General features: G+C 40.8%; 230 protein-coding genes, 2 tRNA genes, 9 pseudogenes and 1 riboswitch (1 of these 242 cut by a window edge). Of the genes and pseudogenes, 207 read left to right on the top strand and 34 right to left on the bottom strand.

Going from position 1 to position 230686, the window contains the following annotated elements; all coding sequences use genetic code 11:
• The first annotated feature begins 624 nt into the window (after positions 1 to 624).
• Positions 625 to 1386 carry a M23 family metallopeptidase gene (locus tag CLOSA_RS14495; protein WP_013273513.1) on the top strand — a complete coding sequence of 254 codons (762 nt, stop codon included), beginning with the start codon at positions 625 to 627 and terminating at the stop codon, positions 1384 to 1386.
• Positions 1387 to 1588: 202 nt separating this feature from the next.
• Positions 1589 to 2035: a CBS domain-containing protein gene (locus tag CLOSA_RS14490; protein WP_013273512.1), complete on the top strand. Its 447-nt coding sequence runs from the start codon at positions 1589 to 1591 to the stop codon at positions 2033 to 2035.
• An 86-nt stretch (positions 2036 to 2121) separates the two neighbouring features.
• On the opposite strand, the gene CLOSA_RS14485 is transcribed toward CLOSA_RS14490, so the two are convergent.
• Entirely contained in the window at positions 2122 to 3495 is a 1374-nt protein-coding gene (locus CLOSA_RS14485) for a GGDEF domain-containing phosphodiesterase (protein WP_013273511.1), read from the bottom strand.
• A gap of 219 nt (positions 3496 to 3714) precedes the next feature.
• On the opposite strand from CLOSA_RS14485, the gene CLOSA_RS14480 reads away from it, so the two are divergent.
• From CLOSA_RS14480 to CLOSA_RS22215, 4 genes and pseudogenes are all read left to right on the top strand, one after another.
• The gene (locus tag CLOSA_RS14480; RefSeq protein ID WP_330362152.1) at positions 3715 to 5001 is read left to right on the top strand and encodes an FAD-dependent oxidoreductase; all 1287 of its coding nucleotides are present in this window, start codon (positions 3715 to 3717) and stop codon (positions 4999 to 5001) included.
• 39 nt (positions 5002 to 5040) lie between these two features.
• The gene (locus tag CLOSA_RS23240) at positions 5041 to 5961 is read left to right on the top strand and encodes a spore coat associated protein CotJA (protein WP_013273509.1); all 921 of its coding nucleotides are present in this window, start codon (positions 5041 to 5043) and stop codon (positions 5959 to 5961) included.
• Positions 5961 to 6227: a spore coat protein CotJB gene (locus CLOSA_RS14470; RefSeq protein ID WP_013273508.1), complete on the top strand. Its 267-nt coding sequence runs from the start codon at positions 5961 to 5963 to the stop codon at positions 6225 to 6227. The genes CLOSA_RS23240 and CLOSA_RS14470 overlap by 1 nt, the downstream gene beginning before the upstream one ends.
• A pseudogene (locus tag CLOSA_RS22215) lies at positions 6227 to 6322 on the top strand (manganese catalase family protein); the annotation flags it as partial. The gene CLOSA_RS14470 and the pseudogene CLOSA_RS22215, both read left to right, overlap by 1 nt.
• A 51-nt stretch (positions 6323 to 6373) precedes the next feature.
• Here CLOSA_RS22215 and CLOSA_RS14465 read toward each other — a convergent pair.
• Complete coding sequence (locus CLOSA_RS14465) at positions 6374 to 7831, bottom strand: recombinase family protein (protein WP_013273507.1); 1458 nt, start codon at positions 7829 to 7831, stop codon at positions 6374 to 6376.
• 90 nt (positions 7832 to 7921) lie between these two features.
• Between CLOSA_RS14465 and CLOSA_RS22985 the strand changes: the two genes are divergently transcribed.
• A complete protein-coding gene (locus tag CLOSA_RS22985) occupies positions 7922 to 8080 on the top strand; it encodes a hypothetical protein (RefSeq protein WP_013273506.1) in 159 nt (52 codons plus the stop codon).
• Positions 8081 to 8182: 102 nt separating this feature from the next.
• Here the strand turns inward: CLOSA_RS22985 and CLOSA_RS14460 are convergent, their stop codons facing one another.
• The gene (locus CLOSA_RS14460) at positions 8183 to 8842 is read right to left on the bottom strand and encodes a DUF3298 and DUF4163 domain-containing protein (RefSeq protein WP_013273505.1); all 660 of its coding nucleotides are present in this window, start codon (positions 8840 to 8842) and stop codon (positions 8183 to 8185) included.
• Between the two features lie 100 nt (positions 8843 to 8942).
• On the opposite strand from CLOSA_RS14460, the pseudogene CLOSA_RS14455 reads away from it, so the two are divergent.
• The 10 genes and pseudogenes from CLOSA_RS14455 to CLOSA_RS21835 form a co-directional block, all read left to right on the top strand.
• Positions 8943 to 9464 (top strand): annotated as a pseudogene (locus CLOSA_RS14455) (manganese catalase family protein); the annotation flags it as partial.
• Positions 9465 to 9617: 153 nt separating this feature from the next.
• A complete protein-coding gene (locus CLOSA_RS14450; RefSeq protein WP_013273504.1) occupies positions 9618 to 11582 on the top strand; it encodes a cell division protein FtsA in 1965 nt (654 codons plus the stop codon).
• A 22-nt stretch (positions 11583 to 11604) separates the two neighbouring features.
• Positions 11605 to 13677 carry a ribonucleoside triphosphate reductase gene (locus CLOSA_RS14445; RefSeq protein ID WP_013273503.1) on the top strand — a complete coding sequence of 691 codons (2073 nt, stop codon included), beginning with the start codon at positions 11605 to 11607 and terminating at the stop codon, positions 13675 to 13677.
• Between the two features lie 255 nt (positions 13678 to 13932).
• A pseudogene (gene tnpA / locus CLOSA_RS14440) lies at positions 13933 to 14384 on the top strand (IS200/IS605 family transposase).
• A 432-nt stretch (positions 14385 to 14816) separates the two neighbouring features.
• A complete protein-coding gene (locus CLOSA_RS14435; RefSeq protein ID WP_013273502.1) occupies positions 14817 to 15629 on the top strand; it encodes a gluconate 5-dehydrogenase in 813 nt (270 codons plus the stop codon).
• A gap of 132 nt (positions 15630 to 15761) precedes the next feature.
• Positions 15762 to 16463: a GntR family transcriptional regulator gene (locus tag CLOSA_RS14430; protein ID WP_013273501.1), complete on the top strand. Its 702-nt coding sequence runs from the start codon at positions 15762 to 15764 to the stop codon at positions 16461 to 16463.
• 2 nt (positions 16464 to 16465) lie between these two features.
• The gene (locus CLOSA_RS14425) at positions 16466 to 17260 is read left to right on the top strand and encodes a carbohydrate-binding protein (protein ID WP_013273500.1); all 795 of its coding nucleotides are present in this window, start codon (positions 16466 to 16468) and stop codon (positions 17258 to 17260) included.
• 148 nt (positions 17261 to 17408) lie between these two features.
• Positions 17409 to 18341 (top strand): type I phosphomannose isomerase catalytic subunit, encoded by a 933-nt coding sequence (locus CLOSA_RS14420; RefSeq protein ID WP_013273499.1) that lies wholly within the window; start codon positions 17409 to 17411, stop codon positions 18339 to 18341.
• A gap of 17 nt (positions 18342 to 18358) precedes the next feature.
• Entirely contained in the window at positions 18359 to 19237 is an 879-nt protein-coding gene (locus CLOSA_RS14415; RefSeq protein ID WP_013273498.1) for an ROK family protein, read from the top strand.
• 106 nt (positions 19238 to 19343) lie between these two features.
• Positions 19344 to 19739 carry a hypothetical protein gene (locus CLOSA_RS21835; protein ID WP_013273497.1) on the top strand — a complete coding sequence of 132 codons (396 nt, stop codon included), beginning with the start codon at positions 19344 to 19346 and terminating at the stop codon, positions 19737 to 19739.
• A gap of 151 nt (positions 19740 to 19890) precedes the next feature.
• Here the strand turns inward: CLOSA_RS21835 and CLOSA_RS22980 are convergent, their stop codons facing one another.
• Complete coding sequence (locus CLOSA_RS22980) at positions 19891 to 20040, bottom strand: hypothetical protein (protein WP_013273496.1); 150 nt, start codon at positions 20038 to 20040, stop codon at positions 19891 to 19893.
• Between the two features lie 111 nt (positions 20041 to 20151).
• On the opposite strand from CLOSA_RS22980, the gene CLOSA_RS22975 reads away from it, so the two are divergent.
• Positions 20152 to 20304 (top strand): hypothetical protein, encoded by a 153-nt coding sequence (locus CLOSA_RS22975; RefSeq protein WP_166431301.1) that lies wholly within the window; start codon positions 20152 to 20154, stop codon positions 20302 to 20304.
• Between the two features lie 395 nt (positions 20305 to 20699).
• On the opposite strand, the gene CLOSA_RS21830 is transcribed toward CLOSA_RS22975, so the two are convergent.
• The gene (locus tag CLOSA_RS21830; protein WP_013273494.1) at positions 20700 to 21503 is read right to left on the bottom strand and encodes a helix-turn-helix domain-containing protein; all 804 of its coding nucleotides are present in this window, start codon (positions 21501 to 21503) and stop codon (positions 20700 to 20702) included.
• 160 nt (positions 21504 to 21663) lie between these two features.
• Here CLOSA_RS21830 and CLOSA_RS14395 point away from each other — a divergent pair, with 160 nt between their 5' ends.
• The 5 genes from CLOSA_RS14395 (at position 21664) to CLOSA_RS14375 (ending at position 25933) form a co-directional block, all read left to right on the top strand.
• Positions 21664 to 22617 carry an ABC transporter permease gene (locus CLOSA_RS14395; RefSeq protein ID WP_013273493.1) on the top strand — a complete coding sequence of 318 codons (954 nt, stop codon included), beginning with the start codon at positions 21664 to 21666 and terminating at the stop codon, positions 22615 to 22617.
• The gene (locus CLOSA_RS14390) at positions 22604 to 23554 is read left to right on the top strand and encodes an iron chelate uptake ABC transporter family permease subunit (RefSeq protein ID WP_013273492.1); all 951 of its coding nucleotides are present in this window, start codon (positions 22604 to 22606) and stop codon (positions 23552 to 23554) included. The genes CLOSA_RS14395 and CLOSA_RS14390 overlap by 14 nt, the downstream gene beginning before the upstream one ends.
• A complete protein-coding gene (locus CLOSA_RS14385) occupies positions 23551 to 24306 on the top strand; it encodes an iron ABC transporter ATP-binding protein (RefSeq protein WP_013273491.1) in 756 nt (251 codons plus the stop codon). Before CLOSA_RS14390 ends, CLOSA_RS14385 begins: the two co-directional genes overlap by 4 nt.
• 64 nt (positions 24307 to 24370) lie before the next feature.
• The gene (locus tag CLOSA_RS14380) at positions 24371 to 25375 is read left to right on the top strand and encodes a siderophore ABC transporter substrate-binding protein (protein WP_013273490.1); all 1005 of its coding nucleotides are present in this window, start codon (positions 24371 to 24373) and stop codon (positions 25373 to 25375) included.
• Positions 25376 to 25669: 294 nt separating this feature from the next.
• Positions 25670 to 25933, top strand: a complete 264-nt coding sequence (locus tag CLOSA_RS14375; RefSeq protein WP_157669025.1) for a hypothetical protein — start codon at positions 25670 to 25672, stop codon at positions 25931 to 25933.
• Between the two features lie 1096 nt (positions 25934 to 27029).
• Here CLOSA_RS14375 and CLOSA_RS14365 read toward each other — a convergent pair.
• The 3 genes from CLOSA_RS14365 to CLOSA_RS14355 all read right to left on the bottom strand — a co-directional run bounded on the left by CLOSA_RS14365 (position 27030) and on the right by CLOSA_RS14355 (position 28049).
• Positions 27030 to 27102: transfer RNA gene (locus tag CLOSA_RS14365), tRNA-Val, on the bottom strand.
• A gap of 65 nt (positions 27103 to 27167) precedes the next feature.
• A complete protein-coding gene (locus tag CLOSA_RS14360) occupies positions 27168 to 27806 on the bottom strand; it encodes a CatA-like O-acetyltransferase (RefSeq protein WP_013273487.1) in 639 nt (212 codons plus the stop codon).
• A 169-nt stretch (positions 27807 to 27975) separates the two neighbouring features.
• Positions 27976 to 28049, bottom strand: a tRNA-Pro gene (locus CLOSA_RS14355).
• Between the two features lie 129 nt (positions 28050 to 28178).
• On the opposite strand from CLOSA_RS14355, the gene CLOSA_RS14350 reads away from it, so the two are divergent.
• The 3 genes from CLOSA_RS14350 to CLOSA_RS14340 are packed head-to-tail and all read left to right on the top strand — an operon-like array spanning position 28179 to position 32188.
• Entirely contained in the window at positions 28179 to 28970 is a 792-nt protein-coding gene (locus tag CLOSA_RS14350) for an HAD-IIB family hydrolase (protein ID WP_013273486.1), read from the top strand.
• Positions 28971 to 30404: a dihydrolipoyl dehydrogenase gene (gene lpdA / locus CLOSA_RS14345; RefSeq protein ID WP_013273485.1), complete on the top strand. Its 1434-nt coding sequence runs from the start codon at positions 28971 to 28973 to the stop codon at positions 30402 to 30404. It abuts the gene before it with no gap.
• The gene (locus tag CLOSA_RS14340; protein WP_013273484.1) at positions 30401 to 32188 is read left to right on the top strand and encodes an aminopeptidase P family protein; all 1788 of its coding nucleotides are present in this window, start codon (positions 30401 to 30403) and stop codon (positions 32186 to 32188) included. The genes lpdA and CLOSA_RS14340 overlap by 4 nt, the downstream gene beginning before the upstream one ends.
• A 24-nt stretch (positions 32189 to 32212) precedes the next feature.
• Here the strand turns inward: CLOSA_RS14340 and CLOSA_RS14335 are convergent, their stop codons facing one another.
• Positions 32213 to 32554 carry a helix-turn-helix transcriptional regulator gene (locus tag CLOSA_RS14335; RefSeq protein WP_013273483.1) on the bottom strand — a complete coding sequence of 114 codons (342 nt, stop codon included), beginning with the start codon at positions 32552 to 32554 and terminating at the stop codon, positions 32213 to 32215.
• Between the two features lie 171 nt (positions 32555 to 32725).
• Here CLOSA_RS14335 and CLOSA_RS14330 point away from each other — a divergent pair, with 171 nt between their 5' ends.
• Complete coding sequence (locus CLOSA_RS14330; protein ID WP_049791673.1) at positions 32726 to 33610, top strand: GGDEF domain-containing protein; 885 nt, start codon at positions 32726 to 32728, stop codon at positions 33608 to 33610.
• Positions 33611 to 33725: 115 nt separating this feature from the next.
• On the opposite strand, the gene CLOSA_RS14325 is transcribed toward CLOSA_RS14330, so the two are convergent.
• A complete protein-coding gene (locus CLOSA_RS14325; protein ID WP_013273481.1) occupies positions 33726 to 34307 on the bottom strand; it encodes a prolyl-tRNA synthetase associated domain-containing protein in 582 nt (193 codons plus the stop codon).
• Between the two features lie 84 nt (positions 34308 to 34391).
• Here CLOSA_RS14325 and CLOSA_RS14320 point away from each other — a divergent pair, with 84 nt between their 5' ends.
• From CLOSA_RS14320 to CLOSA_RS14200, 26 genes are all read left to right on the top strand, one after another.
• The gene (locus CLOSA_RS14320) at positions 34392 to 34610 is read left to right on the top strand and encodes a hypothetical protein (protein WP_157669024.1); all 219 of its coding nucleotides are present in this window, start codon (positions 34392 to 34394) and stop codon (positions 34608 to 34610) included.
• 518 nt (positions 34611 to 35128) lie between these two features.
• A complete protein-coding gene (locus CLOSA_RS23700) occupies positions 35129 to 35257 on the top strand; it encodes a hypothetical protein (RefSeq protein ID WP_278146470.1) in 129 nt (42 codons plus the stop codon).
• Positions 35254 to 36717, top strand: coding sequence for a 23S rRNA (uracil(1939)-C(5))-methyltransferase RlmD (rlmD, locus tag CLOSA_RS14315; protein ID WP_242647815.1), 1464 nt, complete (start codon positions 35254 to 35256; stop codon positions 36715 to 36717). Before CLOSA_RS23700 ends, rlmD begins: the two co-directional genes overlap by 4 nt.
• 160 nt (positions 36718 to 36877) lie before the next feature.
• The gene (locus CLOSA_RS14310; RefSeq protein ID WP_157669023.1) at positions 36878 to 37738 is read left to right on the top strand and encodes a hypothetical protein; all 861 of its coding nucleotides are present in this window, start codon (positions 36878 to 36880) and stop codon (positions 37736 to 37738) included.
• A 359-nt stretch (positions 37739 to 38097) separates the two neighbouring features.
• Positions 38098 to 39297 carry an IS110 family RNA-guided transposase gene (locus tag CLOSA_RS14305; RefSeq protein WP_013273478.1) on the top strand — a complete coding sequence of 400 codons (1200 nt, stop codon included), beginning with the start codon at positions 38098 to 38100 and terminating at the stop codon, positions 39295 to 39297.
• Positions 39298 to 39461: 164 nt separating this feature from the next.
• A complete protein-coding gene (locus CLOSA_RS14300; RefSeq protein WP_013273477.1) occupies positions 39462 to 40151 on the top strand; it encodes a hypothetical protein in 690 nt (229 codons plus the stop codon).
• A 75-nt stretch (positions 40152 to 40226) separates the two neighbouring features.
• Entirely contained in the window at positions 40227 to 40514 is a 288-nt protein-coding gene (locus tag CLOSA_RS14295) for a DUF4314 domain-containing protein (RefSeq protein WP_013273476.1), read from the top strand.
• A 187-nt stretch (positions 40515 to 40701) separates the two neighbouring features.
• Complete coding sequence (locus CLOSA_RS14290) at positions 40702 to 41058, top strand: hypothetical protein (RefSeq protein WP_013273475.1); 357 nt, start codon at positions 40702 to 40704, stop codon at positions 41056 to 41058.
• A gap of 3 nt (positions 41059 to 41061) precedes the next feature.
• Positions 41062 to 41922 (top strand): DNA adenine methylase, encoded by an 861-nt coding sequence (locus tag CLOSA_RS14285; protein WP_456300575.1) that lies wholly within the window; start codon positions 41062 to 41064, stop codon positions 41920 to 41922.
• Entirely contained in the window at positions 41919 to 42422 is a 504-nt protein-coding gene (locus CLOSA_RS14280) for a hypothetical protein (RefSeq protein WP_013273473.1), read from the top strand. The genes CLOSA_RS14285 and CLOSA_RS14280 overlap by 4 nt, the downstream gene beginning before the upstream one ends.
• A 53-nt stretch (positions 42423 to 42475) precedes the next feature.
• Positions 42476 to 43033 carry a YodL domain-containing protein gene (locus CLOSA_RS14275; protein ID WP_013273472.1) on the top strand — a complete coding sequence of 186 codons (558 nt, stop codon included), beginning with the start codon at positions 42476 to 42478 and terminating at the stop codon, positions 43031 to 43033.
• Positions 43034 to 43057: 24 nt separating this feature from the next.
• Positions 43058 to 43294 carry a DUF6133 family protein gene (locus tag CLOSA_RS14270; RefSeq protein WP_013273471.1) on the top strand — a complete coding sequence of 79 codons (237 nt, stop codon included), beginning with the start codon at positions 43058 to 43060 and terminating at the stop codon, positions 43292 to 43294.
• A gap of 17 nt (positions 43295 to 43311) precedes the next feature.
• Positions 43312 to 43671, top strand: a complete 360-nt coding sequence (locus tag CLOSA_RS14265) for a SpoVG family protein (protein WP_013273470.1) — start codon at positions 43312 to 43314, stop codon at positions 43669 to 43671.
• 34 nt (positions 43672 to 43705) lie between these two features.
• Positions 43706 to 43936 (top strand): DUF6133 family protein, encoded by a 231-nt coding sequence (locus CLOSA_RS14260; protein WP_013273469.1) that lies wholly within the window; start codon positions 43706 to 43708, stop codon positions 43934 to 43936.
• On the top strand, positions 43926 to 44348 hold the full coding sequence (locus CLOSA_RS14255) for a prepilin peptidase (protein ID WP_013273468.1): 423 nt from the start codon (positions 43926 to 43928) through the stop codon (positions 44346 to 44348). Before CLOSA_RS14260 ends, CLOSA_RS14255 begins: the two co-directional genes overlap by 11 nt.
• Before the next feature lie 14 nt (positions 44349 to 44362).
• The gene (locus CLOSA_RS14250; RefSeq protein WP_041708648.1) at positions 44363 to 44566 is read left to right on the top strand and encodes a hypothetical protein; all 204 of its coding nucleotides are present in this window, start codon (positions 44363 to 44365) and stop codon (positions 44564 to 44566) included.
• Positions 44567 to 44599: 33 nt separating this feature from the next.
• On the top strand, positions 44600 to 45451 hold the full coding sequence (cpaB, locus tag CLOSA_RS14245; protein WP_013273466.1) for a Flp pilus assembly protein CpaB: 852 nt from the start codon (positions 44600 to 44602) through the stop codon (positions 45449 to 45451).
• Positions 45438 to 46247 (top strand): AAA family ATPase, encoded by an 810-nt coding sequence (locus CLOSA_RS14240; protein ID WP_013273465.1) that lies wholly within the window; start codon positions 45438 to 45440, stop codon positions 46245 to 46247. Before cpaB ends, CLOSA_RS14240 begins: the two co-directional genes overlap by 14 nt.
• Positions 46241 to 47797: a CpaF/VirB11 family protein gene (locus CLOSA_RS14235; RefSeq protein ID WP_013273464.1), complete on the top strand. Its 1557-nt coding sequence runs from the start codon at positions 46241 to 46243 to the stop codon at positions 47795 to 47797. Before CLOSA_RS14240 ends, CLOSA_RS14235 begins: the two co-directional genes overlap by 7 nt.
• Entirely contained in the window at positions 47794 to 48723 is a 930-nt protein-coding gene (locus CLOSA_RS14230; protein ID WP_013273463.1) for a type II secretion system F family protein, read from the top strand. The genes CLOSA_RS14235 and CLOSA_RS14230 overlap by 4 nt, the downstream gene beginning before the upstream one ends.
• Before the next feature lie 5 nt (positions 48724 to 48728).
• Positions 48729 to 49601: a hypothetical protein gene (locus CLOSA_RS14225; RefSeq protein WP_013273462.1), complete on the top strand. Its 873-nt coding sequence runs from the start codon at positions 48729 to 48731 to the stop codon at positions 49599 to 49601.
• 52 nt (positions 49602 to 49653) lie between these two features.
• The gene (locus CLOSA_RS14220; RefSeq protein WP_049791714.1) at positions 49654 to 50010 is read left to right on the top strand and encodes a DUF4320 family protein; all 357 of its coding nucleotides are present in this window, start codon (positions 49654 to 49656) and stop codon (positions 50008 to 50010) included.
• Positions 50007 to 50552 carry a hypothetical protein gene (locus CLOSA_RS14215; protein WP_041709277.1) on the top strand — a complete coding sequence of 182 codons (546 nt, stop codon included), beginning with the start codon at positions 50007 to 50009 and terminating at the stop codon, positions 50550 to 50552. Before CLOSA_RS14220 ends, CLOSA_RS14215 begins: the two co-directional genes overlap by 4 nt.
• A gap of 101 nt (positions 50553 to 50653) precedes the next feature.
• Complete coding sequence (locus CLOSA_RS14210; protein WP_013273459.1) at positions 50654 to 51193, top strand: DUF6550 family protein; 540 nt, start codon at positions 50654 to 50656, stop codon at positions 51191 to 51193.
• A 70-nt stretch (positions 51194 to 51263) separates the two neighbouring features.
• Positions 51264 to 53003 (top strand): hypothetical protein, encoded by a 1740-nt coding sequence (locus tag CLOSA_RS14205; RefSeq protein ID WP_013273458.1) that lies wholly within the window; start codon positions 51264 to 51266, stop codon positions 53001 to 53003.
• Between the two features lie 26 nt (positions 53004 to 53029).
• Positions 53030 to 53371 (top strand): DUF3852 domain-containing protein, encoded by a 342-nt coding sequence (locus CLOSA_RS14200; RefSeq protein WP_013273457.1) that lies wholly within the window; start codon positions 53030 to 53032, stop codon positions 53369 to 53371.
• 68 nt (positions 53372 to 53439) lie between these two features.
• On the opposite strand, the gene CLOSA_RS14195 is transcribed toward CLOSA_RS14200, so the two are convergent.
• Positions 53440 to 53793, bottom strand: coding sequence for an EamA family transporter (locus tag CLOSA_RS14195; RefSeq protein WP_013273456.1), 354 nt, complete (start codon positions 53791 to 53793; stop codon positions 53440 to 53442).
• Here CLOSA_RS14195 and CLOSA_RS14190 point away from each other — a divergent pair.
• The 10 genes from CLOSA_RS14190 to ytvI all read left to right on the top strand — a co-directional run bounded on the left by CLOSA_RS14190 (position 53756) and on the right by ytvI (position 62905).
• Positions 53756 to 54085: a DUF1259 domain-containing protein gene (locus CLOSA_RS14190; RefSeq protein WP_330362149.1), complete on the top strand. Its 330-nt coding sequence runs from the start codon at positions 53756 to 53758 to the stop codon at positions 54083 to 54085. The genes CLOSA_RS14195 and CLOSA_RS14190 overlap by 38 nt on opposite strands.
• Positions 54086 to 54353: 268 nt before the next feature.
• On the top strand, positions 54354 to 54785 hold the full coding sequence (locus CLOSA_RS21825; protein ID WP_330362225.1) for a Chromate resistance protein ChrB: 432 nt from the start codon (positions 54354 to 54356) through the stop codon (positions 54783 to 54785).
• Entirely contained in the window at positions 54786 to 55196 is a 411-nt protein-coding gene (locus CLOSA_RS14180) for a chromate resistance protein ChrB domain-containing protein (protein WP_013273454.1), read from the top strand. It abuts the gene before it with no gap.
• Between the two features lie 6 nt (positions 55197 to 55202).
• A complete protein-coding gene (locus CLOSA_RS14175) occupies positions 55203 to 56240 on the top strand; it encodes an ABC transporter ATP-binding protein (protein WP_013273453.1) in 1038 nt (345 codons plus the stop codon).
• On the top strand, positions 56227 to 57102 hold the full coding sequence (locus tag CLOSA_RS14170) for an ABC transporter permease (protein WP_013273452.1): 876 nt from the start codon (positions 56227 to 56229) through the stop codon (positions 57100 to 57102). The genes CLOSA_RS14175 and CLOSA_RS14170 overlap by 14 nt, the downstream gene beginning before the upstream one ends.
• Complete coding sequence (locus CLOSA_RS14165) at positions 57093 to 58064, top strand: ABC transporter ATP-binding protein (RefSeq protein WP_013273451.1); 972 nt, start codon at positions 57093 to 57095, stop codon at positions 58062 to 58064. Before CLOSA_RS14170 ends, CLOSA_RS14165 begins: the two co-directional genes overlap by 10 nt.
• The gene (locus CLOSA_RS14160; protein ID WP_013273450.1) at positions 58064 to 58894 is read left to right on the top strand and encodes an ABC transporter permease; all 831 of its coding nucleotides are present in this window, start codon (positions 58064 to 58066) and stop codon (positions 58892 to 58894) included. The genes CLOSA_RS14165 and CLOSA_RS14160 overlap by 1 nt, the downstream gene beginning before the upstream one ends.
• A 54-nt stretch (positions 58895 to 58948) precedes the next feature.
• A complete protein-coding gene (locus CLOSA_RS14155) occupies positions 58949 to 59803 on the top strand; it encodes a phosphotransferase family protein (protein ID WP_013273449.1) in 855 nt (284 codons plus the stop codon).
• Positions 59804 to 60386: 583 nt separating this feature from the next.
• Complete coding sequence (locus tag CLOSA_RS14150) at positions 60387 to 61721, top strand: hemolysin family protein (protein ID WP_013273448.1); 1335 nt, start codon at positions 60387 to 60389, stop codon at positions 61719 to 61721.
• A gap of 110 nt (positions 61722 to 61831) precedes the next feature.
• A complete protein-coding gene (gene ytvI, locus CLOSA_RS14145; protein WP_013273447.1) occupies positions 61832 to 62905 on the top strand; it encodes a sporulation integral membrane protein YtvI in 1074 nt (357 codons plus the stop codon).
• Between the two features lie 49 nt (positions 62906 to 62954).
• On the opposite strand, the gene CLOSA_RS14140 is transcribed toward ytvI, so the two are convergent.
• A complete protein-coding gene (locus tag CLOSA_RS14140; RefSeq protein WP_013273446.1) occupies positions 62955 to 63368 on the bottom strand; it encodes a DMT family transporter in 414 nt (137 codons plus the stop codon).
• Positions 63369 to 63512: 144 nt separating this feature from the next.
• Between CLOSA_RS14140 and CLOSA_RS14135 the strand changes: the two genes are divergently transcribed.
• The 47 genes from CLOSA_RS14135 (at position 63513) to CLOSA_RS13910 (ending at position 122346) form a co-directional block, all read left to right on the top strand.
• A complete protein-coding gene (locus CLOSA_RS14135; RefSeq protein WP_013273445.1) occupies positions 63513 to 63950 on the top strand; it encodes a hypothetical protein in 438 nt (145 codons plus the stop codon).
• A gap of 61 nt (positions 63951 to 64011) precedes the next feature.
• Positions 64012 to 64914 carry a conjugal transfer protein TrbL family protein gene (locus CLOSA_RS14130; protein ID WP_013273444.1) on the top strand — a complete coding sequence of 301 codons (903 nt, stop codon included), beginning with the start codon at positions 64012 to 64014 and terminating at the stop codon, positions 64912 to 64914.
• A gap of 16 nt (positions 64915 to 64930) precedes the next feature.
• Complete coding sequence (locus CLOSA_RS14125) at positions 64931 to 65188, top strand: hypothetical protein (protein WP_013273443.1); 258 nt, start codon at positions 64931 to 64933, stop codon at positions 65186 to 65188.
• Positions 65176 to 65796 carry a hypothetical protein gene (locus tag CLOSA_RS14120; protein WP_041708645.1) on the top strand — a complete coding sequence of 207 codons (621 nt, stop codon included), beginning with the start codon at positions 65176 to 65178 and terminating at the stop codon, positions 65794 to 65796. Before CLOSA_RS14125 ends, CLOSA_RS14120 begins: the two co-directional genes overlap by 13 nt.
• Before the next feature lie 19 nt (positions 65797 to 65815).
• The gene (locus CLOSA_RS14115) at positions 65816 to 67618 is read left to right on the top strand and encodes a VirB4 family type IV secretion system protein (RefSeq protein WP_041709273.1); all 1803 of its coding nucleotides are present in this window, start codon (positions 65816 to 65818) and stop codon (positions 67616 to 67618) included.
• Complete coding sequence (locus CLOSA_RS14110; RefSeq protein WP_013273440.1) at positions 67618 to 68106, top strand: hypothetical protein; 489 nt, start codon at positions 67618 to 67620, stop codon at positions 68104 to 68106. The genes CLOSA_RS14115 and CLOSA_RS14110 overlap by 1 nt, the downstream gene beginning before the upstream one ends.
• A gap of 12 nt (positions 68107 to 68118) precedes the next feature.
• A complete protein-coding gene (locus CLOSA_RS14105; RefSeq protein WP_013273439.1) occupies positions 68119 to 69168 on the top strand; it encodes an amidoligase family protein in 1050 nt (349 codons plus the stop codon).
• A gap of 16 nt (positions 69169 to 69184) precedes the next feature.
• A complete protein-coding gene (locus CLOSA_RS14100; protein ID WP_013273438.1) occupies positions 69185 to 69688 on the top strand; it encodes a gamma-glutamylcyclotransferase family protein in 504 nt (167 codons plus the stop codon).
• A gap of 6 nt (positions 69689 to 69694) precedes the next feature.
• Entirely contained in the window at positions 69695 to 70795 is a 1101-nt protein-coding gene (locus CLOSA_RS14095) for a C40 family peptidase (protein WP_013273437.1), read from the top strand.
• A 15-nt stretch (positions 70796 to 70810) separates the two neighbouring features.
• Positions 70811 to 71386: a DUF6329 domain-containing protein gene (locus CLOSA_RS14090; RefSeq protein WP_013273436.1), complete on the top strand. Its 576-nt coding sequence runs from the start codon at positions 70811 to 70813 to the stop codon at positions 71384 to 71386.
• Between the two features lie 14 nt (positions 71387 to 71400).
• Positions 71401 to 71778 carry a DUF3846 domain-containing protein gene (locus CLOSA_RS14085; protein WP_013273435.1) on the top strand — a complete coding sequence of 126 codons (378 nt, stop codon included), beginning with the start codon at positions 71401 to 71403 and terminating at the stop codon, positions 71776 to 71778.
• A 12-nt stretch (positions 71779 to 71790) separates the two neighbouring features.
• Positions 71791 to 72192 carry a DUF6103 family protein gene (locus tag CLOSA_RS22420; RefSeq protein WP_013273434.1) on the top strand — a complete coding sequence of 134 codons (402 nt, stop codon included), beginning with the start codon at positions 71791 to 71793 and terminating at the stop codon, positions 72190 to 72192.
• A gap of 64 nt (positions 72193 to 72256) precedes the next feature.
• Complete coding sequence (locus CLOSA_RS14075; protein WP_013273433.1) at positions 72257 to 72520, top strand: DUF6103 family protein; 264 nt, start codon at positions 72257 to 72259, stop codon at positions 72518 to 72520.
• Between the two features lie 385 nt (positions 72521 to 72905).
• Entirely contained in the window at positions 72906 to 73328 is a 423-nt protein-coding gene (locus CLOSA_RS14070) for a hypothetical protein (protein WP_013273432.1), read from the top strand.
• Positions 73329 to 73349: 21 nt separating this feature from the next.
• Positions 73350 to 76028 (top strand): MobP3 family relaxase, encoded by a 2679-nt coding sequence (gene mobP3 / locus CLOSA_RS14065; protein WP_013273431.1) that lies wholly within the window; start codon positions 73350 to 73352, stop codon positions 76026 to 76028.
• Between the two features lie 201 nt (positions 76029 to 76229).
• Complete coding sequence (locus CLOSA_RS23695) at positions 76230 to 77633, top strand: DUF3991 domain-containing protein (RefSeq protein ID WP_013273429.1); 1404 nt, start codon at positions 76230 to 76232, stop codon at positions 77631 to 77633.
• Between the two features lie 53 nt (positions 77634 to 77686).
• Positions 77687 to 79534 (top strand): VirD4-like conjugal transfer protein, CD1115 family, encoded by a 1848-nt coding sequence (locus CLOSA_RS14055; RefSeq protein ID WP_013273428.1) that lies wholly within the window; start codon positions 77687 to 77689, stop codon positions 79532 to 79534.
• A 3-nt stretch (positions 79535 to 79537) separates the two neighbouring features.
• Positions 79538 to 79801, top strand: a complete 264-nt coding sequence (locus CLOSA_RS22205; protein WP_330362148.1) for a helix-turn-helix domain-containing protein — start codon at positions 79538 to 79540, stop codon at positions 79799 to 79801.
• Positions 79802 to 79935: 134 nt separating this feature from the next.
• Positions 79936 to 81159, top strand: coding sequence for a site-specific integrase (locus CLOSA_RS14050; protein WP_013273426.1), 1224 nt, complete (start codon positions 79936 to 79938; stop codon positions 81157 to 81159).
• Positions 81152 to 82135: a tyrosine-type recombinase/integrase gene (locus tag CLOSA_RS14045; RefSeq protein WP_013273425.1), complete on the top strand. Its 984-nt coding sequence runs from the start codon at positions 81152 to 81154 to the stop codon at positions 82133 to 82135. The genes CLOSA_RS14050 and CLOSA_RS14045 overlap by 8 nt, the downstream gene beginning before the upstream one ends.
• Entirely contained in the window at positions 82135 to 83154 is a 1020-nt protein-coding gene (locus tag CLOSA_RS14040; RefSeq protein ID WP_013273424.1) for a site-specific integrase, read from the top strand. Before CLOSA_RS14045 ends, CLOSA_RS14040 begins: the two co-directional genes overlap by 1 nt.
• A gap of 502 nt (positions 83155 to 83656) precedes the next feature.
• Positions 83657 to 83866, top strand: a complete 210-nt coding sequence (locus CLOSA_RS14035; protein ID WP_013273423.1) for a helix-turn-helix domain-containing protein — start codon at positions 83657 to 83659, stop codon at positions 83864 to 83866.
• 62 nt (positions 83867 to 83928) lie between these two features.
• On the top strand, positions 83929 to 84525 hold the full coding sequence (locus CLOSA_RS14030; protein ID WP_013273422.1) for a DUF1819 family protein: 597 nt from the start codon (positions 83929 to 83931) through the stop codon (positions 84523 to 84525).
• Positions 84525 to 85109 (top strand): DUF1788 domain-containing protein, encoded by a 585-nt coding sequence (locus tag CLOSA_RS14025; RefSeq protein WP_013273421.1) that lies wholly within the window; start codon positions 84525 to 84527, stop codon positions 85107 to 85109. Before CLOSA_RS14030 ends, CLOSA_RS14025 begins: the two co-directional genes overlap by 1 nt.
• Before the next feature lie 13 nt (positions 85110 to 85122).
• Entirely contained in the window at positions 85123 to 88746 is a 3624-nt protein-coding gene (gene brxC, locus CLOSA_RS14020) for a BREX system P-loop protein BrxC (protein ID WP_013273420.1), read from the top strand.
• 8 nt (positions 88747 to 88754) lie between these two features.
• The gene (locus tag CLOSA_RS14015) at positions 88755 to 89609 is read left to right on the top strand and encodes a hypothetical protein (protein ID WP_013273419.1); all 855 of its coding nucleotides are present in this window, start codon (positions 88755 to 88757) and stop codon (positions 89607 to 89609) included.
• Positions 89610 to 89619: 10 nt separating this feature from the next.
• Positions 89620 to 93132, top strand: coding sequence for a BREX-1 system adenine-specific DNA-methyltransferase PglX (pglX, locus tag CLOSA_RS14010; RefSeq protein ID WP_013273418.1), 3513 nt, complete (start codon positions 89620 to 89622; stop codon positions 93130 to 93132).
• 13 nt (positions 93133 to 93145) lie between these two features.
• Positions 93146 to 94111, top strand: coding sequence for a toll/interleukin-1 receptor domain-containing protein (locus tag CLOSA_RS21820; protein ID WP_013273417.1), 966 nt, complete (start codon positions 93146 to 93148; stop codon positions 94109 to 94111).
• Between the two features lie 3 nt (positions 94112 to 94114).
• A complete protein-coding gene (locus CLOSA_RS14000; RefSeq protein WP_013273416.1) occupies positions 94115 to 94366 on the top strand; it encodes a hypothetical protein in 252 nt (83 codons plus the stop codon).
• A 30-nt stretch (positions 94367 to 94396) separates the two neighbouring features.
• Complete coding sequence (gene pglZ, locus CLOSA_RS13995) at positions 94397 to 96916, top strand: BREX-1 system phosphatase PglZ type A (protein WP_013273415.1); 2520 nt, start codon at positions 94397 to 94399, stop codon at positions 96914 to 96916.
• Between the two features lie 20 nt (positions 96917 to 96936).
• A complete protein-coding gene (gene brxL / locus CLOSA_RS13990) occupies positions 96937 to 99003 on the top strand; it encodes a protease Lon-related BREX system protein BrxL (protein ID WP_013273414.1) in 2067 nt (688 codons plus the stop codon).
• Positions 99004 to 99055: 52 nt separating this feature from the next.
• Positions 99056 to 104107: a DUF3320 domain-containing protein gene (locus CLOSA_RS13985; RefSeq protein WP_013273413.1), complete on the top strand. Its 5052-nt coding sequence runs from the start codon at positions 99056 to 99058 to the stop codon at positions 104105 to 104107.
• Positions 104108 to 104146: 39 nt separating this feature from the next.
• Positions 104147 to 105271 carry a DUF4268 domain-containing protein gene (locus CLOSA_RS13980; protein ID WP_013273412.1) on the top strand — a complete coding sequence of 375 codons (1125 nt, stop codon included), beginning with the start codon at positions 104147 to 104149 and terminating at the stop codon, positions 105269 to 105271.
• A gap of 16 nt (positions 105272 to 105287) precedes the next feature.
• Positions 105288 to 106307, top strand: coding sequence for a hypothetical protein (locus CLOSA_RS22200; RefSeq protein WP_013273411.1), 1020 nt, complete (start codon positions 105288 to 105290; stop codon positions 106305 to 106307).
• Between the two features lie 129 nt (positions 106308 to 106436).
• Positions 106437 to 107432 (top strand): helix-turn-helix transcriptional regulator, encoded by a 996-nt coding sequence (locus tag CLOSA_RS13970; RefSeq protein WP_013273410.1) that lies wholly within the window; start codon positions 106437 to 106439, stop codon positions 107430 to 107432.
• A gap of 35 nt (positions 107433 to 107467) precedes the next feature.
• Positions 107468 to 108496 carry a Wadjet anti-phage system protein JetD domain-containing protein gene (locus tag CLOSA_RS13965; RefSeq protein ID WP_013273409.1) on the top strand — a complete coding sequence of 343 codons (1029 nt, stop codon included), beginning with the start codon at positions 107468 to 107470 and terminating at the stop codon, positions 108494 to 108496.
• Positions 108471 to 110057 carry a hypothetical protein gene (locus CLOSA_RS13960; protein ID WP_013273408.1) on the top strand — a complete coding sequence of 529 codons (1587 nt, stop codon included), beginning with the start codon at positions 108471 to 108473 and terminating at the stop codon, positions 110055 to 110057. Before CLOSA_RS13965 ends, CLOSA_RS13960 begins: the two co-directional genes overlap by 26 nt.
• On the top strand, positions 110041 to 110775 hold the full coding sequence (locus CLOSA_RS13955; protein WP_013273407.1) for a DUF6063 family protein: 735 nt from the start codon (positions 110041 to 110043) through the stop codon (positions 110773 to 110775). The genes CLOSA_RS13960 and CLOSA_RS13955 overlap by 17 nt, the downstream gene beginning before the upstream one ends.
• Positions 110776 to 110814: 39 nt before the next feature.
• Positions 110815 to 115227: a coiled-coil domain-containing protein gene (locus CLOSA_RS13950; RefSeq protein WP_013273406.1), complete on the top strand. Its 4413-nt coding sequence runs from the start codon at positions 110815 to 110817 to the stop codon at positions 115225 to 115227.
• Positions 115228 to 115315: 88 nt separating this feature from the next.
• Positions 115316 to 116401: an LEM-3-like GIY-YIG domain-containing protein gene (locus tag CLOSA_RS21815; protein ID WP_013273405.1), complete on the top strand. Its 1086-nt coding sequence runs from the start codon at positions 115316 to 115318 to the stop codon at positions 116399 to 116401.
• Positions 116402 to 116434: 33 nt separating this feature from the next.
• A complete protein-coding gene (locus CLOSA_RS13940; protein WP_013273404.1) occupies positions 116435 to 117784 on the top strand; it encodes an ADP-ribosylglycohydrolase family protein in 1350 nt (449 codons plus the stop codon).
• Between the two features lie 27 nt (positions 117785 to 117811).
• Positions 117812 to 118417, top strand: a complete 606-nt coding sequence (locus CLOSA_RS13935) for a hypothetical protein (protein WP_013273403.1) — start codon at positions 117812 to 117814, stop codon at positions 118415 to 118417.
• 118 nt (positions 118418 to 118535) lie between these two features.
• Complete coding sequence (locus CLOSA_RS13930; RefSeq protein WP_041708644.1) at positions 118536 to 119840, top strand: DUF4139 domain-containing protein; 1305 nt, start codon at positions 118536 to 118538, stop codon at positions 119838 to 119840.
• 9 nt (positions 119841 to 119849) lie between these two features.
• The gene (locus CLOSA_RS13925) at positions 119850 to 120425 is read left to right on the top strand and encodes a phosphohydrolase (protein WP_013273401.1); all 576 of its coding nucleotides are present in this window, start codon (positions 119850 to 119852) and stop codon (positions 120423 to 120425) included.
• Positions 120415 to 120933, top strand: coding sequence for a toll/interleukin-1 receptor domain-containing protein (locus tag CLOSA_RS13920; RefSeq protein WP_242647742.1), 519 nt, complete (start codon positions 120415 to 120417; stop codon positions 120931 to 120933). The genes CLOSA_RS13925 and CLOSA_RS13920 overlap by 11 nt, the downstream gene beginning before the upstream one ends.
• A 21-nt stretch (positions 120934 to 120954) precedes the next feature.
• Positions 120955 to 121362, top strand: a complete 408-nt coding sequence (locus CLOSA_RS13915; protein WP_013273399.1) for a TIR domain-containing protein — start codon at positions 120955 to 120957, stop codon at positions 121360 to 121362.
• Between the two features lie 15 nt (positions 121363 to 121377).
• Positions 121378 to 122346 (top strand): caspase family protein, encoded by a 969-nt coding sequence (locus CLOSA_RS13910; RefSeq protein WP_013273398.1) that lies wholly within the window; start codon positions 121378 to 121380, stop codon positions 122344 to 122346.
• A 36-nt stretch (positions 122347 to 122382) separates the two neighbouring features.
• On the opposite strand, the gene CLOSA_RS13905 is transcribed toward CLOSA_RS13910, so the two are convergent.
• The 3 genes from CLOSA_RS13905 to CLOSA_RS13895 form a co-directional block, all read right to left on the bottom strand.
• The gene (locus CLOSA_RS13905) at positions 122383 to 122892 is read right to left on the bottom strand and encodes an ImmA/IrrE family metallo-endopeptidase (RefSeq protein ID WP_013273397.1); all 510 of its coding nucleotides are present in this window, start codon (positions 122890 to 122892) and stop codon (positions 122383 to 122385) included.
• 65 nt (positions 122893 to 122957) lie between these two features.
• Complete coding sequence (locus CLOSA_RS13900) at positions 122958 to 123380, bottom strand: helix-turn-helix domain-containing protein (protein WP_013273396.1); 423 nt, start codon at positions 123378 to 123380, stop codon at positions 122958 to 122960.
• Between the two features lie 256 nt (positions 123381 to 123636).
• Entirely contained in the window at positions 123637 to 124128 is a 492-nt protein-coding gene (locus CLOSA_RS13895) for a hypothetical protein (protein WP_013273395.1), read from the bottom strand.
• A gap of 220 nt (positions 124129 to 124348) precedes the next feature.
• Between CLOSA_RS13895 and CLOSA_RS13890 the strand changes: the two genes are divergently transcribed.
• The 19 genes and pseudogenes from CLOSA_RS13890 to CLOSA_RS13800 form a co-directional block, all read left to right on the top strand.
• Complete coding sequence (locus CLOSA_RS13890) at positions 124349 to 124912, top strand: hypothetical protein (RefSeq protein ID WP_013273394.1); 564 nt, start codon at positions 124349 to 124351, stop codon at positions 124910 to 124912.
• Between the two features lie 26 nt (positions 124913 to 124938).
• Entirely contained in the window at positions 124939 to 125529 is a 591-nt protein-coding gene (locus CLOSA_RS13885; RefSeq protein WP_049791672.1) for a hypothetical protein, read from the top strand.
• Positions 125530 to 125863: 334 nt separating this feature from the next.
• A complete protein-coding gene (locus CLOSA_RS13880) occupies positions 125864 to 126319 on the top strand; it encodes a sigma factor-like helix-turn-helix DNA-binding protein (protein WP_013273392.1) in 456 nt (151 codons plus the stop codon).
• Between the two features lie 644 nt (positions 126320 to 126963).
• On the top strand, positions 126964 to 127176 hold the full coding sequence (locus CLOSA_RS13875) for an SHOCT domain-containing protein (protein WP_013273391.1): 213 nt from the start codon (positions 126964 to 126966) through the stop codon (positions 127174 to 127176).
• Between the two features lie 80 nt (positions 127177 to 127256).
• Positions 127257 to 128861, top strand: coding sequence for a recombinase family protein (locus CLOSA_RS13870; RefSeq protein ID WP_013273390.1), 1605 nt, complete (start codon positions 127257 to 127259; stop codon positions 128859 to 128861).
• Entirely contained in the window at positions 128858 to 129832 is a 975-nt protein-coding gene (locus CLOSA_RS13865; RefSeq protein WP_013273389.1) for a recombinase family protein, read from the top strand. Before CLOSA_RS13870 ends, CLOSA_RS13865 begins: the two co-directional genes overlap by 4 nt.
• Positions 129780 to 131435 carry a recombinase family protein gene (locus tag CLOSA_RS13860; protein WP_013273388.1) on the top strand — a complete coding sequence of 552 codons (1656 nt, stop codon included), beginning with the start codon at positions 129780 to 129782 and terminating at the stop codon, positions 131433 to 131435. The genes CLOSA_RS13865 and CLOSA_RS13860 overlap by 53 nt, the downstream gene beginning before the upstream one ends.
• A 127-nt stretch (positions 131436 to 131562) precedes the next feature.
• Positions 131563 to 131955 (top strand): hypothetical protein, encoded by a 393-nt coding sequence (locus CLOSA_RS13855; RefSeq protein ID WP_013273387.1) that lies wholly within the window; start codon positions 131563 to 131565, stop codon positions 131953 to 131955.
• A 371-nt stretch (positions 131956 to 132326) separates the two neighbouring features.
• Positions 132327 to 135083, top strand: coding sequence for a PAS domain S-box protein (locus CLOSA_RS21810; RefSeq protein ID WP_013273386.1), 2757 nt, complete (start codon positions 132327 to 132329; stop codon positions 135081 to 135083).
• A gap of 1 nt (position 135084) precedes the next feature.
• On the top strand, positions 135085 to 135501 hold the full coding sequence (locus CLOSA_RS13840; protein WP_013273385.1) for a bacteriohemerythrin: 417 nt from the start codon (positions 135085 to 135087) through the stop codon (positions 135499 to 135501).
• A gap of 41 nt (positions 135502 to 135542) precedes the next feature.
• Positions 135543 to 137153 (top strand): diguanylate cyclase domain-containing protein, encoded by a 1611-nt coding sequence (locus tag CLOSA_RS13835; protein ID WP_013273384.1) that lies wholly within the window; start codon positions 135543 to 135545, stop codon positions 137151 to 137153.
• A 126-nt stretch (positions 137154 to 137279) separates the two neighbouring features.
• Positions 137280 to 138659: a recombinase family protein gene (locus CLOSA_RS13830; RefSeq protein ID WP_041708642.1), complete on the top strand. Its 1380-nt coding sequence runs from the start codon at positions 137280 to 137282 to the stop codon at positions 138657 to 138659.
• 792 nt (positions 138660 to 139451) lie between these two features.
• On the top strand, positions 139452 to 139622 hold the full coding sequence (locus CLOSA_RS22705; RefSeq protein ID WP_013273382.1) for a hypothetical protein: 171 nt from the start codon (positions 139452 to 139454) through the stop codon (positions 139620 to 139622).
• Between the two features lie 173 nt (positions 139623 to 139795).
• The gene (locus CLOSA_RS13825) at positions 139796 to 140101 is read left to right on the top strand and encodes an ArsR/SmtB family transcription factor (protein WP_334290399.1); all 306 of its coding nucleotides are present in this window, start codon (positions 139796 to 139798) and stop codon (positions 140099 to 140101) included.
• A gap of 74 nt (positions 140102 to 140175) precedes the next feature.
• Positions 140176 to 141189 carry a permease gene (locus tag CLOSA_RS13820; protein ID WP_013273380.1) on the top strand — a complete coding sequence of 338 codons (1014 nt, stop codon included), beginning with the start codon at positions 140176 to 140178 and terminating at the stop codon, positions 141187 to 141189.
• A 17-nt stretch (positions 141190 to 141206) separates the two neighbouring features.
• Complete coding sequence (locus CLOSA_RS13815; RefSeq protein WP_013273379.1) at positions 141207 to 141965, top strand: DUF2703 domain-containing protein; 759 nt, start codon at positions 141207 to 141209, stop codon at positions 141963 to 141965.
• A gap of 45 nt (positions 141966 to 142010) precedes the next feature.
• On the top strand, positions 142011 to 142421 hold the full coding sequence (locus CLOSA_RS13810; RefSeq protein WP_013273378.1) for a thioredoxin family protein: 411 nt from the start codon (positions 142011 to 142013) through the stop codon (positions 142419 to 142421).
• 59 nt (positions 142422 to 142480) lie between these two features.
• A pseudogene (locus CLOSA_RS13805) lies at positions 142481 to 142878 on the top strand (arsenate reductase ArsC).
• Positions 142879 to 142963: 85 nt separating this feature from the next.
• A pseudogene (locus tag CLOSA_RS13800) lies at positions 142964 to 143581 on the top strand (type VI secretion protein); the annotation flags it as partial.
• A 411-nt stretch (positions 143582 to 143992) separates the two neighbouring features.
• A riboswitch (cyclic di-GMP riboswitch) is annotated at positions 143993 to 144079 on the bottom strand.
• A 23-nt stretch (positions 144080 to 144102) separates the two neighbouring features.
• Here the strand turns inward: CLOSA_RS13800 and CLOSA_RS13795 are convergent.
• From CLOSA_RS13795 to CLOSA_RS23780, 6 genes are all read right to left on the bottom strand, one after another.
• Complete coding sequence (locus tag CLOSA_RS13795; protein WP_013273376.1) at positions 144103 to 146430, bottom strand: ABC transporter permease; 2328 nt, start codon at positions 146428 to 146430, stop codon at positions 144103 to 144105.
• Positions 146427 to 147110: an ABC transporter ATP-binding protein gene (locus CLOSA_RS13790; RefSeq protein ID WP_013273375.1), complete on the bottom strand. Its 684-nt coding sequence runs from the start codon at positions 147108 to 147110 to the stop codon at positions 146427 to 146429. The genes CLOSA_RS13795 and CLOSA_RS13790 overlap by 4 nt, the downstream gene beginning before the upstream one ends.
• Positions 147107 to 147676 carry a DUF308 domain-containing protein gene (locus CLOSA_RS13785; RefSeq protein ID WP_157669021.1) on the bottom strand — a complete coding sequence of 190 codons (570 nt, stop codon included), beginning with the start codon at positions 147674 to 147676 and terminating at the stop codon, positions 147107 to 147109. Before CLOSA_RS13785 ends, CLOSA_RS13790 begins: the two co-directional genes overlap by 4 nt.
• A gap of 65 nt (positions 147677 to 147741) precedes the next feature.
• Complete coding sequence (locus tag CLOSA_RS13780; RefSeq protein ID WP_013273373.1) at positions 147742 to 148779, bottom strand: sensor histidine kinase; 1038 nt, start codon at positions 148777 to 148779, stop codon at positions 147742 to 147744.
• 9 nt (positions 148780 to 148788) lie between these two features.
• On the bottom strand, positions 148789 to 149475 hold the full coding sequence (locus CLOSA_RS13775; protein WP_013273372.1) for a response regulator transcription factor: 687 nt from the start codon (positions 149473 to 149475) through the stop codon (positions 148789 to 148791).
• Between the two features lie 51 nt (positions 149476 to 149526).
• Positions 149527 to 149637, bottom strand: a complete 111-nt coding sequence (locus tag CLOSA_RS23780; protein ID WP_456300574.1) for a hypothetical protein — start codon at positions 149635 to 149637, stop codon at positions 149527 to 149529.
• A gap of 183 nt (positions 149638 to 149820) precedes the next feature.
• Between CLOSA_RS23780 and CLOSA_RS13765 the strand changes: the two genes are divergently transcribed.
• The 31 genes and pseudogenes from CLOSA_RS13765 (at position 149821) to thrS (ending at position 171169) form a co-directional block, all read left to right on the top strand.
• A complete protein-coding gene (locus tag CLOSA_RS13765; RefSeq protein WP_013273371.1) occupies positions 149821 to 150066 on the top strand; it encodes a helix-turn-helix domain-containing protein in 246 nt (81 codons plus the stop codon).
• A gap of 437 nt (positions 150067 to 150503) precedes the next feature.
• Positions 150504 to 150764, top strand: a complete 261-nt coding sequence (locus tag CLOSA_RS13760) for a hypothetical protein (RefSeq protein WP_013273370.1) — start codon at positions 150504 to 150506, stop codon at positions 150762 to 150764.
• A gap of 117 nt (positions 150765 to 150881) precedes the next feature.
• A complete protein-coding gene (locus CLOSA_RS23080) occupies positions 150882 to 152279 on the top strand; it encodes a recombinase family protein (RefSeq protein WP_049791670.1) in 1398 nt (465 codons plus the stop codon).
• A gap of 15 nt (positions 152280 to 152294) precedes the next feature.
• Positions 152295 to 152507, top strand: coding sequence for a C40 family peptidase (locus tag CLOSA_RS23075; RefSeq protein WP_204593039.1), 213 nt, complete (start codon positions 152295 to 152297; stop codon positions 152505 to 152507).
• A 52-nt stretch (positions 152508 to 152559) separates the two neighbouring features.
• On the top strand, positions 152560 to 152937 hold the full coding sequence (locus tag CLOSA_RS13745) for a DUF3846 domain-containing protein (RefSeq protein ID WP_013273369.1): 378 nt from the start codon (positions 152560 to 152562) through the stop codon (positions 152935 to 152937).
• A 24-nt stretch (positions 152938 to 152961) separates the two neighbouring features.
• Positions 152962 to 153780: a DUF5688 family protein gene (locus tag CLOSA_RS13740; RefSeq protein ID WP_013273368.1), complete on the top strand. Its 819-nt coding sequence runs from the start codon at positions 152962 to 152964 to the stop codon at positions 153778 to 153780.
• A gap of 69 nt (positions 153781 to 153849) precedes the next feature.
• Positions 153850 to 154308: pseudogene (locus CLOSA_RS22480) on the top strand (type IV secretory system conjugative DNA transfer family protein); the annotation flags it as partial.
• A 282-nt stretch (positions 154309 to 154590) separates the two neighbouring features.
• Positions 154591 to 154947: a hypothetical protein gene (locus CLOSA_RS23225; RefSeq protein ID WP_242647741.1), complete on the top strand. Its 357-nt coding sequence runs from the start codon at positions 154591 to 154593 to the stop codon at positions 154945 to 154947.
• Positions 154910 to 155395: an SPASM domain-containing protein gene (locus CLOSA_RS13725; protein WP_041708639.1), complete on the top strand. Its 486-nt coding sequence runs from the start codon at positions 154910 to 154912 to the stop codon at positions 155393 to 155395. Before CLOSA_RS23225 ends, CLOSA_RS13725 begins: the two co-directional genes overlap by 38 nt.
• 25 nt (positions 155396 to 155420) lie before the next feature.
• Positions 155421 to 155543 (top strand): hypothetical protein, encoded by a 123-nt coding sequence (locus CLOSA_RS23420; RefSeq protein ID WP_013273367.1) that lies wholly within the window; start codon positions 155421 to 155423, stop codon positions 155541 to 155543.
• Entirely contained in the window at positions 155530 to 155844 is a 315-nt protein-coding gene (locus CLOSA_RS13720; protein WP_242647740.1) for an acyl-CoA thioesterase, read from the top strand. The genes CLOSA_RS23420 and CLOSA_RS13720 overlap by 14 nt, the downstream gene beginning before the upstream one ends.
• Positions 155845 to 156059: 215 nt before the next feature.
• Complete coding sequence (gene metK / locus CLOSA_RS13715) at positions 156060 to 157256, top strand: methionine adenosyltransferase (RefSeq protein WP_013273366.1); 1197 nt, start codon at positions 156060 to 156062, stop codon at positions 157254 to 157256.
• Between the two features lie 123 nt (positions 157257 to 157379).
• Positions 157380 to 157742 carry a NifB/NifX family molybdenum-iron cluster-binding protein gene (locus tag CLOSA_RS13710; protein ID WP_013273365.1) on the top strand — a complete coding sequence of 121 codons (363 nt, stop codon included), beginning with the start codon at positions 157380 to 157382 and terminating at the stop codon, positions 157740 to 157742.
• A 19-nt stretch (positions 157743 to 157761) separates the two neighbouring features.
• Entirely contained in the window at positions 157762 to 158589 is an 828-nt protein-coding gene (locus tag CLOSA_RS13705; RefSeq protein WP_013273364.1) for a nucleotide-binding protein, read from the top strand.
• On the top strand, positions 158583 to 159833 hold the full coding sequence (locus CLOSA_RS13700; RefSeq protein ID WP_013273363.1) for a NifB/NifX family molybdenum-iron cluster-binding protein: 1251 nt from the start codon (positions 158583 to 158585) through the stop codon (positions 159831 to 159833). Before CLOSA_RS13705 ends, CLOSA_RS13700 begins: the two co-directional genes overlap by 7 nt.
• Positions 159834 to 159847: 14 nt before the next feature.
• The gene (locus tag CLOSA_RS13695; protein ID WP_013273362.1) at positions 159848 to 160306 is read left to right on the top strand and encodes a Fur family transcriptional regulator; all 459 of its coding nucleotides are present in this window, start codon (positions 159848 to 159850) and stop codon (positions 160304 to 160306) included.
• A 602-nt stretch (positions 160307 to 160908) separates the two neighbouring features.
• Positions 160909 to 161373, top strand: a complete 465-nt coding sequence (locus CLOSA_RS13690; RefSeq protein ID WP_081443031.1) for a metal ABC transporter solute-binding protein, Zn/Mn family — start codon at positions 160909 to 160911, stop codon at positions 161371 to 161373.
• The gene (locus tag CLOSA_RS13685) at positions 161288 to 161938 is read left to right on the top strand and encodes a metal ABC transporter ATP-binding protein (protein WP_242647739.1); all 651 of its coding nucleotides are present in this window, start codon (positions 161288 to 161290) and stop codon (positions 161936 to 161938) included. The genes CLOSA_RS13690 and CLOSA_RS13685 overlap by 86 nt, the downstream gene beginning before the upstream one ends.
• Positions 161939 to 162132: 194 nt before the next feature.
• On the top strand, positions 162133 to 162462 hold the full coding sequence (locus CLOSA_RS23220) for a transcriptional repressor (RefSeq protein WP_081443029.1): 330 nt from the start codon (positions 162133 to 162135) through the stop codon (positions 162460 to 162462).
• A gap of 255 nt (positions 162463 to 162717) precedes the next feature.
• Positions 162718 to 162867: a 4Fe-4S binding protein gene (locus tag CLOSA_RS23585; RefSeq protein ID WP_081443028.1), complete on the top strand. Its 150-nt coding sequence runs from the start codon at positions 162718 to 162720 to the stop codon at positions 162865 to 162867.
• Positions 162868 to 162950: 83 nt separating this feature from the next.
• Positions 162951 to 163136, top strand: a complete 186-nt coding sequence (locus CLOSA_RS13675) for a DUF5320 domain-containing protein (RefSeq protein WP_041708638.1) — start codon at positions 162951 to 162953, stop codon at positions 163134 to 163136.
• A 4-nt stretch (positions 163137 to 163140) separates the two neighbouring features.
• A complete protein-coding gene (locus CLOSA_RS13670) occupies positions 163141 to 163449 on the top strand; it encodes a DUF5320 domain-containing protein (RefSeq protein WP_013273361.1) in 309 nt (102 codons plus the stop codon).
• A 119-nt stretch (positions 163450 to 163568) separates the two neighbouring features.
• Positions 163569 to 164060 carry a peptide deformylase gene (gene def / locus CLOSA_RS13665; RefSeq protein ID WP_013273360.1) on the top strand — a complete coding sequence of 164 codons (492 nt, stop codon included), beginning with the start codon at positions 163569 to 163571 and terminating at the stop codon, positions 164058 to 164060.
• Positions 164057 to 164908: a damage-control phosphatase ARMT1 family protein gene (locus CLOSA_RS13660; protein WP_013273359.1), complete on the top strand. Its 852-nt coding sequence runs from the start codon at positions 164057 to 164059 to the stop codon at positions 164906 to 164908. Before def ends, CLOSA_RS13660 begins: the two co-directional genes overlap by 4 nt.
• Before the next feature lie 22 nt (positions 164909 to 164930).
• On the top strand, positions 164931 to 165407 hold the full coding sequence (locus CLOSA_RS13655) for a DUF134 domain-containing protein (RefSeq protein ID WP_013273358.1): 477 nt from the start codon (positions 164931 to 164933) through the stop codon (positions 165405 to 165407).
• A 264-nt stretch (positions 165408 to 165671) separates the two neighbouring features.
• Positions 165672 to 166055 (top strand): iron-sulfur cluster scaffold-like protein, encoded by a 384-nt coding sequence (locus CLOSA_RS13650; RefSeq protein ID WP_013273357.1) that lies wholly within the window; start codon positions 165672 to 165674, stop codon positions 166053 to 166055.
• A gap of 51 nt (positions 166056 to 166106) precedes the next feature.
• Positions 166107 to 166352, top strand: a complete 246-nt coding sequence (locus tag CLOSA_RS13645; protein WP_013273356.1) for a flavin reductase family protein — start codon at positions 166107 to 166109, stop codon at positions 166350 to 166352.
• Positions 166353 to 166419: 67 nt separating this feature from the next.
• Complete coding sequence (locus tag CLOSA_RS13640; RefSeq protein WP_013273355.1) at positions 166420 to 167274, top strand: Mrp/NBP35 family ATP-binding protein; 855 nt, start codon at positions 166420 to 166422, stop codon at positions 167272 to 167274.
• 93 nt (positions 167275 to 167367) lie between these two features.
• Positions 167368 to 167769: an iron-sulfur cluster assembly scaffold protein gene (locus CLOSA_RS13635; RefSeq protein WP_013273354.1), complete on the top strand. Its 402-nt coding sequence runs from the start codon at positions 167368 to 167370 to the stop codon at positions 167767 to 167769.
• Between the two features lie 68 nt (positions 167770 to 167837).
• Positions 167838 to 169187 carry an FAD-dependent oxidoreductase gene (locus tag CLOSA_RS13630; RefSeq protein ID WP_013273353.1) on the top strand — a complete coding sequence of 450 codons (1350 nt, stop codon included), beginning with the start codon at positions 167838 to 167840 and terminating at the stop codon, positions 169185 to 169187.
• A 92-nt stretch (positions 169188 to 169279) separates the two neighbouring features.
• Complete coding sequence (gene thrS / locus CLOSA_RS13625) at positions 169280 to 171169, top strand: threonine--tRNA ligase (RefSeq protein WP_013273352.1); 1890 nt, start codon at positions 169280 to 169282, stop codon at positions 171167 to 171169.
• Positions 171170 to 171230: 61 nt separating this feature from the next.
• On the opposite strand, the gene rbr is transcribed toward thrS, so the two are convergent.
• From rbr to CLOSA_RS13615, 4 genes and pseudogenes are all read right to left on the bottom strand, one after another.
• A complete protein-coding gene (rbr, locus tag CLOSA_RS23775; RefSeq protein WP_456300573.1) occupies positions 171231 to 171788 on the bottom strand; it encodes a rubrerythrin in 558 nt (185 codons plus the stop codon).
• A 15-nt stretch (positions 171789 to 171803) separates the two neighbouring features.
• A pseudogene (locus tag CLOSA_RS23770) lies at positions 171804 to 171893 on the bottom strand (rubredoxin-like domain-containing protein); the annotation flags it as partial.
• A gap of 528 nt (positions 171894 to 172421) precedes the next feature.
• Positions 172422 to 172523, bottom strand: coding sequence for a rubredoxin-like domain-containing protein (locus tag CLOSA_RS23580; protein ID WP_334290398.1), 102 nt, complete (start codon positions 172521 to 172523; stop codon positions 172422 to 172424).
• Positions 172524 to 172594: 71 nt separating this feature from the next.
• Positions 172595 to 172987 (bottom strand): nuclear transport factor 2 family protein, encoded by a 393-nt coding sequence (locus CLOSA_RS13615; protein ID WP_013273349.1) that lies wholly within the window; start codon positions 172985 to 172987, stop codon positions 172595 to 172597.
• Positions 172988 to 173132: 145 nt separating this feature from the next.
• Between CLOSA_RS13615 and CLOSA_RS13610 the strand changes: the two genes are divergently transcribed.
• The 7 genes and pseudogenes from CLOSA_RS13610 to CLOSA_RS22175 all read left to right on the top strand — a co-directional run.
• On the top strand, positions 173133 to 173462 hold the full coding sequence (locus CLOSA_RS13610; RefSeq protein WP_013273348.1) for a winged helix-turn-helix transcriptional regulator: 330 nt from the start codon (positions 173133 to 173135) through the stop codon (positions 173460 to 173462).
• 994 nt (positions 173463 to 174456) lie between these two features.
• Positions 174457 to 175197, top strand: coding sequence for a LytR/AlgR family response regulator transcription factor (locus CLOSA_RS13605; protein WP_013273346.1), 741 nt, complete (start codon positions 174457 to 174459; stop codon positions 175195 to 175197).
• Positions 175190 to 176476 carry an ATP-binding protein gene (locus CLOSA_RS13600; protein ID WP_013273345.1) on the top strand — a complete coding sequence of 429 codons (1287 nt, stop codon included), beginning with the start codon at positions 175190 to 175192 and terminating at the stop codon, positions 176474 to 176476. The genes CLOSA_RS13605 and CLOSA_RS13600 overlap by 8 nt, the downstream gene beginning before the upstream one ends.
• Before the next feature lie 537 nt (positions 176477 to 177013).
• On the top strand, positions 177014 to 178312 hold the full coding sequence (locus CLOSA_RS13595) for a metallophosphoesterase (RefSeq protein WP_013273344.1): 1299 nt from the start codon (positions 177014 to 177016) through the stop codon (positions 178310 to 178312).
• Between the two features lie 687 nt (positions 178313 to 178999).
• Complete coding sequence (gene abc-f / locus CLOSA_RS13585; RefSeq protein ID WP_049791668.1) at positions 179000 to 180586, top strand: ribosomal protection-like ABC-F family protein; 1587 nt, start codon at positions 179000 to 179002, stop codon at positions 180584 to 180586.
• 48 nt (positions 180587 to 180634) lie between these two features.
• Positions 180635 to 181072 carry an ABC transporter C-terminal domain-containing protein gene (locus CLOSA_RS21800; RefSeq protein WP_049791667.1) on the top strand — a complete coding sequence of 146 codons (438 nt, stop codon included), beginning with the start codon at positions 180635 to 180637 and terminating at the stop codon, positions 181070 to 181072.
• 73 nt (positions 181073 to 181145) lie between these two features.
• A pseudogene (locus CLOSA_RS22175) lies at positions 181146 to 181265 on the top strand (DUF3852 family protein); the annotation flags it as partial.
• Between the two features lie 49 nt (positions 181266 to 181314).
• Here the strand turns inward: CLOSA_RS22175 and catA are convergent.
• A complete protein-coding gene (gene catA / locus CLOSA_RS13580) occupies positions 181315 to 181947 on the bottom strand; it encodes a type A chloramphenicol O-acetyltransferase (protein WP_013273343.1) in 633 nt (210 codons plus the stop codon).
• A gap of 198 nt (positions 181948 to 182145) precedes the next feature.
• Here catA and CLOSA_RS13575 point away from each other — a divergent pair, with 198 nt between their 5' ends.
• The 20 genes from CLOSA_RS13575 to CLOSA_RS13480 all read left to right on the top strand — a co-directional run bounded on the left by CLOSA_RS13575 (position 182146) and on the right by CLOSA_RS13480 (position 198260).
• Positions 182146 to 183153 (top strand): C45 family autoproteolytic acyltransferase/hydolase, encoded by a 1008-nt coding sequence (locus CLOSA_RS13575; RefSeq protein WP_013273342.1) that lies wholly within the window; start codon positions 182146 to 182148, stop codon positions 183151 to 183153.
• 460 nt (positions 183154 to 183613) lie between these two features.
• On the top strand, positions 183614 to 184189 hold the full coding sequence (locus CLOSA_RS13570; RefSeq protein WP_013273341.1) for a uracil-DNA glycosylase family protein: 576 nt from the start codon (positions 183614 to 183616) through the stop codon (positions 184187 to 184189).
• A gap of 206 nt (positions 184190 to 184395) precedes the next feature.
• Positions 184396 to 184812: an NAD(+)--rifampin ADP-ribosyltransferase gene (gene arr, locus CLOSA_RS13565; protein WP_013273340.1), complete on the top strand. Its 417-nt coding sequence runs from the start codon at positions 184396 to 184398 to the stop codon at positions 184810 to 184812.
• 214 nt (positions 184813 to 185026) lie between these two features.
• Positions 185027 to 185272, top strand: coding sequence for a YwbE family protein (locus CLOSA_RS13560; protein WP_330362146.1), 246 nt, complete (start codon positions 185027 to 185029; stop codon positions 185270 to 185272).
• A 161-nt stretch (positions 185273 to 185433) separates the two neighbouring features.
• Positions 185434 to 186768 carry an alkaline phosphatase family protein gene (locus CLOSA_RS13555; RefSeq protein WP_013273338.1) on the top strand — a complete coding sequence of 445 codons (1335 nt, stop codon included), beginning with the start codon at positions 185434 to 185436 and terminating at the stop codon, positions 186766 to 186768.
• 108 nt (positions 186769 to 186876) lie between these two features.
• Positions 186877 to 187527: a GNAT family N-acetyltransferase gene (locus CLOSA_RS13550; RefSeq protein WP_013273337.1), complete on the top strand. Its 651-nt coding sequence runs from the start codon at positions 186877 to 186879 to the stop codon at positions 187525 to 187527.
• Between the two features lie 217 nt (positions 187528 to 187744).
• Complete coding sequence (locus tag CLOSA_RS13545) at positions 187745 to 188092, top strand: cupin domain-containing protein (protein ID WP_013273335.1); 348 nt, start codon at positions 187745 to 187747, stop codon at positions 188090 to 188092.
• Positions 188093 to 188218: 126 nt separating this feature from the next.
• Entirely contained in the window at positions 188219 to 189139 is a 921-nt protein-coding gene (locus tag CLOSA_RS13540; protein WP_013273334.1) for an alpha/beta fold hydrolase, read from the top strand.
• A 46-nt stretch (positions 189140 to 189185) separates the two neighbouring features.
• The gene (locus CLOSA_RS13535) at positions 189186 to 189935 is read left to right on the top strand and encodes an N-acetyltransferase (RefSeq protein ID WP_013273333.1); all 750 of its coding nucleotides are present in this window, start codon (positions 189186 to 189188) and stop codon (positions 189933 to 189935) included.
• A gap of 43 nt (positions 189936 to 189978) precedes the next feature.
• A complete protein-coding gene (locus tag CLOSA_RS13530; protein ID WP_013273332.1) occupies positions 189979 to 190329 on the top strand; it encodes a DUF2200 domain-containing protein in 351 nt (116 codons plus the stop codon).
• 151 nt (positions 190330 to 190480) lie between these two features.
• Complete coding sequence (locus tag CLOSA_RS13525) at positions 190481 to 190780, top strand: MGMT family protein (protein WP_013273331.1); 300 nt, start codon at positions 190481 to 190483, stop codon at positions 190778 to 190780.
• A 139-nt stretch (positions 190781 to 190919) separates the two neighbouring features.
• On the top strand, positions 190920 to 191741 hold the full coding sequence (locus tag CLOSA_RS13520; protein ID WP_013273330.1) for an amidohydrolase family protein: 822 nt from the start codon (positions 190920 to 190922) through the stop codon (positions 191739 to 191741).
• A 294-nt stretch (positions 191742 to 192035) separates the two neighbouring features.
• Entirely contained in the window at positions 192036 to 192416 is a 381-nt protein-coding gene (locus CLOSA_RS13515; RefSeq protein WP_013273329.1) for a hypothetical protein, read from the top strand.
• A 258-nt stretch (positions 192417 to 192674) separates the two neighbouring features.
• The gene (locus CLOSA_RS13510) at positions 192675 to 192998 is read left to right on the top strand and encodes an ArsR/SmtB family transcription factor (RefSeq protein ID WP_013273328.1); all 324 of its coding nucleotides are present in this window, start codon (positions 192675 to 192677) and stop codon (positions 192996 to 192998) included.
• Positions 192985 to 194031: an ACR3 family arsenite efflux transporter gene (gene arsB, locus CLOSA_RS13505; RefSeq protein WP_013273327.1), complete on the top strand. Its 1047-nt coding sequence runs from the start codon at positions 192985 to 192987 to the stop codon at positions 194029 to 194031. Before CLOSA_RS13510 ends, arsB begins: the two co-directional genes overlap by 14 nt.
• 117 nt (positions 194032 to 194148) lie before the next feature.
• Complete coding sequence (gene arsD, locus CLOSA_RS13500; protein WP_013273326.1) at positions 194149 to 194517, top strand: arsenite efflux transporter metallochaperone ArsD; 369 nt, start codon at positions 194149 to 194151, stop codon at positions 194515 to 194517.
• Positions 194517 to 196253 (top strand): arsenical pump-driving ATPase, encoded by a 1737-nt coding sequence (gene arsA / locus CLOSA_RS13495; RefSeq protein WP_013273325.1) that lies wholly within the window; start codon positions 194517 to 194519, stop codon positions 196251 to 196253. Before arsD ends, arsA begins: the two co-directional genes overlap by 1 nt.
• Before the next feature lie 17 nt (positions 196254 to 196270).
• Positions 196271 to 196675: an arsenate reductase ArsC gene (locus CLOSA_RS13490; RefSeq protein ID WP_013273324.1), complete on the top strand. Its 405-nt coding sequence runs from the start codon at positions 196271 to 196273 to the stop codon at positions 196673 to 196675.
• Positions 196676 to 196919: 244 nt separating this feature from the next.
• The gene (locus tag CLOSA_RS13485) at positions 196920 to 197774 is read left to right on the top strand and encodes a DUF6544 family protein (RefSeq protein WP_013273323.1); all 855 of its coding nucleotides are present in this window, start codon (positions 196920 to 196922) and stop codon (positions 197772 to 197774) included.
• A gap of 36 nt (positions 197775 to 197810) precedes the next feature.
• Positions 197811 to 198260, top strand: a complete 450-nt coding sequence (locus tag CLOSA_RS13480; protein WP_013273322.1) for a YaiI/YqxD family protein — start codon at positions 197811 to 197813, stop codon at positions 198258 to 198260.
• A 342-nt stretch (positions 198261 to 198602) separates the two neighbouring features.
• Here CLOSA_RS13480 and CLOSA_RS13475 read toward each other — a convergent pair whose 3' ends face one another.
• Complete coding sequence (locus CLOSA_RS13475) at positions 198603 to 200126, bottom strand: PucR family transcriptional regulator (RefSeq protein WP_013273321.1); 1524 nt, start codon at positions 200124 to 200126, stop codon at positions 198603 to 198605.
• Positions 200127 to 200316: 190 nt separating this feature from the next.
• On the opposite strand from CLOSA_RS13475, the gene CLOSA_RS13470 reads away from it, so the two are divergent.
• Together CLOSA_RS13470 and CLOSA_RS13465 are read left to right on the top strand one after the other, a co-directional pair.
• A complete protein-coding gene (locus CLOSA_RS13470; RefSeq protein WP_013273320.1) occupies positions 200317 to 203130 on the top strand; it encodes an oxidoreductase in 2814 nt (937 codons plus the stop codon).
• Positions 203131 to 203205: 75 nt separating this feature from the next.
• Positions 203206 to 203982 (top strand): SDR family NAD(P)-dependent oxidoreductase, encoded by a 777-nt coding sequence (locus CLOSA_RS13465; protein ID WP_013273319.1) that lies wholly within the window; start codon positions 203206 to 203208, stop codon positions 203980 to 203982.
• Between the two features lie 70 nt (positions 203983 to 204052).
• Here CLOSA_RS13465 and CLOSA_RS13460 read toward each other — a convergent pair whose 3' ends face one another.
• The gene (locus tag CLOSA_RS13460; protein WP_013273318.1) at positions 204053 to 205828 is read right to left on the bottom strand and encodes an oleate hydratase; all 1776 of its coding nucleotides are present in this window, start codon (positions 205826 to 205828) and stop codon (positions 204053 to 204055) included.
• 127 nt (positions 205829 to 205955) lie between these two features.
• Positions 205956 to 206540, bottom strand: a complete 585-nt coding sequence (locus CLOSA_RS13455; RefSeq protein WP_013273317.1) for a TetR/AcrR family transcriptional regulator — start codon at positions 206538 to 206540, stop codon at positions 205956 to 205958.
• Between the two features lie 250 nt (positions 206541 to 206790).
• Between CLOSA_RS13455 and CLOSA_RS13450 the strand changes: the two genes are divergently transcribed.
• On the top strand, positions 206791 to 207222 hold the full coding sequence (locus CLOSA_RS13450) for an RrF2 family transcriptional regulator (RefSeq protein ID WP_013273316.1): 432 nt from the start codon (positions 206791 to 206793) through the stop codon (positions 207220 to 207222).
• A gap of 79 nt (positions 207223 to 207301) precedes the next feature.
• Here CLOSA_RS13450 and rsmH read toward each other — a convergent pair whose 3' ends face one another.
• The gene (gene rsmH, locus CLOSA_RS13445; RefSeq protein WP_013273315.1) at positions 207302 to 208351 is read right to left on the bottom strand and encodes a 16S rRNA (cytosine(1402)-N(4))-methyltransferase RsmH; all 1050 of its coding nucleotides are present in this window, start codon (positions 208349 to 208351) and stop codon (positions 207302 to 207304) included.
• Between the two features lie 222 nt (positions 208352 to 208573).
• Here rsmH and CLOSA_RS13440 point away from each other — a divergent pair, with 222 nt between their 5' ends.
• The 11 genes from CLOSA_RS13440 (at position 208574) to CLOSA_RS13390 (ending at position 220482) form a co-directional block, all read left to right on the top strand.
• Entirely contained in the window at positions 208574 to 210031 is a 1458-nt protein-coding gene (locus tag CLOSA_RS13440; protein WP_013273314.1) for a DEAD/DEAH box helicase, read from the top strand.
• A 154-nt stretch (positions 210032 to 210185) separates the two neighbouring features.
• Positions 210186 to 212096 carry a collagen-binding domain-containing protein gene (locus tag CLOSA_RS13435; RefSeq protein ID WP_013273313.1) on the top strand — a complete coding sequence of 637 codons (1911 nt, stop codon included), beginning with the start codon at positions 210186 to 210188 and terminating at the stop codon, positions 212094 to 212096.
• A 387-nt stretch (positions 212097 to 212483) separates the two neighbouring features.
• Positions 212484 to 212852 (top strand): hypothetical protein, encoded by a 369-nt coding sequence (locus tag CLOSA_RS13430; RefSeq protein ID WP_041709226.1) that lies wholly within the window; start codon positions 212484 to 212486, stop codon positions 212850 to 212852.
• A gap of 450 nt (positions 212853 to 213302) precedes the next feature.
• Positions 213303 to 214781, top strand: a complete 1479-nt coding sequence (locus CLOSA_RS13425; RefSeq protein WP_013273311.1) for an Lsa family ABC-F type ribosomal protection protein — start codon at positions 213303 to 213305, stop codon at positions 214779 to 214781.
• A 175-nt stretch (positions 214782 to 214956) separates the two neighbouring features.
• Positions 214957 to 215484, top strand: a complete 528-nt coding sequence (locus CLOSA_RS13420; protein WP_013273310.1) for a nitroreductase family protein — start codon at positions 214957 to 214959, stop codon at positions 215482 to 215484.
• Between the two features lie 283 nt (positions 215485 to 215767).
• The gene (locus tag CLOSA_RS13415) at positions 215768 to 216157 is read left to right on the top strand and encodes a DUF2089 domain-containing protein (protein WP_013273309.1); all 390 of its coding nucleotides are present in this window, start codon (positions 215768 to 215770) and stop codon (positions 216155 to 216157) included.
• A 19-nt stretch (positions 216158 to 216176) separates the two neighbouring features.
• Positions 216177 to 216620: an SHOCT-like domain-containing protein gene (locus CLOSA_RS13410; RefSeq protein ID WP_013273308.1), complete on the top strand. Its 444-nt coding sequence runs from the start codon at positions 216177 to 216179 to the stop codon at positions 216618 to 216620.
• Positions 216610 to 216924, top strand: coding sequence for a hypothetical protein (locus tag CLOSA_RS13405; protein ID WP_013273307.1), 315 nt, complete (start codon positions 216610 to 216612; stop codon positions 216922 to 216924). The genes CLOSA_RS13410 and CLOSA_RS13405 overlap by 11 nt, the downstream gene beginning before the upstream one ends.
• A gap of 22 nt (positions 216925 to 216946) precedes the next feature.
• Positions 216947 to 217294, top strand: a complete 348-nt coding sequence (locus CLOSA_RS13400) for a phage holin family protein (RefSeq protein WP_013273306.1) — start codon at positions 216947 to 216949, stop codon at positions 217292 to 217294.
• A 392-nt stretch (positions 217295 to 217686) separates the two neighbouring features.
• Positions 217687 to 219045, top strand: a complete 1359-nt coding sequence (locus CLOSA_RS13395; protein WP_013273305.1) for an 8-oxoguanine deaminase — start codon at positions 217687 to 217689, stop codon at positions 219043 to 219045.
• 78 nt (positions 219046 to 219123) lie between these two features.
• Positions 219124 to 220482: a uracil-xanthine permease family protein gene (locus CLOSA_RS13390; protein WP_013273304.1), complete on the top strand. Its 1359-nt coding sequence runs from the start codon at positions 219124 to 219126 to the stop codon at positions 220480 to 220482.
• Between the two features lie 119 nt (positions 220483 to 220601).
• Here CLOSA_RS13390 and CLOSA_RS13385 read toward each other — a convergent pair whose 3' ends face one another.
• Positions 220602 to 221114 (bottom strand): cupin domain-containing protein, encoded by a 513-nt coding sequence (locus CLOSA_RS13385; protein WP_013273303.1) that lies wholly within the window; start codon positions 221112 to 221114, stop codon positions 220602 to 220604.
• A gap of 55 nt (positions 221115 to 221169) precedes the next feature.
• Positions 221170 to 221508: a pyridoxamine 5'-phosphate oxidase family protein gene (locus CLOSA_RS13380; RefSeq protein WP_278146410.1), complete on the bottom strand. Its 339-nt coding sequence runs from the start codon at positions 221506 to 221508 to the stop codon at positions 221170 to 221172.
• Between CLOSA_RS13380 and CLOSA_RS13375 the strand changes: the two genes are divergently transcribed.
• The 5 genes and pseudogenes from CLOSA_RS13375 (at position 221507) to CLOSA_RS13355 (ending at position 225141) form a co-directional block, all read left to right on the top strand.
• Entirely contained in the window at positions 221507 to 222046 is a 540-nt protein-coding gene (locus CLOSA_RS13375) for an aminotransferase-like domain-containing protein (RefSeq protein ID WP_204593041.1), read from the top strand. The two genes, CLOSA_RS13380 and CLOSA_RS13375, sit on opposite strands and share 2 nt — an antisense overlap.
• 160 nt (positions 222047 to 222206) lie before the next feature.
• Positions 222207 to 222476, top strand: a pseudogene (locus CLOSA_RS13370) (ester cyclase); the annotation flags it as partial.
• Positions 222477 to 222578: 102 nt separating this feature from the next.
• A complete protein-coding gene (locus tag CLOSA_RS13365) occupies positions 222579 to 223949 on the top strand; it encodes a PQQ-dependent sugar dehydrogenase (protein WP_013273302.1) in 1371 nt (456 codons plus the stop codon).
• A 430-nt stretch (positions 223950 to 224379) separates the two neighbouring features.
• Positions 224380 to 224727 (top strand): DUF134 domain-containing protein, encoded by a 348-nt coding sequence (locus tag CLOSA_RS13360; RefSeq protein WP_013273301.1) that lies wholly within the window; start codon positions 224380 to 224382, stop codon positions 224725 to 224727.
• A gap of 27 nt (positions 224728 to 224754) precedes the next feature.
• On the top strand, positions 224755 to 225141 hold the full coding sequence (locus tag CLOSA_RS13355) for a NifB/NifX family molybdenum-iron cluster-binding protein (protein ID WP_013273300.1): 387 nt from the start codon (positions 224755 to 224757) through the stop codon (positions 225139 to 225141).
• A 197-nt stretch (positions 225142 to 225338) separates the two neighbouring features.
• Here the strand turns inward: CLOSA_RS13355 and CLOSA_RS22690 are convergent, their stop codons facing one another.
• Positions 225339 to 225980 carry a response regulator transcription factor gene (locus CLOSA_RS22690; protein WP_013273299.1) on the bottom strand — a complete coding sequence of 214 codons (642 nt, stop codon included), beginning with the start codon at positions 225978 to 225980 and terminating at the stop codon, positions 225339 to 225341.
• On the bottom strand, positions 225977 to 227677 hold the full coding sequence (locus tag CLOSA_RS13345; protein WP_013273298.1) for a histidine kinase N-terminal 7TM domain-containing protein: 1701 nt from the start codon (positions 227675 to 227677) through the stop codon (positions 225977 to 225979). Before CLOSA_RS13345 ends, CLOSA_RS22690 begins: the two co-directional genes overlap by 4 nt.
• Positions 227678 to 228321: 644 nt before the next feature.
• Here CLOSA_RS13345 and CLOSA_RS13340 point away from each other — a divergent pair.
• Positions 228322 to 230686, top strand: the 5' portion of a protein-coding gene (locus CLOSA_RS13340) for a GLUG motif-containing protein (RefSeq protein WP_013273297.1). Its footprint extends 5579 nt past the window's final position; only the first 2365 of its 7944 coding nucleotides appear in the window; it begins with the start codon at positions 228322 to 228324; its stop codon lies off the right edge, out of view.

Below are 230686 nucleotides of genomic sequence, written 5' to 3'. Positions count from 1 at the left end.
GGAATTATTTATATACCTCGTAATAAGATGAAAGAAGTCGCTATGCGGCTAAAGGCGATTCATGCTCAAGAGTGCAATACATTAGCAAAGGAAAAGGAGCTGATAAACTTCGCAAGATGAAATTAGCTTCGGCAGGTAAAAAGGTCGAAGAAGGAATCGAGGAAAGCCTTACATAGTGAATTTTCCTAGCAAGCACTGGATTAAAATTCGCTTGCGGAAGAGGACCGCTTGCAGCTTACGGAAGCAAGCGAAATCGCACACCGCATAAATTAAGAAGACAATCGTTACAAAGTTACTTAACAGTGGTATGCCATTACCAGATGTGGCGGCGTTGGCAGGACACAAAAATAATTCTTCAGTTACACTGGACACATATTATGTCAGTATAAGAAGCGAAAAAACAGTGGACAATTTAGTTGACAATAGTAGAAACAAATTTCAGGCACATGAAATCAATGACTACACTGTGACATCAGGTGGAATATTGAAATTTATTGGATAAAAACAGAACGAAATGCCGTAGTTACAGGGTGTACAGTATTAGGCCAATATATTTGAAAATTTTTCTTTTAATTTCTGAATAACTCTTTCACTCTTGGTAAGAATATTATCGAGGTGATAAACGTGAAGGAGAAAATAAGTCAATTGTTCAAGGATAAAGTATTCCTTGTCCTGTTGGTTCTAGGCCTGCTGACTATAGTAGCTGCAGCAGGAGTCATTACCGTTCAAAGAGGAAATGGTGGAGGAGAAAGCCCTTATCTGCAAGTACCGGATCAGAGCAATATGATTGTAGAAGAATCTATCCCCCAGGAAACACAAGTGGCAGTTGCTGGAGATTCCAATGCAACGCAGAATATGGAAGAGGAAATGCAGGCGGCTGATTCCAACAAAGCGACTGCAGAGCAGGAAACAAAAGAGCCTGCAGTAAAGGCCGGAACAGATAAAAATGCGGCAAAGTCTCTGGTGCTTGATTTTAATGACGCCAGCAGAATGACATGGCCCATACGCGGAAATGTCATCTTGGACTACAGCATGGAGTCCACCATCTACTTCCCAACTCTGGATCAATACAAATGCAATCCAGGGCTTGTGATCCAGGGTGATGTAAGCACTCCGGTTGTGGCACCCGCCAATGCAAAGGTGCAGGAAATCGGCTCCAATGAAGAAATTGGAAGCTACGTTGTCTTAAATATGGGCAACAATTATACGGCAATCTGCGGCCAGTTAAAGGAAGTGCAGGTTGTGGAAAATGAATATGTGAAGGAAGGTCAGGTCTTAGGCTATGTGGCCGAGCCTACCAAGTATTATTCCGTGGAAGGCTCCAACGTATTCTTTGAATTAACTTATAATGATAAGGCCATTGATCCCCTGGATCATATGCAGTAAGCCCTAAAGGAATTCTCAGGAAAAAGTTATAAAAAAATAATAAAATGTTCATATGTGATTAAGAGTCATCTGCTATACTATAACCGATCAGTCAAATACCCCACAGTAAACGGTGGAGTATTTGATGCCGTGAGCAGTCGCTTAAATCAGGGAACCTGATTTTAGTTGATTGTCTTTGCGAGAATCAACGGGGAGTGTGGCTATGAACATACTGTTTTTTTTAACGCCTAAAAATGAAGTGGCTTATATTTTTGAAGATGAATCTCTGCGCCAGGCGCTTGAGAAGATGGAGTATCACAAATACTCAGCCGTACCTGTTATCAACAGGAGGGGCAAATATGTAGGGACTATCACCGAAGGAGACATGCTTTGGGGGATTAAGAACAAATTCAATCTCAGCTTAAAGGAAGCGGAGCAGGTAACGGTTGCTGCTATTGACAGAAGATCTGACAACCGTCCGGTGTATGCGGATTCCAATATGGAAGACCTGATTGATAAGGCATTGAACCAGAATTTTGTGCCGGTGGTTGATGATCAGAAGAATTTTATCGGGATCATCACCCGCAAGGATGTCATCCGTTATTTCTATAATAAGTCCCTGGAGGTACTGAAGCCGGCAGCAGACTGCCAGGCTTCGGCTATGAACTAAAAAAATAAAAAAAAGCATTTTCGCCCGTGATGGCAGAAGATGCTTTTTTTGATTATAGAAATTTATAATCTGTTTTGCTTTTTGTTTTAGAAACGGCTCATTTTTTCCTTTTCTTCTGTTAAGAGTTGACTGGATTCTGATAAGGACGTACCGAGAATCTTTAACAGGATATCTTTTTCCAAAGTAGGTGAATAATAAAATCCCTGCTGATAATTACAGCCGGCTTCTGTCAGAATTTTCACCTGATTCTCTGTTTCCACTCCTTCGGCAATGATGGTTATGTTAAGATCTCTTGCCATCCGGACCAGTCCTTCAATCACATACCGGGATCTTGGATTTGTTTCAAGCTGCCACACAAACAGGCGTTCAAGCTTTAAGGTATCCATTGGCAGCTCCAGGATTGAGGAGATGCCGGAATGACCGGAACCGAATTCATTGAGAATGATCTCCACGCCCATTTCCTGAAGCTGCTGAAGGGTTACATTGATGTTTAAATAAGCCATGGTAAGGGCACTTTCCTGGATTTCCAGAGCAAGCTTCCCTTTTGGAATGTGGTATGCATGTATGATACGGCCCACTTCGTCGAGGAAATCTTCCTGCAAAAAAAGGATGGGAGATATAGGAAGGGCAATGGATTCAAAGGTATTTCCTGCTTCTGTCAATCCTGCAATGCACTGTGCCGTTTTTTCCAGGGCATAGTATTCAATCGCCCGGATCTGTCCCGAATCTTCTGCTACAGGTAAGAATTCGCTGGCTCCCACCAGCCCAAGCCCTTTTATAAAGATGCGCATATAAAGCTCGGCACGGGTAAAAATTCCTGTATCAGTAGAAAGAGTAGGGCGGTAACGGACTTCCACCTCTTCTTTTTCCAGGGCTGTCCTCAGATAAAGGGCAATGGTCTGCCGCCGCTGCAGCTGCTTTTGCAGGGCGCTGTCAAAGACCACCGCCTGATTGGGGCCGCCTTCTTCCGCTTTTATAACTGCCAGGTCCAGGCACTTTAACATCTGGTCCGGAGAGCCGGCATGTCCTGGGTAGGAGCAAATGCCCATTTGTGCGGAGCATAAACAGTCTGTGCCGCTGACTTTCCAGACGCGGTCAAATCTTCCTGCGATTTCTTCAGCTAGTTCCAACGTCTGTCCCTGGGAATATTTGTCCAGTATGAGGATATATTCCACACCGATATAATGATAGACATTTTTTCCAGTCATCTCTTTTAAATATGTAAGGATCTGTTCCAGAAGGTTTTCACAATACTCATAACCAAATACCTGGTTCAGACGTTTAAAGTTCTCAATATGAAGCTTTAATACAGCGCCCCGCTCGCCGGAATCCAATGCCCGGCTTAAATGTTTTAAACAGGCATCCCGATCCGGAATGCTTTCTGTAGCTGTTTTTTCCACAGCCTGCACGTTTCGTTCAGTTTGCAGGGCCGGAGCTGTTTTTTTTTGAAACCAACTCATATGGATTACCTCCTGTTCATCGGCTGTTTGATTTTATTGTAGTATAAAAGCAGGGGGAAATCAAGAAATAATTGGAAGAGAGATAACAGGCATTAATCTGAAAATTGGGAGAATAATAAGGACATGGTAAGAATTTTTTGGTATTTTAACATAAAGAATGAGGTGAAGAAAATGAAATCAGTCTGGACTGAATCATCCGTAATACCAGGAAGGAATCCTTTGCCGGGAAACAAACGGACAGAGGTTGTAGTAATTGGAGCAGGATTGGCAGGAATTCTCACGGCTTTTTATCTGCAAAGGCACGGGCTGCATGTGGTGGTGGTGGAGGCTAACCGTATCGGAAGCGGACAGACGGGATATACAACGGCAAAAATTACGTCCCAGCACAACCTGATCTACGACAAGCTGGTGCGAACAGTCGGGGAGGAAACGGCAAGGCTGTATGGAAAGGCAAACCAGATGGCAGTAGAAGAGTATGGAAAGCTGATTAAACGTTATTCCATACACTGCCATTACGAACCAATGGACGCCTATTTGTATTCTGTGCAGGAGTCGGAGGTGCTTTTAAGAGAAGCAGAGTGTGCAGCCAGGCTTGGACTGCCTGCTTCCTTCGTCAGGCAGACCGGACTTCCCTTTCCGGTACATGGTGCGGTCCGTTTTACCGGACAGGCCCAGTTTCATCCTCTGGAATTTTTAAGAGATATTTCTGCAGAGCTTACGATTTTTGAGCGGACAAAGGTCATTAAGGTTCAGGGGCATGACGTTGTAACGGACAAAGGCGTGATAAAGGCTGAAAAAGTAGTGTTTGCCTCACATTATCCCTTTGTTAATATGCCTGGATTTTATTTTGCGAAAATGTATCAGGAAAAAAGCTATGTTATGGAGTTTGAGCCGGTGGAGTCTTTGCATGGCATGTATCTTGGAATTGATGAAAGAGCATACTCCTTCCGGAATGTGGGCGATAAACTTCTTTTAGGATATGGGAGCCACAGGACAGGGAAAGCCCCCAAGGATAGTCCCTTTTCCACTATAAAACGTGCGGGTGGTCATCTGTTTCCAGAGGCAAGGGAAATCAGAAGGTGGACGGCTCAGGACTGTATGACACTGGATAGTATCCCCTATATCGGACCGTTTTCGTCCTTAAGACCGGACTGGTATGTTGCCACAGGCTTTGGGAAATGGGGGATGAGCTCCTCCATGGCGGCGGCTAAAATATTGAGTGCTCAGATAACAGGAAGAAAGACGCCCTATGACGGAGTTTTTTCTCCTCAAAGGCATCATCTGAAGGCAGCTGCCGGCACTCTGGCTTCCCACGGTCTGGAATCAGTGAAAGGACTTTCAGCCGGAACCATACCCGGAGCCGTAAATTGTCCCCATATGGGCTGCCGTCTGGTATGGAACCGTTACGATAAGCGCTGGGAGTGCCCCTGCCACGGATCTTCTTTCGAAATTAATGGAAAAATATCAGCAGGCCCTGCACAACAGAGTATTCCTTTCATAGATTGATATTAGAAACTTTCAATAGCGAAAGGAGTCACACATCCTATGGATTGTTATACGAAGCAATGGTGTCCCGGATATAAGACCGGCACCGGCTCAACCGGATGGGAAACGGCTATGGGGCTTGATATGTCTGCCAGCCCTGGTACGGTGATCCGTCCCGACATGCCCCTTGGCTCAGGTCCGGCAAAATCCGCAGACACTGCGGCATCCCCCATACTTATGCGACAGCAGGGAATGTCCGCAGGTCCTTGTCCGTGGATGCCACCTAAAAAAACCAAGTGTTCAGACACAAAGGGGGAATCGGAAACCGCGCCCGTTTGCATGATTTGCCCGGAAATGCCGGTATGCCCAATGCCCCCGAAGTGCCCGGAAAAGGTTAAGGAAGCCGTGACAATGAAATGTCCGGAAATGCCCATGTGCCCAATGCCCCCGAAGTGCCCGGAAAAGGTTAAGGAAGCCGTGACAATGAAGTGTCCGGAAATGCCCATGTGCCCAATGCCCCCGAAATGCCCGGAAAAGATTAGGGAATCCATGACAATGAAGTGTCCGGAAATGCCCATGTGCCCAATGCCCCCGAAGTGCCCGGAAAAGGTTAGGGAATCCATGACAATGAAGTGTCCGGAAATGCCCATGTGCCCAATGCCCCCGAAGTGCCCGGAAAAAGTTAGGGAATCCATGACAATGAAGTGTCCCGAAATGCCCGTTTGTCCAATGCCGGTGAAATGTCCGGAAAAAGTAAAAGAAGCGATGCCTGTGAAATGTCCGGAAATGCCCGCATACAAAGCCCCGGTCAGATGTCCGGGCCGGCCTTCTCCTGCTGAAAATATCGATCTGTTCCCGGTGGGGATGACTTATGTGCCATGGCAAAGGTGGCAGCAGGTATACTCGGTAGAGGTGGCCATAGACGTTGGTACAATCTTCCCGGATTTGAATAAACCATTTATTATGGGGGGGTGCCGGTGATGATGAGTTCTAATGCTAATTGCGATATGCTGTTAAGGCAGGTGTATGAAGCCAGCTTTGCAATGGATGATGTGGTTTTGTATCTTGACACCCATCCAGATGATCAGGAAGCTTTGAACTATTACTTTTATGTAGTGAACATGCGTTTACAGGCAATGCAGGCCTATGAAGAGCAGTGCGGTCCTCTTATGGCTGATGGAGTAATGGATGAAAATTACTGGACCTGGATAGAAGATCCATGGCCCTGGGAAGGAGTGTGCGGTTAATGTGGAGGTATGAAAAGAGATTACAGTATCCGGTCAATATTACCACTCCTAATCCCAAGGCTGCTATGTTCATTATGAGCCAGTATGGCGGACCATATGACAATCACCTATGATCAGTCCATAAGGCAGACATTATTTCATGCCGGTCACCGGGAGATGTAATAGAAAAATTTCATCGTTCCTTCCTGTTTATCATAAACAATTTTCTTTACCACACTTCTTAAAGCATTTCCTTTCATCTCATAACTCACCTCAGGATCGGAAAGAATGTCACAGACATTCCGGATCCTGTCTGCCAGCAGCAGCTTATCAGCCGTCTTATCCCGGGCGGGGCAGCGATTCAAATCCATCAAGCGGTTCCTAAGCTCTTCCTGCTCCTTTTCCAGCCGTGTTTTACCTGCGTGATACTCTTCCAGTGTATCAATTCCATTTTCATAAGCTTCCTTTATCCGCTGTTTTTTGCGGCTGATCCTTGACAGGGCCGCCTGTATGTGTTCTTCTTCCCCCATCGTTAGGATAACAGGCTTTGGTACATAGCCGTACGTTATCTCTTCCATGGAAAGAGCATTGCGAAGAGATTCCATAATAAGATCTTCTGTTTTTCTGGCAGTTATGCTGCAGGATTCCTCATGAAGTCCTTTGGCGTAACGCCAGCACTGGAAACAGCTGGGATGACGGCCTGTATCCGGGGCTTTATTAAATACCAGACTTGCTCCGCAGTATCCGCATTTCAAGAGACCGGACGCCCAATGCCTGCAGTTGGACACTTCCCGGCGGTTCCTGGGCCTGTATTCCCTTTGCAGGCGGTTCTGATTGTCTTTAAACACTGATGTTACAGTCTGCCTGGTTTCATGCTGTCCGTGAAAGGAGATGTCTTTCCAGATGACCATCCCGTCATAAAACCTGTTTTTTAATATGCGTTCAACGGCCCTGCGGTCAAACCGGTTTCCTCTTTTTGTGAGAAATCCCTGTAAATTTGCATTTCTTGCAATAGCCGATAAATCCATTCCGTTATGGTAGGACTGGTGGATGTATTCCACGATCTTATATTCATTCTCGTCTATTAGAAAGGGCTTTCCCTCACCAACCGCCCGGTATCCCAGGCAGGGAGAAGCCTGGTATCCTTCTTTTAAGGCTTTTTCTGTCATGCCTCTGGTAACCTCACCGGATAAATTGATGGAATAGTATTCATCAAACCATTCGATGATGCTTTCTATCAGACGGCCGAACATGCCTTCCATAATGGGTTCGGATACGCTTTTGATGGTCACCCCGCATTTTTTTCTGAGAACGCCTTTATAAAACATGCTCTCTTCCTGGTTTCTCGCAAACCGGGAAAACTTCCAGAGGTAGAGATACTGAAAGGGAGAAGGCTGGGACTTGGCAATGGAGATCATTTTCTGAAACTGCTTCCGGTTGTCCGCCCTGCGTCCGCTGACTCCTTTTTCTTCTATAAATATAAATTCTTCCGGGATCAGGATCCCGTCTGCTTTTGCTGCTTTTTTAATTTCTCTTAACTGGGCATCAGGAGAAAGCTCTGTCTGGTCATTTGTGCTTACGCGAACGTAAGCTGCTCCAATTTCCATTGTTTTATTTCTGTTCAATACCAACCCCTCTTTCCTGTACTCCTGGGAAATATCAGGAAACAAGTACAATCCGTGTCACATACATTTTACAAGGAAGGGGGCGAAAATATGAACAAAAAACCAATTATAAAAAATTACATAGAAATGAAAGGGAAAGATGTTCTTATGGATACTTTGCCAGAGGAAAAGCGTAAAGAAATTGCTTTGATGCTTCAGGATAACATGATGGAATCTATGGGATTTCGAAGATTGACGGCTTCTGGCTGATACTTGAGGGCGGATGGCCGGACATTCTACCATAGAATAAGTATGAACTTATGCCCGGCCGGAACCAAAGAACCAGGGAACCGGCCAGGAGACAGATCAAGGTCAGGTATTGAAAGAACAGTCTTGAAAAGGAAAGAAGAATTCCGGAATTCCCCTTACATAGGGAGCAATATCATACTGCTGATAATAGATGACAATCCCATTGGGATGGACATAAAATCCATTCAAATTAAAATTACCACGAATAAGTGATGGAAAATCATCAAAATATTCGGCTGAGTCTGTTTTTATCTGTTCTTCTATCTGCTGCTGGATTCCTGTAAAAATAAAGTCTGTAAATTTCGGATTGTTTGGGAAAAAATCAGGGAGTCTTATCTGTTTGCCGGTACTGAAGTCCCAGGTCTGGGAATCCCGGATTGTATTTCCATGGGCGCCACCCAGGTAGGAGTATTGATCGGTGTAGAGGCTGGTGACGCAATCCTCATTGTATGTAACTTTATAAACCGATATGAATTCATAGTTATGAAAGGGGAACTGGTTTTTCCGTGCGTATTTTACCTGATCTACGGCCTGGGCATACAGCTCATTGCGGCAGTAAGCCTCTGTCTGCCTGGCTTGCAGTTCATAGAACATATTAATGCTCTGGGCGGCTGCAGGATCACATGCGGTGGCAAAAAAAGGATAATGGATTGTATAGATGAAAACAGTGATCCCATGATAGCGCATAATATCGGTCAGCGTTCTTTGAGAGATTGTCTGCATAAGGGCCTCTGAAAAGAAATGTTTTTATAATATATGGGGAAAAGGAATGAATTATGAGCGCAGGGGAGCCGCAAGCTCTGTTTATCTGTTTTTGGCATAAGGGGGACCAGACGGAGAAATGGCAGCTTCCATGCGCTATCTCTCTCAGCGTTATGCCATGCCCTATAAGGAATGTAAAGGACTTTTGACGGATATCGGGACAGAAGAACTTGCCCACTTAGAAATAGTAGCAACCATCGTTCACCAGCTGACCAGAAACTTAACTCCGGATCAGGTCGTGGATTCCGGCTTTGGTCCCTACTACATTGACCATACCACAGGCATCTGGCCTCAGGCAGCAGGAGGAATCCCGTTTAATGCCTGTGAATTTCAGTCAAAGGGAGATCCCATCACTGATCTGGTAGAGGATATGGCAGCAGAGCAAAAGGCCAGGAGTACTTACGATAACATTCTTCGTGTAATAACCGATCCTGAAATCTGTGATCCAATCCGCTTTTTGAGAGAGAGGGAAGTAGTTCATTTCCAGAGATTCGGGGAAGCCTTAAGAGTTGTTCAGGATAATCTGGACAGCAGGAATTTCTACGCATTCAATCCAAGCTTTGATATTAGAAATCAATGCTGATAAAAACAGGCTGCAGCATATTCTTAAGCTGCAGTCTGTTTTTCTTTGACAATTTACGAGCTTTTTCCGCAAAAGTTTCTTTTATTCGATTGACGGAGGCTTCTTATACTAGTAGAATAATAAACAAATATACAAGGGAATGGGGCATTATTTATGGATAACAGACATAGTATTTTGACGGACACGCTTCCGGATCAGGCTGTTTTTGCTTTGGATATTGGTACCCGGAGCATCATCGGCATGGTGGGAATGCCTGATGGGGAAAGAATTCATATCGTTGCCATAGAGAGAGCCGAGCACACGAAACGGGCGATGATTGACGGCCAGATCGAGGATATTGACCAGGTTGCAAAAATCGCAGGCCAGGTCAAGGACAGGCTGGAGAAAAAGCTGGGATGCAGGCTTAATAAAGTCTGTGTAGCGGCTGCAGGAAGAGCGCTGCGGACGGAGAGCGTTACGTATGAAATGGAGCTTTCCAGGCCGCAGAAAATCGATGCAGAATCAGTCAGCCGTCTGGAAGCAGGTGCGATCAGCGAAGCAGAAAAATTATTCATGAACAGAGAGGGCAGGGAATCAGACCGGCAGTTCTACCTGGTAGGCTATACAGTAAGCCGATACTATCTGGATAACTATATGATCTCCAATCTGATTGACCATCACGGAAGGGTCTTAAAGGCCGATATCATTGCCACCTTCCTTCCAACAGAGGTGGTGGAAAGTCTTTATGCAGCCATGCACAAAATCGGTCTGGAGGTGGCGAGCCTGACCCTGGAGCCGATTGCAGCCATCAATGCGGCAATTCCCCAGAATATCCGCCTGTTAAACCTGGCTATGGTTGATATTGGCGCAGGAACCTCAGATATTGCGGTATGCCGGGATGGGTCTGTTACCGGCTATACTATGGCGATTCTCGCGGGAGATGAGATTACAGAATCTATTATGAAGGAATACTTGGTGGATTTTGATACTGCAGAGAAAATCAAATCAGAGATTGATGAAGCAGAAGAGCTTCATTTTTCTGATATTCTGGGATTTGAACAAACCATCACCAGGGATTCCATCTTTCAGTGCATTAAGGAGGCATCCTCCAGGCTTTGCGAGGAGATATCCGCAAAGATCCTGGAGGTAAACGGAGGTATGCCGTCAGCGGTATTCCTGGCTGGGGGAGGAAGCCGGCTCTCCGGCTTGAAGGAGGGAATCGTAGAGCATTTGAAAATTGATCCCAAGCGGGTAGCCATTGCGGGCAATAATTTTAAAATAAACGCATTTTCCGATGAATATGACCTTGAAAATCCGGAATATGCTACCCCTCTTGGAATTGTCATATCCGCAGGCTTTAACATTGTCAATGACAGTTTCCGTGTCATTTTAAATGACAAGCCGGCAAAACTGTTCCGAAGCGGCAGCTTTACGGTAATGGATGTTCTTATGATGAATGGCTACAATTACCAGGATATGATCGGACGTTCCGGCCAGAACCTGGTGGTGAGTGTCAATGGGAAGAGGACAGTCTTTTATGGAGAAAAGGCGGAGCCGTCTGTCTTAAAGCTTAATGGAGAAGAAGCCCAGCTTTCTGATCCGGTAAATACAGAAGACTGGATCGTGTTCATACCTGCCAGCCATGGAAAGAGTGCATCAGCCATGCTTTCTCAAGTAACGGAGATAGGCAAGGGGAGAAAAGTCCTGGTAAACGGCGAGGCGGTTAGGGAGGATATACCGTTAAAATCCGGTGATGCTATTGAAATTGAAGATCCAGCGGATGAATCAGAGGAAGAGCCGGTACAAAAGGATGGTGAAAAGGAACCAAAGGAAACAGTTCCGGATCCTGTTAATCCGGTATTATCAGGCACTGGTCCAATACCCCAGGCCGGCAATGGCAAGGGTGCTGACAGCCGCATAAGCAAAGGGAAAATTACATTTTTTTTAAATAACAATCCTCTGACGCTGCCTTTAAAACCGGATCACCAGCCTTATTATCTTATGGACATGCTGGAATATTCCGGACTGGATTTTAAAAACGTAACCGGACAGGTGATATTGGAAGTCAATGGGGAAAGCGGATATTTCCAGCAGGAATTACATAGCAGGGACAGCATCATGATCTACCAGGTCAAATAGGTTTTAAAGGAGAAGGACGGACATGTTGAAGGTAATAAAAAGGGATGGAGCGGAAGCCGGCTTTGATTTGTCTAAGGTGAAAGAAGCCATGAAAAAAGCATTTACTGCAACCGGAAAATATTATACGGACAGCATTGTGGAACTGCTGGCCTTGAGAGTGGCTTCTGATTTTAAGGATAAGGTAAAGGAAGACCGGGTGGCAGTAGAGGAGATCCAGGACAGTGTAGAAAAGGTTCTGGAGGAGACGGGATATACGGATGTGGCAAAGGCATACATCCTTTACCGGAAGCAGAGGGCGAAGATCAGGAGCCTGGGAGGCACCACTTTGGATTATAAGGATGTGGTGGATAATTACGTAAAAGTAGAGGATTGGCATGTAAAGGAGAATTCTACGGTGACCTATTCCGTTGGAGGACTGATCCTTAACAATTCCGGGGCTGTGACGGCAAATTACTGGCTTTCTGAAATATACGACAAAGAGATCGCAGATGCTTATAACCGGGGCGACATCCATATCCATGACCTGTCCATGCTGACGGGATATAGCTGCGGCTGGTCCTTAAAAAGGCTTCTCCTGGACGGACTTGGAGGAATTACAGGAAAGATTACGGCCTCTCCTGCAAAGCATCTGGCGACCCTGTGCAACCAGATGGTTAATTTTCTGGGGATCATGCAGAACGAATGGGCCGCTTCCCAGTCCTTCTCATCCTTTGACACATATCTGGCGCCTTTCGTAAGGGCCGATGGCCTTTCCTATGACAAGGTTAAGAAATGCATGGAGGCTTTTGTGTTCGGGGTAAACACGCCCAGCCGGTGGGGAACCCAGGCTCCGTTTTCTCATATTTCCCTGGATTTAACAGTTCCGAAGGATATGAAGACTGAAAAGGCCATTGTGGGAGGCAGGCGGATGGACTTTACCTATGGGGATTGTCAGGCAGAGATGAATATGGTAAACCGCGCTTTTTTAGAGACCATGATGGCAGGAGATGCAGGGGGAATGGGATTCCAGTATCCCATTCCAGTCTATGGTCTGTCTGAAGATTTTGACTGGTCGGATACAGAGAATAACCGCCTGTTGTTTTCCCTTGCTTCCCATTATGGTACCCCATATTTTTCCAATTATATCAAAGGAGGTCCGGTGACAGGGGATGTACGGATCTCCTATGAAGGCATTACTCCCGATCTTACAAAGCTTCGGAGAAAGGCAGGAGGATACTTTGGTTATGGGGAAAATACCGGATCCATTGGGGTGGTGACCATTAATCTTCCCCGGATCGGATATTTATCTTCGGATGAAGCGGATTTTTATAAACGTCTGGATCAGGTGACGGATATTGCTGCCAGATCCTTGAAGATCAAACGGGATGTGATCGGCAGGCTGTTAAAAAATGGGCTGTATCCTTATACGGCCTGTTATCTGGAAACACTGGAAAACCACTTTTCTTCCATCGGCATCATTGGAATGAACGAGGCAGGGCTTAATGCTTCCTGGCTGAAGGCTGGAATGGATTCTCGACGGACCAGGGATTTTGCGGCGGATGTGCTGAACCACCTAAAGAAAAAACTGATTGGATATCAGCTGGAGTATCAAAGCCTGTACTGCCTGGAGGCGACTCCTGCGGAATCAGCCGCCTATCGTCTGGCAATGATTGATAAAAAGGAGTTCCCGGACATCAGGACAGGAGGAAAACAAGGGGATGTCCCTTATTATACCAACAGCACCAAGCTCTCCTCCGATTTTGAAGGAACACTATCAGAGGCTTTGGATAATCAGAATGCGGTCCAGCCTCTTTATACGGCGGGCACTGTTTTCTCCGTATACATAGAACAGGAAGAAAAGGACTGGAGAAGGGTCCGTGACTCTTTGAAAATGATGACGGAAAATTACGGCTTTCCGTATATGACATTCACACCGGTGTATTCCATCTGCCATAGCTGCGGGTATCTTTCAGGGAGTCAGGAGAATTGTCCAATATGCGGGAAGCAGACAGACGTATACAGCAGGATTGCAGGATATTACCGGCCCGTCCATGACTGGAATGAGGGAAAAATACAGGAATTCAAAAACAGAAAAATGATGTCTTTGGAGGTGTGATACCGGAAGACTGACATACTACAGAAACAGGATTGAAACACCAAAATCCCGGTTTTCCTTGCGGAAACCGGGATTTTTGATTATGGGCTTTAGCCTGTTGAACATGGGTGAGTTTCTCTTTAAGAGAAATGAATCCATGTGAAATAATAAACCACCCGCTATGCGGGTGCGAGTCAGTAAGTTATACAAAAAATCACCTTTCCGATTATAATAGAGGTGTCCAAGCCACTATTAGAGAAAGGAAAGGTGATTTCAATGGCGAAGAAAGCCAATGAACTGGCACACACGAAATGGATGTGCAAATATCATATCGTCTTCACACCTAAGTATAGACGAAAAGTAATTTATAATACAAGGAAGATTTGAGAGAAGTCTTGAAGCAACTATGTAATTATAAGGGGGTCCAAATCTTAGAAGGCCATATTATGCCGGATCATGTACATATGCTGGTAAGTATTCCGCCTAAAATTAGCATATCCAGTTTTATGGGTTATCTAAAAGGCAAATCCGCCCTTATGATGTTTGATCGCCACGCAAACCTAAAGTATAAATTCGGAAACCGACATTTTTGGTCGGAAGGATACTATGTAAGCACAGTAGGACTAAATGAGGACACCATCCGAAAATATATACAGGAGCAGGAAAAAGCGGATATTATGCAAGATAAACTAAGTGTAAAAGAATACGAGGACCCTTTTAAGGGTTAGTCGGTATTACAAAGGCCCCTTCAGGGGCGGCGACGAGTCAAAAGCATAGTGGCTTGAACGAAGTGAAAGCCAGCGCCTTGAGACGCTGGCCTAGTATCAAAGGGTTATACCCTTTTCACAAGCCACCCGTTTTACGGGTGGTCTTGACTCCCCGGTCAAAGAACCGGACGAATGAGAACCCCGAGTGCATTTTTAGATGATAAAAGGGCGGGACAGACCGGTTCCGGACAAAGGACCATCACTTGGAGAATTTTAGATAAATAAAAACAGCATTGTTTGTTAATTATGTACATTGAAAAAAGAAATGGGATATGTTAGCATATATACAAGGTGTTGGATTTGTATACAAATTTAATGGTTTGAATACATTTCAAAACACAAGAATCATGAGATAACTGACCCCAAAAAAATTAGTAAAGGAGAGATTGAATCATGAATAAGGATTACTTAGCAAACCAGTTTTCCCTTGACGGAAAAGTTGCATTAGTCACAGGCGCTTCCTATGGCATTGGATTTGCCATAGCTAAGGCTCTTGCAGCAGCAGGTGCAACCATCGTTTTTAATGATATTAAGCAGGAATTGGTGGATAAAGGAATTGCCGCCTATAAAGAAGAAGGAATAGAAGCCCATGGTTACGTATGTGACGTGACCAACGAAGAGGGCGTAAATTCCATGGTAGCTCAAATTGAGAATGAGGTCGGCGTGATCGACATCCTGGTAAACAATGCGGGCATTATCAAGCGCATTCCCATGTGCGATATGACTGCCGAGCAGTTCAGACAGGTAATTGACGTTGATCTAAACGCTCCGTTTATCGTAGCCAAGGCAGTGATCCCGTCCATGATCAAAAAAGGTCACGGAAAGATCATCAACATCTGCTCTATGATGTCCGAGCTTGGACGTGAGACAGTTTCTGCATATGCAGCAGCAAAGGGCGGACTTAAGATGCTGACCAAGAACATTGCATCTGAGTACGGTGAATTTAACATTCAGTGCAACGGCATTGGACCTGGATACATTGCAACCCCGCAGACCGCACCTCTTCGTGAGACTCAGCCTGATGGCTCCAGACACCCCTTTGACCAGTTTATCATTGCCAAGACACCGGCAGGACGCTGGGGAGAGGCGGAGGATCTGGCAGGCCCGGCCGTGTTCCTTTCCTCTGACGCTTCCAACTTTGTAAACGGACATATTCTGTATGTAGACGGCGGTATTTTAGCTTACATCGGCAAACAGCCACAGTAACAGGAAGATTTATATTCAGGCAGGCATTTTCCAGGCCGGTCCTGATGCTAAAAATATGACCATGATGTCTGCTTTCCAAGCGGAGGTCATGGCATATTTTTTAACAGGTCTATAGAGGACGGAGAGGGTTCTATGGAAGGAAAAACCAAAACCTATAAAAACCGAGGCGAACTTGTGTTTGAAACCTTAAAGCAGGAGATTCTGGACCTGGAGTTAAAGCCCGGACAGATCATCAGCGAAAATGAAATCTGTGAACGGTTCGGCGTATCCCGGACCCCGGTAAGAGAATCGGTAAGACGGCTTCAGGAACAGGGCTTTGTCAATTCGGTGCCATATTCCGGTACACAGGTAACGCTTTTGAATCTTGATAATATCAAACAGATGATATACATGCGCGTTGCTGTGGAAACCATGGTCATGCGGGATTTTATGAAAATGGCCACTCCTCTCTGGATGGAGGAAATCCGGTATATGATCCGCAAGCAGCAGGCTCTGATTCTGGAAAAAGGGTTTGAACCGGAGCAGTTTTACCGTATGGATGCCCAAATGCACGCCATATGGTATCAGGCCACCGGAAAGCAGAAGCTTTGGGATATGATACAGGCCCAACAGTTACACTACACCAGATTCCGTATGCTTGATTTTGTAACTGAAACAGATTTTACCAGAATCATCAGAGAGCATACAGAGCTTTTCGAACTGCTGGAGAAAAAGGATATTCAGGGCCTGGAGCGGTCTCTGAAAGAACATCTGTATTACAGCATGAAGAGAATGAAATATCAGATAGAAGTAGAATATAAAGATTATTTTGAACAGGAAGAGCAGGAGGATTGATCATGGCGAATGTATCAATAGCTGTAAAAAACCAAAATGGCGGAATAAAGGCCTCCGTATTGAGTGAGGATCAGGCAGTCCTGGTATTGGAAGGGGAATATGAGGAAGGGGATGTGATTGTTTTCACTACGGATACCCCCTGCGCCCATTATGTGGTGCGGATTGATGACTGCATGGATGAGTCCTTTGTCTATCTGACAAAAGAGGAAATCGTATATACCATACCCTTTGGGGAGAAAAAAATTTCCTATAATCCCCAGGCTTTTACCGGAGAGCGTCACTATCTGACCATTCGGAAAGCCTTTGACCAAGAAACGGGCATTTACCGGAATTTAGCAAAGAATGTCATGGACCAGCACGGAGATACGGGCTGCTTCCCTCATGCCTATGCCAATGTGGAAACCAGAGGGGAAGCTGTGTTTGCGGCGCGCAATGCCATTGACGGCGTTCTTGCCAACGAATCCCATGGTGCATGGCCCTATGAATCCTGGGGAATCAACCGTCAGGATGATGCGGAAATGACGGTTGATTTTGGACGGCCGGTTGATTTCAATCAGATTGTTCTTTATACACGGGCAGATTTTCCTCATGATAACTGGTGGATAAAGGCAAGGTTCACGTTTTCCGACGGAACGGAAGAGAGAGTGGAAATGGAAAAGAGCGTGAAACCCCATCTGTTTTCTATAGAAAGAAAGAATATCACATGGGTGAAATTAAGCGATCTCATAAAAGCTGATGATCCTTCCCCGTTTCCGGCTCTTACCCAGATTGAGATATATGGCAGAGATTCCCAATAAAAATAAAGAAAGGTGTCAGAATGAATCCGGATCACGGACATTCCGGCACTTTTTTATTTTGTAAAAAATAGAAATACCTCTTTTCCTTTTTCCCATATTCAGGTAAAATATAGGCAGTGCATAAATCACTACAGAAGGAGGAAAACAGATGGAACTTTTGTTTCTGGAGCCTGTGTTTATGGAGGCCATCTGGGGCGGTACCAGACTTCGGGATGTATTCGGCTATGAGATACCAAGCGAAACCACCGGAGAATGCTGGGCAGTCAGTGCCCATAAGAACGGGGAGTGTAAGATTGCGGGAGGAATATATGACGGCAGAAAGCTTAGCAGCCTGTGGAAAGAGGAACCGGAGCTGTTCGGGAATTATCCGGGAGACCAGTTCCCTCTTCTGGTTAAGATCATTGATGCAAGAGATGACCTAAGCATCCAGGTCCATCCCGATGACAGCTATGCGAACATCCACGAAAACGGCTCTCTTGGTAAAACAGAGTGCTGGTATATTCTGGACTGTGAGCCGGGAACTGAAATAGCGGTCGGCCACTATGCCAAGGATCGGGAAGAGATGGAATCCATGATACGGGATCACCGGTGGAAGGAATTTATTCGTACCGTTCCAATTAAAAAAGGGGACTTTTTCCAGATCAATCCTGGCTGTATTCATGCAATCAAGGGAGGAACCCTGGTATTTGAAACCCAGCAGAGCAGCGATATTACGTACCGGGTCTATGATTATGACCGTTTGTCCAATGGAAAACCAAGGCAGCTGCATGTGGAAGAGAGCATTGCCAACATAAAGGCACCTTTTGAAGAAGAACAGACCCATCCGGAAACAGAGAAAGTACCTGGTGCAGTCCACACCCATTTGGTGACCAGTCAGTTTTACTCCGTGGATAAATATGATATTGACGGTGTATTTACAAAGGAATTTGGAACATATTTTACCAATGTGAGCGTCATAAGCGGAAAAGGCTCGGTGAACGGGATACCTTTAGAAGCCGGTCAGCATTTCATCATACCGGCAAAAAGCGGAGAATGCAGATTGGAAGGAAAGATGTCTGTCATCTGTTCCAACCCAGAATAAAAAGGAGGCGAAAGGATATGAGACTTGGAGCATTAGAGGCAGGCGGAACAAAGATGGTTTGTGCCATAGGCGATGAAAACGGGGAAATCTTTGAACGGGTTTCCATACCTACGGAAACGCCGGAAATCACCATGCCAAAGCTGATTGCATACTTTAAGGATAAGGATATCGAAGCGCTGGGAATCGGCTGCTTCGGCCCTATTGATTTAAACAGGAACTCAGAAACCTATGGTTACATCACCACCACACCAAAACTTGCATGGGCCAACTATAACATAGTGGGAGTCCTGAAGGAAGCCCTTTTAGTCCCGGTTGGATTTGACACAGATGTAAATGGTTCTGCTTTGGGAGAGGCTACCTGGGGGATCACCAAAGGTCTTGAAAACAGCATGTACATCACCATAGGCACCGGAGTTGGAGCCGGGATCATTGCCAATGGAAAGCTGCTTCACGGCATGCTGCATCCGGAAGGAGGCCATTTGCTGCTGTCTAAGCATCCGGACGACAGCTATGAGGGGAAATGTCCTTACCACAGGACCTGCCTGGAAGGTCTTGCCTCCGGTCCTGCCATAGAAGCACGGTGGGGAAAAAAGGGCATAGAGCTTGCCGGCCAGAAGGAAGTATGGGAATTAGAGGCATATTATATTGCACAGGCATTGGTGGATTATATTATGGTTCTTTCTCCCCAACGCATTATTCTGGGGGGAGGCGTGATGCATCAGGAACATATGATGCCCTTGGTAAGAGAAGAAGTGAAGCGCCAGTTGGCCGGATATATCAGAACAAAAGAGCTTGAAGACATGGAACATTATATTGTTCTTCCCAGTTTAAATGATAATCAGGGCATTATGGGAGCCTTAAAATTGGCTGTAAATGAGTACCAGTTGGAAAAATAGAGGAAAATTGACAATTTTCTCCTAGTGAAATTCCATTTCCTGTATGTTATGATACACTTTGTAACAGAAATGTAATAATTATGTAACAAATAAGGAGGATATTACCATGAGAAAATTACCAGTATTCGTTTTAGCAGCAGCAACGGCACTTACTGTAGGTGTTCCTATGACCGCACAGGCAGCAACCTGCCCTACGTCAACAAGTAATTGCATTAATCTCTCAAACTGCTTTGGACAGTCTGGGGATATTAACAGCATTTTAAGCAAGCTTGGCTGTAACAGCAACGGTAATAGCTGCAGCAACGGTACGACCTGCACCAATGGTTCCACCTGCACCAACGGTTCCACCGGTACAAAGGGAGCTGCCTGTTCCGGCAGTAACTGCTCCACCAGCAAAAACAGCTGCTCCACCGGCAAAAACAGCAGCTCCTGTTCCAAAACCAAGGCTGCAACCACAAAAAGTGGCCGTCAGTGCAAGTCTTCTTACAGCTATTGGAGATAATTATTTTTACATTTATTAATGGGTCGGACCCTCTGTGTCCGGCCCTTTTTCTAGTTTGCTCGCCTCCTACTCGATTAGGGAGGACCTTATGTTCCGGTATCAAAAAACAGTCATAAGGCCGGTTTCGTCTTGTGACTGTTTTTTAGGAAAATCATTTACTTCCTTCACCTACAATTTCCTCCAAAACATGGATCAAATCGTAAATGGTGTTAATTTGTACGTTTCGTTCCAGGATCTCATTCTTTAAGTCAATGGAAAGAGTCTCAAATTTTGCCTGGACTGCAGGAGCTATATATGACATTTTCATCACCTCAATTTTATCATGCGCAGCCATGGATTGTATTATGCGTAAAATCTTCAATTTTACATAAAAGTTATGGTGCCGGATCATACTATGAGTGAGGTGATGGAAATGAAGAACAGCGGACAGGAAAAGCTTTCCCGGAAAAATTCAAATGAAATGTATCATGGCACAACAGAAAAAGGAAAATTGGAAAATCAGAATCAGACTCATAATTCCCGCCGGGAAGGCATGGGACCAAATACAAAAAGAAGATCAGATTAATCCTTTAAAGGGGTGGAAACCAAGATGCCATGGCTTCCTCCCCCTTGAGGTTTCATATTTATGATCGGGCAGTTTTACAGGACTTGTCATCAACCGTAGAAGAAAAGAAAACATAAACCAAAATGAGTTATCTATCTTTGGTAAAGCGGCGGCTGAGAGTTGTCAATGCTTCTTTCTGCTTCTGCTTTGATAAGCCGTTCTGTAATATTAATATATGTGTTTACAAAAATTTTGTGAACAAGCCGAAGGGATGGGCGGAAGCAGAGCAAAGGAGAACTTCCGCCCGAATGATGTTACATATATAATAACGGATAAAAAACGTTTTTGTGACGCGGATTCAAGAATTATTTTAATTTTTATCAAAAAACCTTCCGGCGATCCCTGATGCCGCCAGCTTAGATGATCAAGGTCGTTTGAGAATTATCATAAATTGTGCAAACACTCTCCCGGTATTCCTGGGGTGTTTTGCCGCAAATGCTTTTAAAGACGCGGTTAAAATAGCTTTGGCTGGAAAATCCCACGGCAAGAGTTATTTCCAGCATAGAATAAGTCTGATCACACAGCAGAACCTGACTGCGTTCCACACGCAGGCGGTTGATATATTGAGAAAAGGAACATCCCATTTCTTTTTTAAACAGACGGCATAAATAGGATGGGTTTAAGTCTAAGTAATCAGAGGCTTCCTGGAGAGTTACGTTGCCCCAGAGCTGGTTTTTTATAAAGCCGATACATCGGGATATCTGATAGGAATTTCCCTGCTTTGCCAGAAATTCCATGTCCTGCTTTAAATGTTTTTGGGAGATCATCCGAAGCAGCGATATTAAATGCGGCACCACCCGGGCTGGCTTTAAGGGGAATACGGGATCTCCCCCATTCTGCATATAGGGACCGAAAACAAAGGTTCCAAGCTCAGGCATGGCCGGGTCTATGTAACAGGCGGTAAAGGACAGTTCCGCCTTTGATGTGCCCATCATGGGACAGGCGGCCATTTCACATTGCAGGGTAATATGTTCCTGATCTATTCCGGAATGGAGCAATTCACAGGCCTTGCATACTGTTTTACGCCATAATGGATAACAGCATAAGCGGTTGGTTGGGCCGGCGCATATCATAAGACAGTTTTCAAACCGGTCAAAAGCCCGTACTGCCAGATTGGTGCAGGCATTAAATTCTTCTAAAATTCTTTTGATGGTTTCCATAATTCCTCCGTATTTGCATTTCAAGATCAATATTTTGAAATATAGGTCAATATTGTTCAAACAAAGCTGCGTTAAATAAGTATACTACAGTAGTTAGCTAAAACTAACCAACACTTACAATTATAACGATGGACACGAAACTGTCAAGACTGGGGATTCAATGAAAAAATTTATTTACATACTAGCAATTATTGTTTTAGGCGTTTTCTCCCTTTTTATCGGTGTCAAGGATCTTTCATTACAAAGCCTGTTTACCACGCCGGACCAAATGAAAATCATGGTTGTGAGCCGTATTCCAAGGCTGGTCAGTATTTTGGTAGCCGGTATGGGAATGGCGGTGTCAGGGGTGATCATGCAGATGCTGGCTTCCAACCGCTATATATCTCCCTCTACAGGCTCTACCACCGAATGGGCCAAATTAGGCGTGCTGACTGCTGTCTTATTGTTTCCCGGTGCAACTCCGGCAGTTAAAATGCTCATAGCCTTTGGTGCGGCATTTCTGGGAACCATGTTGTTTCTGCGGCTTCTTCAGGCGATCAGGCTTAAGGATGCGGCGTTGATTCCTCTTGTAGGAATCCTTTTTGGAAATGTAGTGGGAGCGGTCACCACCTTTATTGCGTACCGCCATGATTTAATTCAGAATATAACCTCGTGGATGCAGGGGAGCTTTACCATGGTGCTGCGGGGGCGGTATGAGCTGCTTTATCTGGGACTTCCCTTTTTGGCATTGGCAATGATATTTGCCAGCCGTTTTACAGTTGTAGCTATGGGAAAAGATATTTCCCGCAATCTTGGCATTCCTTATTTTTCAACGGTGCAGGTGGGACTGTCCATTGTTGCGGTTATGACCTCGGTGGTGGTAGTATCGGTGGGAGCGATTCCCTTTATCGGCATTGTAATACCAAACCTCGTAAGGTTATACTGCGGCGATCATCTGCCAAAGAGTATTGTGGATATAGCTTTGCTTGGAGGCCTGTTTCTGCTGGCGTGTGATATCATTTCCCGTCTGATCATTTTTCCTTTTGAAATTCCTATCAGTGTGACGGTAGGCGTTATCGGCTGCGGCCTGTTTCTGGCGCTTCTGGCAGGAAGGAGGTTTTATGAAGCTGCATAAAGTTCTGATGTTTCTTTTTCTGCTGACACTCGTGGTTTCACTCCTGTACGTAGTCTGGGGACTGAACCTGGATCATGCTGCATACAACATACCCAGACGGCTGATCAAGCTGGCGTCTATATTTATTACAGGAGCTGCAATCGGTTATTCCACCATTGTATTCCAGACTGTGGTGGGGAACCGGATTCTTACCCCTGCAATTATGGGGCTGGACAGCTTATACCTTTTTGTACAGACACTGGTGGTATTTATTATGGGTGCGAAGCAGCTTGCCCTGATGTCTGACATCACAGATTTTTTCATCTCCGTCTGCATCATGGCAGGATTCAGCCTTCTGCTTTATAGATTCGTATTCAAAAGGGAGAACATGCGCCTGTTTGCCGTCATTTTTACCGGCATGATGCTGGGCAGCCTGTTTTCCAGTCTTGCTGCCTTTATGCAGGTACTTATTGATCCTAATGAATTTATGGTGGTTCAGGCAAGGATGTTTGCAAGCTTTAACCATGTGAATACGTCCCTTCTGGGGATCGCAACTGTTTTTATGTTATGTGCGGGTGCCATGGGAATATATAAGATCCACCGGCTGGATGTTTTGTCACTGGGGCGGGATATTGCGGTGGGGCTAGGTGTTGACTATGGACGTTCTGTGAAAAAATACCTGCTGATCGTGTCCGTCATGATTGCCGTTTCCACCGCCCTGGTGGGACCTATTACATTTTTAGGCCTGCTGGCTGCCAATCTTGCCAGACAACTGCTAGCAACCTATAAGCATAGTATATTAATTCCTGGTGCGATTTTAATAGCAGGAACCGCCTTGGTAGGAGGACAGTTTATGGCTGAGAGGATCTTTGCATTAAGCACGCCTATCAGCGTGATCATCAATTTTTTCGGGGGCATCTACTTTATTATTCTTTTGATTCGGGAGGGACGGATGTGATCGTTGCTAAAAATATAGGAAAACGTTATGGTGAAAAGCAGGTTTTAGAGGGCATTGACACCGTGATTCAAAAACATGCCGTTACCACTTTGATCGGCGCCAATGGAGCAGGAAAAAGTACGCTGCTTTCTGTGATTTCCCGCCTGATGTCAGGAGAAGGTGAAATCTGCATTGACGGACAGGCAATATCATCGTTTAAAAGCAGTGAACTAGCAAAAAAGCTGTCCACCCTGCGTCAGACAAACCATGTTGGTGTGAGGCTTACGGTGCGGGAGCTGGTATCCTTTGGCAGATATCCCCATTCTCAGGAAAAGCTCACCAAAGAGGATTTAAAAATTGTGGAGCAGGCCATCGGTTACATGGAGATGGACCGTTATGGGGATACGTTTATTGACCAGCTTTCCGGGGGAGAGCGCCAGCGGGCATTCATAGCCATGATCATTGCTCAGGATACAGAATACATTCTCCTGGATGAACCCCTTAACAATCTGGATATGAAGCATTCTGTTCAAATTATGAGACTCTTGCGCACCCTTGTGGATGAACATGGAAAAACAGTTGTGCTGGTGCTTCATGATATTAATTTTGCGGCAGCATATTCGGATTATATTATTTCGCTGAAGAGCGGCAAGCTGCTGAAAAACGGAACAGCAGAGGAGGTGATTACCTCTGAGGAATTAAAAAAGGTTTACGACATGGATTTTACCATTCATGAGGTAAATGGTATGCGTCTGTGTGCATATTTCAAATAGCTGTATTGGCCGTTTGGGCTGATCAAATAAATAAACATGGACAATCTTGAAAGGAGATTTCGTTATGAAAACAAAAGTTTTTGCATTTTTACTGGGTCTTGCCATGACCGCATCTCTGACTGGCTGCGGAGGGAACGGTTCCGCAAAGAATTCTACCGCTGCTTCCACTGCGCAAAGCTCTCAGGCAGAAAACAGTGCTGCTTCCCAAGGTACGGTGCCAAAGGAGGTTACTGTAACGCATGAACTGGGTGAAACTACACTGGCAACGGAACCAGAACGCATTGTAGTATTTGACTATGGCACTCTGGATGCGCTGGATTATGCAGGAATCGACGTAGTGGGACTTGGAAAAGGCGGCAACCTGGCTGACCATTTAAGCAAATTCTCGGGGGATGCATACAAGGTAGCGGGTTCCCTTCACGAGCCTGACTTTGAAACCGTAAACGAACTGAAGCCTGATCTGATCCTGATCAGTGCCAGGGCATCAAAATCCTATGAGGAGCTATCCAAGATCGCACCTACGGTATATATGACCATGCCCACCAAAAACTATTTTGAGAGCTTTCAGGAAAACTTAAAAATTCTTTCCCAGATTTTCCCCTCCAAAGCCGATGTATTTTCCAAGGCGGTAGTTGATATTGAAGGAAAGATCAAGGAAGTTCATGAAAAAGTGACAGCAGCAAAGTGGAATGGGCTGGTGATCATGGCAAACGACAGCGAACTGAGCGTTTTCGGCCAGGGATCCCGTTTTTCTATTATTTATGATGACTTTGGCTTCCAGGCAGCTGACCAGAAGATTGATGATTCAACTCATGGACAGACAGCTACCTTCGAATATCTGGCGGAAAAGGATCCCGATTATTTATTTGTTATAGACCGTGGTGCAGCTACTGGCGCAGCGGAAGCTGCCGGTGCCAAAAGACTGTTGGACAATGAACTGATGAATGGCACAAAAGCGGCGGCAGATGATCGCATCGTTTATCTGGACTCCACCAACTGGTATGTTGTTTCCGGAGGCATTACAGCCACCAATGCAATGGTTGATGAAGTGGCTGCCTCAATAAAATAAGCTTGTATAACCCGGTCATAGCGTGTGGCCTTAACAATTAACCGTTTCAGGGACAAACGAAAACACCGGAAATCCTTATACTGTGAGGATTTCCGGTGTTTTTTCCGTATTGTTCAACTGTGAACTCAGGGGGCTCTCTCTCCCCTTCGATTGTGCTTGTCCGGGGGTTAACACATCTTGTCTTTCTGTCCCATATACTATAGTGTAGTATGAAAGAAAGGAGTGAATAAATGAGCACTATTAAATGCAGATGCAAATGTGCAAAGAAATATGGCCACGAGCATGAATGTGACTGTGAGCGCAAGCGCGAGTGTGAGTGTGATCGCGATTATGGCCGCAATTATGACTGCGATTATGAGAGCGAATATGATCGCGGTTATGAGCGCGAATGTGACCAGAATTATGATCATGAATGTGAATGTGATCATGACGATGACCGCGAATGGTTTAAGAAAAAAATTAAAGAAGCCTACTGGAAAGGCTTTAGAGAAGGATGCAAAAAATGCAGTCGGAGAGAAAAAGAAGAGAACGATTGCGATTGTGATAGATAGTCCATGATAAAAGGCGGGCTTCCTGTGTTAGGTAGGGGCCGCTTTCTAATGCTGGAGACAGCAGCACTGTTACTGTAAGCAACGAGGAAATCGAACGGAAAATCATCCGGATCTGGAAGGAAAGAGGTTCACGCAGCTGGTGATGCTTATGCCGGGTCAAAACGGTGCACTTCAGTATCCTGGTCTGGAAGAGAAAAGATAGGCTTACACACCTTGGCTGCCTGTCCCATATAATATAGTGTAGTCAGCAAGAAAGGAGTCAAAGTATATGAGCAGCAGTACTTTAAAATGTAGATGCAAATGTATTAAGAAGTGTGAACCCAAATGTGAGTGTGAATGCAAACCCAAATGTGAGTGTGAATGCAAACCCAAATGTGAGTGTGAATGCAAACCCAAACGTGAATGCAAGCCCAAACGTGAATACGAATGCGAATGCAAACCCAAATGTGAGTGTGAATGCAAACCCAAATGCGAATGCAAATGCAAACACGAATACAAACCCAAACATGAATGCGAATGTGAATACGAGCGTGAGCATGAATGTGAATGCGAGCACAATTATGAATACGAGCAGGAAGATGAGTGTGAATGCGAACATGATTATGATCGCGACTGGTATAAATAAGAAATAAAAGTAGCTTGCTGGAAAGGCTTTAAAACAGAAAGTAGGAAATGCAGTCAGAGAGATAATAACAATGACAATTGCGTTAGATAATAATGATAAAAGGCGGGTATCCGATAATTCGGACCCGCCTAAAAAAGTAATTTTATAATATCCCTATCTCTTATAATACAGTTCATACCATCGGTTTTTTCTTTTGACATCGGTTTTTTCTACCTTTTTCTCCCCTGGGTCTAGGTAAAAGCAGCACACGGTGTAATCAATCCCACAGCCTGACGAATCCACTTAGTAGTGAGGGCATTTAATAATATCTGAAGTAAGGCCGCACCTTCCCTGCATATGATCACCTCCTGGTAGAAGTATGAACATATATGTTGGAATAGTCAAAGGGATTATTTGGGAATAGGCGATCGTAGAATTAACTATACAAAAACCCTGGCAATTACAAGAAATTCCTGCAAGTGCCAGAGTTTTTTGAAAATGGAGACAACAGGACTCGAACCTGCGACCCTCTACACGTCAAGCAGATGCTCTCCCAGCTGAGCTATGTCTCCATAAAGGAATTGTAACTGAAATAATGGAAAAAGGCAAGAGGAAATTTTCCATAAATATAAAGATGTTATAGCAGCCAATCCCTGCTGTCACACCTTCTCTGAAGTTCTGTAAAGAACTTGGAAATATGGAATCCATCCATGAGTGCATGATTTACCAGAACTGATACCGGGATTTTTATTGCTCCTTCCATGGCTTGATACTTCCCCCAGGTAATACGGGGATTGCTGTCTGCAGGCATTGGAACTGGTTGAATGATGGAAGTATAACTCACCCAGGGAATGCTGGAGAAGAATAAATGCTGGTTTTCATCCTCACCGTCGGATAGGCTCTGGCTTAGCCTGGCTATTTCCTGACGTTTCTTTGAATCCTTAAAAAAATCCTCAATGGGAAGCCTGTCATCAGCGGTACAATAGCAATAGCTTTCATTTTCCAGTGCCAGAGTATAGGAGGAAATGCAGTGGTCATACTCTATAATCCCATCACCTTTCAGACGGCGGCGGAATTCCGGAATGGAGTTGGCAGTCTGAGCTGCCGCGTATAGGAAGGTCAAATAAAAGGGCAGTCCTTTTTCTTTGATACAGCTTATAAAGTCTGTAATGTCTAAATTTACGGTCATGCCAACGTATGGGTAGGCGAGACTGCGAAAAAGTTGGAATTGTTTCTTTCTCGGATAATGTTCCATATCAAGATTATGATAACTCATAAAAGCATACCTCCTGAACGATGTATGAAAGCCGGAATTATTTGCGCCCGTAAGGTCTTATAAAGAGTCCTGTTTATCTGGAAATATGAAATTCTGGAAAAATGAAATACAAAAAATACCGGATACCTTACACACGTAAGAAAAACCGGTACTTTTACAATTTTATCAGTCGGAGTAACAGGATTTGAACCTGCGACCTCTCGGCCCCCAGCCGAGCGCGCTACCAAGCTACGCCATACTCCGTTTCCGTGACACATATGGTATTATAGCAGAAAGTTTCGGATTGGTAAAGTATATTTCTTGAAAAAATTTCAAATTTAAGATATTATGATAAAGAAGGATTATTTTAGGAAGAAAAACAGGTGAAAATAGATGAAACCAATTGTTAGCTTTGATGTAGATATGACATTGCTAGACCATAAGGACTGGGCAATACCTGCCAGCGCCTTAGAAACCATAGAAAAGCTGAGAGAAAATTATACAATCGTACTGGCAACGGGCAGAGATATGGATTCCGTTTTCAGCACCGGGATCCGGGATTTGGTTAAACCGGATGCCATTATCCATCTCAATGGGACAAAGGTAACCGTAGGAGATAACGTGATTTATGAACATACCTTTGATAAGGCACTGCTTCGAAAGATTCTTTCTTATGCAGAGAACACCCCTTACAGCGTCGGCACTACAGTGGGAGACCGTGATTATTATATTCACCCGGAGGTGGTAAAAAGACATGATATAAATCTTTGGGGGGAATGCGGAAGAAGATTTGAGGATCCGGGAAGTCTGGTGGAACTGGATGTACGGACCATGGCCTATATCGGAGATGAAGCTGGAGCTAAGGCTATGGAAGAGGAATTTCCGGAGATTCATGTACATATGTTTGCCGATAAGCGGGGAGCAGATGTGGTGGAACGGAAGGCCTCAAAGGCCATGGGCCTGGTAAGGCTCTGCGAATATTTCAGAATCCCCCTTACAGAGACTGTGGCCTTTGGAGACAGCATGAATGATTATGACATTATAAAGATTGCAGGTAAGGGAATTGCCATGGGAAATGCCATGGATGAACTGAAAAAAGCAGCTGATTATGTTACGGATCCAATTGATCAGGAAGGAATTAAAAATGCCTGCCTGTATTTTGGAATGATCCGGCAGGAGGCGTAAGTGGCAGAACATTATGACATTATTGTAATCGGAGGCGGACCGGGAGGATATACAGCTGCTTTAAAAGCAGCCGGTCTGGGGATTAAAACCGCCATAGTGGAGAAGGAAAAACTGGGAGGAACCTGTATCAACAAGGGCTGTATTCCAACGAAGGCTCTTCTCCATGCCTCCAGTATTTTCCAGGCGCTACAAAACAGCGATGAATTTGGGGTATCCACAGATTTCATTTCTTTTGATTTTAAAAAAATGCAGAATTATAAAAAACGTTCCGTAAAGGCATACCGCAAGGAAGTAGAAGAGCTTGTTAAGGCAGCCGGAGTAACTGTCATCTGGGGAACAGCCACCATACGCCGGGGGCGTACCGTGGAAGTTAACGGCCCCGGAGGCAAGGATTATTATGAAGCAGATCATATCATCATTGCTACCGGAGCCAGGCCGGTAATGTTAAAAATCCCAGGAGAAGATCTTCCGGGAGTACTGACCAGTGACCGGCTTTTGGCTTCTGACACATGGAATTACGACCGGCTTACCATCATCGGAGGCGGGGTGATCGGGGTAGAATTTGCCACCATATTCAGCGCCCTCTGTTCCCATGTGACCATACTGGAAAGTGAGGCTCACTTATTGGGACCAATGGATTCCGAGGTTTCACAGGCTCTGGAAGAGGAACTTAGAAGAAAAGGAATCACAATCCATTGCAAGGCAAAGGTTAAGGAGATCCGGGAGGAATCCAATCAGGGACTGGTATGCGTATTTGAAGTGAATGGAGAGGAACAGACTGTCCGTTCGGGACAGGTTCTCATGGCGGCAGGGCGCGCACCCTGTCTGGAAGGACTGATGGGACAGGATGTAGATCTTAAGATGGAACATGGCCATTTAAAGGTGGATTCAGAATTCAGAACCAGTGAACCAGGGATTTATGCCATCGGTGATGTGGCGGCTCATACCAAGCTGGCTCATGTGGCGGCAGCACAGGGAACCTATGTGGTAGAAAAGATAGGGGGAGTTGGACACACCATCCGGCTTTCCGTGGTTCCCAACGGCATGTTTGTCAAGCTGCCAGTGGTGCCAAGCTGCATTTACACGGAACCTGAAATCGCTTCTGTAGGACTTACCAGGGAGGCTGCCAGGGCCTGCAGCATGAAGGTGAGCTGCGGCCGTTATTCTATGAGCGGAAACGGCAAATCCATTATAACCAGAGAGCAGAACGGGTTTATCCATCTTGTGTTTGAGGAATATTCCGGTACACTGGTTGGGGCACAGATCGTATGCCCCCGAGCAACGGATATGATCAGTGAGATGGCAACGGCCATTGCAAACGGGCTGACCGCGGAACAGTTAATGCTGGCCATGCGGGCCCATCCCACCTACAGCGAGGGGATCGGGGCGGCCATAGAGAATTATTTTGAAACCAAAGGAGAGACAAAACAATGATTCAGGAAAGACTGGAACAATTAAGAAATTTAATGGCAGAGCATCATATGGATGCTTATATGATTCCAACCTCAGATTTTCATGAATCTGAGTATGTAGGAGAATATTTTAAGTGCAGAGAATTTATGACCGGATTCAGCGGATCAGCAGGTACGGCTGTGATCACCAGAGACGAGGCCTGTCTGTGGACTGATGGCCGCTATTTTGTACAAGCCGGGAGACAGCTTGACGGAAGCGGAATCACCCTGCAGAAAATGGGACAACCGGGGGTTCCGGAAATTTCAGAATATTTAGATCAGGTTCTTCCCGAAGGCGGCTGCCTGGGATTTGACGGACGGGTGGTAAACTGTCAGCTGGGAAAGGATTTGGAAATGCTTCTGGCAGAAAAGAAAGTGACTCTGGCCTATAAGGAAGATCTGGTGGATATAATATGGAAGGAACGGCCCCATCTGTCTGCGGAGCCGGCCTGGATCCTGGAGGAGAAGTATGGAGGAAAGTCATCTGCTCAGAAAATAGAAGAATTGAGAAGCCAGATGAAAAAAGAAAAGGCCACCATTCATATCCTCACTAGCCTGGATGACATTGCCTGGCTTCTAAACATCCGGGGAAATGATGTGGTATGCAATCCTGTAGTCCTTTCCTATGCCATGATCACTTTGGACCGTTTCTATCTCTTCGTCAATGAAACGGTTTTAAAGGATGATTTGAAAGCCTATTTTAAGGAACTTTCCGTAACGGTATGCCCCTACAATGACATTTATACGGCAGTACAGCAGTTAAGGGATCAGAAGGTTCTTTTGGAAACGGCCAGGACCAATTATGCCATTGTAAAAAATCTTGACAGCTCCAACCGGATCATTGATAAAATGAACCCTACTGTTCTTTCAAAGGCTATGAAAAACCCGGTGGAAGTAGAAAATATGAAAAAAGCCCACATTAAGGATGGAATAGCCATGGTAAAATTTATTTGCTGGCTGAAGAAGAATGTGGGGAAGGAAACTATTACAGAGGTCAGTGCCCAGGAGTATTTAGATGATCTGCGTTCCAAGCAGGAGGGTAATTTAGGACTAAGCTTTGATACCATATCCGCTTATGGGGCCAATGCAGCTATGTGTCATTATAAAGCCACTGAGGAAAGCAATGGGAAGATAGAGCCTAAGGGACTTTATCTGGTAGATTCAGGCGGACAGTATTACGAAGGGACCACTGATGTAACGAGGACCATTGCAGTAGGACCGCTGACAAAGGAGGAGAGAGAGCATTTTACTCTTACCGTCATCAGCATGCTGCGTCTGGGAGCGGTGAAATTCCTATATGGATGCAGAGGGCTGACCCTGGATTATGTGGCAAGAGAACCCTTCTGGAGCCGGGGAATTAATTTTGATCATGGAACCGGTCATGGAGTAGGGTATCTGTTGAACGTCCATGAGCGTCCCAATGGGTTTCGGTGGCGAATGGTACAGGAGCGCCAGGATAACTGTATTTTGGAGGAAGGCATGATTACTTCCGATGAACCTGGAGTATATATTGAGGGAAGTCACGGTGTTCGAACTGAAAATCTGATCGTGTGTAAAAAGGCGGAAAAGAATGAGTATGGGCAGTTTATGGAATTTGAATATCTGACTATGGTTCCCATTGATCTGGAAGCCATTGATCAATCCCTTATGACAGGGCGGGATGTGGAATTGTTAAATGATTATCATAAAGCTGTTTATGAAGCACTTTCTCCGTATCTGACAGACGAGGAAGGGATGTGGCTGAAAGAGAGTACCAGAGCAATTTAACCGGTAAAACAGGCAGGACCGAGATTACGGTTCTGCCTGTTTTTGATTGTCCGCACTTGCTTTGAGCCGCAGCAATATGGGGAAAACCGCTTCCAAATCTTCTTTGGTTAAGTCTTTCATTAGCGCAGCGGCCTCCCTTAGAAGAGGCTGTTCTTTTTTTTCCGTATTAAAAAATTCTATGGGAGTAATTTCAAGATAATCGCAGATTTCAAAAAATTGTTTCATAGATGGCATGGAACGTCCTGAAGAAATTCCCTGGATATAGCTCTTGTTTTTTCCAAGATCCAGGCTCATTTGATATTCGGAGATATCTTTTTTCAGCCGAAGCTCCGTGATCCGATTCCTGACAAACTGTTCATCCAACATTATCACCTCTTGGTTAATCATAAAGGATATTCTTTGCGGATGCTACGTATTATATGCGTAATAATGGTTGAAAAATTGGTTGCATATACGGATAAAAAGCGTTATCATATACCATATACGAATGGAAAAGATGCGGAATGAAGGATTCCAGCAGGTACAGGGGGAAGGATCATGACAGGAAATTCAGGAAGGCGGTTCGAGGAACGGAATACAGTATACGAGCATGAGTTCTTCCGTTTTAGTGAGACGGAGCAAATGTACAGAAACATAAGTCTTTTTAAAGATACGGTTTTATTTGAGTATTATTATAAAGATGGGAGGCTATATCTGTCACCAAATGCCAGTGGACAGATCGATTTTAGGACTTTTGGCCGGATTCTTGCAAAGCATAGGGACAATGCGCCCAAAGACGGAGAGATCCGATCCTTTGAAATCTGTCTTGGAAAAAGAGGTGAACCATACCACTGGTGCAGTTGCAGGCTAACGGCTCAATGGGAGGATGAGACAGGAAGTCCCCTTAAACTTATTGGAAAACTTCAGGATATTACCGGGCTGAAGGCCAGGGAGGAGCAGCTTTTGCTTCAATCTATAAAGGATGGCCTCACCGGTTTATATAACAAAACAGCCTTTGAATACCGGGTAGAAAAAAAAATAAAGGACGGCGGCTGGGGCTGGCTTTGCATGATTGATATTGATAATTTTAAAGAAATCAATGACTGTTTCGGCCATCTGGCCGGGGACCGGATCCTGATGCAGGTAGGCGGAATACTTTGCGATATTTATCCGGAACCGGATCTGGTGGGAAGGGTAGGCGGCGATGAGTTTGTTGTTTTCACGGAAGAGGGGAACGTCCGGGAAAGGGCGGAGAATTTGCTGGATAAGATTGAAGATATCATACCGGAAGAACAGGGGCATCTTTCTATCAGCATTGGAATCGTTCCCACAACCGGTAAACGTGGGGAGAATTATCAAAAGCTATTTTCCAGGGCGGATCGGGCCATGTATCAGGCAAAACAGGCTGGAAAGAACAGGATTGCACTTTTTAATGAGGAGTGAGGGAGTTTGGATTAAGACAGTTGATTCGAAAGGAACGAGAAAGGAATTAATTGGGGCAGGAGATTTGGATCCTGCCCTGTTTTTATTTAGCGAAAAGCTACAGATAGAATCGTAATTATTCTTGGCCGGAAGGCAAGTCCACCAGTGTGTATTCACAAGGAATAGCCGGGAGGATTTTGTCCAGAAGATCCGCGGTTTTAAACTTCAGGCTGGAGGTATTAATACAGGGATGGCAGCCAAAGTATTCATTGGAAAGCACATCTTTATCAATCAGCAGCCTGACCCGGCGGTCTTTATCATTCATAAGTCCCAGGACTGAAACCGAGCCAGGGGTGATATCCAGGAATTGGGCCATGTATTCCGCTTCAGCAAAGGAAAGCCTGGAAGAACCGATTTGCTTGGTAAGGGCAGCAGTACGAAACTTTTTCCTGCCCGGCAGCAAGAGAAGATAGAAACTGGTTTTTTGGGCATTTCGGAGAAAAAGATTCTTGCAGATATCTATTTTTAACAGTGCATCAACTTCCTGACAGGCCTCTATGGTGGGGAGAGGGGAATGGTCTACCCGCTGATAGGATACGTTTAAGTTATCCAGAAGGTCATAAGTACGGATTTCTTTGGGAAGGCGTCCAGCTACGTCACTGGGCCGTCCGTCATACAGGGTTTCATCCAGGTAAAAGGTCGGGGATGTATGGGTCATGTGTTTCACTTCCTTATGTCTTTTTATGATCTATTATAACTGGGAGACGAAATAATACAAGTATTTTTTATGTATGGAGGTATTTTGGTGGTTTTGGAGGTGGAGATGTATTATAATAGCTGTGATAAACAGAGTGAGCAATGGACCGCTGGAAAACAGATGCGGAGATACCTTTGGCCTTTAATAGACCGGGATTTATTGGGTAAACGGATTGGATTGGGAGAATTGGGGAGAAATAAAAAGAAAAAGAGATTATATAGGAAGAAATTTTTTTTAGAAGGGATACTAATTAGAAGGAGATAAAAATTGGGGTCAATTTAGAAATAGATAATATTTAAAAAGAGTTGTATTTGGAAGAGATAATATTTAAGAAAAGATAGTATTTAGAAAAGGATAGTATTTAAAAGAGTTATATTTAAGGAAGAGATAATATTTGGGAAGAGATGATATATGGGAAGAGATAATATATGGGAAGAGATAATATATGGGAAGAGATGATATATGGGAAGAGTAATATATGGGAAGAGATAATATTTGGGAAGAGTAATATATGGGAAGAGTAATATATGGGAAGAGATGATATTTAAGAAGAGATAATATTTAGGCTGAACTTATACTTTAGGGCGAGCTTATCCTATAAAGAGACTCAATAATGGAAAGGTAGATTTTATATATGATAGATAACAGACTGAAAAAAGTAAAATTCAGGAATGACAGTATGGTAAAAGGCAGTGACAATGGGAAGATAGGGGGACTAAAGGGAAAGGACGGCAGTAAGCGTAGAAGTGACAATGTGGGCAGCAATAACAGGGGCGGGCACTATGGCGGTAACAATGGCGATAAGAGTGAAAGCAGCGGAGGTAGGAACGGCATTTTGGGCAGTAGGTATGGAAACAGCGATGGTAGGGGCAGCAGTCCTAAAGGCAGAGATGGCAAAGGCGGTAACATAGGAGTCAGGTATGGAAACAGCGATGGCAGGGGCAGCAGTCCTGGAGGCAGAGATGGCAAGGGCAGCAACACCGGAGTCAGGTATGGCAACAAGGATAGTAATGGCAGCAACACTGAATACAGAAATAGCATCAAGGATGGCAATGGCGGAAGCGCTGGTAGAAGAAAATACAATTGGGATGGCAAAAATGCTAACAGCAATAGTAAGAATGTTAACAATGGAAGTATAAACAGCAAATATGGCAAAACTGGGGGACATAAGGGGATCATGTCTCATAAAGAAGGTGGAGAAAAAGGAAAAACCTCATCCAAATGCCCGGTATTCCAAAAGTGCGGAGGCTGTCAGTTATTGGATATGCCCTATAAGAAACAACTGGAACAAAAGCAAAAGAATCTGGAAGAGTTGCTTAAGCCCTTTTGCCGTGTCGCTCCTATTATTGGCATGGACAATCCTTATCATTACCGCAATAAGGTTCATGCGGTATTTGATCATGACAGAAAGGGCAATCCCATTTCCGGTGTATATGAGGCAAATTCCCATCGGGTTGTTCCAGTGGAAAGCTGTATGATCGAGGATCAGAAGGCAGATGAGATAATCGGTACAATACGAGGTATGTTGAAGTCCTTTAAGATACGAACCTATGATGAGGACACCGGCTATGGTTTATTACGTCATGTACTGATACGAAGAGGGTTTACTACGGGTGAGGTTATGGTAGTTCTGGTAACTTCATCACCGGTGTTTCCCTCTAAGAATAATTTTGTAAAAGCACTTCGGGAAAAGCATCCGGAAATCACTACAATTATACAGAATGTAAATGACCGGGAAACAAGCATGGTGTTGGGAGATAAGGAGCATGTGCTGTTTGGAAAGGGGTATATTGAAGATATTCTCTGCGGATGCCGATTCCGTATTTCTTCTAAATCTTTTTACCAGGTAAATCCAGTGCAGACGGAGGTTCTCTATCAGAAGGCTATTGAGGCTGCCGGTCTTACTGGAAAGGAGCGGGTGATTGATGCGTATTGCGGCATTGGAACCATAGGGATTGTTGCCAGTAAATATGCAAACGAAGTAATTGGGGTTGAACTGAACAGAGATGCAGTGAAGGATGCCGTGGAGAATGCAAAGATTAACGGGATTAAGAATATCAGATTTTTTTGCAATGATGCAGGGAAATTTATGATGAATATGGCAGAGATCGGAGAGCATGTGGATGTAGTGTTTATGGATCCCCCCAGAAGTGGAAGCACGGAAGAGTTTATAGATTCTGTAGCAAAAATCAGGCCGGAAAAGGTGATTTACGTATCCTGTGGGCCAGAGACACTGGCCAGGGATTTAGGGTATTTTAGGAAAAAAGGGTATGAGGCGAAGATGGGATGGGGGGTGGATATGTTTCCTGCTACGTCACACGTAGAAGCGATAATTCTGATGACGCGTAGTGGTTCTGGCGATAAAAAGTAGAGGTTGACCACAACATATAGTGGTTTGAAGCGGATTTTGGGGCAAAAAACAGACGGAAAAATGACGTTTTTTGACCCCTAAAAAAGGGCTAAAATATAGATGACATGGCAGAACAAAGCTCGTTAACGAAGATATTAGCTATAAGAATTGAATTGTTGGGGTGAGTGATATCAATAAATTAAAATATGAAAAAACACATTCATCACGGTTCATGGACCAGTTACCTGATGTAATTGAATGGCTTTCTGAAAAAGGATTTAGAGCGCAATGCTCAAGATATTCTAGATATAAAATGCATATTGATGATTTCTATAAAGAGAATAATTCATTGAATGACCTTGAATCAAAATTTGCTAGGTTAAATGCAGCTGTACAAGAGTGCATTGAAATTGTGCTAATATATGAAGCTTTTAAAACGGAGAATAGTGTTGGCTTCAATAATAGGCTAAAACAAATAGTTAATGGACATGATTTCTATGACAAAACAATGAAAAGTGATCAAGCGAGGGATTTTTTATATGAGTTGACAGTAGCTGCGTATTTTAAATCATTAGGGTATACAATTGACTTTGATCGAACGACAGATGTGTTTGCAAAAAGGAAAGATGATGTTATTTTTATTGAGTGCAAAAGAATCAAATCCTTGAAGGCACTTGAAGAAAATTTTAGAAAAGCAGGAAAGCAATTAGCGGAGTCAGTAACCAGTGGGAGTTATGGTTTGATTTTTATTGATGTCTATAATTGTTTATCTGATAAGGTTAGAGATTATGAATATGCTAGCGTTATGGAAATGAATAAAGAGATTAAAGGCATTGTAGGTGGTTTTGAGAATGAGAATAGGAATCTTATTGACAGGTTGCTTGAGCAATATTCTGAGCACTCTTTAGCAACTTGTTTTACTGCAAATAGATGTCTATGGTTAAGCGATGTAACTCCTCAATTCTATAGGGCTATTAATGTTAATGTTCCAATCAGTAGTAGTGAACAGAAGGATTCGAAGTTGATGGAAATTCTGAAATAGTATAATCCTTAATTTACCTTATTATTTCAAAATCTATTAAAACAATACGGCAAGTGTTTAGGTCGAAATAACGATCTAGAGACTTGCCGTTTTTAGTACCATAAAAGTGTAAGTGTTAAGCACATCATTAGTGCTGAAACATTTGCACTTATTTTTTATAATAAAGGGAGTAATTGGTCTGGCGTGCCGCTTTTTGGATCAAGCATCCGTCATAAAAACCGTCAGCCACCCCTTATTATAAGCATTCGATTAGGCAGGTTGAAACTCTTTTGAGCTTTCGTGTAACGAACTAAAATGAATTGTAATAAGTGCGGATGGTAACAATTACAACAAATTTAGATCGAGGAGGAAAAGCATCCGTGATTAGTGTTGGCATTGATATCTCAAAAGAGAAAAGTACTGTGTGTGTATTGAAACCTTATGGTGAAGTGGTTTGCTCGCCTTTTGAGATAAATCATACGGAGAAGGATTTATCAGAGCTATCAGCTATGCTGTTGAGGCTTAATGAGGATGTCAAGATTGTAATAGAGGCAACAGGCATCTACCATCTTCCGGTTCTCAGTTATTTGCAGGATCGAGGGCTATTCGTGTCTGTGATAAATCCATTTGAGATGAAGCAGTACAGGAGCCAAGGGTTGAGGTCTGTGAAAACAGATAAAAAGGATTCCATTGCAATTGCAAACTATGGTATCGATCACTGGTTTAGACTTAAAGATTATGAAATAGCGGAAGGCCTTTATCAAGAACTAAAAATATTGGGAAGGCAATATTCGCATTACATGTGCATGAGAATAGAAAGCGTGCAGTCGCTGACACATTTGTTGGATTATACAATGCCAGGCATTAAAAATCTGCTGAAAGGATGGCAAGATTCAACCGAAAAAGATAAACTATCAGACTTTGTTGAAGCGTACTGGCATTTTGATAACATCACAAAATTATCATTAGAAGAATTTACCGAAAGCTATAAAACATGGGCAAAAACAAAAGGATACCACCAAAGCCAGAATAAAGCCGTCAAGATTTATTCCCTGGCACAAGATGGTATCCCTACGTTGCGTGCCGAAATGGAATCAACACAGATTATGATTCAGCAGTCAGTAAGTGTATTGAGGCAAATCAATACAACTTTAAAGACTATTTTAACACGAATGCAAGAACTCGCCAAGAAGCTGCCAGAATACCCCGTTGTAAGAGCAATGGGCGGTGTTGGAGATATACTCGCCCCAAAACTAATTGCAGAAATAGGCGATATCCGAAGATTTCACAGCAGCAAGGCACTTATAGCATATGCTGGAATTGATGCGCCGCCGTATCAATCAGGGCAGTTTATCGGAACAAACCGTAAAATCAGCAAGCGAGGATCCTCAACGCTAAGAAAGATAGGATATGAAGTAATGAGGGTTTTAAAGACACACAATGCCCCTGAAGATAGCGCGGTTTATTGGTATATCCTAAAAAAAGAATCTGAGGGCAAATCAAAAAAGGTTTCAAAGATTGCAGGGCTCAATAAATTTTTACGGATCTATTATGCACGAGTAAAAGAAGTATACCAGTAAAATCAAGCTTCGTAAGCAAGACTGGCTGAATGAATCGAGTCTTTTTGTCGTGCGAAAAAATAGCAGAAGTCCAAAGCAAAGAAAAACCTGCAAGAAATCAAAGATAACTCTTGATTTTTCTTAGCAGGTTTTTATACCTAAATCAGAAAGAGAGGAAAAGGAAGATGTCGAAATTTTTTATGTATGGCTCAGAGCTTCAGGAACTTGAACAGCTAATGATGCTTGTACCGAATTTTTTACCAAGAAGAAGTGGGGTGATTGTTGTGCAGAGAATAAGAAATGAAGAAGTGCCAAGTGGATTTGAAAGAGACTATGAACATATCACGGCGTATTGTAGTTCGAATGGATCCCGTAGCTTCACCAATCAAATTGCCGGAGGCTACATTAATTATGAAGAGATTGTCTGCAGTTGCTTCGAAAAATGCGAATCTCATCATCTAAATGTACGGCTTGGCGATTTAATCAGGAGCCACGATGGAGAACTCTTCTTAAGTCCTAAGCATCGTTCAAGATTCCAAACGGTCTGCCGAATTCAAAGTGAAGCGATTGAAAATCGAAGCTCAGCCTATCTGGCGACACTATTTTTACTGACTGCAGATGATAACTTGTGGTGTGCGGCAAAGGATCACATCTACTTAGACAGCTTTGATTTCAAGAATGTGCATCTAAACGGCATCAATACCGATGGCTATGCTATTTATCAAATGTCGAAAACAATTCAACTTGCCAAGGAGTACATCAAGCTGAATGAGATTTCAGACAAGCATCTAATCGGGGAGCAAGCCTTTAAAGGGATTATCAATTCCATATTGATTGCAAAATATGGAGCGGCAATGCTTCAAGTAAACTGCTGACAAGAGTTACCTTTCTATAAAAGTAGATTGAGTAGCTCTTTTTTTATGCCATGAAAAAGAAATGGAGGTATTGAAATGAAAGGATTTCTTTCACAAAAGCAAGTTGAGAAAATCAAAGAGCAGTATCCCGTTGGAACACGGATCGAGCTAATCCATATGGATGATTCCTATGGTCCGATTAAGCCGGGGGCGCAGGGAACAGTTGATAGTGTGGATGATGTGGGTACCTTGCATATGCGATGGGACAACGGCAGGACGCTCGGAATAGTTCCGGGCGAGGATCAGTTCAGAGTGATTCCAGAGTCTCAAGAAGAGGTCATGGAAAATGATCAAGAACAAACTATGGGAGGGATGGGCATGTAAAAAAGATAGAATCAAAACGAGTAAGTAAATTGAATAGTAGAAGACATCGGTGTGCGGAATTCAATCCGTACATTTTTTATGTCCAGAATCCGTATAAGGCCGGTTGAATTGCTGCTAAGCGCAGTGACTCTTCCGGTCTTTTTTTATTGCTTAAAAAGCTCATCCCACCAGAAAAGGAGGCGAGGAGGTGGAACATGTAAACATCAATGAAAAGTTTTTAAGGTATTTGAAAAGAAGTCACACAGGAGAAGGGAAGGCTGTACAAAGTAAGTGCTTGGAAATGAAATTTCAAATGAGCGGTCGGAAAATCAGAGACATAGTCAACGCACTGAGGTGCGAAGGACACCCGATTTGCAGTGATGACGGCGGTTATTATTATGCTGCGAATAGAAATGAAGTTTTGGGAAGCATCAGGCAACTAAACAGTCGCATAGAAAAAATTGCTGAAGCCAAGGATGGACTTGTCAGGTCACTGTCCCTCTTTCCAGATTCGAACAGTAACAAGCAGCTTCAAATCTGGTTTGTGTGCGTGAAGGAGGGATGATGTATTAATAGTTTTATGAGTTGGATTGGCGGAAAGAAATCCATGAGGGAACTGATTGTTTCACTCTTTCCGCTCTATTATGAAAGGTATATTGAAGTGTTTGGCGGTGGGGGGTGGGTGCTTTTCCATAAACCACCCGGCAATGATTTTGAAGTGTACAATGACTTCAATAGTCTTCTCGTCAACCTATACCGATGTGTCAGGGATAAGTATGAGGAACTTCAAAAGGAACTCAAGTATGTATTGAATTCCAGAGAAGAATTTGAAAGAGTGCGATCCATACTGGACACAGAACAAGTTGAGGATGACGTGAAGCAAGCTGCATATTTTTATCAGTTGATACGATACAGTTATGCTTCCGGGCTCACCAGCTTCGGTAGCCAGCCCCATGATATAAGAAGCAACTTCCCAATCATCGAGCAAGCCCATCGAAGGCTTGCAAAGGTGGTCATCGAAAATAAGGATTTTGAAAAGCTGATTCGGCAATATGATCGCCCGGTCAGCTTTTTTTATTTGGATCCACCTTATTTCGATACGGAGAAGTACTACAAGAATGTTGGAGAGGAAGGCTTCCAAAAGGAAGATCACATTCGGCTCAGGGATGCCCTGCTGTCCATTGAAGGAAAATTCCTGCTTTCGTATAACGACTGTGAATTTATCCGAAGCCTTTATGATGTGCCTGGCATTAACATCGAAAGCTACACCCGAATCAATAACATCAAGCAAAGGTACGACGGTGGTGCTCAATTCCCTGAAATCCTCATTGCTAACTATGACATGCATGAACGAGAACGAGAGGGCTCAGGGCAAATGAATCTATTTGATATCAACAACGGATTAGTGAAGGAGGAAGATACCCTATGAAAGAGATGAAAGAAAAGGTCAAAGGCTTCTTGTGTCTGCCAATCACAGAAGCAACAGAAAAGAAGGTCGGCGAGGTCGGATTGCTTGAAGCAACGGTGATTCAAAATGGACTGGTGCTGATGAAATCTCAGATGACGACAATGGAAGTTATCAAAACTATTGAAGGACTAGAGGATGTGATCGATGCTTTGTATTTTAACCTTGTCAGTGCTGTAGGTGTTTGCAGCGGTCATGGATGTCAGGCTGAAACAATGGAGGCGGTTGGCATCAAGCTTCCTGAATTTATCCTTGAGGATGCCGGTATCTCTAAAGACGCCAAGCTCTGCGCCTATACCGATGAAGGAAGTGGCGAGGTGACCGTCATTGAAGCTGAGTATAAGCATGACCTTACAGATGTTTCAGACGATACACTTCAAATTCTGAAAGCAATGGGAGTGTGCCTTACAGGACTTAATGGATGTTTGATGACTGAGTCAATCATCTATGGCAAGCCGGAATAGGCTGGTTTTGCTTTCAAGAACAAATGAAAGCGTGGTGATGGGAGGTGATGTAAATGAGCGGCATTGAATTTAAGAACGGCTGTATTGTGTACTATGGCAATCCGGCTGGTTACCTGAAGGAAGACAAGGCAACCGTGGACAAGATGTTTCAAAGCAAGGAGTTTGAAGAATGGCTTGCGGATAGGAATCTTGAAGCACTATGGAAAGATGGTGTATTTGAACGACTGTCAAAAGGAGAGCAATTGACTGAGAACTCAGAAGGGAGGGTTCCTCTAAAAAATGTTCGCATCTGGCAGTTAAAGCCTGACTCGGACTTTGAACTTCGGTTCAGATCCTATGATGAAATCCAAAACATCTACGGCGAACCCTGCATCAAAAACTATGAAGCAGTCTATGATGGAGAGCTTGATACCAATGATTTGGAGGCAATCTACTCAAAGTTTAATATGGATCATCCCGTAGGATTTAAGGGGCATTCTCTTTCAATCTCTGATGTGGTGGAACTCTATGATGACAGTGGCAGTGCTTTTCACTATGTGGATCGGATGGGCTTTAAGGATATTGAATTCAGTAACCATGAACAGGAACATGGGATAACCATGAGCATGTAAAAACTAATAATGGAGGAACGATTGATGAAGAATTTTATGAAAAAGGCAAATGACTTTGTAACAAGACAGGCAATCAAAATGAAACTGGCGGTGAGCAACAACAAAGGAGAGGGCTATATTGATACGGCAGTCAAAATACTGATTGCTGTGGTACTGGGAGCACTTCTCCTCGCTGGTCTTTATGCACTGTTTGGCGATGTAGTCATGCCTACGCTTACACAGAGAATCAGAGACATGTTCAACTATGGAAGTGCGTCCTAAGAAAGGAGCGATGAAGAATGGCGAAAACAAGTAACACCCAGAAGAAAGAAGGTTCAGGTCTTCATTATGACGTGAAGATTCAGAGCATTCGCCCGGAGGGAACACTCCGGGCAACAGCTACGGTAAATATCAATGATGCCTTTGCCATCAGGGGCATCAAATTGATGGAAGGGTCCAAAGGGCTCTTTGTATCGATGCCGAGCTTTAAAGCCGGAAATGGTGAGTACAAGGATATCTGCTTCCCCTGTACATCAGAAGCCAGAAAGGAATTCGATCAAGCGGTGATGGGTGCCTATGAACAGGCTTTGACACAAAGCCAAAAGCAAGAACATCCTGCTGAAAAAGAGCAGGAGCAAGCACAAACAATGACACTGTAAATCAAAATTCAAAGAAAGAATGAGGAATGATTAGATGAAAAAGATGATGAAAAGAGCAAATGAATTTGTAGTGAAGCAAGCTATCAAAGCAAGGCTGGCCGTAAGCAACAATAAGGGTGAGGGCTATATCGATACGGCAGTGAAGATTCTGATTGCAGTAGTGCTGGGTGCACTTCTTCTTGCCGGTCTCTACGCACTGTTTGGTGATGTGGTTATGCCGACATTGGTTCAAAGAATCCGAAATATGTTCAACTATGCAGGTTAACAGCATCCTACAGGCGGTGCTGTTTTTTAGTTTACTTGGCATTGCAGCCTATACAGATATCAAGAAAAGAGAGATCCCTGGCATTCTGTGTGTAGCGATGGTGCTCATATCTCTCCTTGATTTCAAAGCTGTGAGTGTCTTTGGGATTTTAGCAGCACTGCCGTTTTTTATTGCTGCAATGATAAGTCCGTCAGGTATCGGAGGCGGTGATATTAAACTGATGGCTGCAGTAGGTCTCGTCCTTGGGTTTTGGGAAACCATGTTTGGCATGACAATTGGTCTTGCTGCAGTGGTTGTAATACATGGAATCCGAATTTTACTCTTTAAAAAGAAGGACATAGGAGCAGAGCCAAAGGCGTACCCTTTGGCTCCATTCCTTATGTTCGGGTTCGTGTGTGCCTATTTTTTATGAAGGGAGCTGTGACGATGTTTGAGAAGGGACAAAGATTTGAAACGAGCCATGACAATGAATCCTATGAATTTGTAGGAAAGTGGTCAGGCTCAATGGTACTTGCCCCAGAGAGTGATGAAAATGCGGAGGTGCTCATATATACAGAAGGAGAAATCAATGAGCTCCTTGATGATGGGAAACTGAAACTGCTTGATGTCCCGGAAATGGTGATGGGCTAAAAAATCTACAAAAAATGAAGACGGAGGTACGTTATGAATCTATTTAAAAACAGAATGGTGGTTGGAGTGCTCTGCATCGTGCTATCATTGCTTATTTGCTTTGGGTTGACTCCACTTTTCAATAAAGGAATCAGCCAGAAGACAGAAATTGTACGTGTGACTAAGGAGATTAAAGTCGGTGAAGTCATCACACAGGATAAGGTCAAGACTGTGGAGGTTGGTGGATATAATCTGCCCGAAAATGTGATTCGCACAAAGGAGAATGCGGTTGGAACCTATGCTCTAGCAGATCTTTCAATTGGGGATTACATCTTAAACACCAAGGTGTCCAAAACACCATCAGCTGAAAATGCCTACTTATATCACCTTGATGGGAGTAAGCAGGCGATTTCTATTACCATTAAAAGCTTTTCAAACGGGCTTTCAGGTAAGCTCCAAAGCGGAGACATTGTCTCTGTGATCGCACCGGATTATAAAAAACAAGGTGCAACGGTCATTCCACCGGAACTGAAATATGTGGAGGTCATCTCTGTAACGGCATCCAATGGTTACGATGCCAATACCGGGGAGCAGGAAACCAGTAAAGATGAAAAGGAATTGCCGTCAACCGTGACATTGCTGGTTACACCGGAGCAAGGAAACCTATTAGCAAGCCTTGAGTCGGATGGGAAGACCCATCTTTCTTTAGTTTATAGGGGCGAGGAGAGCAACGTGAAAAAGTTCTTGGAGATGCAATCAAAGGTTCTTGATCAGCTTTATCCAAAACAACAGACGACTTCAAATCAGTCGACAGATGGAACTAAAGAATCCGTTGATCGAGCTACGACAGCAGCTCCAAGCAATACAATCACAGGCGGTGGGGAGGAATCAGATGATAAGCTTTAAGAAGAACACAATTTTTAGCAGAGAGCCTGCTGAAAAGAAAGAGGACGAGGTCTTCCATGGTGGTGTTCTTGCTGTCTGGGGGAGTCCTGGATCCGGGAAGACGACCGTTGCGGTCAAGCTGGCCAAGCATCTGGCAGATAAAAAGAAAAATGTTGTGCTCGTGCTGTGTGATATGACAGCACCCATGCTTCCATGCATCTGCTCACCTTCCGAGCTGGAGTGTGAGAAATCCCTTGGCAGCATCCTCTCAGCGACCCATGTCACCGAACCGCTGGTGAAGTATAACATGATTACCCATAAGAAAATGGCCTACCTAACGATGATTGGTATGCTGAAGGGCGAAAATGAATATACCTATGCCTCTTACTCCAAGGTTCAGGCGCAGGAGCTCATCGAAGCACTTCGAAAAATCGCTCCATTCGTCATCATTGATTGCGGCAGTTATATCGCCAACGACATTCTATCTGCGGTATCGCTACTGGAATGTGACAGTGCTCTGAGGCTTGCAAACTGTGATTTAAAATCAATCAGCTATCTGTCCAGCCAGCTGCAACTGCTCCAGAACAGCAAGTGGGATACGGATAAGCAATATAAGGTGGCATCCAATGTCAAACCCAATCACAGTGTTGATCATATGGCTGGTGCAATGGGGAGTGTCTCTTTTCAGCTACCCTATTCAGAGGAATTAGAGGAACAGTATCTGTCGGGCAATCTGCTAGCCGATATGACGCTAAAAAATAGCCGACCATTTCGTAAGGAAATTGAAAAGATTGCAAAGGAGGTGTTCGGATGCTAGGAAGTAGGAGAGCTTATTCTGTGTTTCAAGAAGAGGATATTGAACAAAAAGTTGCACTTAATCAACTTTCCCTGGGTGCGGATCAAGCAGAAGATGTGCGTGATCCACTGCCAGCGCCAGAAGTTAACAAGCGAATGGAAGAGCTGACGAACACCTCTGCTAAAACAAAACATGCCAAGGAGCTGGGAACTGAAAACCGTACCCACTCCTTATTTTTTGCTCCTGAAGCTGAGAAAAAGGATTTTCAAACAGTCCTAAAAGAGGTGCAAGAATACATCTCAAGCAATTACTCCTCGCTGATTACCAATCAGGATTTAGAAGATGCTAAAGAGCAGATGAAACGGTACATTGGCAAGTATGTCATGGATGAAAGGATTGCTGTCAAAGGTCTTGAAGGGCAAGCATTGATTGATGCGCTCTATACTGAAATGGCTGAGTACGGCTTTCTGACCAAGTACATCTTTGGAAAAGGGATTGAAGAAATTGATATCAACTCATGGCAGGACATCGAAGTGCAGTATTCCGATGGCCGTAACGTTAAGCTGGCAGAGTCCTTTGACTCCCCGGAGCATGCGATTAATGTCATTCGAAGAATGCTTCATGTTTCAGGAATGGTTCTGGATAATGCCAGCCCTGCTGTGCTGGGGCACTTGTCAAAGAACATCCGTATTGCTGTACTAAAAACGCCATTGGTGGATGAAGACATTGGTATTTCAGCCTCCATTCGTATTGTAAATCCACAGAGTATGAAGAAAGAGGACTTCGTTAGAAGCGGTACAGCTACAGATGAAATGTTGGAATTTCTCTCTCGATTGATACGCTATGGCATTTCTGTTTGCGTTGCAGGTGCAACCAGCTCTGGTAAGACGACAGTACTGGGGTGGCTACTCACGACGATCCCAAATAATAAGCGCATTTATACCATTGAAAACGGGTCCCGTGAGCTTGATTTAATCCGATATGAAGACGGAAGACCTGTAAACTCTGTTATTCATACCATCACCCGGGACAGTGAAAATGAGAAGCAAAGAGTCGATCAAATCACCCTGCTGGACATGGCGCTCCGGTTTAATCCAGATATCGCAGTTGTAGGTGAGATGCGAGGGGCTGAAGCCAATGCAGCGCAAGAAGCTGCCCGAACAGGTATCGCAGTATTAACCACAATCCATGCGAACTCCTGTGAGGCAACCTACCGCCGAATGGTCTCCCTCTGCAAGAGAGCAGTGGATATGTCCGATGAAACGCTGATGGGATATGTGACGGAAGCCTATCCAATCATCGTATTCTGCAAGCAGCTTGAAAACAAAGAGCGGCGCATGATGGAGATCATGGAGTGTGAGATTCTGCCTGATGGAACAAGAAATTATCGGGCACTGTTCCAATATGTCATTACAGAAAACAGGCTCGATGAGAACGGTAAATTTATCATTGAGGGAATGCACCAAAGGCAAAATGCCATATCCGATAGCCTTGCCAAGAGACTTCTGGAAAATGGTATGCCTATTCAAATGATTCATCAGATGCAAAGAGGGGAGGAATTTAAGGTATGAATGGTTTATTGCTTGTAGCCTGTGTCGGAATGGTCACAGGTTTTTTTATTCTCTTTTCTCTGTCCCCGATGGAGTTTGCAGATAGCATTTTCAAAAGCTTGATGAACAAGCCACGCAGTATCAAGGATGAGATAAAGGAAGCGACTAATCGAAAGAAAATGTCTTATCTCAGACGTGAAGTTTCGGAAGTACAGAACATCCTGAAGCTAACGGGGAGAGATGCTTGGTTTCCGATGATCTGTGCACTTTCGATGTTATTGTTTGCTATCGGAAGTGGCATTGCAATCATAATGGGGAATTTCTTTGCTGTTCCTGTTCTTGGAATAGGGTTCATGATGCTTCCGTTCTGGTATGTGAGGCTGACACAGACACATTTTAAGAAGGATATAGCAGCGGAGCTTGAAACAGCACTGTCTATTATTACAACATCCTATCTGAGAAACGAGGACATCCTCACCGCAGTAGACGAGAATATCGACTACCTAAATCCTCCGGTTCTGTCTGTATTCAAGGGATTTCTATATCGAATCAAGATGATTGATCCAGACATTGTAACGGGTTTAGAAGAAATGAGGATACAGATCGAAAACGCTGTGTTTCAGGAATGGTGCGATGCGATGATTACCTGCCAGTTTGATAGAAACCTAAAAACGACTTTGACTCCCATCGTATCAAAGCTTTCAGATATGCGAGTGGTGAACGGGGAGCTGGAGAATATGGTGTTTGAGCCAAGGAAAGAATTCATAACCATGCAGCTTTTAGTTGTAGGGAATATCCCACTGCTCTATTTTCTGAACAAGGACTGGTACCACGCCTTGATGTACACGCCACAGGGGCAGATCATCTTAACAATCTGTTTTGCTGCAATCTTCATTTCTGGGGCTTTTGTTATCAAGCTGACACAGCCCATTGAGTATAGGAGGTAGCCAGTATGACAATTGTAATGTTCCTATTTATCATTTTGGTAGCGAGTGGACTGTTCTTCATAGCTTCGGATGTATTGAAATTACCGAGGCTTGCAACCGGAAAAGCCATGCTGTCTGCATCAAGCAGCCGGAAGGAAAGGGTCAAAGGCATGGAGGCCATGGTGAATGGTTGGGCAGTGAAGCTGGCACCCTATGTTCCCATGGATGAATACAAAAAGAACCGAATGAAGAACACCCTCCGTGCAGCGGGAATCCATAAAACACCGGAGGAATACATGGCGTTTGCCATCGTAAAGGCAGGGCTTGTTGCCCTCGGTATAGTTCCCTGCCTTCTGGTGTTGCCACTACTTGCTCCGGTTCTTCTGTTTCTTGCCGTCCTGATTTACTTCAAGGAAGCCAAAAGAGCGGATGAAAAGTTGTCCGCTAAAAGAGCGAAGATCGAATCGGAGCTGCCGAGATTTGTTGCAACTATTACTCAGGAGTTGAAGGCAAGCCGAGATGTTCTTGGAATGCTTGAGAACTATAAGAAAAATGCCGGGGAAGAGTTTGCAGTCGAGCTGGATATACTGACAGCCGATATGCGGTCAAGCAGCTATGAAGCAGCACTGACAAGATTTGAAGCAAGGATCAACTCACCGATGCTTTCCGATTTAACAAGGGGACTCATCGGTGTACTCCGTGGAGATGATGGTGCGATGTATTTTCAAATGCTAGCACACGATATGAAACAGCTAGAACTCCAACGGCTGAAAGCACAGGCCATGAAGATCCCACCGAAGATTCGAGTGTTCAGCTTCATTATGCTTATGTGCTTCTTATTAACCTATATCGCAGTGATTGTGTTTGAGATTCTCCGATCACTCAAAGTCATGTTTTAGGGGGTGTTCATGTGTGAAGCAAATTTTAAAGAATAACCGGGGCGAGGGGTATATGGATGTGGTCGTTCTTGTCCTTTGTGCCATGCTAATGATTGCCCTTGCAGTAAAAGTGTTCCCGGCCTATATCGTGAAGCAGCAGGTGGATACCTTTGCGACTGAGCTCGTTCGTGAGGCCGAAATTGCAGGGCGAGTCGGAAGTGAAACGAGCAACCGAGAGGTTCTTTTACGAGAACGAACTGGCATCACGCCAACCGTGTCATGGTCAAAAACTGGGAAGATCCAGCTCAATGAAGAAGTTACTGTAACTGTGACGTACCGGGTTGAGCTTGGACTGTTTGGCGGATTTGGTTCATTTCCTATTACTCTTCGAGCTGATGCCGCAGGAAAGGGGGAAGTCTATTGGAAGTGAAGCGTGTAAGGCAGGTTCTACGCAGCAACAAAGGGAGTGGCTTTCCACTTGCAGTGGCGGTGACGCTTTGCTTGGTCATGGTTTTCAGTGGTATATCCGAATATTTCAGGCTAATGATCATCGCTCAAGGTGTTCGTGATGCACTACAGGATGCAGTCATTTCTACAGTGAGTGACAATTATGATGATGTATACCACGGTGTTCGTGAAGGCTATTCAGGTGGGTATCAGCCCATCGCATCGGACTTTGAGGAGTCCATCGATTATGGGGATATTTATGAGCGATTGGATCGGATACTTGGTCTTGAACAGGACCGCGAGGAGCATGTTAAACAAGACAGCGGAGGGAATACCCAGTTTAAAGTCTGGGATTTAGAGATGGATATTCGTAATGCCCCGCTGGCAAGAAGTGATACTGCCGGTCAGCGTTTTGAGGTAGATAGTACCATCATGCTTGAAGTGCCAGTCTCATTTGCAGGAAAGCTACTGCCAGCCATGAGAATCAAAGTGAAAAACAGTGCAGGTTATACCCCAAAATTCTAGAAAGGATAATTTTTGAAATTGTAGTAGACTATCAAGAAACCTTGTGGTAGGGTGAGGCTTAAAGAAGAAGGATAATCAGTAAAGTTAGGAGGCAAATGCTGATGAAAAATATGAATGATAAAACGAAAAAACGATTAATAGTAGCTGGAGGAATCCTGATAAGTGCAGTGCTGATTTTTATGATCGGGACAAGACTTCAGCCAAATCCGGTAAAAGATGCATCGGTGACAGCACCAATGAATGGTACCGATAAGGTGGTTGTAGACGGCTCGAAAACAGGATTGACAGAGAAGCAAGAAGTGACCATTCCGGTCATAGAAACGACACCTCAGCCAAAGGCTGAAACTGGTGGCGATGATACTGGAACAGAACAAACAATCCAGCCGAATATTCCTGAGAAACCGACCTACACAGAAGAACAGCTGAAGGATCCAACGCAAAAGCCAAGTGGCGAAAAGGTTGATCCACCAAAAGAAGAGGACAAAAAACCAGTAACACCGACAAAACCTGCACAAACAACCACTCAGAATACTTCTGGTGGATTACCTGGGTTCGATAGTGTGCCTGATGGAGGGGCAAACCAAGTAATCAATGGCACTGATATGTACGAAAATGGCAACAAAATTGGAAACATGAATTAACTAAATAGCAATGAAATCAGGCAAGCACTGCAGAAATGTAGTGCTTTTTTCATTGGAGAAAGGAGTGCAAATGATTAAGAAGAATAGAATCATTTTGGTGATTGTCATGCTTATAAGCCTACTGTTTCCAACGAATGTGTTCGCTGTTGGGGATGGCAATATCGATACAGGTGGTGGCGGAATGGGACAGGGAACCAGCACGAACGTGTGGTCATCTGGCAATGAGGGTGTGAGAGTGACTGTCGTTAGAAGCAGTGATCATGCTGTTGTCACAAACCCTGTAGATATAACCAATAGACCACCAAGTTCCTCTATCTATAATTTTGGAAAGGTAAGTAAAATTCAATATAACAACGGCAGGGCATTGTCACCTGTAAAGGGTGGATATGTTTGTATAAAACCAAGTCAATCAATACCCAAGATAATCAGCACGGATGGAACGAGTAATATTGCAGCCATCAAGAGTTATTTTACAGATGAACAAGTGATTCGTTCGATTGCTTCAATAACAGGTATGAATTTCGATACTTTGGTTAATGGCGACTATAAACTACTTCTTGAGCCGATGGCTTACTACAAGTTTGAAGGTGTGATGATCGCAACTACAGCCACAGAAGCAGCCATGTATGATGAGGCTGTTAATGGATTGCTCAGAAGGCGAATGGTCTCACTGACTCATAAAAACCTGCCATTGGCTATGTTCCTTGAGGTATCTGATTTAGGGTACCCGGCATGGAGTGGGAGCAGAACAACCGCAGCCTCAGACTCGGATATTAAGTCCTCACTGGGACTTGGTATCGTTCGATTCAAGGAACAACCTGAAGAAGTTGTGGTAAGCACATATGACTATGAATACAGAGTAGACACAGATGTCATTACCGCAGTTACTGTAAGCGGTGGGCAATCGGATCCGGATAATCCGACTCGAGTGAGTTTTACGATTGCAGGGACAAGCTATAATGTAGGAAATGTGTTTTATCCAAGAGGAGATTCTCAAATTGCATGGGTGAAATGGCACACGCCTACAACGGCAAAGACAATGGATATTCAAGTAAATGTAATGGGTCCGGGTAACACGTCCAAGTCAACGATCCACGTGAAAATCGTTGATTTGAATAAGAATCCACCACCAAATCCTGTTGCTGATGACAGAAACGATGGATTTGTCAGAACTTCTGTACCTACAAGAGCAGAGAAGGAAAGAGCCGATTGGAGTATCTGGCGACCGTGGTGGCAGGAATACTGGGTTGATGAAGGGCATTGGGAAAGAGATTCTTGGACAGACAGTGAGGGACACCATCATTCAAGCAGTTACTGGGTCTCAAACTGGGTTGATCGAGGTTGGTGGGAATTTGATCTGAATCAGTACCAAGCAACCTTGAACCCGAGCATGAGTATTGTGTGTGATAGCAATAACCCAACTGCGAGAGGACGGTCGATGAAGAGCGGTTATGGTATCAATGAATCCGTAACAGCATCCATCAGCACCAACCAGAGCTCAGCAGTCACCAATCCGCAAAATGCAGTTTCCTACTTCCCAGAATTTCAGTATAAGACCTATTGGCGACTTCTAGAGCGACTTCAAAGTGGTTCAACAGCCAAGTTTGCATTTCAAAAGAACTCTTACAGCACCTATAAGAGCCGAACACATTTCACACCAATATGGATGCCGGATGGATCTTATGAGGTGAATACTTGGGTCATTGATGCTTGGACACCGTCAGGAATGCTGTCTTCGAATTTGACGGATGCATTGACGATTGAGGGAAACCTTTGGAGCGACTGGCACATAGCACCGCTAAAACCTTAAAAACAAACGAAAGGTGGATCAACTTAATGAAAAAATATAGAAAAATTATGATGCTCATTTGCTTCGTAATGCTGTGTTCCTTGATGTTTACTGCAACAGCGTATGCATCGGGGAGCGGAGATGTTGCCGGAGCAATCCAGAGCACTTGGACAGATGCATCCAGCCAGATCAAGACCGTGGTGAATAAGGTTGTCTTCCCAGCAATCGACCTTATTCTCGCGGTTTTTTTCTTTGCCAAGTTGGGGATGGCCTACTTCGATTACCGAAAGCATGGCCAGTTTGAATGGGCAGCACCTGCGATACTGTTTGCATGTCTTGTGTTTACACTGACAGCGCCAACGTATATTTGGACTATATTGGGGATGTAGTAATAAATAGCAGGGTAACTAAACTTAAATGGTGAAGTTACCCTGCGTTTCTATTCGCTTGGTTGTATTTAGCTCGCTTTGTTATCCGTTGAGGCAAAATATGTTCCTGCTATCATAATAAGAAGTGCGATGATAAAGCTCATGCTTGGAAGCTCTCTGAAAATCACAAGGGATAGTGCAACACCGATAAAAGGTGCTACTGCATAATAGGCGCTTGTCTTTGTTGCGCCAAGCTCACGCTGGGCATGGATGTAAAAGAAAATACTCAAGCCGTATGCAACAAATCCAAGTACGAGGGCAGCGAGGATATACCAAAGATTGCTCGCTCTCTCCCCGAGTGTAAGTGCAATGGTGAGGGAGCCAAGGCCTGAGCAAACGCCCTTAATGACAACGATTTGCAGAGGGTTTTTGCTTGAAAGCATTAAAATGAATGGGACGGATATACCGCCCAGTATGGGAGTTTCTCAGGCAATCAATTTTCAGACTGAAGGTCAAAAGGCTGCTACTACGGGAGATTTTGTCCTAACAGCCAATAAAGTGAATCCCGTTGTCAGAACTCTAAAAGAGTATGGTATTGCTGTTACCGCCCTTCGCAGCCACATGCTTACTGAAACTCCACGATTGTTCTTCATGCATTTTTGGGCAGTTGATAATCCAGACAAATTAGCTTATGGTCTTAGGAAGGCTCTTGGGCTAACCAATACAATCATGTGAAAGTAATAGAATCCAATACTTACAGTACCTTGGCCGATGCTGCTGTATTCATCGTTATTCTCCGCAATTATCGATACCAATATAATTAAGAAATCCACCTTTTATCACAATGCTGAGAGGTGGATTTTTATATCACGTATTTCATATTCACAATATAACGATATACGCATAATGCTACCTCCTCATATATACGAGTATTGACAACAATGCGCAAACATCGTAAAATGTAACCATAGTTACATTAGAGGTGATTTTATTGCAATGGCTCATGTTTCAATATAGCGTCCCAAATAAACCTTCAAAATTAAGGGTTTATGTTTGGCGCAAGTTAAAAGCTCTTCGAGCGGAGCAACTTTTGGAGGGCTTGTACGCACTTCCGCTAACAGCCAAAACAACGGAACAACTGGAATGGCTGTGTGCAGAAGTTTTTGAAATGAGCGGGGAAGCTGTTTTATGGAAATCGGAATGTCTTTCCGCTCTCCAAGAGGAAAAGCTGATTTCCCGATTTGGGGAGGAAGCACACAAGGGCTATCGAAAGATACAGGAAATGCTTTCGCAAAAGCCGGAGGAAAACCAAAAGGCTTGGCTTGACAACATCATGCGGCTGTACGCCGATATTCGCTACCACGACTATTTCGACACCCAGCAGCATTACACCATCCATACGCAAATTGAAAAGCATTACAGGGAGGGCAAATAAATGAATTGGACTACTTGGGAAAACGTAGGCATTGATAGACAAGCCTGCGCGTGGTTTATAAAGAAATATGTTGATGGCGATGCCGTGTTTTGCTTTGTGCCTCGTGATCAATTACCGCAGGATCATGAATACTCCTTTGATACACCCACATCAAAGTGGACACATAAACGTGGACACAGCACATTCTATATGTTTGTAAAAGAGCATAAGCCAAAGGAAAAAATACTGGTAAAAATGGCTGAAATCATTGACGGTGCGGACACCGCCAACGATATTTTGCCGCCTCTCGAAGCATATGGGTTGGAAGCCATTTGTATTGGTATCAGGGCTGGCTGCGAAACTGACTTGGAAGCTATTGAAAAGAGTGGTGTCGTCTTTGATGGGCTTTATGAATACCTAAAAGGGAGATAGCGGTTTATGATTGTTTTGGAGCATGTCAGCAAGAAATACAAAGGTATAACCATTACTAAAGACAGCGGCATTGCCTTGTGGGTCAAAAACATTGCCAACTTGACAGGCAACAAAGCTACCGAGCTTATGGCTGTCAAGGATGTTTCCTTTAGTATTGATAAAGGAGAGATTTTCGGGATTTACGGCGCAAATGGTGCAGGGAAAACAACTCTCATTAAGCTATTATCGGGACTTCTTGGAGCCAGCAGCGGCACAGTTCAAATAGACGGACAAACCGATAACAAGCACATCAAGGATACAGTCAGCTACATAAGCACAAACGGCTGGATGGGGCTGGAATGGCAGCTCACAGCGCGTGAAAATCTCATTTTATACGGCAATCTGTTCGGCATTTCGGGCATGGTGCTGGAAAAGAAGTGTAATGAGGTTTTGGAGGCGGTCGGAATGACCGCGGCAAAAGATAAATTAGTCAGCCAGCTATCAGCGGGGATGCGGCAGAAAATCACCATCGCAAGGGGACTGATTTTAGACCGGCCTATCATTTTCTACGATGAGCCGTCTGTCAGCCTTGATGTGCAATCTTCAAGGAGTCTGCGGGAACTGATTAAGGCCGACGCTGTGCAAAACAATCGAACAGCGATTATCGCAAGCCACAACACCGAGGATTTGACGATCTGCGACAGACTCATGCTCCTGTCAAAAGGCGAGATCATAGCGATTGGAACGATAGACGAGCTGAAAAAGCCGCTTGCCGACATTCAAATCATAGAAGTAAAATGCCCTGCGATAAAGCGCGAGGTTGCATTTGAAGATATATGCGGAATAGACAGTGTTAGATGTGCCAGTGTCGATGGCAAGCGCGGTTACCAAAGTATTAAAATAAACGCGCGGAAAGGCGAGTTTTCTTTAAATGATCTTATCGACTTTCTCATTGAAAAAAACATTGCGGTACTCGACATCAAATCCAAAGAAATAACGCTACAAGAGATTTATGAGTATTATTTGGCATTGAAAGGTGGTGGCGTGCCGAGTGAAATTGTTTAAGGAATGGGACGCACTGAAGATGTTCAGCAAGCGTGAACTTATCATATGGCTGGCCTATAAAATGAATGCCATCATGTGGGTGCTTGACACGCTGTTTACGACCATCATTTTCTTTATGCTAAGCCTCGTTACCAGTGGCAGCGACATCAGCTTTTTCCCTTACGGCAGTAACTATGTTACTTTTGTCGTGCTTGGGCTATTCGTTCATTTTATCAGCTTTACCAATTTGGGAGATCCATTTCCCCGTGTTGCGCGGATTTATTGGGGCGGCACGATGGATTTATATATGCTCAGTCCACTCTCCTATTTCACGCCCATGTTGGGTATCATGTTTCGCGGTGTCATTGACGATTATCCGAGAAGCATCTTAGCGTTACTTTTCGGCTGGCTGTTTTTCGGCGCAGTTTTTACCTTTAACAGCCCACTCATTCTCTTGTTGATATTAATTTTTATTCTAATTTCAACATTTGGTATTGGCATGATAAGCGCAAGCTCCTTTTATCTGTTTAACTTTAAGCAAAACACCGAGCCTGTAAAATTCATCTTTCAGGATGTCATCATTGCGTTGACAGCAGGTTACTATTACCCGATTACCGTCTTGCCCTATCCGCTGCAAGTGCTGGGCAGCTTCATTCCGCATACATATGCGCTGGATGCACTCCGGCGGCTGATGATTCCCGGCGGTGAAACATTGACTCCTGTTTTGCCCTTGCAGCTTGCCCTACAAGGCATCAGCCCCATTGCGCTGGACATTATTGTGCTTATTATTATGTCAGTGGTGTTTTTGCCATTAGGCTGGTTCATGTATGTCAAGGGTATTGAAAAAGCAAGAAAGGACGGTACGCTAACAAGATGGCAGTAGATAATGTAATTGAGCTGCAAGGCATCATGAAAAGCTATAAGATCAAGAAAAGCAAAACGCCTTTCGTTGCCCTTGACGATGTCAGCCTGACCATCCGCAAGGGTGAGATATTCGGACTACTCGGAAGCAACGGTGCGGGGAAAACCACACTCATTAAGGTCATGGTGGGGCTTTTGGAGGCAGACGGCGGCACCGGCGAGGTGCTGGGCTTTGATATTTACAAGGAGCATAAGAAAATCCGCTCCAAGGTCAGTCTTGTTGCACCGACTGCCGATGTTGGAACGGATAACAATTTAACCGTCCGTCAAAACCTTGAATTTTGGGCGGTCGTGTATGACTTGGAAAAAGAACAAAGAAAAACGCGTATTGATGAAATGCTTGATTTTCTTGATCTTCGGCAATATGAAAATCACTGGCCGATGAGCATTTCGGCGGGCAACCGACAAAAGCTTGCCATTGCGCGATCGCTACTTGTAAAAAATCCCGTTATCTTCTTAGACGAGCCAACCGTAAAGCTTGACGCAAAAGGCGCGGAGGCTGTGCGGGAGCTTGTGGGAAAAATCAATCGGGAATTTGGTATTACTGTAATACTCACAACGCACTACATTTTTGAGGCGGAGGAGCTGTGTGAGCGCGTTGCCATAATGCACAAGGGAAAGATCATAAGCTGCGACACCGTAGCGAATTTACGCAGAAATCTTCAAAAATATGATGAACTTGTTATTACTTGCAAGATCATTTTCGATGAAGCACTGATAATAATTACGGCTTTGCCCTATGTCATCGCTTGCGAGTATCAAGGCGAAACACTTAAGATTCAGATGGACAATCTACACGAAAAACTGATTTATATTCTTAAAATATTGCGTGAGCATGGCACAGAAATTTTGGAGGTTGCGACAAACGAGCCGACCTTGGAGGATATTTTTGTTGATACAATAAGGGCGGGAGGTGACAAATAATGTTTCTGAAATCAGCGTTATCTTTTTCGAGGCTTGAATACCTCGCCATGCGGTTTTATCCGTCAAGTTTTATACTGACTATTGTGCAGAGCTTCGTTACAACGGGCATGTGGTTTTTCGTTTCCATATTCCTAAAAGACTATGCGGACAAATCGCTTGAAAGCTATGGCGGGGATTTTGTTTCCTACATGGTGATCGGCGTTGTGTTTTTTCAAAATGCCGCTACGATTATGACCTTGCCCTATCAGAGCATAAGCACTGCTTTTTGGGACAAACGGCTTGAAGTCTACAACTCGTCCTCCTATGGTATTTGGGCGTTTATATCTGGGCGATTTATTTGGACATTTTTATATCAGCTCATTATCCAAGTCGGAGTTTTGACTTTCGCCGTGTTGATTGTAGGCGTGAATATCAATGCAAACATCCCGGTGATCCCCTTAATTGCGTTTTACCTGTGCTTTGTATTTACATGCTTCGGCTTCGGGCTGATTGGCGCAAGTAACTTTTTCAATCTCGAAGTCAAGCAAGGTCGAGAGCCTTTTACATGGCTTGTGGATGTATTGGCGAGAATATTCTCAGGCATCTACTATCCCCTTGCAGTCCTGCCAATTGGTATACAATTTGTTTCACGCATCATTCCTCATACATACGCACTTGAGGGAATCCGGCTTGTCATGCTGAGTGGCTGTGGTTTTGAAAACAGTATTGTCAGAAGCAATCTACTTGTTATGTTGGGCTTTGCGGTATTTTCAATGCTGTTTGGCATCTTCGCACTGCAAAAGGCACTCGATAAGGCATACAAAGGCAACGGCGTGGGGATGGTGGTGTAACCGCTTTGCAGTTACATTCAGTACAAAATTAGAAAACAAAGGGGAGATTCTATTATGAGAGAAACTATCTATTTTCAGCGCAATGCGCCCGATCCAATATTGGGCGATGATTTTGTTCTTGACATCGTCCGTCAATACGTTCCCGAAGCAAAGACAGTAATGCATGTTGACGAATCGGGCGGCGAGGCGCGGACTTATGCGGTTGATGATAACATCATATTGAAAGTACAGCGTCCACAGCAGTTACGCTCAAGCACAAGTCTTGAAAAAGAGGTGTTTTTCCTTAGACAGCTCGAAAAGCAAACCGATGTAAATGTCCCCCGTGTGCTTGGGTATGGAAAAAAAGACGGAATCGAATACACTTGCATGACGCGTATGCCGGGGATTGCAGTTGAAGATGCGAAGCTGTCCAAAGAGGAAAAGAACGCTCTGCTATTTGAGCTGGGGAAAGAGCTGCGAAAAATACACAGCATAGACCAACAACTCTTTGCGGAAAGCGGTCTTTTCCCTTGTGATGACCCTTCGGATTTAACAGAAAGATTAAAACGAAGGTATCAATCTGCTTTGCAAAAAAAAGACGGCATTAGTCCGGAAAAGCTGAGTTTTGCATTGGACGCCGTGGAAGAAGAACTGCAAAACATACAGGATGCAGATGTGTTTGTGGCTCTGCATGTCAATCCTTATATTCCACACGTCTTTGTGGACGAAAACACGCTCAAATATTCCGGTATAATCGATTTTGGCGACGCCTATATCGGACACCCGATATTTGATATGTGGTATTGGAAAGTGGAGAGTAGAAAAATACTCTTGAGAGGATATACGGATGAAAAACCGATCAGTGAGGCATTTCAAAAAATATTTGATACAGTAAATGTCATTGCAAAAATGGTAGAGAGCTTGAGCTAAATGTTCATATAATTTTACATCGTGATCATATACGCATTATAGATATTTGACGAAATGACAGCATTCTTATAGCACTTCTCGTTATCCCAAGAGTAGGAGTCAGCCGTCCATTTGCCCATAGGAAAAAGCGTTTCTATTTGTAGGGACACTTTTATGTTACCATGCCAACAAGCTACAAACAACAAGCAAAGCAGATTACATCTGTGAAAATAACACTAAAATATCCAATCTTACGATCTCCCCTTATGCAAGGATATCCTGGACTATACTTGGGTTATAGAGTGAGCTTTCACCGATTTTGTTTAGTAAAAAATCTGAGCATAACCTTTGTGCATATAATAATTAACAGTTTGTTTATTGACCGATACCATTGCTTTTGGTATGATTTTAAGCATACTTATTTTGAAGGGAGATGGACATACAAATTATGGACGATGCTGACAGTAATAACGGAGATAAGCCTCCTTCATGTCATATATTAAGCCGAATAGGACATAGCCTATGCTTACGAGAGTAGCGCAGTAGGCTGTGTCTTTTTGTGTTTTAATTACAAAATGGTATTAATTTTGAGGAGGATTTTATTTTGGAAAGTTCTATTATATTTATGATTTTATTACAGGTGCTTTTGATTGCACTCAACGCAGTCTTTGCCTGTGGGGAAATTGCAGTTATTTCAATGAACGACAGCAGGCTTGCAAAGTTGGCTGCCGAAGGCGACAAACGAGCGGTGCGCCTTGCACGGCTCACCAGCCAGCCTGCACGATTTCTGGCAACCATACAGGTAGCAATTACCCTGTCCGGATTTTTGGGCAGTGCCTTTGCAGCGGAAAATTTTTCTGATGGCTTGGTCGCTTGGCTGATTGGTCTTGGAGTGACCGTGCCTGCTGCCACATTGGATGCCATTGCAGTAGTGGTCATCACCCTTGTGCTTTCTTACTTTACACTGATTTTCGGTGAGCTGGTGCCCAAGCGGGTTGCTATGCGCAAGGCAGAGGCACTGGCACTGGGTATGTCTGCACTCATCACCGGCATCGCTAAGCTGTTTGCACCCATCGTTTGGTTTTTGACGATTTCTACCAATGCAATTTTGCATCTGCTGGGTATTGACCCCAATGCCGATGATATGGAGGTCAGCGAGGAGGAAATCCGCATGATGGTGGATGTGGGCAGCGAAAAGGGCGCGATTGACCATGAGGAAAAGCAGTTTATCCAAAATGTCTTTGAGTTTGATGATTTGACTGCCGGAGACATTGCTACCCACCGAACAGAGATTTCCCTGTTGTGGCTGGAGGAAAGCATGGAAGATTGGAAAGCCACCATCCATAACAGCCGCCACACCCTGTACCCTGTTTGCGATGAATCTGCCGATAATATTATGGGTATTCTCAACGCAAAGGACTATTTTCGCTTGGAGGACAAAAGCCGAGAGGCTGTGATGCAGGCAGCGGTAAAGCCTGCCTACTTTGTACCCGAGAGTGTCAAGGCTGATGTGCTCTTTCGCAACATGAAGCATAGCCACAACACCTTGGCGGTGGTACTTGACGAATACGGTGGAATGGTTGGTATTATCACCCTTAATGACCTCGTTGAGCAGCTTGTGGGCGACTTGGGAGATGATGAACCCACCAAGAACGAAGTACCGCTGATTGAAACGGTTGACTCTAAGACATGGAAAATCCATGGTGACGCCCCGCTTGCGGAGGTTTCCAAAGCACTTGGCGTAGCACTTCCCTGTGAGGAATATGATACCTTTAATGGATTGATTTTCGGAGCTCTTGGCACAATTCCGCAGGACGGCTCCACCGCCGAGGTGGAGACGGAGGGACTGGTGATAAAGGTCACAGAAATCCGTGATCATCAGGTAGAAACGGCTTTGGTTTGCTTAGAAAATCCTGCGGCTGGCGAAACCGATGCGTGATGAATTTAAATGAATTTGCTTAATATATTTTTTAGGCACCGGACTTAAATAGCTGTAACAAAAACAGTATTTTCAATATGGAATAATTACCTTGCAGAAATGAGAAAAATATGGACTACGAAAAACGAAAACGATTTATAGTAAATCTGCTCTATGGCGGTCAGATTGCGTTACTTGTATATATTACCGTGAAATATGGATTTGGGCTGCTTGCGCCGTTTTTACTGGCATTTTTGTTTGCATATATTCTAAAAACGCCCGCAAGGTTTATATCCCAAAAAACCAAGCTGCCTTATAAGCCTGTGGTCTTGCTGCTGGTGCTTTTGTTTTACAGCATAATTGGACTACTGCTGGTGCTTTTGGGTATCAAGCTGGTTACCTCCACAATCGACATGGTATCGGTATTGCCTTCAGTTTACACAGCGGAAATTGAGCCGGCGCTTAGTGCCTTTTTTAATGGCATTGAACAAATCATCTTCAAGATGGACCCCGCACTTGTTGCGGCACTAAACGATATGTTTTCCCAGTTTGTTCAGTCTATTGGAGAGCTTGTGACAAACCTGTCTGTGCAATCTGTAAGTGCGTTATCCGGTTACGCTTCGTCTTTGCCGGGGATTTTCATCAAGCTTCTGCTTATGGTCATCTCCACGTTTTTCATTGCAGGCGATTACGATATGCTGGTGGGCTTTGCCTCTCGACAGCTATCCGATAAGGCCAGAGCGCTGCTACTGCAAGTAAAGAACTATGTGGTGGGCACGCTCTTTGTCTGCATCCGTTCCTATGCCTTGATTATGAGCATCACCTTTGTAGAGCTTGCCATCGGGCTGTCCATTATCGGTGTTCCCAATGCAATTTTAATTGCATTGGCTATCTCCATCTTTGACATTCTACCCGTGCTGGGTACCGGCGGTATTATGATTCCATGGACGGTAATTACTGCCATCCAAGGAAACTATCCGTTGGCAATCGGGCTGCTGGTGGTTTATTTAATTATTACAGTTATCCGCAACATACTGGAACCCAAAATCGTAGGCAGTCAAATTGGGCTACATCCAATTGTCACCTTGGCCAGTATGTTTGTGGGGGCGCAGCTTTTCGGTGTGTTCGGTCTGTTCGGTTTTCCGATATTGCTTTCTCTATTGCGGCATCTCAATGACACAGGAACAATTAAACTGTTCAAATAAGTGATATAAAAGCCAAAGGGCGTTGATTGTATTTTGCAATCAACGCCCTTTAACGTATAACAAGGTTTGCGCCAAGAAGTAAAAACAGTACACCGAACACTTTATAAAAATCAATACGAACCCCTTCAAAAAACAAATCAATCAAAAGACCGGTTATGATTTGTGCAGTAAGAATCAGTGTCAAGGCTTTTGAAACACCAAGCACAGGAATGGCTCGTGAGGATAGATAGATGATCATTGCCCCAAAGAAACCACCGATGAGCCAAACGGGACTAATTGAGAAAACCTGTATGTATCGTGAAGATGATCCACGCACCAAACTGATGATAAGCATAAAAACTGCTCCCGTTGCAAGGCTGTGAAGCGTGGCAATGCTGGGAGTGATTTGCTTACCAAGCTGGGAGTTGATGCTGGACTCAACCGCAGTAAAAACTCCTGCCAGTAACGCTAAAATAACTGCCATGCGCACACCCCCTCACCATATTGTATGGTGGAGGGAGTGTAATTAAGACCGACTGGAGGATTTTAAGATGAAAAACAGTATTAGGTCACCGCCTTTACGCAAGGATACTCTGGACTATTCTTGGAATGTAAAGGAGGCATGGGAATGAATTTTTTTGAACAGGAACTACGGAAGTTTTTCGAGAAGAACAACGGGTTTGAACATGTGAATTTCATTGGTAAAGCCTGTTATGGAACCTTGGGTGATAAAACAAGGATGAAGCTTGAATTTGTAACGATGGGAACGCATCTGAAATATGAAGGCATCAAAGCCACAGTGCTTGATAAAAGGGATGGCGTGATTGATTCGCTGGTTCTGAAATTCACGGATATCTGGGGCAAGAAGAAGCTGAGTAATCCAAACTTCAGAGAAGGAATGGAGCCTCATGTTTGGGTCTACAACGGAACTGCGGAATGGTATGCTTACGAACCAACGGCATCAGACTATAAGACGTTCTCCAATTCGGTAAAGGAGTATGCAGAGCTGTTTAAAGATCAAGCTCAAGAACTCGAAAGTGGTTTGACTATGAACCAACAGATGTAAGAACAGGCATGTCGTTTAATAGCGGCATGCCTTTACTCTTTTTGAAAGGAGGGATCCGTCATTGTTTATATGGGATTTTGTCATGGGAGATGTGATGGACCAGATCATCAACTGGTTTTATGGCCATCTGGTTGGTTTCCTTGCGGATTTCTTTGCCCAGATGGGCAACATGGGCGTAGAGCTGTTTGATATGACTTGGGTGCAGAGCATCGTTCTGTTCTTTTCGTATCTAGCTTGGGCTCTTTATGGAATAGGGCTTGTCGTATCGTGTTTTGAAACTGGTATTGAATATCAGTATGGAAGAGGAAGTGTGAAAGATGCAGCGCTCAATGCCATTAAGGGCTTTATGGCGGTCAGTTTGTTCACAACAGCACCCATCGAACTCTACAAGCTTTCAGTGAATCTACAATCGAGTTTGGCCAATGGCCTTACGGGACATGGAAGCGGAATTGGGGATCTTGCCAACAGTATCATTGGAGAACTCGGAAAGATAAATGATGTCTCGATGATTGGAAGTGCTGGGGTATTTGGTGGTCTTTCAACAATTACCAGCCCCATCATGGGACTCTTTATTGTGATTCTCATGGGATATGCGGTCATCAAGGTGTTCTTCGCAAACCTTAAGCGAGGAGGCATTCTACTTATACAGATTGCAGTCGGAAGCTTATATATGTTCTCAGTACCAAGGGGTTACATCGATGGCTTCATCCAATGGACGAAGCAAATCATCGGACTGTGTTTGACCACTTTCCTACAGGCGACCATCTTGACTGCTGGACTTATGGTCGTGAAAGATCACGCCTTGCTTGGCCTTGGGCTGATGCTTTCAGCAGGAGAAGTGCCAAGGATTGCAGGTGCATTTGGTCTGGACACTTCGACCAAAGCAAATGTAATGAGTGCGGTTTATACCGCTCAGGCAGCGGTGAACACGACAAGAACGATAGCACAGGCAATACCAAAATAGAGGAGAGGTGATAAGGATGTATATGTACCCTGACAATTTAAAAGCAAAAGCAACTTTATGGCTTTGGGAGCTTAGAGACATTGGAATCATTGGCGTTGGACTCCTGATTTCTGTCTTTGCCTTAGCGCAGCTGGGCATCATGATTCCAATCGTATTAACAGCAGCCTATGCCTTTTTATCCATTCGATTCGAAGACATCAGCATTCTGGATTTTATCCGTTATGCCGGTGCCTTTTTTATTTTCAAACAACAGTTATATGAATGGAGGTTCTAAATTTGAAAAATAATCGACAGAAAGAAAAACAGAAGCAGTCCACACGAGAACTCATCAGTATCGATGACCTCACGGACTACAGTATCAAAACGGCATACGGAGAGCTGGTCTATTTCATCATTCATCCCACCAATATCTCTGTGCTGTCAGAATCAACCGTCAGTGCAAGGATTTATGCCTTGATGACGGTGCTTAAAGGGATTGCTGAAATTGAAATGCTTTGCCTGAACTCGAAAGAGAATTTCGATGAAAACAAGCAGTATCTGAAAAGACGGATGGATGCGGAGCCGAACCCAGTTATTCGAAAACTGCTTCAAATGGACAGTACAAACCTTGATCGGATGCAGGTACAGATGGCTACTGCCCGTGAGTTTCTCATCATTATTCGACTGAACAAGGGTGAAGTAAAAGAGCAAAAGGACAAAGCATCCGATGTGTTTCCATACCTCTCAAGAATAGAAAAAAGCCTAAAGGATCAGGGCTTTACAGCAAGACGTGCAGACAATGCGGATATCAAGAGACTGCTGGGTGTCTATTACGAGCAGAATGTGACAACGGAGAAATTTGAGGACTTTGATGGTGAAAGGTGGGTGATTCTTGGTGAGTAAAAAAGGAATAGTGAATCTGATGGGGCAAGAGGATGTGAGAATCAAGGCATTTATCGATATGATTGTCCCATCAGTAATCAAATTCAACGTGGACCATTTCATCTGCGGAAACACTTTCAGATGTGTCTGGGCACTCCGTGAGTATCCAACAAACACCAATGAACAGGCGATTCTTAGACATTTGGGGGAGAAAGATGGAGTGACCCTTCGGATTTATACAAGACAGGTCACTGCTACTGAAGAAAAGAAAATCATTCATAATGCAGCCAATAAGAACCGCATGCATTCCACCAGTACCAATGACCTTCAGCAGACTGTCACTGCGGAAAGCAATCTGCAGGACGTGGTCACGTTGGTGTCGACCATGCACAGAAATAGGGAACCTTTGCTCCACTGCGCTGTGTTTATTGAACTGACTGCAAGTGACATGGACGGGCTGAAGCTCTTGCAGACCGATGTGCTTACTGAACTGGTTCGAAGCAAATTGAATGTGGATCGACTTATGCTCCGTCAGCAACAAGGCTTCATCAGCGTTGGGCCAGCTGGACGAAATGTGTTTGGAAGTCAGTTTGAACGGGTGCTCCCGGCATCTTCAGTAGCCAACCTGTACCCCTTCAACTATTCAGGCAAGACGGATACGAACGGATTCTATCTCGGCAGAGACAAATACGGATCCAATGTTATCGTGGACTTTGACAAGAGGGATGATGATAAAACCAATCCCTGTATCCTCATTCTGGGGAACTCTGGTCAGGGCAAGAGCTATCTGTTGAAACTGATTTTGTGCAACATTTTAGAATCCGGAAAGAATGTCATCTGTCTGGATCCGGAGCATGAGTATGTGGAACTGGCAGAGAACCTTGGCGGATGTTTTGTAGATTTGATGTCTGGAGAGTACATGATCAATCCCTTGGAGCCAAAGACATGGGATGAAGGTGGATCTCCCCAGGACAAAGATGCACCCATTGCATTCAGACAAGCAACAAAGCTCAGTCAGCATATTTCATTCCTGAAAGACTTTTTCAGATGCTACAAGGATTTTGAGGACAAGCACATCGATGTGATTGAAATCATGCTGGGCAAGCTTTACAGCCAGTTTAAGATTAGTGACAGCACAGACTTCGGAGCTCTTGAATCAAAGGATTATCCCATTTTGTCCGACCTCTATCAGCTGATTCAGGAAGAATACCAAAGCTATGACAAGTTCAAATTTCAACTGTTCACGGCAGAAATGCTACAGGAAATTCTCCTTGGCCTTCACTCCATGTGCCAAGGAGCTGAGAGCAAATTCTTTAACGGGCATACCAACATCACCTCAAATCGGTTTGTCGTGTTTGGCGTAAAAGGACTGTTGCAAGCCAGTAGGAATGTGAAGAATGCTCTGCTCTTTAACATCCTGTCCTATATGAGTGATAAGCTTTTGACAGAAGGGCATACGGCAGCCGGGATTGATGAACTCTATCTGTTCCTGACAAACCTCACCGCTATTGAATATATCCGTAACTTTATGAAGCGTGTGCGTAAGAAGGAATCGGCGGTCATACTCAGTTCCCAGAACCTTGAGGACTTCAACATCGAAGGCATCAAGGAACTGACGAAGCCCCTGTTCTCCATCCCAGCACATGCTTTTTTGTTCAATGCCGGGAACATCGATAAGCAGTTTTATATGGATACCTTGCAGCTGGAGGAATCGGAGTACAACCTGATCAAGTTCCCTCAGCGTGGTGTCTGCCTGTATAAGTGCGGAAATGAGCGGTATAACCTTGCCGTCCATGCTCCGGCGTACAAGGGAAAATTATTTGGAAAGGCAGGTGGACGATAATGAAGAACCAAATTGAGCTTTCAACACTCATCAAGAAAAAGGATGAAATCATCAACGATATGAAGGCATGCATCACCTATGTACCTGAGCAGGAAAATGACCTGCTTTGTTTGATGGAGAGGTACCTAAAAGCAGAAACGGAAGAACGACCAAAGCTCCTTGAACAGCTCAGAAAGTGCATGGATGGGGAAGTCTATGACAATCCCTTTGAGGCATACTACTGTTATTCGGTAGATGATATTGAACGATTCGATCAGATTATCAGCTGCTTTCTCAATCAAAGCAAGGGGATTTGCAATAAGCAACGGGAGCTTAAAACCGCAGTGCAGACACTTACCCAGCAGCTGAATCATCTGAATTCCAGTTGCCGAAATGAGCTGATTGATACCTACCGAAGAGAAAAGCTGATGAGCCTGCTTGAAGAAGCAGGTAAGCTCTTGAGATTTGAGGGAATCAAAGGAATCGTCAATGAGTACCGAACATGGTAAGGCGGTGGCACCATGGACTTAAAAGAGCAGAAATTCGGAATTGAAATCGAAATGACAGGAATCACACGACAAAGAGCTGCGGAGGTGTTAGCTGAATACCTGGGCAGCTTTTCTCAATATGAGGGTGGTGGCTATGGCACCTATTCGGTAGCGGATGATGAGAACCGCAAGTGGAAACTGGTCAGCGATGCCAGTATTCAGTGTCAGAAAAAAGTGGGTAGTCGTAAGCAGATTGCTGACCGAGATTACAGCGTTGAGCTGGTAAGTCCCATCTGCAGGTACGAGGATATTGAAAAAATCCAAGAGATGATAAGAGTGCTTAGGGAAGCTGGTGCCTTTAGTAACAAATCCTGCGGCATTCATATCCACATCAATGCAGCCCCCTTTGAAGCTAATCAGCTCAGAAATTTGGTGAACATTATTGCATCCAAAGAGGATATGGTTTACCGGGCTCTGCAGGTGGATTCCCAAAGAGAGCGGAGATATTGCCGAAAAATCGATGCTGAGTTTCTCGAAAACTTGAACCGCCAGAAACCAAAAACCAGAACACATCTACAGAACCTGTGGTACAAGGGGAATGACGGCAGCTATCAACATTACCATGACAGCCGATATCACTGCTTGAATCTGCATTCTGTTTTTCAGAAGGGAACGATAGAATTTAGGGCATTTAATGGATCACTCCATGCAGGGAAAATGAAAGCCTATGTTCAGTTTTGCATGGCCATCACAGCTCAAGCCTATAACCAACGCTCAGCAAGTCCCATAAAAACCGTGTCAGACAATGAGAAATATACGTTCCGTGTTTGGCTCCTTCGGCTTGGAATGATCGGAGATGAATTCAAAACGGCACGAAAGCACCTACTGGATCACCTCGAAGGCAATATCGCTTGGAAGTCGCCAGAACAGGCAATCGCACAGAAGGAACGGCTTCGAAAGAAACGAGAGGAGGAACAGGTCTATGCCTCTGAAACTGAAGTGAGCCAGACGGAAAATCAAAATACCGAAGCAAGACAAGTGGAGCAGGAGGAAGAAACCCCTGCTTTTTCTTTGTCTATGTAACTGAATGGAGGTCAAAATGCAGAAAGAAAAATACTATATCGCCTATGGCAGCAATTTAAATCTGCCCCAAATGAAGCAACGATGCCCTACAGCAAAGGTCGTTGGCACCGCCGAAATCGAAGACTATGAGCTCTTATTCAGAGGTTCAAAGACAGGCGCTTATGCAACCATTGAACCTTGCGAAGGAAGTCATGTCCCAGTCATGATCTGGTCGGTAAAGCCAAAAGATGAGATGGCACTGGATCGCTACGAAGGCTATCCAAGATTTTATGACAAGGAAGCGATGGACATTGAAGTGGATGGAAAAATCGTGTCAGCATTTGTTTATGTGATGACTGAAGGACTGCGGCTTGGAATTCCATCGGATTCATACATGAAAACCATCGAAGAAGGCTATGAAACCGCAGGCTTTGACATAGAGGTTCTTGAGACAGCAATCCTTCGAACGAAGGAAAAAATGGAGTCCGAGCAGCAGAATAACTTCGAACAGGAAACCATGTTTGGACTGGGATGGTGGTGATAACCGATGGCGAATCCTGCACTTATAGCCAAGGCAGTAGCCATGGCACTGAGCGATGAACGACTCCGGAGAGGTATAGGCTGGACAATTGTCGCCGTACTATCGCCGCTTATTGTCATCATCGCAATCCTGTGTGGCATGCTTTCAGGAGCAGCCAATCACAATAACTCGGCTCTAGACTTGTGCTTTCATGGAGGTACGATCCCTGACAGTTTGCCTGTGGAATATCGCAGCCACATTGTGAGTATGCGAGAGAGCTTTGAAACTCTGGAGACCATTATTCAAGCGATCAATAGCGAAACAGAAAGCGGACAAAGTCTGGACGCGGTTCAGGTGAAGTCCGTTTTCTATTCTCTGTATTTCGGCGCGGCTCAGCCTTCTGCCGCAGCCAGTGAGAAGTTTGCTGATTGCTTTGTGACCTATGAAGAACGCACCAAAACAGAGAAAAATGATGATGGAACAACAACGGAAAGCACCTACACAGTGGCTGTTCCCATTAAGGATTTGTCTACAATTTATCAGAACATCACTTCTGAAATGGGTAAAGCAGTGTCCTATGAGGACATGAGCAATGCAACAGAAATCTATTACCGCATTGCATATGGGCGGCCTGCTCCAACGGAAGATGACAGCGTGGATGGGTGGGAAGGCTGGGCTTATCAGCCCACTGCGGAAGAACTGGCGAATTTGTACCACAACCTTCCGACCGGGGAACTTGGCAGTGAGGTTGTAAAGATGGCTATGACCAGACTGGGCGATCCTTACTCACAAGAGAAAAGGGGGCAAGGAAGCTATGTAGATTGCAGCTACCTGACCATGTGGTGCTATAAACAGCTCAGTATCACCATCCCCGGAACTGCATCAGAGCAAGGACGATTTTGTGTAAATAATGGTCTGACCATTGCAAAAAAAGACTTGGTTCCCGGCGACTTAGTGTTCTGGAGCCACAAACCCAATGGTCGGTTTATGAACATCACCCATGTGGGTGTCTATGCCGGTGACGGCAAAGTGATAGATGCCTCTTTTTCAAAAGGAGTCGTGGTTTATCGAAACCTATTCGATTCCGACAAGCAGGTTCTGTACGGCAGACCCCATATTAAAAAATAGAAAGGATGAAGAACAATGTTAAAAACAAATGCTATTTTTCATAGGAAAGTGACGGAGTTGGAGACCCAACCCTGTGTTATTGAGGCCATTCAACTAATGAATCAGAAGGAATACGGAGAGTTTTCAAAGCGTCTGCTTTCAGACCAATCCTTTATTGCAGACAAAAAAGAGTTCATGTACACGGATTCATCAGGGCAAACCCATGGCCTGCTTGCCCTGAATGCGGAAAGTGGCGATGGCATTTTAATCGACAGTAGCGGCTATGACTACGCAAGATATGTCAGCTTTATGCCCAACATAAAAGCCTATATTGATCAGCAAATCTCACAAGTAGCAGATCAGATTTTTGAGGAAGCCGCAGAAAATACTTCAAATGGTAGTTGGATTGTGTATTTTGAAGAGATCGCCGAGGAGCATGGTCTTAATGTGACAGTCAACAACGGCATAGGTACGTTGATCTTAAATGAGCTTCAAAGCAGAGACGGAATGGCTGAAATCTCGCTGGAGGAGGATTGTCTAGATATGACTCTCTACCTCGACTACTGCAAGAATATCAATCCGTCAGAACTCGAACAGAACATGGGAATGTAGGGAGGTGACCGACCATGAAAGACGATAATAAGATTCGGGTACTCAAAATTGAACCGGGAAAAATGCCGTATGAAAAGGAAATGGTCAATGACCTCGAAGGAATCCAAGCGGAAGTTGGGGGGTTCTTTGAATGTGTTTATCTCGAGGATGGCTGCATCGCTGTGGTCAATGAGGAAGGAAAACTGAATGGCATGGAGCTGAATCGAAGGATTGGGAATGACATTATTGCCGGTCCTTTTTTCATTTGTGGCGATAGTGAGGATGGGGAGTTTGTCTCCTTAACCGATGTCGAGTGTGAAAAATACATGGGGGAATTCAAAGGGATTCCCGAGTTTTCAGGAGATGAACCGGAGGCTCAGCCGAGAATGACGTTCATCAGTTTCAAATATTAGGAGGGCGATTCTATGAGCATAACAACAGAAAAAGCAACGATTCAAGTTAGTTTTTCAAAGGAAAAACTGGATGCCTTGAAGTTTTATATGGACGAAAAGGATACCACTCTTGAAAAGGAACTTCAGTCACATGTCAGGGGTGTGTACGAAAAATATGTCCCTGCTGCCACACGAAGATACCTGGATCGCAACGACTCAGGAACTGAAATTCAGGCTGAAGTAACGCTCGAAGCAGTTCAACCTGAGCAAGAGATTGCTCCCCAACCAGCTCAATCTACTCGGGGGAGAAGACGTATCAACAGAGAACAAAACGAGGAAACAGGGGAACTGAATCAGGCTGAAATCACATCAGCATCAGAGGAGAATCAAGAGCAGGTGGAAGATGAAAACCAAGGGATGAGCATGTCTATGTAAGCGATTAACATCACAACTTTTGTGGTCATAAGCGCTGAAATTTCAAATGTGGAGGAAGATGAATATGAAAAAAGATACGATTGTCATCAGCTTGGAAGCTGAAAAACTGAGAGCCATCAAGAAGTATATGGATAAAAAAGAAGCGGATTTGCAGGCAGAAATGGCAGACCAGCTTCAGAAGCTTTATGAGAAATATGTGCCAGCCAATGTCAGAGAGTACATTGATGAGCGAGAGGATGAGGAAATCAAGCCAGAAAAGCCGAAAAAGCCGACAAAAGTGACCACTGACTCCCGAAGCCACAGCTCTGCACAAGACGGACAGGAGTAACTCGGCACCGTGAAGCGTTATTTGCCCCTGTGTGCGATTCTTTGGGTAGGAGTGGAGCAACGATACCCATTACAGTCTTTTGAGCAGAATTTGAGGCGTATTTGCGACAGTTGAAGTTGGGCGTGATTTCGGGATTTTGCACTGAAAGACGGTGAACTCGCCAATTGATTCTGGTGCAGGATAAAGAGAGGTGGTCGCAAAGCGCCACCTCTCGCCCACTTCGCCCGGCAGTGCCGAGCGTTCAGAGATTTCAGGTAGGTGGTCAGAATCGCTCAAATGGGACAAACAGGTGGTCGGATGGGGAAAGAATGCCCATATTGCAGGGCCTTTCAGGTGGTCAATAGGGTGGACATAGGTAAATAAAGGCGATTTGGAGGTGGTGTGATTGAGTCAATTGCAGAATAAAGCCAAGAGCAGAACGGCAGTGTGGCTTTATCCTGAGACAATGAAGCGCATGGATGAAATGCTGGAAAAAGATAACGTGAAAAATCGGAGTGAGTTTATCGAAAAGGCTTTGCAGTTCTATATGAGCTACCTTAACAGTGAAGGTTCAACGGAATACATGTCCAAGGTAATCGTCGCAGCAATGCAGGGGCTACTTAGAGAAACAGAAAGCAGGCACTCCGGGAATCTTTTTAGGTTATCTGTTGAGATGTCCATGATGATGAACATTCTTGCAGCAGGGCTTGAGATCAGTGATGAAGATTTAAGAAAACTCCGTGGCCGGTGTGTTAACGAAGTGAAAAAGACAAAGGGAAAAATCAGTATAGAGGAAGCGGTGAAGTTTCAGCAGGGAATTGAAGAATAATACATGAAGGGAAGGTGACCAATGCCAAGGATCGTTTTAAAATGCCCATATTTAAAAGGGGGCACAAAAAAGTCGGCTGCTCATCTTTCCAATCTTGTAACCTACATGGCGACTCGATGCGGTGTTGAAAAGTTACCAAAGGAAAGGAGCAGTCTTCCTTCAACATTGAAACAGGGGGATTTGATTCAGCAGATTATTAATGAATTCCCTGAAGCCAAGAAACTATTTGAGTATGAAGATTACATTGAAAGCAAGACAGTAGAAAACGCATCTGAGTTTATCACGATGGCTCTTGAGCAAAACATGGATATAATCGGTCAGCGAGAAAACTACGTGGATTATATCGCCAACCGTCCAAGGGTACAGCGAATGGGGACTCACGGTTTATTCACTGGTGGAGATGATGAAATTGCCCTTAGCAGAATTGCAGAAGAAGTGGGTAATCATCCGGGCAACATATGGATTCCTATTATTTCACTTAGAAGAGAAGATGCGATTCGAACTGGATTTGATAAAGTCGAAGCCTGGCATAATATGCTTTCCTATTTCACCCCGGAAATTGCGGAGGCGATGAAAATACCGATTCAGAATTTTAGATGGTATGCAGCATTTCATAATGAAAGCCATCATCCTCATGTCCATATGGTCTGTTACTCGACAGATCCCAATGAAGGATTTCTTACGAAAAAGGGCATTGAGCAAATGAAGTCTGGACTTGTAAAAAACATCTTCAAAGGTGAAGTGCAGGAGATATATGCTCAGCAGACAGAGAGACGGGATCAGCTAAAATGTGAGAGTAACGAAGCACTGCTTAAACTGATCGGTGAAATGAAAACAGGACATGCTCAGAATCCCAAAATCGAAGCGCTATTCTTGGAGCTATCAGAAAAGCTAAAGCATTCTAGCGGTAAGAAAGTCTACGGTTACTTGCAGCCAAGCTTAAAAACGCTTGTTGATGAATTGATTGACGAACTTTCAAAAGAAGACATTGTGGCTAAAGCATATGAGCTATGGTATGAGATGCGAGAAGAGGTATTCCATAGTTACATGGATGAGATCCCAAACCGGCTTCCGCTTTCAGCGCAGAAAGAATTCAAATCCATCAAGAACATGATCATTGCTGAGGCAGATCAGTTTTCGTTTGAGCCAATTGAGCTTGAGGAGATGACTGCAACTTATGAGTCATTCAATGATGAAGCCCCGGAACCTCTTTATTATGAAGTGGATGAAGAATTCCAAGGCATTGACTATGAGCAGGTTGAATCTGAACTCAGTGGTGTCCGTAATAATCAATCTCAAGACTTTTATGTAGACTGGACCGATGCGTACAAGGCGGCTCGGGAACTTTTAGTTGGAACAGAAGAAGTTGCACAGGATTTTGAGACAGCAAGAATTAAGCTAGAGGAAGAAGCGGAAACAGGGAATGTGCTTGCGATTTATTATTTAGGCAGAATCTATGCTTTGGGTCTTGGTGTGGAGAAGAATTCGGATACTGCAGATGAATACTATGTAAAAGCTTTTGCCGGATTTCAACAAGTAGAATCGAGAAAGGCATGGAAGTACACAGAGTATCGTATTGGCAAAATGCATGCAGCAGGACAGGGCACGGACCAAGACTATCTAAAAGCAGCAGAATGGTTTCAGTTATCAACAGAGAAAAAATACAAATATGCTCAGTACTCCCTTGGAGCACTGTATCATCGAGGACAAGGTGTCGAGCAAGATTTTGATAAAGCGTTTGAACTGTATCTAAAGTCAGCAAAACAAGGATTTCCATATGCGGATTTTGAAGTGGCCAAGATGTACCGGGATGGTATTGGAACAGACAAAGATGAATTAAAATCGAGGCAACATTTTCAACGAGCCTTTGAAGGGTTTGAACGCTTAGAGCAAACCAGCAAGGATGATAAAATCCAGTACCGGCTGGGGTGGATGCTTCAAAACAGTGTCGGAACAGGGCAGGATTTAACAAGGGCTAAAGATTACTATCAGAAATCAGCAAAGATGGGTAATGTCTACTCAAGCTTCGCACTAGCAAAGATGGTTCTTAAAGAAGAAACTCCTGACCCAGATGAATTGAAAAAGGCGATAGAGTTTCTGCAATCAGTGTCTGATAGTGTTGATATTTCATTGAAAGACATCAAGAACTCAGCCGCCTATTTAATGGGGAAGCTTTTTCTTGAAGATAAGGTTGTGGCTAAAAATATAGCCCATGCAATTCGTTACTTTGAGACATCGATTGAGTATGGCAACCAGTGGGCGAGTTATCAGCTTGGGAAACTGTATTTGCAAGAAAAGGAGATGCCCAAAAACATTGAAAAGGCGATTCAATATCTCACGAGCTCTGCGGAAGACGGAAATCCGTTCTCGCAGTACCTTTTAGGAAAAACCTATTTGCTCGGCAAAGATGTGCCAAAGGATAAAGAACAAGCAATCAAATGGCTTAACCTATCTGCAGAGCAGGGCAATGAATATGCAAAGTTCTTTCTTGATAACATCGATAAGTTCAGAGATCCTTCAGTGACATTTGTTATATCCCGTTTGCTGAAACATATGAGTAAGATATTCGAAGAAACTAGCATGCCTTACAGAAACTCAAATGGTATGAAAATTGACAGCAAGCTGCTCAGAAAGTTGAAGGAGAAGAAGGTGGCTCAAGGCCACAAAGGAAATGATACAGATCATGAAATGATGATATAGGAATGCGATTTAAATCAAGACGCAGATAAGTGTGCTTAGAAACCGAGAGGAGAGGTCAAATGAAGAAAAGCCATAAAACTAAGTCAAATCCTATCTATAGAAATAATGAAAAGCAAAATATCAATCCCTACATGAAACGCCGTCCGGTAAAAAGGACGGCGTTTCATCGTATAGGAAGTAGAAAACAGTAGGAGGAACATTATGGGGACATACATTCACTTTACCGATGAACAAAAGCAAAGAGCTAATAGCGTGGATCTTGCCATATTCCTAAAAATGCAAGGTGAAACACTATTGCCTTCCGGAAGAGAAAAGCGTCTTCAAAGCAATCACAGTATAACTGTGAGAGGGAATGAATGGTTCGACCACGCAACGAAGGAAGGTGGTCTTGCCATTGATTTCGTTCAAAACTATTATGGCAAATCATTTCCTGATGCAGTTACGATGCTTCTAAACGGTGAGCAAGGTGTACCATATGCCAAGGCAGAAGACCGGGACATATTCAGAAAGCCCTTTGCACTTCCACCGAGCAATAATGACATGCGAAGAGTATTCGCATATCTAATAAAGCATCGACTGATTGATCGTGAAGTGGTGAGCTTCTTCGCCAGAGAAAAGCTCATTTATGAAAGCAAGGAGCCTTCTGTGGATGGATCAAAGGAATATCATAATGCCATTTTTGTTGGCTACGATGAAAATGGAGTGCCACGCCATGCGCATAAAAGAGGTCTCTACACGGAAGGGAAAGGCTTTAAGGGGAACATTGATAATAGTAATCCGTGCTATAGCTTTCATTACATGGGGATTAGTGATCGATTGTATGTGTTTGAAGCGCCAATCGATCTGCTATCCTTTATCACAGTCCATAAGAATTCAGACTGGAAGAAGCATAGTTACCTTGCCCTTTGTGGGATATCCGAGCAATCTATTTTTAAATCCATTGAGAACAATGCGGAACTAGCCCATGTAGTTTTGTGTTTGGATCATGATTCAGCTGGCATTGAAGCCAGCGAGAAAATTGAAGATATGCTGGCAGAGAGAAATCTATACTGTAGTAGGTTAGTACCTTGCTTTAAAGACTGGAATGAAGATTTAAAGGCAGCGCATAACAGCACTGCTATTCCGGCTGAAGAACATCCTCAGCACCAATTCAAAAACGAGCTTTGCGAGGAAATCTTGCTAATCGTTAAAGATATGAATACCACACATATCGAGTATTCAGATGGGGAGCAGATACTGAAACAAGTTCGCAACCTAAATGAGCATCCGGCTGAAGCTATGAAGTTAGCAACAGCCGTTTTTTTATGTCTAGCTATGCGAGAACACGGACAAATGGGAAATCCAATTACGGCTGAAGAAATTATTCAAAGCATGAGTGAGCAATTCCGTGCATATCTAAATCGGAGCCGCTGGGATCCGAAACTCACAGAAGTATTTGAATTGTTTTCGAAAATTGAAAAGCCAGCAAGAATCATAGACGAAACAGAAAAGATGAACTGTGCTTATGGGTACTTTGGCGTAGCGTTAGAACTCTTAAAAGCCACAATTAAGTTAGAGCTCCATGAGCAAAAGCAGGTACAAGCAACTGTTCTAAAAATGGCATGATCGGATGAGGCATGGGAATTCCTGTGCCTCTTTGTACGGAAAGGAAGTGAAAAATGAGTTCACAAGTTTATATGTTAATCGCAGCTGCCGCCATTATGTTCTCCATTATCGGCGGACTGTCATTGCTTGCCCATTACTATACCTTGAACGGCATCAAATCGAAAACCGTAGGGGATGGACAGCATGGTGTCGCAAGATTTGCAACGAAGAAGGAAATAGAAAACACCTATCATCACATTCCTTTCAAGGTGAAGGAGTGGAGGCAAGGCATTAACCTGCCAGTTGATGAAAGAGGCAATCCGATACAAGGGCTTATTGTTGGGTGCAAAGGATCAAATAACATAGTGACAAGCATTGTGGATCCTGGAGATGTCCACTGTTTAATGATTGGTGCAGCAGGCGTTGGTAAGACGGCATATTTTCTATATCCGAATCTAGAATATGCCTGTGCCAGTGGAATGTCGTTTATCACAACTGACACCAAGGGCGATCTTGCCAGAAATTATGGGATGATTGCGAAAGAAAACTATGGTTACAACATCGCCGTCATTGATTTGCGTAACCCAACCAGAAGTGATGGGAATAACCTGCTCCACCTGGTCAACAAGTATATGGATTTGCATCGTGAGGATAACAGCAATTACTCAGCGAAAGCAAAGGCTGAAAAGTATGCGAAAATCATTTCTAAAACGATTATTTCAACCGATGGGAACAATGCAGCTATGGGGCAGAATGCATTCTTCTATGATGCGGCAGAGGGGCTCCTCACTTCGGTGATCCTCTTGATTGCCGAATTTCTCCCACCAACAATTGAGGACGGCAAAAAGGTCGACAAGCGGCACATCATTTCAGTCTTCAAAATGGTGCAAGACCTTATGGCACCGAGCAAGATCAAAGGGAAAAGTCAATTTCAACTTTTAATGGATAAGCTGCCACCAACCCATAAGGCAAAGTGGTTCGCTGGAGCAGCTCTTAATTCGGCTGAACAAGCTATGGCATCTGTGCTCTCAACGGTACTATCAAGGCTTAATGCATTTTTGGATTCTGAGATGGAACAGATTCTATGTTTTGATACGGCGATTGATGCGGAAACTTTCTGTAACGAGAAATCAGCAATCTTTCTTATTCTCCCGGAGGAAGATAACACAAAGTACTTTATGGTGTCGCTATTCTTACAACAGTTTTACCGAGAGATGCTTACTGTGGCAGATGAAAACGGTGGTAAGCTCCCAAATAGAGTGATGATATACGCAGATGAAATTGGGACCATCCCAAAGATTGAGTCTTTTGAGATGATGCTGTCTGCTGGTAGGTCGAGACGGATATCGGTGATCCCAATTATTCAGTCATTCGCTCAGCTCGATAGAAACTATGGAAAAGAAGGCAGTCAAATCATAACAGATAACTGTCAGCTTACCATCTTCGGTGGCTTTGCTCCCAACTCAGAAACTGCTCAGGTGCTCTCTAAGGCTCTTGGCAGCAGAACTGTTATGAGTGGCAGCATTAGTCGAGGTAAGAATGATCCGTCTCAAAGTTTGCAGATGATAGAAAGACCACTTCTCACAGCGGATGAACTAAAGGCATTACCCAAAGGAAACTTTGTTGTCATGAAAACCGGCGTGCATCCGATGAAAACAAAGCTGAAGCTCTTCTTGGACTGGGGGATTACCTTTGAAAAGATATATGAAACCGAGGAAAAGTCCCATCGTAAAGTGTACTACGCTGATAAAGAGGAGCTTGAAGAAAATATAGTGAGACATACTATGGCTCTTGATTTGGATGATGAAGCCGCTGATGACGAAACTACTGAAAACGGCAAGCGGGGTGGGACGCTCCATTCTCCTGCGATGGATTCAAGAGATGAATCAGTCGTGAAACGAAAAGCAATTATTAGAACATAGGAGGTGAAGCGGTTGAGTTTCTTTGGGAATCTATACCGAGAAGAAATACCCTCTAGAGCCAAAGCAGTATATATGTATTTGAAAGACAGAAGCAATGCAGAAGGCGAATGTTGGCCAGCCATAAAAACCATTGCTAGAGATACTTCAATGTCAGTCAGTACAGTAAAACGAGCTCTAAATGATTTGTTGAAGTGTGGATTGCTTCGTAAGGAATGCCGCTATAGGGAGAATGGCAGCAATTCTTCAAATCGATATTATGTTCGGTAAGTTGTTATGTAGAGTAAAGGGTTGAAGTCGCTGTAGCGAAGCGATTTTCAACCCTTATGACTACGCATAATAATTCTCGGTATAATTCATTTAGGGTGAATTCAAGCCCAAATAAATTATACGGAGGTCAGCTTATGGCACATAATCAAATGAAACTAAATGAACTGATTCATGCTGTATCTAGTGAATGTGAGTCGCTAAAGTATGAGAAGGAAACACTTGAGAATTTCAACGACACCTGGCAAGCATTTAAGAGTTACTCGGAAAACAAGCAAGAACTATTTTATAAAGAGCAAATAGCTGCACAATTTCTCAAAGAGCTCTTTGACTATCCAGAAAGAATTCCCAATAGTAGAATTGCTCGTGCGATGATACGGGCTCTGCGTGTTCTTGGTGATTATCATATTTTTGGAAGACTTCTTACCCATAACGGAAAGTTGCAGCCGTTCATGTCTGAAGATTTTCGACAAGCTATCTTGAGTTTCACGGATCATTGTAAAAAAAGGAATAATGCAGATCAAACCATCCAACGCCGAATACGAGTGATTCATAAATTCTTTGAACACCTTACTGGTTCTGGTGTCGATGCTTGTAATGATATTACTCCGCAGCATATCTCTTCTTTTGTAACAGGGCTTGCGGGGTACAGCAAAAAGACTTCTGATCAATATCTTGAAAGCTTAAGAGTATTCTTTAAATCGTTATATTTTAGTGGTCAAAGAAAAGATGATCTTTCAAAATCAGTTCCGACTCTTTACTATCCAAAACAAGATAGAATTCCCTCTGTTTGGAGTGCAAATGATATCGAACAGCTATTGTCGGTGATTGATAGGGGAAATCCAAAAGGCAAGAGAGATTATGCCTTGATATTTCTTGTAACACAGCTTGGATTAAGAACATCTGATGTTTTAAATCTGAAATTAGAAAATATAAACTGGTCTGAAAGTAGAATAGAATTTGTTCAACAAAAAACGGGTATTTCTGTCAACTTGCCCATTGTCGAAGATTTGGGAATGGCTATTATTGATTATTTGAAATACGGAAGACCTAAGTCAAACGAACCCTATCTTTTTCTCAAACATATTCAGCCCTTTGATCGAATGAAAAATGGTCACTATCTGATAACGCAGTATCTTGTAAAAGCAGGCATTCCATTAAAAACAGCTAAGCATCATGGGCTACATTCTTTAAGACACACCTTAGCAAGTAGATTGCTTGAACAAGATGTTCCATTGGAGATAATTTCAAGTATTCTTGGCCATACAACTGTTGAATCGACCAAGCCATACTTACACATTGACATAGAGAATTTGCGTAAGTGTGCACTGGTAAGTCGGGAGGTGGCTGAAAATGAATAAGCCCATTATAGTCAATTCATTTTCAGGTCCTCTTGCAGATACCATCGAGAAATTCATAGCCGAAAAACGGGGAATAGGATTGCAGTACAATGGTGTTTCAACTTACCTGCAAAACTTTGATAGATTTTCAATTGCATTTCGCTTGGACGATCAAGTCCTTACTAGAGAAGTCGTAGAAGCCTGGTTAAAGCAAAATCCCACTCAGAGCCAACAGACACTTAGGATGAAAGCAATTATAATTCGCCAACTGGGATTGTATATGAAGCGTATGGATATGAATGCCTATATTATTCCTGAAATACCAAAGCGAGATCATCTTTTTTCACCTTACATTTTTAGCGACAAAGAAATCGAAGGAATTCTAACTCAAGCTGACACCATTAAAACATTATCAAGAAAGACATCAAAGCATCTGGTTGTACCTGTATTTATAAGATTGCTATACTTCTGTGGTTTACGCTTTTCTGAGGCACAACAGCTTCTTGTTAAAAATGTTGATTTAGATAATGGTATTCTAAGCATTTACGGTTCGAAATTCGATAAAGATAGATTAGTACCAATGTCTCCTGAGATAACAAATATATGTCGCGCATATTCTGAAGTTGTACACGTTCATTCATCGGCTGATGCTATCTATCTACCAAACGTCCACAATGACGTTTATGAAAAACGATGTTTTTATAACGTATATAGGGATCTGTTGTGGATGGCTGGAATCTCACATGGTGGCAGAGGAAATGGACCAAGGCTGCATGACCTGCGGCACACATTTGCTGTTCATTGTTTAAGGAAGTGGGTTGAAGAAGATGCTGATATTACAGCATTGCTACCTTATCTCAGTAGCTACTTAGGGCACAAAGGTTTGCAAGAAACGGCTTACTATTTACGCCTTACTGCAGATATGTTCCCACAAGTGACAGATCTCCTTCTGCATGAGTTAGGGGATATCATACCTGAGATTGGTGGTGATATTTGATGAAACCAACAGATTTTTCAAAGCTCTTGACCGAGTATTTAACTTCATATTTACCAAGTCTTAAAAACGTCAGTAAGAATACAATATCATCCTACTGTGATACTTTCCGGCTACTTTTAAAGTATTGCAGAGATGTCCATAATCTTTCGATTGAGAAAATATCAATGAAAGACATCGATGCTGATTTAGTTTCCCAGTTCATGTTGTGGCTTGAGGAAGAAAGGCACTGCGGCATATCTACAAGAAATCAGAGATTGATGGCTATTCGGTCTTTTTTTCGTTATGTTCAAGGGGAGCAACCACAAAATTTATTGAACTGCCAAAAGGTTTTAAACATTCCACCCAAAAAGAAGAGCCTACCTGTTGTCACTTATCTCACAGTTGAAGAAATGAAGCTCCTGCTTGCACAACCAAATACATCAACGCCTGAAGGACGACGTGATCTAGCATTATTGTGCATTTTATATGACACTGGCGGTAGGGTTCAAGAAATAGCTGATTTAACAGTCCGTAATATCCGTTTAGAGAACCCTGCCAAAGTTCACCTGACTGGCAAAGGGAGAAAATCACGTGAAGTACCCCTCTTACCAAGGACAGTTCAACTATTGGAAAGATATATGATTGAGCATCGACTACTTGCTCCAGAAAAACAAGATCATCCCTTATTTTGCAATCGGCACAATTCCAAGCTAACACGTTCTGGGATTTCTTATATCTTAAATAAATACGCTGAACTTGCATCATCACAATCATTAACATTCCCTGAATCAATTAGTCCACATGTTCTGCGCCATACAAAAGCAATGCACCTACTCCAAGCTGGAGTAAACATCATTTATATTCGGGATATTCTTGGGCACGCTAGTGTTGATACAACACAAATTTACGCTAGCGCCAATACTCAAATGAAAAGAGCAGCTTTAGAAAAGCTTGGTGATTCTCCTGCACCTGAATTTCCATCTTGGGTTAAAAATACAGACTTGCTAACGTGGTTAAAAGATTTCGGCAAAGGGAAATAGCCGTTTATTATGCAGAGTCATAAGGGTTGAAAATCGCTTCGCTACAGCGACTTCGACCCTTTACTCTACATAACAACTTACCGAACATAATACCTGTTATGTTGAGCTCGACATAATCGATATTTTATAAAATAGCAGTATGCCGGTCGTGAAATAATTATAGTTTTCCACCAAGGGGGAACTATGCTTTTTTCGTGGACTGAGCTGGGGTTCATGATGGACTGACAAGAAGGACTCACTTTAAGAATTAATCTAACATCAGAGAAAGAACAATTATAAAGGCAGAGTACTAGAGGATTAATGGTGAAGTACAGCAAAGCAGCAAAGCACCGTTCAATAGGTTGTTTATTATTTGCGTATTTGTGATATTTTTTTTGAGATATTGAACGATTGTATTGAAAGACTATAACGTTATTGATATAATTGAGTTTGGTAGTATTTGTATGATCAAATGTAGCTATATGGCTTTCACAAAATTTGTTAGCTGTGAAGAGGTGTAAATATGGGCGTAAGCTATAAAAGACTTTGGAAATTGATAATTGATAAGGACATGACGAATGTAGAAGTAAGAAAAGCAGCGAAGATAAGTCCTGCTACATTTACAAAACTAAAAAAGAATGAAATCGTATCTCTCGATGTATTGCTCAAGATTTGTCAAATACTTGACTGTGATATCGGAGATATTGTTGAAGCAGTTAAAAGTGTAGATTAGTGTCCGTTTTATAGGACAAGCAATTTGATATATTTATAGTGGTATCATGCGGAGGGTGAACTATGGAGAAGTACAGTTCTGGTCTTGTGTCAGAATCCTTTTGGTTTATAGAGTTCAGGAAAATTATTAAACTCAAACACGAAGGAAAGACATGGGATGAAATCAAAGACTTATGTTTAACAGATAATCTGCTTGGTATTTCCAAAGAGTATCGAGCAAAACGGAATTATGGATATCTCAAAAACAGAATAGATGCGCTTGATACAGGTTTGATTCAAGTTTTCATTCACGCAGACTTGAACACGCAGAAGATCATCAATCTGATTGCCATTGCAAAAAAGAATAGACTGTTTTTTGAGTTCCTTTATGAGGTTTATCGCGAAAAAGTTCAGATGGGAGCACCTGAGCTTACGGAGAGTGATATTAATATCTTCTACAAAAACAAACAAGGTCAAGATGACGATGTCAGTACGTGGACGGATGTTACACTCCGAAGGCTAAGAAGCACATATATGAATTTCCTAACTGATGCTGGTCTTCTAACTGTTAGTGGCAAGGAGAAAAAAATAACACCTCCAATTCTGGATATAACGCTTGAAAATTACCTGAAAGATAACGGTGATAATCAAATGATTAAAGCCATTACGGGGGTGAGCTAATGATAGAACTGGAAAACAGATTGAATAAACTCGAGGAAAAGATTAAGCAGCCGAATTTCAGAAAAAACAAAGGATTAGGAAATGAAGTTGGTTATTATGTGTTCGATTATCCAGCGGAATATGAGCTGTTGGTACGGGAGAGGATCGAGTACCTTGCTTCAAAGTATGAAAATGACAATCATGATTTCCGGATTGTTGTCTTTGACTTATATGACATCATAATCGACAATCTGATACGAGAAGGCTTTTTAGACATATGTATGGACTTTGAGAAAGCAAAAGGTTTTTCTGAAATAACCAAGGCAGTTAATGAAATGCTGAGAATGGAAGAGGACAATCAGAGTAATGAAATATTAGCGCATATTAGGAACAATACACCGAGTAACTCCATTGTGTTCTTGAAAGGTGTTGGAAAGTGCTTCCCAATGCTACGATCACACAAAATTTTAAATAACTTGCATCAATTCATAGATGATGTGCCGGTTATTATGTTTTTCCCTGGAAAGTATGATGGGCAATCCTTAATGCTTTTCTCAGAAATCAAAGATGATAATTACTACAGAGCATTCAAGCTTGTAGATTAAGGGGTAGAAGACTATGTATGTAAAGAATATGTTTGCAAAAGCGATTGACAGAGATATCAAAGGTGTTATTAAAGTTGGACAAGGCGATGATGAAAACGTAAGGCAGGAGCTTGAAGAATATGTTGTTACCAGAGAACTACAGAAGCATTTTGCTGATTTTTTCTCGAGCTATAAGAAGGGGATAACAGGCAATACAGATAAGATGGGAGTATGGATTTCTGGCTTCTTCGGAAGCGGTAAATCTCACTTCTTAAAAATACTGTCTTACCTTTTGGAAAACAGAGTTGTCGATGGGAAGACTGCTCTCGATTATTTCATTGAAGATCGAAAAATTAAGGATGAAATGGTGCTTGCAGATATGAAATTAGCTGCAAATGTATCAAGCGATATCATCCTGTTTAATATAGACTCCAAAAGCGGCATGGCTGATGCGCAGAATAACAAAGAGGCGATTCTTTCCGTGTTCCTTAAAGTGTTTAATCAGCATCTAGGGTTCTATGGAGCAAACCCTTTTCTGGCAGATCTTGAAAGGCATCTGTCCGATGAAGGCAAATACGTGGAGTTCAAAAGTGTATTTGCTGAAATCAGAGGGAAGGAATGGGAAGCCTCAAGGCATCAGTTCAGATTCGTACAGGATCAGGTTTGCAAAACCTTAGTACATATTGGCTATATGAGCATGGAGGCTGCTAAAAATTGGTGTGAAAGCTCTACAGGAGCTTATAACATTGATGTAGCAACCTTTGCAAATATGGTGAAGCATTATATCGACAAGAAGGGTAACAACCATCATGTGGTTTTCCTTGTGGATGAAATCGGTCAGTATATCGGTGAAGACTCAAAGCTGATGTTAAATCTTCAAACAGTCACTGAGGATTTAGGTTCAGCATGTGGTGGTAAGGCTTGGGTAGTAGTAACGAGCCAGCAAGACATCGATAGTATCACAAAAACGAAAGGGAATGACTTTTCAAAGATTCAGGGCAGGTTTGACACAAGGCTATCTCTTTCTTCTGCAAACGTTGATGAAGTAATCCGAAAAAGAATTCTCGAGAAAACTGAGAGTGGAAGACAAACACTGGGCCTCCTCTATGATGAAAAAGATACGATAATCAAAAACCTGATTATATTTAATGACGGCATTGAAAAGAAGCTCTACTCCGATAGAGTTAATTTCTCTGCTGTTTACCCATTTGTTCCGTATCAGTTCAACCTTCTTGCCAGTGTGCTTACATCGATTAGAACACATGGTGCCAGCGGCAAACACTTAGCTGAGGGTGAACGTTCTATGCTGGCATTGTTCAAAGAATCTGCTGTGAGAATCATGGACAAGTCAGAAGGAACCATTGTGCCCTTCAATATGTTTTATGACGCTCTTGAGCAGTTCTTGGATCATAGTCACAAGGGTGTTATTATCCGTGCCTACGATAATGAGTATTTAAATCCTGATAAAGCAGAGGATTGCTTCGATGTAAATGTACTAAAGACTTTGTTTATGATTAAGTATGTCAAAGAAGTTGTTGCTAACCTTGAGAACATCACAAGTTTGATGGTCTCAAGTATTGATGAGGATAGAATTGCTCTGAAGAGCAAAGTTGAAGAGGCATTAAAGCGACTTGTAAGACAAACGTTGATTCAGAAAAATGGAGAAATCTATGTGTTCCTTACGGATGAGGAACAAGAAATCAACAGAGAAATTGAAAGTCAGAATGTAGAAATCTCAGAAGTTGTTGGTAAGGTATCAGAATTGATTTTTGATGGGCTTTATGACGAAAAGAAATACCGTTATCCAGCATTTAACGGGCGGTATACTTTTGGGTTCAATCAATTGGTTGATGATAGGCCATATAAGGCAAATCAAAACTTTGATATTTCCTTGAAAATACTGACTCCAAATTATGAGATGGGAACAGATGAAACGACTCTTCGACTGATGAGTGGACAAAGTAAAAGTGTTCTGGTAGTTCTCCCCGATGATAAAGCATTTATTGATGAGATTAGAAGTGCATTGAAAATTGAAAAATACTTAAGACTTAATACATCAAATACAGTATCAAAGTACGAGCAGATCAAGGAAGCGAAGAGAGTGGAGATGCGTGAGAGAAGTGGAAATGCACGAATCTTTCTTGAACAATCTCTTAGAAGTGCTGACATTTATACGAATGGAGATAAACTGACTATTGGTGCAAAGGATATTACTGCTCGCATCAATGAAGCTATGGGCAAGTTAGTCAACACGACATTCCATAAACTGTCATACATCGATGCGGCAATGGGTGAGGCTAACGTTCGAGCGGTTCTGAAAGGCACGAACAATAGCCAAATTTCACTTGAAGGCACAGTGCAAACTCCTAACCGGCTTGCACTCAATGATGTGCTTGATTTCATCAGTATGAATTCAATAAGACATGCAAAGACTTCAATGAAGGCTATTATGGAGCGTTTTACAAAACCACCGTACGGATTCATTGAAGACGATGTTCAATGGTTGGTAGCCAAGCTATTTAAAGATGGTGATGTTGCTTTCTTTGTGAATAATGATGTGGTTACTCTTATTACGAAAACTGAGGATGAAGTATACCGCTACCTAAGCCGTAAGGAGTATCTTGAAAAGCTGCTCACAGAAAAAAGAGAAAGAGCAAACGATAAGCAGAAAAAGGCCGTAAGAGATGTTATGAAGGAACTCTTCAATATCACGCCTTCAAGCGATGAAGATGATGCAATCCTGAAGAGCTTCCAGCAGTATGCTTCACACCTGAAGAATGATTTAGAAAAACTTGAAATCCACTATAAAAACGAACCAACCTATCCGGGTAAGAATGTCGTTAAAGAAGGAAAATCATTGCTTTTAAACTTACTGGACATCCAGTATTCATCAGAGTTCTTTAAAACAGTGGATGAAAAGCAGGATGTGCTCTTAGACTTTGCTGAAGACTATGAACCAATTAAAGGCTTCTTTAAAGGGGATCAAATTGATATTTGGAACCGAAGCCTTAAACTCATTAAGATTTACGATGATAGTAAAACTTTCATTGTTAATGCTGAGATCGAATCTGTCGTAGAAGAAGTTAAAAGCATCATGAAAAAATCTACTCCATTCGGTGAAATCAGAAAGATTCCCGAGCTGCTGGATCGCTATACGGATCTATATAGCAGTATGTTGACCGAGATGGAGAAGCCGATTTTTGCTTCCATAAAAGAAGCTCGCCAGAGAGTAATTGAGGATCTAGATTCAAAAGAATGCAAAGAATCCTTCTCAAAGAAGGTTGCTGAACGTTTTGATGAGCTATATAAAAAGGCTGAATCTTGCAATAACGTGGCAACGCTGCAGAATATTAAAGTCGAAGCTGATGCACTAAAAGTACGTCTGCTAAATGAGATAGGTGAAGAAGAAGCTCGACTTATAGCTGCGAGAAAACCGATAACTCTTGTGGTTCCTCCTACTGGTGGTGTAAGTGATCCGCCTGGAACATACGATTTACCTAAAGTTAAAAAACAAAAGACGGTGAGTATTAAAACAATCAATACCGAAGCAACATGGAGAATCGAGACTGAAGCAGATGTAGAGCGATATGTAGACGCACTCAAAGCCAAATTGAAGCAGCGGATCCAAGACGATATTATTCTCAATGTAGAATTTTAGGGGGAACTATGGATTGGAATAGTATTGTTTCTGATGTAGTTTCCGGTTCAATTCTATTAGCAGTTGGTGCTATTGGTGGTGGGGTAGTTGGGATTGCTAAAGGCAAAAAGAAATCTTCTTTAGCGATTGAAAGGAAAAACACCATTTATCAACCTTTACTGGATGAATTAGTGGTGTATTCGGACTTCGGATGGGATATTTTAACAGATATTAAAGTTCAACATTTGAAAGAGATTGTGAACAACCACTATAAATATGGAATTGATGATCAACTGTTTTCGAAGTGCTTAGAGCTAGCTAATTTTATTACAGAATATACTAGCATAAAGCCGATAAACATAGCTCATTCAATCATAGTTGATTTGTTTGAATTGGGCTTTGAAGAGATTTATGGCAGTGTAGTAGAAGGTGTGATTAATCACTGTGATCGGGATGGAAACGAGTGGGATGAAGAAGTTATGGTTGAACCGCTCTTGGTAATTGAGCAAGGTGATTTTTCAAAAAGTATTATAGAGCTCTTGTCAAACGAGGGGATGTATGGTGAAGAAATTTGTATGGATTATGAAAATGACGTTTGTTTACCAATATATTCACAGTTAAAAAATATATACGCTTCAGCATTGTACGTTCGTGTAAATGGTGAAAAATACAAATTACCCAACGCAATAATAAACTTGGATTTATCACCAGAAGAGTACATTGCGTTAAATTATGACTTTTTTCAAAAGTTCAATTCAGATCAACGAATAATGAACAAGTATAAATTAAGGGAAGAAATTGTCTATCAATGTCAATCAGTTATTCAGGAGTTGAAAGAAACTATTGAGAAAATCGTAAAAATATATGAAGTTGAGCAAATATAGGAGGTTCACCATGGACAAAACAGCAATAAAAAATTTCGCAGTATGGGCAAGACGAAAACTCATTAGCGAAATCACATATAAAGCCGGACTTATTGGTATTACTGAAAAGGGAATCTCGAAGCCCCTTTCCATGTCTACCGACAATATTCAGTTTTTTGATATCGGAACCGGAAAACCTACTGAGATTTCAGATCATGAAATCAAGCAGCGAGAAGCACTGATCAACCGAATCAAAGAAAAAGAAGGTACTTCGGATTACAAAACAGCTTTTCAATTTGTTATAGAAGAGGTTGCGTATACATGGTTTAACCGCTTGATTGCTATTCGGTTTATGGAAGTTAATGACTACTTACCATCCCGAATTAGAGTGCTTTCAAGCGAAACTTCTGGAAAATCCGAACCGGATATGGTGACAACACCATTTAATACAGATATGGATTTCTCGGCATATGAAAAAGACAGAATCATGCAGCTTAAGCATGAAAATGAGCTGGATGAGCTTTTCCGCATGCTCTTTATCAAACAATGTAATAAGTTGAACGAAGTATTGCCTGAGCTATTTGAGAAGACGGCGGATTATACGGAGTTGCTTCTGACAATTTCGTTCACCGATAGTGATGGTATGGTTAGTCATTTGGTAAATGATATCGCTGAGGAAGATTTTACAGAGGCAGTTGAAATTATAGGATGGATGTATCAGTACTATAATGAAGAGCGGAAGAATGAAGTCATAAATATATACAAAGGCACTATAAAGAAAGAGGATATTCCTGCAGCAACTCAGCTATTTACAACAGACTGGGTTGTTCGTTATATGGTTGATAATTCATTAGGACGCTATTGGATTGAAAGAAACCCGCAGAGCAAGCTTATAGAAAAGCTTGAGTATTTTGTAACCCCTAAAAATGGACAAATTCAGTTTGTGAACGAAAAGGTTGCTCCAGAAGAACTAACTTTTTTTGATCCCTGCATGGGCAGTGGACATATCCTTGTATATGCATTCGATGTTTTGATGGAAATATATAGAGAATGTGGATTTGTAGATAGAGATGCTGCACATGCAATCATAGAAAATAATATATTTGGGTTAGATATTGATAATCGCGCTTATCAGCTTGCTTATTTTGCTGTGATGATGAAGGCCAGAAGCTATGACAGAAGATTTCTAACAAGAGAAATAGAACCCAATGTACTGGCAATTAATGAGACTAATAATATATCGAGATTCAATTGTGATGGTATTACAAACAATGAGGAAGAAAATAAAATTGGAGAATATCTAATCAATGCATACAAACATGCAAAGGAACTTGGCAGCTTGATTTCTGTTGATAAGCATGATTACAAGTCATTCATTGAATATCTTGGCAACTGTAGCTTGTCAGGCCAGCTCACATTGGAAAGTGATCACTGGCTTAGAGTTGTCATGCCAGAGATGAAGCGGTTGGCAAAGCAAGCATCAATTATGTCAGAAAAGTATGCTGTTGTATGTACAAATCCGCCTTATATGAATAAATTAGAAGGGCAACTTAAAAAGTTTGTCGTAGATGAATACAAACCTTATAGTGGTGATTTATTCTCTGTGTTTATGTATAGAAATTTTGAATACTGCAGATCAAATGGGTACTCTGCTTTCATGACACCATTTGTGTGGATGTTTATCAAGACCTATGAGCAATTAAGAGAGTATATTATTAAACAAAAGTCAATAACAACTCTTGTTCAGATGGAATACTCTGCATTTGAGGAAGCCACCGTACCAATTTGTTCATTTGTTTTGAAAAATGGTAAAGAAAAGGAAAAAGGAGTTTATCTAAAATTATCTGAATTTAAAGGCGGAATGGAAATCCAAAAACAAAAGGTGTTATATGCCCTTGAAAATAATAATTGCGAATATCTATTTGAGGCAGATGAAAAGAGCTTCTTAACCATTCCGGGATCACCTATAGCTTATTGGGTAAGCAACAATATGCTGAATATATTCCAATTAGGAAAGAGTTTTGAAGGAATAACAAAGAAAGGTGTTCTGACAGGCGACGATAAGGTTTATGCTCGACTTTGGTTTGAGGTGAGTTTTGCGAAAATTGGATTTGGTTTAAAATCACATGAAGATATGTTGGTTAGTCGAAAAAAATGGTTTCCTGTCACTGCAGGAGGATTTAAACGAAAATGGTATGGCAACTTTGAAACCGTGATTAACCTTGAAAATGATGGACTTGATATAAGAACAAATGTAACAAATTATAGATTGCGAGAAAGCACCTATTACATGAAAGAAGCTATTACATGGACGGAAGTATCATCAGGTATGTTTAGCTGCAGGTATGTTCCAATAGGTATTTTATTTGGGAATGGTGGGCCAGTAAGCTTTTTTAATAATGGTGAAATAAAGTATCATCTTGGATTGCTAAATTCAAGCACAACGATGTCAATACTCTCCTATTTAGCACCAACAATAAACTATGGACCTGAACAAATTAATAAGATTCCTGTTATTAAGAAAAACGTGGAATTGGTAGAAAACATTGTAACAGAGAACGTTGAAATTTCAAAAAATGAATGGGATTCTTTCGAAACGTCTTGGGAGTTTAAAAAACATCCTCTTTTAGATGCCGATAAAATAGAATCAGCGATTCAGTATTGGCAAGACGAATGCAACATTAGATTTAATCAGTTAAAAGTCAATGAAGAAAAACTCAATGAAATATTCATTGATATTTATGGTTTAGAAAGGGAGCTAAGTTCAGTAGTAGAAGATAAAGATGTAACTGTTCGAAAAGCAGACATAAAAAGTGATATTAAAAGTTTTATTTCTTATGCAGTTGGCTGTATGTTAGGCAGATACTCTCTTAATTATGATGGAATAGCTTTTGCAGGAGGAGAATGGGACGATTCAAGGTACAACAAATTTAAACCAGACAAGGATAACTGTATTCCAATTACTGACGAAGAGTACTTTAGTGATGATATTGTTGGTCGCTTTGTTGAATTTATTAAGTGCGCATACGGGACCGATGTACTTGAAGACAACATTGATTTTATAGCAAATGCACTTGATAACAAAGGAAATACATCAAGGGAAATAATTCGCAACTATTTTTTAAAGGATTTTTATAAGGATCATATAAAAACCTATCAAAAACGTCCAATATACTGGCTTTATGACAGTGGGAAACAAGATGGATTCAAAGCCCTGGTCTATATGCATCGTTATACTGCTGATACAACCGGTATTGTCCGAGTTGATTATCTGCATAAGATGCAGAAAATCTACATGAGTGAAATTGATCGCATGAAAGAAATGGAAGAAAACAGCAATAATACTAGAGAGGTTGCTCAAGCTGAAAAGAGAAAAGAAAAACTTATCAAGCAGCTGAAAGAAACCAAAGAGTATGATGAGAAAATTGCTCACCTTGCGCTAAGTCGTATAGCAATTGACTTGGATGATGGTGTAAAAGTGAACTATGAGAAGGTTCAAACGGGGCAGGATGGCAAAAAACTAGATATTCTCGCAAAGATTTAAAAGGGGGGATATCATGATTTTTATTAGCCATGCTTGGCAGAACGGTAAACCGGATCCAAGAGTTTTGCAGTTTGTTGATTTCTTAAGAAAAAATGGTTATCAAGCAGAGTGTGATGTATTGTATCAACAACAAAAGACTGCTATTCATTTTACAGAAATGATGGCTGATGCACTCAGAAAAGCCGAGAAAACAATAATTGTGCTGTCCGAAAATTACAAAACAAGGGCTGACAATTATCAAGGTGGTGTAGGTACTGAATATAGATATATCATCGATGATTTTTCCAATAAAGAAAATAGATATATTTTAGTTTCTTTTGATGGGAGAAGTCAAAAGGTTGTACCTGATTTCCTAAGGGGAAGAGATATTGTGGATTTGTCTGAAGATAGTAAGAACGAATACAGAGAGTTGTTTTCCAAGCTAGCAGGTACTTTGAAATATGAGTTTTCTCCAGTGGCTGAATTCAGAACAACTCCCTTACCCCAGAAAATTGATGAATTTCAGGCGCCAGAGAAAGAGAATCTATCAGACCGATTGGGATTAGATTTTACTGAAAAACAGCCGTTGTCAGATTTAGAGAAGAAGAAATTCTTACGAGAGTCGTTTGTAAGTATTGTCAGTTTTCTGAAAAGAATATCAGATGAATTTTGTTCCAAGAACCAGCACTTCCAAATTGAGTATGAAGAAATTGACGCGGTGACAGTTGTTTTTGAGCTCTATAAAAATGCAAGAAAAGTTCATGCAGTTCAAATTTGGTTTGGAAATCTTATGGGTAGCCGAGAGAATAGTATCTTTGTGGGGAACAACATAGGTAGTAAAAATTCGTTCTCGCAAATGATTGGTTGTAAGGATAATGAAGGGAATCCTTTATTGGATGTTTCTTTCGCTATGTTTTGCGATAAAAACAATGGGACTGTAGAAGAAGTTGTAAAGCAAATATGGGAAGGCAACTTCAAACTTTATTTAAGATTGGAGTAATCTATGGCATATTTTGAAAGTGAAATATTACATGAACTAATAGTTGGTGAGAAGTACAGTCAGGCACAATTGATTATTTTTATTGTGGAAAATCCAAACGTCACAGTTATTTCGAAATCATGTAGTTGCTTTAATGAACACTCACAAGGTGTTCATAGGGTGTTGGAAATTATAGATGGATATGAGCATAAAGGGGATAGACAGAGGACTTACCACATTCCAAGTACAAAGACAAAAGTATATATTCTTGATTAATTAAAGTATCAGACAAAGGTAGGTGAAAAAATGGCAGAGCTTAACCTAAAACAAATTACAGATAAACTCAACGCAGAATTCGCGTCTGATGTACGAAAATTGATATTTTGGTACGATGCAGGCGCTGAGTTCAGCTCAGATATTGAATCCATAGAACTTGAAAATGCCAAGGTATTGAAGCTGGAGCGTGATAATCAGTTTTATATCAAGTATTTCTTGGAGCGTGAAGATACTACCACGAACTACTTGATTTATGCTCCATTTCCGAAGCCTGCCCTTAAGGAGAATCATCTTGCAGATACAATTCGGTATTCTAAAGAATTCTTTGCGGATCGAGCATCTTTATTAGCCGTTGATTTGGGGATTGATGAAAAATATAAACCGGTGTTGCAGCATTATATCAAGTTTTTTGGATCAAAAGAAAGGACTCAAAAATTCTATGAGCTTGAGATTGAGAACTTTAACAAGAGCATCATTGAAATAGCTCTAATGGGGGTTCTCTGTAAGACAAAGATTGTATCTTTCGAGGAAATTGTTCGTACAGTGATCACGGATGGTGATATTGAAGATAATAATTATCTCACAGAGTTTGAGAAATTTGATCTGCTTAAACCGTTTTGGAAGATGTGCGAGGAGACTTTTGGCTATACCGATGTCTCTCCAACACTCAACAAACTAGTTTACGCGCTTTTTGTAACCTATACTTCAAAGGTTATCCGAACAGAGCTTCCTCAGTCTTGGAAGAATTATTGCTCTTATAAGTCGGGTAACATTATTGCTTTTCTCGACAGTATGATGAATAGTTTGATCTTCAAGGAGAACTTTGATGTTTTATCAGACATGGTATATAGCACACTAAACGGTGATACCATATTTGATAAGCTGAATGTAAATGACTACTCAGATCTTGAGATCTTCAAGAAGACAGACATATTTATTCTTAAGTGGCTGATTGATCGACTTGAGGGTGAAGATACAGCAGCCAAATTGAATGGGCACTCAATACCGGAGTTGTGCAGAATGAGAAGAAAAATGCATTTTGGCCAGATGTATTTTTCGCATTACTACATTTTGGAGAATGCATATCATCTTATAATGGCAGCTCGATTCGAACCACAAAAATCATCACTCGATATTTGGAAGAGCTATGTTGCAAAGGATCATATAGTTGACCAGAAATACAGGTATTTCTATTACCATTACGATCAATTGGCTAATAATTCTCCTTATGAGAATTTGAGAGACTTAGTCGAGAATATTTATACCAACCGCTACCTGGATCCGCTGTCAGTTGCATGGAATAGGGCTTTTTCAGAGTGCAAAGGGGACACGGGATTAATAAAGCAACATGAGTTTTATAATAAATTTGTTCGACATGCAAAAGAGCGTGTCGTAGTTATAATTTCTGACGCACTCCGTTTTGAAGTGGGACAGACTTTGCTTAAGAGACTTATATCAGACGAGAAATGCAATGCATCTATGAATGTGATGCAGAGTGTGCTGCCCTCATATACAAGATTTGGGATGTCTGCACTTCTCCCTCACAAAGAGTTATCCATGAGTGAAGACTATAAAGTGCTCGTGGATGGTAAAGTTTGCGATGATTTGAAGACAAGAGAGCAGGTGCTCCAGGGCTTCATACCCAATAGTCGTACGGTGCAATTTGATGACATCAAAACAATGAAGATTGCTGATTTGAAGGAAATCTTCACTGGACAAGAGGTTGTCTATGTTTATCACAATCAAATTGATGCTAGAGGGGATAAGCTGAATACTGAGAATGAAGTATTTAGCGCTTGCGAAGAGGCAATCGAAGAGATTCACACAATGATCAAGAGATTGACCAGTGCAAACAACACACGCTTTATTATTACTGCTGACCATGGATTTCTCTATAAGCGAGATAAATTGGCTGAAAGCGACAAAATTGGCGGCTTTGATAAAAAAGATGCCTTTGTAGGTAGACGATATGTTGTAGCTCGTGAAGCTGTAACTGCAGAAGGTATTGGAACCGTAACATTGGGTGATATATTAGGCAATCATGATGAACGCATCATTTCTGTTCCTATCGGAAGTGATATCTTTAAAGTTGCTGGAGGGGGACAGAATTTCGTTCACGGCGGATCATCGCTTCAAGAAATACTGATTCCAGTCATTGATGTTAAGACTAACAAGGCTCACACAGAGACAAAAGCAGTAAGTATTGCTCTTGTTAGCCTAATTCATAAAATTACGAACTTAACAACCAATTTGGATTTTATTCAAACGGACGCTGTTACTGACGTGAATAAAGAAACAACATACAAGCTATTCTTTATCTCCGGCGATAATGAAAAAATATCCAATGACAATATTTATGTGGCTGATAAGAAGGACGAGGATGCAAGTAAGCGAGTTTTCCGATTGAAGTTCACATTTAAGAACAAGAAATATGACAAGACTAGAAAATACTATTTAGTAGCTTATGATGAAAAAAATGTTCTTGAAGTCTTAAGGCATGAAGTACAAATGGACTTGGCTTTTGCAGATGACTTTGGGTTCAATCTTTAAGGCAGGAGGATTATAGAGAAGTGGAAGAATTTAAATTCGAAGAAGTGGACAATCCAAATGCTGCCCTTAACAAAAAACTAAGACAGTTTTTTGATGGCAAGATTGTCCGAAAGGACTTAACAAAGTCCATAAAAGAAGGGGCAAATGTCCCTGTATATGTATTAGAGTTTTTACTCGGGCAGTATTGCAGCTCAGATGATCCAGAGATCATCGAAGAAGGGGTCAAGACGGTAAAGAGGATACTCTCTGAGAACTTTGTAAGGCCGGATGAGGCTCAGAAAGTATTGTCTATTCTGCGTGAACGGGGTAGCTATACAGTAATAGATCGAATTACTGCTAAGCTCAACATCAAAGAAGATCGATATGAGGCTGAGTTTTCAAATCTTGGAGTTCGAGAAATCCTTCTTGCTCCGAGCTATGTATCAGAATATGATCGACTCTTGTGCGGTGGAATCTGGTGTATCGTTCAGCTTGAATATGAGTATTTGGAAGAAGATAGACGAGCTAATCCTATCAGGGTTCGAAAACTGACACCTATCCAAATGCCGCACATCGAGCTTGATGAAATAAAGCAAGCAAGAAGGGAATTCACAAAAGAAGAGTGGCTGAATGTTCTTATTCGTTCAACAGGTATGGAATCGGATAAGTTCTCTACTCGTGAGAAGTGGTTGTTGCTTGCTCGTATGATTCCACTCGTGGAAAACAATTTCAATCTATGCGAATTGGGTCCTAGAAGCACCGGTAAGTCCCATATTTATAAAGAGATATCACCAAATAGTATTCTCGTATCGGGGGGGCAAACCACGGTCGCAAACCTGTTCTATAACATGTCCAATAAAACAGTAGGGCTTGTAGGTATGTGGGACTGCGTTGCATTTGATGAAGTTGCCGGAATCACATTTAAAGATAAAGACGGCGTACAGATCATGAAGGACTATATGGCATCTGGTTCTTTTGCACGAGGCAAAGAGGAAAAGGCTGCCAGTGCTTCAATGGTCTTTGTGGGTAATATAAATCAAAGTGTGGATGTATTACTTAAAACGTCTCACTTATTTGAGCCGTTTCCAGAAGTTATGGCATACGATACAGCATTTTTGGATCGTATGCATTGCTATGTGCCGGGATGGGAGATACCAAAGTATAGACCGGATTTTTTCACCAACGAGTATGCATTCATAACCGATTATTTATCAGAATTTATGAAGGAAATGCGAAAAGAACAGTATGGCGATGCCTGCGATAAATTCTATAAATTCGGCTCTAATTTAAATCAGCGTGATGTTATCGCTGTCAGAAAAATGATTTCTGGCTTTACCAAGCTCCTGTATCCAAATGGAGAATTCACTAAAGAGGATATGGCAGAAATAATTACTGTTTCGCTTGAACTTCGTCGCCGTGTCAAAGAGCAACTCAAGAAAATTGGCGGTATGGAATTCTATGATGTAAATTTCTCTTATGTTGATAATGAAACATTTGAAGAACACTACGTCCCGGTACCTGAACAAGGTGGAGGTAAGCTTATTCCAGAAGGAATGACTAACCCTGGCCATGTTTATACTGTATCAAGAGGTAAATCAGGCATGGTCGGTGTCTACCGCCTAGAGACACAAGTGTTGCCTGGAAATGGCAAGTTTGAACGTACAGGACTTGGATCAGATCGTGATGCCAAAGAAGCTACCAATACGGCATTCAACTACTTGAAAGCCAATGGCAGGCATATTAGCAATTCAGTCAGCACTACGACCAAGGACTATATGATTAATTATCAGGACTTAAATGGGATTGGTATAACAAAGACTTTAACACTCCCAACCTTGATAGCAATATGTTCGGCAGCTCTTCAAAAACCAACTCTTTCAAGTCTTGCCGTACTTGGAGAAATAAGTATCAGTGGCACTATTCAAAAGGTCGAAGAGCTTGCAAACACTTTGCAGGTATGCCTTGATAGTGGTGCTAAAAAGGTATTGATTCCAATCACTTCAGCTGTTGATATGGCAACTGTACCTCCAGAACTCATGGGAGCATTCAGTATTATATTCTACAATACGCCGCAGGAAGCGGTCTTTAAGGCTTTAGGAGTGGAGTAATAACCGGATAAATGTAACAGAATTTGATAATTCGTAGATAGGGAGTGAAAATATGGCCGCCATAGATTTGAAATTAGAAGCATGGAAAAATAAGCTACTTGATCTTGGAAAAAGAAACCGACTGATAAACTACAAAGAGACAAAAAGGTCTAGTTTGAAGATCATTAAACCTGACATTCTAAATCTATGGCAAGATTTTGTTGTGAATGAAAGAGCCATAGAATTCCCCTTTTTTGATGAAGAGTTGTCGGATTCAGATAATGAGCAATTAAGCTTGATAGAAGAAGACTTAATCGATTTACAAAGCTATATACAAACAAATCAGTCGATAAAAGAGCAACAAAGGACTTTAAGGTCACTAAGAGAAAAGGCAAAAACAGCTTCAGAAGAGCTTGGGGTTAATATTCTATATTTGTCTTTTGGTTTTTTGAAATGGACAGAATCAGGTAAATCAGAACAGCCAATGATGTCACCACTTGTTTTAGTACCGGCATCTTTGACAATAGAATCTATCAATGATCCGTATATTCTCAATATTCATGAAGACGAAATCGTTATTAATCCAACTTTGAAATACAAATTGGAAAATGACTTTGGGATTATTTTGCCTGAAATTGACGAAGACCAAGATTTGAAATCTTACTTTAGTCGAATAAGGGATCAGATTTCAAAAAACAAATGGGATCTAGTTGAGGATGCGAGTCTGAGCTTGTTGTCGTTTTTAAAAATTAACATGTACAGAGACATTGAAAAACACAAGGATAAGATAAAAACTCATACTGTCATTCGGACAATTTCAGGGGATGCAAGCGCATCTAATTATGATGTTGATAGTGTCAATAACTTTGATCATGACAAACAGACGAAACCAGTTGATGTTTTCCAAGTGGTTGATGCAGATTCAAGTCAACAAGACGCCATTGTGAGTGCGAAAAAAGGCGTTAGTTTTGTATTGCAAGGCCCTCCTGGAACGGGCAAAAGCCAGACTATAACCAATATCATTGCAGAAAGTATTGCAGATGGGAAAAAGGTTTTGTTTGTATCAGAAAAAATGGCAGCACTAGAGGTTGTACATAGAAGACTATCTTTGTCGGGATTAGAAGATTTTTGTCTAACCCTACACAGCCATAAAGCAAATAAGAAAGAAGTACTAGAACAACTACGTACAGTTCTTGATTTTACTCAGAATACAGTTAAGTTAAATGATGAAGCTTTTCAAAAACTTGATCTTTTACAGACAGATAAAGAGAAACTGAATGCCTATATTGAAGCAATTCACACAAAAGTGTTACCTCTAGAGAAAACAATCTATGAGGTCAACGGAATATTAGCAAACTTAAATCAATATGAGGATATAATCTTTAGTGTCCCTCAAGTCAATGAAACGACGTCACAAAAATACAATCGGTTTATTAACTTGCTTAATCAATTCGTTCATACCATGGGGAAAATGACTGATGATTATAAATCAAACCCTTGGAATAGTGCGAATGTTGCAATTGTAACTAATGAATTGAGACATGATATAAGCTCGAATTTGAAAAATCTAATTCCTAAGATTAGTAATGCACTAGATCTTTCCTTAAAAGTAGATAGTTCGTTGGGGCTTAAGGGTGTTAACTCATATACTACGTTACAGGGTATGTCTGAAATTTTGGAAGTCTCATCTCGTTCGCCGCAGGTACCTGTAAGTTGGATAATAGGTGATGATTTATCAGGACTATTTAAAGAAATTGATGAGTATTCGGCCATCAAAACAAAGTATATGGAATCAAAAGAATATTTGTTTTCAATCTACCGGACAATAGAAAAGATGAGCTCTGATATGATAAGTGCCGATGATAGAGAACTTTTGACTACGGTGCAGATTGATGATGCTATTGCAAAGTGGACTTCGATTATAGATAAAAATAACTCATTTGATACTTGGAATAAGACCGCGTGTTTTGATAAGGCAAAGAGTATTTTTGATGAGCTGAGTTGCAAACTGGGTGATTATCGTTCGTTAAAAGAAGACTTATTAAATACTTTTGAGAGTGAAGTTTTTAATATTGATTATCAGTCGATGTTACTTAGATTTAAAACTGAATATACGTCATTCTTTAAGTTTTTCAAAAAACAGTATAGAACAGACCGAAAAGAGATTTTAGGAAAATATAAAACTGTAGTAAAAAAGATTGATGATGGTACTGTTGTAGAGATCCTTACGCATTTGAAGCAATTGGATGAATTGTCTAAGTGGGTGACTGAAAAATCTCAAGAGTACAAAATGCAGTTTTTTGAAGCGTTCAATGGCGAAAATACTGATTTGAAAGTTATAGAATCATCATTGGAAATGTATTCAAATATTAAGCTGAGTCTTAATACATTGAATTCTCTAAAATCTATGACGAGCTCGATAGAAGAAAATGAATTCAAACTAAAGAACCATTATGAAGGCATGTATGCTGGCTTCAATACTGACTGGATTCAAGTAAGAAAATCACTAGAATGGGCGAGTGAATTCAGAAAAATTGTAGAACGGTATGATATTAATAAGGCGTTTTGTGAGAACGTTTGTAGTGATAATGCAAAGGTGACTCTCTGCTCCGAATATTTAGTAAAAGTAAACTCTTTGCTACAGCAAATTGACTTAGAATTTAAATGGTTTTTATCGCTATTTGATGAAAAAGATTCATTGTTAATGGCCAACTTTTGCATGCTCATTGAACGAATTAACAGATGTCAGAATGGCCTTGCAAGCCTTGAAGAATGGATTGATTTTAGAACCGCACAAGAGAATTGCATTAGTGAAGGTTTAGAAGATTATATATGCAAGATTAAGGACCAACAGATAGAAACTAGTAAAATCATACCGGTTTTTAGAAAGCGATTTTATCGTTTATGGCTTGATGCTATATTGCCCCAATATCCAGATGTAATGAACTTTAGAAGAAAGAATCAAGACCACTTAATTAGTGAATTTTCAGCTTTAGACAGAGAACAATTAGATATAGCCAAAGCAAGGATAAAGAAAAAACTTATTGAGAACCTGCCTTCTCTCTCTAGGTTTACAAATGGTGCAGATGAAATCAGCATATTAAAAAGAGAGCTGAGTAAACAGAGAAGAATTATGCCTATTAGAAAACTGTTTGCTCAGATCCCTAACTTATTATTAACTTTAAAACCATGTTTGATGATGTCACCATTGTCAGTGAGTATTTTTCTTGAGTCAGAGAGCTATGAATTTGATCTTGTAATATTTGATGAAGCATCACAAATTAATACTGAAAACGCTATAGGTGCAATCTCGAGAGCAAAGCAAGTTATTATTGCAGGTGATAGTAAACAGCTTCCACCTACGAATTTCTTCTCTGCATCTGTATCTGATGATGATTTTGATAATGATGAAGATGATGATTCAGAAGATGTGAATGCATATGAGTCAATTTTGGATGAAGCTAATTTGTTACCTGAAAGAACTCTATTATGGCATTACAGGAGTAGACATGAACATTTGATTGCGTTTTCAAATGCAAAAATTTACAAGAATAAGCTAGTTACTTTCCCTTCAAACTCAGAAAAAGTGAAAGATAACGGTGTTGAATATGTTTATGTCAAAGAAGGATTTTACGATAGAGGTGGGAAAAAGGGAAATATTATTGAAGCGCAAAGGATTGCAGAAATGGTATTTGATCATTTCAAGCGGTTCCCAAATCGCTCATTAGGTGTAATTGCATTTGGGGAAGTTCAGCAACAAGCCATTGATGCGTCAGTTCGCCACTTAAGAATGAATAATCAGTCTTATGAACACTTTTTTAAAGAAGATCTGGAAGAAGCGTTCTTTATTAAAAATCTAGAAAATGTTCAAGGGGATGAAAGAGATACAATTATCTTTAGTATTGGATATGCAAAACCACCTCAAGGTGGACAGATGCACATGAACTTTGGTCCGTTGAGCAAAACTGGTGGTGAAAGAAGGCTAAATGTTGCGATTACCAGAGCAAAGCATAATGTTAAACTGGTTGGTTCTATTATGCCAACAGATATCGACCTGAATAGAGTAACCTCAGATGGACCCAAATTACTTAGAAGTTATATTGATTTTGCTATAAATGGTCCATCTGTGTTCCTGGCTGAAGTTATAGATAATAATATCATTGAACATGATTCAGCTTTTGAAGAAGCAGTATACAATTATCTGGATAGAAAAGGATACAAAGTTGGATCTCAAATTGGATGTTCCGGATATAGAATTGATCTTGCAATTAAGCATCCAACACATAGTGGGAAATATGTTCTTGGTATTGAATGTGATGGTGCTGCCTATCACTCAGCAAGGACAGCCAGAGAAAGAGATCGACTGAGACAAACAGTGCTTGAAGACATGGGATGGAAAATATATAGAATATGGTCTACCGACTGGATCAAAGATCCGGTTACGGAAGGCCAAAAATTAGTAGATGCAGTTGAAAAGGCTCTGTTAGATTGTAGTAACGAAACAGACGATTCACTATTTGAACGAACTGAACAAATAGAAGAAAGCACAGAACAGACATACTTGACGATTGATATTAAAGATACAAGGGAAGAGGACGAAGATAATCCTTATCAATTTGAGATCAGAAATACAGCAAGCTTTGAACGACTCCCTAGAGATGCAAATGGTTACTTGGAACTTGCTGACTGCATCATGGAAGTCGTTAACGTAGAATTTCCTGTCCATTACGATTTGCTTTGTAAGCGAATAGCACCACTGTTTGGTTTTGAAAAAGTGACATCTACTGTAAGGAAAGAAGTGGATTATAAACTTCAACAACTAAAAAAACAGGTCGTTAAAAAGGGTGATTTCTTTGTGCCTAATAAGGATATTGCCATAAAGCCAATGCATAACAATACTAGACAAATCCAGCATATTTGCACAGAAGAACTTGCTGTTGCTATGCATCATGTAGCCAGAGTCTGCGTAGGAGCCACTGTTGATTCAGTTTGCTCAGAAACGGCAAGAGCTTATGGGTTTAAGAGAAAATCTGATAAAATCAACAGTTCAATGATGGAAGCATATGAACATCTTACATTAAGCGGAAAAGTCAAAGAGGTTGATGGAAAAGTTATCGTTCTCTAAGGCTTTATGCGCTATTAGTGATTTGAAATGAGGTGAACCATGTATATCATCAATAGAGATAACAAACAGTCTAAGAAGATAGAAGCCATTACATTCTCGTCGTTAGGATTAAAGGAAAGAGATGACTTGCAGGAATGGATTGTCAAAGAACCTACGATCTTGGGAGAAGAGCTTCTTATAATCCAAAAAGAATTCAGTGGCTTTTCGGATACCAATGAGAGGTTAGATCTGCTTGCCATTGATCGCAAAGGGAACCTTGTAATCATTGAAAATAAACTTGATGATTCAGGGAAAGATGTTACATGGCAGGCTATGAAATACGCTTCATACTGTTCGACTTTGGGCAAAGACGGTATTCGTAAGATTTATCAAGATTACCTGAATAAAACAGAACCTGGCATTATTGCAGAAGATAAAATATGCGATTTCCTAAACAAATCGGACTTTGATGAGGTGCAATTGAATCATGACCTCTCTCAGCGGATTATTCTGGTTGCCAGAGAGTTTCGTAAAGAGGTGACTTCAACCGTTCTGTGGGCGAGGAAGTTCAGGATACAGATTCAGTGCATCAAAGTGACTCCGTATTTGTTTGAGGGCCATTTGTTACTTGATACCGAGCAGATTATACCTGTAAAAGATGTGGCGGATATAACTATCTCTCTTGATGAGAAGGCACATGATGAAATAGCCACTGGAGCTGAGATTGCAGAAAGAGAGGTTATTAGAAATCGGTTTTGGAATGAACTGCTTCCTAAGATGAATGCGAAGTCACAGTTATTTAGTGGTATCAGTACTGATTCAACTCATTATGACCATTGGCTAACAGCAGGGGCCGGAATGAGTGGTTTAGGCTATAGTTTTGTTATCACAAAAAAATATGCAGCGGTTGAGCTGGGAATAAACAAACCCAACCAAGAAGAAAACAAGAAAATCTTCGATTTGTTAATTGAGGATAAAGAGAATATTGAGCAAATATTTGGAGCGCCTTTGTCATGGCAGAGGCTAGATGATAAAAAGATGTCCAGAATTACTTATATTTTGGATGGCGTAAATGTTTTCAATGAAGATGATTGGCCACAAATGCAGCAATTTTTAGTTGAAAACATGATCAAACTAAATGACGCTTTGAAGAAAAATATTAATAAGCTTAAGCAAAGCCTATGAACGGGAGGTAAGTGAAATGAACATAAAAGGGCAGATTGTAAAACATAAAGCATTTGGAACTGGAACTATTATTGAGAGTGATGACAACTTAGTCGTTGTATCATTTTCAGTGGGAGATAAGAGGTTCCAATTCCCTGAAGCCTTTGGTTCATTTCTGGTAGCTGACAATGAGAGCTTTGCTGCATATGTTGACGAAACAAAAAAGGGAAAAGAGCAAAAGGAAGCTGAAGAAAAAGCAATCAAATTAGAAGTGGCTGCTATCAAACAAGCTGCTATCGCCAAAGAACCACAAATTAAGCATAAGAAGATGGCGAGAGCCAATATTGCATTTAAGTGCAATTATTGTGATGGAGGAAGGTCGGACAAACAAGTTGGCTTTGAAGGGGTTTGTAGTGACTCCATTATAAATAACAATATTGCTATAGAACGCAGAACATGGTGTAACTCAGAAGACTGTGCATGTCTAGATTTTTATAACGGCAAGATTTCTCGTGAAGAACTGGATGCACATTGCGATGATGGCGGATTTGTCTGCTATGAAAGCCAGATGTTGAGAGATTGGAAGGCGCTTGCAGGCATCGTTCAAAATGGTGATCGAAAAGGTGAGCCGATGAAGCTACATCAGGTTCAAAATAACAGCTTGTGTGTTCTTACGACTCGTAATCCAGGCAGTTCAGAAAATGAAAGATATATATTTGCCGTTTTTCTGGTAGATGATACGTATGAAGGCGATAGTAGAGATGAGGGGTACGTTTCAACAACATCAAAATACAAACTGAAACTCTCGCCAACTGAAGCTCAAAAAATGCTTTTCTGGAACTATCACTGTAATAGCAATAATCCAGATATCCCTGCGTGGAACTCTGGACTCCATAGATATTTTCAAGATGATGTCGCTGCGCTAATTCTGCGTGATATATCAGAAATTAAAAAGGGATCTAAAGATCATAATCTGGCAGAAGAATTCTTCAACTATTTTTGTAGAATCAATGGAATTTCAGAACTTAATGAGTATAGTGGTGCTCTAAGAAGGTAATTGGGTTGGTAAAATCAATGGAGCTGTCCTTCTAGTTTAATCACTATCCGTTTTAATGGACACCTCTTGTGATAATATGTTATCATAGGAGGTGTAATTATTTGGAATTGATATTATGAGGTGAATGCTATGGCCAAGAGTTCAAATCAGAAATTGAAGCTGCTGTACTTGCTTAAAACACTGAATGAAAAGACAGACGAAGAAAATACCATGACGATTAATGATATGATCGCAGAGCTTGAGCGCTATGGAATAACCGCTGAGCGAAAATCTATTTATGATGATTTGGAAGCATTAAGACATTACGGATTGGATATTGCGACACGCAAGTCAAAGACCACTGACTATTTTGTTGCCAGCAGATTATTTGAGCTCCCAGAGCTCAAGCTATTAGTTGATGCTGTCCAATGTTCAAAGTTTGTTACACATAAAAAGAGCAACGAACTTATCAAGAAGATAGAGAGTCTAGCGAGCTATAGACAGGCTCAATCGTTGCAGAGACAGGTTTATGTCTCGAATAGGGTCAAGACCATCAATGAAAGTATTTACTACAATGTGGACAGGCTTCATGCAGCAATTGCAGGAAACAAAAAGGTGTCATTCAAATATTTTGACTACGATATTAAGAAAGAAAAAGCATTCAGAAAGAATGGTGATAAATACTCGGTGAGTCCGTATGGCTTGTCATGGGATGATGAGAATTATTATCTGATTACTTTTTCGACTAAATATAATGGATTTACACATTACCGGGTAGATCGAATGACAGATATCGATCTGATCGATGAGGAAAGAGATCCGCTGCCGGATAGGGAGCATTTCGATATTGCTGAGTATACAAAAAAGGTTTTTAACATGTTCGGTGGTGAGGAAGTTCTGGTACAGCTGCAATTTGATAATTCGCTTGTAAATGCAGTTGTTGACCGCTTTGGCAAAGACGTTGTGATTGGAAAAAAGGATGATAATAGCTTCTGTATCTGGATTAAGGTGGCCGTAAGCTCTACTTTCTTTGCTTGGATATCACAGTTTGGAAGTAAGGTGAAAATACTATCTCCGGAGCCGGTGATTGAGCAATATAAACTACATTTGAGTGGAATTCTTGATCAATACCGGCTAGAAATTTAGAAACGCTCGAGTATAAGTCATTGGAGGCAATGTTGATGATAAATATTCTAAAAAACTATAGTAAGAAAACAATAGATATATACGATCTAGCTTTCGAATATCGCAAGAAACCAGTATTGCAATGGTCTCGTGAAGAAATCAATGAGTATATTCAGCAGCTCCAAGATTTGGATGACCAAAGAATTATTCAAATAAAGAGAAGTGGCAAAGGTGAGGCAAATTTGGATTCTATCCAGAGAAAAATCACTATTAATAAATGGAATTTGGAAGGTCAATCTGAAGCCGTAGATCTTGATTTGTTTTGCCACGATTTAGGGATGGACGCTTCATACTATCTGAAGAATTTAGATCAGTATCATATTGATAGACCCCACATTGAGAGACTAACAGCCCTTCTACATAGAAATTCCGGAGAATTGACGCTCAATGAAATTTCATATGTGGTTTTCAAAGACGAAAAAGCATTATCACAGCCCGAAAAAGCTTCAGTGAATGGAAAACGTATCCTTAACAATCTGGGGCTAGAGATTAGCGACATTCCGTATGTGGATACAATATCGCCCTTCTATTATCCAACATCTTCCGATGGTGATACGGTTCTAGTTGTCGAGAATAAAGATACCTGCTTTTCACTACTAAGACTATTAGCTGGGAAAGAGTCCAACATCAAAGGTGTTCTCTTCGGAGAAGGAAGAGCAGTTATTAAGATCTTTAAGTTCTTGCATGTATATAGCCTCGGGAACAACGATTTGTTTTTATACTATGGAGATGTTGATCAAGAAGGTTTTGATATTGCAAGGTCTCTTATAGAAAAGTACCCGCAACATAACATCAAGCTCTCAAGGGCTTTATACCATAGCTTGCTTAGCTATGAAGGACGAGCGCTAATCAAAAAACGAACGATTGATAACTCAAAAGCTGAAGACATACTGACAAACCTATTTGACGAAGATAGAACCTCAATAATGTCAATATTGGAGTCTGAAGGATGTATTCCGCAGGAAGCATTAAACTATGATGATATGAAGGTGACAATGGATGAACTACAATATAGACTATTCTGATGCCAGTAACCGTCAGGAAATAATAGGGATATATTCGCTGTATTATTATATTGTGTCGGGAGCTTCCTATGCGTTTGATATTGGCAATTTAGTAATATCACTTCTCATTTACATGGTTGAAGAAGGGCGACTGAATGCATATGCGATGAAAGTTTATGAAATCAAAACTTTTATAAATGAGTACTTAAGTGGTATTGAGTATGTTGATGAATACAACTTGGATGAGATTGCCGAGAACCTAATTTCCAAGCTCCAAGGAGCTAAGCCGAATGGAGATCCAATTAAATTTGAATACTATGATCACGATATTCGCAGTGTAAAATCGGTCAAGGTTGCCTATGTGGATTACAGCCTCAAAGATGAAGGGTTCAAGATAACTGATAAAGGGTTGGAGTTTCTTATTTCATCAAAGGAGATTCCGCAGGAAGCTAAGCTGACCGTGGCGTTATACCTTTTCAAACTGCAATTGGAAAAGAAAAAGTATAAAGCAGCTCTAAATACCATTAAGAGCATTAATCTGGAAACATTGAGACAATTGGACATTAAGACGGAAATCTTGTCTATGAACAGATTTGGTCGTGAAGAAGCGAGTAGACTTTACAAAAAATATTGGGGCGATTTCTTTGATCTTCGCAGTGAAGAAACGAGTCATTATGAAGATGCCAAGGAGCGCCTGCAGCTTTACAAGGAGAGCGAATACCTAGAAAAGAATAACATTACACTCACACCCGAAGATATCGAGGTGTTAAGAGCTATTGAAATTGAACTCAGCAAGAGTTCGAACCTTCAAGCCCTGTATACAAATGAAATTTCAAAAATGCCAGTTGAAATGCTTGAAATTGATAAATCATCGATGATCAATATCTTTCTAAGCCTGTTCAATTTACAGGAGCACTTTGATGAATTGACAAAACTCGATACCCCTATCGATAAATTTATAAATTCTGTTCAGCCATTACTATTGCCGAAACGAAACAAGCGCTTTGGGGTTACGGTCGCTTTATCGGGGCAAAAGGTTACAAGGCAAATGGAGAACATAGTACCTGAAGAAATTAACGTAAAACCGCAAAAACATGAAGACTTTGAAAAAATCTATGATGGCCGAATGAAGAACAATTATTTTAAACTGTTCGAGATGTTGGTCGAATACCTGGTTAAGATAAATACTACGATAGAGGATATCTCAGATTTTATAAGCTATGTTGAGCAAGGAAAGGGAACAGCTGCAATAGGGTCAATTGACTTTTTAAGCTTTTTATTAAGCTTAAGTTATTTGCCGGATGCACAAAGAGAGAATGAATACGGCTCTGATAATGTGCAGGTGATACAACTGAATGAAAGAAACTTGATAATAGATAAACCTATTGAAGTGTTCCAAGTACAAGAACTATTAACATACTTCTGGTTTGAGAAAATGAAAATGGCTTATAATGCCGAGATCCATATTGCAACTGAACCGGATCAAAAGGTACAAATTAACGGTGAAGAAGATAGAACGATTGGGAATCTAAAAATATGCCTGATTGAGAAAGGAAGCTTGAAAAATGGCCAAGAATATTGATACCGTAGGGAATGCTCTTAAAGTACTGATTGAAAAAGGAAGTCTTTCAAGAGATGAATTTCCCATAATCCATGAAAGTATTATTAACGATGGAGATACTCTGAGTGACTTAGAAAATCTATGCCAAACAATGGGACTATTTTTAAATGAAAAAGCTGGAACATTCTACATCTCGCCGATACCTGGAGTAAAAACATTTGGCTATACAAATGAAGAGATGAGGAAAGAATTCGGATATTCCTTTAATAACGAAGATTTGTATACAGCTCTATTTATCATTGCAAATGTTATAACTGAGTTTTTCCCAGAAGCAAGCCCCTCAGCAATGAAGCCATTCATGAAAAGTAACGACCTGATGGATATTGTTGATAAAAAGGTAGAAATCCTGAGAGAACAAGTTAATCTCGATGAAATCTCATACGAGAAATCATACAATTTTGAAGTTGTCGTAAAGAAATGGTCTGATCTGCCCAGAGTAAGGCTTGATAAAGGCGAAGGGGATAGTAGGAAGGAATATGGGAAATCATCAAAAATCCAACTGCTTAATACAACGCTTCGCTTTATGGAAAATCAAGAACTGATTAAGATGGTCGACTTGAATGGAGACAAAGTAATTTACATTACAGACCGCTTCAAAGCTACAATTTTGAACGCTTACAATGCAGATGAAATTCAAGCTGAAATATACAATTACCTTGATAACCTGATTACTGAATAAATCGAAGATAATGCGTTTTTAGAGAAGGAAGGGAGAAATATGGCAAAATTAGAGGGTTTTAGGTTGGTAAATGTTCATGCTAATCATAACTCGATTGTGTATCCAAACGAGTATTTCTTTATTGATGGCAAAAATGCTCTGCTTGATATGAAAAATGGTGGAGGCAAAACTCTTGCAGCACAGATGCTGTTTCAAACTGTTTTGCCTAATTCATTTTTTTCTGATAAAAACCAAGTTCTTAATTTGTTTTCAGGGGTAACACTGGGATCAACAGTGCATTCGTTATCTCATTTTAGTATTGAAGGACACCAGTTCAACAATATCTATCTTGGGTTTGCTGCTATGGCTGAGCCAAGAAATAGTGATGAAGCCTCGGATGCAGTAGATAACTCCGACTTGGGACTCAAATATATGAATTACATCATTGCCGGCAATAATTTAGCGGCAGATTCGTTATCAATTGAAACATTGCCATTGTGCAAAGAGGACGGTGACAGGATAACACCTGCAAACTATAAAAGTATAAAGGACTTTTTGCAGGCAAAAATGAGAAGCGATAAGCACGGTCGCTATTTTGTCATACAAACATTTGAAAATGAGAAGAGTCGGTACTATCAGGAGTTAAAGAAATTTGGAATCAACTCAGAAGTATTTGAATTCTTGAGAGAAATCAACAAAGACGAAAACTACATTAAGCAGTTTTTTGAAGAAAAATGCAAGCGCCCCAAGGACCTGCTGATGAATTTTATTGTTCCAAATACAGAAAAAGCTCTTGATGCTAGAGCATTCGTAATGAATCTGGAAAAAGTGGATCGATCATCTCAACTCGCGGAATCGCTTTTTGAAAAATCACAAAGTCTGAATGAACTTAATAAATTTCAAGCTGATAAAGCAGAGTATGAACGGTTAAGAGGGGAAATTGCCGCCTTTATTGAATTTGTGAATGGGAGAGTAAATGCTCTTGAGGAGTATGATACTCATTTGAAAGAATACCCTAAGCAAGCTGCGGCATATGTATTTGCTCTCAGGCAAATGGAAGAGCGCTCGAGGGGATTGGAAGCTGAACATGTTGGACTTTATGTTCTGAAAAGTAATTTCGAGAAAGACATTGAAAATATTGAAATTCGTAAGCTTCAGATAGAACTTGAAAAACTAAACAAGACGCTTGCTAATAAAATAGAGATCGTGAATCAACAAAATACTGAAATAGAAAATATGCAGCAAGAAAAGACCAAACTTGAGACTATTAATTTGACTATTGATTACAAGCAACATGAGTCTGAAAAAAATGGGATCGACGAAAGATTGGAGAAATTAACGAGCGCACACTATGACGAGAAAAAGATCACAGCAGAGTATGCCAATACAATCTATATGATTGCAGAAAAAGAAATCGACAATTTGGAGATTCAGCTTGACTCGAATAAGACGCGACTGGCACAAGAAAATGAGAAATTAGATAACCTAAAGAAAACAGAAGGTGTGTTGGGAGAACGGTTAAATCAATGTTCGTCGAATATCGCAAATGCAAATGACCAGAAGTACAGCTTGGAACGCTCTTTATCAGATATCGACAAGGAACTTAGAGAATACCCTAATTACAGTAATTCGTTGTTGGATGAAGAAGAACTAAAATGCCTTGAAGCGCTTAAAATAAGTGTTGCTTCTGAATTGAAAGGCACATCTGAAGCAATCAATAAGAACAAAGAAGATCAAATAGAAGCCAAAGGTGATGTAACCAATACTGAGACAATCATCGGTGAACGAAAAAGTCAACTCTCAGAGAAAAATGAATGGGTGGAAGCATACAGAAACTCTCTCAAAGACATTAGGACGAAGACATCCGCTCAAGAGAGTGATATCGAAGAAATTTGTGGCCAGTTTAAAAAACAGGTTGAAAGCCATGCTTCAAGATCGATTGATATCAACAAATCTATAGAGCAGTTAAATGATGAAATTAAAATACTCGAAGACTATGGGTTCCTAAGAGCGAGATCAAAGTATGATGCTTTAAATGCCATTAAAGGCGACTGGAAATATGCGAAATTTGGATCTGATATTTTGAAAGAATTGGATGAAGAGAAATCCAGAAAAATACTTGATAGATTTCCGGGCTTTGCTGAGGTCTTGATAGTTGCAGATGATGACTATAAGCGTGTTTCAGAGGGTAAGAAAACCGTAAGTATAACGGTAGCTCAAGAAAACTTGGTGTTAATGCCTTGGTCCGCTATAAAGAAATTTGAGGAAGAATTTCAATTTAATTCACTGTTTCTGCTTACCCGTGATGGAGAGTATTATAGAAATCTTCTCAATCCAGAAGTGGCAATTGAATCGAGATGTAAAGAAATCAATAAATTATCAGAAAAGCAAACTGCTCTGACTTCAGAAAAGGAAATGATTGAAACACAGATTGCTTTGTTAAGCGCCCATATGTATAAGTATCCCTTACAAACAGTCGAAAAATATTTAGAATCTGTAAGTAAATTGGAAAAAGAAATTTCTGCATCGACGGCGACAAAGCTGCAGCAGGAGCAGTACATTCGAACATTAGAGCTTAAAGCAGAGGAACTAAAGGATAAGCTTCAGAAGCTTGAATACGAAAATACAGAGGTAAATGAAAAGCAGCAACTACTCATTTCCAAAATAAAATTAACTAACGAGATTAGTGAAATTGCTGCTCGAATTAAAGATATCATTGATGAGAAGTCAAGTTTAGAATATGAAATTGACAACAACAATGCTGATCTTAACCTTGCCCAAAAGGAAAAGGGTCATCTTGAAAAGACCATTGAAAGATTTAAAGAAAATATCCGCCTATATCGTGACTATGTAGAGGGATCGAAAGGTTATAAGGATGAAAGCTTTGGCATATTAGAGGAAGCGGATATAGCCAATCTCTACAGCAAGTTTTTAGCAGCAAAGTATGCTTTCGATGAAAAGGCACAGAATTATGAAGAGCTGGTTGGAAGGCAAGCCAAACTGAATAAATTGATGCAAGATATCCGAGAAGACCATAGGTTCGGGCAGATAGACTTTTCGGAAGTCTACGCACTTAATTATGTGCAAAAGGTTGCTCCAGAAGAGTTTAGGGTTATTGATCTGAAAATTGAAGACTTGAATAAAAAGAAATCCGGATTTGAAGAAGAAAGAAACAATGTCAAAGCTGAACTGATCGCCTGCAAAAGGGATTACGAAAAACTAGAAAATAAGATTACAGTGTACTTTGATAAATTCAAAGCTCTTGATGCGCAGCAATTATCTAGCTTGGAGAGAGAAAGTCATAAAGAGCTATTGAAGGTTAATGATCAAATTGAAACTATTAGAAAAACAATGAATGACATAACTGCGGAGCGTAATCTATATACGAATGAACTGGGTCAGTTCAAAGTTTTTTGTGACACAAATGCATTGAATTGGCAAACCGCTATAAAATCAGATTTCATGCTTTCTTATAGTGAAATGCAAAAAAGCTACGCAAAAGTGAAAGCAGAGTATGATAAGGCAATTAGTCGAATAAATGCAGAGATAAAAAAGCTAGACGCCATGCTCCATAAGCTTATTATCAACGAGCAGCTTAAGCTTAAGCTCAAAGAATACCTTACCAATAAGCGGACGTTTGAAGAAACAATATTGCTTGTAAAACTCCTTTTACAGACTTCTGATAGCATCAATACGACTATTCGAAATTTAGAAACATCGATTGAAAACATCGGACGTCTTGATGAAGAGATTGCTGAACAAGTATTTAGAATGCTTAAAACGATATTGGATGAGATTGCAAAAATTCCGGAGTATTCAAAGTTTAAGTACGGTGATTACACAAAAGAATCATTTAAAATCAACTTAAGTGATGAGAATAGCTGCAGGATTGAAAATGATATTGCTCTAAGCAGACTTAAGGCTTATGTCTATGAACTTGCATATTCAGTCCAAAATGATGGGATGACTAAGAAGGAAATCAAAAACCGGCTTAGCATTAACAATATTATTCAGTATGGAATCGATTTTGATAAGCTGAATATCCAGATACTAAAGATTGAGCAAGAAAAGCCCAAATACTATAGTTGGGGAAGGCTTTCAGCATCATCAGGTCAAAGCTATGTAACATATGTTATGTTTGCCATCACGATGGTCAAGTATTTTAATAATGTGACTGTGATAAATGACAAGATGAAAGCACCGATTTTTATGTTCTTGGATAATCCGTTCGCATCTGCATCCTCAATTGAGCTTTGGGAACCAGTAAGGCGATTCCTCGATAAAAGCAATGCTCAATTACTTTGTGTTGCGCATAACGTGCCAAGTTCAGCACAGATATTGTTTGATAAACACATGATCATTGAACAGACAAAGAATGCCAAAGGTCAGTTCATCAATACTATTCGGAATGAGAAAACGGAATCAAAGGAAATCATCCAAATGAGGCTGTTCGATCATTTAGAGATTGATTAGCAATAGCATATTGAAAATGCAAAGTTAAGTACACACGGTATTAAGTCATGCAAAATGAATTGCTCTCGTCTTTGAAGGAGGGATAGAAGTGTTTTCACCACTAACGCAAGAGAAAATCGGGTATTACGTATATTGCTTGAATTATCCTGATACAGGAGAGACCTTTTATATAGGAAAAGGCAAAGGAAATAGGGTATTTAGTCATGCCAACGGAAACTTGGAAAGTGATTCAAATATTGAGAAAATTGAAGTGATCAATAGTATAAAAAGTAGGGGTCAAAAGGTTGAACACTGGATTATCAGATATGGAATGAGTGAGAAAGAGGCTTTTGAAGTTGAAGCAGCTTTGATTGATTTTGTTGGACTTGATAATTTATCAAACTGCGTCAAAGGGCATTCCATTGAACGAGGTAAAATTTCTTGTGAGGAATTAGATATTCTTTTAGGAGCTAAAAAAATTGAGATCCAAGATAATGTTATGACAATAAAAATAAATGCCAAATATAGAAGCGACATGAATGAACAAGAAATCTATGAGGCAACGAATAAATGGTGGAAAGCAAATCAAGTAAATGCCGAAAAAGCAGATTATGTTCTTAGTATTCATAACGGGATTGTGAGAGGTGTTTTTAAACCTATAGCATGGTTTAAAGCAGAGGACTCCAACAGAATTGGATTCGAGGGAATACCAGCTTATGATTTAATCAAGGAAAGGTATCTGCATCGTTCAATTGAAGAATTTATCGTAAAAGGAAATGCAAATCCGATTCAATACTTCTTTGTGAATAATTTTAAAGAGAGCTACAATATGCAAGAATCTGACGACATAAACGATGACGAAGAAACAAGGATTGAAGAAAAAGCAATTTTGATAAAGATAAATGCAACTTACCGTGATGGGATGACCAAAAATGAAATCTACACTGCTACTAGAGGTAAATGGAAGCTGTCATTGATAAAAGCACAAAATGCAGAATATGTGTTTAGCATTGTAAATGGGACAATCATGGAGGTGTTTAAGCCTTTGAGCTGGAGCAAATGTACTGATTCAGAAAGAATATTCTTTGATGGAATATTAGCTCCAGAGGTTATAAGAGAAAAGTATCTCGATAAATCCGTTAAACATCTCTATTCAAGGGGAGAAGCAAATCCATGTAAGTATTTGAACTTATAAGGATGGAGATTATGTATTTGGAGGGGCATAACCATGAAAAATGAAGTTATTGATGGAATAATGGGCCTGTGCGTAGCAGATGCACTTGGAGTACCTGTTGAATTTAATAGCCGTGAAAAACTCAAGGCAAACTCAGTTACAGATATGAGGGCATACGGGACGCACAACCAACCGTCTGGAACATGGTCAGATGATACCAGCATGACTTTATGCCTTCTCGATAGCTTATGTTATGGTCTTGATTATCAGGATGTAATGGAGAAATTTAAATTCTGGCTCACCGAAGGGAAGTACACGCCTCATGGAAAAGTGTTTGATGTAGGAGTTGCCACAAGACAAGCAATTATGAGATATATCTCTGGAGTAGCGCCATTACAGTGCGGTGGTGAAGGTGAACGTGATAATGGCAATGGATCTCTTATGAGAATTCTACCGTTGCTGTTCTACATTCAATCATTGTATAGTACGGACTTTCAGGATGTGGATGAAGCATTTGATATGATCCATCAAGCTTCAGCGTTAACCCATGCTCATAAGCGAAGCCAAATGGCTTGTGGTATATATCTTTCAGTTGCCTCATTGCTTATCGGTAATATGGATCTAAGTATTGCAGTAGAGTTGGGGATTTACAAAGCTTTTGAGTACTACAAGGGAAAACCGGAGTACGAAACAGAAATTAGGCATTATCATCGGCTGTCTGAAAAGAACTTTAGAGAAATCAATGAGGCTGAAATAAGAAGCAGTGGCTATGTAGTGGATACTCTAGAAGCTGCAATCTGGTGCTTGATTAATACAAAAACATATAAAGATTGTGTTCTTAAGGCGGTCAATCTTGGAGATGATACGGATACGGTTGCAGCCGTTGCAGGAGGCTTGGCGGGACTATACTATGGAAGCGAGAATATTCCAATTGAATGGACCGCAAAAATCGTGCGTAAAGATTACATTGAAGAGCTTTCAGAACGGCTTCATCGCTCTCTGACAAAACGAAGCATTGATAAGCTGCTGGCATTCATCCCTTACTTTGAAAACGTAAATGAGAAAAATGCTTGTTCCTGGGGTGGTGGAGAAAAGCTTGGAGAGAATCACTTTTCCATGCCATATCCTATATATGAACAAACGTTGGAGGATTTTATCCAAGCAGTATATTCATCAAATCTAATTTGCTACAACTACCTTGAGGTCATTGAAAAGAATGGTCTACATGGTACGGAAGAAATGAATACAGCAATAGAAGGATCTGACCTTGAGTTGACTCTGGCGATTTTAACTGGATATATTCGGCAAGAACGATTTTGTGATGGACTGTGGGAATCAGCAGTTAAAGACAAAACATTTTTAGAGATTTTAAGAAGACTTGAACGGTTGATTTCTGCAGCATAAATGAATTGATTAGGGTGGTGTTGGACAGTGAGACTAAATATTGATGTTATTCAGCGAGAAATGGAAAATTTAAAGGAACTTCGAAATGTTAATCTTCTAGATGTTGTCGATCACCTTTCCGATGGGAGTTATAGATTAAAGGCAAACATCTTTCCGAGTTCAGGGGCAGTTTATGCCTTTTGGTGGACAGGCTCATCAGAAGACTTTTTAGCTGGGGACGTTAATCGAATAATGAGATTCAAAGGGCCAAACGGTAGAAATGTTGATGTAGAATTCTCTGATGACTGGATTAATCAAATTCATGTTGATGGCAAGATTCCCTTATACGTTGGTAAAACAGCGGACAGCTTACATAAAAGATTAAGCCTTCATTTGCAACTGAAAACCAAGAGAGGGTTGAGCCTGGGTGAAAAAGCTCTCAGCGAAGAAAGAAAAACAACAAGCAATCAGGTAAGGGATAGAATTGAGAGGATGTTCTTGAATGAGGCTGATATTAGAAAATTGATGCTACATAATATTGGGCTTTCATATGTGCTACTTGATGGGGATCTTGAATCTGCAAATAGGTTTTATCTAGAAGACAAAGCGATCGGCGAATTCTTGCCCCTTTTTAATATTGACATTGAAAGATAATAAATTGGTGTCTGGATTCAATTGAGCAAATTATAAATCATGCAAAATGAGAGATGCACTGTCCGTTTTATTGTACTTGCTGTTTGATACAATAAATATAAACGGAGGTGTATTTTTTATGGCGAAAATTACTACTTGTGAAGACACAAAGGAAATAGCATTAACAATCTACAATGGTGGATTTGGTGCTGTCAAAGAAAGAAGAACAGTTCATCTTGAAAATGGGGTTACAGAGCTGATTTATGCAGATGTTTCACAGAAGATTGAAACGGATTCACTGATTGTTGATGGTATAAATATTCTTGAATTCAACTACGATTTTGATCTAGTTGACCGAGACAAATTGCTAAGAAAGTATATTGATAAAGCGGTTTATTTAAAAGATCGTAAGACCGGAGATAAAAAGAACTGCCGGTTGTTGTCTATTGAGTGCGGCGGTAGATGTGTATTGGAAGATTCGGAGACGAAAGAAATCTATCTAGACACACAGGCGGAGCTTGTCCTTCCATCATTACCTTCCGGTCTCATTGTAAAACCTGCATTGGTATGGAAAACAGATGGAAAGGCAGCCGAGGATGTTCTGGTTTCGTATTTGAGTGGCGGTTTCACTTGGACTGCCAACTATGTAGTTGAACTAAAAGATGGAACCTTAAATCTTATTGGTTGGGCAGAAATCGAGAACAAATGCGGGATGTCATTTGAAAATGCAAAAGTAAAGCTTATTGCTGGTGAAGTCAATCGGATTAAGGATGAAGACGATGAGATTGATTCAAGATACTATGTCTGCGAATCTGCAGCTGCACCTCAAGCAGAAGAAAAGGCATTCTTCGACTATCATATGTATACGTTAAACCAGCGTACAACGCTCAAGGACAATCAATCGAAACAAATATGTATTTTGTCAGGAAACCAAATTCCGTATAAGCAGTACTATAAGCTCGATTTGCATGAAGAGAAGGCGGATGTAATTGTAGAGTTTATTAATCGCAAAGATGATGGACTTGGCATAGCGATGCCGAAGGGCAAAATAAAGCTGTATAAAGAAGACGAGGCTGATGGCTCACTTGAATTTATCGGTGAAGATCATATTGAGCATACAGCAAAAGATGAAACTCTCAAGTTATCTATTGGCAAGGCGTTTGATATTGCTTTTGAATACAGCGAGGTTGATCGAAAAAAAGCAGCAGGATTCGAACATTACACGTATGAGTGTATCATTCGAAATCACAAAAATACTGAGGCTGAAATCAGCTTTGAACCATACGTATGGGGCATTTGGGAAATGGTAAAGTCCTCTCATGAGTTTATAAAGAAAACTGCTACACAGTTGGAATATAGATTATCTGTGCCAGCTGACAGTGAGGTATTAGTACGGTTTGAGTACAAGATTGACAGACGTACTGAAGTAATTGTGAAAAAGTAGGGTGAAAATATGGACAATAATATTGCCGAAAGGTACGAGTCTTTAAAAAGCATGGTGGCCGAGAGAAAAAGTCAATTTGACAGGCTAATAAGCTTTATGGAAAACGAAACCACATGGCTTATAGCTCCAGCAAGTACGAAATATCATCTTTGTAAAGAAAGTGGATTGCTTGAGCATTGTGTCAATGTTGCGGAATCTATGCTGAAAATTCGAGAAGCACTGGATCCAGATATCAGTGAGGAAAGCTGCGTCATTGTCTCGTTGGTTCACGATTTAGGGAAAGTGGGGATGCCTGGGAACCCTCAATATCTTATAAATGAACCAACTGATAAACAACAGCAAAGTGGTTACAAGGCGGATCCACCATACCGATTCAATAAGAATCTAACGTATTTAAGCGTTCCAGTGAGAAGCCTATATCTTGCTTCAAAACATATAGATCTCACGGAAGAAGAAGTACAAGCCATTGTTTATCATGATGGTCAGTACGTTGATGATAACCGGTCGGTTGCAACACACGAAGAGCCTTTGACATTGCTGCTGCAATATGCGGATAGCTGGAGCGGGTTTGTTATTGAAAAATGAAACAAAAGCTAATAGAATACCGGAAAATTTGGAGGGGCAAATGAAGTTTTTTATTTCTCACAAACAAGAAGACGAAGAAATTGTCAAAAAGTTAGCACTGTATTTTAAATTACGAGAAGTGGATTTTTATCTGGATCTTCTGGATTCAAAATTAACTGAGGATGGTAAAGCACTAACGGATCATATCAAATCCAATCTGAACAATTGCACAGATATTATTGTTGTTATGTCTGAGAAGACTAGATTTTCTCAATGGGTTCCGTTTGAAGTAGGAATAGCCACTCAAATGGAACTACCAATTGCATCATTTCTAAAGTCTGAAGTTCAATTGCCGGGGTTCTTGAGTTATTGGCCAAGACTTAAAACACCTGGCGATATTGACAAATACCTTGATGCAAGAGAGCTTGTGGCCGAAAAAATGAAGATCTTATACGAAAATCGTCAATTTGCTTCACGCAAGAATACTGAAATTGAAATGTTCTACAAACAAGTCAAATCAAAGCTTTAATGCTTAAGGAGGTCACTGAGAATGTATAATCTATTTATTAGTCATTCATGGAACTATTCAGATGCATACGAAAAACTGATCCAACTACTGAATAATGCGGATCGATTTGAATATCGGAATTATTCAGTCCCGAAGAATGATCCAATTCATAATGCGCCTAACCAATACTTATTGAAAGAAGCTATAAAACGGCAAATGAATTCTGCAAACTGTGTCATAATTCTTGCGGGTGTTTACTCATCCTATAGTAAGTGGATAAATGTTGAAATTGATTTAGCGAAAAAAGGTTTTGGTACCCCCAAAAGGATTATTGCAATTGAACCTTGGGGAGCAGAAAAAACATCGGCAGTCGTTAAAGCTGCTGCTGATGAAATTGTTAAATGGAATACACAATCAATTGTCGACGCTATTAGAAGACAGAGCAAATAATATGGAGGTGATAGTATGAGGAAGGCACTTATTGTAGGTATCAATAATTATCCAAATAGTCCGCTATCAGGTTGCATAAATGACGCAAATGAGATTGCATCAATGCTTGAGAGAAACGAAGATGGAACAAAGAATTTTTTTGTAAAGAGAGCTATAGACGTCCAGAGTAAAGGGGACTTGAAGGGACTAATTCATGAATGCTTCTCAGGGAATGATGATATAGCATTGCTTTACTTTTCAGGTCATGGATATATCGATTCCATTGGCGGATATCTTGTGACACCGGATTTTGCTCCGAATGATTATGGGGTTTCAATGCATGAAATATTGACTATTGTTAATGACTCAAAGTGTAAAAATAAAATCGTTATATTAGATTGCTGCCATTCAGGATTTATGGGCGGCATAAACACATCTGGTCAGAATACAGCAACAATAGCTGAAGGTGTTACTATTCTAACTGCAAGTAGGTCGGATCAATATGCGATAGAAACCGATGGGCGAGGAGTATTTACATCATTATTGATTGAAGCAATTAATGGCGGGGCAGCTGACGTGACAGGTCATATTACTCCTAGTGGTATCTATGCCTATATTGATAAGTCTCTTGGCCCTTGGGAACAAAGGCCGGTATTTAAAACAAATGTCACTCGTTTTCTGCCAATTAGAACGGTAAAAGCACAAGTCAATATTGAGGTTTTAAAGAAACTAACTCAATACTTTATAGATTCGAGTGACGAAATGGGACTGAACCCATCTTTTGAACCTACAAATTCTGTTGATGTTGAACATAAGGTGATTGAGCCTTATGCAGATCTAAACAATGTAGCAATATTTTCTGATCTTCAAAAGTTGGAAGGGGTCGGACTTGTTGTTCCGTGTGGAGAAGAACACATGTATTACGCTGCAATGAATTCAAAAACCTGCAAATTAACATCTGCTGGGCGACATTATTGGAGGCTAGTCAAAGAAGAGATAATTTAAAACAACAAAAATTAGGACCTCCATTTGGAAGTCCTTTTATTTTAAGAAGTTGCATTTTGCATCAATTGTGTTATCGAACCGATATCCCCTTGTATTCATCGAGGATACCTTAAGAGCAATCAGATTTATGTCTGTACAAAGCTCTTTTGAAATCTGCTCGATGTCATAGCCGTCACGGGCTAAGTTTAAAATGATATCGTCAGGAAGGAGAATCTCCGAGGCAAAAAGGTTGGCCTCATATTCTGGGCGACTCTTCATGTCATAGAGGATGAACTCCTGCAGGCAAACCTTTCTGGCCAGATTCTGATGCAAAATATCATGGCCAAGCTCATGGGCACAAACAAGGGTTTTAGTGAATGGATCCAGATTTTCATTTATGACTGCAAACCGGTTTTTCTTAAGGTATTTGTACATACCCTTCAGGTTGCCAAGATCAGCGTAGAAGACTTCTACACCGATTGCTTGGCATAGTTGAAAAGGATCACGGGTATCAAATTTCTTGATTAGCTTATTGGCGACATTTTGAATATATTCTCTATTTGGCACGAAAAGTTCACCTCCCCCAGCATAATAAGTATAACAAACAGACTATCCCGAAAAACGGACAGTGACTATTTATTAGCCCCGCTGTTCTTTTTGTATTTTTTGGGAGTGTACTTTTTATTATTGTCTTTTGCTTTCCAATACATTTCGGTAATAGCTCTAAAAACCTTATCTTTATCTTCTTCATTCAGTTCGCCGCCGGCAAAAAGTCCGCCAACTTCTTCTATGAGTTTCTCGGCATCATTTTTACCACGTGAACCAAATTTCGATGCTGCTTCCAAAATAAATTGGTCTTCTTCTTTCATCAGCTCCTCAATGGTTGTGCCTAATGCGGCACAAAGCTTGTTTAGGATAGCCACATCCTTCGGATAGCGTTGATTGCTCTCATAATTCTGAATGGAGCGTAATGAAAGGCCTGTCCTGTTCGCCAATTCCTGCTGACTCATATCAGCCAAATTCCTGAGTTCTTTAATTCTATCACCAAATAACATGGCCTTAACTCCTTCCTTTTCTGCTGCTTTTTTATGCAGCCTGGTGCACTATATTCCGATTGACAAAAGAACATAAGTTCGGTTATAATTTGACTATGTTGCACGCAACATCGTGCGTAATGAATATACCACTAACCATTGATATTAGTCAACATGAAATATAAGGAAGGGTTGATGCCATGAGAAAAGAAAGCAAGGTTATGAAACAATGTTCGCTAATGTTCAAGGGATTGAATAATGAGAGGGAAGGTGTCCTTCATAGTTTGCTTAAAAATGGTTTTATGAGGTCCTTCATTTGGTTTATAGTGTCAATCCTTAAATCTGCCTCTTTTTTGGTTGTGGTTGTGTATGTGTAGAGGATATCAATAACCCCTTTTAGCAGGTCGGTATCTGAAATCTCATTAGTTTCTAAACCGAAATGACTTTCCTGTGATATGAGCTTCATATTGAAAAGGGTTTTATTATACACGTAGGGTTCGAAATACTCACTATAGTATGTGGTCAGATATCTAGTGAGTGCACTTAAGCTTCGAGCGGAATGTGTTAGTGCTGTTTTGCATGAAAGCGTTAGTTCTATTTTATTTACATCAATGTTATTAATACTAATTGTCTTTCCGTCTCTACTAAAAGCAAGACCATTATTGATAGCTGTTATAGCTTCATTTAACATGTTTTTTACTTTTTCATCTGTATAATCAATGTTTGAATTAGATTTTGAGGGCGATAAGTGAAAAAAATAAGTATACATTTTGCATTCTCCTTTTGTGTTTAACCAATTTTAATAATATTATAGCAGACATTCAAAAAAAAGTATAGTTGAAATTATTCAAAATGAATACCGAATATGTATTGACAAAAACATAGAGCTAGTATAAATTATTAAATATGGATAGAAAATATCAATCAATAAAATGATTGTATGTTTATTAAAGAACCAATTTCATTAGTAACTCAAAGGAGAAAAATAAATGAAAGAATATTTAGTTTCAATTAAAGTCAACAAATTCGGAGAAAAAGTAGTCAGGGAACAATCACCTGAACAACAAGAGATTAATGTTTATGCAGATTCTGACAACGTTTATGAAGCATTAAGTAAGGGACACAACGAACTGCTTAAGATACTTTTGGGTAATAAGTCAGAACAGTCTATTTCTTTTAAGTTGCCAATAAAACAAGAATTAAAGTTGAAATACCATGATATATCCCAAGACAAATTGGTTACAGATATTTGCATAGATAGGGAAAGGCTTTGGACTAAGCTAATTGGAATTTTCAGGGCAAACAATAGAAGCTGGGATATAGACGAAATTGAAGCTGCTATATTATCACTTCAAGAATACTTTTCATTGGATTATCCTAAAGAACAATTTTTATCAATTCAGCAGTATTGCCGAATCATTGATAACTTGCTAAGGATATCAATCAATTATAATTCTTTAATAAAAAATGGCAAGACAATTGATAACGGTGGTCTTTTATTTATAACTAAAAAAATAATGGAGATATTTCTGGCCTTAGGTATTTCAGAATGATCTATTTAATAGGAAGGGTTGATGCCATGAGAAAAGAAAGCAAGGTTATGAAACAATGTTCGCTAATGTTCAAGGGATTGAATATTGAGAGGGAGGGTGTCCTGCATAAAACGAAGCTACTCCTTAAGATATATAGGCCTGTCGTTTGGTCCGCATCCAGCCGAGCTCTTGAAGTCTGTGAAAGTGCTGAGATTTATTGCAGTAGAACAATGGAAGAGGCACTGGAATATTTGGCGAATTATGCACCAGAATTCGAGCAGGATCGCTTTTCTGAAAAAGTGAAATCTCTCTTTGAAACTCAATGGTTGATTGCTTTGATTGACAATGCGATGAACAAAATCTATGACTATCCGGACAATGGGAAGCTTTATCATGAGATTCTAAGCAAGCAATATCTGACGGTGTACAAGTACTCCGAATTTGAGATGCTAGAGCTTTTAAATCTCGAACGCAGTACATACTATGATAAAAAGAAAGAAGCGCTGGAGCTCTTTGCAATCTGCCTATGGGGTTATACCATTCCGTCAATGCGGGGGATTTTTGGTCCAATCAATGATGACCTTGAAATACCTAATTTTTTTCAAACTGGAAATACCCCGACTAATACCCGACTATAACCCGATATAAACCCGACGGAGTCCCTACTGCTTTCCGACAACTGACATGTTACACTGACTATGCTGGCGAATTATGGCATTTTTAAAACACAAATATAAAAGGCAAATCAGCCCCATGACCATTTTAGTTATGGGGTTTAATCATGTCTAAATTCGCTTAACCATGGCAGCCAAAGCCGAGTCTAACAGAAATGTTATTCTCGGCTTTTTTTCTGCCTATTTTTAGGAGGTCAGATGAAAACGTCAGTATGTTGTTTAATGCTCAGATGTCGTTCACCTCCGTTTCTGATGTTGCCAAAAGACACTTTAGAAATCAGAAAAGGAGAATTGAAAAATGGCATATGAAAGAAGAATACCAAATTATCGAAAGATGTACCCTGCTGCAAGTGAAGAGGTGATAGCGGTTTTAAGACAAAGTGAGAGAAGGCTTCAATATCTTGAATATGACCTTAAAGTAGAGCGATTTGTTTTGGATGAAACCAAGCAAGTCGCTTTTTTTATTCCAAGCAGAGAGGATTCGTTGGAACGGTTGATGGATGCAGATGCTCAGTTTGTTGATGAAGAGACAAATGTTGAAGAAATAGCGATCAAGGCTGTGATGATTGCAAAGCTTAAAGAGAGCCTGGGGTTACTCAGTGCTGATGAATTAGAAATGATTCATGCACTGTTCTACCAAGGTTTAACGGAACGAGAATTCGCTAAGAACGTTGGAATTCCTCAGAAAACCATAAACGACAGGAAAGCGAGAATACTCCGTAAGCTAAAAAAACTTTTAGAAAATCAAAAATAAATCCGCTCAACCCCCTCGCTCATCGTGGAAGTAAGTGAGGGGGTCTTTTCATCTTCTCGTTTGAACCTTGAAAAATGAATATCCGGTTTCATAAATACGTTAGCTGATGAGCCTGAAAAGGGTAAGCGACACGGGTAGATGCGCAATGACCACCTGTAAGGTCAGAACTGATCCATGCAAATGGATTTTTTCTCTTGGGAGATTTTCTGATTTTATAAATGCGGCCAACAATAAGGTGCGAGCGGGTCCATCTGATCCATAAGCAGAGTGTTGGAACTACGGTTCCAAACAGTTCGACTGTTTTGCCATAACCTCATCAGCCTATAATGATACTTCTGTCCAGCCATAGACATCGCAATGGGGACAGCCTGCGGAGATCCCGGAGGAGGTGAGAATCCTATGATGAGGTAAACTGACCTCAGTTTATGAAACCGCCCTTAAGTCTTGAAAAAGGCTATGCACTGGGGAAGTTGTGTCAAATACAGTGTGTGAATGAATAAAAACTGACTTAATGTCAGAAGCCATGGGGATTGCAAGAGTCTATAGACTTGCTTTCTTCTGGTGTTCGCGGATGCGGGTGTCAGGAGAAAGGCAATCCCTATTTTTGTGATATTAAGCAAAATGAAAGATTGGAGGCAAAAGATATGGATTTTGATTTAACTAAAATCGGGGAAGAAGAAGCGAAACTTCATGGAATGACCAGAGAGCAATCCAAGGGTGAAGTTCAATATAAAATGGCACTGAAGATGTTAGACATTCTGATGAGAAGGGGCATCGTGAGCGAGGAAGAGTACGAAAAAATCGATCATTTGAACCGCCAATCCTTCTCCCCACAGCTTGCTAAGGTATATGCGTAAAAACACTTGCTATGTTCCAGTCTTTGGAGTATTGTGTGTTGCTAAGAAGGGGCACATGCCCAGAAAGGAGGAAGACGCATATGGCAAAGAAAGTAACTAAAATAGAACCGGTGAGACAGAATGTCATACAAACTCTCAGACCGAAAAAACGGGTTTGCGCTTACTGCAGAGTTAGCACGGATTCCACCAAGCAGCACACCTCCTACGTAGCTCAAGTGGAATATTACGAAAGCTATATCGGAAAACGTGAGGATTGGGAATTTATCGGCATCTTTGCGGATGAAGCAAAAAGTGGAACAAAGGTTAAGAGCCGAGATGAATTTTTGCGAATGATGCATGAATGCGAAAATGGCAATATCGATGTCATCATCACGAAATCGGTCACTCGGTTTGCTAGAAATACAGTTGATAGCATAGAAGCCATCCGGAAACTGAAATCCCTTGGAGTGACAGTATACTTTGAAAAAGAGAACCTCAACACCCTGTCAGAGCAAAGCGAACAGATGCTGACGATTTTGAGCTCCTTGGCACAAGGGGAATCCGAAAGCATCTCGACCAACAACCGCTGGGGTATTCAAAAGAGATTTAGGGATGGCAGTTATAGGCTCAGCACAGTAGCCTATGGATATACGAAGGATGAAGATGGCGAACTGGTGATTAAAGAAGATGAGGCGGAAATAGTACGCCGAATTTACCTGGAGTATCTGGGTGGTAAAGGATCCTACGTCATCACAAGAGATTTAAATAAAGACCAAGTTCCAACCGTTAGAACGGCAGAAACTTGGAATGAAAGTACAGTGAAAGAGATTCTTCAAAATCCTATATATGAAGGTGATCTGATCTTACAGAAAACCTACACCACTGAGGTACTCCCGTTCACGAAGAAACGAAATCGTGGCGAGATGCCTCAGTTTTTTATTAAGGATAACCATGAACCGATTATCACCAGAGAACAAGGACAAATGGTTCGGGAGATTTATGAATATCGAAGGAAACAGATGGGGAATGACCGCAGTGAAAAATATCAAAACAGGTACGAGTTCAGCAGCATAATCATGTGCAGTGAATGCAATGGCTCATTTAAAAGGCAAAAGATCTACATTGGTAAGCCTTACGAGAAAATCCAATGGAGCTGTACAAACCACATTAAGAACAGTGCAATGTGCAAAATGAAGCCGGTTCGTGAGGGCATCATCAAAGATGCCTACCTGACAATGTGGAATAAACTTGTCAGCAATTATGTGTACATACTCATCCCGATGCTGGACTCACTTAAGAATCTTCGAATCAATAAGGAACAAGAAACTGAAATTGAAGAATTAAACCATAAGATCATGGAACTGACTGAGCAGAGCCATATCCTGAGCCGAGTAGCGCAAAAGGGATATGTGGACTCTGCTCTTTTTATACAGAAACAAAATGCTCTGAATGTTGAACTTGAAGAAACGAAGAGAAAAAGGAACAGCCTTCTGGATTCCAATGGGTTCGAAAAGGAGATTACTGGTACTCAAAGACTGCTTGAAATCATCCGGTATAACCCCGTGATTATGGAGGATTATGATGAAAGCCTCTTTAGCCATACAGTGGAGCAGGTGATTATCGGTCAAAAGAATACGATAACCTTCAAACTGATTAATGGACTGGAGTTGATAGAGAAGGCAGGAACAGGTGGTGAGCAGGAATGATGCAAAGACATATGCCCATGGGATACAAGATGGTGAATGGAGCAGTTGAAATACAAGAGGAACATGCGAAAACGGTAAAATCAATTTTTGCAGATTACATCGCTGGGAAATCTATGTTTGCCATCGCAAAAGACCTGACCGCAATAGGCGTACTTAATGCTAATAAGAAGCCGAATTGGAATCATGGTTCAGTGGGGAAGATCCTGCAGAACATCAGGTATCAAGGGGACGAATTATATCCAAGACTTATTGATGACGAGACCTTTAAAAAGGCACAGGAGCGAAGGGGAAGAGTAGAGAAGAAACTCAGTAGAACACAGCAAGTGCAAGCCATTCGAAATCAAACGGTTTTCAGCGGCATGATCCGATGCGGCGAATGTGGTGAAAACTACAAGAAGTACATCGAGCATGCTGGAAAGTCTTCTGAAAAGGTCAAATGGAAGTGCAAACACTATATCTACCAAAACCGGGTTTTGTGCAAAAACCATTTCTTCACTGATGAAGACTTGAAAGAGATTTTTATAGAAGCCACCAATCAACTATTAAGGCAAAGGTGGCTGATCGAAAAAATCAAACCGCAAGAACCGCCGAAGATGAGCTTGGATTTAAGAGAGACAGAAAACCGGATTAAGGAACTGGAGCTGGAAGGTGACTACTCGAATCCGATACTACCGGAACTGATACTCAGGCGAGCGCAGCTCTACTATGCAGGGGCCAAAGTATATGATCAACCAAGAAATGCTGAGAAGTTGAAAGAAGCTCTTGCGGAAAACACCACCTTGACGGAATTTGACGAGGAACTGTTCAAAACGATTATTAAGCAAATGACCATTTATAAAGAAACCAAGATAGCGGTTGAATTTATAGGTGGCATCACCATAGAAAGACCCATAGAAACCCAAAGAAAGGATGGTAACCATGGCAGTAGCAAAAAAGACGGTAGCAATCATACCGCCTCAAATGAAATATGATAGACATGTACGAGTAGAACAGAAAACGCTCAGGGTAGCCGCTTATTGCAGAGTCAGTACGCTTCTAGAACAGCAGGAAGGCAGCTACGAAGCGCAGGTCGATTATTATACAGAAAAAATCAATAGCAACCCAAACTGGAAGTGTGCTGGAATATTCGCCGATGATGGGAAAAGCGCCACACAGACAAAGAAACGTGACGATTTCAATGCCATGATTGATGCATGCATGGCTGGAAAAGTGGATCTGGTACTGACAAAATCGGTTAGCCGATTCGCTAGAAACACAGTTGATGCCCTGCAGTGCATTCGAAAGCTTAAAGAAAAGAATGTGCCGGTAATCTTCGAAAAAGAGGGCGTCAACACCATGGAAAGCGGTGGCGAACTCCTGATTACGATCCTAAGTAGTCAGGCTCAGGAGGAAAGCCGGAATATCAGCGAAAATACAAGGTGGGGCTTAACCAGAAGATTTGAAAACGGCATCATATCGGTAAACCATAAGAAGTTTCTCGGCTACACTAAAGATGACGATGGTAACCTCATCATCGTTCCGGATGAAGCAGTGATTGTTAAACGGATTTTCAGAGAGTATCTGGAGGGAAAAAGCATCATACAGATTGCCAAAGGACTACAAGATGACGGCATAAAGACCGTAACAGGGCTCGAAAACTGGCATCCTGGCACCATCGATAAGATGCTCTCAAACGAGAAGTTCTGCGGAGATGCCTGCATGCAGAAAACTTACACCATCGACTTCCTCACGAAAAAGAAGGTCAAGAACCAAGGGTATGCACCACAGTACTATATCGAAGACAACCATGAGGCGATTATCCCGAAAGAGCTGTTTCACCAAGTACAGGTTGAAAAAGCCAGAAGAGCAAGTCTCAACAAAGCTGCAGTAACAAGAAAGGCAAATAAGGCTAAGAAAGAAAAGAGCAAATATAGCTCAAAATATGTGCTGACGGAACTCCTGACTTGCGGAGAATGCGGTCACTCATACAGAAGACAGACATGGTCTAAATATGGTCAGAAATCAGCAGTATGGCGCTGTGAGGACAGACTTAAGCAAGGGACAAGCTCCAAATGTCATCACTCGCCAACCCTGAAAGAAGAACAACTGCACGATGCAATCATGAAGGCAATCAATAAAGTGGTCGAAAATAACGGCGATTTTATCGGAACCTTTAGAGAGAATGTGATTCGAGTCATCGGTAACTATAGCACCAAAGGGGTTACAACTGAATACGATGACCAGATCGATGCCCTGCAAAAACAGATGCTGACGCTCATCGAAGATAACGCACGACAAGGAGCTGTCAGCGAAGAGTTTGATGAAGCATACAGAAAGTTATCCGAGCAGATAAACGAGCTAAAACAGGCGAAAATACAGCTTGTAAGGGCACAGAAGCAAGCTGAGAACTATGCCGAAAGAGTTGATGAACTGGACAAGGCAATCAAGACCGTAAACCCAGAGGTAAGAGAGTTTGATCAAGAACTGGTGAAAAGATTAATCTACAGCATCAAGGTCAATAAGGGCATGAAAATTACCATACAGTTTCACTCAGGGATTGTTATGACTGAGAGTGTGGATTATTTCGAAGACTAATAAATAGGAATAACAGAAAAGGAACAATGGCCGTGGCTGAATAAGTAGCTGCGGTTTTCTGTTTGGACTTGCCGATTCAGTAAAGCTAAAGATCTGCCCAAACGACTTAAAGAATGGAGAAATGATAATGACGAAAGAAGAACTATATGAACTGATGGAAGACGGTAACCTTGGATATGCCTGTGTTTTCAAAAGAGAAAATCAAGGAACGCATACCGATTATATGTTCAAGATGACAGCAGAAAACATTGCCAATTTCATTGGAAAAAATGCTTATATAGCGGATAAGATCATCATGACAGATATGTGTGACAGATTGATTTGCGAATCAGTATTTGGTGGATTTCTAATGAATTGCCCGGATCAGGATTTGTGCCGAGAGATTATTCCACACCTTGCTCCAATACAGATGGGAGAAGCAGAACCTAAAGACATAGCGGTAGCAACCAGAGAAGAAATGGAAGAGCTCTGGGCTGCTGAGGAAGAGGCAGTGATGCAGGCAGAATTTAGGATGCTGTAGATTGGAATAGCGTATCCATTGAAAAATGTGATACGCTAACTTACATAGCTGTTGCAATAACTAGATTTCTGCAAGCAAATTACATTGCGAATGTATTTGCAATCTGGTATAATTTAGATTGTAAAAATATTAAGAATAACATTAAAGACGATCAAAATCAAGGTGTGTGCAAAATATAAAGCATTTCGTAATATTTGTCGATAATATAAGGAATAGAGCTGATGCCAATTGAAGCAAAGCTTAGGAAAGCACATAGGTGTGCTTTTCTTAATGATATGGGTATGTATACACTGATTAGTATGTTTTCCTCGAATTCAAATAAAAATCTCACTCTATATAGATAGAGTTGAAATAGATAGGGGTACCAACAAATGAAAAGGTTTTACTTTATTTTCTCACTATTAATCATTTTTATATCATTGGCTAGTGTATCTGCGTATGCTGATACTACTGATGCTTATAATCCGGATACTATATTTGAGAATAACAAATCTGTTATGCTTCTCATTGATTCGACAACTGGGGATATTATAGATGCAAACAGTGCAGCCGCTGACTTTTATGGATACACGAGAAAAGAACTTACTAAAATGAAAATCAGTGAAATTAATATACTATCTGATCAAGAAATAAAAGAAGAAATGAAAGCCGCTATCCTTGAAAAAAGAAATTACTTTGAGTTTAAACACCGTTTAAAGGATGGATCAATAAAAGATGTTGAGGTTTATTCTTCTCCGGCAAGCGACAAGACAGGTAATGCTGTTCTGTTTTCAATAGTCCATGATATTACGGCAAAAAAGCTAGCAGAAAGAGAAGCAATCAGAAATAAAATGATGGTGATTTATTTGTTTGGAGCTATTATCGTCACATTAATTATTGCTGTTTTCGTTATAAATCGAGTTAAAAAGAATGAAAGAACTAATAAAAATAAGTTCAAAACCCTTTTTGAAAACATGAACGAAGGATTCGCACTACACGAAATAGTGGTAAATCAAGATGGTCAACCAATTGACTATCGTTTTTTAGATGCTAATCATGCATTCGAAAAAATTACAGGCTTACAGATTGATAAAATCAAAGATAAGACTGTAAAAGAAGTGTTCCCTAATACAGAACAATACTGGATTGACACCTATGGTGATGTTGCAATCCACGGAAAAAACGTGAAATTCTCGAATTACTCTAGCGAATTGGACAAGCATTTTAATGTGAATGTGTACAGCCCACAGGCGAATTATTTCGTTACTGTTTTTACAGATGTAACGTTAGAGAAAAAAGCACAAGAACAGATTGAAAGTGAAAAGAGACTTCTTGAAACAATTTTAGAAGATACTCTTTCTGGTTATTGGGATTGGGATTTGAAGGCGAACACAGAATATTTGAGTCCATCATTTAAGACCATGTTTGGTTATTCAAATGATGAACTTGAGAATTCCCCAGAGGCTTGGCAAGCCATTATTTTTAGGGAGGATCTTCCAAGAGTTTTTGAACAATTTGAAAAACACGTTTCATCTAAGGGCGAAGTTCCGTTCTATAACGAAGTTAGATATCATCATAAAAATGGTTCTACAGTATGGGTTATATGTTCAGGTCGAGTTGTTGAATGGGATGGAGATAAACCTCTTAGGATGGTTGGTTGCCATATAAATATTTCGAAGATTAAAGAGCTGGAACATATCAATGAAGAAGAAAGAACCTTATTCAAAACAACACTTCATTCTATTGGCGATGGTGTAATTTCCACGGATATTAACGGAAACGTTGATATCATGAACAGTGTTGCAGAAAGTTTAACTGGCTGGACAATGGAAGAAGCAAAGGGTCATCCGTTTAAAAGTGTTTTTGTAATTATCAATGAATTTACTAGAACGAAATGTGATGATCCGGTAGAAAAGGTGTTTAAAACCGAGGAAATTATTGAACTTGAAAATCATACATTGCTTATCAAAAAGAATGCTGAAGAAGTGCCTATTGAGGATAGTGCAGCACCAATTAGAGATGAAAAAGGAAATATTACAGGTGTGGTTGTCGTATTTAGAGATTGTAGTGATAAGAGAGAAAAACAAGAGAAAATTCAATATTTGAGCTATCACGACCAACTTACAGGACTATACAATAGACATTTCTTCGAAGAAGAATTGTTGAGATTAGATGTCGAAAGAAACTTACCGTTTACAATTGCCATGCTAGACGTTAATGGACTTAAGCTTACCAATGATGCTTTTGGCCATGAAGCGGGCGATTTGCTTTTGAAGAATGTAGCAAAAGTTCTTAAAAATGAGTGTCGAACAGATGACATTATTTCAAGAATAGGTGGAGATGAATTTATCATATTACTCCCTAAGACAAGTCCTACAGAAGCGGAGCTGATTGTTAAAAGAATTTACAAAGCTATTGACGAACAAAAGGTAGACAATATTGTCATATCAGTTTCAATTGGTTGGGAGACAAAAGAATATATTAGCCAAGATATAAAGGAAGTGTTTGCCAAAGCTGAAGACTACATGTATCGCAAAAAGATTACCGAAAGCCAAAGCATGAGAAATCAAACAATAAAAGTGATTATGCAAACACTTCATGAAACCAATGCAAGAGAAAAAGTTCACTCAGAACGCGTTGGAAAATTATGTCGAAAAATTGGCGAGTCCATGAAATTAGATGATGAAGTGCTTAAAGAATTAGAACTAGCTGGATTAATGCATGATATCGGAAAAATTGCAATCAATAACGACATATTGAACAAGCCTGGTAAACTCACAGATGCTGAATTTACGGAGATTAAAAAGCATCCGGAGATCAGTTACCACATTTTAAAATCTGCGGATGTATATACCAGACTTGCAGAATATGTTTTATCCCATCATGAACGATGGGATGGGAAAGGATATCCAAGAGGTATCTCAGGAGAAGATATTCCACTGGTTGCGAGAATCATAACAGTAGCAGATGCTTATGAAGCTATGACGGCCACTAGGACATATAAAGAAGCTTTCTCTCATGAACAGGCTATCGAAGAATTGAAACGCTGTGCGGGCACTCAATTTGACCCAGATATCGTTCATGCTTGCGAAAAGTACTGTTGGATGATGAATGGTAACTTTACAACTGAATTAAAGGGGGATCATTAAAATGTTTCTATGGAAAAAGGAATTTGAGTTAGGCATAGGTTCAATCGATGACCAACACAAGATGTTGCTTGAAATTGGCAATCGCATCAACGAATTATTAATCAATCACGAAGAGGACGATGATAATTATGATGAAATCTTTACGGTGATTGAGGAACTAAAAGATTATACTATTTATCATTTTAATACCGAAGAAGAGCTTTTTATTAAGTATAAATACCCGGAATACGACGAGCACAAGAAGGAACATGATGATTTTATTGCGTACATTGAATCAGTAAATCTCGAGAATATTGATGACAATCAGAAAATGTTCTTGAAAGAACTGCTTGGAAAAATTGTTCAATGGGTATTCAAACATATCATTACAACGGATTTCATGTATAAAGACTATTTACTTAAACTTGGTATGAAATAAATAATTTGTTCTGTAAAGCAGAAAGAAAAGAGGTGCTGTTGTTGGATGGGGATATTGGTCATAACAAAAGGAACACTATAGGGTATTTCATAATATCTTTTGCATTGGTATTTGCTCTCTCGTTTTTGGTTTTATTTTTTCTTGAAAAAGAAGTACGAACAACTAAGATTGAGGCTGTGCAGAGTCAAGAACAAAGGGTGGTTAAACTAGAAAGCGACTTCATGGGGCGTGAATTTAGCATGGTATTATCAGACCTACATTACCTCCATCATGCATTTGAAAATGAATTATTAGATACGAACAGCTATGTAAATGTAGCTGCTAACTGGGCTGAGTTTTCTACTCAAAGGCGTATATATGATCAGATCAGATATATAGATGCTAATGGAGATGAAAAAATCCGTATTAACATTAGTGAAAAAGGCGGGTACATTGTACCTGCAAAAGATTTACAAAATAAAAAAGATCGCTACTATTTTACTGAAACAGTAAAACTCAATGAGGAGAGTGTCTATGTATCTCCTCTCGATTTAAATATTGAGCAAGGTAAAATAGAGATTCCTTATAAGCCAATGATCCGTCTTTCCACTCCAGTTTATGATGAGAAAGGCAAACTACAAGGTATCATTGTGTTGAATTATCTCGCTGATTATATGTTGTCAGGATTTAGAGATTTGGCGAATAATAGTCAAGGCGAAATCATTCTACTGAATGCAAATGGGTACAGTTTATCGTCATCAAATCCTGAGAATGATTGGAACTTTATGTTTGATGAGAAAAAAGAAAAAACTTTTGAACATGATTTTCCAAATGAGTGGAAGTCTCTTATTGAAAACAAGTCTCAATTTACTACTGAAAAAGGACTGATAACAGTAACACCGGTTGTTTTAAGTCATAAATTCAATGCGGACAAAATGAACATCCACGATCAACAGATTATTCTTGGGGATGGAAGTTGGTATATTGTTTCATTAATCGAAAGAACTCAGAAAAACGGAGAGCTTTTTAATGACAATGTATGGGCAATGGGCTTAGATGTTTTCGTAAAGAATATTTATTATTTTATTTTGATAGGCATCATTTCAGGCATAGTTGGGTTCTTAGTCTATGTTAATAGAAAGACGTATTCGAGAATTAAATATTATTCCGAGTTTGACCCGCTTACAAAGACCTTTAATAGACGTGCAGGTATTGCTAAGCTGAATGAGTTATTTCCATCTGATGATAGACGTCAATTTTTAGGTAGTTTATGTTTTATCGATATTAATGGCCTAAAGGAAGTTAACGATACACTCGGACATAAATTGGGAGATGAACTCATAATAACGGTAGCTGATATTATAAAAAGAACAATCCGCGAACAAGACTTTTTAGTGCGATTAGGCGGAGATGAGTTTTTAATTGTATTTAATGGTATTGGAATCGATATGGCTGAAAAAATATGGGAGAGAATTGTTCAAGAGTATAATCAAATTAATAATAATGAAGACAGAGCTTACTTAATCAGTGTAAGCCATGGAGTCGTTGATTTTGACAATAAACAGAAAACTCATGTTGATGATTTGATTAGTGCTGCTGATGAAAAGATGTATCATGAGAAGCAAATCATCAAAGCTAATTTGAGCGTGATTAAGGAACATAAAAAAATTTGATAATTCCGTTACAAGGGCTTTGGCGTACGCTGAGGCTCTTTGGTTTTGTTACAACTTTGATTGATTTCTAAAATAGATTTGATTTTGTATAATAAGAAAGTAAAAATTAAATCTATAAAGGAGAGAATGAAAGTGCAGCAAAAGGACATTACAATAATCCCGCCCGATCCCAAGTATGACTCACATATTAGGATTGAACACAAAACTCTAAATGTAGCAGCATACTGCAGGGTCAGTACAAGATTTGAGCAGCAGGAAAATAGCTATGATGCTCAAATAGCTTATTACACAAGAAAAATCGGAATGAACAAAAGTTGGAACTGTGCCGGTATCTATGCTGATGAAGGTAAGGCAGCCACTGGTACGAAATTCCGTGATAGCTTCAATGATATGATTGAGGACTGTTATGCTGGCAAGATTGATCTGATTCTAACAAAATCAATAAGTCGGTTTGCTAGGAATACGGTAGACTGCTTAAGGATTATCCGCGAGTTAAAAGAAAGGCAAATCCGAATTCTATTTGAAAAAGAGAACATCGATACAATGGACAATACCGGTGAGTTACTAATCACCATCTTGAGTAGCCAAGCACAAGAGGAAAGCCGTAACTTGAGCGAAAACACAAGGTGGGGAATTATCCGGAAATTTGAACAAGGTATTGTTCAGGTGAATCACAAGAAGTTTATGGGATACACAAAAAATGAAGATGAGAAGCTAATCATTATTCCAGAAGAAGCTGCAGTTGTTAAAAGAATATTTGATCTTTATCTGCAAGGACTTGGGACTTATAAAATTGCGAGAGTACTTGAAAGTGAAGGAATAAGAACAACGACAGGAAAAGAAAAATGGCATCACGAGACGATTTATAAAATGCTTCAATGTGAAAAATACATGGGAGATGCAATTCTGCAAAAAACCTATACGATTGACTTTTTAACAAAGAAGAAAGTCATGAATAATGGTTATGTAAAGAAGTACTACGTTAGAAATAGCCATGAGGCAATTATCACAAAAGAACAGTTCTATCTTGTTCAAGAGGAAATGAAACGGAGAAGCTGTGCTAGTGAAAGAAGCACTAGAAAACGATACAGTTCAGCTTATCCGCTAAGTGGACTTATTATCTGTGGCAAATGTAGCGGCACTTATAATAGAGTGTCATGGCAGAATAAAAGTGGCAAATCCTTTGTCTGGCGATGTCGAGAGCGATTGAAAGCTGGGACTGTGCAATGTAAACAGTCAGCAACTATAAGAGAATCAGAAATGATGAAATTATTGAGTAAGTTATTCAATACGATTATAAAAACGGATCCTGCTGACTCGACAGTGTATTTGATCAAAACAAAAGCGGTTCTAATAGTAAACCTTGGAGACAAAGGAGAGTTCAATGATGACGATTTAACAAAGCAATTACTGAACAAGGTAATTGAACGGATTGTGGTCAAGGATGAAAAAACTGTAATAGTACACTTCAAAACCGGATTAATAATGGAAAAGACTTTATCATGACAATTGAATAATTGTTCAGAATAAAGCTCTCAAACCACAACAAGTTTGAAAGTTTTATTGCGCACAATTTTTACTGACTGGTAAAGTTGTAGCAGCACTACAAGTGCCGAACAGAAATGGCGTCCCCTTTGATTTTAAAAGAGCGGAAGTTAGGACTCGAAAAACGGATTATTGTGATCTGATTTTGAGAAAAATACCCCTCCGCCAAGGAACCAATGGGTCTTTACGACATCATTTTTGTCTACTCAAGGCACGTTGAGTGCGTGATTCTGATGCAACGTTGTGGTTTGAAAAGCAAAAAGTAAGGATTGACCACAATATATAGTGGTTTGAAGGCGAAAAAAGAGCAAAAATCGGGGCAAAAAATGCACGTTTTTTATCCCCTTTTTCAGCGAAAAATACTGATGCAAAACGATATTTTTGAGATATGCCCCTTAAACTGATGTTAAAATCATTCTTGAGATATAGAAGATTTTCATAAAAAAATATAATAATAAAACGGATAGAGCCGGAGAATTGAAGTGCATTTTAGCACTCAGATTCTCCGGCTTTTTTTGTGTCCAGAAAGGAGAGCCATGCTAATACGATATAAGAAAAATAAGAGAACGGCTTGCTATGATTCGGATAGCCTTGTTTCTAGCAGCAAGTCGAAAAATGATCCGCATCCTCTTGGACCATTCCCAAGCTGCGGTGACTGCCCCTATCCCTCCCATGGATTTATCTGCTATAGCGCAGAGGAAAATTGCCTAAGAACCGATATGCAAAAAATATATCAAAGGAGGACGAACAAGCATGAGTGACATGAATGAACACCATCAGAAGTATGTAAACGAACACAGTTCAGCATTTCAAAATTCCAAATTTTATATCGAAGATGATGCTGCGAAAGAGGTGTACTACAACCCCGACTCCAATGCAGGCGGTCAACTTGTAACCAATCGTTATTCTTGCTGTTACTACTGAAAAATATGAGGATTATGACGGTGAAAGGTGGGTAATTATGGGGGAGAGTATGTAATCTTAAATAATGGTACAAAGTGTGGTAAAAAAGTCTTCAGAACATATTGACATTTATCGATTTGAAGAATATGATATAATCATATCGAATAAAATAGATATGAGGTGATACAGTGTCAATAATTGAATACGAAAAAAATGCAAAGGTCTTTAAAGCATTTTGTGATGAAAACCGTCTTATGATTTTGGAACTTTTACAGACAGGTGAGAAATGTGCCTGTAAGCTGTTGGAAGATTTGAATATCGGTCAATCTACCTTGTCCCATCACATGAAGATATTGTGTGATTCCGGGGTTGTGAATGCCAGAAAAGAAGGTAAATGGACACATTATTCCATCAGCGAGGAAGGCAGTGCCTATGCAAAAGAGCTGCTTGATAAAATCACTAAACTATATAGTACTGTGCAGGAATGTTCCTGTAGATAGAGCCATTGAAAGGATGGCTTTATCATAACAGTATATATTGACAAAATTAGATTTAATAAGAAAGGAAGATTATAATGCAGATTTTACAAGATATAGGACTGTTTATTCAAAATCAGGTTCTGGCCATGAAATGGCTCAATACACTGATTGGTAATATGCTTTCTTCATTGGGGTTTGATATTTCAAGCAGGCTTTGGGGAAGTGTGCAGTTCTTTCTCTATGATGTTATTAAAATAACGATATTGTTATGTACATTAATTTTTATGATTTCTTATATCCAGAGCTATTTTCCGCCAGAACGCAGTAAGAAAATCATGGGCAGATTTCATGGAATACATGCCAATATCATGGCGGCTCTGCTTGGAACAGTAACACCATTTTGCTCTTGTTCCTCGATTCCACTATTTATTGGTTTTACCAGTGCCGGACTGCCTCTTGGAGTAACATTTTCCTTTTTGATTTCTTCTCCTATGGTAGATCTTGGTTCTCTAGTCCTTCTTATGAGTATCTTCGGAGTAAAGGTTGCCGTTGTTTATGTAATCGTTGGTTTGATTGTTGCAGTAATTGGAGGTACTATCATTGAGAAGATGCATATGGAACAGCATGTTGAGGAGTTTATTCGAACTGCTTCCACAGTAGATATTGATTCACCTACGTTAACGAAAAAAGAACGGGTCATATACGCAAAAGATCAGGTGGTATCAACATTTAAAAAGGTATTTCCATATATACTGATAGGAGTTGGTATTGGAGCAATCATCCATAACTGGATACCGGAAAGCTGGATTGAAACAGTACTTGGAAGTCACAATCCATTTGGGGTAATACTTGCTACGCTGATTGGAGTTCCAATGTATGCTGATATTTTTGGTACCATTCCGGTTGCCGAGGCTTTACTTTATAAAGGTGCTCAGCTTGGAACAGTACTATCCTTCATGATGGCAGTTACAACTCTCAGTCTTCCTTCCATGATCATGCTTCGCAAGGCTGTTAAACCGAAATTGTTAGGGCTGTTTATTGCTATTTGTACCATCGGTATTATAATTGTAGGTTACTTGTTTAATTTCTTTCAATACTTATTTGTTTAAATGAGGAGGTATATCTAATGGCAAAAACATGGTATCCAGTTATTGATTATATTGTATGCAGCGAGTGCGGAGCTTGTATCAAAAAGTGTACGCATGATGTATATAATACTGAGAAAGCCCCATCTCCTATTGTAATTAATACAAAAAACTGTATCGATCATTGTCATGGATGTGGTAATCTGTGTCCGGTTGGAGCAATCACCTATGTGGGTGAAGATACAGGATGGATTCCTCCAAATGGTGGTTTGTCATTAAGCGAAGACAGTTGTGAATGTAAAGAGCAGGTTGAAAATATGGTGCAGGTTGAGTATCTTTATCTGGATCTTGAAACTTGTGAGTGCTGTGTTGGTACGGATGTTATTTTGGATGAAGTAATGGCAGTTCTTACACCAGCTATTGAAATGGCTGGATATAAAGTGAAATACAATAAAATTAAAATGGAAACAGAGGAGCTTGCTAAACAGTATCGGTTTGTATCATCACCAACCATCCGCGTGAATGGTCAGGATATATGCTTTTCTGTGGCTGAAAATAGCTGTGGATGTTGCAGTGAAATAAGCGGAACTGCTGTTGATTGCCGTGTTTTTGAATATAATGGTGAGGTTTATGAAATTCCGCCGAAAGAGATGATAGCAGAAGCAGTCTTAAAAAACGCATTTATTACGTTTGATAAATATAGTTCCAATTCACAGGAATATGAGATACCTGAAAACTTAAAAATATTCTTTAAAGGTAAGAAGAGTAAAGAATGTTCCTGTAAAGGAAGCTGCTGTTAATGAGGAACTATTAAAAATTAAATGAATTATTAGGAGGAATTTGTAATGGCATTATTTGGTATTGGAAAGAAAAAAGAGGAAGTAAAGACGGGCTGTGATTGTGGAGGAACATGTGAACCAAAGACTCCTGTGGCAGAAGAAACAGGATGTTGTTGTGGTGGTAACTGTGATTCGGAAATACTTGTGTCAGCTGAAACAGAGAAGAATGAAGTAACTGAGGTAAAGGTGCTTGGTTCTGGATGCGCAAAGTGCAATCAGTTAGAGGCAGCTACAAAAGAGGCATTAGAGACGCTTGGAATGGATACAAAGATTGATCATGTAACAGACTTTGCACAGATTGCAGCTTATGGAGTCATGTCAACACCGGCTCTGGTCATAGATGGTAAAGTGGTTTCCTTTGGTAAGGTTTTAAAGACAGAAGAGGTCATTAAAATATTAGAAAAAGTAAGAGGATAAGTTGATAAGCTTTTATGGTGCGTCGCAGTCCAAATTATTAGCGAAGGAGAGTATGACTTATGTTACCAAAAGTAGCCTTTATCTGTGTTCACAATTCCTGCAGAAGTCAAATTGCAGAAGCTCTCGGAAAGCATTTGGCTTCGGATGTATTTGAATGTTATTCTGCAGGGACAGAAACAAAACCACAGATTAATCATAATGCTGTACGCCTGATGAAAGACTTATACGGAATTGATATGGAGAAAACACAAAATCCAAGCTTCTCGAAGAAATTCCGACGGTTGATATTGTAGTGACCATGGGATGCAATGTGCAGTGTCCGTTCTTGCCTTGTAAACACCGGGAGGATTGGGGATTGGAAGATCCAAGTGGCAAGAGTGATGAAGAATTCATTAAGGTCATTCAAGCCATTGAAGAAAAAATAATGAAGCTAAAAAATGAAATCAATCAATATTGATTTATGCTAATATGAATAAGAAAATAAAAAGACAACCTTTGATTTTATGGAGGTTGTTTTTTTGTTGGAAAGAAAGGTTAACTGAATGAAAAATACAAAATGTATGATTGAATCAAGCGATAGTGTTAAAACCTTTGTCGATATGATTGCGCCATCCATAATAAAGTTTAACGTGGATCACTTTATCTGCGGAAATACATTCCGGTGTGTGTGGGCACTCCGGGAATATCCAACGAGTACAAGCGAACAGGCAATCCTTCGCCATTTGGGAGAAAAGGATGGTGTTACCTTGCGTATTTACACAAGGCAGGTTACAGTAACGGAGGAAAAGAAGATCATCCATAATGCTGCCAATAAGAACCGGATGAACACGACAAATACCAATGACTTGCAGCAAACAGTTACGGCGAAAAGTAATCTGCAGGACGTGGTAACACTGGTATCTGCCATGCACCGCAACCGGGAGCCGCTTCTTCACTGTGCGGTATATATTGAGCTTACCGCAAATGATTATGATGGGTTAAAGCTATTACAGACGGATGTGCTGACCGAACTTGTTCGGAGCAAATTGAATGTAGACCGCCTGATGCTCCGTCAACAGCAGGGTTTTTTGTGTGTTGGTCCGACCGGTAGAAATGTGTTTGAAAGCCAGTTCGAAAGAGTTCTTCCGGCATCCTCCGTTGCTAATCTGTATCCCTGGAATGATCCCAAAAGAAACAAAAAAAGCATACCTGCAGACATAACTGTCCGTCAGTACGCTCTTACAATTTAGTTCGCTCTCTACCTGCTCTGATGGTTCATGTTTTTGTTCGCAATACTCCCATGAGCAGTGTAGACTTTTTTTAAACAGTTTGCCAATTAAAGCAGCGTATACAAAGCTGTCTGCTTCATCACGCTCGACCGCTACTTAATAGCGGTCGCCTGAAGTTCAAGGCATATCGAGCACGCATAGAAAACCCTCCAAACTGGTGAGCTTGAAGGGTTACGATATTGCTTATTCAGGCATGAAAATAGACCCGCCAAACTCACGTTTTTTTGTTGGGCGGGTGCCGCCTTTCTTTTTTATTATGAAAAAAACCTGCCGCAAAAAGGGCAGGTTTTGTACGCAATCCTTAACGGCAGCCAGGCTATCATAATGCATTCACATCTTAGACCCTTGGCTTTACGTCCTTGTCTTTCGGCAAGTTTGCCCTTAAAATTACACTGTTTAATTTTTATGCTATTTCATTGTGTGTTAACAATATCTGTAACGCTCATTTTATTAAGTGTTTTTACTGGACGTATGACGGACAAAACCGTTGATAATATAGTAATGCCGATTATAATTGCAAGCATCCCAAATGGTACTTGCCAATTAAGCCCCCATTTTGACGTTATCATCATTTGAAATATCAGCCTGTGAATAGGCAGACTTATAATAAGTCCGGCCAGACAACCGCATATCGCATAGGTTGCCGCTTCAACAATCACCATATGATGGAGTTGCTTTCCCGTCATTCCGATTGCTTTCATTACACCATATCTGTTTTTCCTGTTAGAAACACTGTTGTTCATGCTGTTAATTATATTGAATACAGTGATAGACGCGATTATTACAAGAAAGCCATAAATAAACAATGCAAAGGAGTAGTATGCTGCTTTGGCTCCTGAATTGGCCTCTCGTCGGTCTGAAAAAATCTGTTCCGATGAAGTAAGCCTGCGTAGTTGTGTGACTGTATCCTCGCTTGCGTTCCTTGCAAGCTGCATATCTATTACCGAATATCCCTGTTCTCCAGTTAAACCTTGAAATGTCTGCTCGGAACAAATAACGGTCTGTATATTTGCTTCACTGACAAATGAACTGTTTGAAAGTACCCCGGCAACATAAACTGTATTTTTGCCATGTGCCGTTTTTATTGTAAAAGTGTCACCAACTTGCAAGTTAGAGTTATCCGAATGAACGACTAAAACAGTATTGTTTTTATTTATCACGGTATTAATGTTGCCGGAAACCAATTCCTGTTTTGCCCACTTAAACTGATTTTCATCATAAGAAATTAAGTTGATTTTAGCGTCACCATGGGCGCTTGTTATAGATAAATTACCTTCAAACATCCGTCCAAAGGTGCGTTTTACACCACTTATATTTTGCGCTTTCTTCAAGACCTCTTTAACCAGTGAATTAGAATTGGCACTGCTTACAATCGAAATATCAGGCGTATATGGTTTTAACGCTCGTATCCCTTGCCCCATAAAATCAACCATGACACTAAAAGAAAGAAAGAGTATTATGCTGATGGCAAATGACCCTGTCATTAATAAAATATTCTTTTTATCAGAGAGCGCATGGGAAATTCCAAGTGATGTTTCCGGCTTAATTAGTTTTATATTCAATGCCGATTTCGCTGTAAACATAGTGCTTTTCTCCGCATTGCCGGATACGGCGCACTGCGGGGATACCTTTGCCGCTTTGTTGGCAGGAGAAAGCGCAGCCAACGTTACAGTTAAAAATCCAACCAATGTTCCACTTACAAGACTGATCAGGCTTAGGTCAAATATTGGCATATTGCTGAAATATGTTGAATTGACGTATCTTAAAAACGCCGAGGAAGCCATCGTTATGACCATCCCCACAATAAGGCCGATCGGTATTCCAAACAGGCAAAGCCGAATACTTTCAAGCAATACATATTTTTTGACCTGTGAAGTCGATGCTCCAAGGCAGCGCATTAGCCCGAAAAATTGAACCCGCTCCCGTACAGACATGTTAATGCTGCTTGCAATCATCAATGTTCCGGCCGCAAGTACAAGTATAAACAAGATAACCGCGGTGATATAGATACTTACCATATAACTATCTCGGCTTTGTCCAGTCAATCCGAGAAGCGCCGGATTTTCTGAAACCTGTTTGTCTGACAAATTGAAATTCTCTTTTATGGTATCAATAGCATTTCTCATATCAGCGCCGCTCTTAAACTGAACATAGTAAGTGTATCCGCTTGTGCCGTTGCTTATTTCCCGTATGCCGCCATAGGACAAAAACAGGCCATGCGTATCATCCTTTTTCTGTGACAGGGTATTGCTGTAAGTTCCGGTAATAACAAAGTCATGTGTGCTGCCATCCGATAACAATACTTCTACGGTGTCATTTAATGAAATGCCACGCTCATTTACCAATTGTTCATCCAACAAGGCTTCCTTTGCCGACTGAGGGAAACGACCGCTATTAACGGTAAGCCCCATATTGCCGGATATTGCTTCATCGCCGCCCATTATAGCAATAGCTTCTTTTCCAAGCGTTCCTTCCTGTGTGGTTGAAAGCCAACCGGCGACCTCTGTTTCAGGGCGATTTTGAATGAGCGATGCGGTTTCAGCATCTATATTTTTGAAAGCAACATGCCAATAACCATTTGCCTTAATTTGACCAATAGTTTGAGCCTGTATCATTGCTTCGGCCAAGCCGAAAATAGCTGTAACAAGGCAAACAGCTATTGCAATACAGATGATTGTTATTCGCGTCTTTTTCTTGTGGATTTTCCCATATTCCTTAATTAAACCAAGATAACTATTCATTCGGCGTATCCCCCTAAGTCTGTGAGTACACCGTCCGATACTTGTAACACGCGGTCGGCCGTGGAAGCAAGACTTCGGTTATGCGTAATCATAATAATGGTCTGCTGATAGCGTTTGGAGGCTGTTTTCAGAAGCGAAATTACCTCGCTGCTGTTTTGACTGTCCAGATTTCCAGTCGGTTCGTCCGCAAGAATCAGCATGGGGCGTGCAATCAGAGCACGGCCTATCGCTACGCGCTGCTGCTGTCCGCCGGATAACTGGCGTGGCAGGTGATTGCGCCTGTCCTTTAAGGACAGCACCGTAAGGAGTTCTTCTACATATGCCTGATCCGGTTTCTTATAATCGAGTAAAACAGGGAAGGTAATGTTCTGCTCGACATTGAGTTCCGGTATCAGATTGAACGCCTGAAAAACGAAGCCTATGTTCCTGCGTCGGAAAATGGTGAGCTTTTCATCATTTATGTTGAATATATCGTTACCGTCAATCAGCACCTTGCCGGATGTAGGCGTATCAAGCGCCCCGATCATATTAAGCAGTGTGCTTTTTCCGGAACCGGATTCCCCGACAACTGCAATAAATTCTCCTTTTGGAACCGAAAAGCTCACGTTTTTTAATGCATTGACTGCAGTTTCACCTTTTCCATAGGTCTTGCAAACGTCAGTTACGTCTAATAAATTCATATCATTTCACTCCTTTCAGAATTCTGCTTGACAGCCTTCCGATGTATTAGGTAAACAATCAGTTCATATGCACACGAAAGCAGTAAAAGCGAGCGAAAAATGTGTGAAAGCGTCAGCACACCCCCAAAGCCAAATGTAAAGATGTTGGCAACAATTCCGCCTATCATGATGAAAACGGCAAGAATAATCAGAAACGGCTTTGTTCTTGTGTCCGCGCACAGAGCAATCACAAAGTAAACGATGCTTTCAATCATCATCAGTACACCGAGAAAAACTGGCAGTAAACTAACAAGGTAACGAAAATAAGCGATTGAAAGGATGCCGAATATAATCAGCAGACAGGAAAAAATAAGGCTCCCATAGTTAATTGCTTTTGGAGCCGCTTTTTTACGGAGAAAATAATCCGCAATACTAAAAGCTCCACTGAGAATCGCATACCCAGCAATTACATAGACCATGCCACTAAGCAAAAATTCCGGGAAGAAAAATGTCACAATTCCCATTACACAGAGAATAGCCGCACGAAATATTGAGTATCTCGTAAATTTCTCAAATAATGAATTCAAAATAAACCCCACCTTTCTATAAAGGTAGGTTAACATCCGTTCCTTACTCTCATATGAATTCTGGCTTACATTTTAGTAAGGTTCAGAAAATTTATAACGAATACGCTTCCTCCACCTAAAACGCTATCCACCGTGATGTTTCCGTCGTGAGCTTCCACGATGGCTTTTGCAAGCGGCAACCCAAGGCCGATGCCTTGCGTATCTTTTGAAAATCGGCTGCGGTAGAACCGCTTGAAAATATGATGGATATCTTCCGGGTGAATGCCGCTCCCATTGTCTCTAACGATGATCTGTGTGACTGCGGGAAGCTTTTTCCATTCAATAGCAATTCGACCGCCTGTGTCCGTATGGTCAAGGGCATTTTTCACAATATTGCTGATGGCTTCTGTTATCCAATTCCTGTCACAAAAAAGTTCAATATTATCAGGCCCCGACAAGAGGATCGTTTTCTGCTCTCCCTTGGCGCGAAATTCAAAATGCTGATAGATGTCATTAAACATATCCGATATGTTTTCAGGTGATTTCTCCAGGATAATAGACCCGGCATCTATTTTAGTAATTTTCAGGAGATTTTGAACGAGCATTTCTATCCTGCCGATTTCCTTTTCCGACTTAACCGCGAATTCCCGCATGGAGTCCACATCTCCGGTTTCGTCCTGTAAAAGCCCGTTGTAAATAGTAAGGGCGGCAAGAGGCGTCTTTAGCTGATGAGAGATATCAGAGATCGTGCCTTTCAAAAACTCTTTAACTTTTTGTTCTTTTGCAGCATGAGCATCGAGTGCCGTAGCCAATGTGTTTACCGCATGAAACAGCTTATACAGGCTGCCCTCCTGATCACAGCCAATGCGTGCATCCGTTTCTCCCGAAAGATATAAATTGATTTGTGTTATGGCATCTTCTATAACCCGATGCTGCTTCCGAAAATATAAAAAGCAAACGCCTAATACACATACGGTAATGAGAAGTGAGAGCACGAAAACCGCAAGATTCAGTACTCCCCAAAACAGCCATATGATAAATTGGGACATGACAATAAAACTACCCAATATGCAGGACATTAGTATAAAAAAATTTCGAATATCTTTATTGGTAAAAATGTTCATTGCGCTACCTCAACTTATAACATTCCACTTGTAGCCCATACCTCTGACGGTCAACAGCATTTGTGGCTCACCGGGGTTCTGCTCGATTTTAATTCGCAGCCTACGGATATACACTGCCAGCGTATTATCATCGACATAGCTCTCATCCCCATCCCATAGCTTTTCCAGAATTTTTTCTTTGGAAAGTATGATATTAGGGTTTTGCATAAGCAGACAAAGCAATCGGTATTCCGCTGTTGTCAAGTCCAGAAGCTGTCCGCCCTTATAGGCTTGTCCCTGTAATAATAAAACTTTTATTCCGTTGGATATGATTTCTGTATCATGCTCTCCAAAATTCTTAGCCCGCCGGAGCAAAGCGTTAATTCTTGATAGGAGCACACCTAACTTAAAGGGCTTGGTGATATAGTCGTCTCCACCAATATCAAGTCCCGTAACAATATTTAGTTCTTCATCTGATGCGGTTAAAAAGATAATAGGAACCTTGGAAACCTGTCGTACTTTCTGGCACACCTCGAAGCCAGAGCCGTCCGGCAAGGACACATCCAGTATCAATAAATCGTATTTACTGTCTGTCCAAATAGTATTGGCTTCTCTTACAGTTCGGGCAATATCTAATTCAAAACCCTGCCTTTTTAGTAAACAGGAAAGTCCATCAATCAGGCTTAAATCATCTTCAAGAAGTAATATCCTATTCATTGGTTTTCTCCTTTCTCCGTCCATCAACGGGTTTGGTGGCATCTTTCGGAATCATCCATACCTGCTAAACCGAACAGCACCTTTGACTCTATTTTCTTCGCAGAGCTTCTGAACCCAGCGCTCTGTGATGTCCCATTTTTCAGCTGCTTCTCGTACGGTCATATATTCCATGTCATCATATCCTTTCAAGGCATATGTATACAGTGTATTCGTTTAACCGAATTAAATCAAGAGAATAAATCTTAACTTTATGAGTCGTGCAGCTCCTTGACTTTTTCCTTATAAGAAGTGAGGGGCATTTTTTATGTCTTCTCTTTCTCGTTCGAAAGGAGTGTGTTCGTGAACATGAAACGAGGAAACTTTTTTGTCGTACAAAATCAGATTTTTGATTTCAAATTATCTCCGATTGCTTTTTATGTGTACTGCTATCTCTGCAAATGCAGAAACAAAAAGAGCGGATGTTACCCAAGCAAGCAGACCATCGCATCAGCCTGCGGGATTGCAGTCAGTTCTGTCAGCAAAGCAATCAAACAGCTTTCTAAGACTTATTATTGTTACAAAAAACTTCAGAGGCGGAAAGCAAATCAATAATTCCTATGAGATTACCGGTTTATCTGCCTGCCAGTCGGATGCCCCCATAGGTCATGGTGGTCTATGCCCCGTCTTGCAAACGGATAGGAGTAAACAAGAAGAATAATAACTTCCCAATAACAACAATCTTTATCAACAGAGAAAGAGATTATATAGGGCTATACCTGAAAAAACAGCAGGGTTGAATATTGTGCAGGTTAAAAGAGTTATGCTGCTTCGGCAGCATAACTCCCGAAAATGCCCACCGGCAAAGCCGTTGGGGGATTCGAAAGTGACATAACTTTTTGTCCGGTACCGCAAATTGTTATGTCAAATATTTAAGGAATGGCGTAATTATGGGATTTATCCCCTCAATTTCTGCTTCAAAGGCAGGAAAATGCAATTTTTTCTTTCTCTGTGGATGATAACAACCAAATAACAGAAAGGATGGACGACCTATGAAAAACACAAGAATTATGAACTGGATTTGCAATTTCTTTTCCCAAATGAGAGCCGCACTGGCTGACCAGTTAGGCGAGATTGACACCAGTGTGTATGAACAGGCAGTGAAAAACGCTGTGGGCTGTTCTTCTAGTCAAGCTTCCAAAACCATGAAAATCGGCAGGACGAATTACACTGTGAATCTGCATTTTCTCCCTGACGGTAGGAGCATAGAGGACTGTGTGGAGAGCCTCATAGTCTCCAAAGCACAGACTTAGGCAACGTAAATTTAGTGGTTTCCGGTATAGCTTTGGCAGGCGTGTTAGGGTATCCTTGTGTTGCAAAACGCAAACCCTGACACGCTGTTTCATTTGGAAAAGGAGGATTTGAAGTAGATGAAACAGCAAAATTTACAGGTAGGAGCCTACACAAGGCTCAGCCGTGATGATGATAATATCGGAGAAAGCGGCAGCATCGTCATGCAAAAGGAGATCATTCGACAGTACTGTGAGAGAAACGGAATGGCGGTAAAAACCTACTACCAAGACGATGGCTTCACAGGTACCAACTACAACCGCCCCGATTTTCAGCGGATGACTGAAGGCATTGAAAGCGGAGAAATAAACTGTGTAATTACCAAAGACCTCTCCCGTTTGGGCAGGGATTACATCATGACTGGCTACTACACCGAGATTTATTTTCCCGAACACAGCGTCCGCTACATAGCCATCGGCGATAATTATGACACACAGGATAAGAACAACAGCAACAACGACTTTGCTCCGTTCAAATTTATCGTGAACGATCTCTATGCAAAGGACATCAGCAAAAAGATCAGAGCTTCTAAAAACGCAAAGTTTTTGAATGGAGAGCAACTGGTTTCCCATCCGCCCTATGGCTATAAAAAAGATCCGAATCTGAAAAATCACTATATCATAGATGAGGAAACCGCACCGGTGGTACGGAAAATCTTTGAGATGTACGCAAACGGCGTGGGGCGCAACACCATTGTCAAATACCTACGTGACAACAAAATTTTAATGCCAGCGGCTGTGCTCCATGTGAGGGGCATCCGGTATTCGAAGCAGATGGAGATATGCTTTCATGGTGGCGAAATCGCAGAAGATGTACCGGAAGATTATCGGGAACACATTCAAGTTATGCGTGATAGTTTTGCTGTGATTGACGGGATCGTAAATGAACTCAATGCAAAGATGGAGAATGGAGATAGCCTTGATCCAATTCAGATTAAGGTAGTTTTTTATTCTCTGTTTTTCGGCGCCGACCAGTCGTCTGCGGTAGACTGCAGAAAATTTGCAGATTGTTTTGTGACTTATGAAGAACATACACGGATAGTGACCATGGAGGATGGGAAGACCAAGGAGGAAACATATACGGTTCCAGTTCCTATAAAAGATTTATCTGTAGTCTATCAGAATATTAATACTGCAATGGGAAAAGCAGTGACCTATGAGAATATGGCAAATGCGACAGAAATTTATTACCGTATTGCATACGGAACGGCAGCTCCTTTGGAAGATGACAGTACAACAGGATGGGAGGGCTGGAAATATCAGCTGTCAGAGGAAGAACTAGAGAATCTATATCATGATCTGCAGGCAGGAGAAAATGGAAGTGAGATTGTAAAACTTGCTATGTCAAGGCTGGGGGATCCTTACTCACAGGAGAAAAGAGGGCAAGGAAGTTATACGGACTGCAGCTATCTGACGATGTGGTGCTACAAGCAGTTTGGAATTTCATTCCCTGGAACGGCTGCTGAACAGGGACGGTAATGCTTTAATAACGGCTTGACTATTGCAAAAGAAGATTTACTGCCTGGTGATTTGGTGTTCTGGAGTCATAAGCCAAATGGACGATTCATGAATATAACCCATGTCGGTATCTATGCCGGAGATGGCAAAGTAATTGATGCATCCTACTCCAAAGGAGTCGTTGTATATCGTGATTTATTTGATTCTGACAAGCAGGTTCTGTATGGCAGACCGCTTGTTAAAGAATAGAAAGTGAGGACAAGTGTGCTGTCAAATGAAATTCAGTTAGGAGGAAACCTTAATGGAAAATGAAAATATGATCCGGGTACTAAAAATAGAACCCGGGAAAATGCCGTATGTGAAGGAAATCCAGAATGACCTTGAAGGGATTCAGGCAGAAGTAGAAGGGCTATTCGAATGTGTTTATCTTGAGAATAACTGCATTGCAGTAGTCAATGAAGAAGGAAAAATCAACGGAATGGAACTGAACCGCAGGATTGGTAATGATATTATTGCTGGTCCTTTTTTTATTTGCGGTGACAGTGAAGATGGTGAATTCGTATCACTTACGGATAAACAGGCTGGGATGTTTACAAAAGATTTTAATGAAATACCGGTGTTTACTGGAAAAGAGCCTGAGGCTCAGCCACGAATGTCATTCATCGGTTTTAAATTATAGGAAGAGAAAAGGAGAAGAGAAAACATGAATTTTATAGAATATGCAGAGTCAGTCAGAGAAAACATTTTGGATTATCTACCCCAGGAATATCAGGATACAGAGGTTCATATCAACAAGGTAAATAAGAATAATGGGTTGGAACTTACCGCAATATCGCTGAGAGGTAAAGAGAATATTTCACCTAATATCTATCTGGAACCATTCTTCCAAAAGTATCAGGATGGCATGACATTAGAAGAAAGCTTAAAAAGTATCAGCGGTGTTTATCAAAGAGAAATGAATCGGATTCCGGTATTTCCTATCGAAGGCTTCACTTATGACAATATCAAGGACAAACTCTATGTAACCTTGGTAAATGCTGAGAAGAATGAAAAAATGCTTGAGGATTTGCCCCATAAAAACTATGAAGACTTGGCGTCGGTCTATCGAATTCAGGTAATGGTATCTCCGGATAATCGTGGCAGCATTGCAATCCATAACAGTCATCTAAAAATGTTTGGCGTGGATATTGATACACTGCATGAGCAGGCTATGACGAATATGAAGCAGATGCTGCCATATTTTTTTGAGAGCTTGAATGAAATTCTTGCAGAAATGATGGGTGGATTACCGGAAGAATTTATGGTGCTGGGAGCGGAGATAAGTCCGATGTGGGTTCTTTCTAATTCAGAAAAAATGCAGGGCGCATCTTACATGCTGGATGATACTGTGCTGCAAGATATTTCGGACAGAATCGGCGGTAACCTGATTATTCTCCCCTCATCCGTCCATGAATGTATCATTCTGAGAGAAGATGAAAACATGAATAAAAGCGGTACTGCAGGTGAGCTTTCCAAAAGATAAACTGGAGGCTCTAAAATTTTATATGGATGAAAAAGGTACCACGGTGGAGAAGGAATTGCAGGGGCATAGTTGTTAATGGATAAACTTCCGTCCACTCATAAAGCTAAGTGGTTTGCAGGAGCTGCTCTCAATTCTTCTGAACAGGCAATGGCATCCGTACTTTCGACTGTTTTATCAAGACTGAATACATTTTTAGATTCAGAAATGGAACAAATTCTCTGTTTTGAAACAGCTATTGATGCAGAAACATTTTGTAAGGAAAAGTCAGCAATCTTTCTCAGCCTTCCAGAGGAAGATAATACAAAATATTTAATGGTGTCACTATTTTTACAGCAATTCTATCGTGAAATGCTTACAATAGCAGATGAAAATGGTGGGAAGCTGCCGAACCGGGTGATGATTTATGCAGATGAGATTGGAACCATTCCCAAAATTGAATCCTTTGAAATGATGTTGTCTGCAGGCAGGTCACGAAGAATTTCAGTGATACCAATTATTCAGTCCTTTGCACAGCTCGATAAGAACTTTATGCAGTCGGTGATGTAATCGAAGTTTATCATGCATTAACCCATACGATGACAAAATTATCATTAGCCGGTCCCGCATTAAAGCAAGCAAGATCCGTTGCGGATCATATCAATCATAAGAGTACATTGAACAAAGGGTATATTGGATCTTCTGCAATTAAAGTATTTGAATATAATGGTGCGTCTATCGGATTAAATGAATCTTTGATTAAAGCTCTTAATATAAAAATAAATTATGATATTGTACGCATAATTCTATCTGATAAAGTAGGAATCATGCCGGATGCGGCAACGATGCATTTTAAACTTCTGTTTGAAGTACCGACAGGAAGAATTTTTAGGCGCTCAGGCAATTGGCAGGGGTGATGTTACAAAACGCATTGATATTGTTGCTACTGCCATTAAGTTCGGCGGAACAGTAGAAGATTTAAAAGACTTGGAATTAAGCTATGCACCTCCGTTTACAACTGCAAAGGATATTGTAAATTACGCAGGATATGTAGGATCTAACCTTTTAAATGGTGACTTTAAACAGGTGAATGTTGATAGGGTCAGAGAGCTTGTTGAAAATAATAATATCATCATCGATGTAAGAGAAATGTATGAATTCAAGCGCGGACACATTAAACAAATCAGATGATAAATTCCGGTTTTATCACTTTAATATTAATCTTGAGGATGGACCATGCTTATTTAAAAGAATTACTGCATGCGGAGCAGGGTATGAGTACCTTGCAGTATCTCCGGAAGGGAAATTATATCCATGCCATCAATTTGTCGGACAAGATGAATTTATAGTTGGTGATATATATTCAGGCATTTCAAATAATCGGTTATGTAAGGAATTGAAAGAAAATACTGTTTTTGAAAAAGAGAAGTGCAGGGAATGCTGGGCAAAACTATTTTGCTCAGGTGGTTGTCATGCTAATGCATTTTTTACGAACGGCAATATAAAGGAACCAAATGAAACTAGCTGTATACTACAGAAGAAAAGAATAGAATGTGCAATTATGAAAAAGCATGGCAATTACAGCAACCGGCCAAAGGATAGAAAACACGTTTTACGAACCTTCTATTGTCATGATTAAATTGATGAAAGAGAGATAAATATGTATGGATGATGACATAAAAGATAGTTTAATGGTTTATATAGAGGAAGGAGTGGATAGAAGTATTGAAACAAAATTTGTTGTGAGATATTCAGAAACTGATCTGATGAAAATTGTTCATCATTAATTATGCTGTATGGTTTGAAGCCGGTAGAACTGATTTCTTTGCTAAAATTAGATTATCCATTGGACAAATAGAAGAAAGCGATGTATTACTGCCATTATATGAAATGAACTGCAGGTTTAAAAGCCCTGCACGATATGAGGATGAGATAATTGTAAAAACAAAGTTAGATTCCATTGCAAAAGTTCGTGTCATTTTTTCTTACCAGGTAATAAATGCCTCTAATCAAAAAATATTAGCAACTGGAAAAACGATGCATGCATGGACTAATAAACATCTAAAACCAATTAATGCAGAAGCTTAAATTCCAGATGTATTCTCTTTTGAGGCAATATTGTATAGAAAATAGTAGTGAATATGATTAAGATGCCAGAAGATACGAAAGAAATAACAATATCAGAAATGATAGCAGGCGAAACAGCAATAGACCTTGTTTCAACACCAATACATAGTATAAAAATTAGAGAAAGCAATTTCTATTTATGAATAACATACTTTTAATATACGGAGGAAAATGGAATGGAAAAAAGATTATTTACATCAGAGTCGGTTACAGAGGGACATCCAGATAAATTATGTGATCAGGTATCTGATGCAATATTAGATGCGCTATTGGAGCAAGACCCCATGAGCAGAGTCGCCTGTGAAACTTGTACGAATACAGGTTTTGTATTAGTCATGGGGGAAATTACAACAGATGCAAAAATTAATGTAGAACATATTGTTCGTAAGACCGTTTTAGATATTGGATATGATAAAGAGGGTTATGGATTTGATGGTAACACATGTGAAGTTGTTGTTAAACTAGATAAACAATCAGAAGATATTGCTATGGGAGTTAATAAAGCACTTGAAGCAAAAGAGAATAGTATGTCAGATGAAGAAATCGAAACAAGTGGTGCAGGTGATCAGGGAATGATGTTTGGGTATGCAACGAATGAAACAGCAGAGTATCTCCCGTATCCAATAGCACTTGCACATAAATTATGCGGGCAGCTTACGAAAGTTCGTAAGGATGGAATTTTAACATATTTAAGACCAGATGGGAAATCACAGGTAACAGTAGAGTATGATGAAAAAGGAAAACCAATTCACATAAGTGCGGTTGTTCATTCTGCTCAACATGATCCGAACATTGCACAGACTAAAATACATGAAGATATTAAAAGGTTCGTACTTGACCCTATTATTCCAAGAGAATTAATTGATGAGAAGACAAAATACTTTATAAATCCCACTGGGAGATTTGTTGTTGGTGGTCCATGTGGAGATCGTGGTCTTACAGGTAGAAAAATTATTGTGGATACTTATGGAGGTTATGCTCGTCATGGCGGTGGTGCTTTTTCAGGAAAAGATTGTACCAAGGTAGATAGATCGGCAGCATATGCAGCGCGCTATGTGGCGAAGAATATAGTAGCATCAGGACTTGCAGACAAGTGTGAGATACAACTTTCTTATGCAATCGGTGTGGCGCATCCAACTTCTATTATGGTAGATACATTTGGAACAGGAAAAGTTTCAGATGAAAAATTAATAGAAATTATCAGAAATAATTTTGACCTGAGACCTGCTGGTATTATAAAAATGTTAGATTTAAGAAGACCAATATACAAACAGACAGCTGTGTATGGGCATTTTGGAAGAAATGATCTAAATTTGCCATGGGAAAAATTGGACAAGGAAGAGCTGTTTAATAAGTATTTGGTTAATCTTTAATAAAATAAGCTACTGAAAGAAATATCAATTTATTATAATTGTCATTTGACAAAAACCAATAGTAATAGTAATATAATAATTAGCATATGCCCATAATAATAGTTGTGAAAGTGAGGTAGCAAAATGAAAATTGCAATATCAGCAACAGGTCAGCATAAAGAAAGCCTTTTGGATAGAAGGTTCGGAAGGTGTGACTATTTTCAAATTTTTAACACAGAGACTGGGGACTATAAGGTTATCAATAACAATGGAGTATCTTCAGGGGGAGGAGCAGGGATTGCAGCTGCAAGTCAGGTGATAGAAGAAAATGTGTCGGTAATTATAACAGGGAATTTAGGCCCGAATGCATTTGAGCTTATAGAAAAAGCAGAAATAAAAGCATACAGCTGTGAAGCACTTCCAATATATAGAGTGGTTGAGATGTTTCAAAAGAACCAGTTGTTCGAGATCAGTACGGCAGGAAATGCGCATCACGGTATGAAATAGCTTTTATAAGGAGAACGACATGAATATAGCAATACTTAGTGGAAAAGGAGGAACCGGAAAGACAACGGTATCTACTAATCTTGCAGTGACATTGGGCGTAAGTTATGTTGATTGTGATGTAGAAGAGCCAAATGGATTTATTTTTCTGAATCCTTCCATCCAAAAGGGAGAAGATGTTTTTGCCGGCTATCCTGTCATAGAGAAGGAAACATGTGTATTGTGCGGAGCTTGTGCAAAAGCATGTCAGTTTAATGCGCTGGCGAAGGCAGGGAATGAGATTGTTGTCTTTGAGAAATTATGTCATGACTGTGGTACATGCAGGCTGGTCTGCAAAACAGGTGCACTTTTCTATGCCAAACGTTCTATTGGAAAGTTGGAAAGCGGGAGCGCCAAGGACATCAACTGTTTAAGAGGAATTTTAAATGTTGGTGAGCCAATGGCAGTGCCCGTGATTCGTAAACTTCTTGTCAATTTACCAGAAGAAGATCATTTGATTGATTGCCCGCCGGGTACTTCCTGTAATGTAGTCAACGCCCTGAAATATGCAGATGAAGCAATTCTGGTTACAGAACCATCTGAATTTGGATTACATGATCTTAATATGGCTGTTGAACTTGTAAAGCTTTATCATATACCATATGGAATCATAATTAATAAAGATGATGGAACAGAAAATATGATTAAGAGTTATTGCAGGAAAAACAATATTACTTTATTTGGAACTATCCCTTATAGCATGGAAGCTGCAGCATTATATTCAAAAGGAATTATGTTGTGTGAAGATGAAGCTCATAAAAAAATATTTTACCAGATAGCAGAAAAGATAAAGGAGGCATTCTCATGGTGATATCTGTATTAAGCGGAAAAGGCGGCACCGGAAAAACGACTGTAGTTGCAGCTTTATCTGAGATTGCCAAAAAAGTAATCAAAGTTGACTGTGATGTAGATGCACCTAATTTATATCTGTTTTATAAAGGAACGGATATTGAAAAGAAAAACTTTTACGGCGGGAAAAAAGCCAGGATAAATAGAAGTCTTTGTATCAATTGTGAAATCTGCGAAGAGGTTTGTAAGTTCGGTGCAATTAAAAATTGTACGATCGATTTATTCAGCTGTGAAGGATGCGGAGCTTGCAAAGTCGTGTGCCCGCAAAATGCGATTTCTCTAGTGGAAGAAAAGACAGCAGATGTATTCTTAACAAAAACTGAGAAAGGAATTATTTCTCGAGCGATGATGGGAGTCGGAAGTGATGGCTCTGGTAAACTGGTAACGTATCTTAGAAAAAATGTAAAGCGTTTTGAAGATGGCAAGAACATCACGATTATTGATGGCTCTCCAGGGATCGGATGCTCCGTAATTGCTTCTATTACCGAAACAGATGTTGCATTAATCGTAACAGAGCCGACGAAATCAGGACTGGATGATTTGAAAAGAATTTTAGAACTTTCTGAACGCTTTGAAACGCGGGTTATGATCTGCATCAATAAGTATGATATCAATTCTGATATGACAGCTCAGATTGAGGCTTTTGCAGAGGATAAGAAGCTTTTTGTTGCAGGAAAAATACCATTTGATAAAAAGGTTATGGAATCTGTTAATACCTTAAAGCCGATTACTGAATTTGAAGATAGCTCTGCCAGAAAAGCAATTGAGGAAATGTGGCTTCGAATGAATAGTTATATGGTAATAACAAAAATGCAAAACAATACAAATCATAATTGGAGGAATGTAATGATGAGAGTAGCAGTAGCAAGTGATGGAAGTATGGTTAGTGGACATTTTGGACATTGTGAAGGATTTACTTTATATGACGTTGATAATGTTGAAGTGGTGAACAAGTCTTTTGTTGCAAACCCGGGACATAAACCGGGATATCTTCCGGTCTTTTTAAAAGAGCAGAAGGCGAATGTCATAATAGCCGGAGGTATGGGTGAAGCTGCTCAGCAATTATTTATAGAAAACGGAATTGAAGTTGTTGTCGGAGCACAAGGGATAGCAGATGATATTGTAAAACAATTTATCGGCGGAGTGTTAAAATCTACAGGCAGTGTATGTACAGAACATTCACACGAAGGCCATTGTAACGATTAAGAAAGGTGATCTGCTTGAGCGAAAATCTATTATGGTATCAAGAAATCTTATCTAATCATGGAATTAAGAACACCAAGCAGAAAGAATTAATATTAATTGAGTTGATGAATTCTTCGTGCCATTTAACTGCAGAAGAAATATACCAGCATTTGAAAGAAGAAAAAATTGGGTTGGCGACAGTATACAGAAGTCTCAAGATATTTGTGAAATTAGGAATAGTAAAAGTAATACCGATAGGTGGTATAAATTATTATGAACTAAAAATATTTAGCAGAAAACCTTTGCATATTCATTTTAAATGTTCCAACTGTAATGCTATGGTTGACATTGATGACGTCGACATTAACTTAGACTATATTAAATTAAATCAAAGGGTGGAGCAGAAGAAAGGACTTGAAGTAAAGGATGCAAATATAACGTTATTAGGACTCTGTAAAAAATGCAAAGAAGAACTAGCTTCCAATGCCAATTAAAGCGAGAAGATCTGAAGGTTTTCCTAAGGACGCATATTTTGTGCCCTTAGGAAAATCAAATAATACATATCTACGTCACTATAAAAAGGATAAAAGATAATGTCAAATTTATAGTTTATTAAAAGTTGGTTGCAGTAAAATGAATAATGATTGTAGAAAATGATTATAAAACTTTCTTAGAAAGGGAAATTGAGGGATCATATAGTATGCATCCTACTTTATCTAGCAATTATGACTTAAAGATTTTTTGCAGATTGGTAAAATAGAGCAAAAAAATCGAATACTAAAAAGAAATGGTGATTTAATGTATCAGAGGTATATTGAAGAATGGATTCCAAAGGAGAATACTTATTTTTTGGAATTTAATATAAAAGAGAAATGCGATATGGTAATTTGAACAGTAAAAGACTAAGTTCTATATAAAAGAATTTGGTCTTTTTTTAAGTGAATATAATAGAGTACCACTTAATATATTGACATATGCTCATAATGAGATTAGAATAATAATGCAAATGAATTGCAATAAGACAATTCATAACAAGTGAAACAGTCAGCTGATTCATTATGTATGCTATAAAAATATTGTAAGAAGAGGGGGTGCTATGAAGAGTTATAAAAAGAAACGTATTATACTTTTTATTATTGGAATAACATATGCGGCATTTTTGACTGCTTGTACTCAAACAGAAACAGAAGGTGAAAAGGGGGATAAATTAATTGTAGCAGTTAGTATAGTACCTGAAAAAACATTCGTGGAAGCAGTATGTGGAGAGCTGGTTGAAGTAGTTACTCTGATACCACCCGGCAGCAGTCCGGAAAATTACGAGCCAACACCAATGGAAATGGAGAAATTCAATAAGGCTTCCGTTTATTTTTCAATAGGAGTACCAACAGAAGAGGCGAATATATTACCTAATGTCGGTGATGTAAAAGTAATCTCATTAGAGAATAAAGTTGTAGATATCTATGAAGATAGGACTTTTGAATCAGGAGAAAGAGATCCACACTGTTTTAGGATTGACTCCGATAACGAGTGGAAAAATACAAATTTATGGGAAGAAACTTAATAAAAACAGATCTTCCGTAGGTTATGTACCCCAATTTGCAACAATGGACAGACGGTTTCCGATATCTGCACTTGAAGTTGTGTTAACGGGAAGGATTAAGCCTGGGGTGTCTCCATTTATGAAATATTCAAATGCGGATAAAGAGATATCGTACGAACAGTTAAAACGTGTTGGGATTGTAAGATTAGCAAACAGGCAGATTTCAGCATTATCAGGAGGTGAATTTCAAAGACTCCTAATTGCAAGAGCACTTACTATTAATCCTGAAATTTTGCTTTTAGATGAACCAACTGCAAGTGTTGATGCAAGCTCAAGAGATCAAATTTATGATTTGCTTGAAGCTTTAAACAAAAAAATGACAATTGTGCTTGTTACTCATGATCTTTTAGCCATTTCATCAAAAGTTCGAAGGTTAGCCTGCTTAAATGGAAGCTTGGTTTATCATGGAGAGCCGGAATTAAATGAACATATTGTAAATGAATTATATGGATGTCCGGTTGACTTAATTGCTCATGGAGTACCACATAGAGTGTTAAAAGAACATGAGGAGGGGATAACAAATTGATTCGTGCATTATTTGAATATCAGTTTTTACAAAATGCTTTATTGGCGGGAATTCGTGCAATTCGCAGACGGATAAAAACAAACAATATAAAGGCTGTTTGAAATAATTAGTAAAAACCGCTGTGGCTGAATAATCACAATTGGATCAATAAGGAGGAATAGGTCATTGAGCAATATCACAAATTATGAAGAAAAATTTATCGAGAACTGATTGAGAAGGACAAAAAGTCGGAAAGCAATTTTGGATATATTGACAAAAAGCAGTCAGCCAATATCGGCAGAACAAAATATAAATTATTAAAAGAAGAAAATATTGCTATAGATATATCAACTGTATATCGTACGTTGGAGGCTATGGAAAATATTGAATTAGTGAAAAAAATCAATATTATGGATGATGACAGAATGTTATTTGAATACAATAATATGAATCATAGTCATTATTTGGTATGTGTTGGATGCAAAAAAATAATAACGATTCAAAGCTGTCCTTTAGGATTTTATGAAGAAGAGCTGGAAAGCTAAACAAATTTCTCGATTTTAGGACACAAGCTATATCTGTATGGATATTGTAGTGAATGTCAAAATAACCATATGGATAACAAATAAGCAGTCAAATACTATAGAACAACTTTCCATTATTTTATAAATATAAAAATATTTAAATTTAGATAACAATGGATATTGACATATGCCCATAACTATATTATTATAGTTATGGGCATATGCTATTATCTGATAACTTATAAAAGCTTTTTACAATAGAAAGGGGTTGATTCTTTGGCAGCGAAAGTAAACGTAGACAGGTGCATAGGTTGTAGGCAGTGTGAAGAGATCTGTCCTGTTGGGGCAATTAGTATGGCAAATGAAAAGGCGGTGATTAATGACGACTGTATTGAATGCGGGGCTTGTATATCAACCTGTCCGTAAGATGCGATTTCTCTATCGTAAGCAGTTACTAATTAACACTAAACAACAAACATTCTGTTTAGATTGATTTCTCACTGGAGGTGATGGACATACCAAGGAGAGATGGAACAGGCCCAAATGGTATGGGACCAATGACTGGCAGAGGCGCTGGATTTTGCTTTGAAAGAAGTACGAATAATTTTATGCGCATAATAAGCTTGATACTTGGAGTATTAGGAATAATCCTGTATGTAATGAAAAATGATGCTTTGAATAAAAAGGAGGTGTAAAAATATGCCAAGAAGAGATGGAACAGGACCTATGGGAATGGGACCGATGACTGGAAGAGGCGCTGGACTATGCTATAATAATGCATATGGAATGCGCTTTCAAAACAGAGCAGTTGGTGGCTATGGATGCCAAAGAGGCTACCGTCGGCAATTTAACGAAACAGGAATACCCGGATATTTAAGAAACAATTTTTCTGTGAATATTCCCGAAATGGATGAAAAGACTTATCTTACTAATCAAGAGATTGTGCTTAATAATCAATTAAAGCTAGTGAAAGAACGATTAGCTGATATGGATGATTCAAAAGAATAGTTAGTGACTTTAGGGAGGCCGGCAATATAGCCGGCTTCCCTTAAAATACGAGATAAAGTGATAAATCAATTAAATATTCACTTCACGTTAAATTTTCATGAATTCAAAGGATGGATTATATGGCATATAGAAATATTAGAAATAATAAGGAAAATAATACTATATTGCGAAAGCAAGCAAAAAAAGTTGAAAATATAGACAATAAAGTGCTAACATTATTAGAAGATATGGCAGATACGATGTATCAGGAAGAGGGAGTAGGCTTGGCAGCTCCACAAGTTGGAGTGTTAAAGAGATTAGTAGTAATCGATATTGGTGCGGGGCTGATTAAACTTATTAATCCTGAGATTATGGAGCAATCGGGACAACAGCAGGGGATGGAAGGGTGCTTAAGTGTGCCCGGTATATCAGGAGAAGTGGTTCGGCCTCAAAAAGTACGTATTAAAGCTCAGAATGAGACAGGAGCATATTTTGAGTTAGAAGGTACTGATTTATTGGCACGGGCAATTTGCCATGAGATTGATCATCTGAATGGAGTTTTATTTATTGATAAAATAGTACCAGATTCAAATGTTGATAATCAGAATGAACGGAGTCGGAGGATACAATGAAATTATTTCTAGATTGTGTGCCCTGTATGCTGAGACAAGCACTAGAGGCATCCAGAATAGTAACTGATGATATAGAAATCCAGGAAAAAGTAGTAGAAGAAACTATTAGATTACTCCTGAATTACAAATCATATCGGAACTCACCTGATTTGGCACGGGGTATTCATCAGATTATTAAGACCCAGACGGGAAATATGGATCCATATTCAAAAATTAAGGAGAATGATTTAGAAGCTGCAATAAGTATTTATCCATATTTAAAAGAGTTTTTAAATTGTAAGGATGATAAAATATATTGGGCATTAAAGATTGCAGCAACGGGAAATAATATTGATGCGGCTGTATACAAAGATATCAATCTAACAAAATGCATTGAGACAGAACTAGATAAAAATTTTTCCATTTGTGATATCGAAATATTTAAAAGCAAGCTGAAGGAAGCATCCAATATACTAATTGTTGGTGATAACAATGGTGAGACGGTATTTGATAAAATGTTAATTGAATCATTGTCTGGAGTTACTGTTACCTATGCTGTGAGAAGTGAACCAATTATCAATGACGTAACAGAAAAGGATGCAATTGCTTCTGGGCTAAGCGAAGTTGCAAGAATTGTTTCAACTGGTTGTAATGCACCAGGTCTCATATTAGAGGATTGTGGCGATGAATTCATTGACATTTTTAATAAATCGGATATTATAATAAGTAAGGGACAGGGAAATTATGAAGCACTTTCGGATGAAAACAATAATGTTTTTTTCTTATTAAAGGCAAAGTGCCCAATGATCTCCCGTAAACTGAATGCAAACTTAAATGAATACATATTCAAATACAATGGCATAAAATAATTCTTATATAAAGGAGTCAAAAATGGCAAGACCTACAAAATGGAGAAAAATTGAACATATACCGGCAATCCCATATTTTGTACCATCAGAAACGGATGTAGAAGAGTTGCCGGAAAATATCTTAAAGCTTGAGGAACTAGAAGCAATTAGATTAAAGGATTTGGAAGGGTTGGAACAGGGAGAATGCGCAGAGCGCATGGAAGTATCAAGGCCGACCTTTCAGCGTATACTTTTATCTGCTAGAGAGAAAGTTGCAGATAGCTTGATCAATGGAAAAATGATTCGCATTGAAGGAGGTAATTTTACACGGAATATATGCCCAATCAGATGTCTGGATTGCGGAAAAGAGTGGAAGGAAAGCTTCGAAAACTTAGATGCTATCAAAAAGGGGCAGTATGCTTGCCCGGACTGTGGATCGGTTAAGATAATATGTGAAGACAATTGTAAAGGTAAGTTTTGTCATAAGAATTGCTGGCGGCATGGTAGAATGGATTTTTAAACACAAAATTGTTATTATATATGGAATGGTTAAAAAGTGCTATAGGCTGTTTCCTTAAATGGAAAGCGGTCATATAGCATTTTTTAATTTCTGGAAAAGAACCGGTTTATCGTTTCTTCTAGTATACAATAATTATCCAATATAATATTGACATATGCCCAAAATTGCATTAAAATATTTTAATGAGCATAAGACCAAAATAAAGAATCTGATTGAGTAAATTTGGATATGGATATTGATTAAATTATCGATAGGATGGGCGTTATGAACTGGGATATGTATACAGATAAAGTGATAGAACATTTTATGAGTCCAAGAAATGTTGGAAGTATGGTAGAACCGGATGGTGAAGGCCATTTTGGTGAACCTGAATGTGGAGACTCATTGACTATTTATATAAAAGTAAAGGACAATATCATTGCCGAAATCAGCTTTTTAGTTTTTGGCTGCGTAGCAGCGGTAGCATCGAGCAGTATAACAACGGAACTTGCGAAGGGAAAGACCTTAGAAGAGGCTTTTAAGATTACGGATAATGATATATCAAATGCATTAGATGGGCTTCCAGAAAGTAAGATGCATTGTTCTGTGCTTGGAGCAAGTGCACTAAAGAATGCAATTATGAATTATTATGAAAGAAATAATGATTAAGGAGGAAACAGCTTGCAATCAGAACATTGAATAGTCCCTCGAAGGGGACAAATGGGAAAGTATAGTAAAAGAGACTGTAATAAACTAGCAGACATGAATGTAAAACTTGAAGAAGGAAAAATAGTAAATGCTTCTATTTTAACTGATTGTCCAGTAAATATTGAGTGTACAGTTGTAGATTCGATTATGACGGGGTCACATGAAATGTTTATTGGAAAAGTAGAATACGTTCATGCAAATGAAAATCTGGTTAATGAAGAAGGAAATATTGATTTTTCTCAAATCAACTTGATTTAGGAAACACAATTTTACGTAATGTGTAAAATTTGTTAGTAAATAAATATTAAGGATAGGAGTTATCGCAATGGAAGAAAAGGCAAAAGGATGTTCAGACAGTGGATGTACAAAGGAAACATGTGAGGGATGTGAACACAGCAAACAAAGCTTATATGAAGAATTAAATATGTATAGCTCTGTGAAAAATGTGATTGGTGTTGTGAGTGGCAAAGGAGGAGTTGGTAAATCTTTCGTTACTTCAATGTTGGCGGTATTATTAAGTAGAAAGGGATATAACATTGGAATCTTGGATGCTGATATTACAGGTCCTTCCATACCTAAAATGTTTGGAATTACAAAAAAAGCAAAGGGAAATGAACTTGGAATTATTCCAGAACATACCCATAATAATATTCAGGTTATGTCGGTTAATTTACTTCTTGAGCAGGAAGATGATCCGGTAATTTGGAGGGGACCAATACTTGCTAATACAGTAAAGCAATTTTGGACAGAGGTATACTGGGGAGAGTTGGATTATTTATTAATCGATATGCCACCGGGAACAGGAGACGTTCCGTTAACCGTATTCCAATCGATTCCATTAGATGGTATAGTGATTGTTACTTCACCGCAGGATTTGGTTTCCATGATTGTTAAGAAGGCATATAATATGGCAAAAATGATGAATATTTCTGTTTTAGGTTTAGTTGAAAATATGAGCTATGTCAAATGTCCTGATTGCGGAAAAGAAATAAATCTCTTTGGTAAAAGTAAATCAGAAGAGATATCGAAGGAAATTGGAGTAGATATCTTAGGAAGAATACCAATTGATCCGGTGATTGCACAATTAGTTGATAAGGGTGAATTTGAGAGATTTGATTGTGATTGTTTGGCAGATGCTGCTAAACAGATAGAAAACATTTTTGCTAAGGAGATATCTTAAAAATAGCAATACTATTAGATAATATATGCTAATAATTTTGAGTGTATTTCATTAGAGAATATTCAATATTGAACAAAGATTGGAAGTGATGCTATGTATTGTGCTTCATTTACGGAGACAGTAATTGACCATTTCAATTCACCTCGTAATTGCGGTAGTATGGAAAATGCAGACGGCATTGGAAGCTATGGAGATGCTGACTGCGGAGATCATTTGAAAATATATATAAAAGTAAGGAATGAAGTGATCGAAGATATTAGTTTTTTGGTCGTTGGTTGTGTCGCTGCAGTGGCATCCAGCAGTATGACAACGGAACTTGCGAAAGGTAAAACGATTGAAGAGGCTTTAAAAATAACAGATGAAGATATCGCGGCAGCATTAGGAGGACTACCTGAAAATAAAATGCATTGTTCGGTATTGGGTGCAAAAGCATTGCGAAATGCGATTAAAGACTATCAGTACCAAGTTGTAATCAGAGAAAAGTTTATGAAATAGATTTATTCATAAATGATTTGTATCATGAAAGCTCAATTTATAATTAAGCAATGGAAAGGTGGATAAGAATGAAAAATGTTGATGTTTTAGTAATTGGCGGCAGTGCTGCAGGGTTGGTAGCTGCGATGACTGCAAAATTAAATAACCCTGATAAAGAGGTTATGTTAATTCGTAAAGAAGAAAAAGTTATGATCCCGTGTGGCATTCCTTATATTTTCGGAACATTAGGCAATTCTGACGGTAATATTCTACCGGATGGCGGACTTATTCAGCTAGGTGTCGAAATTAGAATTGATACTGTAATTGATATAGAAAAAGAAAAAAGGATATGCAGAACAGAAAGTGGTACGGATATTAATTTTGATAAATTGGTTCTGGCAACCGGATCTCTTCCTGTTAAGCCAGGCTGGTTAAAAGGCAGTGAATTAAGTAACGTGTTTACGGTTCCGAAAAGCAAAGTATATCTGGATCATCTGATGGAATGTTTAAAGAATTTCAAAAATATAGTTGTTGTAGGAGCTGGTTTTATTGGTGTTGAAATATCGGATGAAATCAATAAAGCAGGAAAGAACGTAACCTTAGTAGAAATACTGCCACATATATTGGGACTTGCCTTTGATGAAGGAGTTGCGGTGGATGCTGAGGAACAATTAAAATCAAGGGGCGTAAATGTAATCACGGGAATAGGTGTTGAACAAATAATTGGAACTGATAAAGTAGAGAAAATCAAGCTTGCGAACGGTGAGCTAATAGAGGCAGATGCGGTGATTTTATCTATGGGATACCGTCCAAATGCAGAATTGGCACAAAATATGGGCCTGCAGCTTAACGAAAAGGGTTTTATTAAAGTAGATCAATACATGAGAACAACAGAAAAAGATATATTTGCAGTAGGGGATTGTGCGGAAAAAAGAGATTTTGCAACAGGTAAAATATCTGGTATTATGCTTGCATCAACAGCATGTGCGGAAGCAAGAGTGGCTGGATTAAACCTTTATAGTCTGTCGACTTATCAGTCATTTGGTGGAACGATCGGAATTTATTCAACGAATATTGGTGCTTCTTCTTACGGAGTTGCGGGATTAACTGAGCAGGCTGCGTTAAATGAAGGATTTAGTATTGTTACAGGAGAATTCACCGGAATTGACCGCCATCCGGGTAAATTAGACAACGCGCATAAGCAAAAGGTAAAATTAATCGTATCAAAAGATAGTAAGAAAATTCTTGGTGGTGAGATAATCGGTGGAACCAGTGCGGGAGAACTAACAAATGTAATAGGCTTCATCATTCAGGGCGGCTTTACATTAACTGATTTGCTGGTGGCACAGATAGGAACGCAACCTATGCTGACAGCATCTCCTGCCGCATATCCGCTTATCAAGGCCGCTGAGGCAGTACTTATGAAATTGAAGAAATAATATCGATACCCCTGGCGATGTCAGGGGTATCATAACATTATAAGTTGGAAAAACTGCATTTTATATTAAAAATAATAGTAGGAGAAGGAAGTATGAAAATTCAACTAAAAGATGGTGCGGTAAGAAATTATGAGAAACCTATTACTGTAATTAAAATTACTAAAGAATTAAGCGAAGGATTAGCGCGGGTAGCATGTGCCGGTGAGGTTAATGGTAATTTGGTAGATTTAAGATATGAAATTAATGAAGACAGTAGCCTTTCTATACTAACATTTGAAGATGAAAAGGGAAAATCATCGTTCCGGCATACAACTTCACACATTTTGGCTCAAGCAATAAAAAGGCTGTATCCGGGTGCAAAGCTAGCGATAGGACCGGCGATAGAAGACGGATTTTACTACGATTTTGATTTTGAAAAAGCAATTAGCAATGATGACTTATCTGCTATTGAGAACGAAATGAAGAAAATCGTGAAAGAAAATTTTGAGATTAAAAGATTTACGTTAAATAGAGATGAAGCGATCGCCTTTATGAAGAAAAGAGGAGAAGATTATAAAGTCCAGTTGATTAATGATTTACCGAAAGATGAGGAAATCAGCTTTTACGAACAGGGAGACTTTGTTGATTTGTGTGCAGGGCCTCATTTGTTAAGTACTAAATATGTTAAGGCTTTCAAACTGACGTCAGTTGCAGGTGCCTATTGGCGCGGTAATGAAAAAAATAAAATGCTGACTAGAATTTATGGTACATCATTTCCAAAGAGCTCAGAATTAGAAGAATATTTAACAAGAATGGAAGAAGCAAAAAAACGTGATCATAGAAAATTGGGTAAAGAGCTGGGGTTATTTACTTTGATGGATGAAGGACCGGGATTTCCGTTTTTTCTTCCAAAAGGAATGATACTGAAAAACCTTCTAATAGATTACTGGAGAAAAATACATGAGCGTGAAAGATATGTAGAAATTTCAACTCCTATGATGCTAAGCAGAAAACTGTGGGAAACCTCAGGGCATTGGGATCATTATAAAGATAATATGTATACCACAAAAATTGATGAGGAAGATTTTGCTATAAAGCCAATGAATTGCCCCGGAGGATTGTTGGTTTATAAATCGGTTCCCCATTCTTATAGAGAATTACCAATCAGAATGGGAGAATTGGGATTAGTTCACAGACATGAAAAATCAGGAGCATTACATGGACTTATGAGAGTGCGTTGTTTTACTCAGGATGACGCTCATATCTATATGACACAGGAACAGATAACAGACGAGATCAAAGGAGTTGTTCGTCTCATTGATGAAGTCTATAGTAAATTCGGTTTTAAATATCATGTCGAATTGTCTACAAAACCTGAAAACAGTATTGGCAGTGAAGCGGATTGGGAGATTGCGACATGTGGATTAAGAAAAGCACTCGATGAACTTCAGATGAATTATGTAGTAAATGAAGGCGATGGAGCATTCTATGGACCGAAGATTGATTTCCATCTTGAAGATTCAATAGGAAGAACCTGGCAGTGCGGAACAATACAATTGGATTTCCAATTGCCACAACGATTTGAAGCTGAATATATAGGTGCTGATGGCGAAAAGCATAGGCCAATTATGATACACAGAGTAGTATTCGGCTCTATTGAAAGATTTATCGGAATATTAATTGAACATTTTGCCGGAAAGTTCCCGGTATGGCTGGCACCGGTACAGATTAAAATCCTGCCTATTTCAGAAAAATTCAGTACCTATTCGAAAGAAGTATTGATGAAATTAAAGAAAGCCGATATCCGTTGTGAAATGGATGAACGTGATGAGAAGATAGGATACAAGATTCGGGAAGCACAGCTTGAAAAGGTTCCGTATATGCTTATACTTGGTGAAAAGGAAGCAGAAACAGGGATGCTTTCAGTAAGAAGCAGAGAGCAAGGTGATATTGGAATTATGAGTATAGAAAAGATTATTGATCTTATAAAAAGCGATAGATAAACCTATTGATTTTTATTAGTTTTGAAGAGTGAAAATGATTTATCATTTCACTATATAAGGTCTAATAGTTTTCTTTTCTAACTTCGAAGTAACTCTGGGAGTATTTACATACCGGACATACTTCGGGAGCTTTTTTACCCATTACCAGATGTCCGCAGACGCGACATTCCCACATGGTATCTTCCCCTTTTTCGAAGACCTGCTGCATTTCTACATTTTTAAGAAGGGCGCGGTATCTTTCTTCATGAGCCTTCTCAATAGCGGCAACTCTGCGGAAGCGCTCTGCAAGTTCAGGGAAACCTTCTGCCTCAGCATCTTTTGCAAAACGGTCGTACATATCGGTCCACTCATAGTTTTCACCTTCAGCCGCATGTAAAAGATTATCAGAAGTAGAACCTAGATTTCCAAGTTCTTCATACCATAGTTTTGCGTGTTCCTGTTCGTTACGGGCCGTTTTTAGGAAGAGTTCAGAAATCTGGTCATACCCTTCTCTGGAGGCAATGTTTGCAAAATAGGTGTATTTATTTCTGGCCTGACTTTCGCCTGCGAAAGCATCCATCAAATTCTTTTCTGTCTGTGTACCAGAATATTTGTTTTTAGATGTTTTTGTTTCTTCAATTTTTTCAAATGCAGTAGCTGGTTGTTTACACAAAGGACATTTGAAATCCGCCGGTAACGGTCCTTCATGAATATAACCACATACACTACAACGATATCGTTCCATTTTTTCTTCCTCCTTTTTACGTGCGAAAGCAGATACTGAATTTTGATCTAAAAGATGTATTAATGTTTTTACTGTTTCAAACGGGAAATCATCCTGTTGCTCTTTTTCAAGGAATGAAGATAGAAGCTCCTTAACATTATTGCTTTGTGGAAGCATATATCCGGATTCACGCAATAGATCTTCAGCCATGAGCCTGTTGGATTTAGAAATTGCGGTAGCAAACTGCTGCATAATTGGATTATCAGTTGTATCTGCTATTGCTTCAGCAATCCGTTCCTGTTTGATTTTACTATCAGACAGAGAACGTAGCGCGTTTATTACCGCATTTGATTTGCCCTGCTGCGGTGGGAATTCATCAGGAATAAGAGAAATAGCATGGGAAGGGCAGGCATCTACACAAGCCCGGCATCCACTGATACATTTGATTGCATCTATCTGACCGGTTTCTGTATCAGTTGCGCCAGATGGACATACATAGAGACAAAGACAATCTTTTGTACATAATCTGATATTTCGAACTGCATGCATTTATGCCACCCCCTTTGGTATTTGTGTAATCTTTAGACTTGGTACTTTGCATACAGGGCAGATAGCTGGTACATCATCGCCTATGTAGACAAAACCACAGATTTCACATACATAAATATTATTATCTCAAATTAAGAAAGCAATGTTTTTACTTGTAACAATAAAGACAGTTTTTATCTCCAAAAATTGTCCTCAATATCCTGTTTAGAAGAAAATAACCATACTTCTTGAATTAGACCGTTTTCTATTCTAAATAAGTCAATGCCGTTCATATCTAACCTATCCCCATTGCTATGTTCAGCAACAAAATTAACATTTGCAGCAACAAAGCAACCATTGCTTGAAACCCAGTTAGTTAAAACCTTGAATGTTCCGTTGCTTTTTTCAGCAAATTTTCCGAGATGTTCTCCTAAGGCTTTTTTTCCTAAGGCTACGCCAGAAAGAGGATTACTACCTGGCTGATGCCATTTTATATCATCAGTCATTGTTTCAAACACCCCTGCAAAATCTCCTTTGATTAGTGCGTCATTGTAAGCGTTAAATACACTCATTGCGTCTTTGTTCATAACGAAACTCCTTTAAATTTATTTGGACGTATATTTTATTGCCCTATACACATTTTATGATTTAGGGATTGATTTTACAAGTACGAACATTTATGATACGTAGTATCTAAAGTTATACGATTAAGGATTTTATAGGAGAAATTATATGGAAAGTATTTATGGTAAGTGTCCATTTGCAACAACACAAAAAGTTCTACAGGGAAAATGGGCGATTGTTGTTTTGTATCAACTCAGCACTGGAACGAAAAGGTTTAATGAATTAGAAAAACTTATTCCAGAAGTTACCCGCGCGGTTTTAACAAGACAACTGCGTCAATTAGAAGAAGATAAACTTATTGAGAGAAAAGTTTATGCCGAAGTCCCCCCTCGCGTCGAATATCGTTTAAGCCCATTAGGTAATAAATTTAAACGGGTTTTGGATGAAATAGAAGTATTTGGTTTAGATTATATTAACGAGTTAAAGATAGGAAAATAGGAACGAGCGCCCTATTTTGTTTCTTAAATATGCTTTATTACAGAATTTGGAGGGCTATAAAGTTGAATAAAATAACAAAAAAGAATGTCATTCGTAAATGGTAAATAATTCGTCTGCTTTCGGGTTCCTCGCAAAATTATTGTGTAAAGTTGAAAAAGTTTCTAACAAACTTTTCACACAGAACTCAAGGAGAAACTCCACATGGACACAAGACTTGCAACCAACCAGATCCGACTCTGTGAGTGGAGCAGGATCATTAAAGACCGTTGTCAAAGCGGTCTAAAAGTCGAGGCTGACCATCGGTTATCTTCAATGGCCACGCAGTAGGCAGGAAGCACAATCAATTACCGAGCAGCAATTCCGATGGCTGATGGAGGGGCTTTCCAGGTAAAACCGGAACTCTATTAACTCCGAATTACATAAGTATCCTGACAGTTTAAACCTTTATCCTAAAGCTTAAAAACACCAGAAATACGATGAATTTCATAGCTTTTCATGGTATAATCATCCTATGGAAAAGACTACTATTACTAAGGTTGAACTGAATAATCCCGGCTGGATAATCCGTAATTACCAATACTATCTTGGTCCGGTACGGAACATGATGAAGGCAGAGATTATGAAAAGCCATCATATACACTGTGACGAGACCCATTTGTAATGCCGGAAAAAAGCAAGCAGTTCACGTGGGTCTACCATTCACCAGGCAGTTCGGAAAAAACACCGGTCTTCCTTTACGTGTATCCAGGAATTTGTGTAGAATGTTTCGGAAATAGGAGAATGGTTAGATATTTATATAAAGAATAAGCAGAACGAAAACCTACATCAATCTTAAATTATGGGAGTAAGAGTATGGAAGAGCATCTGGATATCAGAATCCAACTGGCATTGCAGAATGGAAAAATCAAATGGAGAAATCCTTACCAGGAGAATTACGGAGCAGTCTCCCTTCCATTGAGGAGATTGAGAGAGAGTTGGAAAGGAAGTGATTGCGATGCTTCGTATTGCTATTTGTGATGACCAGCCAAATGAGCTTGCCATCTTAAACGACTATATAGCAGAATACCTTGATAACCATACTTTGGAGGCGGAGGTCAAAAAATTTTCCCATCCTGATACCTTTTTAACCACCATTGAGTCCCAGAGCTTTCATCTTTACATACTGGATATTGTTATGCCTATGGTCAGCGGTATCGAGCTCGGCAAAGAAATTCGCCGTCTCGACCGTGAAGCGCAAATTATTTATGCCACGACCGAACCGCAGTTTGCTTTGCAGGCATACGCTGCAAGCCCCATAAATTATCTTGTGAAGCCAATTAACAAGGCACAGCTATTTGATACCTTGACGCTTGCCATCTCCAAGGCAGACCTTGCTGAGGAACAGACCTTTGCGGTTAAAACTGCGGATAGCCTGCGGGTAATAAAACTGTCAGAAATCGTCTGCTGTGAGTATAGTAATCACTCTGTCCTATTTTGTCTGTCAAAAGGAGAGGAGGTGCAAAGCCGAACGATTCGAGAGAATTTTACGGTATACACCTCACTTATTTTGAGGGACAGGCATTTTTTGCAATGTCATACTTCCTTTGTGGTCAACCTGCGGCGGGTGGAGCGCTTTGCCAAGGATAGTTTTACATTATGCGGCGGCAAGATGATTCCCATTGCCATTAAGCAATATGCGACTGTACGGGATACTTATATGGACTACCTAATGGCAAGGGGGCGCAGCAATGACTGAAATTTTTCCAGACCTGTTACGAGCAATCATTTCTACTACCGCCAATGTTTTGCTGATGACATCCCTTTTGCAGCCGAAGTATTCTAAAAAAGCCACGCTGCTGACCATGCTCGGTGTTCTTGCGGCTGATTTAGGTACCGCTATTTACTGTTATGTCAGCGGAAACCTGACTCTGCTTTCAAAACTTGATATTATCCTGTTTGCGGTGCTTTGCTTTGCCGTGCGTCCAATGTTCAAGGACAACTTTATGCAGTGGCTGTTTTCGTATATTACCGTTCAAAATATAAGCGATACCGTAATTATTTTAAGCTTCCTTGGTTCAAGGCATTTACCTTATCCTCCCTATGCAAATTCATTGCTGCGCATACTTCTGTTTGGTGCTTTTCTGCTGGTTTTATGGCGTTATGTACGTCCGCTGTATCGGCAGGCGGTAGAGCATTGGACGGCGTATTTCGCTGTGGCATTGGGACTTTACATTACCTTCAACTACTATGTGCTAACTGCGGATGATGTTGTTGTGATGCTGACCGAACAGGCGGTGCCGCTAATTCTGGTGATTTTTATTGGACTCGCCTCCTACGGTTCCATTTTGCTTTCTCTGAAAAACCTTCAGAGGGAGTTTCGGGTGAAGGAAGAAAACCAGAAAATGCAGGCGGAGCAGGAATATCTGAAATTAGCCGCAGGAAACATGTCTCAGCGCCTTGCACTGATGGAGGAGGCATCAGCTCAGAACAACAGGGCGTCTCATGATCGCCGCCATTTCAACAATGTGCTTATAGAGCTTTTGGAGCAGAGAAAAACGGATGAAGCTGTTGCCTTGCTTCAAAATCAAAATCAAGTATCACACCAAATCGGCGAGGTCTACTGTGAAAATCCCGCAGTCAATGCCGCAGTCTGCCATTATGCCGCTTTTGCAAAGCAATTGGGTATTCTTACAGAAATTGAACTGGACATTCCAAGGGATCTAATCGTGGATTCCTTAGAGATTACGATGGTGGTTTCAAACTTAATGGAAAACGCAATTCAAGCCTGTGGTGCGTTGCCGAAAAGTTCCCCTCCCTATCTGCGATTCACATGCCGAAATGTGGGACGGTTGTTGCTGGAAATGGAGAATCCTTGCACTGAGGGAGCCCTTCTTGACCATAACGGCTACCCTGTTGCTTGTGAGGATGGTCACGGCATCGGCAGCAAGAGCGTTCTTGCCTTTGCCAAGAAATATGATGGCGAGTTGATGTATCGAATCGAAAACGGTGTTTTCCGAGTACGGCTTCTGGTATAAAGATAGATAGAATTCGGTTTGTCAAGAGAAACTTGTAGCAAACTTTCTTTTTTAAGTGTAAAAATGAGCCTTTTAAGTGTAAAGGCTCATTTTTTTGTTTTTTGCGTTATTCTTTTGTCGTAACATTCCAATCCGTCAAAAAACAATCACTTCTATCGCAGATTGAGCATAAGCGGACCTGCGGCGGTGGCTGCCGGGCAGATGCGATTGCATCCAATCCCGGCAATGACGCCATATACAAGCGTGGACTGATGATGTGCAGCATTTATAAGAGGGGATTTATGGAACATGTCAAAGAAATATGTGGAAACAAACGTTCCGTTCTATGAGGCTGGAATAGAAAAAACGCACATACAAAACATTCTATTAGGTGGTAAAACCATAGATATCCATTTGTCAAGAAAATAATTTCTTAGAGAAGTTTTTTCTGAGTGTAAAAATGGGTCTTTTAAGTGTAAAGGCTCATTTTTTCTGCTTTTCGGAGTATTCTCACAATGGAAATTTGAAAAAAGCATCAAATTATAGGAGGAAACGAATATGAAAGCAAAAATTCTCACGTTGCTGCTTGCGTCCAGCATGATCATTTCTTTGGCTCTGCTCACAAGCGGCTGCGCGCAAAAAAGCAGTGGGTCTGCCTTGTGGGAGGCTGGGGGCACCAGAAACAAGATTGTCGTCATAAGCGATATTCACATCGGAGTAGACGACAAATATGCTGAAAATGTTGCGAACCGACCCATATTGATTGATTTCTTAAAGCGGCTGCAAGAAACAAAAGATGTGAGGGAACTGGTAATTGACGGCGATTTTCTGGACGAATGGTTTCTGCCGGTGGATTACCCCAGTTACACCGATGTACAAAAGTTTTATAGGGATGTTATCGCCAACAATCAGAGTGTCTTTGATGAACTGAACAAGGTGGCTGAGAGCGGAATCAGGCTGGTCTACATACCCGGCAACCACGACATGACACAGGAGAACGAGGTGCTGCAAAAGGCCGTACCCCAAATTGTACAGATTCGGGATGCCAAAGGGTTGGGAACCTATTACACAGGTGACCGCAACGAAATTGCAATTGAGCATGGCCACCGTTACGATGTATTCTCTGCACCGGATACCGTAACCAATGCAGAACTGGTGGGCAATCAAGATACCATGCTGCCGGCCGGTTATTTTTACGCACGGTATGCTGCTACATGGGTATTGGAGGGACGTCCCAAGGTAGAAAAGAATTTGCCTGTGGTAACAACGGTTCCCGACAAATCCGATGCTGACCAGTACGGTGCTTATCTTTATTATTCACTCCTTAAGAGTATTTCTACAAGAATGACCCCCAACGAAGGTCTTGAGGAAAAAATATTTGATATGCACATGGATGGCTTTGATGATTCCTATACCTATCTCGACTTTTATCCTGCACAGCAGGCGGACGGAACCATTTCCGCACCGGTGCTGTTTCAGAATATTCAGCGTACATGGGCGGAGCGCCAGAAAATCAATCAGGTCAAGAATCCCAACAGCTTTGTTGAGGCGGTTGCCGGAACTGTGGACTGGGAGTACTATTTCAGACAGGCAAAGGCGCAGTATCTGGAAAATCCGGACGAAAATGTGGACGTGGTTGTGTTCGGTCATACACATGTACCTTCATATCTTGCCATGGATAACGGAAAATACTACATCAATGACGGAACCTGGATTGACCATAACACTGACTATCCGGAGGCTACTCGTACCTTTGCCGTTATTACAACCGGAGAGAAAACCACCCCTGCACTGTATATGTACCATGAGGACGGCTCTGCAACCGATATTTCAGCGAATGTCAGCAAAGCAAAATAGGAACCGTCTGCTGCGGAAAGCTCTTCTGCCAATGCGTCCTTTGATGTCAAAGCGCTTGATAATTATGGCGATGACAACACACAGACACGCTATGTGGAGGTAAGCGGTTTAACCGATACTGCTGTGCAGAAAAAAATAAATCAGACATTAAAAGAGTTTTGCCTTGCACCAACCGCTTCTGTCGAAAAAGATACTACTTACGATATTATGCCTGTCATTGAAGTGGTGGACGGCGATTTACTGAGTCTTCGAACCTGCGACACGGCGTATACGGCGGCGAAATGCGCAAATTATGTCGTTGCTTTTGGGAGAACCAGGTTTTAAGTGTAGAACAGAAAAAATCAGAAAAACACCTTGACGGGAAATGTGTTTTCGCTTATTATAAAGGAAATATAGTATTTTTAAACTAGGAAAGGTAATAACAAATATGAACTCGATACTTAAATGGGTAAAATTGGAATCTATTATGATCGCAATATTTCAAGTTAAGGCTAGAAGTGCGTCCAAATTTAATAGATTCAAAGTTAACCATATAAGGTTTTTGGAGTATTCAGATTAATATCATTTGTTATTACAGTGATAGTTATAATTTGCAGCCCAAAGCTTATTGGCTTTGGGCTTATTTGCGTTCATTTTAAAGTAAAGGGTAAAGTCAGAGTTTAATTATAAGAAAGGTCAGGTAGAGTCATGATAGATTTAAGCATTAATAATTTAACGAAATTTTATGGAGCGAACAAGATATTTGAAAAGATATGCTTTGAGGTGAAAACTGGGGAGAGGATTGGGTTAATTGGTAAAAATGGGTGTGGGAAGACTACAATTATGAAGATTATTATGGGCAGGTTTAAGGAAAGTAACTTAAACTTACAAGGGAGGCTTGAGGATACCGGGCAAGTGCAGGTTGGAGAAGCTTTGTATGGGGAGGAGGTTTTAGAAGTTTATCAGGCAGGAGATGTTAATCTTCGTAAAGGGATTAAGATCGGGTATTTAAATCAGATACCTGTTTATAGTGAGGATACCAAAGCGATTGATGTAATCCGCATGGCTTTTCAAAAAGTCTTTGATTTGAAGAGATGGTTATCAGAGCTTGAAGGGGTGCTTCAGACTTCTTCGGGTGAGGAGCTTGAAAAAGCACTGTTAAGTTACGGACGGCTCACGGAGGAGTATGAGATAGCCGGAGGTTATGAGCTGGAAACGAAGATTAACAAGATTACAGAGGGACTTAAAATTAATGATATTTTAAAGCAACTGCCCTTTCATAGTTTAAGCGGCGGAGAAAAAACCAGAGTGATTTTGGCGAAGATACTTCTTGAAGAACCAGATATTCTGCTACTTGACGAACCTACCAACCATCTGGACTTAGAAACCACAGAATGGCTGGAGGGCTTTTTAAAGGTTTATAAAGGTTCTGTTCTGATTATATCCCATGACAGATATTTTCTGGATCATGTTGCTACGAAAATCGTGGAGTTAGAGTTTAGCCACGCTAATATTTATCTGGGGAATTATAGTTATTATGTACTGGAAAAAGAGAGACGGTTCTTAATTGACTACAGGAATTATATCAACCAGCAGAAAAAGATCGAACAGATGGAAAAACAGATTGAGCGCTACCGTATCTGGGGAAATATGAGAGATAGTGAAACAATGTTTAAACGGGCAAAGGAATTGGAAAAACGTCTGGAAAAGATTGAAGTATTGGATAAACCGGTCCTTGAAGGCAGAAAGGTGCGCCTTAATCAGGATAGCGCAAACCGTTCCGGAAAAATGGTATTAGAAACCGAACACTTGAGTAAAAGTTTTGGTGATACGGTATTACTAAAAGATATTGATATGAAAGTTTATTATCAGGATAGTGCCTGCATAATCGGGAAAAACGGCTGCGGCAAATCTACCCTGCTTAAGCTGATATTAGGAGAATTAAAACCAGATTACGGTACGGTAAAAATTGGTGCTCAGGTTAAAATCGGTTATCTGCCCCAACAGGTTGTTTTTGAAGATGAAGACCAGACCATACTTGAGTACTTTTCAGGTATTCACAATATTACTTATGAAGCTGCCAGAAACCAGTTAGCCAGAGTATTATTCTTTAAAGACGATGTCCATAAGAAATTAAGATTCTTATCCGGTGGGGAGAAGAGCCGGTTAAGGTTATGTTCTTTAACCTTTGAAAAAGTGAATTTTATGATTCTGGATGAGCCTACCAATCACTTGGATATTGATTCCAGGGAAGTGCTGGAGGAAACTTTAACCGCATTTGAAGGAACCCTGTAATTTGTATCCCATGACCGGTATTTTATAAATAAAGTTGCAGGCAAAATCATGTCATTTGAAAATAACCGTCTTATTACTTATCCGGGAGATTATACGTATTATCAGGAAGAATTGCAAAAGGCGGGAAAATTAGATGACAAGTCAAACGAAAAGGCTAGGGGTCTAAGTAACCTGTTAAAGGTTTATGAAGATGATAAGCGTTATAAGAAGGAACAGCCCCAAAAGCCATATGAAAAGAAGCCTTCCATTGGGGGAGAAGTAAATCAATACAGCAGAACAGATAACAAATCCAGGAAGTTGAATACGCAAAAGTCAGATATTCTTGAGAATGAGATTGAAGCCATAGAAGCTGCATTAAAAGCTCTGGAACAAGAGATAAATAATAATAATTTCAATTTCGCATATTTACAGGAACTATTCTTAAAAAAAGAAACTATGGAAAAAGAACTGGATTTCGCTTATGATAAATGGGAGAACTGTCAATAATACAAAAAAAATATCACCTAATTCTCGGTGAAGGAAATATTAATTTACTTGAAAAGCCTAATATTGCCATGTTGCTTATTTAGATTATCGGAAACATGGTCAATTTGAGTGGGCAGCACCGGCAATCCTTTTTGCATGTTTGGTGTTCACCTTAACTGCACCGTTTTATCTTTGGACTATACTCGGTTTATAACGAACAAAAGGCCGATACACAAATCGAAGTGTAGCGGCTCCTTTACAGGTTAATTTTTGAGGAATTGTTCAATCAGTTCTTGTAGTTCATTGAAAAACCGTGACAGATGAAACCCATCGCAAACAGCATGATGCACTTGCACAGCAAGTGGTAAAAAGTATCGCCCATTTACAACCTTAAACTTACCCATTGTGATAATTGGTAATAAATAGTCATACCCTTTTTGTAGATTGAGGTTAAAACCATCGAAGCTCGACCATGGAATCATAGATACTGGAAAGGTGTTTTCCGGGGCATGAGGCTTGGCTATCATACGATCAATAGAGCCATATTCCTGAATATCCTTTTTGTAATCTGCACAAAACTTTTCATAGTCAGGACTATATGTTGTCCATAGGTTAGAGAAGGTTTCGCTTTCTTTGTGAAAGACCGTATAACAAGGAGAAAGATAATCGTATACGCCTACATCTCCGCTATTGTCCAATGCTGTACGAAATTCCTCATGACGATTGACGACACTTGTAATAAGATAAAGCATGGTTGGATATAGACTCAAATTTTTCTTCCGTAAAATAGTTATATCAAGCTGCAACGTCATGCTGTAGGTACAAGGTAGATTGGAAAAGTAATGGTTAAAATATTCCTCACGCTTCCATGTGGAGCGGTCAATTTTTTGAAACATTGTAGATTTCCTTTCAAGTTATTTTCGTTATTTTATTATACCATACAAAAGTACACAGATCTACGTTGCAAAAGCAAACGAGTCATTACCATTAAATTTAAAATTCATGAATTATTCATTGACATAAAATTTTTATTCAGTTACGCTTATTACAAGAGATGACGTCAACTCTCAATATTATGAATGGAGAGTATAAAAATGTATCATGGAAGATTTACCGGAACACACTACGAAGTTGGTTATAAATGGGGTGGATTAATCCTTAAAAATGGCAATAAACTTGATTGTTGCCCTACCTTTAAGCTAACAGAGGATAAATATGAGTTTGCAAAAGAATGCCTTACAGAATATCAAAAATATTTTCCTGAGATATTAGAAGAGATACATGGCATTGCTGATGGAAACAACGTGTCAGTCGAAACTCTACACGCACTGCTTTTTTCAATGTACTGCTTTGAATTTGATAACAAATGTACTTGCTTTGCTTTCAGCACAAATAATGAAATTGTATTTGCAAGAAATAGCGACTTTTTGGTGAGTCTTGAAAAGCTCTATATGAATTGCCTTTATAATCTCAAAGGAAGCTATTCATTCAATGGAAATACAACTGCTTTTGTACAGATGGAAGATGGTGTTAATCATCATGGCTTAGCAGTTGGGCTTACGTTTGTTTATCCTAAACTGCGGAAGCCGGGATTTAACGCCGGTATGCTGACACGATATCTTTTGGAAAAATGTAAAACTACTGCTGAAGCAATTGAAGAACTTCATAAGCTTCCTATTGCATCAGCACAGACACTAACTATCGCAGATAAACGTGGAGAGATTGTTGTTGTGGAATGTAATCCAAAAAATATTGATGTCATTCGTCCCCATAATGGAGAACAATTTGTTGCAACAGCCAATAATTTTAATTCTGAAAAAATGCAACTTTACAAAAATCCAGACATTGATGACTGGCGTTCAAACCAACGTTATCTAACAGCCCGCACCGCACTTCAACAGCATAAAGATTGTTATAATGTATCTTTTGCTAAAGATATTTTGGCTGGGAAACACGGATTTATGTGTCAGTATAATCGTAAACAAGGTGCAGATACCGTTTGGTCTGTTGTCTATGATCTAAAACGAAATCAAATATGGCGTGTCGAAGGAAATCCTTCAAGAAAAAAATTCAAAGTAGATTCTCGTTTAAAACTTGATTAAATATCAGTTAAAAATATAGCACTGAGTAGTTATTGAAATCGGTTCAGTGCTATATCACTATAAAACCAATATAATCCAGTGTATTCTTGCATAAGAAATGTAAAATGCTTCCTTGTAATTAAGTAAATGGTAAAGAACCAGTCCAGGTCAATAAGTTCGCCGCCCGATTAGGGCGGCGGTATATCTACTGTGTTTTTAGTTTTCTACAACGATTTGGCAAGTCTTCTGACCATGGCATTCGTAATCTTCCGGAACAGTATTTCTTGGACAATGCATTAACTGCTCAATCAGATGTAGTCTAATGGAGCAAATAGTAAGTAAAGACAATCTTCATACCGCATATTTGCAAGTCGTAAGAAACAAAGGAGCAGAGGGAGTGGATGGAATGGAATACACAGAACTAGTAACTAATAATATGGTAACGATAAATGTTATAAAATTACAATGGAAGTGACATGTGATGATATTCGAAAAAATCAAACAAGAAATTATGGATGACCCAATGAACGAATCCTATACCAAAATGGGTATTCCACCATTATTTAAAGTTTCTGTAGATGCTCGCATTGCCATAGTTGGGCAAGCACCGGGACGTAAAGCAGAAGCAACACAATTGTTTTGGAATGATTTAAGTGGTGACCGATTAAGAGAGTGGCTGGGAGTATCTCGTGAGATATTTTATCAAACGAATCGAATCGCCCATTTGCCTATGGATTTCTATTATCCAGGAAAAGCGAAAAGCGGTGATGCCCCACCTAGAAAAGGCTTTGCTGAAAAATGGCATCCACGTTTACTGGATGAGATGCCAAATATTGAAATCATAATTCTAATCGGCAGCTATGCACAGAAATACTATTTAAATAAAAAACGTCAGAAAAGTTTAACTGAAACAGTGAGAAATTTCCAAAAATACTTACCGGAATATTTTCCGTTGGTTCATCCTTCTCCTTTAAATCTTGGATGGTTGAGTCGAAATCCATGGTTTGAAAATGATGTTTTACCTGTTCTAAAAGAAATTGTCCATAAGAACTTATGAAGATCGTTACTTGATTGGCAGGATCATATGCTTCTGCATTTAAGATCCAAGAAATTCCCATGATGCTAATAAAAGATAGCTGGTAGGAATATACCCTCTCTGCTTATATTATATCATTATTTGTAGATCATTTATAGTCTATTTTTTTAATAATTTCTATATTACAATCTTAAATGGAAATCTAAAAATAGAAGAGGTGGATAAGTATGGATAACAAAGTTGATGTTTTGGATAAAGGACCTTTCTTTCATGGTACGAAAGCGGAATTAAAAATTGGAGATTTATTAAAACCACAGCACTTATCAAATTACCAAAATAAAAAGTCTAATTATATATATTTTACTGCAACATTAGATGCTGCTAAATGGGGTGCAGAATTGGCAAAATCTAAATTAAAAGAAAGAATTTATTTGGTAGAGCCATTAGGTGATTTTGAAAATGATCCAAACTTAACTGACAAAAGATTTCCAGGGAATCCTACACGTTCTTATAGGTCTAAGTTTCCTTTGAAAATAATAGCTGAATTAGGTTCATGGGAAAGACATTCAGATGAAGAAATATATCATATGCTTGCATCCTTAAGAACGTTACAGGAACAAGGGAAAGCTGTAATATATGATTGATCCTAAACAAGGCAATGTGAATCATGATATTACCCCATAACTATTTCTTTGACTTGTTCTTTCGGCATTATTCCAAGCCTGATTGTATATGCCCCAAAGCTAAGCTTTACGAACACTTTTTTGAAACAATAGTGGTCTTTAGAGAAAAACAATTCCAATTGGATCAATCAAAATAGAGATATTATCACATAGTATTTTAAAGAAAATTTGGCAAATGGGAAAAATATTACCTGTAAAAGCCAGAATGAAAGGGATAAAAATGGACGGAACCGTTAGGAAAGATATTAAGATTGGTGACCGGGTTATGGTGATACAAAAACAGGATCAAAGAACAGGGAAATTAACGGAAGGTGTCGTGCAAAGAATATTAACCAATGCTCCCAATCATCCAAGAGGTATTAAAGTGATGTTAGAAGGGGGAACCGTAGGGAGAGTACAGAGAGGAATGGATCATAAATAAATTAGAAAGCCATGCTCTTTTACCATGTTTTTACATGTTGATGCTTAACATTATGATATAGTTGGATTATAAAAGCTGGAAGGAGGATTCAATAATAAAGTTAAACAAAAAGAGAAGAACTGCGGAATAAAATTAAGATGAAAGATAATGGAGCTGGAAAAATGAGCAAAGGAAAAGCAAAGCATTTGGTAGTGATCTCCTATGATGCATTTTCTGAAGATAACTGGGAAAAGGCAAGTCGGCTTCCCAACCTTTCCCGATTAATAAAAAGCGGAGCGTTCAGCACAAAATTAAAAAGCGTCTATCCGACTCTTACCTATGTAGTGCATACCACTATGGTGACCGGCGTTTATCCGGATAAGCATGGAATCTATCATAATACCCCTCTCCAGCCTTTCATTGATGAAGAAGAGCAGGCGTGGTTCTGGTTTAAAAAGGATATCAAGGTACCTGCTGTGTACGATGCTTTGAGAAAACATAAAATGAAATCAGCCGGAATCCTATGGCCTGTTACCGGATATGCCTCCATTCGCTATAATCTGCCTGAGATAAAGACAATCGGACGTGAAAATCAATCTCTTAAGATCTTAAAAAATGGGAGTCCATTTTTTTGCATAGCGCTTGAGAAAAAATATGGAAAATTAAGAAAAGGGATAGAGCAGCCTTATCTGGATGATTTTACAGCCATGTGCGGAAAAGACACCATACGAAGCAAAAAACCGGAATTTCTCATGATGCATTTCATTGAACTGGACGATGCGAAGCATCATTATGGGACAGACAGTCCGGAGATTGATAAGGTTCTGAACCGCGTGGATGAAAGAATCGGTAAGGTGATAGAGGCAGTTCGGGAGGCAGGCATTTTTGAGGAAACGGTTTTTCTGGTGTTGGGTGACCATGGGCAGAAAAATGTAAGATACAAGGTAAAGCTGAATCAATTATTAAAAAAAGAAGGCCTTATTTATGAAGAAAAGGGAAAAATGCTTTGGAGAGCCTATATACAGTCCACAGGAGGGTCTGCCTATTTGCACTTAAAGGAAAATGACGAGGAAGCAAAGCAGCGTGTACTTCAGATTCTTTTAAAAGCGGCGGAAGAGAAAAGCTTAGGCATTGAGAGGATCTATACCGGAGAAGAACTGGAACATTTTCATGCGTTCCCGGTATCTGGATATATGCTGGAAGCAAAAACTGGTTATTGTTTTGATGACAGCCTTACCGGGCCCCTTGTAACTGACTTGGAGAAAGAGAATAGAAAGTATGCAACGCATGGGTATTCACCGGAGAAACCTGAGTATCAATGCTGCTTTGTAGTATCAGGAAATTGTATTAAGAAAGAATACCAGTTGGGAGAAATCCAGATGGTAGATATAGCCCCTACGATTGCAGAGATCCTCGGCGTTGAGTTCGGTCCTTGTGACGGCAGAGTATTGGATGAGATATTTAGAATGAATACCAAAGTTTCAATACAAAAAAAGGCAGAAACTGATATGAGATAAATACTCCTTGCAATTTGTAGGATTGTATCGAAATAATGCACATTAAATATAATCCGCCTCCGGGGGTGGGGAATCCAGAGGTTATGGTAACATTCAGAGGAAGGTAAAATGAATAATAAAGAGAGCTATATAATTAGAAATGAACAGACAAAGGATCTGTGGAAAGTGGAGGATTTAACTAGAAAGGCCTTTTGGAATTTGAATGTTCCGGGCTGTAGTGAACATTATATGGTGCACGTTATGAGAAATCATCCGGATTTCATACCTGAACTGGACTTTGTTCTTGAAAAAGACAATCGCATTATCGGAAATATCATGTATACCAAGGCAAAACTCGTAGATGAGGAAAAACGTGAAAAGCAGATATTGACCTTCGGCCCCCTGAGTGTTCATCCAGATTTTCAAAGAAAAGGATATGGAAAAGCCCTGCTTGAATATTCATTTGATAAGGCAAAAGAGATGTCGTATGACGTCATTGTAATTTTTGGTAATCCTGAAAATTATGTTTCCCGTGGGTTTAAAAGCTGTAAAAAATTTAATATTTGCACCGATCAGGACTTCTACCCAGCAGCCATGCTGGTAAAAGAGTTAACAGAGGGGTGCCTGGATCAAAGAAAATGGCGCTATATCGAAAGCGAAGCCTATCAGATCGATGAAACGGCATTAGAGCAGTTTGATTTGAATTTTGAAAAGAAGGAAAAGAAATGCCAACCAAGCCAGGAGGAGTTTTATATTCTCAGCCATTCAAAGATTATTTAAGCCATTTTAGTGTGAGTGAAACAAAAACCGTTGCATCATTGCAGAAGTCATTAAATAGGATGATAACCCATTGGAGCAATAAGGGAATAAAAGCAGAAGCCTTTTCCGTGCATTTTTGGTATTAAGATGTTTGAAATATTGTAGAAAAGAAATTAGTTATTTTATGGGTAATTAGGGTATATTAAATTTTAAATTTAATATAAAGGAGGATTTATCTATGAACAAGTTTATTTTCAATGATTATTTTCATGTGCCTCAGGGTAAAATTGCCAAGCGGATGATTTTCAAAAGCGATAATGTAATCGCCTTTGTTCTAAACATTGCAAAAGGGGAAATACTTCCGGGACACACACATCTAGAATCAACCCTTTTGCTGCAGGTCATGGAAGGGAAAGCCAAGGTTGTCACCGATGGCAATGAAACTCCATTGCAGGTGGGCGAGTTAATGCAGGTTGATGGACAGGAAAGCTTACAGGTTGTAAACACCGGTGAAGATATCCTGCGCCTTTATGTCACAATTTCACCAATGGGTACAGAGGCCTTTGCAACGGATGCAAATGTTTAATGACTGATCTTTCTCTCTGCCATGTGAAAAACATGCCATTACAGCGAGGGATAGGCTTAAGTGATACAACATGATTAAGGGGTATCAATAGAAAAATACTAAAGTAAAATAACGGGGGTTTATGATATGGCAAACGTAAAGGCAAATGGCATACAAATTGAATATGAAATTTTTGGAAAGAAGACAAATCCTGCAATAGTGCTTATAGCAGGAAATGGTGCGCAGCTTAATTTTTGGGAACCGGAATTTTGTGAAATGCTTGCAAAAAATAATTTACAAGTGATACGTTTTGATAACCGCGATGCCGGATTATCTACAAAATTCGATGGGGCGGGTATTCCTGATATGAAAAGAATATACCAGGCAGCACAAGAGGGAAAACCAATTAAGACAGCATATACATTGGAGGATATGGCTGATGATGTGGCTGGTTTGCTGGATGCGTTGGAAATAAAGAAGGCTCACATCTGCGGTGCTTCTATGGGAGGCACGATTGCTCAGGTTTTTGCCTATAGGCATCCTTTCCGTATATGTAGTTTGATTTCTATTATGTCATCTACAGGTAATCCGAATAATCCGCAAATTTCACCGGAAACATTGGCCATTGTTACAGCAACACCTCCATCTGGAAGGGAGGCGTATATTGATTATACTTTACGTATGTGGAAAAATATTTGGAGTAAGGGATTTCCTTTTGAAGAAGAACGTGCAAGACGGTATTGTGAAGAAAGCTATGACCGTTCTTATGATCCGCAAGGAGCTGTACGCCAAAATGCAGCTTTGGTTGCTAATGGGGATAGGAGACAACAACTTTCGTTATTAACAATTCCAACACTGGTGATTCATGGTACCGCAGATACCTTGTTTCCAGTTGAAGCAGGAAAAGATACAGCACGCACAATCCCTAATGCTAAATTACTTTTGATCGAAGGAATGGGACATGATATGCCTAAGGGAACATGGGAATCCATAGTCGAAGCCATTGTTAGCCAGGTGAACGACACGTCACACTACATGGGGAATGATGCAGCCCAATATAGCCAATAAGGCGGAAAAACAAGATCACATGTCTAGATTTGAAGGGAGGGTATCCATGAATACTGATTTTGTGAACTTAACAGCAGATAACCTTGCCAATGAGCATTTATGCTGCATTATCCGCAGTAAAAAACCCCATCAAGGTATTGATGCAAAGCGAAAATGGCTTTCAGACCGGCTCAATGAAGGCCATGTCTTTAGAAAGTTAAACGAAAGAGCTACGGTTTTTATTGAATATGCTCCTCTTGAAACAGCCTGGGTTCCCATAACAGGTGACAACTATTATTATCTGTATTGCTTGTGGGTCTCTGGCAGTCATAAAGGAAAAGGGTATGGGAAATCTCTGATGGAGTACTGTTTGGCTGATGCCAAAGAAAAGGGGAAATCCGGCATTTGTATGCTCGGAGCAAAAAAACAAAAATCTTGGCTTTCTGATCAATCATTTGCGAAAAAGTTCGGATTTAAAGTTGTTGATACTACCCATAATGGATATGAATTACTTGCACTTTCATTTGACGGAACAAAGCCAAAGTTCGCACAAACTGTTAAAAAACAAGAAATTGAAAGCAAAGAACTAACAATTTATTATGATATGCAATGCCCCTATATTTTTCAAAACATTGAGATGATAAAACAGTATTGTGAAACAAATGACGTTCCGGTCTCTTTCATTCAGGTGGATACGCTGCAAAAAGCAAAGGAATTGCCTTGCGTTTTCAACAACTGGGGTGTGTTTTATAACGGAAATTTTGAGACGGTGAATTTGATAGATGCTGCCTGCTTAAAGAGAATACTCAAAAAATGAAAATATAAGAGGATCAAGCAGAAAGAAAGCGGAGAAAAATTTTATGACAAATGAACGCATTTACAAGATGGCGTTTTCCAGCGTGTATCAGCTTCTTGTTCTAAAGGCAGAGCGCAAAGGACGCTCAAAATCAGAAGTTGATGCTGTAATTCGTTGGCTGACGGGATATGACGATGACGGCTTGCAAACGCAGATTGTGAAAAATGTCGATTACGAAACCTTCTTTGGTGAAGCTCCTCAGATAAACTCCAACGCCTCCAAAATTTCAGGCGTGATTTGCGGGCACCGTGTCGAGGAAATCAAGGACCCGCTCATGCAGAAAATCAGATGGCTTGACAAACTGGTAGATGAATTGGCAAAAGGTAAATCAATGGAAAAGATTTTAAGAAGCTGAAGGTACTTTGATTCTGCAATAATATATAATATGGCTTAAAATTTCAGATGTATTTTTATAAAAATACTTCCAGAGGATCCGTATTTTGACAGTAACAGTACTCTATGATGAATGATTAAATTTTAAAGGTATGATAAGGAGAGTTGTTGGAATGACACTGTTTACTGAGGAAGTCCTTGTAATAATAAAAGGAATTCCATATGGGCGAGTTATGAGCTATGGACAGGTTGCAAGACTTGCAGGAAATACAAGAGGTGCGAGGCAGGTCGTCAGGATACTTCATTCTATGTCTGAGAAGTACAAGCTCCCATGGCACCGGATCATTAATTCCAAAGGCAAAATATCAATCACGGATAAAAGATATGCAGCGATTCAAAGAGAACTTCTTATATCGGAAGGAGTCGAAGTATTTGAGGACGGATCTGTCAATATTTCAACATATGGAATGTGAGATCAATGCTGCCGTAGCCTTGGCGGCATAATATTAATTGTAACGGGCGCGTTCCTTTGCAGGTTTTAGATTTATTTGCAATAATCATACCAGGCAAACCGATTCACAGACCGGATATCACCGGAGAGCAGGAATAACTATGAAAATTATTGATGGACATGCCCATGCATGCGGTATGTTTTTGCATACAAATGAAGTCCTTAGTTATATGAAAGAAAATCATATTTATAAAATAATACTTACAGCTGGCGAACCTAATAGCAAAAAGATATATAAGCTGCCGTATTTAGCAAAGGTATTTCATGACTCGAAGCTAATTTATATTACTAACATATTGACAGCTATACTTATTAGATTCAGCAAATTGAATAAGCATATTGATCAAGGAAATGAAAAGGTTGCATTGATGGCACAAAATTTTCCGGATTATATTATGAATACGTATTGGATAAATCCACTAGAAGCGGATTGCATACAAAAAATTGAATCCTTTCGAAAAAAGTATTCATTTTGCATGATAAAAATGCATCAATGCTGGACAAAGTTTGACATGAAGGATGAAAGAATTATTAAAGTGATTGAATGGGCAGAACTTCATCGGAAACCAATATTTATTCACTTAAAATCGAAAATCCAAGTAAAGAAGTTTATATCACTCACAAAGAAATATCCGAGCGTCAAATTTATACTTGCTCATTTAATCGGAGTGGAAGAGTTTGACAGAACAGTTGGGGAAAATGTATATTTTGATATTTCATGTCCATCGCTTCATTCGGTGAAGATGTTAAAAAGGGCATGGGATAACTTCGGTGCTGAAAGAATATTACTTGGAAGTGATGCACCTTATGGAACCCATAATATAAACTTAGCAATAAGTCAAATGCGAGAAATCGGAATGAACGATGAAGAAATTGAACTTGTATGCAGTAAGAATATCCAGAAATTGCTGGGTATCAACTAATCGATAAATTCTCAGCAAACCAGCCGCCCATGTCATATGATAGGAATCAGAAAAGAGATAAGGACAAAATAGGTAAGCAAAATGGTGGTTGGTTTATCATAAACCCGTATTTTGACGTGAGAGGCTGACTTTCACGTCTTTTTTATAGAAAAATACGTGAGGTTGCCCACATGAAACAGATTCCGGTGAAAATTTTTATAAAAAAGATGATATTTATACGTGAACTTTTCTTGGTTTCCTCTATATTATATAGTAAAAGCTATATAGCTAAAACGAATAGGGAGTAATTATTATATGGAATTATATGTATTTGCAGCTAATTTCCCGGAATTATATGCAATGTTAAATGAAACTGTGAATTGTACTATTGTGGCGAACCATATGACCGGAGAAGAGTCCCTTAGGGATTGGGACAATATGATTGATCATTTCATTGAAAATTTCGAGAACGGGGATAATTATGAACAGGAAATAAGAGCGATTTCATCTCAGCAGGTGCCTTTTGGTGGTTTCGGGGGTAGGGATGGAAGACGCAGGGACAGAGATCGGGATCGGGGCAGAGATCGCCGCAGAGATTGGGACAGAGATCGCCGCCGCCCCTTTTTTACTTTTAATTTAAGAGATATTATCAGACTTTTGTTTTTAAGACAACTGTTTGACCGGGACCGTTTTTAAAATTTGAAGAGATATCATAAAGATAAAAAGCTTCAGCCGATTCATTAAAATGATTTTTTTGCACATTAATATTTGTATCATGGGGACGAGATAACGTAAATTGGTTAATCAGGGCTTTTGCCAAGTGTATAGCTTTCAAAGGAAAGTATATATGATTAGGCAAAAGTCCTTTTTTAATAATTTTAAAAATATATTGACATTTATCTATGTGTTGGCATATAATAACATATAGATAATTATCTATGTGAGGTGAAAATAATGGATAAATATAATGAGCATGTTGGATTATTCAAGGCTTTATCTGATGTAAACAGAATCATGATCGTAGATATGCTTTCCTGTGGTGAGCTATGTGCCTGTAAGATACTGGAGAAATTTAACATTACGCAGCCGACTCTGTCTCATCATATGAAAATACTTTGTGACTGTGGTTTGACAAATGCACGGAAAGAGGGGAAATGGATGTACTATTCCCTGAATGATCATGTAGTACAGGATTTTAAAAAATTCCTGTGTTCCATAACATCCAGTAAAGAAGATTGTATCTGTAAAGGAGGGAATTGCTGCTGTGGAAAAGAATAAGGAGCAGGGAATTGGTTTTTTTGAAAGATATCTTAGTTTATGGGTAATTCTCTGCATGGTGACGGGAGTTTTAACCGGAAAGTTTCTTCCTGGAATTCCGGCATTTTTGGGTAAATTTGAATATGCGCAGGTATCTGCTCCTATTGCTGTACTCATATGGCTGATGATTTATCCGATGATGATGAAGGTAAATTTTTCCAGTATTAAAAATGTGGGGAAGAACCCCAAAGGATTATTTGTTACATGGGTAACAAACTGGTTGATTAAGCCCTTTACCATGTTTGGAATTGCAGGTTTCTTTTTTTTCGTGGTATTTAGAGGGTTTATTTCTCCAGAACTGGCAAAGGATTATCTGGCAGGGGCAGTTTTGCTTGGAGCAGCACCATGTACGGCAATGGTATTTGTATGGAGTCATTTAACAAAAGGTGATCCAGCATATACAGTCGTTCAGGTGGCAACCAATGACTTGATTATTCTGGTTGCATTTACTCCGATTGTAGCATTTTTGCTGGGGGTTGGAGGTGTTTCCATACCCTGGAATACGTTGCTGCTTTCCGTAGTACTGTTTGTTGTGATACCGCTTATCGGAGGTATCCTGACAAGAACATTTGTGGTGAAGAATAAAGGGGAAAAATATTTCATCTCAAAGTTTATTCCCAAATTCAACAATGTAACGATTATGGGCTTATTACTGACTCTTATTATAATTTTTTCATTTCAGGGAAATGTTATTTTAAAAAATCCATTGCATATTGTTTTGATAGCAGTACCGCTTATTATTCAAACATTTTTCATTTTCTTTATTGCTTATATCACCTGTAAGGCTTTAAAGCTGCCATATCAAATTGCAGCTCCCGCCGGAATGATCGGGGCCTCGAACTTTTTTGAGCTTTCTGTAGCGGTTGCAATTTCACTTTTTGGGGCAACCTCTCCGGTGGCATTGGCTACCATTGTTGGCGTACTGGTGGAGGTTCCGGTTATGCTGATGTTAGTTAAAATAGCAAATGGTACGAAAGGCTGGTTTGAAAAGTGATCCTTGAACTTAAACAATGGAAAAAAATGATTGGAAAGAAGTAAGCAGCGGTTTCCGTATGATGGTTACCGTATAAAATTAAGCATTTAAAAATGATTTAGGAGGAGAGAATCTATTATGAAAACAATGTCTATTTATGAACCAGCTCTTTGCTGCGAAACTGGTGTATGCGGTGTTAGCGTCGATCCGGAGTTACTCAGAATTTCAACAGTTGTTAACAGCTTAAAAAAACAAGATGTAAAAATTCAAAGATATAATCTGAATAGCAATCCCCAGGCATTTATTGATTGTGCAGAGATAAATCAGTTGATTATGAAAGAGGGAGTGGACGCTTTGCCTGCAACGGTGGTGGATGGAAAGATTGTTAAAACCAAGGCGTATCCAACCAATGGGGAAATTATGGAGATGCTGGGAATACCAGAAGGGTATTTAGGGGAAGAACCTCAAAATGAAGGTGGATGCTGTTGCAAGGGAGGTTGCTGTTAGTGCAGTTATTTGATTTAAATAAGGTCCAATTAACAAAATACCTCTTTTTTACAGGCAAAGGCGGTGTTGGGAAAACATCAACAGCCTGTGCGTCTGCAGTAACCCTTGCAGATCTTGGTAAAAAGGTGTTGCTCGTTAGTACAGATCCGGCTTCCAATTTACAGGATGTGTTCCGTATGGAACTGACTGGTAAAGGAACGCCGATTCGGGATGTCCCCGGACTTATGGTAGCGAATCTCGATCCTCTGAAAGCTGCGGCAGATTATCGTGAGAGCGTGATGGCACCATACCGGGGGAAATTGCCGGAATCCGTTTTAAAAAATATGGAAGAGCAGCTTTCCGGCTCCTGTACGGTTGAAATAGCAGCATTTAATGAATTTTCGAATTTTATAACGGATGAAAAGGCTAAGGAAGAGTATGACCATATTATATTTGATACGGCACCCACCGGTCATACTCTCCGCATGCTGCAACTACCTTCTGCATGGAGCAATTTTATCAGTGAAAGTACCCATGGTGCTTCCTGTCTTGGTCAGCTTTCCGGGTTGGAGAGCAGAAAAGAAATATATAAAAAGGCAGTCAGCACCCTGGCAAGCGGTGATATGACAACCTTGCTTCTGGTTTCAAGGCCGGAAACTGCACCGTTAAAAGAAGCTGTGCGTGCTGCGAAAGAACTTTCTGATATTGGTGTCAGTAATCAGATAATGATTGTAAATGGTGTATTAAATTCCTATGATGATCCGATATCTGAGAGCCTGTATCAAAAGCAGCAAAAGGCATTGGTACAAATGCCGGAGGAACTGAAAAGGCTGAAGCAATATTATGTGCCGCTCCGCGCATATAATATTACCGGTTTGGAGAATGTACGGAATTTATTGGTGAAAGATAATTTCAATTTAGTTCATGCGGAATTAAAAGCGCAAGATATACCAACTCTGAATCATGTGGTAGATGATTTATATGAAAGTGGTAAGAAGGTTATTTTTACTATGGGTAAAGGCGGAGTAGGCAAAACTACGATTGCTGCCGCGATTGCAATGGGATTGTCAGCGAAAGGGGTAAACGTACACTTGACAACCACGGATCCGGCAGCTCACCTGAAGTTTGTTATGGAAGATCCTAGCGGAATCACAATGAGCCATATTAATGAGAAGGAAGAACTGCTCCGATATCAGCAGGAGGTCCTTGCAAAGGCAAGAGAAACCTTGTCAGAGGATGATGTTGCTTATGTAGAAGAAGATTTACGATCCCCTTGTACTCAGGAGATTGCAGTTTTCCGTGCCTTTGCCGAGATTGTTGAAAATGCAGAAGATCAGGTTGTGGTAATAGATACGGCACCCACCGGGCATACACTATTACTGTTGGACTCTACCCAAAGCTACCATAAGGAAGTAAAACGTACCCAGGGAGATATCCCGGAATCTGTAAAAAAGCTACTACCAAGACTTCGTAACGCAGAGGAAACAGAAGTAATTATTGTGACACTGGCAGAAACTACTCCTGTGTTTGAGGCAATGAGATTAGAGGAGGACTTGGAACGGGCTGAAATAACTGTTAAATGGTGGGTAATTAATTCTTCCCTTTATGCCACAGAAACCACGAACCGGCTGTTAAAGGCAAAAGCAAGCCATGAAATCCAATGGATCAATAAGGTAGATGATATTTCCAAGGGGAATTTTGCGGTCATTCAGTGGAGTGCGGACGAAATTAAAGGAGAAAAATTACTTAGTATTTAAAGGAAGGACCTGAGAGTATGGTAAAGATTGCATTTATCTGCGTTCATAATTCCTGCCGCAGCCAGATGGCCGAAGCTCTGTGCAGGCACTTAGCAGGAGATGTGTTTGAATGTTATTCTGCCGGAACAGAAACCAGGCCGCAGATGAACCAGGACGCAGTAAGACTGATAAAACAAATTTATAATATTGATATGGAAAAGACACAATATTCAAAGCTGTTGTCGGATCTGCCACCGGTGGACATAGTTGTCACAATGGGGTGTCATGTGGCCTGTCCCCATCTGCCGTGTAAGCATCGGGAGGACTGGGGACTGGAAGATCCAACCGGAAAAGACGATGAGGTTTTTAGAAACACAATCTGTATGATCCAGGAGAAGATTTTTGATTTAAGAAGCAGATTAAGCGATATCAGAACTCTGTAAGAAGTGGCCGCTAACAAAGATAGAAATAGTTAGCGGCCATTGCCCGTTCTTAGATACGTTCCAGTTAAAAAATCTCTATTATTCCTTTTGCTTAAGTACTTGTGTAAACTGGAAAAACAGATTAGAATGAATCTATCTGAACCGTTATTATCTTAACTGCTGGACTATTGATATAAAAATTTGGTCTTAGCCATAGTAATTAGAATTCATGGAACAAATGTAATTGGGATAAGAGGTGGAACAAATGCTTTGGATGACGATCGTTTTGATTGCACTGGCAATCATTGGAATGTATTTGGCATTGCCAGGAGGCAGACTTTGGAAGCAATATCTGACAGACGTGAAAAGATCTTTGGCCGAAACAAATAGACAAGGAAGCACACAGGATATATTTACAGAAGAGCATGTTGCAAAACTGCCTGCACTGCTCCGTCAGCACATCACCAATGGTGGTTATATGGGAAAGCCTTTCATGAATAATATGCTCATATATTTTCACAATACTAAGTTTCGTATGTCAGCAGGAAAACGGCCAATTAAAATTAAATTCATGCAGGTTAACTTTGCAGACAGACCGGACCGGCATGCTTTCCTGACCGGACGAATTGGTGGTATTCCAGTGCAGGCCAAAGACAGTGTGTTGGACGGATTCGGATCTTTGACAGGTATGCTTGCCAAGCAATTCCAGCTTTTCCGGTCTACAGGTGCAGAAATGGACCAGGGCCAGCTGATAACGGCGCTGGCAGACGCAGTGTATATGCCATCTTTGTTTTTACAGGAATATGTGTCATGGACAGCCATAGACAGCTACACCGTTGAAGGGGAGATTTCATGGAAGGGCGTTAATGCGAAAGGAAGATTTACGTTTGACAATAAGGGCAACATCACACGATTTGATACCAATGACCGGTATATGGACGATAACGGGAAAGGCAGCTCTCTGGTACCGTGGTATGTAACTTATTCTGATTACAAAGAACAGAATGGTTTCTTTCAGCCGGGTAGGGTTCGTGTAACCTGGAAGCTTCCGGATGGTGATGACACCTATTTTATGAGTGACCACATTGAGGTACATTACTCAATACAGGAAGTAGAATAATACCTTTTTTGCAGGCATGAAGAGGAGAAAAAACAAATGGTGATTTATGTGGATGCAGACGCCTGCCCGGTAGTTCGTATTGTGGAAAGGGTAGCTGAAGAATATAAGATAAAAGTATGTCTTTTATGTGATACCAATCATGTGCTGCAGTCTGATTACAGCGATATAAAGATTATCGGCGCAGGGGCTGATGCAGTTGATTTTGCATTGGTAAACCTGTGCAGTCCGGGTGATATTGTGGTAACACAGGATTATGGTGTGGCAGCGATGGCACTGGGGAAAGATGCATATGCGATTCATCAGTCCGGAAGATGGTATACCAATGATAACATAAATCAGCTGCTTATGGAACGACACCTGGCAAAAGCCGCCAGAAGGGCAAAATCAAAAGATCATTTATATCGGCCAAGAAAAAGAACCCAGGAAGACGACCAGCATTTTGAAGAATCGTTCCGTAAATTAATTACCTTTGCCGGAGAAATGTAATTAGCAATATTCCCGAAATATTTTATCTGTCCATAGGAACCGGATATCATAAAGCATTTGTCCACAGGATACTTCGTTAAGCTGAAATGATGAAACTTGGATATCATTCTGGAGCCGCATCAGCGCAAGCATCTGTCGTTGCTTTTGATTTTTGCGACTCTGTGCACAAGTGCCCATGGTATTATTTCAATGAGGATGGTTTACTAGCCAGAAGCACGGTGGTTGACGGATATGAGATAGCCGGAAACGGTGTAAGAAAGACAATGTAAGGTCAATGAAACGCAGTAAGCCCGTAGGTTTTCCATGAAGCCTGCGGGCTTTTATCGATGCAGATACCGGCTGTTATTCCAAGCTTTTCTTCAGTTCATGATACCGGTCTATGAGAAAAGAAAGCCGAAGCAGGAAACGTGTGTTAATGTCTGAAAGGTCAACACGGCTTATTTCTGTGATACGGTTTAACCGGTAAACTAGAGAATTTCGGTGGATATAGAGACTTTCTGAGGTTAATTTTATGTTACAACCTTTTTCTAGGAAGACACATAAGGTCTTATATAGCTGCGAATTATTTTCGTGGTCATACTGATTGAGTACTGCCAGAGCCGGATGGCAGAACCGCCTTATTTTATCAGGATTCTTTACTTCCGAAAGCAAATCAAAGATCTGATAATTTTGATAGAGGAATACAAGTTCTTTAGGGTTTCGTTTATGACCCAGCTCCAAAGCGGCATGAGCTTGTTCATAGTGGCTTACAAAATTTTCAATGCTGGAAAATGAATGACTGATTCCGATTCGTAAGTGTTCCTTTTGGGAAAAGTATTTCAGTTGTTCCAGTAATTCAATCTCTATATCCCTATCTTCTTTCAAGGGAATAACAGCAACAATACCGTTTTTATGATAAGTGACATGGGTGCCCGGAATCTGTATTTTCAATTTCTTGCATATCATATTTTTTAAGTACGGCTGACCGGGATATCTTGCAGGACGAATGAATAAAACCAGCATTTTTGCAGGAAACTGAAGTTCTGCCAATCTTGGCATAAGATCCTTGGAAGGCGCTCCAATCAGCATATCATATAATAATTTATGATAAAGGCTGTTTTTTTCAAACAGGTCCCATGTATAGTAGGAAATGGTGTAGCTGATCACATGGCTTGTTGTGCTTAGCATTTCAAAATGGGAAGGAAGAACATTGTTCTCTCCTTCAATCAACAATAAAAAACCGATTTGGGTCTGATTGTGAAAAACCTTACAGCTTAACTTCCGGTAAGGGGATTTGTTGCAGGTGACTTCTATGGCGGCTGTAGTCTGGGAAGCGTTGCGAATGGATTTTAATTTTTTTACTTCACTGATAAATTCATAGCAGCAGTATCCCTGCTTTGTATTCTCAATCCAAAGAGGATCAAGGACAGGAACAGAGGAAGACGCAGCAATGATTTTAAAGTTCATATCACAGAACAGCAAAGAATTTCCAAGCCTTACAGAGGCAGCATCTATCACGGCCTCAATGCTATGGGTTTTATCTGCGAGAGCAGTAAGTTCCTCGAAGATTCCTTTGCGAGTCGCTTCAATCAAAGCTTTTGCATCGTTGAATATGGGAAATAAAGAGTCCTCTGTTACCAAAGCAATATTCCCCCCAGTGGAAAGGGGCGGCGCTGCAGGATCCGTGCGTGCAACGATGCATTGGGATGGAACGGAACCTGCATGTTTTAATTGTTTATCATAACCAAAGTAAAGCGTACTCCTGTTCGCAGGTTCATGCCTGCTGTCAATCAAAGCAACATCCTGTATTTCAGTATCTTCTCCTTGTGACAGGAGTTCAATGGAATATTCATCAGAGATTTTTTCTATCAGCTTTGCAAATGTCATAGCCTCCCCCAATCCAGAAATAATATGTTTAAAATATAATTTCACTATAGTGCATCGTAAACAAATTGTCAAATTTCTATCATTTATCATACACGTTGTTAAATTTCTGATTTTAACGTATTCTTATGGCATTATGAAGGCGAACGCCAGATGCAGGTGATTTTTTATAGGAGTATAACAGGAGGGGAACATGTATAACAAATTATTTGAAGCTGGAAATATTGGAAAGGTTAGGATCAAGAATCGCTTGGTCATGTCACCAATGGGGTGCGGACTTGCAAACCTTGATGGAACTCCGTCGGAAGATATGATTGCTTTTTATGAAGCAAGAGCAGTTGGCGGTGCAGGAATCATCATACCAGAGATTACACGTATCAATGATAAGCATGGAGCAGGACTTATGAGACAGCTGTCCGTCACAAAAGACAGGCATATCGGACCACTGGCTGAGCTTGCCAAAGCCGTACATAAGCATGGCAGCAAGATATTGATACAGCTGCATCATCCGGGACGTGAAACGGTTTCTGCACTGATTGGGGGACAGCCGGTAGTTGCGCCATCCCCTGTTCCTTGTAAATTAGTGAAACAGGAAACACGTGCCCTTACCATAGAAGAAATCAAACAATTGATTTTGCAGTTTATAGAAGGCGCAGTCCGAGTCCAAAAAGCAGGTTGCGACGGCGTGGAATTACATGCAGCCCATGGATATCTGCTGCATCAGTTTCTGTCTCCTTATACCAATAAAAGAGAAGACGAATACGGCGGGAGTTTCGAAAACCGCCTGAGAATGATCATTGAAATCATCCATGGAATACGGAGGGAATGTGGACCGGATTTCCCAATAGGTGTACGATTAAGTGTAGAAGAATTCCTGGATAAGACAGGTGTGACAGAAGAGTATATTCATGTTCAGGATGGTGTAAAAATAGCCATGGCTTTGGAACAGGCTGGGATTGATTTTATTGATATCAGTTGTGGATTATATGAAACAGGCATGACCTGCATAGAACCAATTTCTTTTCCTCAGGGTTGGAGACATGACATGCTTTTGGCAGTAAAAAATCAAGTAAAAATACCTGTGATCGGTGTATCCGTATTTCGAGAGCCTGCAGTGGCGGAAAAATTCCTGGAAGAAGGGGTAGTAGATTTTATTTCCATGGGACGTTCCTGGAATGCCGATGAAGAGTGGGGGAAAAAAGTACTGGAAGGAAGAGAAGATGAGCTGCGTAAATGCATCTCCTGTCTGCGCTGCTTTGAAAGCCTGAATGAATATAACGCTGCCGGTTTACCTCCGGAATGCGCACTAAACCCCAGATATGCAAGAGAACGGAAATATGGGAATCTTGTTCACGATATCCAAGGACATACTGCCGTTGTAGTGGGCGGCGGACCGGCTGGAATGTGCGCAGCACAAACCCTTGCCCTTCGCGGAGTAAAAGTAACCTTGCTTGACCGTCAAAGTGAACTTGGAGGAACTGTTAATCTTGCCAGGAAACCGCCGTTAAAGGAACGTATGCAGTGGATCGCTGATTACTATGACGGTGAATTCAAGCGGCTTGGAGTAGAAGTAAGGTTAAATACGGAAGCAACCGCTGATAGGATTATGGAATATAAACCAGATGCAGTCATTCTTGCGACAGGCTCTGCGTCCATTATTCCCGGAAAAATCCCCGGAATAAAGGGCAACAACGTATTTACGGTGGAATCGGTGCTGTCCGGTAAATCAGCAATGAAAGGGAAAAAAGTAGCGGTGATCGGTGCTGGGCTTACAGGACTTGAGACGGCGGAATATCTATGTGAAGAGGGAAATCAGGTTACCATTATTGATATGCTTGATAAACCTGCCCCCAATGCAAACCATACCAATGTAGCGGATGTCTGTGGTCGCCTGGCTAAATCAGGTGCGGATTATCTGCTGGGACATTCCTTAAAAGAGATCAAAGCTGATGGCATAGTACTGGAACGGTTGGATGATCATACAGAAGTAAAGGTATCTGCAGATGCGGTCGTACTTTCTCTAGGATTCAGACCGGATCAATCTTTGGTTTCTGAATTGGAAGCAAAGGGGGCAGAGGTGAGGGTGGTAGGAAGTGCCTTAAAAGATGGTGCGATCGCACCTGCAGTACGTACGGGCTATGAAGCAGGTAGTCAGTTATTTACGGAAAAACAAAAAGTTCCAAGCTTTTGTGTTTCCAAAGATGAAATACAAAACTTCGGAAAGATATCTCTCATGGATAATCAGGAGGGACTCTACATAAGTTATCTTACTGACCCGGAAGCAATCGTACGGTTACTGCCTCCTCCATTGAAACCATTTTCTATGCCTGTAGTCACCTTATCCATCTGTCATGTTAATAACCCGACATTTGCAGATGACTACTATGAAGCAATTTTGGGGGTCTATGCCACCTACGGTAAGTCACTTGGCTTATATACCATGGGTCTGGTACTTGGCGGACCCGGTGCTGAGATGGCAGTACAATGCGGCCGTGATAACGGAAGCATTCCAAAGAAACTGGGAGGAGAATTTGTCATCCGAAGAAATGGCGATACGGTAACAGCAGGAGTAACGAGAAGAGGAACACAGCTTGTGGATGCAACTGTGAAATTAGGCGAATATAACAATCCTATGATGGCTGCTCTCTATCAATACCCTGCAGCAGGTAAGCAGACATTTGGAGGCGGGTTCTATTTCCATTTTGACCGGATACCCGATGAAAACGGAGTATCTCATTTTCAAAGCGGAGCATTGCTTATGAATCAATGCGAATATAATTATCAATCATGGGAGCCGGGGATTGCAACCCTCCAATTAAAATCAAGTATGGATGACCCATGGGCAGAGCTTCCGGTCAACACCATAATAGGCGGTGCTTATTCAAAGAACAGCTTATTGGTACATAAACTGAATTTAGTAGAAAAATTAGAAGCCAATGATATCATTCCATTTTTGTTAACCGGTCGCTATGACCGTACGGCATTTATGGAAACAGGCCGTATTTAACCTTATCAAGGAAGCAGCGAAGCGGGTTGCGGATATCCGCTTTGACTTCATAATAAATAGAAAGGATATTAATAAATGGAAAATCTTTTTGACTTAACCGGAAAAGTAGCAGTAGTCACAGGAGCAAGTTCAGGGCTTGGTGCAGATGCGGCACTTGCTTATGCAAAAGCCGGGGCAGATGTTGCATTGCTGGCAAGACGTATAGATAAGCTGAATGGGGTAAAAGCAGAAATTGAGAAAACAGGCAGTAAGGTAATTGCAGTTGGCTGTGATGTCACAAATGAGGAAAGTGTAAAAGCAGCGGTACAAACCGTGCTTGATACCTTCGGACACATAGATATTTTGTTAAACAATGCAGGAGTTGCTGTTCATGGCGGAGTAGACAGTATGTCAGTGGAGGATTGGGATAAATCCTTTGATACAAATGTGAAAGGAATCTTTTTAGCAAGCAAATATGTACTTCCGCAAATGAAGGAAAGAGGCTATGGTAAAATTATTAATATTGCATCCGTAAATGCTGTAGTTGCAGATAAATTTGATGTATTTATCAGACATTCCTATAATTCCTCCAAAGCTGCAGTGGTTGGCTTGACAAGAGGTATGGCAGCTTCCTATGCAAAATATGGTATCACAGTGAATGCCATTGGGCCTGCTCTTTTTGAAAGTGAAATGACGAGTGAAACCTTATTTAAGTCAGAAAAATTTCTGACCCAGTATAACACATTGAACCCGGCAGGACGCCCTGGAAGAAGAGGGGAATTAAATGGTACGGTTCTCTATCTTTCCAGCGATAGTTCCAGTTATGTTCAAGGCCAGTTCATCATCGTAGATGGCGGCGGAGCTCTTGTATAGAATTGCTCCAACTGAAAAAACACGTTCGATTTTGAGATACAGTACAAAATCGAACGTGTTTTATAGAGCTTTATATTAACTGATATTCTTTAAGCAGTTTTTCTATATCTGTACCAGCAATCTTCTTGAGAGTCTCTTTCAGTACGGCTTTTGCATTGGGATCAAGTTCTAGATCTGTGATTCTTTTGCCATCGCTTAATTTTGAAGTGGCATTTAGCAGATCACGAACATCATATGTGCTGCCCCAGACTTCGGGTACCCCCCGGTCAATATCCAAAAGCGTATAAACACTTTCCATAGCGGTTCGGACGGAATATTCAATGGTAAAAATCGTATCCCGTTTTGTCTCTGCAAATTGACCGAGAAAAGCAAAGTTTACGCTGCCTGCCGGAATAACATCAGGGCGGTCACCTGCTTCGCGGGGCATAAAGAATGCTGTAATATAAGGCATCATACAGGGTACCGTGTTAGCGCTGCGCTCTGCCATATCCTCAATTTCATTTACCGGAACCCCGATGTGATACAACCACTCCATACAGATTTCCTTGCCCGTGCATTCACGCATGGGCTTTTTGACAAAATTGCCGGGCTTGTCAGTAAATAAACCGTAAATCCAGCCAACTAACTGATCTTTCGGCTGATTGCGGAAATGAGGCTGACGGTTAAAAGTCCAGCTAAGCAGCCAGTTAGAATCCTTAACGGTTACGATGCCGCCGGTAACCACCTTGCCGCTAAAGGGATCCCGTTTGCATATTTTCTGGATGTAAGGAGGAATACGGTTGTCAAGGGTCGTCACGGTTGCAGACATCCAGTTACTTTGCTCTGCATCATAGCAGAACTTATCCGGGTGTCCAAAGGACGGGTCCTGAGCCGCGATTTTGCGCCACATATCCCAGCCGCCGCCTGGTTTGATTTCATAGCTGAAAGATGCAGGAGCGTTTTGGCTGCCGATCGAGGAGTTTTCCACGCAGCCGCCGTTGGTGATAAATACCAGATCGTTTGCAGTCAGATCAATGTGCTCTTTCGTATTATTACGGATAACTTCAATGCAAGTTGCCACTTTTTTATCATTTTGGGTATCAAATATGATATTTTCCACCTTGGTCCCGTAATGGAACTGTACATCATGGGTTTCTAAATACTTGACTAAGGGCAGAATCATGGATTCATACTGATTGAGCTTAGTGAACCGGACGGCTGTAAAATCAGGCATACCGCCAATATGGTGAATAAATCGTTTGATATACAGTTTCATTTCCAGTGCACTATGCCAATTTTCAAAAGCAAACATGGTACGCCAGTACAGCCAGAAATTTGAATTCAAAACCTCATTGCTGAATACTTCAGAAATACGCCGGTTATACAGAGCCTCATCCGGTGTGAAGAATAGTCTCATAATCTCCTGCATGCCTTTGTCTGACAAAGCAAACTTGCCGTCCGTGCGGGCATCTTCGCCGCGATTTACGGTTGCACGCATGTGGGAACTGTTCGGGTCATGCTTATTGAGCCAATAGAACTCATCAAGCACACTGGCACCTTCCGTTTCCAGCGACGGAATGGAATGAAATAAGTCCCATAAGCACTCATAGCGGTTATCTACCTCGCGTCCGCCGCGGATCACATATCCCACATCTTCATATTTGTATCCATCGCAGGCACCGCCTGCCAGTGAATCTTTCTCTAAAATATGGATTCGTTTGCCTTCCATCTGTCCGTCACGAACAAGAAAAGCTGCGGCAGCCAGTGAGGCAAGACCTGAACCAATGAGATAGGCTGATTTCCCGTCAACATCTTTTGGCTTTTCCGGCCGAGCCAGTGATTCATAATTTCCTTTAGAATAATACATAGTAATTACCTCCATGATTATTTGATTGTCTTGACACTCACCAGTATATTATTTATTGAGATTATTACAATCATCAATATAACTGTTTTGTTAAGAATCACATCATGACGGCAATATTGTAAAGTTTTTAATCATTTTGTGTGATTTGATTAGACCGGTTAACATGATACCTGTTTAAGGCCCTTGATACATCTCCATAAATCAAAGCGCTGACCTGATCAATTATTAATTGAGGGTCCTCCCGCATGTCCTTTTTGATCCAATCCAGAAGTAAGCCAACAAAGGCAAAATTGTAAAAGTTGGCAATAAATTTTTTATCTGCTTCCGCAACGGACATGCCCGCTGCTTTTTCCTCTACAACTCCCATTAACAAGTCAAATGTGATTGCATAAAAATAGTCTTCGATTTTTTCTCTGCTGATGGAATGATAAACATTTGAAATAAATGGTTTATTCTTAAGAACCATTTGAAATGTTTGCAAAAAACCTTGCTGCCAGGTCTCATAAGTTTTTTTACCGTTAATTGCTCTTGCCGTTTCTTCCTTGCAAATCCATTCAATTAAATCATAAATATCTTTGAAATGATAATAAAAGGTCATTCGATTGATTCCGCAATCATTTGCAATGTCTGATATGGTGATTTTGTTCAGCGGTTTTTGTAACAAAAGATGTTTAAGCGAGGTTTCCAGAGCCCGCTTTGTTATCTGCGACATTCAAAAGGCCTCCTTGACATGATATGGCTTTCTTAAGATTGGTATTGGCGAAGAAAATATATTAGGTTCAGTCCTGCTGTATTCTGAAGCTTAATTATATCATATATTCCATGAATGCGGAAGTTATGCTTTTCACCGGCCAGTGCTATTTTTAACATCATTCTACGGACGGTTTCAAGGATATGGTTTGAAATAACACTTGATTCGCATATTAACCATGTGGTAAATTATGTATAAGGAGGTTATGACAATGAAAATTTCAACAAGAGGCCGTTATGCGATTCGGCTTATGATAGATCTGGCGGAACATAATAATGGAGAATATATTACTTTGATGGACATCGCGAAACGGCAGGAAATATCAGAAAAGTATCTGGAAGCCATAGTCTCGATATTGAGCAAAAACAATCTGCTTGTTTCATTAAGAGGAAAGGGCGGCGGCTATAAACTGGCAAAGGACCCGGAAAGCTATACCATTGGCAGCATATTGAGGCTTACGGAAGGATCCCTTGCTCCTGTAGCCTGTCTGGACGGAGAAAACAACAACTGTTCAAGATCCCCTGAATGCCAGACCATTGACTTATGGGAGGGCTTAAATAAACTGATTAATGAATATTTGGACGGGGTAACCATTGCTGATCTGATGAAAAAGAGTGATTATAAGGACAACTATATCATATAAATGATTCTTCAAGTTTCTGCGTTTGGGAAGCCTGACCGAAACGGGCAGTAGGTTTCGGTAATGGCTTCCCCCATTTCCATTAAGATTTTATAGCCCAGCGTAATTTAGCACATCGGGCACGGCTATTGGAGCTGCATTCAGCTGCTGAAGGCCGTATCGCTTCAGGCGTTATTTCCTTATAGACCCCTTCCCGATAGAAGCGCTGAAAGGATTTTTTAACGAGACGATCCTCCCCGGAATGAAACGTAAGGATAGCAACACGCCCGCCTTCCGCCAGGGCAGCAGGAAGTTTTTCTAAGAATTCGTACAGCACTTCGAATTCGTTATTGACATCGATTCGCAGTGCCTGAAAGCTTCTTTGGCAGGATTTTTTAATTTCATTGTTTCTTTCTTTTTCTGGAATGAATTTCAGCGCATCTTGAATAATTTGTTGGAGCTGGCTTGTTGTTGTAATGTCTGTTCCTTTTTTTATAGCGGTTACAATGGCACCAGCGATTTCAGCGGCATGAGGCTCGTCTGCGTTTTCTAATAACATCCCATGTAACTCCTCTTGTGAAATCGTTTTCAGGCGATCCGCTGCAGAGATGCCTTTCGAAGGATTTAGCCTTAAGTCCAATGGTCCCTCTGTCTTAAAAGAAAATCCTCTTTCAGGATTGTCTATTTGCATGGAAGAGACTCCCAAATCAGCCAAAATAAAATTCAATGGTCCTGATTCGGAAGTAATCTGATCGATATTGGAAAAGTTTGTTTGCCTGATTGTTAAAATTTCTGAGCCATAACCTAAGTGTTCCAAACGCTCCCTTGTTCGGGGCAATTCTATAGAATCCACATCAGTGGCATACAAATGTCCCTTAGAATTTAAGCATTTAAGCATCTCTAACGTATGTCCGCCATAGCCTAAGGTTGCATCTAATCCAGTTTGTCCAGGTGTGATTTGTAAGAAATCTAATATTTCCTTCACGCATATGGAACGATGCATACCAGCAGGCGTGTTGCCTTTTTGAATTATCTTTGCCACAGCATCAGCATATAACTCCGGCTGAAGTTCCTTGTATTTATCTTTAAAAGCTTTTGGGTGAGTACCTTGATATCTGGGACGGCGCTGGTGCTTTTGCTCTTGATTATCCATTTTTGCTTCCACCTTTTTATCTATCTATTTTTAATCTATGAATCAAAGCGTCAGCGATTCTGACGCTTTGAATATACCTACAGATTACATGATATCAAATGCATGTCATAATAGCAAATGCATAATAGAAGAATCTGTAAGATAAATCAAGGCCGGAGTGCGTGGCGGATCTTTTTTGTTATGACACTGTTTTTATATTAAAAGAGAGGTTTGGATAGGGATATGAAAAGTTTTCGTAATTATATCATCAGTGAGGATATTGGAAAGGCACTTAAAGGTCTGGGGTATGATATACCTACGGAAGTTCAGGCCAGAGTCATTCCAGCCGCTTTAGAAAAAAATGATCTTATGGTCAAAGCACAGACCGGAAGCGGCAAAACAGCTGCATACGCAATACCAATATGCGAATTAATTGAATGGCTTGAAAATAAACCGCAAGCGCTCATTCTTACTCCGACAAGGGAACTCGCTGTTCAGGTGAAAGAAGATTTTACCAATATAGGCAGATTTAAACGGCTAAAAGCAGCGGCGATCTATGGAAGGCACTCATTTTCTATGGAGAAAGCAGAGTTGAAGCAGAAAACACATGTAGTTGTTGGTACTCCGGGGCGTGTTATGGATCATATAAAGAAAGGTACCTTACCCTTAACTAAGATCAACTATTTGGTAATTGATGAAGCGGACCGGATGCTGGATATGGGATTTATAAAACAGGTGGAGGCAATTATGAAAGAGCTGCCTATGGAACGGATGACAATGTTGTTTTCTGCTACCATGCCCCAGGAAGTAAAAAATATGTCATTGGATTATATGAGAGATCCTATAAATATCGATGTCAGCGAGGCCAATATTACAACCTCTGACATTGATCATTTTCTTTATTATGTCAAGGAAGAAGACAAATTTGAATTGCTTAATGATGTTATGATTGTAGAAAAACCGGACAGCTGTATGATCTTTTGCAGTACAAAGGACCGGGTGGATATAGTATGTGAACGTCTGAAGAATTTCGGCTATCCTTGTAATAAAATGCATGGCGGCATGGAACAGGCTGACCGCTTATCATCAATCAAGGGATTTAAAAGAGGAGAGTACCGCTATTTAATAGCCACAGATTTAGCTGCAAGAGGGATCGACATTGAAACTATTTCAATGGTTATTAACTATGACATTCCCTTGGATAAGGAAAACTATGTTCATCGTCCAGGAAGGACAGGGCGTGCAGGTCAAAAAGGGAAGGCCGTTTCCTTTTTGGATCCTGCACAAACCAGATATTTGCATGACATCCAGGAGTTGATCGGGTTTAGCATTCAGGAATTACCGAAACCCGCCAAGGAGGAGGTTTCCGTTCAAAAGCCTTCCTTTGATGAAAAAATGAATGCGGTCCCTCCGATTAAAAAAAGGAAAAGTGATCAGTTAAACAAAGAGATTATGAAATTACGTTTCAATGGCGGAAAGAAAAAGAAGCTCAGAGCGGCCAATTTTGTTGGAGTCATTTCCAATCTGGAAGGTGTCAAGGCAGAGGACATCGGAATAATAACCATACAAGATACCCTGACCTATATTGAAATACTTAACGGGAAAGGTCCATTGGTTCTGGAAGCCATGAAAAATACAATGATTTGCGGGAAGCGATTGAAGGTTACGGAAGCATTGGATAAAATGGAACAGATGAAATGAAGTGACACATTGATCACCAATGTTGAATAACTTCCGAAAGTTATTATAAAATTCCGACTGAATGCATAAAAAACTGCACAGAACCTTTTTCATTCGAATAAACTGAATTGAGAATAAAAATGCGTTGCTATTCAAGCAGTATGCAGGAGTTTATATGGACAATATCAGTTATAGTGATGAAGCAATGGCAAGTGCAGGAATACCTTTTGATGATATAAACTGGTATAATATTGAAGGCCAGCCTTTTGGTCTTGCCTCCAGATTTAATGTGATTGTATTTAACGATGCCAATAACATTATCGATGTTGAAGGGCCTGTTGCGATAGGGGGAAGTTTTTACAGCCCAAGAGGCCTGAGTGTTGGATTTGCCAGAGACAGCGGTTACAGAGAAGCCAATTATTCCCCGGATTTAGTACGCTTTTTAGTTGGCGGTAATGTATCAATGAACGGCCCTTTGGTTGTTATCGGTCATGTGGTGGTCGGCGGTGGATTCCGGGCAGCCAAGGGAAGCACCTATTTAATCGGAAAAGATGGTACATCCAATGGGATTCAGGAACTAAAGTTTTTGTACCAGGCCAGCGGAGGCAGCCAATATTGGACCCCATCGGATCAAGGGAATCATTATGTGGTTTCCAGTTATGATGTGCCAAGATATATACCTGCAAGCAGGATTGGTGCAAACTTACCAGGATTTTTTAATGATGCCAGGGAAAGCATCGGATACTACAAAAACTGTATCGAAGATTTAGCTCCTAATGGAAGAGTCGTGGATAATAATTACGAATGGATTTTAATGGGCAATGATCCGGTACAGAATGTATTTCTTATTGATGTAAGGCCAAATGGTTTAATCAACAAAGGAATACGTGCAGAAGTTCCGCAAGGAAGTACGGTTATTGTAAGGTTGAGAACGGGAGCAAATGCCCATTTGCAATATGGTGTTTATGGGGAAAGAAGCAAAGCCAATGAAACCTTGTATGTGTTTGAGGATGCGACGAATATTTATATGGAAAAATCCTCTGATATCTGGGGCAGCATACTGGCACCCCAGGCGATGTTCCATGCACATTCTACAGGCGGCCATGTAAGCGGTAATGCGGCCTTAGGAGCTTTTGCCGTAAATGCTAACAGCGGTTTTGAATTTCATTATTTTCCTTTTGTGGGAGGTGTGATATGTCAAGCCCTAGCACCGGTTCCGGAAGTACCTCAGATATTACCGGGAAGGGAGGAGCAGCCTGTTTTGGTATGCCCGGAATGTCCAGTCCCCGCCCCCTGTCCTCCGGCGGAACCCTGCCCAGCCCCCACGCCCTGTCCGCCCCCGGAGCCCTGCCCGAAGTGCCCGGTTCCCGCGCCCTGCCCGGAGTGCCCGGCCCCCGCGCCCTGTCCTCCGGCAAAGCCCTGCCCGGAGTGCCCGGCCCCCGCGCCCTGTCCTCCGGCAAAGCCCTGCCCGGAGTGCCCGGCCCCCACACCCTGTCCTCCGGCAAAGCCCTGCCCGGAGTGCCCGGCCCCCACACCCTGTCCTCCGGCAAAGCCCTGCCCGGAGTGTCCTGCCCCCACGCCCTGTCCGCCTCCGAAGCTTTGCCCGACGTGCCCGCCTCCTATTCCCTGTCCGCCGCCGGTCCCATGCCCAAAACCAGAGCCATGCCCGGAATGTCCGAAGCCAGAGCCATGCCCAGCCTGCCCGGAATGCCCAGCCTGCCCGGAACAGAAAAAGGAATATATTTTCATTCCTATGCCATTTCCTGCAGAGTGCCCGGAACCGGAACCATGCCCTGTATGTGAGGAATGCCTGATCAAACCCTGTATTATCATGGGATGTATCTGGGGCTGCCACTGCTGTAATTTCCATGAATGGACTGTAAAATTATACAAAAGATGCAACGACATGGATGTTTTTCTGTGCTGTGTGCAGATTAGCGGTTGCGGGTGCTTTGAATTTGCGGTTCCTTATGAAGGCTGCTATGTCTTAAAAGTAAGAATCTCTGAAAAGTGCTGCGATACGTTCCGGTGCAAACCGGTTATTACTTTAAATAATATTGGTGTAGCTAGTTTTATGATCGAATGATATTATATTAATTTGCAGGGGATTGAATTTTATCAGGGCTGCTGTTGGCGGGTATATCTTAAAGGCAGCAGCTCTTTTTTCTCAGTAACAAATTTTGGTGAACTCGTTGCCAGATTAATTATTCTATAGTATGATAAAAGCATTATATTAAAAGGAAACCAGCTATGAATACATTTTATAGGAACCGCTTAAGACGTAGAAGCAGAACCGTAATAGATTTGGCATAGGCTAATCTTTTGCGGTTCTTTTTAATTCTTTCCGTGAAATATAAGAAGATAGGAGGTTTCTAAGTGAAAGAAAAAATCTGTAAATGCATTGCAATGAGCCTTTTAAAACTTTACACAGATGAAAGCTGGCGGGACCAGGATGGGGTTTAAGGAGAAGCAGATGGATAATAATTCAAAGAAAGAACTAGAGGCTGCATCACAGCTGATTTCTTCTACTATTGTTAAGTGCGAAAAAATGCAATTTAAATTTGCAGAGGGTACTTCACAGCATTCGCTCTTAAAGAATAGAATCAAGGCTTTGTATATTTCAAAGGCTTTCATAGAAAATAATAGTAAAATTGGCTTGTTTACGGAATCTGATTTAGAGAAAGCACTGCCGCCTGTGCTTTCCATCATTCATAAAACCGGAAAGGCTCAAAACAAGTATGACAAAGAATCAGTTCAATACAGACGATTAGCGCCTATTATAAGAGCAATGGAATTATCCAAAGAATTGATAGAGAATGAAATCAGGAACAGAAAACAGTAATTCAACTTCAACTTTTTATTGACTTTTTCCCCAATTAATTGTACAATGATTAAAATTTTAAATTGAGGTGAAAAGATGATTAATTTTTCTTGCTAATTTTTCAAGTACATTTTATGCAATAATAATCAGATTCGTTCTGTTTATTTTGTTGTACTTATGCAAGAAGATGATTCTTTTTTCTCTAATTATATACACATGTGTTATGTTATTATATTCACTTAACCAGGTATATCTATGAGCTGTGAGAATAATTGATTCTTGCAGCTTTTATTTTTTTATTATTGGAATAAGGAGGAAAATTTATATGATGGACAAAGACATGGTTATAACACATGATACGATCCATATAGAGTCGGAGGCTGCCGGCGACGCTTATATGGAGTAATAACAAGGTCGCCGATTGTTCCGACTTTGTTATTTATGCCATTAAATTCAAAGGAGGACAAAAATATGTCTTTAATAAATGTAACAAACCTGACCTTTTCTTATGAAGGCAGTTATGATAATATTTTTGAAAATGTAAGCTTTCAAATTGATACCGATTGGAAGTTGGGTTTTACAGGAAGAAACGGAAGAGGAAAGACCACCTTTTTAAATCTTTTACTTGGGAAATACGAGTATTCCGGAAACATTACAGCGGATGTGGTTTTTGAATATTTTCCTTATGAGGTGAAGGAACAAAGCAATTTCACTATTGATGTTATAAGAGAGATTAGTCCGGACTCATTGGATTGGGAGATAGGAAAAGAGCTATCGCTGTTAGATATGGACTGCGATGCTCTATATAGAGAGTTTTTTACGCTATCGAAAGGGGAACAGACCAAAGCACTGTTGGCTGCTATGTTTTTAAAGGAAAACTCCTTTTTGCTGATCGATGAGCCTACCAATCATTTGGATGGGGAAGCCAGGAAGAAGCTAAGTAATTACCTGAAAAAGAAGAAAGGATTCATTTTGATTTCCCATGACAGGTCTTTTTTGGATCATAGCGTTGACCATATTTTATCTATTAATAAAATGAATATTGAAATACAAAAGGGAAATTTTTCATCATGGTGGAACAACAAAGAATTACAGGATAATTTTGAGCTGGCAGAAAATGAAAAACTGAAGAAGGACATTCGCAGACTTTCAAGCGCTGCAAAACGTACGACAACCTGGTCAGACAGCGTTGAAAGCAGCAAGTATGGAACAACTAATTCCGGGAGCAAATTAGATAGAGGATATGTCGGACATAAAGCAGCAAAAATGATGAAGCGCGCTAAGAATATAGAAGCCAGACAACAAACCATGATAGAGGAGAAATCAAGGCTTCTAAAAAACATTGAATCCAATGAAAGCTTAAAAATATCACCGCCTGTCTTCCATGAAAAAAAGCTGGCAGAGCTTTCCGGTGTTGCCATTAAATATGATGACAGAGTTGTCTGTGAAGGAGTAAGTTTTACGATAGAACAAGGTGAAAAAATTGCTGTTCTAGGAAAGAACGGCAGCGGAAAGTCAAGCATACTGAAATTAATTTGTGGAGACAACATTCCCCATAGTGGAATTGTGAGGAAGAATAATAACCTGATCATTTCCTATGTTTCACAGGATACCTCTGATTTATGTGGCAATTTATCGGAATATGCAGATAAGCAGTGTATTGACGAGAGTTTATTGAAAGCGATGCTTAGAAAACTTGATTTTCCAAGAGAACAGTTTGAAAAGAATATGGAGGATTTTAGCGGAGGACAGAAGAAAAAGGTATTGCTTGCTAAAAGCTTGTGTGAACCGGCACATTTGTATATTTGGGATGAACCATTGAACTATATTGATGTCATTTCCCGTATGCAGATTGAGAAATTATTAATTGAGCATGAACTTACAATTTTGTTTGTTGAGCATGATAAAGTATTTTGTGAAAATGTAGCTACAAAAACGATTCAATTATAATGGAAAAGGCAATCAAAATGTTTAAGGAGATTTGGTTCTGACATAAAAGTACAAAAGCGACGTTAAATATCTGCAGATATAGGGAGGAACAGTTCGTCAAAGCTTTTATCACGTTTACAAAGGAAATGAAAATTTAAAGAGGCTGACTTGTAGATAAAGCAGAAAGGAGTAATTTATGTTATATGATAGATTAAAATCTAGAAGAAGCATCAGAAAGTTTCAAAATAAGGAAGTCGAAAAAGAGAAAATGGACGTAATTCTGAAAAGTGCCCTGCTATCCCCGTCATCACGGTCCATAAGGCCCTGGCAGTTTATTGCCGTCACCGATACGGAACTGATCCGGCAGCTCTCCTTGTGCAAGGATCATGGTTCACAGTTTTTAGCAGGTGCTCCTTTCGCAATAATAGTAATAGCGGATCAAGAATCAAGTGATGTTTGGATCGAGGATGCTTCCATAGCAGCAGCGATCATTCAATTGACGGCCCAGGATTTGGATCTGGGGTCTTGCTGGATTCAGATAAGAGAAAGATTCCATTCAAAGCAAGTAACAGCGGAAGAATATATCAGAGAAGTGTTGGGGATACCTGAGCAATATAGTGTGGAATGCATGATTGCCGTAGGCTATCCTGGGGAGGAAAAAAAGCCCTATGAAGAGGACTTGCTGCCATATCAAAAGCTCCATTTCAACAAATTTCAGGTTTAATAGTTAAAAATAAAAAAGAGAAGGAAAATACTAAAATTGAGGGCGTGAGAGTAAAAACTCTTACGTCCCTTTTGTATGGAGATCAAATAAACAGGTGAAAGGATCATATGCATTGAATCCAGACATCATTTCTAAAAAAATATGATTGAAATATACCCTTTCATTTATAATATTAAAAATTAATATTTTTAATATTATAATTAATATTATTAATTTCTATATTGACATTTTTAATTTCAGGTTGTATATTATAATCAAATAACACAACAGGATGGTGAAAACGATGAAATACAAAGCTCCGGGCAAATGCCCCGTATGCGGTGAAAAGCTCTCCATAACCAGGTTAGGATGTCCCAAGTGTTCTACAGTCATTGAAGGAGATTTCCAGCCTTGTGAATTCTGCCGCCTTCCGGAAGAGGATCTTGAGTTTGTCAAGGTATTCATTAGAAGCCGCGGGAATATTAAGGATGTTGAGAAAGAGCTTGGCATCTCATACCCCACGGTACGCGGTAAACTGGATTCGGTCATAAAAGGCCTTGGATATGAAATATCATCAAAAGAAGTGACTAAGGAAAATGATGATAAAACAGCCGCCAGGAATGAAATTCTTGACCAATTATCTAAGGGTGAAATCTCCCCGAAAGAAGCAACGGAACGAATTAAAAGTCTATAATGAATAGGAGGGTCAGTCCATGAGTGAACAACAAAAAATACTGGAAATGATAGAAAAGGGGCAGATTACCGCTGCCGAAGGCATGGAGCTTTTGGAAGCTCTTAATGGATCTAAGGAAGCAGAAACAATACAGATGGTGGAAACCGTAACAGCAGCAAGACGAAACTATAAGTTTCTGAAGGTAAAGGTTACGTCCGATGACCATTCCGTTAATGTTAACGTCAATATTCCGTTACGTTTACTGACCACCATCAGTGAAATCGCTGATAAGATGACTTCCATGGTACCTGCAGATGCCAGAAGGGAGATGGAAGCAAAGGGGATTGATATATCCAGCATCGATTTTGCAAAAATCATCGAGGAGATTATAAATGGCACCCTGGATGATCCCAATATCGTAGATGTGGAGGCCTGGGATGAAGGCCATAAGGCAATGGTAAAGGTGAGAGTATATGTCGATTAAGGGCTGCCGTTTCTTGTGGATCAAGCTTGGAATTGAGAACCGAAGGTTCCTGGGTATTCCATTTCCAATTCCCTTGTTTGTCTTTCAGGAATTATTGGACTGTTTTCAGGAGATACTGACTGCCGCATGTTTTTTTGTACCGCAGGTGCCTGATCCCGGTTCATCCTCCCGAATTACCATTCATTCGGTGAAAGCACTGGTTATTCTGACCAAGAAACTGCTGGACTCTTTCGCCGGGGATGAACCTTATCAGCTTGTGGATGTCACAACTGACAAAGTCAAGGTATCAGTTATAATCAGGTAAAGCATGTCAATTGGAGGTAATCATGACGAAATTGTTCATAAAATATATATCTATCATTTTAACCATATACCTGCTGTCATTTGTATCACACACAATTTATATTGGCAGTACCCAGGCACTTCTTATTATGGGATTGGTGCTGTTAGCAGTAAACTTTCTATTAAAGCCTATTCTTCTGTTGATTACTTTGCCGGCCAGTCTGCTGACTTTTGGATTATTCAGTTTTATTGTGAATGCCTGGACGATTATGATCGCCGATTATTTTGTAACAGATTTCAGCATGGGCGGTTTTATCAATTCTCTCCTTGCCGCGTTTATCATCGTAATCATCCATCATATGCTAAAGGATATGAATAAAGGATCAATTTAGGTGCCGCAAAGCTAAAATGCACTTGTCAATATTATAAATTCTGAAAATTGGAGGAAGAGGGTAGTCCGGTTATATTTTAGGGGTACCCTCTTTTTTACTGTAAAAAACATAAAGTTGTGATATTTATACAAAATAATTCTGATAATTGTTATATAATTAACATTGAATAATAAAAAGAAAATCAATATAATAACAGAGTATCCATTGTTCTTTGAAAAAATCATATCTATATCGCTGTTTAAAACGTAGCTGGGAACACGCGGCATACTGCTGGTATCATATATACCGATGAGAGTATGGGGTGTTTCGTGGCCACCCGAACCGCCGGCAGTACACCAGTCATATAGTCTATGAAACAAAGCTTGTTATGTATTTATTACTAGGAGGTAATGATGAAAGGAACCCTGCTTGTAAAGAATGTAAAACATCTTGTGACATGTGACGCTGATGACAGACTGCTGGAGAGAGTGAATGTGCTGATAAAAAACGGAGTAATAGCCGAAGTCGGCAGCAATGAACAAACAGCTGATGATGTGATTGACGCATCTGATATGGTGATGTATCCGGGACTTATTAATACTCACCATCATTTATATCAAACCTTCAGCCGCAATTTGCCGCAGGTTCAGAAGATGGAATTATTCCCATGGTTAAAAACTTTATATGAAATCTGGAAACACGTAGATGAGAACGTGGTTTATTACAGTTCCCTTACCGGGCTTGGAGAACTGTTAAAAACAGGGTGTACCACCTGTTTAGACCATCATTACGTGTTCCCAAGGCATGCCGGAACAGGGCTTCTGGATGCCCAGTTTTCTGCAGCGGAGGCCCTTGGCATCCGTTTTCACGCCACAAGAGGAAGCATGGATTTAAGTGTGAAGGACGGAGGCCTGCCGCCGGATTCCGTTGTCCAGACGGTGGATGAGATCTTAAAGGATTCGGAAGCTGCTGTGAAGAAATATCACGATAGCAGCCCCTATTCCATGCGCCAGGTGGCATTGGCTCCCTGTTCTCCATTCAGTGTAACCGGGGAACTTTTGAAGGAAACAGCGAAGCTGGCCAGAACGCTGGGGGTAAGGCTTCACACTCATTTGGCGGAGACAAAGGATGAGGAGCAGTTTACCCTTTCTCACTTCGGCATGCGGCCTTTGGCCTATATGGAAAGTCTGGATTGGATCGGTCCCGATGTGTGGTATGCCCACGGGATTCATTTTAACGAGGATGAACGGAGGCTGCTGGCCAGGACTCAGACGGGTGTGGCTCATTGTCCCATTTCCAATATGAAGCTGTCTTCAGGCATTGCTTCTATACCGGAAATGCTTCATTTGTCTGTTCCTGTAGGTTTGGCTGTGGATGGGTCCGCCAGCAACGACGGTTCCAATCTTCTGGAAGAAATGAGAGTGGGATACCTGCTTCACAGGCTGAATGACAGCCGGAAAGCACCTACCGGATATGACATGCTGAAAATCGCAACAAAGGGCAGTGCAAGGGTGCTGGGCCGGAAGGATTTAGGAGAAATTTCTGCAGGCATGGCGGCGGATTTTTTCCTGGTCAATTTAAACCGTATTGATATGATAGGCGCTCAGTTTGACCCAAGGTCGGTTTTGTGTACGGTGGGACTGAAGGGAAGCGTGGACTATACGGTTGTAAACGGAGAGATTGTTGTAAAAGAAGGCCGACTGGTACGAATGGACGAAGAGAATCTGGTTCGTAAGGCCAATAAGGCTGTAACTGCTTATATAAATAACTGAAACATTTCCTGCATCACGGAACAGAGTGGCGGGAGATTCTGCCCCTCTGTCGGACCGGGAAGATAGAGAGGTAAAAGAATGGATCATTTAAAAAAGAATAAAAAATATGTGGAAGTTACAAGTTTAAATGGGATGCCCCGATTTTTAGAAGCATTGCCTCTGGCAATCCAGCATGTGGTGGCAATGATTGTAGGGTGTGTTACACCTGCAATTATCCTGGCCGGTGTGGCCGGTGTGGATTCTTCGGAACAAATTATCCTGATTCAGTCCGCACTTTTAATTTCAGGTATTGCTACTCTGCTGCAGCTTTTTCCCTTGGGGCGATACTGCGGGTCAGGTCTGCCTGTTATCATGGGAGCCAGTTTTGCCTATATTCCTCTGCTGATTTCCCTGGGAAGCCGGTTTGACTTAGCAACGGTTTTCGGAGCACAGCTGGTAGGCGGAGTTGGAGCCGTTGTGGTAGGCCTATTCTATAAGAAGCTGACAAAATTATTTCCTCCTCTTGTGACAGGGACCGTGGTATTTACAATTGGACTATCCCTTTATCCCACAGCAGTTACCTACATGGCCGGGGGAGCAGGTGCGGAGGATTATGGAAGCCCCAGGAATTGGCTTGTGGCCATGCTTACACTGGTGATCGTGTTATTCTTTCACTATTTTACCAGTGGAATCTGTAAAATGGCCTCCATTCTGATGGGAATGATCTTTGGATACATAATTGCTCTGGCAATGGGAATGGTCTCCTTTCGGAATGTACAAAGCGCCAGCTGGTTCCAGGTTGCAGCGCCTATGTATTTCGGGATGAAGTTTGAAGTGACCTCAATCATCTCTATGCTGGTAATGTATGTAGTCAGTTCCGTGGAAGCCATCGGTGACTTTACCTCTACCGCAGGGGGCGGCTTAGACAGGGAGGCTACAGACAAAGAAATGTGCGGAGGGATCATCGGCAATGGTGTGGCCAGTATCATAGGCGCTTTTTTGGGAGGCCTCCCTACTGCAACGTTCAGCCAGAATGTGGGAATTGTGATTATGACTAAGGTGGTGAACCGGTGTGTGTTAGGGATCGCTGCGGTTATTATACTGGCAGCCGGCTTTATTCCTAAATTTGCCTCCCTGTTAACGACCATTCCTTCCTGCGTTTTAGGGGGAGCCACTGTTTCTGTGTTTGCCATGATTACTATGACAGGAATCAAGCTGATCACCAGGGAGGAACTGACGGCCAGGAATACTTCTGTGGTTGGCTTGTCCGTAGCTCTCGGAATCGGGGTCATCCAGGCCGGAGGATGTCTGGGGTTATTTCCTGATTGGGCGAAAACAGTATTTGGCGAATCGGCGGTAGTCATTGCATCTATCAGTGCCATCCTTTTGAATCAGATATTGCCTGTGGAGAGAGCAGAGTCAATACAGGAGACTGCCGAACAGGATACCTGTGGATAAGTAGTGATCAATCATTAGGTACAATCAATCGGTGATATCAGAAAGCTCCCGTCTTCCAAAAGGAATAACGGGAGCTTTTTGAAAAGCCGATAAGAAGGCTAAATCCATGGAGCAGATGTTTATAGGGATTCCGGGTTGACAGTCAGTTTATGGATTATCTGCTGATGCTGCGGATATCGTTCCATCAGCTCATGTCTTTTAAATAATTCAAAGTCTCTGAATTCGAATCCCGGAGATACCATGCAGCCAACAAGAGCATACCCTTTATGATTCATAGCGGAACCAAATATATAATTCTTTTGCACCAATACCTGAGGCTTTTCCCCCTTTTCAACAGTAAGTCCAAGCTGTTCCGTAGTAAACTCTCCTTCTGGACTGATCATATAAATAGTCAGGGGAGAACCGGAATGATAGTACCACATTTCATCCGATTTTAGTCTGTGAAAATGAGATACTTCTCCGTCCCTGAGTAAAAAATAGATACTTGTCCAAAGCATCCGCGAACCTTCAAAGTCTACTTTTAAATCTTTTGATGTTATAGTATCTTCCGACGCATAAATTTCCTTATAAAATCCACCTTCCGGATGGGGGGTCATGTTCAAACTTTTAACAAAATAATCTGCTGTATACATATTCATACTCCTTTCGGTTTTACCATATTATATCGCAATATTTTCATATGTACATTTATTTTTTATAAGTTTCATATAGAAATAAAACATTTCTACCATATGCAAGTTTATTAGGAAATTTTCCTGTTAAGATATCAATCTCAATCACAGCAGTGCTTTTGATCATGTTGTCAGGAAGCTGATTCCCTGCAAATTGAGGCGTGTACTTTTCCACCAGCTTATTCAGTACCTCACGTTTATAATCCAGATCCTTAAGAAGTGAAGCATTTCCTGTAATCACAACACTATTATACTCTGCCTTCGTGTTGCAGGCATGATCAATACTGTCAGTCAAAAGACCAAACAATTCATCAACCTCAAAGCATACTTTGGTATCTCGATTTAGAACTGTGATGCCAATATTTCATCGTAAGGAACTCCTTCCATGGGCAGTTACTAATGATGCCTATGTCATAGAAGATGATTATGACAGTGAGCTAAGATATGATGTCAATCCAGTACCGTCCCTCCATTCCCTGGACACGGGTGACCGCACCATCTATATCGGAACCTTTTCAAAGTCCCTGTCCCCTTCCATGCGGGTAAATTACATGGTGCTGCCTGTACGGCTTCTTACCAGGTATCATAGCCGGTTCCGATCTTACAATACGCCTGTATCATGGTTGACCCAACGGATTCTGGCTGAATATATGAGGGATGGAAACTATGAACGTCATGTACGTAAAATATGTCTTACCTATAAAAGACGGCATGATGTACTGGTACGGGAAGCCGCGAAGGTATTTGGCAGCAAAGTAATCTTGCATGGTCGTGGTGCAGGGATGCATTTTATTTTGGAATTTCCAGGTGGTGAAGATCAAAAGTGGTTACTGGGAGAACAACAGATACGAAAAGGCCTTGCATTGCTAAAATCCGCATGGTTCCGTGCATAAACGATAGGAACTCTTGACTTTGCGGTTTAAAGAATCTGATTTTTCGAGAGGGATTGATCTGATTTATCAAGTCTGATATGATATGAATATAAAAGGAGCCGGAACAGGTCCGAACGCTTAGGAGGCTTTTATGGATAATAAGGAAAAAATAAAAAAATAAACCTATCCTGATTTAAAAATGACCATTACCCGGCAATATTGTGACGGCAATTATGTAATTTCCGAGTTCCTTATGGAAGGTACCCATAAGGGGGAATGGCTGGGGATGAAGCCTACCGGTAAAAAGATATGTATCACCGGGGTGGACATTGATAAAGTCGTTCATGGAAAAATTGTTGAACACGGTGGAGCAGCCAATACGTTCGATGCTTTATTTGAAGCCGGAATCATCTGCCCGGCTCCTGAAAAGCGGGCAGGCAAAGAAAGATAATATGCTGTCCAAGCTTTTCTAAGGAGATGAACTGCCTGGTTTACTTGTATAAATTAAATAAACCGGAATATAATGTAGTAAAAAAAATTCCTGGTGAAGTTAATGTTTCAAGCTAAATATAGCAGAGGAATTCTCTCTTGTAATCAAATCGATCCCTTATCGGAACGATATTTAAATCCAGAGGATATATACATCATCGAAGGCTATCGTATTGAAGCATTTATAAAAAATATAGATTCCCCAATTGGAATGGTATTTAATGAGGATGGAGATATTTTAATTGCAGATTCCGGATTGGCAACTGGAAATGCCAAAGTGCTGCAAATGGTCAATGGACAATTTGAGACAATTGCAGAAGGTTTTGTTGTCCCCATATCTGGTATTAATTATTTAAACGGTGTTTTATATGTGTCACATAGAGGGTATGTAAGTAAAATTTACAAGGATGGTACAAGGCAGAATATCATTATGGGGTTACCCAGCAACGGTGATCATTATAATAGCCCGGTTACTTTTTCCCCTGATAATAAATTATATTTCGGTCAAGGAACTGTTACCAACAGCGGGGTCGTCGGGAACGATAACAAGTGGGTGACAGTTTCTCCTTTGCTCTGTGATTATACCGGCGATTATGTCATGCTTTATGGACAAAATTTCCCATCCCCCAATATTTTGACAGAGGGATTGCCCAATGACACTGCATATACCGGTGCTTTTTCTCCTTATGGAATACCAAATATCGAATATGAAATCAGAAAGAAATACATTAAAGCATCAGGAAGCATTCTAAGAGCAAATCTTGATGGTTCAAATCTGGAACAAGTTGCCTGGGGATTCCGCAATCCGGCGTTCTTAAAATTTGATATAAACGGCCAGCTGTTTGCAGTAAACAATGGATATAATCCAATTGGGAGCAGACCCATTGACAATGCTACGGATGATTTTTATTATATTTCCCCTGGTTTGTGGTACGGATGGCCGGATTATTCCGGAGGGGAGGCAGTAAACTCACCACGGTTCGCACCAAGAGGAGGGGTCCAGCCTTCCCTATTGTTTAAAAACCAGCCCAATATTCCTCCAAGACCTTATGTTACGTTTCCGCCTAATACCTCCATAAGAGGGTTCGAGTTTAATTATAATGCGGATTTTGGACCTTATGGGGATGTTTACGTGGCTGAATATGGGAGTACCATTCATACTCATATCGGTGATTCGGTATCCTATGCCAGTGCAGGACATAGGGTATCAAGAATTGATATGAGATCCAGAACAATCAGTACGTTTGCAATTAATAATACCGGCTTCCCGGCATCCTTATCAAATGGGGGAGGGTTTGAAAGACCAAACCAACTTATTTTTGGACCGGACGGAGCAATGTATATTGTGGATACCGGATTTAATATCCCAGGAAATTCAGAAGCCTTTATACCGAATACAGGAGTAATATGGAGAGTATTCAGAATGAATTCTTAAGAAGTGATGGATTCAAGAATATCCTCAAGGGAATGATATGATATCCCCTGATTAATATGGACAATGAAGCCCGGGATCAACGATATCCAGATCTCCGGGTTTGTTATATGGGTCTGGAATTTTCTAAAAACAAGCCTGCATGATCAGAAAATCTCCCTTGATTTTTTTCGGATTTTTCTTCTATTTTCATTTCCACTATGAATAGGTCCATATTTTCTATCTAAACCACTTTGAATCTGCTTTCCTTCTGTCAGATAATGGCAGCTCTCTGATATAAATTTTTCAAGAAACGCTCCATGGAGCTTCTTATGGGCATTTGCATTGACTTTCAATCAATCTTGTTATTGACATATGCCAATAATAAGTATACAATTCTTACATAGATGGCATATGCCATTTATATAATTGATCTGGAAAGGCGGTAGAAGGAATGCCAAGGCCTCACAAATGCAGACGGGTATGTGGTATGCCCCGGAGTCAAATCTTCGGTCCTCTGGATGCTCAGGAATCCGGTGCTCAAGTAATCAATATGACCATCGACGAATTCGAGGCCATAAGACTGATTGATCTTGAAGGGCTGAAACAGGATGAATGCGCAGAGAGAATGGAAATAGCCAGGACAACAGCTCAGGCAATCTATAATAGTGCCCGTACCAAGCTGGCGGAATGCCTTGTAGCGGGAAAGGAACTGCACATTGCCGGGGGGAATTATATTGTTTGCAACGACCGGCCGGGACATTGCGGATGCAGGCATTGTCATCGGGATCAAGTTCAATGATCATAAAAAAATAGGAGGGTCATAATCATGATTATTGCAGTACCTTATGAAAACAAACAGGTGTATCAGCATTTCGGGAAAACGGAGACGTTCAAGATTTATGAAGCGAGTGATGGGAGAATTGCAGCGGAAGAAATCCTTTCAACAAACGGTCATGGGCATGGGGAACTGGTTGGTATTCTCAAAGAACGGAGAGTCTCTGTGGTGATCTGCGGTGGGATTGGAACCGGTGCACAGAATTCGCTGACCCAAAACGGCATTCAATTTTTCGGAGGGGTAATTGGCGAAGCAGACAAGGCTGTGGAGGATTATCTCCTGAATCAGCTGAAATACGACTCCAATGTTAAATGTGACCATCATCATGAGGAAGGGCATCATGAAAAGGGCCATGCCCATAGCTGCACCAGCCACTGAAAGCATGTCAGACAGGAATTTACCATGGGCTGAGTTTATGTTTCTCCACTCAGCCCCATAAGAGCCCAGGATATCAGCCGTTCCACAAAAGAAGAATCCACCTTTTCTCCGGTTATTAATAACCGATAGAATGGTGGGGCAAAAATCAGATCAATGCTAAGGAATTTCGTCTTTTATCAAACGGCGGCTTTTTTCGGTTATAAAATGTTTGATTCCCGCGCTTTTTGCACAGCGCTGATTTTATTGTTGACATTAAGCTTTGAGTAAATACTTGCCAGATGCTTTTTAATGCAGGAAACCGAAAGAAACAACTCTTCCGCAATCTCCCGCTGGGTCAGTCCCTGTGCAAGCAGGGTCAGTACCTGAGTTTCCCGTCCGGTTAATGGAATATCCGGCATATGATCTGCTGCGGGCGCAACCTTTTGCCTTCCATAGAGGGACAAGACCTGCTCTGCATAGGAGAGTTGTTCCTTTCGGTTGATTTCCGTATGAATCTTCTCCGCCAGCTTCAGGAACCGTTCCTCCTTGATGGGCTTCATCACATAATCCAAAGCGTTCAACTCAAATGCCTGTACGGCGTATTGGTTCCAGCTTGTGATAAAGGCAATCATAACTTCCGGTTGGATTTCAAGCAGCTTTTCCGCAAAGGCCAGACCGTCCAACTCTGGCATTTCGATATCGATAAAAGCTACCTGTGGAGCCAGGGTAGCAGCTTCCTCCAACGCCTGAAGCGGGTTCATATACTTTCCTGATACCTGCATGAAGCCGGTTTTCTCCACCAGTTCACAGACTTCCTCAAGGTTGTACCATTCATCATCCAGTATAATTGTCTTAATCATTGTGTACCCGCCCTTTCCAATACAGCAGTTTCCGGAACATAGAACACAACCTGTGTTCCTACTCCCGGCTCGCTGGTAATCGTAAGTCCCTGCCCATAATGTTTCATCAGCCGCCTGTGGATATTGGACAGGCCAATGCTGTGGATATTTTCTGTATCTAGGAGCAGCCTGCTAAGAATTTCATGACTCATGCCGGCCCCGTCGTCTCTGACTTCAAACCGGAATCTGTTTTCTTCCACGCAGATGGTAAGCCAGACATTGCCCTCGCCGGCTTTTTTGAGGATTCCATGCCGGAGAGCATTTTCCACCAACGGCTGGAGCACCAGCCTTGGAATGGAAATGGATGGAATATCGTCATACTCCAGATGAAAATTCAGCCGCTCCCGGAATCTTGCTTTTTCGATGGAAACATAGGTACGAACGCATTCCAGCTCCTTTTCCAGCAAAACCATGGGGGAGTTACTGTCGAAATAGTAGCAGTTGGCAAGATGCTCCCCCAGCTCGGCAATCAGCGCCTTTGCCTCCTGAGGACTTCTTGTGACCATGGAACCGATGACGCTGAGGGTATTGTTCAAAAAATGAGGTTTGATCTGTGCCTGCAAAAAAGAAAGCTCGCAGGTTTCCGCCTGATCAATGGCCGTGGAAGCGATGCTTTCCAAGTTCTTTTGCTTCTCTACAAACAGGGTTATATCCATAATGGTAAGAACCTTTCCTATTTCAAGCTCATCATCGGTCATGACCTTTGTAATCTCTGCTTGGTAGTGTCTTTCCGTTCCTTCCTCCGTCAGGCTGTAGGTAAATACCGGATTCTCCCCGTATACGCCTTTCAGCTCCGCATGGTTCTCCGTAAACGAGCGGAGGGTATATTGGTGAAGCCGTCCTTTTAGGTCGGGGTATAGTTCCGTGAAAGAATCATTGGCGTCAATGATTTGATCCTCCAAATCAACAATGATAACGCCTTCCTTTGATTGACGAAATACAATCGACGTTGCAATGGGAATGGCATTAAAGATACGGAACTTGAATATCCCAAGCATGTATAAGATGCCAGAGAGAATCGAAACCACAGGAAAATAGTCAATACCGAGATAATTCGTATTGCTGGCAATTAAATATACCGTAATCCAAGGAATGAAAGAAGCCACCATCATGATGAGATAACCGTACCGGTGAAGCCGAGGAGAGCGCATCAGACCCCAGATATAAAAGATCATGGAGATGATCCCGATCAGTGTCCCGGATGCTACCATCAGCATGTATAACGGTTCTTTTGCTGAGAGGATGACCTCAAAATGTCCGTTGTTTACAAAGCTGTAAGAGGATATGTACTGGTGGTGAAGATGGTTGGTAAAGAAAATAAGATAAAACAAGGCTGGGTGAAGCAGTCCTATGTATTTTGCCTTCCTGACAATCCATTTCGGCGCCTCGGAATATTCAAGGCTCAGCATCATCCAGAAATAATGCTGCAGGGGGGTGGAAAAATGTTGGATATAGAACCAGATCAATGCCGCAGACAGCGTCAACGCATTGATTTCCGCCGTATAGGCAATATTACTGACAGCGGTTGACACAAGCAGCAGGATAAAGTAGCCGGCGCCCGGCATACTGTGCCGCTTGCTGGCGTATTTGATCAGCAGGAACGCACAGACAACTGAGGAGGAAAGCAATAGGGTAAATATCAATTTGACGATGTCCATTCAAGTTCACTCCTTCATTCCAAGATAAATTACAACAAGATATGCAATGCTTTCATACTATCGGCATTAAATATCATTTCTTCGGACGTACTCTATTGTCAGCAGGCTTTTCGGCGTCCGTGGAACTGAGCCAAAGGTTTCCCTATCTCAGCGATCCGGTGATGCGTCCCTGTCCGCTTTAAATGGTTAGGTACTTCATACGCCCGCTTCCAGATATTTTTTTAACCAGTATACAATATTTTTTTAGATATTTCAATTTCTAGATATGTCTCAGCCTGCTGAACTATGAAATGCCGCTTAATATCGTTAACCGTAGGGCTGGAGTCTGCGAAAAACATCAGCAATACCATTGTACTTAAGGACATACCTTTCCGACGCAGCGAAAAAGATCATTATCGCATATCCGGTATATGACATTACAGTAGGTTATGGTACCGGTAAAACGGTGTCCAGTTTCGGCGGCCGAATTGCTGAAATTTTCATTAAAAGCACAGGAAGTAAACATTAAAACCGAAAATAAGTAGCCGTTTGGTCAATACCCTTTTATCAAAAATTCCCTTATGATTACATTGAGGGAATTTTTGATTTTGATAATAGGGAATTGCTTTGCCAATTCACTTATTGGAAAGGAGTAAGGTAACCATATGAATCATCACAAATTGTCCCGACGGCTTTTGGCAATGGCGCTGTCCTTAATCATGGTGCTGGGAATGATGCCTGTTTCGGCGGCGGCAGAAAACCTGAATGCTGGAATAAGCGGTGAGATTGTATCATTTCAACCGCTGTCCGAAGTGACGGCAGCACAGAGGGTGGCCCTTGGTACACCGCTTGGAAATTTGAATTTGCCTGAAAGCCTGACGGCTACGGTACGCCTTGCGGTGTACACAGACGAGCGGGTACAGGATTCCGGTAATGCGCTACAGCAGGAATCGGCACAAAATACGGAAAGCGTACAGGAGGATCTGGTGGCTACCGGAGAAACCGTAGCTCAACCGGCTGACGAGGGCATACAGCAGGAGCAGATTCCCAAAGAGGAGGTGTCCCCAGAAGATAAGGCAACCCCCTCTGTAGCGGACCAGGAAACTACTGATCCGGTACAGGAAGAAACGACTGACGAGGGCATGCAGAAGAAGCAGGCTCCCAAAGGGGAGGTATCCACAGAAGATGAAGAAGCTCCCGTAGGCGGTCAGGAAGCCGTAGATCCATTACAGGAAGAATCCGATACCGGGTATACGGAAACAACCGCTTCGGTGCCGGTAAAATGGACCGCAACGCCGGACTATGATGGCAACACGGCAGGGATATATGTCTTTACCGCTGAAACAGAGGGCTTTACCCTCAGTGCCGAAACGCCCGCCATCACTGTAACGGTGCAGGGGGAGGCAGTTAAGGGGACAATCACCGCCTTTGACGAGCTGACAGAGGATATCCGCTGGCAGAACACCCATGAGCCGGTCTTTCCTGAGATGCTCACCGGCACAGTAGAGGGGCAAATTGCTCAAATTCCGGTGACTTGGGAAGCAGATCACAATTATGACTCCGATTCCCCGGCAAACGGACTATACGTGTTCGCTGCAAAACCGGGCGAAGGTTATGCCATCGCTGAAGATACGGAAGCTCCCCGCATCACCGTATACATCCCTGCTGTTAAGCGGATGATACTGCGTATGGGAGGAGGGGGCACCTCAGCAAGTCCGCTGGAAATTACCACGGCGGCACAGCTTTTGGAAATTGCCGTCCTGGTCAACGCCGGCAGGCTGGAAACTTTTTTGTTCAATGACAGCAGCGCTACAGTATCCCTAAAACTTATGAATGACATTGACCTTTCCGCCTACGGCAAAGACTGGAATGGCGGCAAGGGCTGGAAGCCCATCGGGACTGAAACCAACTCCTTCAAGGGAATCTTTGACGGAAACGATAATAAGATTACTGGGCTTTTTATCAACCGCACGGAGAATATTACCGGCCTGTTCGGCCGCTTGGCGGGCGGTACAGTGGAAAACCTTAAACTAGTGGAGGTAAGCATTTCCGGCGCTGCTCAGGTAGGAGGTATAGCAGGCTATATTGAATGCAGTCAGGATGGCCTTGTTGGCGGCAGAGTGACAAACTGTGATGTTTCCGGATCAATCAGTGGTACAGGTGGTGTCGGCGGAGTGGCGGGCTATGTTATTGGGGGCATAACGGACCTTGTTGACAGCCGCGTGATAAACAGCAGTGTTTCCGGTTCGGTCAGCGGCAGCAACGTGGTTGGCGGAGTGGCAGGTTCTGTTGGCGGCAACGTGACAAACTGCTATGTTACCGGTTTGGTCAGCGGTGCAGGCGTGGTTGGTGGCGTGGCGGGTATTGTACACGGCGGAGTGGCAAACTGCTATGCCGCCAGTGCCGTCACCGGCAAAGGTGATCAGGTCGGCGGAGTGGCGGGCAAGGTTAACAGTGGCAGCGTGACAAATTGCTATGCCACAGGTACCGTTACCTGCAAAGGCACAGGAAACAATGTCGGCGGAGTGGCGGGCTATGTTGCAACCGACGGCGTTGTAACAAACTGCTACACCATAAGCACGATTAATGCCACCGGCCTCTATATTGGCGGCGTGGCAGGCTTTGCTTACGGTAATGTGACAAACTGTGCCGGGCTGAACCCCAGCGTCAGCGGTACAGGCACAGTCGGGCGCGTGGCGGGAGCCTTCGCCAACGGTACACTCTCCGGTAATGCGGCATTTTCCGGCATGGCGGTCAAGGTAAATAATATAGACCAACCTATTAGTGGTGGTACGTCAAATAACATAAACGGTGCGGATATAAGCAGCGCAGATATAACAACAGGGAGCTACTGGGCAACATCGATTAACTGGAATAATCCCACCGTCTGGACGGTGGAAATCGGCAAGATGCCTATCCTTGCAGCTATCCCGGCGGACGTGCAGGACGCTGCCATACCGCCGCACCTTGTGCTGGGCGGAAGCAGCTCTTACTTCCTCGGTGAAGGCACAAGTACTGCCCCCTATCAGA

This window comes from [Clostridium] saccharolyticum WM1, assembly GCF_000144625.1.
GTDB lineage: Bacteria > Bacillota > Clostridia > Lachnospirales > Lachnospiraceae > Lacrimispora > Lacrimispora saccharolytica.
The sequence above is the reverse complement of the archived record's forward strand: the minus strand, read 5'-3'. Positions and strand labels throughout refer to the sequence as shown.

Excerpts from the sequence above, each read along its gene's own strand:
- CLOSA_RS14490 (WP_013273512.1), top strand. The coding sequence starts at position 1,589 with ATGAACATACTGTTTTTTTTAACGCCTAAAAATGAAGTGGCTTATATT.
- CLOSA_RS14485 (WP_013273511.1), bottom strand. The coding sequence starts at position 3,495 with ATGAGTTGGTTTCAAAAAAAAACAGCTCCGGCCCTGCAAACTGAACGA.
- CLOSA_RS23240 (WP_013273509.1), top strand. The coding sequence starts at position 5,041 with ATGGATTGTTATACGAAGCAATGGTGTCCCGGATATAAGACCGGCACC.
- CLOSA_RS14470 (WP_013273508.1), top strand. The coding sequence starts at position 5,961 with ATGATGAGTTCTAATGCTAATTGCGATATGCTGTTAAGGCAGGTGTAT.
- CLOSA_RS22985 (WP_013273506.1), top strand. The coding sequence starts at position 7,922 with ATGAACAAAAAACCAATTATAAAAAATTACATAGAAATGAAAGGGAAA.
- CLOSA_RS14460 (WP_013273505.1), bottom strand. The coding sequence starts at position 8,842 with ATGCAGACAATCTCTCAAAGAACGCTGACCGATATTATGCGCTATCAT.
- CLOSA_RS14450 (WP_013273504.1), top strand. The coding sequence starts at position 9,618 with ATGGATAACAGACATAGTATTTTGACGGACACGCTTCCGGATCAGGCT.
- CLOSA_RS14445 (WP_013273503.1), top strand. The coding sequence starts at position 11,605 with ATGTTGAAGGTAATAAAAAGGGATGGAGCGGAAGCCGGCTTTGATTTG.
- CLOSA_RS14435 (WP_013273502.1), top strand. The coding sequence starts at position 14,817 with ATGAATAAGGATTACTTAGCAAACCAGTTTTCCCTTGACGGAAAAGTT.
- CLOSA_RS14430 (WP_013273501.1), top strand. The coding sequence starts at position 15,762 with ATGGAAGGAAAAACCAAAACCTATAAAAACCGAGGCGAACTTGTGTTT.
- CLOSA_RS14425 (WP_013273500.1), top strand. The coding sequence starts at position 16,466 with ATGGCGAATGTATCAATAGCTGTAAAAAACCAAAATGGCGGAATAAAG.
- CLOSA_RS14420 (WP_013273499.1), top strand. The coding sequence starts at position 17,409 with ATGGAACTTTTGTTTCTGGAGCCTGTGTTTATGGAGGCCATCTGGGGC.
- CLOSA_RS14415 (WP_013273498.1), top strand. The coding sequence starts at position 18,359 with ATGAGACTTGGAGCATTAGAGGCAGGCGGAACAAAGATGGTTTGTGCC.
- CLOSA_RS21835 (WP_013273497.1), top strand. The coding sequence starts at position 19,344 with ATGAGAAAATTACCAGTATTCGTTTTAGCAGCAGCAACGGCACTTACT.
- CLOSA_RS22980 (WP_013273496.1), bottom strand. The coding sequence starts at position 20,040 with ATGTCATATATAGCTCCTGCAGTCCAGGCAAAATTTGAGACTCTTTCC.
- CLOSA_RS22975 (WP_166431301.1), top strand. The coding sequence starts at position 20,152 with ATGAAGAACAGCGGACAGGAAAAGCTTTCCCGGAAAAATTCAAATGAA.
- CLOSA_RS21830 (WP_013273494.1), bottom strand. The coding sequence starts at position 21,503 with ATGGAAACCATCAAAAGAATTTTAGAAGAATTTAATGCCTGCACCAAT.
- CLOSA_RS14395 (WP_013273493.1), top strand. The coding sequence starts at position 21,664 with ATGAAAAAATTTATTTACATACTAGCAATTATTGTTTTAGGCGTTTTC.
- CLOSA_RS14390 (WP_013273492.1), top strand. The coding sequence starts at position 22,604 with ATGAAGCTGCATAAAGTTCTGATGTTTCTTTTTCTGCTGACACTCGTG.
- CLOSA_RS14380 (WP_013273490.1), top strand. The coding sequence starts at position 24,371 with ATGAAAACAAAAGTTTTTGCATTTTTACTGGGTCTTGCCATGACCGCA.
- CLOSA_RS14360 (WP_013273487.1), bottom strand. The coding sequence starts at position 27,806 with ATGAGTTATCATAATCTTGATATGGAACATTATCCGAGAAAGAAACAA.
- CLOSA_RS14350 (WP_013273486.1), top strand. The coding sequence starts at position 28,179 with ATGAAACCAATTGTTAGCTTTGATGTAGATATGACATTGCTAGACCAT.
- CLOSA_RS14340 (WP_013273484.1), top strand. The coding sequence starts at position 30,401 with ATGATTCAGGAAAGACTGGAACAATTAAGAAATTTAATGGCAGAGCAT.
- CLOSA_RS14335 (WP_013273483.1), bottom strand. The coding sequence starts at position 32,554 with ATGTTGGATGAACAGTTTGTCAGGAATCGGATCACGGAGCTTCGGCTG.
- CLOSA_RS14330 (WP_049791673.1), top strand. The coding sequence starts at position 32,726 with ATGACAGGAAATTCAGGAAGGCGGTTCGAGGAACGGAATACAGTATAC.
- CLOSA_RS14325 (WP_013273481.1), bottom strand. The coding sequence starts at position 34,307 with ATGACCCATACATCCCCGACCTTTTACCTGGATGAAACCCTGTATGAC.
- CLOSA_RS23700 (WP_278146470.1), top strand. The coding sequence starts at position 35,129 with ATGGCGGTAACAATGGCGATAAGAGTGAAAGCAGCGGAGGTAGGAACG.
- CLOSA_RS14300 (WP_013273477.1), top strand. The coding sequence starts at position 39,462 with ATGTCGAAATTTTTTATGTATGGCTCAGAGCTTCAGGAACTTGAACAG.
- CLOSA_RS14295 (WP_013273476.1), top strand. The coding sequence starts at position 40,227 with ATGAAAGGATTTCTTTCACAAAAGCAAGTTGAGAAAATCAAAGAGCAG.
- CLOSA_RS14280 (WP_013273473.1), top strand. The coding sequence starts at position 41,919 with ATGAAAGAGATGAAAGAAAAGGTCAAAGGCTTCTTGTGTCTGCCAATC.
- CLOSA_RS14275 (WP_013273472.1), top strand. The coding sequence starts at position 42,476 with ATGAGCGGCATTGAATTTAAGAACGGCTGTATTGTGTACTATGGCAAT.
- CLOSA_RS14270 (WP_013273471.1), top strand. The coding sequence starts at position 43,058 with ATGAAGAATTTTATGAAAAAGGCAAATGACTTTGTAACAAGACAGGCA.
- CLOSA_RS14265 (WP_013273470.1), top strand. The coding sequence starts at position 43,312 with ATGGCGAAAACAAGTAACACCCAGAAGAAAGAAGGTTCAGGTCTTCAT.
- CLOSA_RS14260 (WP_013273469.1), top strand. The coding sequence starts at position 43,706 with ATGAAAAAGATGATGAAAAGAGCAAATGAATTTGTAGTGAAGCAAGCT.
- CLOSA_RS14255 (WP_013273468.1), top strand. The coding sequence starts at position 43,926 with ATGCAGGTTAACAGCATCCTACAGGCGGTGCTGTTTTTTAGTTTACTT.
- CLOSA_RS14250 (WP_041708648.1), top strand. The coding sequence starts at position 44,363 with ATGTTTGAGAAGGGACAAAGATTTGAAACGAGCCATGACAATGAATCC.
- cpaB (WP_013273466.1), top strand. The coding sequence starts at position 44,600 with ATGAATCTATTTAAAAACAGAATGGTGGTTGGAGTGCTCTGCATCGTG.
- CLOSA_RS14240 (WP_013273465.1), top strand. The coding sequence starts at position 45,438 with ATGATAAGCTTTAAGAAGAACACAATTTTTAGCAGAGAGCCTGCTGAA.
- CLOSA_RS14235 (WP_013273464.1), top strand. The coding sequence starts at position 46,241 with ATGCTAGGAAGTAGGAGAGCTTATTCTGTGTTTCAAGAAGAGGATATT.
- CLOSA_RS14230 (WP_013273463.1), top strand. The coding sequence starts at position 47,794 with ATGAATGGTTTATTGCTTGTAGCCTGTGTCGGAATGGTCACAGGTTTT.
- CLOSA_RS14225 (WP_013273462.1), top strand. The coding sequence starts at position 48,729 with ATGACAATTGTAATGTTCCTATTTATCATTTTGGTAGCGAGTGGACTG.
- CLOSA_RS14220 (WP_049791714.1), top strand. The coding sequence starts at position 49,654 with ATGGATGTGGTCGTTCTTGTCCTTTGTGCCATGCTAATGATTGCCCTT.
- CLOSA_RS14210 (WP_013273459.1), top strand. The coding sequence starts at position 50,654 with ATGAAAAATATGAATGATAAAACGAAAAAACGATTAATAGTAGCTGGA.
- CLOSA_RS14205 (WP_013273458.1), top strand. The coding sequence starts at position 51,264 with ATGATTAAGAAGAATAGAATCATTTTGGTGATTGTCATGCTTATAAGC.
- CLOSA_RS14200 (WP_013273457.1), top strand. The coding sequence starts at position 53,030 with ATGAAAAAATATAGAAAAATTATGATGCTCATTTGCTTCGTAATGCTG.
- CLOSA_RS14190 (WP_330362149.1), top strand. The coding sequence starts at position 53,756 with ATGACAACGATTTGCAGAGGGTTTTTGCTTGAAAGCATTAAAATGAAT.
- CLOSA_RS14195 (WP_013273456.1), bottom strand. The coding sequence starts at position 53,793 with ATGCTTTCAAGCAAAAACCCTCTGCAAATCGTTGTCATTAAGGGCGTT.
- CLOSA_RS21825 (WP_330362225.1), top strand. The coding sequence starts at position 54,354 with ATGTTTCAATATAGCGTCCCAAATAAACCTTCAAAATTAAGGGTTTAT.
- CLOSA_RS14180 (WP_013273454.1), top strand. The coding sequence starts at position 54,786 with ATGAATTGGACTACTTGGGAAAACGTAGGCATTGATAGACAAGCCTGC.
- CLOSA_RS14175 (WP_013273453.1), top strand. The coding sequence starts at position 55,203 with ATGATTGTTTTGGAGCATGTCAGCAAGAAATACAAAGGTATAACCATT.
- CLOSA_RS14165 (WP_013273451.1), top strand. The coding sequence starts at position 57,093 with ATGGCAGTAGATAATGTAATTGAGCTGCAAGGCATCATGAAAAGCTAT.
- CLOSA_RS14160 (WP_013273450.1), top strand. The coding sequence starts at position 58,064 with ATGTTTCTGAAATCAGCGTTATCTTTTTCGAGGCTTGAATACCTCGCC.
- CLOSA_RS14155 (WP_013273449.1), top strand. The coding sequence starts at position 58,949 with ATGAGAGAAACTATCTATTTTCAGCGCAATGCGCCCGATCCAATATTG.
- ytvI (WP_013273447.1), top strand. The coding sequence starts at position 61,832 with ATGGACTACGAAAAACGAAAACGATTTATAGTAAATCTGCTCTATGGC.
- CLOSA_RS14140 (WP_013273446.1), bottom strand. The coding sequence starts at position 63,368 with ATGGCAGTTATTTTAGCGTTACTGGCAGGAGTTTTTACTGCGGTTGAG.
- CLOSA_RS14135 (WP_013273445.1), top strand. The coding sequence starts at position 63,513 with ATGAATTTTTTTGAACAGGAACTACGGAAGTTTTTCGAGAAGAACAAC.
- CLOSA_RS14125 (WP_013273443.1), top strand. The coding sequence starts at position 64,931 with ATGTATATGTACCCTGACAATTTAAAAGCAAAAGCAACTTTATGGCTT.
- CLOSA_RS14120 (WP_041708645.1), top strand. The coding sequence starts at position 65,176 with ATGGAGGTTCTAAATTTGAAAAATAATCGACAGAAAGAAAAACAGAAG.
- CLOSA_RS14115 (WP_041709273.1), top strand. The coding sequence starts at position 65,816 with ATGGGGCAAGAGGATGTGAGAATCAAGGCATTTATCGATATGATTGTC.
- CLOSA_RS14110 (WP_013273440.1), top strand. The coding sequence starts at position 67,618 with ATGAAGAACCAAATTGAGCTTTCAACACTCATCAAGAAAAAGGATGAA.
- CLOSA_RS14105 (WP_013273439.1), top strand. The coding sequence starts at position 68,119 with ATGGACTTAAAAGAGCAGAAATTCGGAATTGAAATCGAAATGACAGGA.
- CLOSA_RS14100 (WP_013273438.1), top strand. The coding sequence starts at position 69,185 with ATGCAGAAAGAAAAATACTATATCGCCTATGGCAGCAATTTAAATCTG.
- CLOSA_RS14095 (WP_013273437.1), top strand. The coding sequence starts at position 69,695 with ATGGCGAATCCTGCACTTATAGCCAAGGCAGTAGCCATGGCACTGAGC.
- CLOSA_RS14090 (WP_013273436.1), top strand. The coding sequence starts at position 70,811 with ATGTTAAAAACAAATGCTATTTTTCATAGGAAAGTGACGGAGTTGGAG.
- CLOSA_RS14085 (WP_013273435.1), top strand. The coding sequence starts at position 71,401 with ATGAAAGACGATAATAAGATTCGGGTACTCAAAATTGAACCGGGAAAA.
- CLOSA_RS22420 (WP_013273434.1), top strand. The coding sequence starts at position 71,791 with ATGAGCATAACAACAGAAAAAGCAACGATTCAAGTTAGTTTTTCAAAG.
- CLOSA_RS14075 (WP_013273433.1), top strand. The coding sequence starts at position 72,257 with ATGAAAAAAGATACGATTGTCATCAGCTTGGAAGCTGAAAAACTGAGA.
- mobP3 (WP_013273431.1), top strand. The coding sequence starts at position 73,350 with ATGCCAAGGATCGTTTTAAAATGCCCATATTTAAAAGGGGGCACAAAA.
- CLOSA_RS23695 (WP_013273429.1), top strand. The coding sequence starts at position 76,230 with ATGGGGACATACATTCACTTTACCGATGAACAAAAGCAAAGAGCTAAT.
- CLOSA_RS14055 (WP_013273428.1), top strand. The coding sequence starts at position 77,687 with ATGAGTTCACAAGTTTATATGTTAATCGCAGCTGCCGCCATTATGTTC.
- CLOSA_RS14050 (WP_013273426.1), top strand. The coding sequence starts at position 79,936 with ATGGCACATAATCAAATGAAACTAAATGAACTGATTCATGCTGTATCT.
- CLOSA_RS14045 (WP_013273425.1), top strand. The coding sequence starts at position 81,152 with ATGAATAAGCCCATTATAGTCAATTCATTTTCAGGTCCTCTTGCAGAT.
- CLOSA_RS14040 (WP_013273424.1), top strand. The coding sequence starts at position 82,135 with ATGAAACCAACAGATTTTTCAAAGCTCTTGACCGAGTATTTAACTTCA.
- CLOSA_RS14035 (WP_013273423.1), top strand. The coding sequence starts at position 83,657 with ATGGGCGTAAGCTATAAAAGACTTTGGAAATTGATAATTGATAAGGAC.
- CLOSA_RS14030 (WP_013273422.1), top strand. The coding sequence starts at position 83,929 with ATGGAGAAGTACAGTTCTGGTCTTGTGTCAGAATCCTTTTGGTTTATA.
- CLOSA_RS14025 (WP_013273421.1), top strand. The coding sequence starts at position 84,525 with ATGATAGAACTGGAAAACAGATTGAATAAACTCGAGGAAAAGATTAAG.
- brxC (WP_013273420.1), top strand. The coding sequence starts at position 85,123 with ATGTATGTAAAGAATATGTTTGCAAAAGCGATTGACAGAGATATCAAA.
- CLOSA_RS14015 (WP_013273419.1), top strand. The coding sequence starts at position 88,755 with ATGGATTGGAATAGTATTGTTTCTGATGTAGTTTCCGGTTCAATTCTA.
- pglX (WP_013273418.1), top strand. The coding sequence starts at position 89,620 with ATGGACAAAACAGCAATAAAAAATTTCGCAGTATGGGCAAGACGAAAA.
- CLOSA_RS21820 (WP_013273417.1), top strand. The coding sequence starts at position 93,146 with ATGATTTTTATTAGCCATGCTTGGCAGAACGGTAAACCGGATCCAAGA.
- CLOSA_RS14000 (WP_013273416.1), top strand. The coding sequence starts at position 94,115 with ATGGCATATTTTGAAAGTGAAATATTACATGAACTAATAGTTGGTGAG.
- pglZ (WP_013273415.1), top strand. The coding sequence starts at position 94,397 with ATGGCAGAGCTTAACCTAAAACAAATTACAGATAAACTCAACGCAGAA.
- CLOSA_RS13985 (WP_013273413.1), top strand. The coding sequence starts at position 99,056 with ATGGCCGCCATAGATTTGAAATTAGAAGCATGGAAAAATAAGCTACTT.
- CLOSA_RS13980 (WP_013273412.1), top strand. The coding sequence starts at position 104,147 with ATGTATATCATCAATAGAGATAACAAACAGTCTAAGAAGATAGAAGCC.
- CLOSA_RS22200 (WP_013273411.1), top strand. The coding sequence starts at position 105,288 with ATGAACATAAAAGGGCAGATTGTAAAACATAAAGCATTTGGAACTGGA.
- CLOSA_RS13970 (WP_013273410.1), top strand. The coding sequence starts at position 106,437 with ATGGCCAAGAGTTCAAATCAGAAATTGAAGCTGCTGTACTTGCTTAAA.
- CLOSA_RS13965 (WP_013273409.1), top strand. The coding sequence starts at position 107,468 with ATGATAAATATTCTAAAAAACTATAGTAAGAAAACAATAGATATATAC.
- CLOSA_RS13960 (WP_013273408.1), top strand. The coding sequence starts at position 108,471 with ATGAACTACAATATAGACTATTCTGATGCCAGTAACCGTCAGGAAATA.
- CLOSA_RS13955 (WP_013273407.1), top strand. The coding sequence starts at position 110,041 with ATGGCCAAGAATATTGATACCGTAGGGAATGCTCTTAAAGTACTGATT.
- CLOSA_RS13950 (WP_013273406.1), top strand. The coding sequence starts at position 110,815 with ATGGCAAAATTAGAGGGTTTTAGGTTGGTAAATGTTCATGCTAATCAT.
- CLOSA_RS13940 (WP_013273404.1), top strand. The coding sequence starts at position 116,435 with ATGAAAAATGAAGTTATTGATGGAATAATGGGCCTGTGCGTAGCAGAT.
- CLOSA_RS13930 (WP_041708644.1), top strand. The coding sequence starts at position 118,536 with ATGGCGAAAATTACTACTTGTGAAGACACAAAGGAAATAGCATTAACA.
- CLOSA_RS13925 (WP_013273401.1), top strand. The coding sequence starts at position 119,850 with ATGGACAATAATATTGCCGAAAGGTACGAGTCTTTAAAAAGCATGGTG.
- CLOSA_RS13915 (WP_013273399.1), top strand. The coding sequence starts at position 120,955 with ATGTATAATCTATTTATTAGTCATTCATGGAACTATTCAGATGCATAC.
- CLOSA_RS13910 (WP_013273398.1), top strand. The coding sequence starts at position 121,378 with ATGAGGAAGGCACTTATTGTAGGTATCAATAATTATCCAAATAGTCCG.
- CLOSA_RS13900 (WP_013273396.1), bottom strand. The coding sequence starts at position 123,380 with ATGTTATTTGGTGATAGAATTAAAGAACTCAGGAATTTGGCTGATATG.
- CLOSA_RS13895 (WP_013273395.1), bottom strand. The coding sequence starts at position 124,128 with ATGTATACTTATTTTTTTCACTTATCGCCCTCAAAATCTAATTCAAAC.
- CLOSA_RS13890 (WP_013273394.1), top strand. The coding sequence starts at position 124,349 with ATGAAAGAATATTTAGTTTCAATTAAAGTCAACAAATTCGGAGAAAAA.
- CLOSA_RS13885 (WP_049791672.1), top strand. The coding sequence starts at position 124,939 with ATGAGAAAAGAAAGCAAGGTTATGAAACAATGTTCGCTAATGTTCAAG.
- CLOSA_RS13880 (WP_013273392.1), top strand. The coding sequence starts at position 125,864 with ATGGCATATGAAAGAAGAATACCAAATTATCGAAAGATGTACCCTGCT.
- CLOSA_RS13875 (WP_013273391.1), top strand. The coding sequence starts at position 126,964 with ATGGATTTTGATTTAACTAAAATCGGGGAAGAAGAAGCGAAACTTCAT.
- CLOSA_RS13870 (WP_013273390.1), top strand. The coding sequence starts at position 127,257 with ATGGCAAAGAAAGTAACTAAAATAGAACCGGTGAGACAGAATGTCATA.
- CLOSA_RS13865 (WP_013273389.1), top strand. The coding sequence starts at position 128,858 with ATGATGCAAAGACATATGCCCATGGGATACAAGATGGTGAATGGAGCA.
- CLOSA_RS13860 (WP_013273388.1), top strand. The coding sequence starts at position 129,780 with ATGGCAGTAGCAAAAAAGACGGTAGCAATCATACCGCCTCAAATGAAA.
- CLOSA_RS13855 (WP_013273387.1), top strand. The coding sequence starts at position 131,563 with ATGACGAAAGAAGAACTATATGAACTGATGGAAGACGGTAACCTTGGA.
- CLOSA_RS21810 (WP_013273386.1), top strand. The coding sequence starts at position 132,327 with ATGAAAAGGTTTTACTTTATTTTCTCACTATTAATCATTTTTATATCA.
- CLOSA_RS13840 (WP_013273385.1), top strand. The coding sequence starts at position 135,085 with ATGTTTCTATGGAAAAAGGAATTTGAGTTAGGCATAGGTTCAATCGAT.
- CLOSA_RS13830 (WP_041708642.1), top strand. The coding sequence starts at position 137,280 with ATGAAAGTGCAGCAAAAGGACATTACAATAATCCCGCCCGATCCCAAG.
- CLOSA_RS22705 (WP_013273382.1), top strand. The coding sequence starts at position 139,452 with ATGAGTGACATGAATGAACACCATCAGAAGTATGTAAACGAACACAGT.
- CLOSA_RS13820 (WP_013273380.1), top strand. The coding sequence starts at position 140,176 with ATGCAGATTTTACAAGATATAGGACTGTTTATTCAAAATCAGGTTCTG.
- CLOSA_RS13815 (WP_013273379.1), top strand. The coding sequence starts at position 141,207 with ATGGCAAAAACATGGTATCCAGTTATTGATTATATTGTATGCAGCGAG.
- CLOSA_RS13810 (WP_013273378.1), top strand. The coding sequence starts at position 142,011 with ATGGCATTATTTGGTATTGGAAAGAAAAAAGAGGAAGTAAAGACGGGC.
- CLOSA_RS13795 (WP_013273376.1), bottom strand. The coding sequence starts at position 146,430 with ATGAATAGTTATCTTGGTTTAATTAAGGAATATGGGAAAATCCACAAG.
- CLOSA_RS13790 (WP_013273375.1), bottom strand. The coding sequence starts at position 147,110 with ATGAATTTATTAGACGTAACTGACGTTTGCAAGACCTATGGAAAAGGT.
- CLOSA_RS13780 (WP_013273373.1), bottom strand. The coding sequence starts at position 148,779 with ATGAACATTTTTACCAATAAAGATATTCGAAATTTTTTTATACTAATG.
- CLOSA_RS13775 (WP_013273372.1), bottom strand. The coding sequence starts at position 149,475 with ATGAATAGGATATTACTTCTTGAAGATGATTTAAGCCTGATTGATGGA.
- CLOSA_RS23780 (WP_456300574.1), bottom strand. The coding sequence starts at position 149,637 with ATGACCGTACGAGAAGCAGCTGAAAAATGGGACATCACAGAGCGCTGG.
- CLOSA_RS13765 (WP_013273371.1), top strand. The coding sequence starts at position 149,821 with ATGAAACGAGGAAACTTTTTTGTCGTACAAAATCAGATTTTTGATTTC.
- CLOSA_RS13760 (WP_013273370.1), top strand. The coding sequence starts at position 150,504 with ATGAAAAACACAAGAATTATGAACTGGATTTGCAATTTCTTTTCCCAA.
- CLOSA_RS23080 (WP_049791670.1), top strand. The coding sequence starts at position 150,882 with ATGAAACAGCAAAATTTACAGGTAGGAGCCTACACAAGGCTCAGCCGT.
- CLOSA_RS13745 (WP_013273369.1), top strand. The coding sequence starts at position 152,560 with ATGGAAAATGAAAATATGATCCGGGTACTAAAAATAGAACCCGGGAAA.
- CLOSA_RS13740 (WP_013273368.1), top strand. The coding sequence starts at position 152,962 with ATGAATTTTATAGAATATGCAGAGTCAGTCAGAGAAAACATTTTGGAT.
- CLOSA_RS23225 (WP_242647741.1), top strand. The coding sequence starts at position 154,591 with ATGCGGCAACGATGCATTTTAAACTTCTGTTTGAAGTACCGACAGGAA.
- CLOSA_RS13725 (WP_041708639.1), top strand. The coding sequence starts at position 154,910 with ATGAATTCAAGCGCGGACACATTAAACAAATCAGATGATAAATTCCGG.
- CLOSA_RS23420 (WP_013273367.1), top strand. The coding sequence starts at position 155,421 with ATGGATGATGACATAAAAGATAGTTTAATGGTTTATATAGAGGAAGGA.
- metK (WP_013273366.1), top strand. The coding sequence starts at position 156,060 with ATGGAAAAAAGATTATTTACATCAGAGTCGGTTACAGAGGGACATCCA.
- CLOSA_RS13710 (WP_013273365.1), top strand. The coding sequence starts at position 157,380 with ATGAAAATTGCAATATCAGCAACAGGTCAGCATAAAGAAAGCCTTTTG.
- CLOSA_RS13705 (WP_013273364.1), top strand. The coding sequence starts at position 157,762 with ATGAATATAGCAATACTTAGTGGAAAAGGAGGAACCGGAAAGACAACG.
- CLOSA_RS13700 (WP_013273363.1), top strand. The coding sequence starts at position 158,583 with ATGGTGATATCTGTATTAAGCGGAAAAGGCGGCACCGGAAAAACGACT.
- CLOSA_RS13690 (WP_081443031.1), top strand. The coding sequence starts at position 160,909 with ATGAAGAGTTATAAAAAGAAACGTATTATACTTTTTATTATTGGAATA.
- CLOSA_RS13675 (WP_041708638.1), top strand. The coding sequence starts at position 162,951 with ATGGACATACCAAGGAGAGATGGAACAGGCCCAAATGGTATGGGACCA.
- CLOSA_RS13670 (WP_013273361.1), top strand. The coding sequence starts at position 163,141 with ATGCCAAGAAGAGATGGAACAGGACCTATGGGAATGGGACCGATGACT.
- def (WP_013273360.1), top strand. The coding sequence starts at position 163,569 with ATGGCATATAGAAATATTAGAAATAATAAGGAAAATAATACTATATTG.
- CLOSA_RS13660 (WP_013273359.1), top strand. The coding sequence starts at position 164,057 with ATGAAATTATTTCTAGATTGTGTGCCCTGTATGCTGAGACAAGCACTA.
- CLOSA_RS13655 (WP_013273358.1), top strand. The coding sequence starts at position 164,931 with ATGGCAAGACCTACAAAATGGAGAAAAATTGAACATATACCGGCAATC.
- CLOSA_RS13650 (WP_013273357.1), top strand. The coding sequence starts at position 165,672 with ATGAACTGGGATATGTATACAGATAAAGTGATAGAACATTTTATGAGT.
- CLOSA_RS13645 (WP_013273356.1), top strand. The coding sequence starts at position 166,107 with ATGGGAAAGTATAGTAAAAGAGACTGTAATAAACTAGCAGACATGAAT.
- CLOSA_RS13640 (WP_013273355.1), top strand. The coding sequence starts at position 166,420 with ATGGAAGAAAAGGCAAAAGGATGTTCAGACAGTGGATGTACAAAGGAA.
- CLOSA_RS13635 (WP_013273354.1), top strand. The coding sequence starts at position 167,368 with ATGTATTGTGCTTCATTTACGGAGACAGTAATTGACCATTTCAATTCA.
- CLOSA_RS13630 (WP_013273353.1), top strand. The coding sequence starts at position 167,838 with ATGAAAAATGTTGATGTTTTAGTAATTGGCGGCAGTGCTGCAGGGTTG.
- thrS (WP_013273352.1), top strand. The coding sequence starts at position 169,280 with ATGAAAATTCAACTAAAAGATGGTGCGGTAAGAAATTATGAGAAACCT.
- CLOSA_RS13615 (WP_013273349.1), bottom strand. The coding sequence starts at position 172,987 with ATGAACAAAGACGCAATGAGTGTATTTAACGCTTACAATGACGCACTA.
- CLOSA_RS13610 (WP_013273348.1), top strand. The coding sequence starts at position 173,133 with ATGGAAAGTATTTATGGTAAGTGTCCATTTGCAACAACACAAAAAGTT.
- CLOSA_RS13605 (WP_013273346.1), top strand. The coding sequence starts at position 174,457 with ATGCTTCGTATTGCTATTTGTGATGACCAGCCAAATGAGCTTGCCATC.
- CLOSA_RS13600 (WP_013273345.1), top strand. The coding sequence starts at position 175,190 with ATGACTGAAATTTTTCCAGACCTGTTACGAGCAATCATTTCTACTACC.
- CLOSA_RS13595 (WP_013273344.1), top strand. The coding sequence starts at position 177,014 with ATGAAAGCAAAAATTCTCACGTTGCTGCTTGCGTCCAGCATGATCATT.
- abc-f (WP_049791668.1), top strand. The coding sequence starts at position 179,000 with ATGATAGATTTAAGCATTAATAATTTAACGAAATTTTATGGAGCGAAC.
- CLOSA_RS21800 (WP_049791667.1), top strand. The coding sequence starts at position 180,635 with ATGTCATTTGAAAATAACCGTCTTATTACTTATCCGGGAGATTATACG.
- catA (WP_013273343.1), bottom strand. The coding sequence starts at position 181,947 with ATGTTTCAAAAAATTGACCGCTCCACATGGAAGCGTGAGGAATATTTT.
- CLOSA_RS13575 (WP_013273342.1), top strand. The coding sequence starts at position 182,146 with ATGTATCATGGAAGATTTACCGGAACACACTACGAAGTTGGTTATAAA.
- CLOSA_RS13570 (WP_013273341.1), top strand. The coding sequence starts at position 183,614 with ATGATATTCGAAAAAATCAAACAAGAAATTATGGATGACCCAATGAAC.
- arr (WP_013273340.1), top strand. The coding sequence starts at position 184,396 with ATGGATAACAAAGTTGATGTTTTGGATAAAGGACCTTTCTTTCATGGT.
- CLOSA_RS13560 (WP_330362146.1), top strand. The coding sequence starts at position 185,027 with ATGGGAAAAATATTACCTGTAAAAGCCAGAATGAAAGGGATAAAAATG.
- CLOSA_RS13555 (WP_013273338.1), top strand. The coding sequence starts at position 185,434 with ATGAGCAAAGGAAAAGCAAAGCATTTGGTAGTGATCTCCTATGATGCA.
- CLOSA_RS13550 (WP_013273337.1), top strand. The coding sequence starts at position 186,877 with ATGAATAATAAAGAGAGCTATATAATTAGAAATGAACAGACAAAGGAT.
- CLOSA_RS13545 (WP_013273335.1), top strand. The coding sequence starts at position 187,745 with ATGAACAAGTTTATTTTCAATGATTATTTTCATGTGCCTCAGGGTAAA.
- CLOSA_RS13540 (WP_013273334.1), top strand. The coding sequence starts at position 188,219 with ATGGCAAACGTAAAGGCAAATGGCATACAAATTGAATATGAAATTTTT.
- CLOSA_RS13535 (WP_013273333.1), top strand. The coding sequence starts at position 189,186 with ATGAATACTGATTTTGTGAACTTAACAGCAGATAACCTTGCCAATGAG.
- CLOSA_RS13530 (WP_013273332.1), top strand. The coding sequence starts at position 189,979 with ATGACAAATGAACGCATTTACAAGATGGCGTTTTCCAGCGTGTATCAG.
- CLOSA_RS13525 (WP_013273331.1), top strand. The coding sequence starts at position 190,481 with ATGACACTGTTTACTGAGGAAGTCCTTGTAATAATAAAAGGAATTCCA.
- CLOSA_RS13520 (WP_013273330.1), top strand. The coding sequence starts at position 190,920 with ATGAAAATTATTGATGGACATGCCCATGCATGCGGTATGTTTTTGCAT.
- CLOSA_RS13515 (WP_013273329.1), top strand. The coding sequence starts at position 192,036 with ATGGAATTATATGTATTTGCAGCTAATTTCCCGGAATTATATGCAATG.
- CLOSA_RS13510 (WP_013273328.1), top strand. The coding sequence starts at position 192,675 with ATGGATAAATATAATGAGCATGTTGGATTATTCAAGGCTTTATCTGAT.
- arsD (WP_013273326.1), top strand. The coding sequence starts at position 194,149 with ATGAAAACAATGTCTATTTATGAACCAGCTCTTTGCTGCGAAACTGGT.
- CLOSA_RS13490 (WP_013273324.1), top strand. The coding sequence starts at position 196,271 with ATGGTAAAGATTGCATTTATCTGCGTTCATAATTCCTGCCGCAGCCAG.
- CLOSA_RS13485 (WP_013273323.1), top strand. The coding sequence starts at position 196,920 with ATGCTTTGGATGACGATCGTTTTGATTGCACTGGCAATCATTGGAATG.
- CLOSA_RS13480 (WP_013273322.1), top strand. The coding sequence starts at position 197,811 with ATGGTGATTTATGTGGATGCAGACGCCTGCCCGGTAGTTCGTATTGTG.
- CLOSA_RS13475 (WP_013273321.1), bottom strand. The coding sequence starts at position 200,126 with ATGACATTTGCAAAGCTGATAGAAAAAATCTCTGATGAATATTCCATT.
- CLOSA_RS13470 (WP_013273320.1), top strand. The coding sequence starts at position 200,317 with ATGTATAACAAATTATTTGAAGCTGGAAATATTGGAAAGGTTAGGATC.
- CLOSA_RS13465 (WP_013273319.1), top strand. The coding sequence starts at position 203,206 with ATGGAAAATCTTTTTGACTTAACCGGAAAAGTAGCAGTAGTCACAGGA.
- CLOSA_RS13460 (WP_013273318.1), bottom strand. The coding sequence starts at position 205,828 with ATGTATTATTCTAAAGGAAATTATGAATCACTGGCTCGGCCGGAAAAG.
- CLOSA_RS13455 (WP_013273317.1), bottom strand. The coding sequence starts at position 206,540 with ATGTCGCAGATAACAAAGCGGGCTCTGGAAACCTCGCTTAAACATCTT.
- CLOSA_RS13450 (WP_013273316.1), top strand. The coding sequence starts at position 206,791 with ATGAAAATTTCAACAAGAGGCCGTTATGCGATTCGGCTTATGATAGAT.
- rsmH (WP_013273315.1), bottom strand. The coding sequence starts at position 208,351 with ATGGATAATCAAGAGCAAAAGCACCAGCGCCGTCCCAGATATCAAGGT.
- CLOSA_RS13440 (WP_013273314.1), top strand. The coding sequence starts at position 208,574 with ATGAAAAGTTTTCGTAATTATATCATCAGTGAGGATATTGGAAAGGCA.
- CLOSA_RS13435 (WP_013273313.1), top strand. The coding sequence starts at position 210,186 with ATGGACAATATCAGTTATAGTGATGAAGCAATGGCAAGTGCAGGAATA.
- CLOSA_RS13430 (WP_041709226.1), top strand. The coding sequence starts at position 212,484 with ATGGATAATAATTCAAAGAAAGAACTAGAGGCTGCATCACAGCTGATT.
- CLOSA_RS13425 (WP_013273311.1), top strand. The coding sequence starts at position 213,303 with ATGTCTTTAATAAATGTAACAAACCTGACCTTTTCTTATGAAGGCAGT.
- CLOSA_RS13420 (WP_013273310.1), top strand. The coding sequence starts at position 214,957 with ATGTTATATGATAGATTAAAATCTAGAAGAAGCATCAGAAAGTTTCAA.
- CLOSA_RS13415 (WP_013273309.1), top strand. The coding sequence starts at position 215,768 with ATGAAATACAAAGCTCCGGGCAAATGCCCCGTATGCGGTGAAAAGCTC.
- CLOSA_RS13410 (WP_013273308.1), top strand. The coding sequence starts at position 216,177 with ATGAGTGAACAACAAAAAATACTGGAAATGATAGAAAAGGGGCAGATT.
- CLOSA_RS13405 (WP_013273307.1), top strand. The coding sequence starts at position 216,610 with ATGTCGATTAAGGGCTGCCGTTTCTTGTGGATCAAGCTTGGAATTGAG.
- CLOSA_RS13400 (WP_013273306.1), top strand. The coding sequence starts at position 216,947 with ATGACGAAATTGTTCATAAAATATATATCTATCATTTTAACCATATAC.
- CLOSA_RS13395 (WP_013273305.1), top strand. The coding sequence starts at position 217,687 with ATGAAAGGAACCCTGCTTGTAAAGAATGTAAAACATCTTGTGACATGT.
- CLOSA_RS13390 (WP_013273304.1), top strand. The coding sequence starts at position 219,124 with ATGGATCATTTAAAAAAGAATAAAAAATATGTGGAAGTTACAAGTTTA.
- CLOSA_RS13385 (WP_013273303.1), bottom strand. The coding sequence starts at position 221,114 with ATGTATACAGCAGATTATTTTGTTAAAAGTTTGAACATGACCCCCCAT.
- CLOSA_RS13375 (WP_204593041.1), top strand. The coding sequence starts at position 221,507 with ATGCCAATATTTCATCGTAAGGAACTCCTTCCATGGGCAGTTACTAAT.
- CLOSA_RS13365 (WP_013273302.1), top strand. The coding sequence starts at position 222,579 with ATGTTTCAAGCTAAATATAGCAGAGGAATTCTCTCTTGTAATCAAATC.
- CLOSA_RS13360 (WP_013273301.1), top strand. The coding sequence starts at position 224,380 with ATGCCAAGGCCTCACAAATGCAGACGGGTATGTGGTATGCCCCGGAGT.
- CLOSA_RS13355 (WP_013273300.1), top strand. The coding sequence starts at position 224,755 with ATGATTATTGCAGTACCTTATGAAAACAAACAGGTGTATCAGCATTTC.
- CLOSA_RS22690 (WP_013273299.1), bottom strand. The coding sequence starts at position 225,980 with ATGATTAAGACAATTATACTGGATGATGAATGGTACAACCTTGAGGAA.
- CLOSA_RS13345 (WP_013273298.1), bottom strand. The coding sequence starts at position 227,677 with ATGGACATCGTCAAATTGATATTTACCCTATTGCTTTCCTCCTCAGTT.